Raw genomic sequence first — 194,682 nt, forward strand, 5'->3', positions numbered from 1 at the left:
AGGTATTAAAAAACGCCACCTAAGTGACGTTTCATTATGCTTGTAAGGTTGCCATCTTCTGCCAATACTGTGCTTTCAAGGAATCACGTTCTACTCGGAAGCCTTGATAATACAACTCTGCTAAAAATAATGCCGCTTTACCGTGACCTGCTTTAGCTACTTCTTCAAGCTCTTTCACTGCATCTTGGAAGTTTTTTTGCGATTGAATTGTATTTACCGCATTTGCATATACATGCTCTAGTTCATGGTGTGTAAATTGTTGAATCATATATAACTCCTTATTTTAATTATGATTACCGCAAATTCTATTCAAAGTTACTCTACTTTGAATTTAAACTACTTTAACTTAGATTTGTTAAATTATTATGACAAAATTGATTGAATTGTCAAATATATTCGGTGTCATTACGTAAATAAAATCTTACACGATTAAACATTTGTCGCAAATAATTTTAAGTAAAATCAAAGTGAGAATAATAGAAAAGGAGAATAACATGTCCAATGTCATTGATGGCGTAACTGTGGATGTTCCACCATTAGAAAGTCAAATTATTGCGTTAGCTCATCATCATCGTCAATTACTTGATGAAGCCATTTTCCATCAAGAAATTCACTTGGGTGATTACTGCTTAGCACAACGTAAACGCGTGTATGACTTTGCCAGTCATTTAAGTCCTGAACAAAAAGATCAGTTTTATCGGATCTATGATGGAGAGTTGAAAAATATTGCCGATGATGATGACTTACATCCTGCAGATGCTGAAAGTGGTGTAGGGATGTTTGCCATTTTTATTACCTTAGTCATCATTGCATTTATTTTGTACTTTTCCTTCGTTCGTACATTAGTCAGTTAATCATTGCTAAAGTAGTGTGCGTTCAATAAGTTGTGGAATTGTGACTTATTGAACGTTGTGCTTGTCCTTAGCGAATCAGAGACTTACACTACCTCTAATTCGAGGTAGATTATGTTGTCTATAATTTTTAAACATAAGGTTATGCAATCCAAATTAGGATTTAAGTTGGACCAATTTTACAATGTTTTGGTCGGTATTATTATTTTGTCTATTTTTATACTTGCGTATAACGCATTGCAACGTCCAATTAACACAGCGCAGTACCAAAAAGTTGTTCAGTATGCACAACAGGCCAGCCATCCAAGAACACAGCATTTGGCCGAAGATACTTTGGAGCAGGCTAAAATTCGACGTGTAGATTATCTAAAGCTTTTAAATGCTTACCAATTTGAATCTAATCGTATTAAACAATATCCCGCAATGGCAAAAGAAGATGAGTGAGTTTTAAACGACTCATTTCTATTGATAAATGAATGGCTTGTCACGGTCGGGAAAACGAAATCAATTTATGCTAGACTGACCGTCTTTTTTAAAGCTGCTTTATTCTCAAGGAATCGACATGCAACAGCAATCGAATATGCAAAATAAATTCTTGATAGATGCTGACATTGGTGATGATGATGTCACATTACCGAATTTACCTGCTGTCGATGTTCCCATTATTGATGAGCCAGTTGTAAAAACTACAGTTGAGACGCCAGCACCTGTAACAATTGCAGCAACAGCACCTGTTGTTGAAGAAGAAACCCAAGCTACGGGATTCTTTGGCCGCATGAAAGATGGTTTGACTAAAACACGTCGTAGTTTCACCGATGGTATGGTCAATATCCTGATTGGTGGCAAAGAGATTGATGACGAGTTATTAGAAGAAGTTGAAGAACAAATGTTGGTTGCCGATATTGGTGTAGATGCAACCAAAACCATTATTGCCAATTTGACTGAAAGAACAGCTCGTGGTGATTTGATCTATTCCCATGCGTTGTACAAAGCACTGCAAGAAGAATTAGTCGCTTTACTCGCACCGCGTGTTAAACCACTGCATATCGATCCTAACAAATCGCCTTATGTGATTCTCATGGTCGGTGTAAATGGCGTGGGTAAAACTACAACCATTGGTAAATTGGCGAAGCGTTTACAAGGCGAAGGCAAGAAAGTCATGCTTGCTGCAGGTGATACGTTCCGTGCGGCAGCGACTGAACAACTGCAAATTTGGGGTGAGCGTAATGACATCCCTGTGGTTGCTCAAGGTCACGGTGCAGACAGTGCTTCGGTTATTTTTGATGCTTTTGAAAGTGCGCGTGCTAAAGGCATTGATGTCTTGATCGCGGATACTGCAGGGCGTTTGCAGAATAAAGCCAACTTGATGGAAGAGCTGAAAAAAGTGAAGCGTGTGATGCAAAAGATTGATGCAACTGCGCCACATGAAATTATGCTCATCGTTGATGCTGGTACGGGGCAAAATGCAATTAACCAAGTTCAGCTGTTTGATGAAGCGGTTGGCTTAACTGGGATTACCATTACCAAGCTTGATGGTACAGCAAAAGGCGGCGTGTTATTTAATATTGCAAGTCGTACCCATGTGCCGATTCGTTATATCGGTGTGGGTGAGAAGATTGATGATTTACGTCCTTTCTCAGCTAAATCATTCGTTGCTGCATTATTTGAAACCGATAAGTAATTAAATTGTGTTAAAAAAGACTCCACGACATGTGGAGTTTTTTATTTCGAATAAAAAATAAGACTTTTTCAAAAATAAAACGATCTGTCATGTTTTTTAGACTATTCCTAAAAAATGCGTCGTTATACACTACATTCAATCCAAGATAACGCCCCAAAGGGCACAAAGGTAGGAATAACAACATGAGCAACTTCTTAAATAGCATTAAATCACGCCGTACCATTTATGCGATTGGTAAAAACCTTACAGTTGACCAAACTAAAATTGAAGAGACCATCCGTGAAGCGGTAAAACACAGCCCATCATCATTCAACTCGCAAACCTCACGTGTTGTGACTTTGTATGGCAACTCTCATGTTAAATTCTGGGAAATCGTACGTGAAACTTTGCGTAAAATGGTACCAGCAGAAGCATTTGCAAATACAAGTGCAAAAATTGATAGCTTTGCTGCTGGTTTTGGTACAGCGTTATTCTATGAAGATCAAGATGTTGTAAAAGGCTTACAAGAGCAATTCGCATTATATGCTGATAACTTCCCAGTATGGTCAGAACATTCAAGTGCAATCGCTCAGTTCGCAACATGGACTGCTTTATCTGAAATTGGTGTGGGTGCATCATTACAGCACTACAATCCAATTGTTGATGCAGAAGTTGCAGAAACTTTTGATATTCCAGCAAACTGGAAATTACGTGCTCAGCTTGTATTCGGTTCAATCGAAGCAGCGGCAGGCGAGAAAACATATATGGATGATTCTGCACGTTTCAAAACTTTTAACTAAGTTAAAACGGGTAGCGAAAAAGAGCACTGTGTATAGTGCTCTTTTTTTATTTCTACGAATGGAGTTTCAAGTAGTACTGACGAAATGGGCAGCATTGTACATACTTTGCGAGAACTGGTAATCCAAAATGCTGAGTTAGAGGGTAATAGAAAAAGAATGATTGTAGATCATTTAGTTTAAAAGATTGATTTAAATGGAAAATTTATAGGGCAAAGTATTGGGTTTAGATGTTATCAAAGATTTGCACAAAGAGGTGTTGAGAATAAATAATATGATTGCTAGAGTTGTTTCAAAGATTACTTTTAAAAAAGCACTTTAAAGTGCTTTTTTGTTGTCTTGTTATTTTCATAATAGTTTGCTTTTATGGTTGTTCAGATTAATAGGAATTCATCATGAAAGAAGCAATAGAACAATATCGCCAAGAACGAGCAACATTAGAAAATGAGATTTCAGATTTCCTTGAGAAGAAATTTGCAGAATTCAAAGACAAGACTGGTGCGGAAGTCATTCACCTTGAGGTAGAGTTTGATTCAACTGATGATGAAGAAGCGGAATTCTTTATTTCGAGTGTGTTTATTGGAACTGATCTTTAATTGAATCAAGAAATAGAAAGCCTCCTTCGGGAGGTTTTTTATGGGAAATTTATTTCACTTATGAAGTAAAAAATTATAAGAATTACATCATCATGGATCTTTAGTAAAAGGGTTATGATTTTTTATAGTAATCATAAGTTTTTGTTTTTAATATTTAATTTGAAATAATAGTGAGTAAATAATAAAATATACACTTGTCTTTATTTATTTTGTGTTGAGTTTTTTTGGTGAAAAAATTAGTAATTCTTCTTATAAGTACGGTAATTTGTGGTTCGGTGTATAGTGCAGATGATATCTTCAGCAAAGATAAATCACTTTTAATTCTAAATAATGATGAGTCTCATAAAGAGGTTAAAAGTAGTGAACAGTTTGATTTCTTTGAGTCGATGAAGCAACAAGAACAAGATCGTGTCAATCAACGTAATTATGAATTAGAGCAAGCGCACGTAGCACAACAGCATACATCTAATATGAGTCCTCATGATAGGTCCCAATATTATCTGGAACATAGACATTTCGATGCTTTGAATGCACAAGGACATGAGCAACAGTTCAACTCAATTTTGAAGGCGAAGAATAGAGGTTTAATTTCTGAAAAAGATTATCAGCAAAGAATTGCAAAACATAATCCGGTGCCATTGGATCAGAGAAATAATCAACTTAAATTCTCAATCCCAATTGGGGAATAAGTTAGTTAACGGCAAAGCTCATCAAAAGATGGGCTTTTTGCTTTTCTGTGGTATAAATTATCACCAACTATAAGGGTGATATATGACAGGCAATTCAGCTAAATGGCTTTGTGTTGGTGGTGTTTTAAGTGGTGAGTGGAGAGAACAGCAGTTAGATACATTCGATGTTGATCCCAATGATTTAGATACTCATAGTTATATACCAATGAAACTTATTAATCCTATAACCAAAGAAGAGCAGCATTTCTTTGTATATACAGAATTACAAGAGCAAGCATATGACAGGGCGATAAATTTTGCCTTTTGGAAAAACCAATAAAAAGAGAAAGCCTCCTTCGGGAGGTTTTCTTTTATGCCCTGCAACTGATGGGGCTTTTTATTGGCAAAACTATTGCTGTAAACATTCAGTAATCATTGTTCTGTAATTGTCAGATTCTTTGAAATACGCTTGTTGGCTCAAATTTTATTTATTAAATTCTACAAGTCGTACTGTTTTGAGCTGATTACAGTACGATGGGTTTAGTTGAGACTGACATGACTGAAATTGAACCCCTTTTGCCCATCAGATTAATTTTTTGATGGGATTTTTTTGTTTAACCAGATAAATATTTGGAAGAAAACTTTCTGTAAATCTATTCTTTTAGAAAGAATCTAAGGATTTACTAAGGTGCTTGGAAGGTCTAAAAACCTATTTAACGTGAAATTTTGAGGCTCAATGATGCAATCTGTTTTCTTTGCAAACTTAAATGATAGCAAGTTTACTTTCATCAACGTTGAATCAATGACTGAAGAAATATTTTGGTGCAGTACAAAATTTTGTTTTAATTCAGAGAAAGAAATATATATCTATCGACGGAAGGATCTAACATCAGATGAATATGATGAACTAATTCGCCAGGCACACAAAAGATTTGATTAAGCTATCTGTAGAAGATCCAGTAAAACAATAGTTTGGCTTTATGACAACTAACAGTTTTGTCAGAATTTTGCAGGCACAAGAAAAATTTGTTATTTTTATTTTACAAAACAAAATGTTAGATAAAGTCATTTTCTTTTGCCATATATATGATGTATATATCTTAAATAAGCCGAATTGTTGCAATAGACAGTTTTGGTTTTTGTCATAAAATGGTCATAATCGCGGAGCATAGTGCTTACGATTTCATAAATTGTTTATACTGAGAAGAGTCTAATGTCTTTAAGAGTTGGTGTTGCTGCTTTCGGTTTATTATTAAGTAGTTCAGTTTTTTCTGCAGTCACTATTACTGCCCCTGAAGAAATCGTGATTCTTGCTGTAAATGGTCAAGAAGTAAATAGTGGATTAATTCCATCAAAGAAGAATAACTATCAAGTAGATCCAGGCAATTTAACTGTTAATGTTCGCTATCGTGAATATTTTGAGCATTTAAATGGTGAACATGACATCGTTAAATCAGGCGTTGTGACCATTCAAGCACCAGATTTACAAGACAATCAGTCTTATAGTCTAGGTTTGGTCAATGCACCTAAAAACTTCGATGCCGCAAAGAAGTATGCAGATCAACCTACTGTTGCTTTGTATGATCAAAATAAAAAATTGGTGGTACAGCAAACAGGTGCAAATAATGAAGCACAGCCATGGTTTACTGGCAGTAATTTATTAAGCCGTACTTTGGATTTAACCCAAAAGAATAAGAATAATGCTGCGAATCAACCTGCACCTGTTTATGCAGGAACCACAGCACAAGTAGTTGCAACTGCGCCTGTAGCGGTAACAACAGCAGCGGCAGCCGGTACAGCAAAAACCACAGATCAACAATTGGCAGAATTGTGGCAGAAAGCATCTAAAGCTGAGCGCCAAAAATTTATGGCTTGGTTAGCTGGTCAAACAAACTAATCTAAAATTTAATAACAAAGCCGATGTTTTCATCGGCTTTGTTTTGTGTGGAATAAAATAAAAATGTCTTTAAAGATTAGAACAGCAAAGAATAGTGATTTGGAACAATTGGTTAAGCTGATTAATATCGCTTATAGAGAACAATCAGAACGTAGTTGGACAACTGAAAAAGCGTATGTACAAGGCGATCGCATTTGTAAAGTTCAATTAGAACAAATATTGCAGCAACTAAATTTCGAATTATTGGTGGGTGAACTAGGTAATGATGAGATTATTGCCTGCATTGGATTAAGCTTGAATGCTGATTGTATAGAGATAGGTACTTTTGCGATTGATCCAAGCATACAGAATCAAGGCTATGGGCGTGAATTACTCAATTATGCGGAGTTATATATTGCACAAAATTATCCAAAGATTCGTGATTTAGTCATGCATGTTCTGGATGTTCGTATTGAACTGTTGGCGTATTATCAGCGCCGTGGTTACCAAATAACGGGACGGAAAAGCGAATATCCAATTGAGGCTGATGTAGGGCAACCCATTGTACCTATTCAACTGATTGAAATGAAAAAATCTCTTTAATGCATAAAAAAGCCATGATGAATTGGAACAATCATGGCGTTAAGAACAGGAGGTTATGCTTGGTTTTCAGTAAGCGATGGTACTTGGTCAACTTTTTTGCGTAGACCAAATTGAACCAACTGGTGTAGCTTGAGCACGCTCTCTGGCTTGTTGATAAAAACGTATAAATATTAAAGCAAATACCAAAGCAACGATATCAATCCAAATCAAATGAGCTGTTGAATACCAAAGTCCTTGAATTGGAAACACATAGGCAAGTAGAGAAGTCGCAGGAATCAGTAATAAAACAAGCGCAATGGCGAAGAACAGTTGAGCTAAAGCCGTTGCTGCACCAATAATAAAACTGTATGAAATACAAGCAACAAATGCTAAATAGTAGCTATACATAAATACATAGTTATGACTTTGTAATTGCAATGGTATGATATGGGTCCATCAACCAATCAACATACTGGTAAATATCGCTAACATACAACCTAAGCAAGCACCTATGGTCAGATTGGCAATAAACATGACATCTTTACGCTGTTGTGGTGCTGGTAGGTTCATTCTTCTGTTTACGCAGGCGTGTTTCAATCCACAGAATATTGCCTGAATAGAACAAAAACGAATGGTTCTGAAATCGAAGCCAGTGGTGAAATCCTATAGGTGCTCATAAAAAAAGGCTTTCAAATTTGGCAGCCTTTTATATAAAAATAGCAGTAGATAAAAATATTAAGTTAGATTTTATTTTACATTATGGGACTTTTTTGCATTAATTTTGGCTGGAAAAAGTCTTGTTTTTTGATTTTTTTAATGACTTAAGCATTTGTTAATACAGGTATTTATGCTGATTTTGTTAATCACTCTGAAATTAAACAGACTTGATACAGTGCTCATGTTTGAGATGGTTTTATCCCTTTGCTTTATTTAAGATGATCATGAAAATTTAAAATATTGATTCAATTGATGGAATATTTTGCATGATTTTAAATAATGAGAAAATAGATTGAGGGTGGTATGTTTTGGATTGTATTGTTTGTTGTTTTAATTGTGATTTATCTGCTATTCAAAGCATATAATAGTTTGCAAGCGAAAGCAGAGTTTATTAAATCAAGTCTTTCAAATATTTCTGTATCTTTGCAAAAGAAAGTGAATCTGATTAATCAGTTAATTGATGTGGTAAAGAACTATCAAGATGGGGAGCAACTCTTGCATCTGACTATTTCTAAAGATGCAACCAAGGCAAACGAGATTGTTTCTGGGCAGCGTGAATCTCAGGTGGCTTTGATGGGAATTCAGGGTCTAGTTCAGCGTTACCCAGATCTTAAAGCAAACGAACAATATCAAAGTTTAATGCAAAGTATCAAAGCTGTTGAAGATGAGATTGGTCATCAACGCGAAACGTTTAACCATTACGTTCGAGAATACAATACCAAACGAGGTTCTATCCCAACTGTTTTTATTGCGAATGCACTCAAATTTTCTGAAGCACCCTATTTGGATTTTTCAGTTGAAAATACGGAACAACACATTCTAAAAGATTTTCATACCGATAGTGCTGAGCATTTAACAGCACTTTTGGGTTCAGCAAAAACCAGTTTAGTTGATGGTTCAAAAGCACTTGCCAATAAAGCATTAGATACAAGTAAACGCATTTTGGAGAGTGAGCAAGTTCAGAACTTAAAAGAAAGTGCAGTGTCAAAGTATCAGCAAATAACAGATACACCGAAGCAGGTAGAGCAAAATACTGAAGAGTTTTCTGATGCAACAGCTATTGATCACACTGAACAGGCTCAAATTGATCAGTCTGAAAATGTTGAGCAAGCTCAAACATCGAGTAAGGCAGAATGAGTCAGTTTAAGCTTGATCAAATTTTTTAGCTTTGAGTGTCTCGTAAATAAAAAAAGCTGCCAGATTAACGGGCAGCTTTTTTTATGGTCGGTGTAAGGGGTTAATTTCCAATCCAAATAAAATAGCCCAACACCATTAATGGCCAAGCGATATAAGGACTAAATAACCATTTCCATAACCAGAACCTTGGTATAAACCCAACCCCATGCACGAAGCCACCAGAAATCCCAATCATCACCAACATCAGCAAGCTATGATTGTAATGTCCGTTGGCATCCAACATCAGCGATGGATGGACCAGTAAAATAGCAGCAAGCGGCAATGCCAACAAAAACGAAATGGTCATTGCAAGTACTTGCGCTTTACTATTCTTCGGTGTTGTCATTGCTTCAGCCATTCTATTATTCCTCATCTAAATCTTGATGATGTTCGATATACAGTGCACTGAGTACACCTGCGAAACATGCCATCAAGACGCCTAGAATCCATGCAAAATACCACATGTCATATCTCCTAATTAATACAAACTATGTGAATTTTCTTCGATATGTTTGTTGGTGATGACACCCCACATTTTGTAATATGACCAAGAGGTATAGATCAAAATGAGAGGAACGAAGATACATGCAGCAACGGTCATTACCCCAAGGGTTTTATGACTAGAAACAGCATCCCACATGGTCAAGCTTGAAGTTGGATCAATGCTTGATGGTAATAAGAATGGGAACAAGGCAAAACCAGCAGTGAGAATTGCACCAACTATCATCAGGCTTGTACCAGTAAAACTCACAGCCGCTTTATGTTTCGCTGCACTGACAATGACCAATAGCGCACCGAGGATCGCAGCGATAGGTGCAGCCATGGTGATCGGATACGTTGTATAATTGTTTAACCAACCATGATTGGCATTGGTCACCACATCTTTCGCAAGCGGATTCAGCGCAGCGTTGGTATTGACCGCAGTTGCATAGCTATAACCTGAGATATTGCCAAACAATAACCATGCACCCGCAGCCAAGAAGCACACAAGGAACACGATTGCCATGATTTGTGTTGCTTTGGCAGAACGGTTATGCAAATTGCCATCGGTACGTAGCATCAACCAAGCACCGCCATGCGCACATAGCATTGATAGGCTGACAATACCGCAAATCAGTGCAAACGGATTCAATAGTGCAAAGAAGCTACCAGTATATTGCGAACGTAACGTGTCATCTAAGCTAAAGGGTACGCCGAGGAACAAGTTACCGAATGCTACGCCAAACACCAGCGCTGGAACAGCACCACCGATACATAAGCCCCAGTCCCAAGAGGTACGCCATTGGGTATTCTCTAATTTAGAGCGATAGTCGAAACCGACGGGTCGCAGGAACAGGGCAAATAGCACCAGTAATAAGGCCCAATACATGCCAGAGAAGGCAACTGCATAGACCATTGGCCAAGCAGCAAACAGTGCACCACCTGCTGTAATAAACCAGACTTGGTTACCATCCCAGTGTGGTGCGATGGTATTGATTGCAGCACGGCGTTCAGAGTCAGTTTTACCTACAAATGGCATCAGTGCCATTGAGCCCATATCGAAACCATCGGTAAGTGCAAAGCCAATCAGTAGTACACCAACGAGCACCCACCAGATAATTTTTAGGAGTTCATATTCGATCATGATTGAGCCTCCCCAGTTTTTGCTTCTAGTTTTTCAAAATGATATTTACCAGTATGCAAAGAACTTGGACCTAAACGAGCAAATTTGATCATTAAGTACATTTCAATAATGAGTAGTACGGTATAGAACGCTGCAAGCGCAATAATCGAGCCCCACACATCACCAGCGCTGACGCTTGATGCAGAGAGGTGTGTTGGTAAGATTTCACCAATCGACCATGGCTGACGACCACCTTCAGCTACATACCAACCTGTTTGAGCTGCAATCCATGGGAGAGGGAGAGCAAACAAAGCAAATTTGAGTAACCAAGGTTTATCTTCGGCATTACGTTTTGCCACAGCCCACGTCGCGAACAGGAATAACAACAGCATGAGGAAGCCAGAAGCAACCATGGCACGGAAAGAGAAGAACAGTGCCGCGACGTTTGGAATAGTATCTTTAGTTGCAGCTTGGATGTGTTCTTCAGTCGCATCAACCACATTTGGAGAATATTTTTTCAAGAGTAGGCCATAACCTAAGTCTTTTTGATTTTTCTCAAATGAAGCCAATAAGTCAGGAGAACGGTCACCTGCACGCAGTTTTTCTAACTCGCTATAGGCCACCATACCGTTACGGATACGTACTTCATGTTCTTTCATCAAGTCACGTAAACCCGTTACTTCTTTATCGGTAGAACGTGTTGCAATAATCCCCATCACATAAGGAATTTTAATTGCATAGTCGGTACGCATTTCCTGCTGATTTGGGAGACCAAATAAGGTGAATGCAGCAGGTGCAGGCTCGGTATGCCATTCTGCTTCGATTGCAGCAAGTTTGGTTTTTTGAACATCACCGAGTTCATAACCAGATTCATCACCGAGTAGAATTACAGATAATGTTGAGGCTAAACCGAAGATTGCAGCGATGGCGAATGAGCGGCGTGCAAAAGGTAAATCACGTTTCTTTAATAAGTAATAGCTTGAGATGGCGAGTACAAAGATTGCACCAGTGACATAACCCGCAGAAACCGTATGTACAAATTTGACTTGCGCCACAGGGTTAAAGATCAGCGCACCAAAGTCCACCAGTTCCATACGCATGGTTTCGTAGTTAAATGCAGCACCGACTGGGTTTTGCATCCAACCATTGGCGATGAGAATCCACAAGGCAGACATATTCGAGCCAATCGCCACCAACCAAGTTACACCTAAGTGCTGTACTTTAGATAGACGATCCCAGCCAAAGAAGAATAAACCAATAAAGGTGGATTCTAGGAAGAAAGCCATTAAGCCTTCGATTGCAAGCGGTGCCCCGAAAATATCGCCTACATAGTGAGAATAATAAGCCCAGTTGGTACCGAACTGGAATTCCATAGTCAGACCAGTGGTTACCCCTAAGGCAAAGTTAATCCCGAAGAGTTTCCCCCAGAATTTGGTCATATCTTTATAAATTTCTTTGCCTGAAATCACATAGGTGGTTTCCATGATGGCAAGAATAAAAGCTAGACCTAAAGTTAGAGGGACGAAAAGAAAGTGATACATTGCGGTCATTGCAAATTGGAACCGCGAAAGATCGACCACGCTTTCAGAAATCATCAACGTGTCTCCTGAGTTTTGGACATGTCGCCAGCAATACGCTCGGCAACTTCATTGTTAAAATCTTTTGGAATCGTTGGCGCATCAAACCAGATGTGTTTAATCACCAAGAGAAGTACAACTTTAATAATAAGAATAATCGTGATTTCTCTGATGAGTCGCCGATTTGGATCTTGAGAACTCGTGTTCATAGAACCTAGCCTCATATTTAAAGAAGATGTAAAACATTATTAAATAAAATTCATTGAAAATAAACCTTTAGTATTTTTAAATAATTTAAAATTAAATATTTGTTTTAAATCATATGGATATTCTATTTTTGTTAAAATATTTAAAATAATTATTTTAACCAACTAAAATAATCTGGATTAATTTTTAAATCTGATTGAAACGGTTGTATTTATATTTTTAAATCTGATTAAAAAGATAAGGTTTATACTGAATTAAATAAATATTAAACCAACTAAAATAGTATGAATATAAAATTAATAATATATACAGTGACTTATCGTTTTAATTACATAATTAAATAATTCTTACAATGAAGTCTCTACAAAACCTAGTGTATAGGTAGAGATTATTCTAAAAAATGTGATAGGTATCACTGTTGTGTTTTTTGTGCCAGTGAGATCATGAAAACAACAAGAAGGGAAGAGCTAAATTCAAAACTTTTGCAGGATATATTTGTAATAAAATGTAAAAATTACTGTTTTTCTCTACTCAATCGCAATTTTGAGACAAAAATCAGTCTGGTGCGAATAAGTTATTTGAGAGAGATATTTTTTTCGCCAGATAGTGTGAGTTTGATTTTTGGCTAATTAACAACACTTGGGACTGTAATTCCAATTCACCGTACTCAGGTTCAACTTGTACATAATAGAGTTGTCCGAACTCATCACGCACACGTGCCTGAGCTGAGAAACCAGGGCGCGCATTTCCAGTTGAGATTGTGGCTAACCGACCAACCAAATTGGTATGGGTATGAGTGACTTTGGGTTTGATCACCTGATCTAGGCAGTGAATCATAAATACGGTAAAGAAAATATCGATGATCAGTGCTGGAACAAATAAATAGTAAGGTGAAATGAAGTAGTGCTGCAAAGCAAAGAACGACAGTTCCAGAAAATAGCCTGCAAAACTAAAATTAATCAGTAAAAAAACAAAGATCAGGTATTTAGAAAATTTCGCGTCGAGTAGAGGTGAATTCAGTAACCAATCTGGGGTGAGCTTTTGAACCAATTGACTTGGTCTTAAGCCAATGACAATCCCGATGGTTTCTGCAATGCTGAGCACAATTAAAGCCACGACACTCATATGAAATGGCATCAGATAGTAATTGAGGAAAAACTCAGTCATCGCAGAATTCATGATCTAGGGCTTAATCAATATAGATACCACCATCTGAGTGGACTTCCAAATTTACTTTCTCAAGGAATTCACCTAGACATGGGCCTGAAATACATTCACCTGTTTCGACTGAAAATAGTGCGCCATGAGTAGAACATTGAATATATTCTTTATCTTGGTCCAAGAACTGATTTTCTAAATACTCAAGTTCAGTTTGCAAGTGTGGGCAAACATTTTGATAGGCATAGAAGCTGCCATCTTTTTGAGTAATAAAAATCGTGGTCCCTTTCATGGTGTCGTATGCACGAGACTCACGTTCAGGGACTTCTTCAGTCATGCAAATCTTTTCCATGTTATGCACATTCCTGTTGAGCTTTTTGGAATTGTTCAAAGAGTTTAGCGTAATTGTCCACGCTTAAACGTGGTCCATATTGAGCAACCACTTCACTTGAGATCAAAATAGCAAGTTGTGCTGCAGCTTCCAAGCTTAAACCAGCATTGATTGCATATAAAAATGCACCAGAGAATGCATCGCCAGCACCATTGGTATCTACGGCTTCAACTGTACGACCATTGACATGGAAATGGTGTACTTGATCAACAATCACAGCACCTTTAGCGCCTTGTGTAATCACAATATGTTGATTTTTTAATTTTAGGCTTTCAATTGCCGCATCAAGATTGTCTGTTTCGGTAAACATGAGCGCTTCTTGCTCATTACAGAATAACAGATCTACACCATCATCTAAGAGTTCGACCAAACCTTGACGTGCATATTGCACCATTGCAGGATCGGAGAGTGATAATGCAATTTTAACGCCGTGTGCTTTAGCCAGTTCACGTGCCTGCTTAACTGCAACACGTGCGGTATCGCTGGTTGATAAGTAACCTTCAATATACAGCCATTTTGCGGTTTTAAGCGGTTCAAGGTCGATTTGCTCGTCGGATAATTCAGCGGTAATCCCAAGATAGGTTTGCATGGTACGTTCTGAATCTGGGCTGATCAGCACCATACAAGTACCTGTAACGCCTTCACTGATTGATTGTGTTGTGGTTTTGATGCCTGCTTCGTTTAAGCCATCGAGATAAATGCGACCGAGTTCATCATTCCCTACACGGCAACCATAAAATGCAGTACCACCTAAGGCACTAAAAGCAACGGTTGTATTCGCAGCTGAACCACCACTGGCTTGGCCCTTGTAGCTTTGAGTATCTTGTAATTTTTGATATAAATTTGCCTGTGTTTCACCATCGGCCAAATGCATTGTACCTTTTGGCAATCCTTGTTGCGTTAGAAACTCATTTGAAACCTTAAATTCTTGGTCAATGAGTGCATTACCAATTGCAAAAAGATCAACAGTTGCCATGTTTGTCATCACAGTAAAAATCAAAAAGCAAAGTTTACACGAATGCTACGGATTACAGTAGTTTGTTGAAGAAAATTCAGCAAAGCATAGGGTCATCGTGAAATAAATAAAGGGAAGAAAATGAGGCCAGACCACTTTAGGATTGAAAGAAGCCTGGAATTGCCTGCACAAATCGATGTTTTGATCCAATATTCAGAACGTCAGGGCTTTCGCTTCTTAAATAGATTAAAACAAGAATTTCAATCAGGTACCAATTGTTTTGATCAGATCGGAGAAGCACTTTTTGTTGTGTATGATCAGCATGATCGTTTGATTGCCGTAGCTGGACTGAATCAAGACCCTTTTGCCGAATCGCAGCGAGTTGGGCGTTTACGTCGTTTCTATATCCATCCAGATTATCGTGATAAAAAAATAGGTACTTATTTATTGATGCATATTGAACAATACGTAAAGACTTATTTTGAGCGACTTGAGCTATTCACAGATACCACACAGGCGGCTCACTTCTATCAAAGTCGGGGATATCAATCTATCGTGTCGGTACATTGCAATTTTTATAAGATTTTATGAAACGCTGTTTTGGATTAGCCGCTGCATTTTTCTACAAAAACATAGTAATTTACATGGATATCGATACGTATTCTTCGGTAGACTCTCTATAATCAATTGTAATGAATTTAATAGAGATAAATTGGAGATCACATGACTGTAGATGTTACTGAAAGCATTACTCAAACCACACATCCCGCGTTTCAGCTATTACGTCAACACCATGTAGAAGCACTCGATATTCAAGTTTCAGAATATAAGCACAAAGTGACTGGTGCAGTTCACTACCATTTAGCCACAACGCATGATGAAAATGTGTTCTTGGTGGCATTTAGAACGCAGCCGATGGATTCCAAAGGCGCTGCACATATTTTAGAACATACGGCACTCTGTGGTTCTGAAAAGTTCCCTGTACGTGATCCTTTCTTTTTGATGATCCGTCGTTCTTTGAATACATTTATGAATGCATTCACAGCAGCAGATTGGACGGCTTATCCTTTTGCAACACAGAACAAAAAAGACTTTCAAAACTTATTGTCTGTGTATTTAGATGCTGCCTTTGCCGCGAATTTAAATCCTTTGGATTTTGCGCAAGAAGGCATCCGTATTGAGCTGGAAAATGATCAAGCCGTTTATAAAGGTGTGGTATTTAATGAAATGAAAGGAGCGATGAGCTCTCCTTCAGATCAGCTATATCATCAGCTTGCACATCATTTATTCCCAGAAACGACCTATCACTACAATTCTGGTGGCGATCCTAAAGATATTCCAGACCTAAGCTATGAGCAGTTGGTGGATTTTTATAAAATTCACTATCACCCAAGTAATGCCGTGTTCATGACCTTTGGCAATCAAAGTGCGTATGACCTGCAAGAGCAATTTGAGAAATTAGCTCTACATAAGTTTTCTCAAGGGACAACTTTATATTCAAAACCAGAAAAGCGGTTAACTGCACCTGTAGAAGTAACTGAAAGCTATGCGGTCGATAGTGAAGATCTGAAAGACAAGACTTACCATGTCATGTCGTGGTTGCTACCTGAAACCAGTGATACTAAATTACGTCTAGGTATGCGTTTGGTTGAGGGAATTCTATTAGAAAATTCTGCTTCACCTTTACGCCATTACTTAGAAACTTGTGGTTATGCACAATCAACAGGTCCTTTAATGGGAGTTGATGACAGCAACTTTGAAATGACCTTCTATTGTGGAGTTCAAGGCTCTAATGCTGAACATGCAGAAACATTTAAAAATGGCATTCTCGATATTCTGAAAGAGGTTGCTTCTAAGCCAGTAGATACTGATTTTGTTGATGCCATTCTTCATCAAATTGAATTACATCAACGTGAAATCAATGGTGATGGAACACCGTATGGTCTCAGTCTGATTTTGAATGGGCTAGGTAGTGCGATTCATCATAGCGATCCAGTTCATGTCTGGGATGTAGACTCTGCGATTGAACAAGTGAAAGAAGAGTTAAAAGACCCGATGTGGTTATCAAACTTGATTCAAACCCACTTGTTGGATAATCCGCACCGTGTACAAATGACTTTAGTACCTGATGCAACGAAATCAGTGAAAGAGCAACAGGCTGAACAAGCACGTTTGGCTGAGATTACAGCTCATCTGACGGATGCGCAGAAAGTTGAAATCCAAGAAAAAACGGCTGCATTAAAGCAACGCCAAGACACACCAGATGATCTTGAATTGTTACCAAAAGTTGGTTTAGAAGATGTACCTGCTGAATTGCAAATTGTGCAAGGTCAACTACGTGAAATTATTTGCAATGGCTTAGATACGCCGTTGAATTTATATCATGCAGGAACCAATGGTATTTATTACCAACAAGTATTGATTCAGATTCCTGATGAAATCGTGCAATCTCCATACTTCAATTTACTCTCAATTCTAATGGGAGAAGTTGGTGCGGGTGAGTACGATTATTTGGAATTCCAGCAAATCCAAACCGCAGTAAGTGGTGGTTTAGGTATGGGGGCATCATTGCGCAGCAAGGTCGATGACAAAGACCGTATTAGTGCATGGCTCACGCTGACGACAAAATCACTGACGCAAAAACTAGATGCAATTCAATTATTAAAATTGGCATTTGAGCAACTCCGTTTTGATGAGAAAGACCGTATCATCGAGTTATTGCAGCAACGCAAAACTCGCTGGCAATCACGTTTATCTGGCTCTGGTCATAGTTATGCAATGCAAGCTGCCTCACGTCAAATGAGCGCACTTGCTCGCCGTGATTATCACAATACGGGTTTAGGCGCATTAAACTGGCTCAGTGACTTGGTTGCGAAAATTGATCAAGATGATAGCGCTTATCAAGCATTGATTACTGAATTACAGTCGATTCATCGTAAGTTGCTGCAAGCACCTAAACAATTCTTGTTGGTATGTGAAGAACATCAATCTGATCGTTTAGTTGAAGAAGTTCAAAACGTTTGGGATAAGTTGGTTGTTGATAAAACACCTGTCACTTTAACGCAAGTAGAACAGGTCAATACTTCAGATGATGAAGCATGGTTAATTCAAGCGAATGTTCAGTTCTGTTCATCTGCTTATCAAGCAGTTGATGTCGCACACCCTGATGCAGCACCTTTGATGGTATTGGCAGCTTATTTACGTAATGGTTTCTTGCATAGTGCCATTCGCGAAAAAGGCGGTGCATATGGTGGTGGTGCAAGTTATGATGGCAATGCGTGCTCATTCCGTTTCTATAGCTATCGTGATCCACGTCTAGCGGAAACGTTTAATGATTTTGAAGCCAGTGTGCAATGGTTACTTAATACCGAACAACAACCGCATCAACTCGAAGAAGCAATTCTAGGGTTAGTGGCTGGTATGGATAAACCAGGCTCACCAGCCGGGGAAGCAATTACCGCATGTTATGCCTTATTGCATGCACGTACGCCAAAATTCCGTAAAATCTTACGAGAACGTTTACTTAACGTGGGCTTGGAGGATTTGCAGCGTGTTGCGAAGCAATATCTATTGGCTCAAAAACCAGTGAAAGCGGTGGTTGCGCCATTTGCGAAACGTGAAGAATTGCAGAAACTTGGATTTAATATCCAGCAAGTTAATTAGTAAAATAAAAATCGGAGAAATCTATGGCGTTCAAATCTTTTGAACGTAGTCATTTGGAGCTGAGTATCCTTGCGATACTTGGCTCTTTAGCGACATCGTTGTCACATGCTGAAGCGACAGCACCGGCAAGTCCTGCAACCGTTGATGCCTGTGTGGCCTTGGCCGCAAATGCTGAGCGTCTGGCTTGTTATGACAGCCTTTTTAAAGCGCCGACCATTATTCCAACTCAAGTTCAGACCGATGCCGCACCTATGGTTGCAGCCGCTATGCCTGTGGCTGAATCGAGTGAACCAGCCAAACCAGAGTCGTTGAAAGATAAGGTGGTTCAAAAGGTCAGTGACTTGCATATATTAGGCGCTGCACCAAAATTTGATCCAAATGTTTCATTACTCGATCGCCGTTGGGAATTGTCAGAAGAAAGTAAATTGGGGGTATGGAATATTCGTGCTTATCAACCGGTTTATCTGTTACCAGTGTTCTGGACCAGTGATAAAAATGAATTTCCAAGCAGTCCGAACCCTGAAAATACCGTCAAAAATAAGCAAGAGTTGACCTCGAGCGAAGCAAAGTTCCAGCTTTCGTTTAAGACCAAAGCTTGGGAAAACATCTTTGGTAATAATGGTGATCTCTGGTTGGGTTATACGCAATCTTCACGTTGGCAAGTTTATAACTCAGAGGAATCAAGACCATTCCGTGAGACCAATTATGAGCCTGAAGCGAGTTTGATGTTTAGAACCAATTATGAAATTTTAGGTCTCAATGCTCGTTTGCTTGGTGTGACCTTGAACCATCAGTCTAATGGTCGTTCTGATCCTTTATCGCGTAGTTGGAATCGTGTCATTTTCAATCTTGGGTTTGAAAAAGATAATTTCGCCTTGATGGTTCGTCCTTGGTATCGGGTAGAGGAAGAAGCCAAAGATGATAATAACCCTGATATTAAGGATTATATCGGTCGTGGTGATTTAACCGCATTTTACCGTAAGGGTAATAATGATTTTTCTTTGATGTTACGCCATTCATTAAAAGGTGGTGATCGTTCACATGGTGCGGTTCAGTTTGACTGGGCTTTCCCAATTAAAGATAAATTACGCGGTCATTTTCAAATATTTGATGGCTATGGCGAGAGCTTGATTGATTATAACCACCGAGCGACCTATGTCGGCTTGGGTGTATCTTTAATGAACTGGTACTAAATGAGTTTAAATATTCCAGAGTCCTTATTACAGCTTGAAGCAAATTGTGGTGTCTTTGCACTCTGGTTAATCGTGAAGCAATATCATACCCATATTGATATTGCTGATCTGATTCGCTTGTCTGGTCATGACCGAGAAGATGGAACATTTACCATTGCTTTGGCTGTGGCACTGAAAAAATTAGGGTTTGACGTGTCATTCTATACGGCACCTGACCCTAATATTGATGAAAGGGAAAAGCAAAGTTATCTTGATGCGCAGCGTCTTCAGATTCCCATTCAGGCGGCTTTAACTTATTCAGAGATTCAGCGAGCTTTTGAACAAGGCCATTTCGTGATTGTGTTTTATGACACATTACAAGGTATGGGGAACCAATCCTTAATTTATTCAATTGATGAACACGACATTAGTTTTTGTGATCATTTTGACGTGATGTCTAAAACAGTGTTTGAACAACAACGTCAAAGTGATGAAATTTGTCGACAAGTGATTGTGATTGAACAGCCTTTAGATCATCATCCAATCTGAATATTGGCATTGGCATGTTTTAAGCGACTCTTCTTCGGCGTCGCGATTAAATAAGCCAGTGTTAACGGCCCTAATCGTCCCGTAAACATCAGCAAACTCAGCACAAACAAACTTCCATCATGCAACTGACCTGTTGCACCTCGTGACAGTCCTACAGTACATGCCGCAGAGACCACTTCAAACATCAGATCGAGCACATCTAATTTTGGCTCAAGCAGGAAAACAATAAAGCACCCCACAAAAACGAGCATGCCTGTAATGGCAGTCACTGCAAGTGCTTTATAAGTCGTTTCTTGTGAAACTGAATGGTTAAAAATCCGAATTTCTTCATTACGGCGTAGAAAGGAAATTACACAGAGCAATAAAATTACAAAAGTACCGACCTTAATACCACCAGCCGTACTAAGTGAACCACCACCAATAAACATCAATAACATGGTCAATAAAGCCGTACTATGTTCCATTGAACCTGTATCAATGGTGTTAAATCCTGAAGACCGTGGCACAGTTGCTTGAAACCATGCATTCATGGCTTGCTCACCTAAACTCATCGAACCTAGGGTAAGCGGATTATTTGACTCTAATAACCAAATTAAGATAAATGCAACAAGATTTAAAATTGCAATCGTACTGAGGATCAATTTGCTGTTCGGGGTCAACTTGCTCCAGCGTTTATTTTGTTTAACATCAATCAGAACCAAGAAGCCAATCCCGCCTAAGGTATATAACATACTGATGGTGAGACAAATCAGATAGTGGCTTTGAAAGTTAATCAGACTGTTATCAAACAGGGAAAAACCTGCATTATTAAAAGCTGAGACACTATAGAAAACAGCATAATAAAGGCCGCGATCAAAACCATACATTGGAGCAAACGAGGCTGTCAGAATAATGACGCCAATCAACTCAAAGAACAGGGTATACAGCACGACGCCTTTGGCAACAAAGGTGACTTTAGAAAGGCTGGTTTGACCTAAACTGTCTTGCGCCATCATTTGTTGTTTTAGCCCCAGTTTTGGAGCAAGACTTAAGGCTGCCAATATAGCGAAGGTCATAAAACCTAAACCACCCGATTGAATCAACAAAAGGATAATAAACTGCCCAAGATGATTGAATGAATCATTTAGGTTTACGACTGATAAACCTGTAATGGTCACAGCCGAAGTTGCTGTAAACAAGGCATCCATCCAACTGACATTGCCTTTATTTGCAATCGGCATTTTTAGTAATATCGTGCCAATAATAATAAAACTAAGAAACCCAATCGCGAGTAAAGACGGTGGGCTGAGGTTGAAAATTTTCTGGGAGTTTATTTTGAATGCCATATTATGCGAAACATCCTGAAAGTTTTCGGAGATGACTGAGTAAACCTTCTAGAATGAGGACATCACCTGTTTTTAAAGTGAAGTTGCCGTCTGTTTCATAGAGAATTTCTTGATCTCGTTTTAACAATAAAAGTTTGATATGCGGTTCTTGTTTTAAAATGCCAGATAAATTTACGTTGTTGAGCTTTTCATGCACAGGCACTTTGACAATATAATGATCATGATCAAGCGCCATATAACGGCTTACCATCGGGTAATTTAATGCCTGAGCAACCCGAACACCCATATCTTCTTCAGGATGGATAATCTTACTGACATTTAAATGAGAAAGAATGGTGTGATGTGCTTTGGTTTTAGCCTTGACCAGAATTTTCTCAACACCAAGATTCTTGAGATTCAAAACACAGAGAATACTGGCTTCAATATCTTCACCAATGGCAACAACGACAGCATCGCAATTTTGGATATTGAGTTCTTCTAAAACATGTTCGTCGGTGGCATCGGCAATCACGGCATGGGTAATACGATCAGCAAGACTTTCAACATTGCGTTTAATGGTATCAATGCCAATGACATCATGATTCAGTTTAGTCAGCTCTAATGCAACAGTTGCCCCGAAACTACCTAAACCAATGACTGCAAACTGTGCCATAACTGTCCTTAACTAAATGATAAAAATGTCTTTTTATTCATTTTAAGATGGAATAACTTTCCATTTGTAATGATTTTGTTTGCGCTACACATTTATAAGCAAAACATCGAATAAAAATAAAGCCGACATAATGTCGGCTTTATAGTATTAGAAAGCTTATTTAAGAAAACGACGATAGCCCGTATTATCTGTGATTTCGGCATAAGGATAAGTGATTTTCTCTAAAGTTTCGACTAACCCATCTGGATTTTGCTTCGCATCGGTTGCTTGTAGGCCAACCAGTACACGACCCTCCGCAGCGCCATGGTTACGGTAATGGAATAAGGTAATGTTGTGGGTTGGCCCTAAACGTTCTAAGAAGGTTAACAGAGCGCCTGGACGTTCTGGAAACTCAACACGGAATAAACGCTCATGTTCGATATTGGCATGACCACCAATCAAATAACGAATATGCAGTTTCGCAACCTCATCATCAGACAGGTCATCCACTTCATATTGTTGTTTCAACATCTCATGAATTTCATGACGCTCGGTTTCACCACCTTTGAGGCTGATTCCGACAAAGACTTGAGCGAGATTACTATCACTGGCACGGTAGTTAAACTCAGTGATGTTACGACCTTGTAGAGCACGGCAAAAATGCAGAAATGCACCTTTTTGCTCAGGAATTGTTACCGCGTAGATCGCTTCGCGACGTTCACCCAACTCAGTGCGTTCTGCAATATAGCGTAAACGGTCAAAGTTCATGTTAGCACCACAAACAATTGAGACCATATTTTTGCCAGTCAGTTGGTGCTCTGCGACATATTTTTTGATCCCAGCCAAGGCCATTGCACCAGAAGGTTCAACAATACTGCGATTCTCGTCATAAGTGTCTTTGATTGCAGCACAAATTTCATCTGTATCTACAGTGACTATATCTGGTTCTACGATTGGACCTGAATTATCTGATTTACGAAGACGAATAATGTCGAAAGGTAACTCACCGATTTGTGCAACAGCCGTACCATCAGCAAATAGACCAACATGAGGTAAGATCACACGTTCATTGGTTTCAAGTGCAGCTTTTAAGCACGCGGATTCTTCGTATTCAACACCAATGATTCTGACATGTGGTGCAACTTCACCTAAGTAGGCTGCAACCCCAGCGATTAAACCACCACCGCCGACAGCAACAAAAACGTATTCTACATCACGCCATTGACGCAATAACTCATTGGCAATGGTTCCTTGTCCCGCAATCACCAGTTCATCATCATAAGGTGGAATAAAAACCAAGCCTTCATCTTCAGCACGCTGTTTGGCATATTTATTTGCAACATCAAAACTGTCGCCATGTAACACAACTTGGCCACCTAAACGCTTAACTGCCTGAACCTTAATGTCAGGTGTAGTGCTTGGCATGACAATGATGGCATGAATCCCTAATTTTTTTCCTGATAGAGCGACACCCTGAGCATGATTACCTGCAGATGCACAAATAACACCACGATCAAGCTGATCTTTTGGTAATTGGCTAATTCGGTTGTAAGCACCGCGTAGCTTGAAAGAGAATACAGGCTGTAAATCTTCACGTTTAAATCGAATGTTATTATTAATTTTCTGACTAATTCGTGGAGCTGCTTCAAGCGGTGTTTCAATCGCAACATCATAAACCGTTGCTTGTAAAATTTGTCGTACCACACGAGACAGCATGTTCATCTTCCCTATAACAGTTTAAAATAGGCAATCATTGTAGCAAACCCCTGTGCATTTGCGCTGTTTTCTTAAAGCAAATGTCAAAATAGTTGAGTGAAGTCATGAGTCTATATGCAACCCAAGATGAAAAAAAACAAGCTGCGGCCAAAGCAGCCTTGAAACATTTGCCTAAAGGCGGCATTTTGGGCGTAGGAACAGGAAGTACCGTTAATTTTTTAATTGATTTATTGCCTGAATTGCAATTAGAAGCAGCAGTAGCAAGTTCAACTGCAACAGCTGAACGCCTAAAAAAACTAGGCATTGAAGTGGTCGACATGAATTCTGTCGGTGGTTTAGATGCTTATGTGGATGGTGCTGATGAAATTGACCGTCATATGCATATGATCAAAGGTGGTGGTGCGGCATTAACCCGTGAAAAAATTGTTGCCTCAATTGCAAAGAAATTTGTGTGTATTGTAGATGATTCAAAATGGGTAGATCAGTTAGGACGTGATTTCCCACTTCCTGTTGAAGTGATTCCGATGGCGCGTTCTGCCGTAGCCCGTAAGATTGTTGCCTTGGGTGGTGATCCTGTTTATCGCGAAGGTGTTGTAACCGATAATGGAAATGTGATTTTAGACGTATTTAATCTGAATATTCTAAATGCGATTGAGTTGGAAAAGACCATTAACGACATTCCAGGCGTTGTGACCAATGGTATCTTTGCATTAAATGCAGCAACCATTGCTGTTGTAGCAACTGACAGTGGTATCGAAGAGCGTACAGCACAATAATGCCATTAGTTTCATTAGAAACGCTGTTACCTGAAATTAAAGTTGTTCGACATGCAAGGGCAAGAAATTTGCGCTTGCGTGTTGAGCCAACAGGTATTCGCCTCACAGTTCCTTTGTTCTGTAGCAAACGACAGATTCAGCAGTTTCTGCATCAGTCTGAACAATGGTTGATAGAAACGTGGGGCAAACAACAACAGCAATTTAATCAAACGACGGCATTTCCTGAATCGTTGACATTGTTTCACCATGTGCAGCCTTTTAAAATTATTCAACAACAGCAACGACATATTTTTAAGTTTGATTTCGAGCGACAACAATTACTGATTCGGCATGAACAGTCCGAGCAGGCTTTACAAGCTGCTGTCATGGCTTATGCAAAACAGTTTTTACCTGAATATTTAGCTCAAGTAAGCCAGCAAATCAGTTTGTCTTACCAACAATGTAGTATCCGTAAGCCAAAGACGCGTTGGGGTAGTTGTAGTTCTAAACATGACATCATGTTACATGCTGCATTGGTGCTGATGCCAGAATATATTGTACGATCAGTCTGTGTACATGAGTTAGTACATACCAAACATTTTGATCATAGTGCTGCGTTTTGGAATGAAGTGAAAAAGCATGATACCAATTACCTTGAGCATCGAAAGCAATTGAAACAGACTCAATTGCCGAGTTGGTACTATAAAAAATAATAGAATATACGTTTTGTCTTAACCATTAAAAAAGCGATTGTTCTGAATAGTTAAACCTTTCCGAATACGTATAGCCTGTTTTAGGCTAGGTACATCATTTTGCCATTGTTTGAGTACCAAAATAATGGCAATGATTTCAGCACGTGTCAGAAGACCTAGCCAGAAAACAATCCAAAATAAAATTTGACTTTGGCCTGTAAGTGTCACTTGTACCAATAAGGCAAAGAGAAATAAGGTCCAAATTTTTGCACCAAGACTATGGGTGGCCACTTCTTTACGGAACTTAATAAAGCTAACCATATAAATCGCCACTTCAAATAAAATTAGAACCAGAATCGGCCAAATGTATTGTTTAAAAAAAATAGGTTGTTGTAAGTAAATTGATGCGATTGCACAAATAAAGAAGATTTGATCAATATTGGAGTCTAAGCGACGTAGTTTTTCATCTGACACGCCTAAATGTCTTGCAATGATGCCATCAAAGATATCACTCATTAGTCCGAGTGTTAAAAATACGACTGTATAAAGAGGATAAAAGCTAGGCCGTAATAGTGTTACTACGACAATTAGAAAGCCGAGCAGCAATCTGGAATAAACAAGAAGTGTAGGGATTTGATACTTAAGAGGCATTAAATATAAGATCGATGAGTTTATTAAAGCAGTATATCAGCCGAAGAAGAAAGCTAAGATTGAAATAACAGATTTAAAATAAAACAACAGCTTAGTTAAAGCTGTTGTTTTATTGGAATCGGCAAAATTATTTTGGATTTGGACATTAACGCTTTGGCTAAACATCAATGTTTTAATTTAGCTTGAACTATGAGAAATTGCACTGTAATTGAGTGGTCTGTAGCTGATCTGGCGCTTTACGATTGTCTAAACCAGCACTAGCACTTAACACTTGATTTTTCTTTACTTTTACTTGAATAAAGCTATATTGCAGTGTGCTATTATTTGGTTCAGTTGAGCTGCTGTTTAATAAGTATTCAGCATTGGCTTTATCTACCTGTAATAAATTATCAGTGCTATCGCCATCCAATTTTGAGCTAAAAGTTTGACCATCTTTAACGAGTTCTAACCAGCCATCACCACGAATATTGAGTTGGCAATTACCAGTTGAATCTTTATAGCTACCGATTAAATATTCAATTGAAGGCAAGCCAGCACTAACAATATTGATTCCTGTAATACCTTGTTTACATGGATAAAGAGAACCATTACATGTTTCAGTGGTATCTGCAAACCCGACAGCACGACGATAGTCACCAGCACCAATGACTCGGAAAGCATTAGCTGTATTATTTATAGGGCTATTTCCTGCATAGGACTTTTGCTGTAATAAGGCGTAACCCTGTGGATTTAAAGAAGCCTGACGATAGTTGTCCGCCAGTTGTAGTACCGCTTGCTTTAAAGAACTAGAGAAGGTATCTCTTGCATTCTTTTGATTTTCTGCAATAAATATCAAGTTATTTTTAGCTGAATCAACATTGTCTGGTGTCGGAATCACTAATGAAGTCAGTGTGCTTTGATCACCGCGTAATTTTTTTGCATCAAGATAACCGTCTTTTAAATCAACTGCTAAATTCTTGGTAAATTCAACAAAGCTATTGTTGGGGTAAAGATTTGCCCATTGCTGAATAAAACCGAAACTGAGATAAGTGTTGATGTATACATATGATGTTAACGTCGCATCTTGTGGTGAGAAAGCATTTAAAAGATAAGACGGGTTTAAATTCGGGATATCCAATTGATAGAATGCGCTTGTTAATGCTGAGTTCACATCTTCTGTTGCGAGATTTAATTGAGAAGCACTCACTTTTGTTGGGTTTATATTGCTATCCGTCGGCAGTCCTCCAGAGCGGACTAGGGCACGTTGATAGATTGCTTCTGAACTTGGATTGATATAAATCGTTTGCGTGAGACTACTGGTATTTACTTCTACAAGACTATGTAGAGTCATAGAAATATTTTGGTATTGGCCACTTTGAAAGTCAAAAACCAAAGAATTTGGGTTTGTTGATATCTCAATGCGGTATAAGCGTTCTTTATTTAAAACGCGTGGTAACGTGATGTTGACGTCAGAGGTTGTACTTAAATTTTGTTCCAGAACTAATGTATTATCAAAGTTATCGTAGATTCTAAGAACAACATCACGCATTTCAACTGCTGCTTTGACCTTGAAACTCTTCGGTTTTGGTTCTGATACTGTGGGTGTCGTTTCTACTTTCGCTTTACTTTCACCACTTCCACAACCAACTAATGCCGAACTAAGTAGAAGTGTACTAAGCCCTAAGCAAATATGATGATGTAGTCTTTGTTTTGACATCAAAGAAGGCATTCCAGCTCTCCAAAAAATTTTGCATCCATGAAATTTATTATTACCGCAATTTTTTTATTCTATTCGAATAGTGAAATGATTCAATAGTATTTCTTGACCAATGGTAGAATCAATCCAAATATAATGAGTTTATTTGTATTCTCTCATAAACTTTTGAGTGTTTAATCAAGATTGACAGTACTTTTATTTTGTTAAAAGTTAGGTACTTGAAGATTGTGTAAAATGGGTCAAACTGCCATACTATTTATCTAAATGAAAGCTTGAGGTGTCACGCGTGATTTCTGTTGGTATTGTTGGTGGAACTGGATACACTGGGGTTGAGCTATTACGTCTTTTATTAAGACATTCACAAGTTCAGGTTCGTATTCTCACTTCTCGTACAGAAGCAGGAAAGCGTGTTGCAGATATGTTCCCAAGTCTACGCGGGCATACAACACTCGAGTTTTCAGATCTGGATTTAGATCAATTAGCACAATGTGATGTTGTATTTTTTGCAACGCCACATGGTGTAGCGATGCAACATGCTGAAAAATTGATTGCTACAGGTACAAAAGTCATTGATCTTGCGGCTGATTTTCGCTTGCAGGATTTGGTTCAGTTTGAAAAATGGTATGGTATGCAACACAGTTGTCCTGCCATCTTAAAAGATTCTGTGTATGGTTTAACTGAGTTAAATCGTGAGAAGATCAAGCAAGCACAAGTGATTGGTAATCCTGGTTGTTATCCAACTACGGTACAATTAGGCTTAGCTCCATTACTTAAAAATCCAGACCAACTGATCCAAACACAAAGTATTATTGTGGATGCAAAGTCAGGGGTGTCTGGGGCGGGGCGTAAAGCAAGCCTAGGTATGATTTACAGTGAAAACGCTGATAATTTTAAAGCCTATGGTGTTGCTGGACATCGTCATCATCCCGAGATTGTTGAAGCGCTGGAAAATATTTCAGGACAAAAAGGGCAGTTTGATCAGCTTATTTTTGTGCCGCATCTTGTACCAATGATTCGTGGCATGTTGAGTACGATTTATGTTGACCTAACCGAACAAGGTCAGCAACTTGACTTACAAGCATTTTACGAAGATTTCTATAAAGATGAACGCTTTGTTGATGTCATGCCTACAAATAGTTCTCCAGAAACACGTAGTGTTCGCGGTGCGAACGAGCTTAGAATTGCACTCTACCGCCCACAAGCCAATAAATTGATTATCTTGGTTGCTCAAGACAACCTAGTCAAAGGCGCTGCAGGTCAGGCGATTCAAAATATGAACTTAATGTTTGGTTTTGATGAGGCTGCAGGCTTGGAAGGTATTGGTTTATTACCATAAAAAACGCTTTTTTACTTCACACACATTTAAATTTCGATTTTAATGTGTGCTTTGATGCAGATCATAACGATAGAGATGATGATGGAAAACGTTGAACCGACTACTTCACCAGACAGTTCCGTTGAAAAAAATAAATTCTTAAAAACGAATTTACCTTTGATTATTGGTGCTACTGTTCTTATCGGTAGCAGTTTTTTGCTTGGTTATACTGTCGGCCACCGTCAAGGTTTAACTGTGGTTGGTTATGATGCAGATGCTGAGCAATTGGTAGATGTGGTTCAGAAACAAAAGACTGCATTGGATTCGGTCAGCAAGAGTTTGAATGCTGCTGTTCAAGAGCGTGATATGGCTGTGGGTAATGCGGATGACTTATTCAAAGCAGTGAATCAAGCCAATGCGGATAAGACCCAATTTGAAGGGATGAATGCGATTTATCGTGATATTTTGAGACAACGTGGTGGTGTAAGCTTAACCATTCAAAATATGGCAATTAAATCTTTACCGGAAAATGCCTTTGAATATCAGATTGATCTTGTTCAAGTAAGCCCAAATAAACGCCGTGCTTCTGGTTCGGTTGAGTTGCGCTTAATTAAAGATACTGAAATCTTAGTTGTGCCTTTAGAAGATAAAAACTTCAATTTCGATGATTTTGAGCGCCTAACGGGGCGTTGGACAATGCCCAAAGGGTTTACGCCTCAATTCATTGAAGTGCGTTTAACAGGCGCTGGCACACCTGTAATTAAACGCTTTAGTTGGCAAAGAGGTAAACCGGTTGATGCAGGTTCTGCTTTCGTGTCGGAAATACCTCAAGCTGAAGCAAATGCTCAATAAATTTTAGATTAAGAACTCAATATGCGAAGATATAAACGTCAAATGAATTTAAGTGAAGTGAAAAATTCTTTTCATCAATCTGGGTTTGTCGATTGGCACTTGAATCCACGTTTAAGTGATTCGCAAGAGGATCATGAGGGTGAGGTGGTTGTACAAACAGCCCCTCCAGAATTAAAACGACCGCCGTTATATGCAGTTGTTTTAATGAACGATGATTACACGCCGATGGATTTTGTTATTGAAGTGCTACAAAGTTATTTTGGGTTAGACTTCGATCAGGCCAGTCAGGTGATGTTAACAGTTCATTATGAAGGTAAAGGCACTGCGGGTATTTATCCACGAGATATTGCTGAAACAAAAGCAAATCAGGTGAATAACTATGCCAGAGCTCAAGGTCATCCTTTGTTATGCCAAATCGAGCCTGAGCAGCGTTAATAAAAGCAACGCTCTTGCGGAATTTCATTCCTCATGCGCAAGACGAGCAACTACGTTGCGAGTAACATCGTTAAGAAAAGTAACGCTCTTGCACACCATAGTATGGCTCATAAATTACGAGTGAAAGCGTAAGAAAAGCTGCGGAATATCAACTTTGGGAAATCATATATTGCGAGTGGGTCTTGAAAAAGTAAGGCTATCTTTCGATATGTGATTTAAGCGGTAAATTAAGGCATATCTTGTTTTGTGCTAAAAACATGAAACAATATACTGTGTGTCAATATATTAAACTTATGAATGATTTGTTAGGCTTTAAGCAAGATCATGCAGTATTACAATTTTTCATAGGTTTAATATTGTTTTATAAATGAATAACAAATTCGCTGTCTTTTTGAACGATTAGATAAGTCTTACTCTCTTTGTAATTGAATTTTTACAACAATACTTTGTTTTGAATCTTGACCAAGATAGTCAACTAATGCTAACAGTAGATTATGAAGCAAAGAGACTTGTAGACGTATATCCAATCACGATTACAGAAGCTCAGCGGATCAAGTCAATAATTCGCTTTTTCATTAAAAGATTTTCTTTTTTTGATAGAGCCCAAGATATAAGGGGGTTACATGCTCAGTCGTCAATTAGAAGTATCGTTACGTTTGGCTGTTAGCATGGCTCGTCAAAAGAGACATGAGTTTCTGACAGTTGAACATTTGTTGCTTGCCTTGCTCGATAACGACTCCGCCGTAAATGCATTAAAAGCATGTGGTGCGGACATTGTTACCTTGCGTAAAGAATTAGAGGAATATGTAGAGCAACATACCCCAAAACTTGGTGATAATAGTGAACAGGCCCCTCATCCAACTGAGAGCTTTGATCGAATTTTGCAACGTGCAATTTTCCATGTTCAATCGAGCGGTGGTGACCGTACGGTTGAAGGTGCAGATGTTCTAGTTGCAATGTATTCAGAACGAGATTCTTTCGCGGTTTATTTACTTAAACGTCATCAAATTAACCGTTTAACTTTGACTCAATACCTATCTCATGGGACACGCAAAGATGAGATTCAGGTTGAAGAAGAAGTGGAAGATATTGAGGGTGAAAGTGCGGCTTCAGCAAATGCTGGACCACTTGAACAATATACGTTGAACTTAAATATCGAAGCACAAAAGGGTAAAACCGATCCTTTAATTGGTCGTGAAAAAGAAATTGAGCGTGCAGCACAAATTTTATGCCGTCGCCGTAAAAATAATCCGTTGCTCGTCGGTGATCCGGGTGTAGGTAAAACCTCGATTGCGGAAGGCTTGGCTTGGTTGATTGTCAATGGCAAAGCACCCAAACCACTTGCCAATGCTGAAGTTTATAGCTTAGACATCGGTGCATTGGTTGCAGGGACTAAATATCGTGGTGACTTTGAGAAGCGCTTAAAACAATTGTTGAATGCGTTGAAAAAGAATCCAAATGCAATTTTATTCATTGATGAGATTCATATGATCATTGGTGCAGGCTCAAGCATGGGCAGTACCATGGATGCATCGAATTTAATCAAACCAGCTTTGGCAAATGGCAGCCTACGTTGCATTGGTTCAACAACTTTCCAAGAATATCGTCAAGTATTCGAGAAAGACCATGCTTTATCGCGTCGCTTCCAAAAAATTGACGTGAATGAACCAAGCATCAATGAAACAATTGAAATTTTACGTGGCTTGAAAAACAAGTTCGAAGATTTCCACCATGTTGAATATGATGATAAAGCATTAGTTGCTGCTGTTGAGTTGTCAGCTAAATTTATCAATGATCGTTTCTTGCCAGACAAAGCGATTGATGTGATTGATGAGGCTGGCGCGCAACGCCGCTTGAAAGCAGAAGTGGATGGCACAACGATCTCAGTTGAGAATATCGAAGATATCGTTTCTAAGATTGCACGTATTCCACCGAAAACTGTTTCTAAAGATGACAAGTCTGTACTTGAGAATTTGGAACGTGATCTTAAACGTGTGGTATTCGGTCAGGATGAGGCGATTACAGCGCTTGCATCAGCGATCAAATTATCTCGTGCAGGCTTAAAAGCACCAGATAAACCAGTGGGTAGTTTTGTCTTTGCTGGTCCAACAGGTGTGGGTAAAACCGAGGTCACTAAACAACTGGCTAAATTGCTAGGCGTAGAGCTGGTTCGTTTCGATATGTCTGAGTATATGGAGCGTCATGCGGTTTCTCGCTTGATTGGTGCGCCTCCAGGTTATGTTGGATATGATCAAGGTGGTTTGCTGACCGATGCGATCCATAAAAATCCACATTGTGTCCTGTTGCTTGACGAGATTGAAAAAGCGCATCCAGATGTATTTAACTTGTTATTGCAAGTAATGGATCATGGTGCTTTGACTGACAACAATGGTCGTAAATCTGACTTCAGAAATGTGATTATTGTGCTTACCACCAATATTGGTGCAGAGAGTATTGTTCGTGCAAGTATTGGTTTCACTGAGCAAGATCACAGCGCAGATAACCAAGATGCAATGAAACGCGCATTCTCTCCTGAATTCCGTAACCGTTTGGATGGTGTGATTCAATTTAAAGCACTTCCGACGACAATCATTGATTCAGTGGTAGACAAATTCTTAACCGAATTGCAAGCACAGCTCGACGAGAAACAAGTAGTTCTCGATGTTGATCAAAGTGCTCGTGACTGGTTATCTGCTAATGGTTATGACCGCCTCATGGGTGCTCGTCCGATGCAACGTCTGATTCAAGAACATTTGAAAAAGCCGCTTGCTGAGATGATTTTATTTGGTGAGCTTGCAGAGCATGGTGGCAATGTTGCAGTTTCTGTGAAAACAGAAAATGGCAAAGACGTCGGCTTAAAATTGGAAGTGTTTGAAGATCATATTAACCCGAGTGCTGAACCTGCTTAATGTTTGAATTGTCTTTCTCAATAACCCAAGTACTTAAAGTATTTGGGTTATTTTTCGTTACGGCGATTGCTGAAATTCTAGGTTGTTATTTTCCTTATCTTATTTTGAATCAAGGAAAATCACATTGGTTGTGGATTCCTACTGCATTAAGTTTAGCGGTCTTTGTTTGGTTACTGACATTGCATCCTGCAGCATCAGGTCGTATTTATGCGGCTTATGGTGGTATCTATATTTTTACTGCTTTATTGTGGCTGCGCTATGTTGATCAAGTGATGCTGACACGTTGGGATATTCTAGGTGGTCTTGTGGTTTTGTGTGGGGCTGGCTTAATCATTTTGCAGCCGCAAGGATTGGTGCGGTAAATTATTTATAGATTGAATTAGAATGGAAAAAAGCGAGATTTTCTTTGGTGAAATTAAAGTTGGTGATTTCATATTGAATGAAACTGATTTTCCAAATATTTTTGGGACTATTGAGTGTTCAGAAATCATTGACCCAGTGCTAAAGCAAAAGTTAATGAATTACATTGCTTTTTGGGTTGAAGTTGAAAAAATTGGAACGGATGATGATTTTGGTGATTGTTGGTTGACTTATATTGAACAGCATGAAATTGAGCATTTGAATTTAATTGACTCTGATCAATGGCGCTTGATTAAACCAGATGGAGTGATTTTTTCGATTACGGCACCTGTTTTTCATACAGAAAATCAAATTTCATTCAGATAGTTCTTGTCCAAATTTTTATTAGGGCTAAGAGCAATGCATAACCCTCAAGTGTGCTATACAAACTCAAGACAGAATGATATAGGCACAAAGAGGCTACATTTACGGCCTGTTATGAAAATCAGGCCGACAGAATACTGCTACGATTGATAATGATTTTTATTTTCATTGTTACAATCGAGTGTGTTCATGGAATCCTTAGTTTTCAACAGAAAATTATTTTCTCCCAGAATTTTAGTATCAGCGATTTCCTTGGTAATTGGTTCAGATGTGTGGGCAGCCGACACTGCCAATACATTGCCTACAATAACGGTTAAAGCGGAAAACAATCGTGATCGTTATACTGTTCAATCGAGCCGTAGTTCAGCCAAACTTGATTTAAATTTAAAAGATACTCCACAGAGCTTAACTGTGTTTACTCAACAACAAATAGAGGATCAAAATTTAACAGATATCAGCAAAGTTTTAGAGGAAACACCTGGGGTAAGTAAAAGTCAGCATGGACAAGAAGGCGCTGGCTTTTCAGATTATTATGCTCGTGGTTTTAAGATTAATAATTTTATGCGAGATGGTATTCCAACCAGTGCGGCATCTTTTGGTGGAACTTATAACATTGGTATGGAAGACACGGCTATTTATGACCGTATCGAAATTCTAAAAGGTGTATCAGGTTTGCTTGGCGGTTCTGGTAATCCGAGTGCAAGTATTAACTATGTACGCAAACGCGCGACCGAAGATACACAAGGTTCCATTAAAGTTCAGGCGGGTAGCTGGGAACGATATCGTAGTCAGTTTGATGTATCGGGTGGATTGAACGCAGATAAAACGCTTAAAGGGCGATTGATTGCGGCACATTCGTCAGGAGGTAATCAGCAAGATCGTTATCATAAAGATTCAACCTTACTCTATGGTACGGTAGATTATGATCTCAGTGATCAGACGACATTAACAACCGTACTAAGTTTGCAACAAAATAAAATCTATAATGCTGCACAACATGGTTTTCCATTTGTGAGTGGAGATGGTTTGAAGCAGACGACCTTTGGACCAAGAGATAATCCAGCAACTCACAACTCAAATCTTGCGGTAAATAATCTATATGCATTATTGGGTGTAGAGCATCAATTTAATTCAAATTGGAAAGGGGTGATTAACTATAGTTATTCCAAAACGGACAGCGATCAAATTAGAAACATAGCAGGCTATACTTTAAATTATCAAGATGAAAAGGGTATCGTGAATGGTACTGACTGGGAGGGTAACCCGATTATCTTAAAGCCCAGGGAAATGAGTGTTCATGGCAGTAAGTTTATCAATACACCTGAAGTTCATGCAATTGATAGTTTTGTTTCAGGGCAGTTTCAAGCACTTGGTCGCGAGCATGAATTAAGTTTTGGGATCAATGGATACAAAGTAAATGCCAATGATCCTGCTTATAAAGTCTGGCAATTTTCATCTAGACCGATCCAAAACTACCATGGTGATGTGGGAGACTATATCAACTTGACGCCTATTGGGCGGACGATATCCGATGAATATCAGATTGGTGGATTTGCCTCGGCCAAACTACAGTTAGCAGATCCAGTAAAACTGATTTTAGGCTCACGTTTGAGTACTTGGGAACGCAAAAATACAGGTACTGAACAAAAACAAAGTAACATCTATACCCCTTATGTGGGTTTGATTTTAGATATGAACGATCAGATCTCTGCCTATGCAAGTTATACCTCTATTTTTAATCCATCTACTCGAAAAAATGTTACAGGCCAATTCTTAGACCCAGAAGAGGGAAATAGTGCAGAAATAGGCTTAAAAGCAGAATTCTTTAATCAACGCTTAAATACCAGCCTTGCTTACTTCGAAACCAAGCAAGATAATTTTGCTGTTCGGGATGGTGAAAAGTTTACGACCGATGGTGATTTTGCTTATATTGCAGTGAATGGCGCTAAGGTAAAGGGTGTGGAGTTATCGATTGCTGGTGAATTGAGTCCTGATTGGCATATTTCTGCTGGATATACTTACACAGATGCAAAAGATCGTGATGGAAAAACCTTAACAACAGCTACAGGAAGTTCACTTCCACGGCAGACTCTGAAATTGTTCACAAATTATCAATGGGATAAATTGACATTAGGGGCTGGGGTGAATTGGCAAAGTGAAATTTTTGATACACGTGCACGCGGCGTAGCAACTCAGTTTAATCGACAAGATGACTATGTTCTCTTGAACCTAATGGGGAGATATCAGATCAATCCAGATCTCAGTCTTGCGATCAATGTTGATAATGTCGGAAATACCATTTATAAAAGAACGGCAATCAATACTTGGGGGGAGCTACGTAATTTTATGGCAACTCTGAACTATAAGTTTTGATACGAGTGCTTAAATTATAAAATAATCAGATCGCTTTAGATGAATGTTGGGTTCAGGCATGAACATGGTTTTGCCATGCCTGAATTTGAAAATAAAAAACTATACCAAGATATAAGTTGCTGTCATTCCGCATGCTTCAACAAAAGTTTTGTCATGCGACACCAGTATCACAGCACCGTTAAAAGAATGAATTGCTTGAGCCAGTAATTCACGAGATTCGATATCGAGATGATTTTCGGGTTCATCTAAAAATAACAGTTCAACTGCTTGTTGCTTTAAGGCAAGCAAAGCCACTTTTAAGCGTTCACCGCCACTTAGGCTGGAGATGGGCATAAGTGCTTTATCTCTTCGAATTTGAAGGTTACCTAATAAAGTTCGCCCTTGTTGTTCCGTTAGTCCGGGATCAATATGTTGTAAATATTCAAGTGCTGAAATAGTGTCATCAAGTAGCGAAAGCCTCTGGTCAAGATAAATAGAAGTTACTTTGCAATACACTTCACCTGTAAGTGGTGGGATTAAACCTTGAAGGGTTTTTAATAAGCTTGATTTGCCAGTTCCATTTGCACCACGTAAATGCAATTTTTCCCCAGCCATAATTGCAAGATCAATGGGTTTTGTCTTCGCATAAGGGAGTTGTAATTGATGACAACGTAAGATTTCTCCTGACTTTCTGGCTATATGTGCAAATTCGAAAGATTGTGTTTTGAGATGTTCCAGTTGAGTTTGCTTCTGTTGCAATTCGTCTTTTGCATCTGCAAGCTGCTTACTCTGTTGTTTGCGAAGATGTGAGAGAGATTGTTCTGATTGCTCTTTTTTAGCATCCAGTAGAATGGGAGCTTGTGAACCAGAAGCCCTTAACTTTTCACCTGTTTTTTGACGTTTTTGGGCTTTCATCTGACTTTGATGTTGCTGCTCTTTCAGCTGTTTTAATTCACGTTTTTCTTGCTGTACTGCGTGTGATAATGCGTCGACGTGTAACTGATACTGCTGATGATATAGCGCATAATTGCCACCATAATAATGTAGTCCCAGCTGATTTAAGGAAAAAATCCCCTGTACGTGAGACAGTAGTTGCCGATCGTGGCTAATGATGAGTCCACCTGTAGGATGTTGAGACATTTGCTCAATCAACCATTCTCGTCCCCGTGTATCTAAGTGATTACTCGGTTCATCCAGTAATAGATAATGATCTTTGAGTAGAAATAGGCGACACAGTGCGAGTTTGGTTTTTTGGCCTTCACTCAAATATTGAATAGGTGTATCAAGATCTATCGGTAAATCCGCACTTTGCAAAAGTTGTTGCCATTCTGTTGGTAAATGCCACAGATGTTCGACTTGGTCATAATCGGCAAAAGCTGCAGTACCGTGCTGGATCCGTTCGAAGCATTGGTATAAATCCTCAATATGCAAGGCTTGAGCGATTGTATCTGCTTGTACACGCTGAAGTTGAGCCAGATATTGATGCGGACACTGCCATGAGATTTGGCCTGAATAAGGGAGCTTGAATTTTGTCTGTTCATGCAGAAGAGACATCAATAGTGATTTCCCTTGGCCATTGCATCCAATCAATCCTGTGAATTGATGTAATGGAAGTTGAAAGCAAAGCGAGTCGAAGTGTATTCGCTGTGCGAATTCAAGGGATAAGTTGGAAACAATACATGCCTGTTGAGTCATAAGAAACCTCATAAACAGGATATGCAAAATAGAGAGATCGAGATAAGTTTTAGAATAAAGCAGCGCTAAACGATAGCTAAGTCTATTTTGCACATCAAAAAGAAAAATGAACTTTGATGATGGAAATAGAACTTACTTCATTGGCGTGATCTCAAATTGGTTTATTTTTACACTATTCTATGGGGGAAGTGATGAAAGGTCAAATTTTAAGATTTTGAAGAGATGATTAAAAAAACATAAAAAGTGCTTGTCAAATGCTGAAATAGTGCGTAATTTAATAGTTAGACACCGTTTTTTAGATATTTGAAATAAATATGTTAAAGCATACTGTAAACACCAACGCATACTTTTACTTTTGGCAATATTGATCGTTGCCTGATGCGTTTCGGGCAGCAAAAAGGTTGCCCAACCAGTTAATACCTGATCGGCAACACCGATCAGGTTTTTTTATGCTTTAACAATCATGATTTTAGGAGAAATACCATGTATACATTTAATTATTCATATTTTAGCAAGATTTCTTGGTTTTACTTTGCAAAAAAATCAACATCGCTTAGATCACACTTGCTCAAATAAATGATAGGACTGCGAAGAAGGTCAGTCCAAAGGAATTGAAAAATGAATGCTTTAAATACTGCTTTGACACAACCACAAACACATACAAAAGAATCAATGCTTAGCTTGCCATCACAACTCAAAGCGCAGTATCCCTTGTCTGCCACTTTAGCGCAGCAAATTTCAAAACATCGTCAAACGATTCAGAATATTTTATCTGGACATGATCATCGCTTAATGGTGATTACTGGTCCTTGCTCGATTCATGATCCTATCGCAGTACTTGAATATGCTGATCGCCTACAACTATTACAAGAACAGGTTAAAGATCAAATATTCTTGGTGATGCGTGCATATATTGAAAAACCGCGTACCACGGTGGGTTGGAAAGGTTTCTTATATGATCCAAATTTAGATGGATCATCAGACTTACAACTCGGTTTAGAAAAATCTCGTCAGCTTTACTTGCAGCTAATCGAGAAAGGTTTGCCAATCGCAAGTGAGATTTTAAGCCCAATGGCAACAGGTTATTTTGATGACCTATTGGCTTGGGGCGCAATTGGTGCGCGGACTAGTGAGTCGCAAATTCATCGTGAAATTGCCAGCCATATGCCATACAGCATTGGCTTCAAAAACGGTACCGATGGTTCGATTCAAATTGCGTTGGATGCGATTCAATCAGCACTGCATGGTCATCAATTCTTGGGAATGACTCAGCAAGGTTTGCCTGCGATTTTACATAGTGAAGGTAATCCATTACCGCATTTAATTTTACGTGGTTCAAATCAGGGTACCAACTATGATTTGGCTTCGATTCAAGCGATGCATTTCAAACATAAACAATTACCTGCACTGGTAATTGATTGTAGTCATGGTAATAGCGGTAAAGATCCACTACTACAACCACAGGTTTTACAGCAAATTATTGCAGAGCGTGCTGAATCGAAAGTGCGTGGTGTAATGATTGAAAGTCATCTGGTTGATGGTAATCAAAAAATTTCCTGCGATATGACTTATGGCCAGTCGGTTACGGATGGTTGCCTAGGTTGGGATAAAACAGCACAAGTGTTGTTGGATGTTGCTGAGAAAATGCGACATAAAAAATAAACCAGACATAAAAAAGCCAATCTCAATTGATTGGCTTTTTTCTTTACGGTCGACTTAAGCTGCTTGGGTCGATTGAGCCGCAAGGAAGTGGCCAATCTCTTGGCTGAATTTTCTTGGTTCAGTAATCAGTGGTGTATGTCCAGAACGTTCAAAATAAATCGCTGTAGCATTGCTTAGACTTTCAGCAATCAATGTTTGGCCAGTTTCTGGGTAAAGGGTAGATTCACGACCAATAAAGAAAGTGGTTGGGCAATTCAGTTGACTGATGGCTTCACGATAGTCTTCATTATGATTAAGATAATTTTCGACATACCACAGTAAATAGTCTAAACGCTGAATTGGCAGTAAGTATTTTTGCAGGAATGGGCGGTTTAGAGCGAGCTTGAAAATTTTAGGGCTATAGTTGTTGCTGCCTTGCAGTTCAATGAAATCACCCCACAAGCTGACCAGCTTATAGCGGATATCATCGGGTAAGTCCTCTAGTTTCTGAGCATGTTTATAGTCGAGTAATAGCGTTTGAATCTCAAGCAATAAACTTTTAAATTGAGGATGCTTTGGACCAAACAATCCGTATTGCCAAGAATCATCAACTGCAATTTTAGGGGTTTGATCAATATGCAGATAGGCTTTGAGTTTCTCAGCTAAGCCACCATGCTTCATACCATGCATAGCTGTAGTTGCACCCATGGAATAACCCATCAGGATGAATTGATCGAGCTTTAATTGTTGGATCAGCGAGTCTACATCATTCCAATGACTTGAGATCGCATCGAGCTCTGGAATTGCACAATTTTTTGAACCGCCGAAACCACGCCAATCGGGAATGATAAATTCATATTGTTTACGATTGGCAAATAAGAAAGGGAGCCATTGCCAGCTTTGCATGCCCAGTCCGGATAAGACGAGCACAGGTTCGCCTTCGCCAACGCGTCGCACAAATAATTTTTCTTGATCGGGCATGCTATAGAACGGCATTATTTTTCTCCACTATTGTTGGCTTCTTCAAACTTTTTCAGTTGAGGAATCATTTGTTCCAACCATTTTATCCATTCATTTTCTTTAATGATACCGAGTTCTAGAATCATCTTATGGATAAACAAAACGCGATTGGTTGGTTGGTTATCTTTAAAATCTTTATCATGAATAGCTTGATAAAGGCTTAATTTTTCCTTATGCAATACTAAGTGACGCTCTAATTCGGGCAAAATATTATTGCCACCGAGTTGAGCTTCAGCTCTTAATCTAACCATGAGATCATCACGGAGTTGAGCAGGTTCACTTTGTTGTTCAATCCATGATGCCAGTTGTATCCTTCCAAGTTGTTCAACTTGATAAGTTTTTTTACGGCTGTTGGCAGCTTGTTCTTCTAATGTAGAAATCCATCCTTTTTTCAGCATCCCGTTGAGTTCACGATAAATCTGCTGATGAGTCGCATTCCAAAAGAAGCCCATTGAACGGTCAAAGCGACGAGCCAAGTCAAAACCTGTACTTGGTTTTTCCAATAAGCTGGTCAGTAAAACATGGGCGAGTGACATGATGTTCCATAATAAAAAATGACTCATCAGAATTATGCAATATGTTGCATAAAAATCAAATCTTGTTTATAACTTTATGCAACAAGTTGCATTAGCTAGCAGAGTGCGAGCCAAAGGAGAAACCATGTCAGCTTATCCACATTTATTAAAGCCACTTGATTTAGGCTTTACCACCTTAAAAAACCGTGTCTTGATGGGGTCTATGCATGTTGGCTTAGAAGAGGCGCATCAAGGTTATGAACGTATGGCTGCATTCTATGCAGAACGTGCCAAAGGTGATGTTGGATTAATCGTCACAGGTGGTATTGCTCCAAACGATGCAGGTCTTACCTTTGCACATGCATCTAAGCTAGATAGCATCGCAGAAGCAGAAAAACATAAAGTGATCACCCAAGCGGTACATGATGCGGGTGGTAAAATCGCGATGCAGATTTTGCATACAGGACGCTATTCTTATCAGCCTGAGATCGTTGCACCTTCTGCGATTCAGGCACCGATTAATCCAATTAAACCTAAAGCATTAAGTTCAGCTGAAGTACAGCAAACCATTGATGACTTTGCTAACTGCGCCAAGCTGGCACAATATGCGGGCTATGATGGTGTCGAAATCATGGGCTCGGAAGGTTATTTAATTAATGAGTTTATTGCGGCACGTACCAATCATCGTGATGATGAATGGGGTGGTAGCTATGAAAATCGTATCCGTTTCCCGATTGAAATTGTAAAGCGTACCCGTGATTTAGTCGGCGAAAACTTTATTATTATTTATCGCTTATCGATGCTGGATTTGGTTGAAGGTGGTTCAAGCTTAGAAGAAGTCATCCAACTGGCGAAAGCAATTGAAAAAGCTGGCGCAACCATTATCAATACAGGGATTGGTTGGCATGAAGCACGTATTCCAACCATTGCAACTAAAGTACCGCGCGCTGCATTTACATGGGTGACTGAAAAACTGAAAGGTCAAGTTTCAATCCCATTGATTACCTCGAACCGTATTAATACCCCTGAAATGGCAGAACATGTATTGGCTTCTGGTCATGCAGATATGGTGTCTATGGCACGCCCAATGCTGGCCGATCCTGAGTTTGTATTAAAAGCCAGTGAAGGTCGTAGCGATGAAATCAATACTTGTATTGGTTGTAACCAAGCTTGTTTAGACCATATTTTCTCAATGAAAATTGCCACCTGTTTAGTCAATCCACGCGCTTGTTACGAAACTGAGCTGATCTTTAAAGAAGCCAATGCGGTTAAAAATATTGCGGTGATTGGTGCGGGTCCAGCAGGTTTGAGCTTTGCAGTATATGCAGCAAGTCGTGGGCATAAAGTTAAGGTCTTTGATGCAAGCAATCAAATCGGTGGTCAGTTCAATATTGCCAAGACCATTCCAGGTAAAGAAGAATTCTACGAAACTTTACGCTACTTCAAACGTCAAATTGAATTGCAGCCGAATATTGAGTTGGTACTGAACCACACAGCGACTTATGAAGAACTTAGCCAAACTGACTATGATGATATCGTGGTTGCAACTGGCGTGACGCCGCGTCAGTTGCAATTTGAAGGGATCGATCATCCAAAAGTATTGAGCTATATCCAAGTGTTGAAAGAGCGAGTATCTGTAGGCAAGCGTGTTGCCATTATTGGTGCAGGTGGTATTGGCTTTGATACGGCAGAATATTTAACCCATGAAGGTGATAGTGGCAGCTTAAATCCTGAAAAATTCTATGCAGAATGGGGGATCGATACTTCTTACGAGCATGTAGGTGGCTTAAAACCGGCTGAGTTAGAAAAGTCTGAACGTGAGATTTACTTATTACAACGTAAGAGTGCATCTGTTGGTGCTGGTCTGGGTAAAACCACAGGCTGGATTCATCGTACAGGCTTAAAACATCGTGATGTAAAAATGATTGCCGGCGCAAGCTACGACAAGGTGGATGATCAAGGTTTGCATATTACCGTTGATGGTCAAAGTCGTGTGCTTGAAGTCGATAATGTGGTGATTTGTGCAGGCCAAGAGTCGTATACCGCAATGTTTGATCAGCTTAAAGCGGACGGTAAAAGTGTTCACTTGATTGGTGGCGCCAAAGAAGCGGGTGAGTTGGATGCTAAACGAGCAATTCGCCAAGGTGCTGAGTTAGCAGCAACATTGTAAACATGCTCGGGAGCATTTCTATTGAGGAAGTGCTCCCGACTTATCCATTAAATCTCAAGGGAGAATAACAATGACATTGGAAACAACAAAACAAGCTTTAGAAAACTGGCATCAGATGATTAAAACAGGTGACCTATCCAACTTAAATGATTTGCTGGCCGATGATGTTGTGTTTCGTTCGCCTGTTGCCTATAACCCTTATGAAGGGAAACACGTGGTTTTCTTTATTTTGACGAATGTGATTCAGGTGTTTGAAAACTTTACCTATCACCGTGAATTTTATACTGAAGATGGTGAAAATGTGGTGTTGGAATTTAGCGCCAATGTCAGCGGGAAATCACTTAAAGGCATTGATATGATTCGCTTTAATGAACAAGGCAAAATCATTGATTTTGAAGTGATGATTCGCCCGATGAGTGGTTTGGCCGCATTAGCAGAAAAAATGGGTGCACGCTTTGCCAAGTATCAACCGAATTAATGCCTGTAAAATAGCCTAAGTAATATTAAGAGAATTAAAATGTGGTTAAAGCTTTCAACTTTTGCATTACTGCCTGTATTAGTCGTACAGGGTATGAAAGTTCGTAACAATACACCACGTCTTTGGGAAGCAAGTGGCGACCGCCACGGTATCGTGGGTCAGGGTCAGCCACTTTCTTTACTCATTCTTGGCGATTCGGCAGCGGCGGGTGTTGGTGTTGAAACCCAACAACAGGCTTTATCTGGGGCGATTATTGCTGAGTTGCAGAATGAATATCAGTTGCAATGGAAATTGCATGCTAAAACAGGCGATACCACTCAACAGGTTTTTCAAGCAGTACAACAGTTAGATCAGCAGTGCTATGATGTTGTTATCACTTCAATTGGTGTGAATGATGTGACTAAACTGACCTCTGCAAAATCTTGGCTCAAACAACAAAAACAGCTATTCACTTATATACAGAATCAGTTTCAACCTAAACTCATTATTGTATCCGGTGTACCACCAATGCAGCATTTTCCGGCTTTACCTAATCCTTTGGCTTGGCTGTTTGGAAAATATGCGGAACAAATGAATCAGGCATTACAGCAATGGTTGGCACCACAATCTCAATTTCGATTTATTCAATATGATATTGAAGCTTTTCAAGCAATGGATTTGCCGATGGCAAGCGATGGTTTTCATCCAAGCAAAGAAATCTATGCCATCTGGGGACAACAGGTCGCAACTTTGGTGCGACAAACATTTACTCATGCGTAGATAGAGGCGGTTATTGAATATGGGTATATCTGCTTTAGATAAAATCAAAGTGTTAGGTTCAGAGCTTCTTGATTCAGTGCTCGGTGCTGAGCAACCCAAAATGTACTATGACCCGAAAGGGAAAATTAAAGATGTTTTGGAAAAATTACCGCAGTTAAAGCAAAAATATCGTCCTACGCCTTGGCTGAGTAATACACATCTACATTTATTGTATTTTGATGTGATTCGTAAGAAAACCATTAAACTTGAATATGACCGTGTTGATCGTTTGATCATGCAGGATGGAGGGATTACCGCCGTTGCGTGGTATGGATATGACCTACCAGTAGAAACACCAACTGTTGTAATTATGCATACCATTACAGGGACACCTGAAAGTATGCGCGAACTGGTCAAAGATTTGCATGAGTATAATGGTTGGCGAATTGCACTTTGTTTGCGCCGTGGCCATGCAGGACTGCCAATGCCAGTGCCTCGTATTTCATTGTTTGGTTCAACCAGTGATCTGAAAGAACAACTTGCGCATATTCAAAACCTGTTTCCACAATCCGATTTATATGCAGTTGGTTCCTCAGCTGGTACGGGGCTTTTGGTCCGCTATTTAGGCGAGCAAGGGGTGGATACGCCATTCAAAGCTGCTTTTGCAATGTGCCCTGGTTATAACACTGAAATCGGTTTTAAAAATGTGCATCCGTTTTATAGCAAAATGATGACCAAGAAGTTATTTAAATACTTCATTTATCCTTATCAGAATACATGGAATCAAATTGCATCTGTAGAAAAAGTGCTGACGACCACAAGCTTGGAAGAGTTTGAAAAAGAATATTTTGAAATGGCAGGATTTCAGGATTATCAGAGTTATTGCCAAGCGATTAATCCAATCTATGTCTTCGAAAATGTCAAAATTCCATTGATGATTCTCAATGCCGAAGATGATCCAGTTTGTTCAATTAAAAACTTAGAACCTTATAAAGATGCCATTCAGCAAATGGACAATATTGCAGTTGTAACCACCAAAAAGGGAAGTCATTGTGGTTTCTATGAAAGTTTAACGGTGAAGTCTTGGGCCTCCCGTTTGATGGCGGACTTTTTTAAAAATTACTAATCTATAGACACAAAAAAGCCAGTTGAAAGCAACTGGCTTTTTACTTTTCACGAATGAATTAGTTATTTAAAGCAGGTGTTGCAGCAGCGATTGCGGCAGCGACAGCGTCATCTTCACTTTGAGCTGGTGCTGATGGTTTTGCAGTTTTCACAGGTTGTTCTGCTTTAGGCTGTTCTGTCTTTGCTGGTTTGTGTTCAGCTTTTACAGGTTTCGGCTCTTCTGCGCGTGGAGCTTCAGTTGGTGTTTGTGTTGCAGCAGGCGTTTCTGTTTGAGCCGGACGAGTCTCACGACGAATCTCGGTCGTTGTATTTGGTGTTTCTTCACGCGTTGTTTCTACAACCGGTGCTGGAGCTTGGTGTTTATCGACACTTTCTAAAGACTCGAACTCTTGGATTTTTTCAGGCTCGGGCTGGGTTTGAGTCTCAGTTGCGGTCTGTTCTTGCTGCTCTTCGTTTTTTGGTTCTTCTTTTTTCACACAAGCAGTTAATAAAAGACCAGTCGCAAGTGCTGCACAAATTAAAAGTTTTTTATTCGCCATTGCTAAAACAACATATTAAATAAGGACAGCAGCAATTATAACAGTAAATCTATGTGAAGAAATCCCTGTGAATTGTTGAGTTTGTTTATATTTTATAAATGCTTGCAATTAAACAGACGAGCAGCAAAGAATTTAAAAGTGATGAATGCAAGATTTTAGGTATCGCTTTAATTGATTTTGGCCTGTTAAACGTAATTTATGGATGAAAAATCCACAAAACCCGTAAATTTTTATCGAAAATGCTGATAGAATAGCCAGTTGTTTATAGTTCTTTGAATTGATGCGGTTTGACTTTGCTTTATAGGGGCAGAGTACAGTAAAATTGCCCAACATTGTAGGCCGATTTCGGCTCGATTGTACGAGAAACTCAATGACCCATTTTATTTTTGTCACTGGTGGTGTGGTTTCATCACTAGGTAAAGGTATTTCTGCTGCTTCTGTTGCTGCACTTTTGGAAGCTCGTGGCTTAAAAGTCACTATGGTAAAAATGGATCCATACATTAATGTCGATCCAGGTACCATGAGCCCATTTCAGCACGGTGAAGTTTTCGTCACAGAGGATGGTGCTGAAACTGACTTAGATTTGGGATATTACGAACGTTTCTTACGTCGTGCGAAAATGACCAAACTGAATAACTTTACCAGTGGGCGCGTATATCAAGACGTTTTAAATAAAGAACGTCGTGGTGACTACTTAGGTGGTACGGTTCAAGTTATTCCACATATTACAGACAACATTAAAGAACGTGTACTTCGCGCAGGTGAAGGTTACGACGTTGCAATCGTTGAGATTGGCGGTACAGTTGGTGATATCGAATCACTTCCATTTATGGAATCAGTACGTCAATTGATGGTAGAGCTTGGTCATAAACGTACCATGCTTATGCATTTAACTTTGTTGCCATATATCAAATCTGCGGCTGAGCTCAAAACCAAGCCAACTCAACACTCAGTGAAAGAGCTTCTTTCAATTGGTATTCAGCCAGATATTTTAATCTGCCGTACTGAATATGATGTCGATGTTGATACTAAACGTAAAATTGCATTGTTCACAAATGTGGAAGCGCGTGCCGTTGTGGTATGTAAAGATGCGAAAACGATTTATCAAATTCCACGTACATTCTATGAGCAAAACGTTGATGACTTGATCTGTGAGCGTTTTGGCTTTAATGAGCTTCCAGAAGCAAACCTTGAAGATTGGGACAATGTCGTTGAAGCATTACTCAACCCTGAATACACAGTTCGTGTTGCAATGGTCGGTAAATATGTAGAGCTTCCAGATGCTTATAAATCTGTGAATGAAGCACTTTTACATGCAGGGATTCAAAACCTTGTTAAAGTCCAGATTGATTATGTCAATGCTGAAGAGCTTGAACAGCAAGATATTAGTGTTTTAAGTACTGCTGATGCGATCTTGGTACCAGGTGGTTTTGGTGAGCGCGGTACTGAAGGCAAAATGAAAGCCATTCAATATGCACGTGAAAACAAGATTCCATTCCTTGGTATTTGTTTAGGGATGCAATTGGCTGTGATTGAATATGCGCGTAACGTTGCAGCGATGCCAGAAGCAAGTTCAACAGAATTTAACCGTTCAACCAAATATCCATTGATTGGTTTAATTACTGAATGGTTAGATGAACGTGGTGAATTACAGCAACGTAGTCTTGAGTCTGACTTGGGTGGCACAATGCGTTTAGGTGCTCAAAAATCAGAACTGGTTGAAGGCACGAAGACACGTGAAGTCTATGGTAAAGCTGAAATTACTGAGCGTCATCGTCATCGCTATGAAATGAATGATCGTTTTATTCCTGCACTTGAACAAGCAGGGATGAAAATTTCGGGTTATTCATCAGTACAACATTTAGTTGAAACTGTAGAAATTCCTGAACATCCTTGGTTTATTGCTGTACAATTCCACCCGGAATTTACAAGTTCACCACGTGATGGACATCCATTATTTGCTAGCTTCATCGAAGCTGCAAAAAAACAGCATCAAAAGTAAGTACTAAGTTTTAAATAAACTGGGAAAGTTTAAATGTCACAATTAAAACCACAAGAAGTTGTACGTTTAGGCGATATACAAATGGCAAATCATTTGCCATTTGTATTATTTGGCGGAATGAACGTACTGGAATCAAGAGATTTAGCATTTGAAATTGCTGAAACTTATGTTGATATTTGCAAACGCCTAGACATTCCTTATGTATTCAAGGCAAGCTTTGATAAAGCAAACCGTTCAAGCCTAAACTCTTATCGTGGACCGGGTTTGGAAAAAGGGATTGAATGGCTTGCTGACATTAAAAAGCATTTTAATGTGCCCATTATCACTGACGTTCATGAGCCTTACCAAGCAGCACCTGTTGCTGAAGTTGCTGATATCATCCAACTTCCTGCCTTTTTAAGTCGTCAGACTGATCTCGTTGAAGCAATGGCGAAAACTCAAGCCATTATCAATATCAAAAAAGCACAATTCTTAGCACCACATGAAATGCGTCATATCTTGCATAAGTGTTTGGAAGCTGGAAATGACAAACTCATTCTTTGTGAGCGTGGTTCAGCATTTGGTTATAACAACTTGGTTGTTGATATGCTAGGCTTCGATACCATGAAAGAAATGAATGTGCCGGTATTCTTTGATGTTACCCATGCATTGCAAACACCAGGTGGACGCGCTGATTCTGCTGGTGGTCGTCGTGCCCAAATCACGACATTAGCGCGTGCGGGTATGGCAACAGGATTGGCTGGTTTATTCTTGGAAGCACATCCAGAGCCAGAAATCGCAAAATGTGATGGACCATGTGCATTGCGTTTATCTCAGCTTGAGCCATTCTTGGCGCAATTAAAAGAATTGGATACTTTGGTTAAAGGATTCAAAAAGTTAGACACCCATTGATGCAATTATTTGCATCTTGTTTTTCATTCAACAGAGGAATTGTTCATGAGCCAAATCGTTGACATCCGCGCACGTGAAATTTTGGACTCTCGTGGTAACCCAACCATCGAAGCAGACGTTATTTTAGAATCTGGGGTTGTTGGTCGTGCATGTGCACCATCTGGTGCTTCAACTGGTTCTCGTGAAGCTTTAGAACTTCGTGATGGCGACAAAGCACGTTATTTGGGCAAAGGTGTTAAAACTGCGGTTAATAACGTAAATACCATTATCCGTGACGCTTTAGTGGGCAAATCAGTATTTGAACAAAAAGACATCGATAATACGATGATCGCGCTTGATGGTACTGAAAACAAAGAAAAATTAGGTGCTAACGCAACTTTAGCTGTTTCATTGGCTGCTGCGCGCGCTGCTGCTGATGAAAAGAAAATTCCTCTTTTCCAATATATCGCTGATCTTCGTGGTCAAACGACTTTGACCATGCCTGTACCAATGATGAACATCATCAATGGTGGTTCGCATGCAGACAATAATGTTGATATTCAAGAGTTCATGATTGAACCGGTAGGCTTCACTTCTTTTGCTGAAGCATTACGTGCAGGTGCTGAAATCTTCCATTCACTAAAATCAGTTTTAAACAAAAAAGGTTTAAATACTGCTGTGGGTGATGAAGGTGGTTTTGCGCCAAACTTGCGTTCAAACGAAGAAGCAATCACTGTTATCCTTGAAGCGATTGGTCAAACTGGTTACAAAGCTGGTTCTGATATTATGTTGGCACTTGACTGTGCTTCTTCAGAATTCTACAAAAATGGTCAGTACATCCTTGCTGGTGAAGGTAATAAAGCATTCACAAGCAACCAGTTCTCTGACTATTTAGCTGGTCTTGTAAACCAATACCCAATCATTTCGATTGAAGATGGTTTAGATGAATCTGACTGGGAAGGTTGGAGCTACTTAACATCAATCCTTGGTGACAAAATCCAATTGGTTGGCGACGATTTATTCGTAACTAATCCTAAGATTTTACAACGCGGTATTAATGAGAAAGTAGGTAACTCTATTCTGATCAAATATAACCAGATTGGTACATTGACTGAAACTCTAGATGCAATCTACCTTGCAAAAGCAAATGGCTATAGCACTGTAATCTCACACCGTTCAGGTGAGACTGAAGATTCAACAATTGCTGACTTGGCAGTGGGTACAGCAGCTGGTCAAATCAAGACTGGTTCACTATGCCGTTCTGACCGTGTAGCGAAATATAACCAATTGCTTCGTATTGAAGAATTAACGAACGCAGCTTACCGCGGTAAAGCTGAATTCAAAGGTCTAAACTAAGGTCAATTTATCTATGTTGAATACTTCTGATCATCTTTCTTTACAAAAGACAGAAACTCTGCAAATTCATAATCCTATAGAATTTGCAGATGATCTTCCTTGTAAGAAGGATGTAGGGAATTTTTCATGATAGAGATGTTTCGATCGACCTCGAGTAAATTGATTTTAGTGCTTGTCATCGCTCTGGTGGCAAGCCTGCAGTATCAATTTTGGCTAGGTGAGGGAGGGTATTTTCCTCACCAAGCTTTAACTCAACAAATTACGCAGCAAGCAGAAATTAATACTGAGCTCAAAGAGCGAAATCGTATTTTAGCTGCAGAGGTTTTTGATTTAAAAAGTGGCAGTGAAGCCATTGAAGAACATGCACGTTTAGATTTAGGTTTGGTCAAGCCGAATGAAACCTTCGTACAAATGAGTACCATTAGTACCCATTACAAACCAATTTATATCGATCCAAACGCAAAAGAAGACACTGCAACCAATGAAAACCCAGACTAAGCTATGGGCGGTTGTACCAGCAGCTGGTTCTGGCAGTCGTTTTTCAAAAACTGAATTAAAACAATATCAGTATATTCAAGATCATACTGTACTTGAACATACGGTTAATCGCCTAAATACCTTAGATTTGGCTGGTTGTGTACTCGCCATTGGTGCACAAGATAATTTCGCCAAAACTCTCTCTTTTCAGCACAAAGATAAACTACATTTTTGTTTGGGTGGTACAGAGCGTGTCCATTCAGTTTTAAACGCCTTGATCTATTTATCTGACATTGCTCATGAAGATGATTGGGTGTTGGTCCATGACGCTGCACGGCCATGCGTAACTGTAAACTGTCTAATAAGGTTAGTCGAATCAGCACAACATTCAAATCAAAGTGCGATTTTGGCTATTCCAGTTCGTGATACGCTAAAACAAGTGGCTCCGCAAAATCAGATCGATAAAACTGTGAGTCGTGAGTTATTGTGGCAAGCACAAACGCCACAAATGGCGCAACTCGGCGTTCTTAAAAATGCGATTGAACAAGCTTTAGCCAATCACATCGTGATCACTGATGAAGCAAGTGCTTTGGAATATGTGAATGAGCCTGTACACGTGGTGCAGGGACGTTCAGATAATATCAAAATTACTTATGCTGACGATTTAGAACTTGCTCGCTTAATTCTTCAAGCTCAAAACTAAGCCTAATTAGCCCATATAAAAGTGCTTATTTTTTTGTTTAGCTCAAAATAGCCTAAGTAAATTTAAGTGATTTTTCCATTTTTTTTACATCAATCTAAATGACAAAATTTCTATGATTTGTTAAATTTGAATAACATACTTTATAACGGAACAACAAATGAAAAAATTATTCATTGCGGGCCTTTTTACTTTTTCTTTAGTTGGCTGCGCAACAACACCTCAACAACCTCAGGATACGGCGCAAGAAACAATCCGCTATTCATCTAGTCCATGTTTTGGTGCATGCCCAATTTATTCTGTTGAGATTACACCTGAAGGTGCTGTTCATTTCGATGGTAAACAATACACCAAAGTAACAGGTACTCAGGATTTAACTGTTGATCCTTCCGTTTATAAGAAATTACAACAAGAGCTAAAAACCTATCGTCCTGCGACGGGTTCAAATGTAAAGACAACTGGTTGTGAAGAAACAGCAACCGACCAGCCAAGTGCTTATTTCTCATGGAAAAAGCCTGATGGAACTGTAACAAAGCTTAGCCATTACACAGGTTGTATTTCTCCGGCAAATGCTGAGTTGAATAAGGTAATTGATAAATTACCTAAACTGATCGGTATTGACGATCTGGTTCGTTAAGCTCACTGCTGCAAAAATAGACAAAACTAGCAGTTATGCTAGTATAGGTATAAGCGCAATCAGGTGGAGGAGTCTTTAATGACAGCTTTTACAATCATGAAAATGAGTACGCAAGAGGAAAGTCTTCTTCCTAAGCTTGCTGTAGAAGCATTCCGTAATGCGTTTGAAGAAGCTAGTGAATCCTCTACTGTGGTCTATGCCAAAGGTCGTCAACTGTTAAAACAGCATCCAACTGGTGAGACTGAAGTGATCAAGGATATCTCAGGCGCTTATACTACTATTGAAGCATCGCGTACTCTATTGAAGCGTAAAAAAAAGCAGGCTGTTGTATAAGTTAATGCGACAGTCTACGCCTAGAATTCGCATGTTTGCTGGTCCAAACGGTTCTGGTAAAAGTACGATTAAAGAATATTTATTGCCCCGACATATTGGGGCATATTTAAATGCAGATGAACTCGAAAAAACCTTAAATCAAACTCATCGCTTGGACTTAAAGATTTATCATGAGTCTCTAGACGCACTAAAATTGATTGCTTTTTTAAAAACCAAAAAGAAAGAATTGAATCAAAAAACCTGTAAGTTATTAAGTCAAGAACCTGAATTACTCAGTGAGCACCTTATTCTTTTTGCTATTCAAGATATTGATTCATATCTTGCTGCCAGAATTATCGACTTTATCCGTTTGGAATTTCTAAGCTTAAAAATTAGTTTTACCTTTGAAACAGTTATGTCGCATATCAGCAAAGTTGAGTTTCTGAAAATGGCTCAGGAGCAAGGGTTTAAAACTTATCTGTACTATGTTTCAACGATTGACCCTGAAATCAATATTGCGCGGGTACAGTATCGAGTAAGTACTGGTGGACATGCTGTAGCAGAACCCAAAATTCGTGATCGTTATTACCGTAGCATGGACTTACTCATGCAAGCCATTGAGGTGAGTGATCGAGCTTTTATATTTGATAATTCTTCTGATGGTGAAAAAGCAGCTTTTTTAGCAGAAATTGAACAAGCGGATCGACTAAGAATCAATCCAATCGTGACAGTCTTTCCTGTTTGGTTTGCAGAAAGAGTACTTGCTGAGTTTGAATAGTCAGTCTATTCAAGAAATGTGATGCTTGTTCACATCCTGTTTTTATGCTCAAGAGTCAAATTAACTTACTTAATTTTAGAAAATATTTACCAAGATGTGCCATTTTTCGTATAAATCACGATTTAGAGGCTAATATTGAATAGATTTATTCAAATGTTATTTAAAATAATATATTATAAAAATATATATTGAATGGTGAGAGAGGATGATGACAAGTATTATTCTAGCTTTGATTGGTGGCGCGTTAATTGGATTAGCGGCTGTTGGTTATTTATACGTCAATGGGCGTGTCGCGGGTGTGAGTGGTTTGATTGCCCAATTATTACAGCCTAAAACATTTTTGCCTAGTTCGGCTTTTTGGTTTTTATTAGGCCTGATTATTACACCCTTTATTTATCAAATTTTTGTCAAGCCTGAAATTATTATGCAGTCGTCTCCGCTCGCTTTGATCATTGCTGGACTGTTGGTAGGCTTTGGGACACGTTTAGGTTCAGGTTGTACCAGTGGACATGGAATCTGTGGGATTAGCCGTTTATCGCCACGTTCAATGGTTGCCACAATTACATTTATGATCGCTGGTTTTGTTACGGTGTATGTGGTGCGTCATATTCTGGGAGCAGCGTAATGAAGAATTTATTTGCATTGATTTTCGGCAGTCTATTTGCGCTAGGTCTCTTGGTTTCTGGAATGTCAAATCCTGAGAAGGTATTAAGTTTTCTAGACATTTTTGGCGCGTGGGATATTAGCTTGATGTTTGTGATGATTGGTGCAATTGCAGTTGCATTTCTCCCATTTCAGAAAGCTTTACGCAATCCAAAAACATTATCAGGTGAGGCGATTGTTTTACCAAAGAATAATCAAATTGATAAGAAGTTGATCATAGGTGCGATATTATTTGGTATGGGTTGGGGAATTGCAGGCATTTGCCCAGCACCCGCAATTACTCTGATCGGACTGGGTTATTTTGAAGTTTGGTATTTTATTGGAGCAATGCTGCTCGGCATGTTGATCCATCGTCTTTGGGCCAAACAGTAGGAGAAATGCAGTGCAATATCCAGCAGTCAAAGCCTTTTTTGATGAGCAAAGTAATACCTTTAGTTATGTTGTACATGATGCTGAAACAAAACATTGTGCAATTATTGATAGTGTTTTGGATTATGATGCTGCCTCGGCATCAACATCTACACAGCATGCAGATGAGATCATTGCTTATATTGAATCTCAAGCCCTTACCGTTGAATGGATATTGGAAACGCATGTTCATGCCGATCATTTAACGGCGTCACAATATCTGAAATCTAAGCTTGGCGGCAAGATTGCCATGAGTGAGAAAATTGCCATTGTTCAGGAAACATTTAGTGCAATTTATCATATGGATATGAAGTATTTTAATACGCATCAAGTGTTTGATTATCTGTTTAAAGACCATGAACACTTCCGTATCGGAAACTTAGCGGCATATAACATACCGACACCAGGACATACACCTGCGTGCTTAAGTTATGTGATCGGTGATGCTGTTTTTATTGGTGATACCTTATTTATGCCCGATTATGGAACGGCGCGTTGTGATTTCCCAAAAGGCAGTGCGAATATCTTATTTGATTCTGTGCAAAAACTGTATCAATTGCCAGAACTTACACGTGTCTTTTTATGTCACGACTATAAACCAGAAGGTCGTGATACATATAGTTATGAAACAGATATTCGGGCACAGAAGCAAAGCAATATTCACTTAAATGCAAAAACACTGAAGCATGAGTTTGTACAAATGCGTCAAGCACGTGATGCAACTTTGTCGATGCCTAAGCTTATTCTACCGGCAATTCAAATCAATATGGATGCAGGCCGATTCCCAGAACCCGAGTCTAATGGGGTTCGCTATTTAAAGTTACCTTTGAATTATTTTAATTAATCATCACACACTCAATCGTTCAAAGGGAATTGAACGATGTCTTTTCTCGCACATTAAGAATGAAAAATGAAGCTTAGGTTTTGTTTGAACACTTAATTGTTATGTTATAACATAACAATTGAAAATAAGGAGTTCAATGTGCGTTACAAAGCCCTGGCAATAGCCATTCTATTCATTCATCAGCAAGCATCTGCAAATGAGCAGGATAGTCCTGTTATCTTGCCAAAAATCAGTTTAAAAGCAGAAACAGATCTTTCAATCGGGAACAATATTGTTGTAGAGAATCGAAATACACAAAATCAAACTTTAGGGGATGCACTCAAGCAGGTGTCAGGTGTACAGAGTAGTGCCTTTGGTCCCAATGCAGGAGCACCAGTTATCCGCAGCTTAAGTGGCAATCGTGTACAAATTCTTGAGGATGGACTATCGATTTATGGCATGAATGCTATCAGTGGTAATATTGCCATTTCATTTGATCCTTTATTTAATCAATCTATTCAGGTAAATAAGTCATCGGATAGTGTGCGATACGGCGGAAATGCCATCGGTGGTAGTGTAAATGTAGAGAATGGTCTGATTAGCAAAGAAATTCCCAAGAAAGATCATAATTTAGAGTTGGCTGTGCGAAAAGGTTGGAATAATACAGATGCACATGGTTTTAAGCTGAATTTAAATAATCAAAGCAACTTTTCAACCAATTTTTTATTTTCTAAACAAGACATTTCTTCTTATAAAATTCCAGGTGACAGCAAGGCTGAGCAATGTAATAGCGCAGTATTTCCTGCAACAGGTGGTGTGAATTCAGCGTTGGCAGATGCTTGTCAAAAAGATACGCGCATACAGCAGATCTATAACACCGCATCGCAAAAATATATTGACCAATTTATGACTGAAAATCCAGATTGGGCAGATGGGAAATTTTCATTCTATACCGATAAGCCGTCATCTGTTTGGAGTGGTAAGACATATATCAACCCAGCAAATCCTGAATATATTGCTGATACACCCAAGTTTAAAGAAAACAGAATTAATAACGATGTGACACCAAATTACAATCGAAAGCTAGGCAATAGCTATTTGGAAAATCAGCATTATGCGATCGGAAGTACTTACTTTCTGCAAAATGGCTATATTGGCTTGAGTGCAGATTCCCAGAAAAATGCATACGGTGTACCAGGCTTTTCTTTAGAAAATAAGTCGTTTCAATCTTCTTATGATGATGGTCTACCTGTAGGAATAAAGACGGATCAACGAAAATATACATTGGATAGTCAATATAATTTTGATACACCATTTTTTAAGGGAATCGACTTCAAAGCGAATCAAGTGATCAATCGTTCAGGTGAATATCTCGGGACACAGTTAGCAAATGATTACCGCTTTAATACCAAACAAGTTGAAATACTATTCAGACATCAACCTTTGCCGTATTTAAATGGTCTACTTGGGCTGAGTCAGAGTAATCGAACTGTTGAAGGACAGGGGAAACTACGCTATTTACCCAATGTAAATACCAAGACACACGCCATTTTTGTTCAAGAGAAAATTGATCTAGATTGGCTTTCTTTCGATGCAGGCTATCGCCAAGAACGTATTGATCACTCGATCAAAGACAGTGATTTTAAAGTCTCTCGCAACTCGCCGAATTCTAAGTTGCAAGATACTAATTTCGATTTAGAAAGCTATAGTTTTGGTTCATATCTCAGAATGAATGACTATCTAGGCATGAAGCTTAGATATTCAGTATCGGAGCGTGCGCCTGAGCTGAATGAACTTTATGCCAGTGGTAATCACTATTCGATCATGGTTAATGAGCAAGGAAATCAAAAGTTAGCGCCTGAAAAATCTAAAAATACAGAGCTGACCGCTTTATTCAATTATCAAGATTTTAATCTTGAGGCTACCGTGTATAAGATGAAATTTGAAAACTATCTCTATCTCACTCATTCTGGCATGCAAACGGCGAACCGCTTACCACTCAAATACTGGACTCAAACAGATACTGAAATCACAGGTTATGAAGTTGATCTAAAACAAAAAATTAATACACAGCATTTGGGGCTTTTTACCCTAGGCGTGTTTGCTGATTTTGTGAAAAATAAAAATTTAAATCCGAATCGAACGAGCTTGTTTAATGATGGCAATTATTTACCAAACATGCCAACCAGTCGCTACGGTGCAAGCGTAGAGTGGAGTAAAGGGGATTGGGCGGCACGTCTCTCAAGTATTTATTATGATAAACCGAAATACCTAGGCAAGAATGTTTCGGAGGAAGAGCCATTGCCAGCCTTCAATATGGTCGATATGCAGATTAGCAAGCATCTAAAATTAAAGAACTCTGATATTGACGTGTTCCTAAACGGTTCAAATTTACTGAATGAGGAGGCGAGACCGCATAATTCCCCATTGAAATATATTGCACCATTGCCAGGGCGTGGTTTTCAGCTTGGTGTAAGTATGAAGATATAAGGTGATATAAATCTGGCCACTGAAAGAAAATCGCAAGAAGCGCTTTCAGTGGTCGCCACTTAACACGATTGATTTAAATTTTTTAATGAATTTTTGACGATTAGATCATGTACCAAGGAGACCGGAAGCATATAAATCTTTCCAAAAAGATTGTAAGTAATCACACTGGTTGTGACGGTCAACTCATTCTCCTGTTCATTATGTTCCTGAAGCTGTAATGCGACCAATACGCTGAGATGTTTATCTGTAGATTGTAAATATAATTCCTTGTCCGTAATTTTCACCACATCAAAAAAATCCAACTTTTCATTGATCTGAACATTTTCGGGTTTAACCGAATCAAAGCCGCTGATCGGTTGGACACCTCCTAACCTTAAACTTAAAAAATCTCTGATTTTAAATGCAATACGTAACCAAAAGGGTGGATGTCCTGTCATTAAATTATAAACTTGCATCACTGTTAGGTTCTTATCGATGTATTGATGTGCTTCATGTAGGTAGTTAAGCACTGCTAATGGAGCAACCAAAGGATGAAGATCATTCTGATGTTCCATTGTGCTTATTCCTAGATTTTATAGATATATGAAATTTATAATAATTTATAGATGAATTACTGAATGTTTGTCAATCACATTATCTGACGATTATTTTGAATTTAGTTTGATATTCTATTATAAAATGGCTTTTCTAATTGATATTTATTTTGCTAAGCTAAATTAAATTTCACATAATTTATAGAAAATTTAACTACAGCAAGACCGATTTTATAACATAGAGAAATAACTCCTTACTTTGATAAAGGTTGGTTTTTTTTGGGAAGTTGATTTTCCCATTCCACATTTTAACGATATATATTAAAAAGGAAAAAAACATGCATCAACACAACTTCAATTTATCTGATCATTTTAAATTGGGCATTTTTGCCTCTAATTGTTCTGGAGGTTTAACACCTTCAACTCTAGATGATGGCTGGGATGCCAGCTGGAGCCAAAATTTAGAATTAGCGCAAATGGCCGATGATGCTGGAATTGATTTCATGTTATCCGCGGCACGTTTTATTGGTCATGGTGGCAAAAAGGATTTTCATGGAACAGTATTAGAGACCGTGACATGGACATCTGCATTATTGGCAAAAACTAAAAATATTCAGATCTTCGCTACTTTGCATACCGTGCTGAATCATCCAATTGTGGTCGCAAAACAAATCGCAACTATGGCCCAAGTCAGTGATAATCGTGTCGGTTTAAATATCGTCGCAGGGTGGAATAAGCCTGAATACGACGCGATGGGTTTACAATTGCCTGATGATCATGAGACACGATACGGTTATGCACAAGAATGGTATGAATTAATTAAAAAAACATGGCAAAGCACTGAGCCATTCAACTGGGACGGTAAATTTTTTCAAACGCAAGGCACTTATGGAAAACCAGCTCCTCAAGTTTTTCCACCCATTTTTAATGCCGCTGGTTCAAAAGAAGGACGTGAGTTCGCCATTAAAAATTCAGATTTTTTATTTACGCCCGCTGCCGATCTAGCGCGTTCAATGACAGAAATTAAAGAACTTAAAGATGAAGCCGAAACATTAGGTCGGAAAATTAAAGTCCTGACCTTTGCCCATGTGATTTGCCGCGCTACTGAAGAAGAAGCCAAAGCTGAGTGGGATCGGCAATTAAATAATGCTGATCACGGTGCGATAGAGCAATTGATGGATACCTTATTTTCGTTTTGCAAATCTTTTCCAGCTGATTTACGTGAACAATTACGCCAACGTATTGCCGTAGGTCATGGTGGTTTTCCGTTGGTTGGGACGCCTGAACAAGTGGCAGAAGGGCTGATACTGTTAGGTGAAACAGGTTTTTCAGGTAGCACCTTGTCTTTTCTCAACTACACCCAAGAATTTCCATATTTCAGGGATCATGTTTTACCGATTTTAAAGGACAGAGGCTTACTGAAAGCTTAGGCTTATGGAGTTTGAGATGATCTTTTGATGTATCAAAGATTATCTCAATTTGTTGCGAGTCCTTTATTTATATGAAAAAAATGATGAATTTTGAGTAAGCATCTTTACTTTTTGTGCTATAAAATTAGCTCAATAATTAAACTTGAGAATAACAAATGTCTGAACAGAAATATCATTGGTACTTAATTGCTTATACATTTAATGATAAGAGTAATAATGGCAATACCAGAAATTTTAGTATTCAGCTACCGCTAGAAACATTCTTGCCACCAGTTTCTAAATCTAAATTGAATGAATTAAGCGTCATTGGCGCCGAGTGGATCCAAAAGAATGATCCTACGGCTCAGCCAGAGAATTTATTTGCGATCTCAATTTGCTATTTAGGTGAAATGGCTCAATCACAATTTAATGCTTAGGTTAGATGTAAAAGAAGGCCCTTCAGGGCTTTCTTTTTATAATTAAAACAAACTTTTAAGTTCTTAAAAGGGTAAAAGATGAGTGACTATATCAGTATCAATAAGCATGCTTGGAATTTAAAAACAAATGCGCATATCAAGAGCGATTTTTATAACAATATTTCCTTTCTAAGAGGAAGAAACACGCTAAACCCAATAGAACTGGGTATTTTAGGAGATATTTCAGGAAAATCCATACTACACCTACAATGTCATTTCGGACAAGATTCTATGTCTTTGGCTCAACTTGGAGCTAATGTTACAGCTATAGATTTTTCAGAAGAAGCCATTAAAAAAGCTAAAGAGTTTAACGATGAACTGGGTTTAAATGTCGACTTTATTTGCTCTAATATTTATGAACTACCCAATATTTTAGACAAAAAATATGATTACGTATTTACGAGTTATGGCGTTATAGGATGGTTAGAAAATTTAGATTTATGGGCTAAGGTGATATCCAATTTCTTAAAAATTGGAGGTAAATTTTTAATTGTTGAATTTCATCCAATCATATGGATGTTTGATGATCAAATTAAAAATATAACATATAGCTACTTCAAAAACGACCCTATAAGTGAAACATCTACTGGCTCTTATGCAGATAAATCAGCAGAAATAGACTATCAAGCAATCACTTGGAATCATAGCCTGAGTGAAATATTTACAAGTTTAATCAATCATGGAATAAATGTTCTGGAATTCAAAGAATATGATTACTCATTCTATAATTGTTTTGCCAATATGACGAAAGAGAATGAAAAATACAGGATTGAGCATTTTGGCAAAAAATTACCATTAATGTTCTCAATATTGGGTGAAAAGAACCAATAAATTTATTAAATATTAATAACTTGTTTTTTGAAACTCTTTAATTTTTTGGATGTTATATGAAAAAAGTGATGAATTTTGAGTAAGCCTCTTTACTTTTTATGCTATAAAGTTAGCTCAATAATTAAACTTGAGAATAACAAATGTCTGAACAGAAATATTATTGGTATTCATTTTCTATTTAGGTGGATTGACTCAATTACAATTTAATGCTTAAGAAAGCAGATGTTGTAAGTCCCTAATTTAATAAAATGCCAGTTTTAGAGATTGCTGTTTTATTTGGAATAAATAAAAACTATGAGGCAAGTTCGTTAGTAAAGAAAGATTTTTTAAGGTTAATTCACCCAATTTAAAAATACTTGATAAATAAAGGTGAGATTAGCAATATTGATTTGAACAATAGAGCCTAGATAGGTTTTACATTAATCAATATATTCAATAAGTTGCTGTGGAATTCAATGGATGTGACTTAGGTTGTATCGGTGTATATTTCAAAAAAAAGCAGAAGAAAATTTTTTAGTTGGCCTAGGAGTAAAAATATTCCATCCACTTTAAATATTATAAGTAATCAATTTTATACGGAACTGGTCACTGACCGCTCTAAATTACAGAATATCTACCCAACAGGAGTAAAAGATATCTGTGGAAAAATTATCTAGGTATAAACACTTAATCCATATCATCTAAACTTTAAAAATGTTACATTTCCTTAAAAATTATCGTGTTTTTTAGGACAAATTAGATGAATGCAAAATTCAAAAATTTAATGATATTAATTCTATTTATGGCTCAGTCGACTTATGGTAAAGAAGAATTGACTAAAGATGAGTTTTTTATGAAATCAGAATTAATAAAATTAGCTTTTAGTTGTTCAGAATTAAACAATATTGCAAAAAATGATAATAATGCAAAAAGGTTAGGTGTAATAGCTATGGCTCACGGATTTGAAATTTCTAAATTTACAATTAAAGAATTAAAAAAAGATAAAAAAGTTGATCAATTTTTAATGGATTTGAATACACACTATAAAATCAACAATGATGTGTATGCTGGTTTTTTGCTTGGTAAACAACAAAATGAGATAGAAAATAAAACCAATCAATTAGTGAATGACTTGAGCGAAAATAATTATGATAAAAGAGAAAGTGTAGCTAAGCAGTTGATTATTCATAAACAATGTAATTTACTATAATAAATTCAAAAGATTTTTCACTCAATTTAAAATTTGGCTCTTTATATAAATGACTGATATAGAAATAGAAACACATCCATTGCAACCTTTTTTACCTGTGACTGCAAAGCTACTAATGTTGGGCAGTTTTCCGCCGCCGCAAACTCGCTGGAAGATGGATTTTTACTATCCGAACTATCAAAATGATATGTGGCGAATCTTTGGTCTGATCTTTTTTAATGATAAAGATCACTTTTTAGATTTGCCCAATAAAAACTTTAAAGAGCAACTGATTCGTGAGTTCTTAACTCAAATTGGTGTAGGAATTTTTGACACAGCCTATCAAGTGAAACGTTTGCAAGGTAATGCTTCTGATAAATTTTTAGAAATTGTCACGCCTACAGATTTATCCAAATTACTGGAACAAATTCCAATGTGCCATACCATCATGACTACAGGCGATAAAGCAACAGATACGCTGATGTTACACTTTCCAGAGCAAGCTAGTAAGCCTATGATTGGACAGTCGGTGCAGGTAAATTATGCTGATCGAGAGCTGAATTTATACCGATTACCGTCATCATCGCGAGCCTATCCATTAGCACTGGAAAAGAAAGCTGAAGCCTATAAGCAATTTTTTGAACAAATTGGCTTGGTATAAATATAAATAAGGGGGAAATAAATGCAGGATGTCGCAAGCCCAATTGATTTAAGAAATTTCGCTGATGCTTTGGAATGGCAAGAAACGGCGAATATAAAAAGGCCGTGGCGCAAGGACTTCTTTGAGTATTATGCCAATCTCATTAGACAGCATGTTTCTGAACAATATCAGGTACTAGAACTTGGTTCTGGGCCTGGTTTTTTAGCCCAACATTTGCTCTCACAGCTTACTAACATTGAATATACTGCTTTTGATTTTTCAGAAGCGATGCATCAACTAGCACAAGAAAAGCTCAATACTGTTGAAAGAGCACAGGCAACCTATATTATTGGAAGCTTTAAAGCTGCTGATTGGCAGAATACATTCTCTCAGAAGTATGATTTGATTATTATCCATCAAGCATTACATGAGCTTCGACATAAATGCTATGCAACCGATTTTCATAAAATCGTAAAAACCCTATTAAAACCTCAAGGCTATTATTTAGTGTGTGATCATTTGTGTGCAGCACATGCGATGCAAAATGATCAGCTTTATATGACCAAACAAGAGCATTTGGATGCACTTGAACAGGCATCTTTTACACAGATTAAGATGCCGTTAGAGATAGAAGGGCTGTGTTTGTTTGAAATGACTTTGGGTTAAGTTAAATGTGCCATCATCCGAGGATATTTAACCCATCTAAACGTATTGATTTTGAATTCTCTTACATGAGTAAATTCAGACCAAATCAATTGACTTCCTTTTGTCGATTGTAGCGGTTTAGTCCGCCGATCAACGGCAAGCTTTTCCTGTTCCGTGGCTGGACGTAAATCACCAATTTCGACATATAAGCGTATGCCAAAATGATGATCAAAATGACCTTTGATGAAGGACTTTAACCAGAACCACCTATTGGTATTAATCGCTTGAATACAAGCTTGGGTGTTTTGAATAAGGTTCTCACTTAGCTTTTCAGTATATGTATCAAAGAAATAAGCGGTTTGGTTGTCATTTAAAAAGATTGTGCCTATAGGGGTGATGGTCGGCTGCCCTGAAGGATCTACTGTTGCAATAGACGCATGTAAAGATGACTTGTGTGCAACAGCAAATACTTGCTGAATATTTTTTCCAATCTTTTTCCGAAATCATATGGTTATCTTTTATGTTAATTATAATCGTAACTTAGCACAAAATAATTAAAAAAATATCGCTCTTTAGAATGAAAAAAGAGGTCAATTCAGCAAATTAAATCTTATTGAATGGATGATTTACATCATCCATTCAACGGGAAAATAAGACACAAAGTGCATGGTAAAACGTTGGAATCTGGTACTTTCAGGATCGTGATGGTGCTCAATAACCTCACCATTTTCTTTATGTTCATACCACACAATATTGCCGTTTTGATCTAATTTGAGCTGATAAGCCACTTGTAATAAATGCTGATCCAGCATGGCGGTGATTTGGTCTTGTAAATGATCAGATTCCACTACTAAACCAACTTCAGTGTTTAAATGGGCAGAGCGTGGGTCAAAGTTAAACGAACCAATAAAAACTTTTCCATCAACATCAAAAAATTTGGCATGCAAACTTGAACGGTTCTTACCTTTTACAGGAATCACGCTCCCTGTCGCAATTTCATACCAAGTCCGTTTTTTACGTTCAATATTCGGTTTAAACTCATACAGTTGTACGCCATTTTGTAAAAGTGGTTTACGGTATTGGCTGTAAAAAGAATGCACCACGGCGACATCATTGGCCACCAAGCTATTGGTCAATACACGGACTTGGATACCATCTTTGGAGAGCTGATTGAGGTAGGTGGTTCCTTGTTTTGTAGGAACAAAATAAGCCGAGACTAATTCCATATGTTGTGCTGGTTTACCCATAATGTTCAGAACTTGAGCATATAAAAGCTCCTGATCTTTGGCTTGTCCTAAGGCCTTATTCGGATGATCTGCGACAAAATGTGCTTTTGCCCATTGGATTGGATAATTTTGTAGACGTAATTTTAAATAATCTTGAGCGGCTTCGAGTTTATCTTCGGTGGGTGTATCCACTTGATCTAAGGCTTTATAAGTATTTCTTAAACTTTCCAGTTGTTGAGGCGTACCAGAACCCATTAATTGTTGTGTTGAATAGCTGAGTTTATCTGACCAGAATTCATCGAAGACCTGTTCTGTTCGATCAACGGCTTTACCGTAGAACAAAATATCCATGTCGCTAAACTGAAACTGGTCACTAGCCTCAAAATATTCACTACTGATATTGCGCCCACCCGTTACTGCGATTGAATGATCGGCAATAGTGAGCTTATTGTGCATACGATGATTAATCTGTTTCAGTCTAAATACATAATCAATAAAACGTAAGTGCCTAAACTTATAAGGATTGAAAATACGGATTTCAAAATTTGGATGCTGGGCGAGGGCTTTTAAGGTTTTATCTAGTTTTATGCCATTCTGATCATCAATCAATAAACGGACTTTTACTCCGCGATCAGCTGCTTTGAGCAACTCATGCAGCATCATGTTGCCAATGGCATCGTCATTCCAAATATAATATTGTAAATCCAATTGATGCTTGGCATTTCGAATTAAATGAATACGGGAAGCAATACTTAAAAAGGCATCATCCAATGCTAAAAATGCAGTTAAACCTTTTTCAATATTAAGATCGGCTTGTGGATCATTCATCCACTTTGTTTTCGTATGCAAGGAGTTACTCCGATCATGGTTCTGATTGGGTGGCAAAGAACAGCCACCAATTCCTAACATGATAACAAGTGTCATTATCTTAAAATGGTATGAATTGTTTATCATTTTATTGATCAAGCGTGTGGATCCAACAGTAATGTATAGATGATTGATTTTCTTATATATCTAAATGCCGTTTTGTTCCAAGGGTGAAATGTAATTATAAAGATAATCAATGGGTTATCATTTCAATAATCTAATTTTCTATGTAAATACACTCCAATGGACACAGCCTTAATAGAATCTAGATCAACAAATATTGAGCTTAAGTACTATACTGGTGTATAGTATATTTTTAGATTTAATGTGGTCAACATTATGCCTAAACAGTTAGAGGATAAAAAAAAGATTCTCACGCGTGTAAGACGAATTCAAGGTCAGGTTCAGAGTGTGGAACGTGCATTGGAAAATGACACAGAATGTGCTGATATTTTGCAGCAAATCTGTGCAGTTCGTGGAGCATTAAATGGTTTGATGACGGAACTTCTCGAAATTCACCTCAAAGATACCTTAGTTGTTGGTGAATCGTCCGAGTTGCAACGCAGTCAAGAGCTCATTCAAGTCAGTAAAATTCTTAAATCTTATTTAAAGTAAAATTCAGGAGTGTCATTGTGATTAAATCTCGTGCAGCCGTTGCCTTTGCCGCAGGCGAACCATTACAAATCGTAGAGCTTGATGTTGAACCACCTAAAGCGGGTGAAGTCCTGATTAAAATTACCCATACAGGAGTGTGCCATACCGATGCCTTCACTTTATCAGGTGATGATCCAGAAGGTGTTTTCCCAGCAGTGTTGGGTCATGAAGGTGCTGGAGTAGTGGTGCAAGTTGGTGAAGGTGTGACCAGTGTTGCAGTCGGTGACCATGTGATTCCGTTGTATACCGCTGAATGTAAGGAATGTTTGTTCTGTAAATCGGGAAAAACCAATTTATGCGTTGCTGTTCGTGCAACTCAAGGTAAAGGTGTGATGCCAGATGGCACAACACGTTTTTCTTATAATGGACAACCGATTTATCACTATATGGGTTGTTCAACCTTTAGTGAATATACCGTCGTTGCAGAAGTGTCTTTGGCAAAAATTAATCCAGAAGCCAACCATGAACAAGTGTGTTTACTCGGTTGTGGTGTAACCACAGGGATTGGTGCGGTACATAACACGGCGAAGGTACAAGAGGGCGATAGCGTTGCTGTGTTTGGTTTGGGGGGTATTGGTCTTGCTGTAGTACAAGGTGCACGTCAGGCCAAAGCTGGACGTATTATTGTAGTAGATACCAATCCAGATAAATTTGAACTGGCAAAGCAGTTTGGTGCAACTGACTTCTTAAATCCAAAAGATTATGATCAGCCAATTCAACAAGTGATTGTTGAAATGACAGGTTGGGGCGTTGACCATTCTTTTGAATGTATCGGCAATACCAATGTGATGCGTTCAGCTTTGGAATGCGCACATCGCGGTTGGGGACAATCGGTGATTATTGGGGTTGCAGGTGCAGGTCAGGAAATTTCAACACGTCCATTCCAGTTGGTGACAGGACGTAAATGGATGGGAACTGCTTTCGGTGGGGTAAAAGGCCGTAGCCAATTACCGAAAATGGTAGAAGATGCAATGAAAGGTGAAATTGAGTTGGCACCATTTGTAACGCATACCATGCCGTTGGACGATATTAATCATGCCTTTGACCTAATGCATGAAGGTAAGTCGATTCGTACCGTGATTCACTTCTAATTTAAAAATGATAGGATTTGATGGTGTGAAATACATCATCAAATCTTGGGTAATATGCAATGTCAAAAGCACAATTAAAGCTACATGTGCGAATCTTATCTGATGAGCAGATTGCTTTTGGTCCAGGTAAAGCTGAGCTACTTGAAGCAATCCATCGTACAGGATCAATATCCCAAGCCGCGAAATCTATGGATATGAGTTATCGCCGTGCATGGCAATTGGTGGATACCATGAATCAATGCTTTCATTCCAATCTGGTCGATACCCAAACAGGCGGAACGCATGGTGGTGGTGCAGTGCTAACCGAATTGGGGCAAGTGGTGCTCAAGAAGTTTAGAGCCATGGAGCAGCAAGCAATTCAGGCTGTCGCAACTGAGTTTGAAGATCTAGCTAACTATCTAAAAGTAAATAAATAATCTTATAAATATAAATAATTTAAATAGTATTTCATGGTCTTTGTTTTGATCCTTTCTCTCTCAATAAAAATTTGCTGAGTTATAGCGCATAGGTATTTTTGTCGAATCTTTTTAGCACCATCATTAACCATTCAAACGAACTAGTATTTTAGTTTTTTACTAAGTTATTGATTTATATATTAAAAATACTTTTGGCACGCTTTCTGCTTTTATCTATTCAAACTTGTATACAAGATAGGATTCATAAAGTGAGCGAAATAAAAACTTTAGGCTGGACAATTTCTGAATGGCAAACAGCGTATTTAAAGCAAGAAATTCAACTCGATATTTTGCAGGAGTTAGTTTCAGCACTTGATCCTAAGGACGTTGCTTGGATTTCTCTTGCGAGTGCAGATTTAGTTGAGCAACAAATTCAATCTTTAAAGCAATTGACTCAAGATGCGGAAAATCTGCAAAAACAATTTCCTCTCTATGGTGTGCCGTTTGCAGTCAAAGACAATATTGATGTCGCTGGTTTTGTTACCACGGCAGCATGCAAGGCATTGAATCGTGTTGCAACACAAGATGCTGAAACGGTTCGATTACTTAAACAAGCAGGAGCGATTGTCGTTGGCAAAACCAATCTTGATCAATTTGCCACAGGCTTAGTTGGCACACGTTCGCCATTTGGGGCTGTACCGAATAGTTTTAAACCTGAATATGTCAGTGGTGGTTCAAGTTCAGGTTCTGCCAGTGTGGTAGCAAGAGGTTTAGTTCCATTTTCTTTAGGAACAGATACCGCTGGGTCAGGACGTGTGCCAGCAGCATTTAATAATATTGTCGGTTTAAAGCCAACCAAAGGGCGCTTTTCTAATCGTGGTTTATTACCTGCAGTAAAAAGTATTGATTGTATTTCAATCTTTGCTCTCACAGTGACTGATGCTGAATTGGTGGCTGCTCAAGTCGAAGCTTATGACACTTTAGATAGCTATTCACGTCAGCATCCTAAAAACGTACCTGCACGTTTTTCCAGCAAATTGAAATTTGCCATTCCGAATAAATTGAACTTCTTTGGTGACGAGCAAGCAGAAAAAGCCTTTCAACACACCATTCAATTACTGGAAAGCTTAAATGCTGAAATTACTCAAATTGATTTTTCTGCTTTTGAGCAACTTGCAGCACAACTTTATCAAGGCCCTTGGGTGGCAGAACGCACTGCAGCGGCTGCCGATCTCCTCAAAACCAATGCTGCTGATTTTGATCCGACCGTTTTAGAAATTATTCAACAAGGTGAAAAATATTCAGCAGTGGATGCCTACAATGCTGAATATTTAAAACAGGATTTGACTCGAAAAATCCAAGCTAGCTTGGCTGAGTTTGATGCCTTGATCGTGCCAACTTCACCAACGATTTATACCATTGAACAAATACAACAGCACCCGATTGAATACAACGCGCATTTCGGCACGTATACCAATTTCACCAACCTCGCTGATTTAAGTGCCTTGGCATTACCTGCAGGCTTTAGAGCTGACAACTTACCTTTTGGTATCACCTTAATTGCACCTGCTTGGCATGATGCAGCCTTGGTGCATTTCGGCAAAGCATGGCAGAACTATTTAGCACTGAAACTCGGTGCTTTAGATAAGACATTAGCTGTAGCAAGTGCACCGACTTTGCTGTCTCCTCACCATATTCGTGTTGCGGTTGTAGGGGCACATCTAACGGGAATGCCACTGAATTTCCAACTCACCACGCGTGGTGCCGTGCATGTCGAAACCACCAAAACCTCTCAGGATTATGCGCTGTATGCCTTGAATGGCACGGTTCCGCCAAAACCAGGTTTGGCTCGTCAGCAAGATGGACAAAGCATCATTGTCGAGCTTTGGGATGTACCAACAGCACGCTTCGGTGAGTTTGTAGCAGAAATTCCAACCCCATTGGGTATGGGCAATGTCGAACTTGAAGATGGCCGTTGGGTTAAAGGTTTTATTTGTGAACCCTATGGCTTAGGCGATGCGGAGAATATCAGCCATTTTGGCGGTTGGAGAGCGTATATCCAACATCGCAATAACCAAGTAGCAAATGCAGCCAATTAATTTTTAGGGGGAAATCATCATGTTTAAGACCGTACTTATTGCAAACCGTGGTGAAATTGCTGTTAGAGCAATTCGAACGCTGAAAAAATTAGGCATTACCAGTGTCGCGGTTTATTCGGACAGCGACCGTTATGCACAGCATGTACAGGATGCAGATGTCGCAATTGCACTAGATGGTTTAAAACCAGCTGATACTTATTTGAGTATCGAAAAACTGATTCAAGCCGCTAAACAGACTGGGGCAGAAGCAATTTTTCCGGGCTATGGTTTTCTGTCTGAGAGTGCAGATTTCTCTCGTGCTTGTGAAGAAAATAACATTGCCTTTATGGGGCCAACTGCAGAACAGATTCTAGAATTTGGTCTAAAACACCGTGCACGTGAACTTGCCGCAGCGGCGCATGTACCAATGACTCCTGGTACAGGCTTGTTGGACAGTTTGGAGGAAGCATTGACTGCGGCTGAGCGGATTGGTTATCCAATCATGCTCAAAAGCACTGCGGGTGGCGGTGGTATTGGCCTGACCCGTTGCGACACCCCACAAGCACTAGCAGATGCGTATGAAAGCGTGAAACGCCTAGGTGAGCAGTTCTTTAAAGACGCAGGTGTTTTTATTGAATGCTTTATTGATAAAGCACGTCATGTCGAAGTACAGATTTTTGGGGATGGTAAAGGTCAAGTAGTTGCGTTTGGTGAGCGTGATTGTTCATTGCAACGTCGTAACCAAAAAGTGGTTGAAGAAACACCTGCGGCGAACTTACCTGAAGCAACCCGTAAAAAGTTACATCAAGCTGCAGTAGAACTGGGGCGCTCTGTGAATTATCGCAGTGCAGGAACGGTTGAGTTTATTTATGATGCCAAGCGGGATGAGTTTTATTTCCTTGAAGTGAATACTCGTTTACAGGTGGAGCATCCAGTAACGGAAATGGTGACAGGTCTTGACCTGATCGAGTGTATGCTCAAAGTCGCGGCTGGCGATGCATTGGATTGGGAGTATCTCAGCAATATCCAACCGCAAGGGGCTGCAATTGAAGTCCGAGTCTATGCTGAAGATCCTGTTAAAAATTTCCAGCCAAGTCCGGGTGTGCTTACAGAAGTCTCATTTCCAGAAGGTATTCGTGTTGATACTTGGGTGAAAACAGGCACCGAAATTTCCCAGTATTTTGATCCAATGATTGCCAAGATTATTGTGCATGCGGAAGATCGAGCTACTGCGATTGAAAAACTAAAAGTGGTTTTAGCTGAAACACGTTTAAATGGCATCAGCACCAACTTGGACTATGCACGTGCGATTGTTTCTGACCAACGATTTGAATCCATGCAAATCTGGACACGTATGCTGGATGATTTTGACTATTCACCAAAAGTCATTGAAGTGATCCAAGCAGGTACACTCAGTTCAATTCAAGACTATCCAGGGCGTACAGGCTATTGGGATATTGGTGTACCGCCATCAGGTCCTATGGATGATTATGCATTCCAACTGGCTAATCGCATTGTGGGTAATGATGCAAAAGCAGCTGGGTTTGAATTTACCTTGGTGGGGCCAAGCTTAAAGTTCCATGCTGATACCACCATTGCACTCACAGGCGCGAGCTGTACTGCTGTGCTAGATGATCAACTTATTGCTTTTTGGCAACCGATTAAGGTCAAAGCAGGTCAAACTTTAAAAATAGGTCAAGTGGCTTCCGGCTGCCGTACTTACTTAGCCGTGCGTGATGGACTGGATGTACCCCTATATTTGGGTAGCCGATCAACCTTTGCATTAGGTAATTTTGGTGGTCATGCAGGACGGACTTTACGTGTTGGCGACATGATCAAAATGGTTGATGCAGAACTTGCCAGTGCGGAATTACCGCTGGCAACGGAGACACCACAAGCCTTATCCAAAGATCTCATTCCAGAATACAGCAATGAATGGGAAATCGCAGTGCTGTATGGACCGCACGGCGCACCTGATTTCTTTAAACCTGAATATGTGGAAGAATTCTTTGCCTCTGAGTGGACGGTTCACTTTAACTCAAACCGTTTAGGGGTCAGACTTTCAGGTCCGACACCGAGCTGGGCAAGAGAGAATGGCGGTGAAGCCGGTCTACATCCATCCAATGTGCATGACTGTGAATATGCCATTGGTGCGATCAACTTTACCGGTGATTTCCCTGTGATTTTGGCAAAAGATGGTCCTAGTCTTGGTGGATTTGTTTGTCCTGTGACCATTGCCAAAGCCGAGTTATGGAAAGTAGGCCAACTGAAAGCCGATGACAAAATCCGTTTTTATCCTATCACGGCGGAACAAGCCAATGCGTTAGAGCGTAAGCAAATCGATAATATTCAGAACTTTGCAGATGCCACCAAAGTCGTTGAAACCATTGAACCTGTTCAAGACGTGTTTACCACCATTTTGGCTCAACGTGAACCAACTGATTTATCACCAAAAACTGTGTATCGCCAAGCAGGTGATAGCTATATCTTACTCGAATATGGTGAAAATGTTTTAGATTTGGCGCTTCGTCTGCGTGTGCATCAACTGATTCAAATGATCCGTGATGCCAATCTTGCAGGTGTTTTGGAACTGTCACCGGGCGTACGTTCACTACAAATCAAATATGATGGTCTGGTGATTCCTCAAGCTGAGCTCATTCATCAATTGCTTAAACTTGAAGATGAAATGGGCGATTTAAGCCAGCTTAAGATTCCATCGCGTATTGTACATTTGCCAATGGCGTTTGAGGACAGTGCGACTTTAGGTGCAGTGGAGCGTTATCAGGAAAGTGTGTGTGCTAAAGCGCCGTGGTTGCCGAATAATGTTGATTTTATCCAACGAATTAATGGGCTTGCACATCGAGATGAAGTCAAAGACATTATTTTCGACGCCAATTATTTAGTACTCGGTTTGGGCGATGTCTATCTAACAGCGCCATGTGCGGTGCCGATTGATCCACGTCACCGTTTACTCAGCTCTAAGTACAATCCTGCACGTACTTTTACTGCGGAAGGTACTGTTGGTATTGGTGGGATGTACATGTGTATTTATGGTATGGATTCACCGGGTGGTTATCAGCTGATTGGGCGAACGTTGCCGATCTGGAACAAGTTTAAAAAGAACAAGCAATTTGGTGATAAACAATGGTTCTTGCAATTCTTTGACCAGATTAAATATTTCCCTGTGACTGAAGCTGAACTGAATGAGTGGCGCGCAGATTTTGAAAATGGTCGCGCTCAAATTCAGATTGAAGAAACTGAGTTTGACTATGCCGACTATGTGCAGTTCTTAGACAAAGAGGCTGAAAGTATTGCTGCATTTAAGGAGAAGCAACAACAGGCCTTTAGTACTGAGGTGAGTCGCTGGAAAGAGGAATTTGCTGCACAACCTGAACAGCATGTAGAACAAGCCAATCAGGTCGATTACAGCCATCTTTCTTCTTTAAATGCATCAATGACAGGTAATATCTGGAAGATCTTTGTGGAACATGGTCAAGAGATTAAAAAAGGTGAAACTGTTGCTATTATTGAAGCCATGAAAATGGAGTTACCTGTCTATGCGGAAGAGGATGGTATTGTTAAGGCCATTATTTGTAGAGCAGGGCAAACCGTACACAGTGGTGAACCATTGGTCTATATGGAATAAGCTTGAATGAAAGAAGCGAACATCAACATAAAAAGTACAACTAAAGGCTCAGACAATTTGTCTGAGCTGGTTTACCAACGCATCAAGAATGATATTTTTGATTTCAAATTGATGCCAGGTGAACGCTTTACTGAGTCAGAAGTTGCCAAAGCCTATGATGTGAGTCGGACCCCAATCCGACAAGCCTTGTATCGCTTGCAACAAGAGGGCTATGTTGATGTGAGTTTTCGGAGCGGTTGGCAGATTCGACCGCTCAATTTTCGTTACTATGAAGAGCTATACGATGTGCGTATTGTTCTAGAAAAAGATTCAATTCGGAAACTCTGTCAGATTGACCACCACAATTCGGTTGAGCTGTCGGTGTTAAAAGACCTCTGGTTAATACAACCTTCTGAGTATTTAAAAGACATTAAACAACTTTCTCAGCAAGATGAGGATTTTCATTGTGCTTTGGTCCGAGCTTCAGGTAATAATGAAATGGCGCGGATTCATCGAGACTTAAGTGAGCGTATTCGGATTATTCGCCGTTTGGATTTTTCTAAAGATTATCGGATTGACGCAACTTATCAAGAACATCAAAAAATCTTGGGTTTTATTTTCGATCGACACACTGAACAAGCGATCAATGCGATTGAAGCGCATATTATGCAAAGTCGTGATGAAGTGAAAAAGATTACCTTACAGATGTTGGATTCGAGTCAGTTTTATTAGATTGACGGTGTTAGTATTTATACGATAAATCTAAACTAAATTATCGAATAACATAAATAAGGTGTTAACAATGTCGGAATCAATTTGGTCTGAGCAGGGCGATCAAGAAATATTAGCTGTAGAGCTTAATATATATAAATTTTGTGAAGAACAAAAATTGGAACTTTTCGAGTTTTATGAGGAGGGCTTAGGAAAAGTTCTAGCAACTCATATCTATGAAGAAAAAGGATTTCCTGTAGTTTTTACAAAATATCTAGATGCACCTTTTTCTTGTGTTAATGTAGCTATTGATGCCTCTTGCAATAATGTAAAAGAATGGGAAGACCGTTTAATTAATAAATATTTTAAGAACTACCAAATATATTTTAAATTATCTGAAAGCTAGGAGACGGTCAAATAATCATGGTTTTGAGGGAGAAGACTGGGGAGCATCAGGTGTATGGAAAGAGTGCCTGAACTTGGAGATTATTTTAGTGAGATAAAGCTAGGCTTCACAAAACTCTCTTTTCCATGCCTAATTCTGCATAAAACTAACAGTTTTTATCTGTTTGCTATTTAATAATAAAAATCACATTTCAAATCATCAGACGACACATGATGAATGACCAAACACTGATCAATTTATTTCTAAAACTGGTACATAAAGAAGGTTTTTTTGCTACCTCGATTGATGGCATTACCTTGATGCGTGTTGACCACAACACACCACCGATTGCAGTATTACAAGAACCAACCCTCGTGTTTGTATTGCAAGGGCAAAAACGTGGCTATATCGGCACAGAGACTTATTCATTCAAGCAAAGCGAATGTTTAATTGTCTCAGTTTCCATGCCCTTTGATTGTGACACTATTGCCAGTCCAGAAGCACCAATGATTGCGATCAGCATGAAGTTAGAGGCAGATACTGTAAATGAGCTACTGGCTAAAACCTATTTTGAAAATTACCAGTTTAAGCCACTCACCACAGGAATGAGTGTGATCCGGTATGATCAAACGATATCGAATGTTCTTATCCGTTTATTAAATACATTGACGTCTGAACAGGATGTATTGATCTTGGGGGATCAAATTAAAAGGGAATTGCTTTATCGCGTTATTCAACATTCAGGTGCGGATGCCTTAACAGGCTTGGTCGCTCAGGGCAATCTCAGACCGATTTATAAAATTTGTGAATATATTCAACATCATTTTACCGAAAAATTAACAGTTGAGATGCTCGCAGAACAGGCCAATATGAGTACTTCTGCATTTCATAAGGCCTTTAAACAAGTCACACAATATTCACCATTGCAATATTTGAAAGTGGTTCGGTTGCATAAGGCAAAACAATTGTTGCAAAACGCAGACCAAAGTGTGGCTCAAGCGGCTTATGCTGTTGGATATCAGAGCTCTTCTCAATTTAGCCGAGAATTCAAAAAGCAATTTGGTTTTCCTCCAAAACATGCCGATACTAATACTCAAATGGAGTCATGATTAAATGAATCAAAATAGCGTAGAACAAATGAAATATATCGAAATTACACAAGCGGGCGGTCCAGAAGTATTACAAGTGACTCAAGGACCTCGACCAGAGATTAAAGCAGATGAAGTGCTCATTGAAGTCTACGCAACAGGAATCAACCGACCTGACATTCTACAGCGTCAAGGATTATACCCAATGCCTAAAGGGGTCACTCCCATCCCTGGGCTAGAGGTTTCAGGTGTAATTAGTCAAGTGGGTGATGACGTCACAAAGTTCAAGGTCGGTGATAAGGTCTGTGCACTGACGAATGGTGGTGGCTATGCAGAATACTGTGCGGTACCAGCCAACCAAACCTTAAAAATCCCAAAGAATCTGAGTTTTGTCGAAGCGGCTGCTATCCCTGAAACCTATTTTACCGTTTGGGCAAATTTATTTCAGATTGGACAGTTGAAAAAGAATGAAACCGTACTGATCCATGGTGGAGCCAGTGGTATTGGTTCCACAGCAATCAGCTTATGTCATGCAATGGGTATTAAGAACTTCTCCACTGTTGGGAGTGGTGACAAAGTTGAAAAATTAGCTTCAGTATCACAGGTAATTAACTACAAAACACAGGATTTTGAAAAAGAAGTTTTGGCCCAAACCGATGGTCAAGGTGTAGATGTGATTTTGGATATTATTGGTGCCGCTTACTTTAATCAAAACCTGAGATTATTAAAGCGTGATGGTCGATTGGTGATTATCGGTTTTATGGGTGGCAGAAAAGTCGATGGCTTTGATATACAAGAATTGATGTTAAAACGGGCAGTTGTCACAGGTTCGACAATGCGTGCCAGAACCAATGTTGAGAAAGCCCAAATTACCCAAGAACTTGAGCAGTTTGTCTGGCCTTTAATTGAAGCGGATCAATGCAAGCCAATGATCTATAAAACTTTTGCATTTGATGAAGTAGCTCAGGCACATCAATGTCTGGAAAGCAGCCAACATACGGGCAAAGTGGTACTCGAAATTAAGTCTGAATTTGCCTAATTGTGTTCAATCCATGCCTGTTCATACTCAAAACTTGAGTGTGGCAGGTGACTCAAGCAGTATGCATATAAACATAACGACCTGATGAGGAATCTCAAAATGACAACAAATCCTGATGATCGCAACCCAAGTCCAGACCATGCAGAAGACAATGCTTTTTTCCCATCGCCATATTCGCTGAGCCAATACACCTCGGCAAAAACAGATTACGATGGCACGACTTACCCAAATCCATACCAAGGCGACAAACGGATTTTAATGATTGCAACAGATGAACGTTATATCTTGATGCAAAACGAAAAATTCTTTTCTACGGGAAATCATCCAGTTGAAATGTTATTGCCAATGTTCCACTTGGATAATGCAGGTTTTGCCTTTGATGTGGCAACACTTTCGGGCAATCCAGTTAAATTGGAAATGTGGGCAATGCCGAATGAAGAACAAGTGGTCTTAGATACGTATAAAAAATATGAAAAGCAACTCAAAGCACCGTTGAAGTTAGCAGATATTCTGGAACAAGCTTTAAGTACAGATTCACCTTATGCGGGTATCTTTATTCCGGGTGGACATGGTGTTCTTGCTAAGATTCCAGAAAGTAAAGAAGTCAAACAGCTATTAAAGTGGGCCATTAAAAATGATAAATATGTGATTACGTTATGTCATGGGCCAGCCTCATTGCTTGCAGCAGCTGTAGATGAAGATCCGCAGAATTATATTTTTAAGGACTACAAGATTTGTGTGTTCCCTGATTCCCTAGACAAAGGTGCAAATATTGATATCGGCTATATGCCAGGACAATTGCCTTGGTTAGTGGGGGAAAATCTTGAAAAGCTAGGTGTCGAAATCTTAAATAAAGGCATCACAGGGCAGGTTCATCAAGATCGTAAACTATTAACAGGTGATAGCCCATTGGCTTCAAATAATCTAGGAAAACTTGCCGCGGCAACTTTATTGGCAGATCCTAATCTTCAATAAACCTTGTTATTGGAATATCTAAAAGCCTAGCTTAATTGCTAGGCTTTTATTTTTTATGAACTCGGCGAAACGTCTTAAAGCATCTTTTTGCAGATCTATCTTGCTTCAAAAGCTGAATTTTTATATTGATCTATTGCAGAAATGAACATTGAAATGACACCAAAATTACATTTATGTCATTCAAAACTATTTAAAGTAGTACAACGTTATTATCTTCTTAAGCAGGGCTTTAATAGGTTTAAGATGAAAATATTACTAGTCGAAGATGAGCAAAAAATAGGGAGTTATCTTAACCAAGCATTATCAGAAGCAGGTTATATGGTCGACTGGGTCACAGATGAAATAACAGGTAAGCATCTTGCGTTATTGTTTAGTGAATATGATTTAGTGGTCTTGGATGTTATGTTTGCTGGTTTAAATGGCTGGAATATTTTGCATGATGTGGGCAAGAATGGAAAAACCATGCCTATTTTGTTTTTGATTGCGCGTGATCAAATTGAAGAGCGAATGAAAGGGCTTGGCCTTTCATTTACTTTGGTAGAGCTTCTCACAAGGATCAAAGGTCTATTGAGTAGAGAGCAGTGGAATCATGAAATCAATCGAATTTGTGTTGCCGACCTTGAACTTGATTTATGGAAACGCAGTGTAAGCCGAGCGGGAAAACGGATTAATCTTACAGCTCAAGAATATGCATTGATTGAGTTATTCATGAGTAGACGTGGAGAGGTCTTACCGAGAGCATTAATCGCTTCACAGATTTGGGATATAACCCACGATGCAGACACTAAAATGATTGAAGTGGCGATTAGTCGTTTAAGAAATAAGATTGACCGTAATTTTCTTCCTAAACTCATCCATAACATTTATGGAATGGGTTATGTATTGGCAGAATGGCATGGGGCACTAAAAAATAAAGAAAAAGAAGATGTTCCTGAATGAACTTTGCTCAATCTTAAATTCTGTGCTTAGAAATAAATTTGTCAGCCAAGTGACAACTTAACTCCATGTTTTGGGTTAAAGTGATGTTGTTAAGAAATAGAATCCAGCAAGGAAAATCAATGAAAATATGTATTTATGGGGCTGGAAATATTGGATGTTATCTTGGTGGAAGATTAGCAGCAACAGGGTATGATGTTGACTTTATTGTGCGTCCCCAAATACAACAACAATTGCAATGCTATGGACTGACTGTTTCGGACTATCTAGGTGAAAAGAATAGTGTTCCAGCGAGTAAGCTGCAACTTAGTACTGATCCAAACATTGCTGCTCAGGCTGATATCATTTTTGTCTGTGTAAAGTCTGCCGCAACCGAACAAGTTGCACATGAGTTAAAAGAAACTCTTAAGAAAAATACCATCATTATTAGTTTTCAGAATGGCTTAAGTAACGTCGGAATTCTAAAGCAGGTTTTATCCGAACATACAATTCTTGAAGGTATGGTGCCTTTTAATGTCGCTGCTTTGGGAAATGGGGTTTTTCATCAAGGTACAGATGGGGCGCTGTATGTGAAAAAACATGCGGGCTTGAATGAGCTTGTCATCGCATTTAATAGCGCTCAGCTTGAACTGAAACTTGAAGATGATATGCAGGCAATTCAATGGGCAAAGCTATTACTAAATCTGAATAATTCAGTGAATGCGTTATCTCAGCTACCACTCAAACAGCAACTTTCAATTCGAGCCTATCGTCAATGCTTGGCAATGGCGCAGATTGAAGCTTTAGAGCTACTTAAAATCGCAAAAATTAAGCCTGCACAATTGACCGCTTTACCAGCACAGTTCGTGCCATTTGTATTAAAACTGCCCAATTCTATTTTCAATATCGTGAGCAAGAAAATGCTGGCGATTGATCCGTTGGCACGCTCATCAATGGCAGATGATCTTATGGCGGGGCGAGCCACCGAAATTGACTGGATTAATGGTGAAGTTGTTCGTTTAGCAACGCAATTAAATTTAAAAGCACCAATCAATCAAAAGCTGATTGAGTTAATTAAACAAGCTGAAATCACACCCAGAGCATGGTCAGCCAAAGCACTTAGAAATCAGTTGGAAGCGGTGAGTAAAACTGGATTTAAATAAAAGCCATAGCATATTTCTTTATATGCTATGGCGGTGATGATTTAAAAAAGTTAAGCTTTAATCGTTTCCTGAGTGCCAAATCGTGTAATCAAAGTCCCAAAGATAGTCGCGAAAATATACATAAAAATTGAGTAGACCGCAGCAGGCATGGCAATGGTGGTACTCGCCATAATGGTGAGTGCAATGGTCATGGCCAGCGTACTATTATGAATACCAATCTCAAACGCGCATGCACGAGCTTGATAAGAGCTGATTCCAAACAGTCGTGGTACAAAATAACCGACACATAGACTAATTGCACAAAATAAGGCAGTTGCAAAGCCAATTTGCCCGATATATTCGATCAGGTTATTTCGTTCTTTTATAATTGCGCCAAGGATGATAATGACAAGAAAAACCACCGCAAAGATGCGCACAGGGCGATTCAGTTTTTCTGCGGTATGCGGCGCATAATGACGGATTAGCATCCCAATACAAACAGGGACCAGAATGATGGCAAAGACTTGCAGGACTTTTGCAAATTGTAGTCCGACTTGTTGGCCTTCATTCATAAAATGCAAAATTGAGAAATTGACAATAAACGGTAAAAAGATGGCGGCAATAATGGCATTAATTGCGGTTAATGTAATATTTAGTGCGATATCACCTTTATACAAATAGCTGAATAGATTTGCGGTTGATCCACCAGGAGAAGCGGCAAGTAACATCAAACCGACTGCCAGAAGCGGCGGTAAAGCCAATATTTTACAAATTAAAAATGCAATGCCGACCAATAAAATAAGCTGACAAAACAAAGCAATGATCACCGCTTTGGGATGTTTGCTTACTCGTGCAAAGTCTTTGAGTGTGAGCTCCAAACCCAGCCCGGCCATGACAATCGCCAAGGCGATCGGTAGAAAAAGTGTGATTAGTCCAGAATCCATAAGCAGTCCTTCTTTTAGATCAATATTATTTTTCCAATTTTCTGGTTGTTTTGTCTGATCAGATTACAACTTACCGGTATCTAAGTTGATATAGTTCACATCTGAGCAAGACCTATAAACAGCAGTATTTAGCAATACTTTAAATTTTTACTATGCAAAGTAATGAATTAGCACATTTAGGTTATTAATTCTAATGATTTGTTTAGCTTAAATACTTTATTCACTTTTGCAAAAACTATTTGTGCGATAGTGCACAATTTGATTGAATTAAAATATGAAAATTAATAGGAGAAAAATCACTTTTTTTGCAAAAATTACATTTCTATAACGCTTCGGCTTTTTGGCATTTTACTATTTTTATGCTCATAAATAGATTAGAAAAGTAAGATGATTAAACTAAATGGTAAAAATATTAGTGAAGCTGAATTTAATAATTTATTTAAATTAAACAATAATATAGGTTTAATTTTTTACAAATGAAAACACGAATCATTTATGCTTGTGCTAAAATTTCACAAATCTTTAATAAAAGCTTTATACCATTCGAACAATTGGCAGAAATAGAAAAATGATATGCACAAATGGTCAATGACATATTATTCCATTAAGAATGATAATTTGCGCCAATTATTACATTGTAACTATTTATTTATACACAATTAAGTGAAAAGTTACGTGAAAAGATGACCATTTAACCGTGGCTCAAAATAAAAACTGTATATTACAAAATAGCGGAATAAATATGGATAACGTAGCTCAGCTCGAAACTGATACTAATTTCCAAAGTCGAAAAAAAATAACTTGGGTTGTGTTTAGTGTACTCATCTTATTTCTGATCTTAGGCATCGCGTATTATTTTTTGGTCTATCGATTCTATCAATCTACCGATAATGCCTATGTCCAAGCTGATGTCACTTGGGTGATGCCAAAAATCTCAGGTGAAGTCGTTGAATTGATTATTAATGACAATCAGTTTGTGAAAAAAGGAGAAGCTTTGGCTATTTTAGATCATCGTGATTATCAGGCACGTTATGATCAGGCGAAATCAGTAGTCACCTTAAAACAAGCTGCGCTTGCTGTTCAGCAACAGAATGAAAAGTCTGCAAAATCATCGATTAGTGAAGCCAATAGTGGTGTGGTTGCTGCCCAAGCAGATTTATCTCGTTTGAAAAAAGATTTCAATCGTTATCAAGATTTACTCAAAGACGGGGTGATTACCCGACAAAATTTTGAAGGCATACAATCCCAATATTTAACGGCTCAAGCACAATTGAGTAAAGCCCAAGCTGCAGTTAATGCCGCAGAGGCACAGCTCGGCAGTTTACAAGCCAGTCGTGCACAACTACTGGCAGATATTCAGAATGCCAATGCGACTTTGGATCTTTACCAGATTGACCTTTCATCTTCAAAAGTGATTAGCCCTGTTACAGGAAAGGTCGGCAGTCTTTCGATCCAGAAAGGTTCTCGTGTTTCACCACAAACACGTTTAATGGCAATTATTCCTGAGAAAAGTTTGTATGTACAAGCAAACTTCAAAGAAACCCAAATCGAGAAAATGCATATTGGGCAGGAAGTTAAATTAAAAATTGATGCTTATCCAAGTCTGACTTATACAGGGAAAATCGAAAGCTTTTCTCCAGCATCTGGCGCGACCTTTTCACTCATGCCACCAGACAACGCCACAGGAAATTTTAATAAAGTGGTGCAACGTATTCCTGTGCGGATTGCCATTGATTCAAGTCCACATATTGACCTTATAAAACCTGGAATGTCCGTCAGCGCGACTGTTGATTTAAGAACTTAATCAGAAAAGTTTTGGATATAAGAAAATGAATAAACCGAACCAAGATGAGTGGAAGTTTGCGCCAAAAACAGCTTGGCTGATTTTTGCTGCCATGATTTTTGGTAATTTCATGGCAATTCTGGATATTCAAATTGTTGCAAGTTCTTTGAATGAAGTGCAGGCAGGCATGAGTGCCAGTCGTTACGAAGTGACATGGGTGCAAACGGTCTATTTGATTGCTGAAATTATTGCAATTCCAATGTCCAGTATTGTCTCTCGGGTGCTCTCGACTCGAATTTATTACACCATTTGTGCGATCGGATTCACGATTAGTTCTTTGCTGTGTGCTTTGGCATGGAATCTGGAAAGCCTGTTGGTATTTCGCGCCATTCAGGGTTTTATGGGCGGCGGCATGATTCCTACCTCAATGACGGCGTTATACCTGCTGTTTCCTGAAGCAAAACGTGCCTTGCCGTTGGTGATGTTTGGCATGATCAGTACTTTAGGTCCAGCCATTGGCCCAACCATTGGTGGTTGGTTGACCAATAATTTCTCATGGCACTGGATGTTCCTGATTAACATCATCCCCGGTATTTTGATTGCGACAATTATTTACTCTGGACCAAATATAGACCGCGCCAATTATTCACTGATCAAAAGTATGGACTGGTTCAGTTTGATTGGTATGGCCATGTTTTTAGGTGGTTTAGAGTATTTCTTGGATGAAGGGGCGCGGCATGATTGGCTCGCCGATACAGGTGTGCGTGTTGCATTTATCATTTGCCTGATTGGTGGCATGATCTTCTTCTCACGCAGTTTTACCCAGCCTAAACCTTTGCTGGATCTGAGTGTATTTAAGAACAAAAACTTCACTTTAAGCTGCATCATTACTTTTGTGATTGGTATGGCCTTATATGGCTTGGGCTATATGATTCCTGTATTTCTTGGGCAAGTCCGAGAAATGAATAGCAGTCAAATCGGACATATCATGATGGTGACAGGGATTGTGATGTTCTGTTTTGCGCCTTTCCTTGCATGGTTGATTCCAAACTTTGATACCCGAAAAACCGTGTTTGTTGGCATGATTTTGGCGGGTTTTGGCGTTTGGCTCAATTCACATCTCAGTATTCACAGCGATTATGACTTTATGTTCTGGCCACAAATTTATCGTGGCATTGGTCTGATGATTTGTTTGATCGTGGTCTCGCATCTGGCAATGAGTACGCTGCCACTGGCTAAAGTTGCCGATGCAAGTGGTATTTATAACCTGATGCGCAATATTGGTGGCGCTGTTGGATTGGCATTGATCAACTCATCGCTCGATTGGCTGACTGCCGTGCATGTGACGCAATTGAATCAGTATATGAACCCACAGAACTGGATTTTCATTGAAAGATTAGACCAGTTGACAGCGCAATACCAAGAAGTGGGCAGTAATGCCCAACAAATCGCGCTCAGTGTGATCTACCGAGATATTCATTACCAAGCACTGACATCAAGTTTCAATGATTTATTACGTATGCTGGCCATCATCATGTTTGTGGCGGCTTTCTTAACCATCTTTATGGATAGGGGGAAGAAAATGGACATGTAGATATTCAATGCTAGAGGGTTGTTTCATATAACGAAAAAATAATCGGGGCATCGTATACAACAACATACCCCGTCATAAAAAGAACAGCGATATGAGTTTTTATATTTCTTTATGAGATAGGGGAACGTGCATATCCAAATTTAGAGGTTGAAGCAGATGATTAATACAACATATAAACTGATTTCAAGATTCAACAATAAAGAATCTACCTATGGTCAATATGTCGAGAAAGAACAGATCGATATTGATCGGCTAAAAGTCATGTATTCGATTTACGAGCAATATTATGAAAATACCAAGTTTTCCATCTTTGCGGATGATTTCAAAAAGAAAAGTGGTGCCATCTTAATCTTTAACTCGGAAACCGATGAAATCGTTGGTTTTTCTACTGTGGTTGTTCAGCATTTTTATCTGAATGGTAAGGACTACACGGTTCTATTTAGTGGTGACACCGTTATCCTTAGAGCATATTGGGGCACACGTACGTTGCAAAGTACCATGCTCAAACTCATGATTAAATTACGTGTCAAATATCCCTTTAACGAGCTGTATTGGTTATTAATTTCTAAAGGCTACAAAACCTATTTACTGCTTGCCAATAACTATTATGTGTATTACCCAAATATCAATGATGAGAACCAGCACCTTTCCAGTGTGATTGAACATTACTGTGAAAACTTTTTTGGTGAATATTATGACAAAGAAGCGGGATTATTGAATTTCGGCGATGACTATCAACCACTCAAAGGCGAGGTGGCGCCGATTACTGAGGAAATGAGAACAAAAAATCCCAATATTCATTTCTTTGAGCAAAAGAATCCGACATGGACGGTGGGCACTGAGTTGCCTTGTATTGGCCGCTTGGGGTGGAAAGATCTTGCACGGTTCCCAGTTAAATTAATGACTAAGCCTGCTAGCAAAGGCCGATGTGAAGCTTTGTTAAAAAGTCCTGCTATTCGCCGGGGAGTTTTACAATGAAGCATACAGAGTGGTTAACCTTAGGTTCACATCTAATTTTAAAACAATGGTGTGACGTTTCAGATCGAGATTTTAAAAAGCATGCGAACAGCTTAGAGCTGACGCAACGACAAATTTTAAACTTAATTTTGCAAAGCTCACATTTTGCCAAAAAGCACAATGTCAAAGATTATGCGCAATTTGTACAGGCTTTTCCTGCTTCGCGTTATAGTGCATGGCGGGAGAATATTCAGCGTTATCGAGACCAAGAATTACAACTCTCAAGCAGTAAACTGGTTCGTTTTCAACCGACTAGTGGTTCGAGTGAGCAAATTAAATTTATCCCTTACACCAAACTATTTTTGGATGAACTAGATCACGCGATTGCACCATGGATGGCCAGTCTCTATCGCAAATGCCCACAGTTACGTTCAGGCACTCATTATTGGTCAGTTTCATGGTTGCCAGAAAGCCAACGTGAAGTGCTAAAAGATAAAAATCTGAATGATGACAGTGCATTACTGGGCATTGGTAAGCGTATTTTATCTAAATTTACTCAAGCAGTTCCAAGTAATGTGGCTTTTGCTGCCAATGCCGATGATGCTTTATTTGCCACCATTTGCTATCTGGTTGCCAACCGAAATCTCGCCATGATTTCAGTATGGAGTCCAACCTTTGCTTTGCAACTTTTAGATCGTTTAGAGGCCATGCAGCAAGAGGTGATTGAAGTTTTAGAAACAGGTCGATGGGGAGCGCGCCAAGCTTCATTAAAAGAAGTCAAAGCGCCATTCAGTCCAGAAAGTGCAAAGTGTTTGATGGACAGTTCAAATGGTGAACACATTGATTTTAAAAGGTTATGGCCAATATTGAGTTTAGTGTCGAGTTGGGATACCGCAGGTTCCAAAGCTTGGGCAGAAAAACTAAAACAACGTCTTCCATCAGTACAATTTGAAGGTAAAGGCTTATGGGCAACCGAAGGTGTAGTCACCATTCCATATAACGATCATTATCCACTGGCTTATCAAAGTCATTTCTATGAATTTGAATATTTAGAAGGTGAAAAAACGGGACAAATCATTCCATCTTGGGAGCTGAAGATGGGGGATGTGGTCAGTCCAATTATCACATCAGGCAATGGTTTACTACGTTATTGCCTTGATGATTGCTTACGGGTGACCAGTTTTCTGGAACAAGTACCGTGTTTTGAGTTTCAAGGTCGCCGTTTTGGAGTGGATTTAGTGGGAGAGAAGCTTGCCCCAGAAACGGCACAACAGTTGCTTTCACAACTAAATGAAACCGACTCTAAAGCAATCTCGTTGTTGGCAATTGATACAGAACAGCAGGTCAAACCATTTTACTGCGTTCTGTTCGAGGGTGAGATTCATCACAGTATTGATGATGATTATATTGATCAGATTTTGCGTCAAAACTTTCATTATGAGCTGGCACGTAATCTCGGCCAGTTAGATCAGCCTCAGATTCGTCAAGCCAATAATGGTTGGAACGCCTACAAAAAGCTGGTGATGTTTGATGGCATCATCGAAGGTAATATTAAGCCTGAACCACTTAAGAAAGTTACCTTGAATAGTTTGGAACAACTATGAAGAAAGGGATGACGAAATTTAACCATCGATTTTTAAAGTCTCAATACGCGCTTTGTATGGGACTATTGTTGGCATCCAGTCTGGTGGATGCCATGACTTTAGATGATGCATTATCCGCCAGTTTAAGACATGAGAGCCAATTGGAGGTGAGTCGTTTAAGTGTCAATCAATCCACAGCAATGCTTGAACAGGCCAAACAACGTGATGGACTCAAAGTGAATTTGGTTGGACAACTTGATTATGAGCGGGTTGAAACGCCGACTAACGTCATGTTTCCAACTGAAGGAAACCGAAAAGGTCGTAGTTTGCAATTACAAATGGATTACCCTATCTACACATCAGGACGACATCGCTTGGGAATTGATGTTGCTAAAAATCAACTTTCTGCGCAGTCGCAAGGACTTTCGGATCAACGATCTGAAACGATTTTGAATACAGTCATGGTCTATACCGATGTACTGAAAAAGAAAGCGATTCTGGAGCTGAGAAAAAAAACCATGTCTAACTTACAGCGTTCGCTGTATGAGTCACAGCGACGTTTTGATGTGGGTATGATTACCCGTGCAGACTTGGCACAAGTGCTGGCTCAGGTGGCACAAGGTCAGGCCGATATTACGCAAGCCCAATCCAATCTCACGGTGAGTGAAGCACAGTTTTCACAAATTACGGGTCTAAGTGCAGATAATCTAAGCCCGGTTAAGCGTCTCCCTGAAATTTCTAACAGTCTGGATGAGATTTTGGCGCAAACCAAAAGTCATCCAGCTTTATTACGGGCCAAATATGAAAAGCAGGCAGCTGAAAAGCAATATGCCCTAACCAAGCGAGAACTATGGCCGACGGTTATGCTCACCAGTCGTGCGGGTGCGCAGCACGAAGCCAGTTATATTGGTTCCGAAAGTAATAATTACATGGTCGGAGTGCAGCTTAATGTGCCACTTTATGACGATGGCTTGAATCGCGCCAATACGCGTAAAGCACAAGCGGATGTTGATCTGGCCAACCAAAAAATTCGTAGTCTTGAACTGGATTTGAATCAACGTACACGGACCACCTATGCGCAGTTGCAGACCATCCGTCAGAACAAAGACGCACTACAAAATGCCATTGATGCCGCTTCAATTGCCTTTGTTTATACCCGTAAAGAATTTGAATTGGGCACCAAAACCACTTTTGATTTATTAAATACTGAACAAAAGTTATTGGATGTTCAAACTCAGAAAACGGTCAACGAGCAGGATGAAATTGTTTTTGTGTATCAGCTCTTAGACCAAATGGGACATCTCAATGATTTGGTGTCTACACAAAATACACAACAGGTGAATAATTAATGAAAACAAATCCACCAAATACTCAAAATAATTCGTTGCTTACCCGTGAAGCAACCTTGGCTGATGATCAAGCCTTACGTGAGCTGATTGCGGTGCCGATGACCACCAAAGGGGTGCAAATCAGTTTTCAGCGTGAACCCAGTTATTTTAAGGCTTCGGATATTCTGTATCGACATAAGCTGCATGTGGTGATTGAAGATACGCAAAGTCAGAAAAATGTCGCCTGTTATAGCAATGGTCATCGTCCATGCTATGTCGATAAAACAGTACAAAATGTACGCTATGCCAGTGATTTGCGTGTTGATCCAAACTATCGTGGTAAATCATTGGTCAAGGCTTTGGGTGTACATGTCAAACAAACCATGCATCAACCTGATTTTAGCCAGATGATCATCTTTAATGATAATTATGCTGCACGAGCGGCAATACAAACTGGAAAAACAGGAATTCCTGATTATTATGATGAAGGACTGATAGAAACACTAACGCTGACCCATCTTGGGACAAAGGCAAAAATTAAAGCCTTCTTAGATCAGAAGGCTCAAGCTGATACAGCGAACTGTGAAATTCAGTCACGTGCAGCGCAGCCAGAAGATATTACTGCTATGAATCGATTTATTGCAGAGATGTCGCAGCATTATAATTTTATCCCAGCATATAATTTTGAAGAATTACACGCAGGGCATCAGTATTTTACTGGCTTGAAGCTTTCGGATTTTCAGCTGTATTTTCAAGATGAGAAACTCGTCGGAATGTTTGGGTTATGGGATCAACATGGCCTTAAACAAACCAAAATCTTGCATTACAGTTCAGCGATTGGTGTACTACGTCCGATCTATAATTTACTGACCAAAGTCACTAAAGGCATGCCATTACCTAAACTTGGTGATTCCTTAAAATATCATGTGTTACACAGTTTATTGTGCCATCCACAGCAGTTAGCACTGCATCATTTAATGCTTGGAGATGCGCAAAAACTCTCTAAGCAACGCGGTGTAGGAATTGTCAGCTTTACCTTATCGCATCAAGATCCTCGTTTTCAGCTGAATCAGTTTTATAAAGGTGAACGATTAACAGGCATGCATGGCTTTATTAGTTTTCTGGGTGATCCACGTCCAAACTTTGATAAGAACTTGATCCCGTATTTAGAAGTTGGGCGAATTTGATTGGAGCAATAAAAAAACGCCTCAAAGTGCGTAAATGATTGGGCTTTGAGGCGTTTTTTATCTGTAAATAGATTAGGCTTTTAGTCCTTGAGCATACTCAACCAATTGATCAATCACTGTTCCCCAACCTTCAAAGAAGCCCATGTCTTCGTGTTGCTGGCGAGTTTCAGCAGTACGGTGTCTGGCAATTGCAGTATATTTGGTTGCTCCGTTACCTGCATCTTCAAGCAACAGAATCGCAGTCATAAATGGATTCTCAGCAGGTTTCCAGTCCTCAGTATAAGTATCGGTAAAGACCAGTTTTTTGCCATCAATCACTTCTAGGTAAACACCTTCATTCTTGATTTCATTGCCATCCACATCAAAGATGGTGTTGAATTTCCCACCCACTCGTAAATCAATTTCACAGGCTTTAATCGAGTGCGGGCGAGGAATAAAGAAGTGTTGGATGTGTTCAGGTGTGGTCCAGCATTCCCAGACCAGTTCACGCGGCACATCAATCACTCTTTCTAGTTTTAAATCAGTTTTTGGATCCAGTTTCATTTTCTCTTTTCCTTTTTAATTCGAGTGCATAACGATCAAATTGATTAAGTCGTTGTTCCCAGATTGCCCGTTGCTCACTTAACCAATTTTGCATGGGGGTGAATGCATCGGGTGTCAGAGCACAAGTTCTGATTCGTCCATTTTTTTCTGAATGAATAAGTCCTGCTTCTTCTAATTTATTTAAATGTTTTAGAAAAGATGGCAGGGCCATGTCATGTTGTTCAGCCAGTTCAGTGATCGATGCTGTCCCAAAAGACAGTCGCGTTAAGATATCTCTGCGCGTTGGATCACTGAGAGCACTGAATAACAAATCGAGTTTAGAATCATACTTAGCCATAAAGCTAAGTATTGCACAAAAAATATTCATCTTGCAATAAAAAACTTAGCTTTTTAGCTAAGTTTTTTATTGCTGTTTGTATAGCTCTATTCTTCCTGTTTGTTGGTTAAAATAACACCAATAAAGCTTAGGCTGCCACCCACCAGCATTGACCAGGTGATGGGTTCATTCAGAATAAGAAATGCCAGTAAGACTGCAAATACAGGTACTAAATTATTAAATACGATGGTTCGAGATGCACCAATGCTGTGAATCGCCTCGGCATACCAGACAAAAGTTAGTACAGTACCAAAGGCACCTAGAAATACAATTGATAACCCGCTACGAAGAGAAATATGCGGCAGAGAAAACTGCATAAATTCAGGCATAAGACTGATGAATAGAAATAATGTTCCCCAAAGTACTGAATACGTGGTCATGGTTAAAGCGGGTGCACGGGTCTGCTTAAAGCAGATTGTGTAAATGACCCAACTGAAGACCGCGCCACACATCATCATTTCACCCGCGCCAAAAGATTGAGTGAATGCAGCAAAAAATTCACCTTTACTCACGACGATGAGTGTGCCGATTAAAGCAAGACATACACCTAAATAATTTATTCTCCGAAGCCTTTCCTGAAAGAAAATCCGCATTGCCAAGATGGTTAAAATAGGGGATAAACTCACAAACAGTGCAGTTCTGCCTGCTTCAATTCTGGATAGAGCAGCAAAGAAAAATAAATTATAAGCAAGTACACCGGTCAATCCCATCAAGATGGCATAGACATGCTGTTGTACAGAAAGATTGGGAAATCCTCCTGTACTTTTCAACAAGATCAAGACCAGTAAGATCGCAGCAAAGCCAAAGCGTAATAATGCAGATAAGTTCGGAGAGAGTTCCGCAGCAACAATGCGTCCTGCGATGAAGGTACCACCCCACATCATGGCAACACAGATCAGCTTAAAATAAACAGTGGAGCTCGAAAGAGAAATGGCTAAATGACGCATGCAATTTTTAATCAATATAGAATTGAATCAAATCCTAAAACTAATTTATTTTTATAGTAAAATGAGCTTTTACTCATGAATGCATCATGATGACCCTAACCCAACTCGAAATATTTTCAAAACTCGCGGAACTAAAAAATTTTACCCATACTGCACAACTACTGAATATTTCACAGTCAGCGATTTCGCATGCACTTAAATCGTTGGAAAAGAAATGGGAAACCCAACTGTTTTATCGAAATAACAATGAAGTCGAACTGACAGCTGCAGGACAACGCTTACTGCCTTATGTAAATGAAATCTTGAATGTTTCTAACATTATTCATCAAGAAGTAATGGATCTAAAGGGTCTAAAAGCGGGAACTTTAAGGATTGGGTCTTTTGGTGCATCATCTTCCAATGTGCTGATTCCAATGATTTTAAAACAATTTACGCAGCAATATCCTGATGTTGAGGTGTTGATGCTAGAAGGAACTGATAAAAAAGTATTGCAATGGATAGATGAACGCAAAGTTGATCTTGGCTTTGTGGTGCTGCCTGAAACCCGCTTTGATAGCTTTGCTTTGTTGGAGGATATCTTTGTTGCTTTATTGTCTAAGGATTTAGAGATTGCACAAAAGCCAGCAGTGCAATTGCAAGAGCTGATTGATCATCCTTTTATCCTGACCAGTGCGGGCAGTCAAAACCATGTCATGGAACTTTTTAAGGCTGCGCAACTCACGCCTCAGATTAAGTATAACTTGTCGCAAATCCTGTCGATTTTAAATATGGTCAATCACGGTGCTGGCGTTTCAATTGTGGCGGATTTAGCCCTAGACAAAAATATTCTTCAGCTATATCCCAATGTGGTAAAGCGGCCATTATCTCCCAATACCAAACGTTCAATAGGACTCGCGGTCAAAAACAAGCAACAGATGACACCGATTGCAAAAGCCTTTGTTGAGATTGCCATGCAGCTCTAAGTTTAGGTCAATATGGCAAAACCTGTTTAATTGTTCATAAAAAGGCTAGAAAAACAGACAAAAGTTATCAATTACACAAAATACTTCTATAATAGCGCCCATCAATACTAAGGTCAGTGTTTAGATAGAGTCATAAGACGACCTTAGCCACAGTTTTTTAAGTCCATTTGTGATCCACGATTCGGCTTATAGATTAATATTTTCAATCTTATGTACTTGCAACACATAAGAATATTTAGGTGCTCGCATGGAAATCAAGGTTAATTATCTCGACAATCTTCGCCAAGAAGCGAAGTTTGATGACTTTACGGTAATCGCCGATCAGCCGATTCGTTATAAAGGCGATGGTTCTGCACCAGGTCCATTTGATTATTTCCTTGCTTCATCTGCGTTATGTGCAGCTTACTTTGTCAAAGTGTATTGTGCTGCGCGTGATATTCCAACGGACAACATTCGTTTATCGCAGAACAATATTGTTGATCCTGAAAATCGTTATAAACAAATTTTTAAAATTCAGGTTGAATTACCAGCTGATATTTCTGAAAAAGACCGTCAAGGTATCTTGCGTTCAATCGATCGCTGTACGGTTAAGAAAGTGATTCAAACCGGACCAGAATTTATCATTGAAGAAGTTGAAAGCATTGATGCAGATGCACAAGCCTTATTGATGCCAAGCCTTGCCTCTGAAAGCAGCACCTATATTGCGGGTAAAGACCTGCCATTAGAAGAGACCATTGCCAATATGTCAGGGATTTTGGCAGGTCTAGGCATGAAGATTGAAATCGCATCTTGGCGCAATATCGTACCAAATGTCTGGTCCTTGCATATCCGAGATGCACAATCACCAATGTGCTTTACCAATGGTAAAGGCTCAACCAAAGAAAGTGCTTTGGCATCGGCTTTAGGTGAGTTCATTGAACGTTTAAACTGTAACTTCTTCTATAACGACCAGTTCTGGGGTGAGGACATTGCCAATGCAGAATTTGTGCATTATCCAGATGAGAAGTGGTTTAAACCGGGTCCAAATGGCGAATTACCAAAAGAAATTTTGGATGAATATTGTCTCGAAATTTATAACCCAGATGATGAGTTACTCGGTACGCATTTATATGATACCAACTCAGGGAATACGGAACGTGGTATTTGTTCATTGCCATTTGTACGCCAATCAGATGATGAAATTGTCTATTTCCCATCAAACCTGATTGAGAACTTATATCTCAGTAATGGGATGAGTGCGGGCAATACCTTGGCAGAAGCTCAAGTTCAATGTCTCTCTGAAATTTTTGAACGTGCGGTTAAACGTGAAATTCTGGAAGGTGAAATTGCATTACCCGATGTGCCGCATGAAGTATTGGCCAAATACCCAAGTATTGTGGCAGGCATCCAAGGCTTGGAAGAGCAAGGCTTTCCAGTTCTCGTCAAAGATGCATCATTAGGCGGTCAATTCCCTGTGATGTGTGTGACTTTAATGAACCCACGTACAGGCGGTGTATTTGCGTCATTTGGTGCGCACCCAAGCTTGGAAGTGGCATTAGAGCGTAGTTTGACTGAATTGTTGCAAGGCCGTAGTTTTGAAGGTTTGAACGATTTACCGCAACCGACATTCCAAAGCAATGCAGTCACTGAACCAAACAACTTCGTTGAACACTTTATTGATTCAAGCGGCTTGGTCTCTTGGCGTTTCTTTAGTGCCAAATCGGATTATGACTTTGTCGAGTGGGACTTCACCAATGAAGGTGAGAATTCAAATGCTGAAGAAGCAGCAGAATTGTTCGGCATCCTTGAAGAAATGGGCAAAGAAGTCTACATGGCGGTGTATGAGCACTTAGGCGCAACCGCATGTCGTATCTTGGTGCCTGATTATTCTGAAATTTATTTGGTAGAAGACCTAATTTGGGACAATACCAATAGAGCCATCTTATTCCGTGAAGACATTCTCAATCTACATCGTTTAGATGACGAACAATTGGAAGCCTTGGTTGAGCGTTTAGAAGAATGCGAACTGGATGATTACACCGAAATCACCACCTTGATCGGGATTGAGTTTGATGACAATACGGTATGGGGTCAGCTAACTCTGCTTGAGTTAAAATTGTTGATCTATCTTGCTTTAGAGCAGTTTGAAGAAGCGAAAGAGTTGGTTGAGACTTTCTTGCAATACAATACCAACACGGTAGAACGTGGTTTGTTCTATCAATGCATGAATGTGGTGTTGGAAGTCTTACTCGATGATGAAATGGAGCTTGAAGACTACGAAACCAATTTCCGCCGTATGTTTGGCAATGAGCGTATGGATGCTGTGGTCGGTTCTGTTGAAGGTACAGTCCGTTTCTATGGTCTCACCCCAACCAGTATGAAACTCGAAGGGCTTGATCGTCATTTACGTCTCATCGACAGCTATAAGAAATTGCATAAAGCCCGTGCTAAGGCAGTTGGCTTAACTGGCTAAAACTCAATAAATATTGTTTTAAAAAGTGCATGTTGATCATGCACTTTTTTTTATTTAGAACCCATAAAATTTTGTTTTTGAGTCACTCAAAATTTTAATCAATTGATGGCTTGACCTTGCAATTATTGGAAGGACTACAGTGTCTTTCATAAAGGTCACTGTGCCACATAAGATAGAAACGCTGATCTATTGACGGTGTTACTGCCTTTATTTTCATCCATATAGCACGCCAATCACATCTGAAATGAATGTGATGCTGCTGAATAGCAAGGAAACAATAATGAGTGAACAACAATTGGCAATAACGCCTAACGAAAATGATGCAAGTGATATTTATAGCCTCTCTACGCGTGCTTATATGGAACTAAGGAGCCGTATGCATGCTGATATGCAAATCAATTACACAGGCAATGCCGACATCGATTTTATGCGTGGAATGATTCCACATCATCAAGTGGTCATAGATATGGCCAAGGTTGCCTTGAAATATTGTTATGATTCAGAAGTTCGCATGTTGGCAAAAAATATTATTTTGGCTCAAGATATTGAAATTAAAGTGATCAATGCTTGGTTACAACGGCATTTATTATAAAGCTTTCGATCTTATTCTTGATTTGATAGTTCCATCAATAAAAGGCTGAATCAAAACAGCCTTTTATTGATTACAGCTTTTCGTAATTAGATAGAAAGGTAGCGATTATGCCGAAGATAACCGTGCTTCCACATGAAAAAGTCTGTCCAGAAGGCAGTATTCTAGACATTAAAACGGGTGCAAATCTATGTAGAACTTTACTCGATCATGGGATTGAAATTGAACATGCCTGTGATCTTTCAGGAGCTTGTACCACCTGCCATGTCATTATTCGAAAAGGCTTTGAAAGTTTGCAGGAAATGGATGATGTTGAGGCTGACTTGCTTGATCGTGCTTGGGGTTTGTGCCCAGAATCACGACTGTCTTGTCAGGTGAATATTCAGGATCAGCCTTTAGAAATAGAAATCCCTAAATATACGATCAATTATGTTTCCGAAAAGAAGGAATGATCACATAAAATATTGTTGATTTTAATGTGTAAAAGACTTGACCTTACCATTATGGCAACCTTTATAGTGTGTTTATCTTCTTAAATAACTGAATGGAGTTTTACGATGGAATTTCATGTCGAAAATATGACCTGTGGTGGCTGTGCGCGTGGTGTAACCCGTGCGATTCAAGCGGTAGATGCCAATGCAAAAGTGATTACTGATCCGCCTAACCGCAGTGTTAAAGTTGAAACCACAGCCTCACAGCAACAAGTAGTCGAGGCTTTATCAGAAGCAGGTTTTCCACCACGTTAATCTGTTCCTGAATAAAAAGCGGCTTAAATAGCCGCTTTTTTGTATCAATGGAATGGATAAAAAATAAAAGGCGATCATAAGATCGCCTTTTATGCTGTACTACTTACGCCCAGTGAGTGGGGACAGCGAGAGCAAATCATTATGATGATGGATGTCCTTCATTTCATGACTTGGCTCTTTTAAGCCTTCCAGAATCGGACACTCGGGGCGATTGTCACCCGCACAGCAATCAACCAAGTTCTGGAGTGTTTGCGCCATTTGCTGCAGGTCTTGGATACGCTGTTCTAGCTTATGGATATGTGCCTGAGCCAATTGTTTGACGTCGGCACTTTGTCGATTGCGATTATTCCATAAATCCAGTAAATCAGTGATTTCAGTAACCGAAAAACCCAATTCACGACTACGTTTGATAAATTTCAATCGTTCCACATCATTCTCTGAATAAGAGCGGTAACCTGCATTGCTGCGTCCTGCCGCAGGAATTAAACCAATTTGCTCGTAATAACGAATCATCTTGGCAGTCACACCTGAAGCTTGAGAAACTTTACCTATATTCATAAGATCCTCCATTAGTCTTTATGCACAGACGGCGGTTGGAAACGACGTAAACGTAGCGCATTACCAAGCACAAACACACTTGAAAGTGCCATCGCACCCGCAGCAAAAATCGGCGACATCAAGATGCCATAAGCAGGGTATAACACACCCGCAGCCACTGGAATCAATAGAGTGTTGTAGGCAAAGGCCCAGAACAAGTTTTGGTGAATATTACCAATGGTTGCCTTAGACAAGGCAATTGCATTGGCCACACCTTGCAAGTTCCCAGACATCAACACCACATCCGCAGATTCAATCGCCACATCAGTCCCTGTGCCAATTGCAAGGCCGACATCTGCTTGAGCCAATGCTGGAGCATCATTGATCCCATCACCGACAAAGGCAATATTGCCATATTTTGCTTTCAGTTCCTGCACGGCATTGACTTTACCTTCAGGTAGCACTTCGGCAATCACTTCATCAATTCCAAGTTGTTTGGCAATGGCATGTGCGGTACGAGCATTGTCACCGGTAATCATTGCCACTTTTAAACCCAGTTGATGTAAGGCTTGAATGGCAGCAGGTGTCGTATTTTTGATTGGATCAGCAACCGCAATAATCCCTGCCAAAGCACCATCAATTGCCACATAAAGTGGAGATTTTCCTTCATCGCCCAAACGCTGTGCTGTATGGGAAAATGGAGTGATATCCAGACCAAGTTGAATCATATAGCGATCTGCACCGATATAGATATTCTGGTGTTCATTTACAGTGGCATTGACACCCATGCCTGTGACTGAATCAAATCGATCAACTTTAGGCAGGGTCAGACCTTGATTTTTTGCGGCATCGACAATCGCTTTGGCAATTGGATGTTCAGAAAGCGACTCCACTGCGGCAACGAGGCTGAGTACATCATTAGGTTCAAAGGTGGATGTCACCTCAAAATCAGTCAGTACTGGATGACCTTCGGTCAAGGTCCCGGTTTTATCAACGGCAACCACTTGAGCATCTTTTAACAGCTGTAGTGCTTCACCTTTGCGGAACAGGACACCAAGTTCCGCACCACGTCCAGTACCAACCATAATCGAGGTGGGGGTTGCTAGACCCATGGCACATGGACAGGCAATAATCAGGACCGCAACTGCATTGACCAGTGCAAAAGTTAAAGCAGGTGATGGACCGAAAACTAACCATACGAGGAAAGTAAGTAGTGCTGCAAGCATGACCGCAGGCACAAACCATAGAGTCACTTTATCAACCACCGCTTGAATCGGCATTTTAGAGCCTTGCGCTTGCTCGACCAGACGGATAATTTGCGCCAACATGGTGTTGCCACCGACAGCGACGGCTTTAAAACTTAAAGTTCCGTTCTGGTTAATGGTTCCACCCACCACTTGGCTGCCAATGTTTTTCTCAACAGGAATCGGTTCACCTGTGATCATCGATTCATCGACAAAGCTTTGTCCTTCAATGACTTCACCATCGACAGGGATTCTTTCACCTGGTTTTACAATGACAAAATCACCTGCAATTACTTGCTCGATTGGAATATCGATTATCTGATTATCTCGAGAAACATGGGCAACTTTTGCCTGTAAACTGACTAAGCGTTGAATGGCTTCAGAGGTACGTCCTTTGGCTTTCGCCTCAAGAAAACGACCGAGTAGAATTAAGGCCACAATCACAGCGGCTGCTTCGTAATAAACATTCACCGTGCCAGCAGGCAATAACTTTGGTGTAAAGGTTGCAACTAGTGAAAATAGATAAGCCGCCAGTGTACCGACGGCAACCAAAGAGTTCATATCGGGTGCTAAACGAACTAAAGCGGGAAGACCTTTGAGATAAAAACGACGCCCTGGGATAATCAGCACTAAGGTGGTTAAAACGAATTGTAGGTACCAACTATTTTGCATGCCAATGCTTTGTTCAATCAGATGATGAACACCTGGAATCAAGTGTGAGCCCATTTCCAAGATAAACACAGGTAAGGCTAAAATAGTGGCAATAATCAGGTCACGTTTGAGTTCAGCACGTTCATGATCTTTTTTCTCAAGTTGTTCACTTTGGTCTGGAATGGATGCCTGAATCTCTTTGGCATCGTAACCTGCCTTATCAATCGCTGCGATTAAGCTTTCGACCTTAGCCGTACCCGTTACCGTGGCACGTTCAGTTGCCAAATTGACGTTGGCCGTTTTTACACCGTTAACCGCATTCAATGCTTTTTCAACACGACTAACACATGAAGCGCAGGTCATGCCTTCAATCGACAATTCAACCTTATTTGCAGGGACGTCATAGCCTGTTTGTTCTATGGCTTGAATCAGCACTTGTTGGTCTACGGGCTTAGCAAGGGTGATATCTGCACGTTCTGTGGCTAGATTCACTGATGCAGATTGAACGCCGTCAACTTTTTTGAGTGCTGCTTCAACGCGTCCAACACAACTGGCGCAAGTCATGCCCTCGACTTGAAGGCTGACATTCATATTATTAGACGATGTTTTTGTTTGCGTTTCCATAAGTTATACCTATAGAGATAATCCGATTGCTTTCAGCATAGACCTTAACATTATGGGAAGGTCAAGCGGATTTATCAAATTTTAGGATTTTATGCAAACGGATTTGGGGTAGGCTCATGGATTGTCCTTTATTTCATTCAAGGACAATCCAAATGTAGAATGGTTTAATGAGGGAATTTAAACAGCTATTTTTTTGTCTTGATCGTCTATTTCAGCTTGTGACTGTGCCGATTTTTGTACTTGAGTATAATTTTCCAGATCGAAGCGACGGGTGCGCTGACGATATTCCAATGTGAAGCCTGGCCAATTATTGGTATTTTTCCCTGTCGCAGTTTGATACCAACTGGTGCAGCCTTGAGACCACATAGTTGACTTCATGCGCTCCTGAATTTCTTGATTAAACTGTACTTGAATTTCAGCTTTCAGATCGGTGAAGGATAAATTGTTTTGGATATGGGCTTGAAGTGCATCTAGGATGTAATTCACTTGGCTTTCAATCATGTAGACGATTGAGTTATGCCCAAGATTGGTATTTGGGCCATACAGCATAAAGAAATTAGGGAAGCTGCTTACGGTTAAGCCTAAATACGCTTCTGCGCCATCGACCCATTGGTCTTTTAATTTTTTGCCATTCAGTCCTGTAATTTGCATGGGTGCCATAAACTCAGTTGCCTCAAACCCTGTTCCATAAATAATGGTATCGATTTCGCGATGTTTGCCATCTTTATCGACAATACCAGTTTCAGTAACTTCCTGAATCGCGCTATTGATGACATCGACATTTGCACGAACCAGACTACGGTACCAATGATTGGAAATCAAAATACGTTTGCAGCCAATCGGGTAGTCGGGCATCAGACGGTGGCGGAAATGTGGGTCTTTGATTTCCTCACGAATATGCCGCTGAAAAATATATTCGGCTAAAGGAATTTCATTCAGTGTGGCGGTAAAGCTCTTGAGGCGAATTTCGTTATAACTATATTGAAAGACACGATCCAGACTTTGCAAAATTGGAAGTTTTTGAAATGCTTTTCGTTCCAATGTTGAATAAATACGGTCTGGTTTTGGGATGACATAGGGTGCGGAACGTTGATAGATATCTAAATGCGCTACTTGCTTTGCGATCTCTGGGACAAATTGAATCGCACTGGCACCGGTACCAATCACAGCCACACGTTTATTATTTAAGTCGTAGTCATGCTCCCAGCGTGCAGAATGGAAAGCTTTTCCTTTGAAACGATCCAGACCTTTAATTTTCGGGTATGCAGGGCGGTTGAGCTGACCCACCGCAGCAATTAAAAATTCTGCCTCAAATTTTTCCCCAGTTACACTCTGAATCTGCCAAAGGCCTTGAGTGGCATCAAAATCAGCGCTGGCAATCTCAGTATTAAACTGGATATGCGGATAAAGCTGATATTTCTCGGTGCAGTGCTTTAAGTACTGATGAATTTCCTGCGATGAACCATAGCGGTTTTTCCAGCCAAGATCTTGTTCAAAAGAAAATGAATATAAGTGAGACGGAACATCACAAGCAGCACCTGGATAGGTATTGTCACGCCAGACACCACCGACATCATTGGCTTTTTCAAATAAAGTAAATTGTTCAAATCCAGCACGTTTGAGCTGAATGGCTAGCCCTAATCCACCAAATCCAGTTCCAATAATGGCGATACGAATATTTTTATTTGAAGATAATTGTTGTTTAAACATAACGGACTCAAGTGAAAAGTATCATGTATTGCTTGCAGAATAATCGTTTCATGCATTGATTTAGAGGATGGATCAGGACAAAATATTGTGATTAGCGGACATTGAGAAAATAGGTTTGAACTACTTATGGTCATATCAACGTAGTATCCATAGTATTCGTCTCATGGCAGATTTTGCGGCTGAACTGGGCGTGAGTCAGACACAGATTCTCAAGGGAACAGGACTGGAGCAGCAACAGTTGCTTGATCCCAATATGTTGGTGACTGGGCAGCAGGAATTACAGCTGATTCGCAATTTAGTCGAGACATTTAGCCACAGACCTTTGCTTGGCTTAGAGGTGGGTCAGCGTTATCACTTTACCACCTTTGGTTCGCTCGGCTTAGGCTTGATCAGTAGTGCCAATATTCGTGAAGCTTTGAACTTTGCTTTGGCCTATTTTCCTTTATCTTTTGCCTTTAGTCAGTTTGTGGTATCAGAACCACCCGAGACCAATAATATTCGAATTGATATAGAGGTAGATGAGGGAATCCCTCAAACATTACGGCAATTCATTATTGAGCGAGATATTGCCGCACTGATAAGCGTCCAACACGATTTGATTCCAGAGAATCTCTGCCAAAAAGTAGTATTTGGCTTTCAGTCCTGTGGAGAACAACAGCCTTATCATGAATTGTTTGGGGTGGCGCCTGAATTCGGTGGATCAAAAAATTACATTGTGCTCAATGCAGAAAAAATAGATCAAAAGTTGAGTATGGCAAATGAATTGATGTTACATTCAGCTGAGCAACAATGCCGAGAAATACTAGATAAGCGGCAATCTCAAAAAAAATATGCTGATCAAGTGCAACACATCCTTATGAATAGCAAGGGGAAAATTCTAACAATGGAAGAGATTGCGGATCGTTTATATCTAAACTCCCGCACCTTACGTCGTTATTTGGCGCAAGAACAAACCACATTTATTAAAATCAGGGAGGAAGCCCGAAAAATGATGGCAAATTCCTATTTGTCGTCAACACAAACTTCAATTGAGCAAATTTCTGAATGGTTAGGCTATGCCGAACCCGCCAGTTTTATTCATGCTTATAAGCGCTGGTATGGCAAAACGCCCCATGCAAGCCGACTAAAAAATAAAATGTAGAAAATAACGATTTAGTGGCATATAAAAGATAGACAAAAGGGAATAACTGTTCATCTTAATTCTAGAATGGACAGGTATCAGGAAGATAGAAAGGTAGCAGGCGATGCTTTTAGAACACGACTTAAGTCGATCCGAGTTTAGTCTTTTTTCAGAAATATTATGGAAATTAGGTTCAGGAAAAGGACAGGAGCGTTTACGTGAAACCGTGTTGGTAGATATCGCGACTTTATTAAGAGCCGATTTTGCTGCGTCTTATATTTGGGATGCAAAACAGCATCTATCCAAACAGGGCATTATGTGGCAAATCGATCCCAAAGCAATTCTTGAATATGAGCGTATTTGGCAACACGATGACCCGATTACGTCTCTGCTGCGGGAACGGCAACAAGCGACTTTCGTAAATGAGATCATTTCGATATCAGAGCTAAAGAAAACGGATTATTACAATGAGTTTTTACGCCCTTATGGTCTATATCATGGTTTAAATATTTATTTTGTTCGGGATGGGATAGATATTGGCGACTTGCGTATTTGGCGCGCTCAGGATTCGGTGATGTTTAGTGAGCGAGAGAAAAGGATTTTAAATTTACTCGAACCTTATATGACTCAAGCCTTACCCGTAGATTTATCGCCTCAATACTTTTTAACCCCGCGGGAGCAAGAAGTAGTCATGTTGGTGAGTAAGGGGCTGAGTGATAAATATGTTGCCAATTTACTGGATATCAGCTTCACCACGGTGAGAACGCATTTAAAAAGTGCCATGAAAAAAATGGGTTGTCATAATCGTACTGAAATGGCTGCATTGATGCATGCTTAATGGCCTCCTCAATTTTGAGGATATCGAACAAACTGAAAACGGTACAAATTATAAACATTATTACTTAAATGGATTTTAAGTCACAATGTTAAAGATGAAAGAAAAAGTATTTTTGGATCAAGGTATTCATCTTGATAAAGCCACAATCAAGGAAATTACAGCACTAGTTACTGAGCGCAAAGTTTCTTGTGAACAATTGCTAGATCACTATTTCGAAAAGATTGATACGCAGCAGTCCCTGAATGCTTTTATCAGTCTTGATTATGCTGCAGCGCTTCGACAGGCGCAATTTTGGGATCAATCTATTGCAGAAGGCAAACCGTGTCCTGCATTAATCGGGGTATTGCTGGCGGTTAAAGATAATATTCATGTTGCTGGTTTTAGCAATACGGCAGGAACACCTGCTTTAACCGGATTCAGACCCAAAGTAACGGCTCCAGTGATTCAAGCATTGATTGATGAAGGTGCGATTGTTGTGGGTAAAGCCAATATGCATGAGCTGGCATTTGGGGTCACAGGCTACAATACTGCAATGCATATTGAGGGTGTGATTGGCACTCGTAATGCGGTTAATCCCTTACATATTGCAGGTGGTTCTTCTTCAGGAAGTGCTGTTGCTGTCGCTGCAGGCATGGTGCCAATTGCAATCGGGACTGATACAGGTGCATCGGTCAGACTACCCAGTGCCTTAAATGGCTGTGTTGGTTTTCGTCCCACGGTTGGACGCTATGCTCAAGAGAGTATTACGCCAATCTCGCATACACGTGATACCGCAGGCCCAATGGCACATTCAGTATCCGATATCATCTTGATTGATCAATTGATTACTCAACAACAAGTCCCAGCTCGTATATCGACGCAACCCATCAGGCTTGGGCTATGTGCATATTTTTGGGAAAATCTGGATGAAGAGGTTCAGCAACAGGCTGATCAGGCACTACAACTTTTAAAAAATGCGGGGATTGAAATCATCAGTGTAGAAATGCCTGAGTTAGGGCAGCTGAATCATCGTATTTCATTTCCTGTAGTGATCTACGAGGGCAAATATGATCTGATTGAATATTTAAAAAACCATGAAGTTGGAATAGAACTAGACGCTATTGTGGAGCAAATTTCAAGCCCAGATGTACAGCAACTCTTTCAGCAGAATATTTTGCCTGAATTGATTGTGGATGAAACGGGTAAGTCTGTGGCGGTCGAAGCTTTATATCAGGATGCGATCACAACGGCTCGACCACAGTTGCTTTCACTCTATGAAAAAACCTTTAATGAGCACCAACTCAATGCTTTAATTTTTCCAACCTTAGCCATTGTTGCCCCATTGGCAAATGAGCAAGTGAGTTCAATTGAAAATTTCCAAAGGCTGATTCGCAATACTGATCCAGGAAGTAATATTGGTTTACCTGGGCTGAGTTTACCGATTGGCTGTGGCACAAAATCAAAATTACCTGTTGGATTGGAAATAGATGGTTTACCAAATACAGATCATGACATTCTTGCGCTTGGGGAAGTACTCGAACAGATTTTTAACAGTTTAAATCATCGCTAAAATGACTTCAGTTTTATAACAAAGTCCGTTTCATTGAGAATGGGCTTTGTCTGTCACTTGAAATAAGCACCGATATCTTTCTGATTAGATCGATAAGAACAGAGGATACAAATTGAAATGGCAAATCCGTATGTGCAAATCTAGTATTAGGCTTACTTTATAAAAACGGTTTAAGTTTATTTTATGTTTTTAAAGAAAATTTTAGGTATTTGTATTTTAACTAGCATGTTCGCAATCAGTGGTTGTCAAAAAAATGAGCAACATTCCAAAGAAAAAGTTGAAGATGTCAGTCAATCTGGTTTAAAACTCGATGCAGCACAGATGATGACGCATTTACATGTATTTGAACAAATTGCCAAACAGCATGGTGGCAATCGTGCTGTGGGTACGCAAGGCGGTTTGGCAAGTGCAGATTATATTTTAGATCAAGCCAAGAAAGCAGGTTTTAGTACAGAACTTCAGACTTTTGAAAATCGGGAAAAGACCAAAGGCAAGAATATTATTGTGGAGATTCCCGGAGAATCAACACAAAGCATAATTTTGCTGGGAGCACATTATGATTCAGTCAAAATGGGACCTGGCATCAATGATAATGCTTCAGGTGTAGCCTTATTGCTCGATTTGATGACACAATTATCGAGCCAAAAAGTAAAACCGAGACACACCATTCATCTGGCATTTTGGGATTCGGAAGAAGTAGGGATTGCAGGTTCTCAAGCTTATGTGGAGAAACTGACTGCTGAACAGTTAAAAGCCATTAAAGCCTATATCAATGTGGATATGGTCGGCACCAAAGATCCTGAAATCCTGATTGCAGATGGTGATAAATCATCTCTAGATGAAATGGAAAAAATGTTAAAAGAGCGTGGCATGCAGGAACAGGACTATAAACCACTCCTTGATGGTTTACGTAGTATTCCAAGCCATAGCGGTGATTTAGCATTAGAGAATACGCTTAAAGCATTTTTTAAAGCAAAAAATCTGGAAATTAAAGAAGATGTTGCAACTCTAACCGCAAGTGATACAGCACCGTTCTTAGGTAAAGTGCCTGTGGCCTCTGTGATCTTATTTAATGAGCAAATGAAAGGGGATGAACTTGAGTTCGCGCCGTGCTATCACAAAGCATGTGACACGATTGAGCAGGTCGATCCAAAGTCAATGCAATTGGCAGGTGATGCTGTGATTCATTTATTAACATCTTTAGATCAAGACTAATATCCAATTAAGGGATCATCTATATTAGATCAACCGCTGTATTATTAAGCATTGATAAAAATGACAAAATTATCATTTTCAGGTCATGCTGCTGTTGGGCTGCCTGTTCTATCTTATAGAGAGTTAAGAGAGAGAGCAGGTAAATAGAAATGAAAGCATTGGTTAAACTCATCTTCATCCTATCGTTTGCATCAACAGCGAGTTTAAGTTATGCAGATGGTGGTTTAATGTTCTTGGAAAAAAACCAAGAACGTAATGCAACTGTACAAGGCAATGATGGCCAAACGCCATCTAAATAATTCTGAGTTTCACAAGGATCATATAACTTCTCCCAAGTTGTATGGTCCTTAATCATTCCGCTTTAAAAATCATTCTAAAGACAATATTTTCACCTTCGATAAACACATCAATTTTCGCAGCGTGAATTTCGATAATTGACTTGGTAATCGCTAATCCTAAACCTGTACCATCTTCGGCTTTGTGTCGCGATGAGTCCAGACGATAAAAACGGTCAAAGAAACGAGACAGCTGTAAAGGGCTTAAAGTTTGCATTTCAGCAGATACTTTATTTTTAATCTGAATGATCGAATGCTGAGAATCTTGGCTCAGTTTGACTTCTAAAATCGAATCTGGCTCACCATATTTAATTGCATTCGAGATTAAATTATTAAAGGCTCGACGAATCATTGCAGGTTCGGCCTGAATAGATGCCTGACCTGTTTGCTTGAGTTGTATCTGTTTTTCTGATGCAAAAGCTTCAAAATATTCAAACAGCACCCGCATTTCTTGCTTTAAATCGATTTCTTTTTTGTTTTTTAAGGCGAGGTTATGATCCGATTTAGCTAGAAACAACATATCTGAAATCATTTTTGCTAAGTGTTCGTATTCTTCTAAATTTGAAAAGAGTACATCTTGATATTGCTCAATGGTTCTTGGCTTGGTTAAGGAAACTTGGGTTTGCATCATCAAATTATTGATCGGTGTCCTAATTTCATGGGCCAAATCACTTGAGAACGCAGAAAGTTTATCGACTGAAACCTCCAGTCGATTGAGCATGTCATTAAATGCCGTTGCCAAAGGGGTGAGTTCAATGGGTATATTACTGAGATCAAGGCGATTGGACAGATTATTTGCAGAAATGTTTTCTGACAGTTTTGCCATTTTCCGAATCGGGCCAAGACCTTGCCAAGTGGCCAACCAACCTAAAAACATCAGACCAATTACACCGAGTAGACCAATCATGAGCAACTGCTGTTTAAATGAATGCAGGAAGTAATAATTATCGGTGACTTCAATTGCAGCAATGATTTGCATGTTCTGATTGGTTTCGCCATAGCGAAGAACCTTATTCACCATGATGCCTTGATAACTCTGATCCTTATTTTTCCAATTAATCCATTGCCCATTTTGAGTTTGTATTAATTGGCTGAGATCGGTGTGATTATTCTTTTTGTTATAAATGGTCTGACCATTGGCCAGTTTGATCTGAATCACCAAATTATCATGCCCAATCAAGGCCTCATCTAAACCGTCCTTAAAATTGCTAGGTTTCTGTTGGAAAAGATTTTCAATCAGCTGAATTTTTCCTTCAATTTCTTTTTGATTTTGTTGATAAAAATAATTGACCACATGCTGATTGACGAATATTCCCATAACGATCAAGATCAGAATCGTGAATAGAGTGGAAATAAAACTGATTCGAAAGCCGATTGAACGAAATAATTTAGTTCTCATCTTCGATCTCTAGGACATAGCCCATGCCACGGATGTTTCTAATTAGTTTGGGGCTAAAGTCGGTATCAATTTTATTTCTGAGCCTGCGAATCGCGACCTCGACCACGTTAGTATCACTATCAAAATTAATATCCCAAACCAAAGCAGCGATCAGTGATTTTGGTAAAACTTCACCTTGTCTACGCATAAACAGTTCAAGTAAGGAAAATTCTTTGGCGGTCAGATCAATGCGTTGCCCAGAACGCACCACACGGCGTTTAATTAAGTCGAGATGTAGGTCTGCAACGGCATAGAAGGTTTGCTCTTCTTTAATTTGCCCACGTTTTAATAGGGTTTTAATACGTGCAAGTAGTTCGGCGAAGGCAAAGGGTTTAATCAGGAAGTCATCTGCACCGAGTTCCAAGCCTTTGACACGATCCTCAATCTGATCTTTTGCAGTAAGAAACAGCACTGGGAGGAAGGTGTTTACTTTGCGAATTTCAGTGAGGATTTTCCAGCCATCCAGCTTCGGCAGCATGACATCTAAAATAATCAGGTCATATTGTTCTGTCACAGCATGATGCAGACCAGAAATGCCATCTTGGCTCCAATCTGTCACATAGCCTGCTTCAGTTAAGCCTTTTTGGAGATAATCACCTGTTTTTTGTTCATCTTCAACAAGAAGTATTCGCATGCTTTCATCGAGCCCAAAGTTTTATCGTGTCATTTTAGCGTCAAAGATAATCAGATATTTATAAATGACAAAATTGTAATATTGCAGTCAGCTTCCTGACTTTATTCACCTTGAAACCATTTTGACAAAGCTACTTCGAAAATTTTCGCTTTATCCAATAATCTAAACTGAAATAGCGACCACCACCCAATACGATTAAAGCCAATAACATGATCAGATAAGTAACCGCAAACTCAATTCCATTATTTAAAATCACAAATGAGCCACTGGATGTTAGCCAGTCATAATTACCATAATTTTCTAGAATTCCCCGAGCTGCTTCCAGTTTTTCAGCAGAGGCGAGTACTTGTGCATTGGCAAAGGGTGCATTGGGATCGGCTATCGCTTGCCAGCCATTTGGCAGGTGTACAGTGAAAATGGCGACGAGCATGGTAATGATCAATGGAATACTAATCCACCGTGTCAAAAGACCAAGCGTTAAAAGCACAGCCCCAGCAAGTTCTGTTGATGTTGCTAACGTTGCCATGAGGTAAGGAAAGGGTAAACCCAAGCCCCAATCGCTATTGCCGAACCATTCCACCGTATCTGGAAAATGCATCAGTTTATTTGTGCCCGCCATCCAAAAGATTGGAACGAGATAACAACGTAAGGCAAGTGCCGCAATGCCATCCGCATGTTTGAGTGCTGAGCAGATGTTTTGATAGTACTGAGTCAGCGCATACAAAAAGTTCTTCATGATAATTTCACACCGAATAGGATTGAATGATCATTAGTCGGGTGAGGATTCAATTTCTTACATAAATTTTTTTTATTTGCACTGTAATAAATCGAGATTTACGCCGTCTAACTTTATGTACCTTTGTACAAACCGAGCATTTACCTTAAAAGGAATAGAAAAATGAGCAAACTTAATTCGATGACTTCAGTTGCAGCGTTATTAGCACTCTCTGTTGCGGGCGTAACCCAAGTGACTGTTGCAGCAACGACAACGACGACAGAGGCCCATGCCAGCAAAGCTGCTGATGGAAAATGTGGTGAAGCGAAATGTGGCGCCAATAAAGCCAAACAACAGCAAAAATCTGCTGAAGCCAAATGCGGTGCAGCAAAAAAAGCAGCAGACGCGAAGTGTGGCGCAGCCAAGAAAGCTGCTGATGCAAAATGTGGTGCAGATAAAAAAGTGGCTGACGGCAAGTGCGGGGCCAAATAATCCCTTCAATCATGGATGATGTCGGTCTAAAGCTTAGGTCGGCATCATTCTAATCATAGGAGTTTCACCATGGCTGAATTGGCTGGTGTAGGTCTGGGTTTAAGACGTGAGTTTATTGATGCGTTTTTAAATGCAGATACTCATCCAGATTTTATTGAAGTTGCTCCTGAAAACTGGATGGGCTTTGGTGGTCGGCACGCCAAGCTGCTTGGACAATGTGTTGAGAAAGCACCTTTAATTTGTCATGGATTATCTTTATCCATTGGTGGACCTCATCCACTCAATATTGAATTTATCCAGCAGGTTAAAAATTTTCTACAAAGCTATCAGGTGCCGATTTACTCAGAACATTTAAGTTATACCCATGATGGAGGCTATTTATATGATTTATTACCAATCCCGATGACAGAAGCTGCTGCGAATTATGTGGCTGAGCGTATTTTGCGGGTACAGGATATTTTAGGGCAGAGATTGGTGATTGAAAATGTGTCTACCTATTTAATGCCCAATGCAGAAATGCGTGAAGCAGAATTTGTACGTGAAGTGCTGCTCAAAGCAGACTGTGAATTGCTGCTTGATGTAAATAATGTCTATGTAAATAGTATTAATCATGGCAGTGATGCATATGGTTTTATTGATGCGATGCCCAAAGATCGGATTCGTTACTTACATGTTGCTGGCCATGAACAAGTTGAAAAGAATCTATTGATCGATACACATGGCGCAGCAATCAGTGATCCTGTTTGGCAACTCCTTCAATATACCTATCAAGTTTGTGGGGTTAAGCCGACGTTACTGGAACGTGACTTTAATATTCCATCTTGGCAACAGTTACAGAATGAATTGACCCGTATTAAAAAAATGCAACAGGAGGGTCGTGATGAAAGCAAGACAAATATCCTTTCATACCACGCAGCGACAGTTCTGTGACTGGATTCGTGATCCTGAATTAGAGCTACCACAAAACTTTGCAGCGCACCGTATGCAGGTCTATCGTGATTTGTTATTTAATAATGTCTGTTCATTTATCAACTTGGTCTTTCCTGTAGCGCGTAGCATCTTACCTGAACAGCAGTGGCAGCAATTATTGGCAGAATTTTTTCAAAAATCACAGTGTCAGTCGCCGTTATATAACGATATCTCGCTGCAATTTCGGGAATATCTCACGGAACAACAACATCCGATATTACAACAATATCCTTGGTTGGCAGAGCTATTGCAGTATGAATGGTTAGAACTTTATTTGGACACAGTCGAAATAGAAAGTCCTACTCTGACAAAAGATAAAAATTGGCAATTGATTACCCAAGTTTGGATACTGGCCTATCAATATCCCGTTTATAACTGGACAACGACAACTACGCTTGAACAGGTAGAACCTGCGCCAAGTGCTATTATGGTATGGCGAGATGATCTAGATCAGGTCTGTGTTGAACCTTTGTCACCTTTATTCGCCATGTTGCTTGAACAACTGAACCAAGCGAAGTTAACTGAATTCGGTATTTATCAACTGATCAAGACTGTGCTTCCTGAGTTTCATGAACAGGAAATTCAACAACAAATCTATGCGTTAAAAGCCTTATTAATTCGGTTAAGATTAATTCATATTCCTTATAATAATGAAGAGATACAGGGATGAGTTCAGCTTCAGCAAAAAAACATGATGATCTATTCAATCAATTGCACAATCCTGCTTTTTTGCAAGATTTAAGGCAACAGATGCTGAAATTCGCAATTTTACAACTGTCTTCAATACAGCAAGCTGAAGATGTTGTTCAGGAAGCACTGACTAGCGCGTTTCAACATCTAGACTCATTTAGCGGACGGGCGGCATTTAAAACCTGGGTGTTTGCAATTTTAAAAAATAAGATTATTGATTTGATTCGGCAGAAATCTCGTTTAGTCAGCATGAGCGAGTTGTTTAAGGATGAAGAAAGTGAGCTGAGCATAGATGAGCTCTTTGATGCTTCTGGACATTGGCATAAATACGAAGCACCACAAGCATGGCAAAGCCCTGAAGAAATGATGGAGCAGCAAGATTTCTGGATTATTTTTGATGCTTGTCTTAATCATTTACCTGCCAAATATGCACAGGTATTTATGCTACGTGAGGTGATCGAGCTGAGTTCCAATGAAATTTGTGAGAAGCTGGAACTGACAGTTTCACATTTTAATGTACTAATGTATCGCAGCCGCACACGACTACGTGAATGCTTAGAAAATAAATGGTTATTGCAGGAGGATTGCTCATGTTGACATGCCGCCAAGCCACCCAGTTATTATCCGAGAAACAGGATAGAGCATTGCTGTTACGAGAGCAGAGTAATCTGCAATTGCACTTATTTGCTTGTCGTTCTTGCCGTCGTTATGGCAAACACATGAAAACTTTAAGTGTGTTATCAAAACAATTTAAAAATGTTGATCATTAAGCTTTTAAACTACTCAGTTTAGGCTATATTAATGTGCTCTAGCGGATATAAGAGATTAATTTCTAAAATAATATTTTTTAAGTTTTTTGCACAAAGATAAAGAATAAGCGATAGGCCTGAATGCTATGGGCTTCACATAAATTTCATATCGAATTGACTAAGATTATAAGCATAAGAAGAGATGGGTTAGGAACAATCAATGTTAAAGTTTTTTCTGGGATGGATAGACAGTTGGTCGATTACGGATACTTCAGGATTAGCAGAATTCGAAGCATCTAAAACCAGCAAAGATACTCAGATCCAATGGTTGCGAATTATTCCGTTTATTTTATTGCATATCGCTTGCTTAGCTGTGTTTTGGGTGGGTGTTTCATGGTTCGCTGTCTGGTTTATGGTTCTCTTCTATATGATTAGAATGTTTGCAATTACAGCATTCTTCCATCGGTATTTATCACATAAAACATTTCAAACATCACGCTCAGTACAGTTTATTTTTCTTCTGATTGGGACCATGAGCGCACAACGTGGTCCACTCTGGTGGACGGCACATCATCGTTATCACCATCGTTTCACCGACACTGAACATGACCCACATTCATCGACACATGGGTTTTGGTATAGCCATGTTGGATGGTTCTTGAATCAGCAGAACTTTTCCACTCGCAAAGAAATTATTAAAGATTGGCTAAAATTCCCTGAGATTGTTTGGTTAGACCGTTTTAGTTTTGTCATTGTTTTAATAACCGCTTTTGCGATTTATTTGCTAGGCGATTGGCTAGCCTTTGCTTATCCCAATTTGGGTACTTCAGGACCACAGTTGCTGGTTTGGGGATTTGTGGTTTCAACGCTGTTATTGATTCATGCGACTTTATGTATTAATTCGCTCGCTCATCTTTACGGGCGCAGAGATTTCGATACCAAAGACAACAGTCGTAATAATCTGTTTTTATCGATCATCACTCTAGGTGAAGGTTGGCATAACAATCATCATTATTATGCTGGCAGTACACGGCAAGGTTTTTTCTGGTGGCAAATTGATGTCACTTATTATGTCCTAAAAGCGATGTCTTTTTGTGGACTCATATGGGCAATCAAGCCTGTGCCTCAACGGATATATGATGCGCATAAAATCCATCTAGACAGTTTGAAAACTAAGATAGAAAAGAACAGTGACGGGGGTGTTTTATGAAAATTGCAATCGTCGGCTCTGGGATATCTGGATTATATGCGGCTTGGAAGTTATCAAAACAGCATCAAGTTACCATCTTTGAAAAAGAAAACTATTTTGGTGGACATACCGATACACATGAGTTTCGGATTGATCAAAAAAAAGTTGCCATAGACAGTGGTTTTATTGTTTTTAACGCACATAACTATCCATTATTTAGTGCGATGCTTGCCGAGCTTGGAGTCAAAGCACAGAACAGCGACATGAGTTTTTCAGTCAATAATCAGGTGACGGGGCTACAATATAATCCTTCAAAAAAATGGTCGTTATTAACGAGACCACAAAATTTTCTAAATAAAAACTTTCGCTTAATGTTATCGGATTTAGTTCGCTTTTATCGAGAAAATAAAGAGATTGCTGTTGATGAACTTGATACAAATTTAAGCATTGAAGAATATCTCAATAAACATGGTTATTCACAAGTCTTTAGAGATGAGCACTTATATCCAATGTGCGGAGCACTCTGGTCAAGCCCTGTGGAGCAGATTGGCAAGATTCCGTATAAGTTTGTCGTTAGTTTTTTTCAGCATCACCGGATGTTGCAATTAAAAGATCGCCCACAATGGCAAACGGTCAAAGGCGGATCAGCATCTTATATCTACGCGATTCAGCGTGAATGCCCAACGCTCATTTGGAAGAAAACTGAAGTACAACATGTAATAAGAAGTGAAAATCATATTTCAATTATAACTGCGCATGGGCAGGAGCAATTTGATTGGGTGATTTTTGCCAGTCATGCCGATGATACTTTAAAGTTGCTTAAAGAGCCTTCCGAGAAAGAGCATGACATATTAGGGTGCTTTGCTTATCAAGATAACGTGATGGTCGTCCATGCTGATAGATCAATCATGCCAAAATCCCAATCGCAGTGGGCCAGTTGGCACGTACATGTTACAGCTCAAAAAGAAGCTTCGGCGGATAGCGTTCATTACGGGTTTAGCTACTGGATGAACAGTTTGCAGAATCTGGACTGTAAGACGCAGGTTTTTTCTACGCTCAATCCAAATATGCCAATCGCCAAAGATCATATTTATGTTGAACGACATTATCGGCATCCTGTGTTCAATCAAACTGCGATTGCAGCACAATCTCGCTGGCATGAGATAAACGGCTACAAGCGTAGTTCATTTTGCGGTGCTTACTGGGGATGGGGATTTCATGAAGATGGTGCGAGAAGCGCTGACCGCGTCGTGAACCATCTGATGTCAATTGCTGATGAAGATATGGGGGGAGTCGATGTTAGAAGCTCAACTTGCAATTGCGAAAGCTAAAATCAGGCATCGCCGTTTTAGCCCCAAACCTCATCAGTTTGAGGCGACATTGAGCTATTTATATTTTGATCCAGATCGAATAGCGGAAAATCTCAAACAATCAAGGTTATGCTCTACAAACCATTGGAATATTCTCAATATATCTGATCAGGATTTCCTTAAAGGCTATAGCGGTAATTTGCGAGAAAAAATAACAAAAATTTTATTGCAGCAAGCAGATACGATTTTGACCACGCAATCAGAAATCCGTGTCTTGGCCTTACCACGAAGCTTGGGTTTTAGTTTTAATTCGGTTGTGTTCTATTTCATTTTAAATCGTCAAAAACAGCCTGTCTTCATACTGAGCGAGATAACCAATACACCTTGGAATGAGCACAAGGTTTATGTACATGATTGCCAGCAGAAGTTGAAAAATCATAGTCCTTATGACAGTTATGAGTTTGATTTCGAGAAAAGTTTTCATGTCTCGCCATTTATGCCAATGGATATTCAATACAAATGGAAATTTAACTTCTCTAATAGTCAAAATGTGATTCATATGCAGCTTTATCAAAACCAGCAATTCATTTTTGATGCAACGATGCGGTTTGGATTAGCGCACATCACACTTCCTTCACAGCTTAGTCGTTATGCTATTCAACATATATTTGAACCTTTCAAAATGTTAGCTTCAATTTATGTACAAGCATTTCAACTCTGGCTTAAAAAAGTTCCATTTTATCGACATCCCAAAAAGAATAAGGATTTAGAACGAGATGATAAAAACGCTAATTTTTGGTGAACAAGACACACTTCCATTGGTTTTACGCGGCTTGCTGAAACTTCGACATGGACAAATTCACTTTCGTGGTGAATGGAATGGAACTGTCGGTGAAGTTTCTGATCTGGAAGTAACTGTAGATATTCATCACAAAGATCTAATCGATCTCATTTTTAAAAATGGTGTGCTTGGTGCCGCGGAGGGCTATATTCGTGGCCATTGGAGTAGTGAAAATCTGGTCGAACTCATTCAGATATTGGCAAGAAATCGCGACGTTTTGGATAAGATCAATCAAAACCTTATATCACAAGCCAGCCAATTGTTATTAAAAGCATGGTATAGATCCCGCAAAAATTCGTTGGCAGGCAGCCGTAAAAATATTGCGGAGCACTATGATTTAAGTAATGATTTTTTTAAATTATTTCTTGATTCTTCCATGATGTACTCTAGTGCAGTGTACAAGCACAAGGAGATGACGCTAGAGCAAGCTTCTGATTATAAAAAAGAGTTGATCTGTCAGAAGTTACAACTTAAACCCATGGATCATCTGGTTGAAATCGGTAGTGGCTGGGGAGGTTTTGCTATCTATGCCGCTCAGCATTACGGCTGTAAAGTAACCACGATTACCATCTCACAAGCGCAATATGATGAAGCAATCCAAAGAGTTGCCGATGCTGGTCTAAGCCATCGAGTTAATGTCCAACTTAAGGATTATCGGCTACTAGAGGGGAAATTTGATAAGTTAGTTTCGATCGAAATGATTGAAGCTGTTGGTGAGCAATATTTATCTAATTACTTTAATCAATGTAGGTCTTTATTAAAACCAAATGGCCTAGGTCTGATTCAAGCCATTACGATTGAAGATGCACGATATAAAAAAGCACTGCATAGCGTAGATTATATTAAGCGCTATATTTTTCCCGGGAGTTTTATCCCATCTATCAGTGTGTTAACACAAGCGGCTTCAGAGCAGAAGTTACGCTTGAAACATCTGGAGGATATTGGCCAAAGTTATGCTGAAACCATTCATCAATGGCGGGAACGTTTTTTAAATGCCGAAGCACAAGTTCTTGCTTTAGGTTTTGATGAAAACTTTATTCGAATGTGGGACTTTTATTTGTGTTATTGCGAGGGCGGCTTTAAAGAAGGGGTCATTAGCGATGCACAGCTTTTATTTGAAGCAAGCCCTTATTAATTATCCACTGATTTAACGTATCAAGGAGACAGTGATGTTGTGGCAATTGTTTTTACTTGATGCTGTGTTAATGACAGGTTGTTGGTTATGGGCAACATACAATCACCGTGCTGGCATTGTTGATGTTGTTTGGAGTTTTTGCATTGCGCTGAATATTCTGCTGACTGCATGGTTAGTGGATGATGCTTTGATTCATGTCAGGTTGTTTATTGGCATATTCAGTTCAATCTGGTTTATGCGTTTAAGTTGGCATTTATGGCGTCGGTATCAAGCGGAATCAGTGGAAGATCGCCGATATGCCAATATGCGTCGTGCGATGGGGAAATATCAACATATTGGTTTTTATTCCTTTTTTATGTTTCAAGCAGGTTTGGCAATCTTATTTACCATCCCGATGTGGACTTTGCTTCATGTGCCGAGTTCTGTCTGGAGTCCACAAACCCATGTTTTTTTGATCATTGCGGGAATTGTTATGCTGATTGCATTTCTAGGTGAAGTGGTCGCAGATCAGCAATTGTTTCATTTCAAGCAACAAAAACAAAATGATGGCAAAACCATGGATCAAGGTCTGTGGCGTTATTCGCGGCATCCCAATTATTTTTTTGAATGGATACACTGGTTTGCATATCCAATAATAGGACTTGCAGCAGGGTTATACAGTCTATGGATATATCCAGTCTTGATGTGGCTATTTTTGTATTACATCACCGGTATTCCATTTAGTGAACAACAAGCATTAAAAAATCGAGGTCAAAATTATCTCGATTACCAAAAACGAACTTCAATGTTTATTCCGTGGAAACCAAAAGAGTAGGTACGCACATGGACTTTATTATTAATCAATCATTAAAACTTGTTGAAAGTGGCTTAGTACCCGATCAGGCGATTCGTGCAGCAATTCGTGCACTCAGCAAGAAGCGTTTGATTCAAGAAGGTCGCTATGACCCCGAACAAGGTGCTCAACGTTATATGGATGTGCTGAATATGTTGAAGCATAGCCAGATCGCAATTGAAACCGATAAAGCCAATGAGCAACACTATGAATTGCCCACGGCTTTTTTTGAGGCGGTTTTAGGAAAACGACTTAAATATAGTGCCTGTTTCTTTCCACATGATCGAACTGGATTAGATGAAGCTGAAGAGTTTGCATTGCAGATTTATAGCGATCGTGCCCAGTTAAACGATGGGCAATATATCTTGGAATTAGGGTGTGGTTGGGGTTCGTTTACGCTGTGGATGGCAGAGCGTTATCCAAATGCAAAAATTACGGCTGTTTCCAATTCAGCGACGCAACGTCAGCATATTTTGTCCAAAGCTGAGAAATATGGCTTGATGAATATTGATGTTATTACCTGTGATGTCAATGTACTTGAATTGCAGCAAAACGCATTTGATCGTGTTGTTTCGGTTGAGATGTTTGAACATGTAAGAAATTACCAAAAGCTTTTTGAAAAAATTCAATCGTGGCTCAAAGCGGATGGACTGTTATGGTGTCATATTTTCTGTCATCGTTTCTTACACTATCCTTTCGAAATCAAAAGTGAATATGACTGGATGTCGCGATACTTTTTTACAGGTGGATTGATGCCTGCAAGTTCGACATTTTTACACTTTCAACAGCATCTGGAATTGTCGCAACATTGGCAATGGTCTGGAACTCATTATGAAAAAACAGCAAATGCATGGCTGGAAAACATGGATCATAATGCTGAACAATTAAAACCACTTTTTGAAAAGGTGTACGGGCAAGATGCGGCGGCATGGTGGCAACGTTGGCGTATCTTTTTTATGGCTTGTGCTGAATTGTTTGGATTTGAGCAGGGGCAAGAATGGATCGTTGGTCACTTCCTGTTCAAAAAGAAAGCCGTATAATTAAAACAAGCAGTTGTGTAAATAGGCAAGATTATGTTTAAAACCAATAAAAGCGATGCCAATAACCGTCCACTGAGTCGGATGTTTAATCGTTATTATTGGTTGCAAATTGGACTGATCGCGCTTTCGATTATTATTGGGATTGCATGCAGTGCCTGGGTGATCAAAGGCTCATTGCTTAAAACCGCACTTGAACAAGAAATGGAGCATTACTGGATGCGTGTTGATCGTAATCCAAATGCTGATTTACCCGATACTAAAAACTTATATGGCTACCGTTGGAAAAGTGAAAAACCACCTTTAGCATTTCAAAATCAATCGCTAAAACCAGGTGTTCACCGAATCTTTGTCGACGGCAAAGATCGTATGACCGTTTATGGTGAAAAAAATGGGCAGCATGTGCTACTGGTTTTTGGTGAAAGCAATGTCAATAAAATCGTTTGGATGTTTGGTTTAGCACCGTTAATGTTCAGTCTTATTGTGCTGTATAGCATCTTATGGTGGTCAAATCGGCGGGCCAAACGTTATTTTTCGCCAATTACCCGTTTAGCAAATGCCTTAGAACATATTGATTGGGCACATCAGTATAAGGAGGCATCTCCATTCCAAGGAATCGGTACCAATGGCAATATGGAAGCTGAATATTTAAAACAAGCATTAGAAAAATACCATCAAGTATTGAGTGAGTTTATTAACCGAGAGCGCGAATTTACAGGCGATGTCAGTCATGAATTACGGACACCATTGACGATTTTAAAAGGGAATGTGCAGCTGTGTCAGGTCAAATACGGTGAAGATAAATCACTGCATCGTATTTCGAATACCATTGATGATATGCAATTACTGGTTGAAACTTTGCTGGCAATTGCACGTAATACAACCAATACATTGATTGCAGAGCAAGTGAAGTTGTCCAATATCATCAGCGATTTAGTCAGAGATCTGGAACCTGTCAGTCAAGGCAAGGGCGTGCAGATTTTTGTACAAGATGATGCTGAGGAATCAGCCCGATGGATTTATCCTTCAATGACTAAAATGGTGTTGAGCAATATTTTACGCAATGCACTGAATTATTCTCAAGGTTCTAATATTCATATCATTCATCGCAAAAATAGTATTCTAATTGCCGATAATGGGATTGGTATTGCAATGCCAAATGATTGTAAGGTTCAGGAGTTAAATAGTTCACAACTTCAACTTACCGCCAAAGGTCACGGCATTGGTTTACAGTTGGTTAAGAAATTATGTACCCAGTTGGGCTGGCGAGTTGAGTTGTTCGATCGACAATATTATTTAAATACACATCCTCATCTGCAATTGGAAAATACAACAGGCTTAATCGTCGTCGTATATATAAATTAATGCGCTGTCATATCCAAAGCAACTTTTAGACCTACACCAGATATGGTATGGATCAATTTTTCCTGAAAAGGTTTATCGATCATCTTTCTTAAATTGTAGATATGGCTACGTAATGCATCGCTTTCAGGTTCTTCATCGCCCCATAACTCGATAATAATTTCTTGTTTGGTAATCACTTTGGGAGAGTTTCGCATCAAAATTTTTAACAATTTGAATTGAATCCGTGGCAATTCAATTGATTGACCTGCGCGTGTTATGGTTTGAGTCGCACTGTCTAGAATCAGATCGTGAATTTGAATTTTACTGCTTGATACTTCACCAAGAGATCGCTTAATCAGGGCACGTACACGCATAACCAGTTCATTAAAATCAAAAGGTTTTACGAGGTAGTCATCTGTTCCTGCGCTAAAACCTTTTAATTTGTCATCGAGTGTATCTCTGGCGGTTAACATCAAAATAGGAATATCTTTGCCTTGATCAATTCGGAGCCATTCACATAAGTCATACCCTGAGCCGTCAGGTAAATTGATATCCAGCAAAAGTAAATGATACGGATGTGTTTTTAAAAAGTTACGGGCGGCATCGAGGTTACGTGCATGATCCACCACGAAGCCATGTTGTTCTAGAAATTCACAAACTGTGGCGGCAAGCTCATAATGATCTTCCACCATAAGAATAAATTGATTGTTCATAATAATTAGATCAAGTTATTGATTTAGTAATTGTTGCTTTAATTTAGCATTAAAAGGTGAGCTTCCAAACCATATTTTGAAATATTGATTCGCTTGTGGGTCTGTGATCGAACCTAACAATTTCTGATTAAGAGAGAGCTTTAATTGTTGGTTCATTTGATTATAGGCTAAAGAATATAAATCACCTTTTTTTACAGGTTTGTACAGTTCAGTAATTTGGTTTAATACAGAGTCGTTAGCAAAATTGCTAATATTTTTTTTAAGATAATAGTTGGCTGCTTTTTTGAATGCCCATTCTGGAATATTTTGGTCGTAAGAAAAATCTAATTGAATATTTTGACTTTCCCAATTCTGATGGCAATTGTCCGCATAGTAGCTGACAGTGCCTACTGTTTTTGCAGTAACGACTAAAGGTGCTGTTTTACATTTCTGCATATTTGCATAGGCTGGATTAGAATTTAATATCAGTAATAAAAAAATACATCCCAATTGCATAAAATAATTATTCATTTTTTCACCTAGATGCTACTGTTTCGTCAGTCTGTTTTATTTATATATATTGAGTCATATTTAATAAGTGTAGAAGTTCAGACCACGTTCAATCCTTTGAATTTCATAGCTTGCATAGCTCAAATTGGTTTGATCACGGTCTAAAATTGCATAGAGGAAAACACTATGGTTGGTTTCTAGTGGTGTAATAATGTGGTATTGATGATCCGTACTCATGAGCACACTTTCTAGAAAATCATGAGGACTAATTTCATCCATTAATTTTTTCTGGTAGTTAAATAGATTCACACCTTCAGTCACCGCGAAATCAAAATTAAAAAACTCTTCACCTATAGTTTCTAAAATAGAACCATCAAAAGCATCGACTAAGGCCAAAATAATTAAACCTTCAATCTTATTTAATTGTTCTAATAACGAAATATTGTTCATAGTTTATTCTGCACTTATTTGCGTAAATCTTAGACTATTTCTTAAAGGGGAGAAGCAAAGAATAGCCTGTTCCGATATATGGAACAGAGCGATATAAACCATTCGCTGGGTCCCAATAGTCTTGTTGAAATATGATGAGATGTTCAGCATTCACTTTGATTTGGCTAATGCCATAGGAAGACATTGTTTTTATTCGACCAAACATTTTAAAATCATAGGTCATTTGCCAATGAATATAAGCAGAGTCATTTTTATTGGTTGCACTAATTAATTTTACCGATACCTTACTGACATGTTTATTCATTCCCTCAAAATGCTTCATCAGCTCTTTTTTAGTTGAGAATTGAGAGAGTGTGTCATTTATGTATAAATTATCAGCATAGAGTTGGCTTGCATTTTTTACAAAACTTAATGTGCCCATACTATTAAATGCGGAAACAAAATCCAGACCAATCATTTGAGCTTGTGCATCACTTAAGGGGATTCCACGGATTTGTTGATTTGCTTTCTCATAATCAGCGGTATAACTCGATATGCTTTTACAAGCAACTAAGGAGAGTAAGCTCAGTGTTGAGATAGCCAGTGTTTTTATAACATTCATATTGATGATCTCACTCCTTTTAAAATTATAATAAAATTTGGAATGTGAACCCGATGTGAAATCACGCATTGATCTGGTATGAATAGCTTTTTTATTTTTCAAACAATAAAAAAGGAAATCATTAGATTTCCTTTCTTCAGTATCAATTTAAGAGCCTTATAGTTTGGCTTGACGTTGTGCGATGTATTTTTCGTTAAAGAAGCCACCAAATGGAATAAAGGCAAGCACAAATAATCGAAGCAATTCTACGCCAGACCAAAGTGAAGCCGTACGGACTAAGTTCCAAAGATAGAATAAAAATGCCAGACCATGAATCGGCCCCATGATCTTTGTCGCTATCGGTAAATCAAATGCGTACTTGAGTGGAATCGCCACGAGGAATAGCAACAATAAAGTGACGGCTTCAAGCACAGAAGCGAATCGCATCTGTTGCAACTTCTTTGTCATTGCGCTCATAAAATAGCTCCAGGAGATTGATAAAAGAATAAAAATTAACGAAGCATACCATCTTTGAGAGCGAGCGCATTAATATTGTTGGTAACGATTCTTATTTAATCATGCTGATAAAAAGGGGAATCGTATGGCAGAGAAGTAAAAGAATTTTCTACTGATTTAAGGTATGACCATGAGAGGCAAGAATCTTTGCTGATTAAAATTAAGTTAGATAGACAGGTAATATGCTGATATTTAATTCAATAATAGGTTTTTCATTCAACTGCTTTGTCATTTTACTTACTAAACAGACGTGAATGTAAAGTTTATGCAACTTGTTGCATAAAAACTTTTATCTGGATATGATGAAGTGAATTTTAAAAAGTGAAATGCTTCTTATTTCCAAAAAAGGCTTTATCTATTTGAAATAATGAGTATCTAAAGGATAAAAGTAATGTCAAAAATTCCAGAATTAATGAAAAACCTGAGACTCCCTGTAATTGGTTCACCTTTATTTATTATTAGCACGCCCAAGCTGGTGTTGGCGCAATGTAAAGCAGGTGTGATTGGTTCGATGCCGGCATTGAATGCACGACCTGCCGAAAAGCTAGAAGAATGGCTGAAAGAGATTACTGAAGGAATTGCTGAACATAATGCCTTACATCCAGACCGACCTGCGGCACCTTTTGCAATCAACCAAATCGTGCATAAAAGTAATAATCGTTTGGAACATGACATGGAATTGATTGTCAAATACAAAGTACCGATTGTGATTACATCACTGGGTGCAAGAACAGAAATCAATGATGCGACACATAGTTATGGTGGTGTCGTTTTGCATGATGTCATCAACAATACCTTTGCTAAGAAAGCGATTGAAAAAGGGGCTGATGGTTTGATTGCAGTGGCTGCAGGTGCTGGTGGGCATGCGGGCGTCAAGAGTCCATTTCCATTAATTCAGGAAATTCGTGAATGGTTTGATGGACCTTTGGCTTTGTCTGGTGCGATTTCTACTGGTGATGCGGTTCTTGCGGCACAGGCGATGGGAGCAGACTTTGCTTATATTGGTTCAGCATTTATTGCCACAGATGAAGCCAATGCAGAAGACGCTTATAAGCAGGCGATTGTCGATCATAATTCAGATGAAATTGTCTATTCCAACCTATTCACTGGTGTACATGGCAACTATCTGGCACCAAGTATTCGTGCGGCGGGGCTTGATCCAACCAATTTACCTGAAGGCAATCTGAAAGATATGGATTTCAGTACACCGAATGAAGATGGTACACAGCATAAGGTCAAACCATGGCGTGACATCTGGGGATGTGGTCAAGGTTTAAATGCAATCAAAGCCACCACCTCAGTCGAAGAACTCGTGAGCCGACTTGAAAAAGAGTATCTCGCTGCAAGAAAACGTCTCATGCTTTAAGTTTTAAAATCAGGCCTTAATTTCTAAGGCCTGATAAGTTTTATGATGCTGTTTTTAACAATGAGTATTCACTTATTGAAACGGTTCCCTCAGAAAGTCGAGTTAAAAACAGAAGATTTTAAACCTGCTCAAAAGTAAGCCCAGCATGTTTTGTTAAACGTTGAATAAATCGATCATCAAACATGGTCGCAGGTGTCCAAAAGCCACCTTGAGGCGTAGATTTTTCGCCATCTTTGGTATGGTCAATGGCAAGACTCAACGCTGCTTGTCCCAACATTTTGCCTGTAGAGCCATAACCAGGATCACGGTCACCAGTTACTTTGATTTTTAGGCTTTGTCCTGCATCGGTTTTACCCACAAAACGTAAGTCAAATCGTCCTGCCAATTGTTGCTCCGGCGTAGGGCCTTCTCCCGGCTTTGGTAATAGATAACGTTCCATGACTTGGCTAATCGGTTTACTGACCGCAGCGAGCATAAATGCACCGAGACCAGAGACGACAGCTAAGGCTTTTAAACGTCCTTTTAGCCCTTCACCAGTCAAAATCGCTTCGTTGTAGCGAAAGTTGTTGCCATAGGCATTACCGGATAAAGCATTAGAACGCTGTACCACACGTTCATTTACAGCAGCCATGACAAAAGGCGCAATCCATGCATTAAAATCAGGATCGAATTTGGCACTTTTGATATAAATCTGTCTTTGGGTATTGCCATGATCTGCGGGGCAGAGAATGTATGGATTAAGTAGATCTTTACGCAATGCAGGATCAGCCGCAGCCTCTTGAATCACATTGATCAAACTAGCGACTGTACCACCCGATGCACCACCTTTTAAGGTTTTAACCCGCATGGAAACTTGAGTGGCAGGCGCATTAAACTGCTGTTGTGCTTGTTGCTGCAGGTAATAAACGCCCATATCCGATGGAACTGAATCAAATCCACAGCAATGCACAATACGCGCACCTGAGAGTTGTGCTTGCGCTTCATACTTGGTGATCATGTGTTTAATCCACTGGGTTTCTCCAGTCAGATCACAATAATCTGTTCCGTTATTCACACAGGCTTGAATTAACGGTTCACCATACAAAGCATATGGGCCAACCGTTGAGACGACCACACGTGTTTGTGCACAGAGCGCATCGAGTTCGGTTTGATTATTGGCATCGGCAACCAAGATCGGGACAGCTTGGCCAATAGGGCCAAGCGCATCTTTGACCTGTTGTAATTTCTGCTGTGAACGTCCAGCAATTGCCCAACGGATCTGTTCTTTTTGAGTGGCAAAATATTCGGCCAAATACTGAGTTAGAATCTGGCCGACGAAGCTAGTCGCACCAAAGACCACAAGATCATAATTTAATTTTGTCATTACTTGTTTTTCCTTAACGATTTGATGAGTTGAATATTAAAGTGCTTTGGGCAAATGGAGAATGACTTGTGTGTCTTGAACCACGTCTAAACGAAGAATCTTCGACGCACCAAGTTCATCTAATAATTGACTCAAAGGACCACCATGACGGACTAATTTGACTTTTCTAGGCAGAAGTTTTTGTCCAAAAGATAAGACATTAGATTGAACCAAGGTTTGCTGCCATTTGCCATCAACCAGATGTAACATCGTCGCTTGACTCATATGTGATTCAGATTTTACTGAATGCAAATTGGGTGTTGGGGCAAACAGGCTTAAATCGATTTTGCCAGATGTATCTGTTAGGCTCGCATTCACGTCTTTGGAGCTGATATCGACCTTAATTTCAGTGAGCCATTTAGGAAGTTGGTAACCATAAACACCACGGACCCGCGCAATTTCTGTATCTACAGGTAGCGCTAAAACATGTGCGTAAAAATGGCGTTGACGAATTGAATTGATGAGTTCCAAAGCATGCGGAGTGCGTGCATTGGGCTTACGCACCACAATTGCAACAGAGACTTCATTATATGGATCGTTATCACAAACAGAGTATGTAAAGAAGGTAAGGGCGACCAGCCCATAGCCAGGAAAGGCCTGTAAAGGTTCTAAAGGAGCGGGTAATTTTTTCTGGAGTTGTTTAAATGGTGCTAACATCAACACTTGCACATTGCCACTACGATAATAAAAATTGGGTGCCCAAACTGGACCAACTCTCGATTCAACCCATTGTTTAGGCGTTTTGCGAAAGAAATCAATATTGCCAGCGGCAGGATCTTGTGCAACTTGATCTAAATCGGGATTCATTCTAAACCGGTCATAATATCCACCTTTGGGAACATTGACTTTTTGTTGCCCAAACTCAACTTCAGTAAACTGTTTATTGCTTTGCATATTCGTAAACCTTTGATTGACCAAGTCATTCAAAATGCCTGCCAATGACAAGAACATTTCTTATATCTGAGTTCACTATAAGATTAAAGTGAACTTTAATGTCAAGCAGCAAAATTTGATATTTGATAAGTACAAAGCTGGTTCGTTGAAACAATGTAAAGAAAATAAGTGCTGAAAACATTTAACTTTGTGAAAAAAAACATTGATCTCAATGAGTAAGTCTATTGATCATTCGTTTATTTTTAATCATTAAATTACATTTTTATTATCAGAATAGGACTAAAAGCATTGACCTTAAAGCGAACTTTAATCTTAGTATAGAAACACTATCCACACGGATGGTACTTAAAAAATGTAGTTATAAGTAAATTAATTAGAACATAGATCATGAATCGACAGTGTAAATCTTACACAGGAGAAACAAAGATGGCATTCGTTACGACAAAAGATGGTGTAGATATTTTTTATAAAGATTGGGGACCTCGCGATGCACAGGTCTTATTTTTTCATCATGGTTGGCCACTCAGCTCAGATGATTGGGATGCCCAACTATTATTCTTTTTAAATGAAGGTTTCCGTGTTGTCGCACATGACCGTCGCGGGCATGGTCGTTCCAGTCAAGTCTGGGATGGGCACGATATGGACCATTATGCAGATGATGTTGCAGCTGTAGTGCAGCATCTTGGGATTAAGAATGCGATTCATATTGGCCACTCAACAGGTGGTGGTGAGGTGGCTCATTATATTGCACGTCATGGTGAAGCGAATGTTGCCAAGGCCGTTTTGGTGAGTGCGGTACCACCTATTATGGTCAAAACAGCCAATAATCCTGACGGTCTACCTAAAGAAGTCTTTGATGACTTGCAAAATCAGTTATTTAAAAACCGCTCGCAATTTTACTATGATTTACCAGCGGGGCCTTTCTACGGTTTTAACCGTCCAGATGCAAATCCATCTGAACCTGTGATCTGGAATTGGTGGCGTCAGGGCATGATGGGTGGCGCAAAAGCACATTATGATGGCATTGTGGCCTTTTCCCAGACTGATTTTACTGAGGACCTGAAAAAGATTTCAGTCCCTGTATTGGTAATGCATGGTGATGATGATCAAGTTGTACCTTATGAAAATTCTGGGGCATTGTCTGCCAAATTGGTACAAAACGGAACTTTAAAAACCTACAAAGGTTTTTCTCATGGCATGTTAACCGTGAATGCCGATGTCATTAATCCAGATCTATTGGCATTCATTCGTGCGTAGGCGGCATTGATTTGATTCAAAATCCCATTCAAGAATAGAGGCATATTTGCCTCTATTTTTTATTTTAAGCATTTTTTTGATATTGGTATCACTTGTTAAGTTTATGATTTTATTTTGATGATTAGAAAAGATTAATAAAGTTTGATCAAACCTATTGACATTAAAGTTTACTTTAACCTTAGAGTAAACCCATACTCAATGAGGTAATCAAAATGAAAGTATTTGAACAATTAGTTTTCCCAAATGGTTCACATATCCCCAATCGCATTGCAAAAGCTGCAATGGAGGAAAATATGGCGGATTTAAACCATGCACCATCTGAAGAGCTGATGCGTTTATACCAAGCTTGGGCGGATGGAGGCGTTGGTTTGATTATCACAGGTAATGTCATGGTGGATCGTCGTGCTATGACAGGACCTGGTGGTGTAGTTCTGGAAGATGAAAAATATTTGGATACATTCAAACGCTGGGCACAAATCGGTCGTTCGAAGGGTGCACAAGTGTGGTTGCAAATCAATCATCCTGGCCGTCAAATGCAATCCAATTTAGGTCAAGAGACTTGGGCGCCTTCTGCGGTTGCCTTAGATTTAGGCAAAATGTCAGATCGTTTTAATACACCGATTGAAATGAACCAAGACATGATTAATGAAGTCATTCAACGTTTTGCCAACACTGCACGTTTAGGAGAAAAAGCAGGCTTTACTGGTGTTGAAATCCATGCGGCACATGGTTATTTACTCAGTCAGTTTCTTTCGCCACTCAGTAATAAGCGTCAAGATCAATGGGGTGGTTCTTTGGAAAATCGTGCACGTATTTTGATTGAGATTGTTAAAGCGGTGCGTGCTGTGGTTTCAGACAGATTTACAGTGGCGGTGAAGCTGAACTCGGCTGACTTCCAACGCGGTGGTTTTAGTGCTGAAGATGCACAGCAAGTGGTTATGATGCTCAACGAACTGGCTGTTGATCTGGTTGAGTTATCTGGTGGTAGTTACGAAGCACCGGCAATGCAAGGTCAGGCACGTGATGGTCGTACCTTGGCTCGAGAAGCTTATTTTCTAGAGTTTGCTCAAGAGATTGGTAAAGTTGCCAAGATGCCTGTAATGGTGACGGGTGGAATTCGTCGTAAACAAGTGGCTGAACAGGTCATTGAAAGTGGTGTCGATATGGTCGGGATTGCCACAGCTTTGGCAATCGATCCAAATCTCCCAAATGAGTGGAAACAAGGGCAAAATACGGCACCTGAATTGGAAGCAATTACATGGGAAAATAAAACCTTAGCATCGCTTGCCAATATGGCCACAGTGAAATTCCAGTTACGTAAACTCAGTCTTGGTAAATCAACCAATCCAAAAGTTTCTCCGCTTTGGGCGTTGATTTTGCAACAATCAGCAATGACATGTCGTACGCGCCAATATAAAAATCGAATGCGTACATATTCACTTTCATCTTAAGCTGAGCAACAACTTGCCAATACTTAGCTAATAGATTGAACAACAGCCAATTGCAGAACAATCTGTAATTGGCTTTTTTATGGGCAAGCGATTAAAAATATTGGAAAGTAAAAAGTAGTTTTTGATCATAAAAAATCCGCTTTACTCATAAGTTTACTTTTTTATTCTCTATTTAGATCAATCCAACGCAGGAACGGGAATGAAGCATATGAACCTATGAAATAAGACCCGGATTACAGGTACGGGGAGCTATTTTCGCATTCAGTGGGGTATAGTTATCAATGGAATCTGGAGTGATTTTCAGCAAGTCCAAGCGCATTTGATTTTATGAGGTTAAATAGATGACCAAGCTAAAAAAGTTACGAATAACCCTTCTTGTGAGTGTGCTTATTTCTGTTCTCTACTGGGGAGGCGTGATTCTATTTAGCAATCACATCTTCCTAACCCCAGCTGGGGCAGATGGAGAACCCCATAAGGCTAATTTCCTGTTTAACCTATGGCTCGGATTGTCATTTATGGGAGCCGTAATAAGTATAGTCATGATGAATTTAAGAAAATCATAGCAGTTACCTAATTTTCCGTGGAGTATAAGGATGTTATTTCTGAGCCCCATCTTGAAATATAAGGGGACTTTTTTTGGGAAAATTTAGGAAGGCTATTTTCAAGTTTAATAAGATAAAGCTAAACATCATGTAGATGTTAAAAAAACCAGATAATCAAATCTGGTTTTTTTAATAAAGTCTAATTGAAAGTATTTAAGCGCTTAACGACTGCCTCTGCAATTTCTTTACTGGATTGTGGATTTTGCCCAGTGATAATTCGATCATCAGCGATCACAAAAGAAGTAAATGGAAAGAAAGCTCGTTTATATGTTGCTCCTTGTTGTACTAATCCATCTTGCAACGAGAAAGGGACTTGAGACTTAATTCCTGATAAAGTCTCTTCAATATTGGCAAAGCCTGTAACCGTACGGCCTGCAATGAGGGGTTGACCCGTTGGGGTTTGAAGCGGCAATAATCCACCTACACCATGACATACTGCCGATACCACGCCACCTTGCTGATAAATCTTTTCGCTGATCTGCTTTAGGCCTTGGTTGTTGGGAAAATCCCACATGGTGCCATGTCCACCCGTGTAATAAATCGCTTTATAGTGGGAAGTATCAATGGCATTGGGTGCTAGTGTATTGCTTAAGCGTTGCATGAATTGGGGATCAGCCAAGTGCTTTTTTGCTGATTGATCAACATAAATTGGCTTAAGACTACGTTCATCTAGCGGTACAGCACCACCTTGTGGACTGACAAAATCCATGTCATAGCCAGCTGCTTGTGCAATGTCATAAAAATGGGTGAGTTCAGTTAGCCACAATCCTGTCCTATCTGATCGAGTTGGATAAGCTGAGTGGTTGGTCATCACCACCAAAATTTTGCCTTTTGGCTTAGCTTGTACGTGTTGTTGAGCAGCTTCGGCTGCATAGGTCATATTACTGATGAATATGAGCATAAAAATGCCAGTCAACCACTTTGCAAAGTTCCAAACATTAAACATGACAGCTTCCTCATTCGATCCCTGAGATTGATGCTATGCTTAAAGTGAGGTTTAAGGTCAAGTACTTTTGCGCATTTCTTTATGAGCAGTCGTTGTGATGACGGCTTAAAAATTGATTAATGACGTATTAGACTTTGTCGTTGGTATAGTACAGATTGAGCAAACGTTGCGCATTTTCTTCGCAGGTAATTTCATCTGGTTTGCTATTGATCGCCACAATCATCATTTGCAGATTTTGCTTACTCACTGCCAGTTTTTGCTCTAGTTCTTCAATATCTTTGATCTTGCTTTCGAGCAAGCCAATGAGAATGTCATGATTCCATGAAGAGACATTCGATGGTAAAAACGCTTTAATTTCTGTCAGAGAAAAGCCAACTTGCTGTGCTTGTTGGATCAGGAATAGCTGCTTGAGATCATTTTCACTATATTCCCGATAGCCATTTGATTTGCGTTTAGCCTTCGGTAATAGCTTGATTTGCTCATAATAACGAATGGTTGGGGTGCTTAAACCACTTTGTTTAGATAATTCACTGATATTCATTACTGATTTTCTCTTGACATTAAAGCAAACTTTAAGCTTATAGTGATGCAAAAGCAAGATTAAAAATAAATCAAAAAGCAGAGGTGAAAGATGTCAAAACGTATTCTCCATGTGGTAACCAACGTCTCTAAATATGAGGGTATCGATCGTCCAACTGGATTATGGTTAGGGGAACTGACGCATGCCTATGATGAGTTTGAAAAGCAACATTATATTCAAGATATTGTTAGCCCAAACGGAGGACATTCGCCGATAGAACCTAAATCATTAGAACGTTTTGTTGCCGATGCTTCTGTGCTTAAACGTAAAAATGACCCCGTTTTTATGCAGCTCTTGGAAACCACCCAAAAGCCCTCTGAGATTAACTGGCAAGATTATGACGCAATCTATTACACCGGTGGGCATGGGGTGATGTGGGACTTTATAGACAATGCTGAATTGCAGAACATCACCAAAAATATTTATGAACATGGTGGCATTGTTGCCAGTGTCTGCCATGGTTATTGTGGATTGCTCAATGTTCAGTTATCAAATGGACAATATTTAATTCAAGGAAAAAAGCTGACAGGTTTTGCATGGTGTGAAGAAGTATTGGCTGGGGTGGCAAAGAAAGTACCTTATAACGCTGAAGAACTGGCAAAACAACGTGGCGCACTTTATCAAAGAAAATTCATTCCATTTCTACCCAATGTGGTGCGTGATGCGAACCTGATTACAGGACAGAATCCATTTTCTGCACGTGTTACCGCATTTGCCATAATTGATGCTTTAGAAGCTAAATCATGAATTTTTCATCAGTAAAAAAGTTAAAGAGAACATGGATAAAGTGATCGATAAGAATCACGCTATCCATTAATCTTCTACTTATTTTAGATGCCGAAATTATTCATATTCCATATGCAACGCGCTGTTCCGTTGCTAAAAAAGTACTAGTTTTGTTGCGAGTGTTTCTACTTGATTCAATGCATTGTCTAAAGATTTTTGATGTCTAATATCTGCAAATTCTTGGTATTCAGATGCAATTTCATCAATATACTCAACCCCTAAATATTTGCTTAAAGTGCGCAGATGCGGCACAAGATGGCTTTGATTGGCGCGAATACTATCGGTGCCAAAACCAAATTCTCCACTTGACGTGATAATCACCAAGCGTTTGCCTGACAGTAAAGGTTGGAGTGGAAAGTCGCCACGCGCAAGGTCAAAGTCAAAGGTTTTATTGATACGAATGATTTGATCAAACCACGCTTTTAGTTGTGCAGGCATACCATAGTTATACATCGGTGATGAAATCACAATGAGATTGGCTGCTGCAACTTCAGCAATCAATTGATCAGATAAGGCTAAGATTTCCTTTTGCGCGGTTGTTCTTTTTTCTTCAGGGCTAAACACCGCACCAATCCAGTCTTGATTAATAAAAGCGGGTGGATTCATGCCTACATCACGATAAATATACTCATCTATCACTTGTTGCTGTTGTAAGGTCTCAATAAAGCGTTTCGCGATATTTTTGGAAATGGAGTTATGACTTGGATTTGGATTGAAAGCTGCTCGAACACTGGCATCAATATGTAATAGGGTTGTCATGATCGCTCACTTGAGGAATTAAAAGATAAACTCATCTTAAGAGGTCATTAGAGGCTAGACAAACCAGTAAATTACAGCTATGAATGATTTAAATTCATCTATAAAACTTATTTATGGAGTGTTGAAAATGCAGGTTTCTTTACAAGCATTGAAAGCATTTGAATCTGCTGCTCGTTTAGGCAGTTTTAAATTGGCTGCGGAGGAGTTGTCTTTGACACCAACTGCTATTTCTCATCACGTCAGCAATTTGGAAAGCCGTTTAAATGTGGACTTGTTTTATCGACAGGTTCGAAAAATCAGCTTAACAGAGACTGGCGAAAAATTAGCGATCGCAATATCTAAAGGATTTCGGACTATTGAAGATGCTTTAGAAGAGGTGAGTACCGCCAGCCGAGTGATTAAGATCACCACAACGTCATCCTTGGCAGCAATGATTTTGATCCCAGCCATGCAGACTTTTTCACAACTCCATCCAGAGATCGAGATTGAGATCTCTACAGGTGAAAGTTTGGACAATCATTTATATGCGCTACCGATTCGTTATGGTGCTGTTTCATCGGTTTCATCCTCAGACATTATTAAATATGAGTCATTTAATGTATTTTCAGCCGCAGGGCTATATACAGAGAATTGGCCTGAACAGTCGATTACACTGTTTAACACCGAATGGAAAAATAAGAATTTGCCTAAACCGCCATTTCAAACATGGCTTGAGAAAAATACTTTTGAGGAAAAAAACATAACTGTGCAGCACTTTGATCAAGAAATTTTTGGTATTCAAGAAGCTCTGATGGCCAATGGATTGGTATTTTGCTCAAACACATTGGTCAGTCGACTAATACAAGCAAAATTGATGCAATCATTAGTAACTGAAAGTGTGCAATCCGAACTATGTTATTACATTCCAGACAAAGAACAATTAAAGCGTAGAAATCGGCATATGAATGAACTGATTTTGTGGATAGAAGCACTGTTAAATCAATAAATTATTGCTTATTACTGTATTCTAAGAGCGGTGGAATATTGAACTTGTGCTTATAAAAATAACAGTCAACTAAAGTTTGTGCGATTCTTTCTTGATTTTATAAATGATAATAATTATCATTTAATCACACTTTGTTTTGAGTCAAATGATTGTGAACAAAACCCCTATGCTTGTAGATCAGTTATACAGAAACCATAGAGGCTGGCTTCATCAATGGTTGAGACAAAAAATAGGCAACACTGAGCAAGCCGCTGATCTGGTGCAAGACACCTTTATCAAATTACTGCAAACACGCGATGAACTACTGGGCATTAAAGAACCTCGCGCTTATCTTACTTCAATAGCAAAAAACTTACTCATCGACCAAGTCCGTCGCAAACGCATAGAACAGGCTTATTTAGATGGCTTGAGCCAGATGGAATACATGCTGGATGCAGTTGCTTCGCCAGAAGATCAAATGCAGATTATTCAGGCCTTGGACCAGCTTTGTAAGGCATTGGAAGATGTCTCTGCTAAAGCACAACAAGCATTTATATTGCATTACCTTGAAGGTTATACCCATAAGGAAACGGCAGAACGATTGGGTGTTTCAACCAAAATGATTCAGAAATATCTAGCAAACTGTCTGGCTCGCTGCTATCTGATTCGTTTAGAAATGGATGTCAGCATTTAAATGGCAATCGATAAACAAGACCATCATCAACTGGTTGAAGAGGCTGCATTATGGATTGTGCAGTTAAGCTCAGATGATGAGCCAACCCGAAAAAAAGCTCAATTGCAGTTTAATCAATGGAAACAGAACAGCCAGCAACATCAAAAAATTGCAGCTGATATCGAGCAGTGTATTCGCTCAATCCAAAAAGTATCTCAAACAGCACAGCATAAAAAAGTGGTTCAATCAGCACTTAAAGCAGGTTTAGGGTCTGCAAAAGCGTATAAGCATGTTCGTGCGGGGAGCGCATTTGTCATTGCATTCTTTATCCTCAGTGGCAGTTTCCTTTATGTGTCTGATACCTCTATTGCCTATATCGGTGCTGATATTCAAAGCGATTCGGCGCAGTGGACAACACAAACCTTACAAGATGGTTCGCGCTTAATTCTGCGGGGCAAGAGTGCAGTCAATATTGATTTCCAAGCAAAGCAAAGAGTGGTCGAATTGGTGCAAGGGCAGGTTTATGTTGATGTTGCCAAAGATCCAAATCGCCCATTTTTAGTCAAAACCAAACATGGGCAGATTCAAGCGCTTGGAACGGCATTTAGTGTGGCATTTACACCTTCAGCAACAGAATTAAAAATGTTGCATTCGCGAGTTCGTGTACAAGCCGCAGCAAATGGTTATTCAGCTCAACAAGTGATTGTAAGTGCGGGACAAGCCGTCAGTATGAATCAGAACGGAGTGCAGCCAATTTCGGTACTCAATATTTATAATGAACAACAAAAGTGGAATAAACATCAATTGATGGTAGAGGATTTACCGCTCGATCAGGTGTTAAAAGAATTAGATCAAAACTACAAAGGCAAAATCTTGTTTAATGCTGAAGCATTACAAGATATCCAAGTAAATGCAGTGTTGCCCTTAGACCAAACTCAAGATGCACTTAAATTATTAGCAACAGTATTTCCTAACTTAAAAGTTTATCAAATAACACCTTATCTCATTGTAATTTCATTAAAAAAATAGTCAGTATATGCATAGTCAAATGAATGCATATTAAAAAGTTTTTAATTTTTTTAAAATTTAGGTTCCACTTTTTTCAAAGCTGCTCGTCATAGTAAGTAGAAGCAATAAATTTGGGATCATTTTATCTCAATAGATTTAATGATTCTTATTTACATTTACTGGGGTGGGCAAGAATGAAGAAAGTCGGAGATGGTCAAATGCGAAGTCGGAACTTATTTCGATTTTCAACACTCGCATTTGCTGTACATACAGTGTGTATTGCGAGTTTAGCTTTACCGATGCAACATGCTTATGCAGAAACCGTTGCGGCAAAATCTTATAATATTCCTGCAGGGACTTTAGCCAATGTATTGAATCAGTTTGCTGAACAATCGGGGACTTCAATTGCCATTGATGCACAGCAATTAAAAGGGCAATACAGTTCAGGATTAAAAGGTAACTTTGCATTAGAGCAAGGTTTTCAGCATATTTTAGCATCTTCGGCATTCTATGCAGTCAAAGTCGGTCAAGGTTATACACTGGCAAAAAAGACAGCTAAAAATAGTAATGCACCTTCAAGTGCCTCAGTAACTGCGATGAATCATACATCTTCGACTCAAGCTCAAGATGACGAAATCTCTGTTCGTTTGACGCCAATGGTGGTCTATGGTCAAGAAGATCGTGATACTCAGGGCAGCAATCGAGTCTATGATGCCAATCGATCTTCTGTTTATGCAGGCAAAGACTATATTGAGCGTTTTAAAGGCACCAATCCAGCCGATGTTTTGCAAGGGATGGTTGGGGTTTATAGTGGTGATGCCCGTAATAGTGGTGCTTTAGATCCGAGTGTACGTGGTGTGCAAGGGGTAGGTCGAGTGCCATTAACCATTGACGGTACTGAGCAGTCGATTGCGGTGTGGCGTGGCTACAATGGGGTGAATAATCGGAATTATATCGACCCTAATCTGATTGCGGGCATTGAAGTCATCAAAGGCCCATCACTTGAACGGAATACCACAACCTCAGTCGGTGGTGGAGTTGTGGTCAAGACCTTAGAAGCGGATGATATTGTTCGTCCGGGTAAAACCTTTGGCGCAGAACTAAAAGTAGAAGGTTCTACCAATGCCATTGATCCTTCATTGCCCGACATGAGTAAAATCGGCAAAAACTATAATGATACGACGCCGTGGGAGGATATCAATGGTCAAAAATACGATCCAGATATTTATAAAAAGAATCGAACCCGCAATGATAATTCTAACTTTTCGGGAGATGATTTAGCAGGTCGACTCGCATTGGCAATGAAACAGGATAAATTTGATTTATTGGCTGTTTATGCTGTTCGTGAACGTGGCAACTATTTTTCAGGCACACATGGCGCTGGGTATTACAAACGGGCTGAGCCAAGTAATAGTCTTGATTTTATTCCTTATTTTGCGCATTCCTATAAACCTGGTAATGAAGTCCCCAATACCTCAAGTCAGATGGAGTCTTGGTTATTTAAGGCAGGTTATCGACCAAGCGATGATCAAGCGCTGAAATTCACTTATCGAGATACCAAAAATAGATTTGGTGAGATCATGCCTTCACGAATTGAATGGGGGTTAACCCCTGAAATTGGTGTACCGCAATGGCCACTCAGTGATATTCGTTCTAAGGCCTATAGCTTAGAATACAAATATAAACCTGAGAATAATCAGTGGATTGATTTTTATACCAATATTTGGCAAACCGACACTGAAAGCCAAACCTATACACGGGGTGGATGGCCAACGATTATTGATTTTAGAGATAATCGTCTGATCAATACGGCAATCAGTCATTCAGACAATCGACGCCAAGGTATTAGTATCAGTAATAAAGCACAATTAACGAATCAGCTCGATTTAACTTTGGGGGGAAGCTTCTTAAAAGAAAAGCTCACATCTGATGATATTTATGGTGAATACGGTCCAAGTTATTCCTTATATCAAGCTTTACCTCGTGCCGGACGTCGTGAAGAAAAGACCTTTGATTTTAATTTTAACTATCGACCAGCTTCTTGGCTAAGCTTTGATGCGGGTATGCGTTACCGCTCTTATTGGGCCTTTGATGACTTCTTAAATAAATCAATCAGAGATGGGATTGATCCTTCGTTAAATCCGTTATTTACCAAGAAAAGTAAAGTCAAAGAATACAACTTTGAATATCGAACCATGCCAGAAAGTTATGATGCTCAGCAACAACGTATGCTAAACCTTTTAACGCAACGTTATGCAGCCAACAATCCTGATTGGGATGGCCGTTTAGAAACGGTGCCTGCATCAGAAACGACGTTGTATAGCCGAATTTGGTCACAGAAAAATACACTCACTTGGAAAGCTGATGACAATGGTCATTTGGCCCTAGCGGATAATATATTGAACCAACTGAATGCCTTAGGCCAGAAGTATGTGGTTATCGGGAATGGTTTTCAGCCTGTTGTGATTGAGCAGGTCCCGATTGAATCAGCTCAGAAAGTAAAAGACAGTGGCTGGGCACCTCAACTTGGTGCATCCATTCATTTGACTGAAAATAATCGGCTTTATGTACGCTATGCAGAGGAATATCGCTTACCGAGCTTATTTGAGAGTACAGTTGGTTTCTCAGCAATGATGCCATATCAGGAGATTAAGCCCGAACATGCGTTTAATTATGAAGTGGGTTATGTCTATGACATGCGGAATTGGCTCAGCTCAGCACGTAATGCCGATATTAAGCTGGCCTATTACTACAACAAAACCAAAAACGTAATTGAGCGTAATCAAAATCTGATTTTTACCAATATGGATGAGCAAAAGCTTTCTGGTATTGAGTTGCAAAGCCGTTTTGATAATGGTGCTTTCTTCACTGATTTAAGCATGGCTTATAACCTCAAAAATGAAGTCTGTGACAGCAATAGCGCCATTAATAAAATGATTAATAGCGGTACAGTACAAACAGATCAAGGTATTCAATTCCGCGATGCTTATCAACGTTGCGTCGATGATGGTTTTCCGAACGGCTATCTCGTGACGATGTCGACACCTGAGCTTAGCGCACATGCTTTATTAGGCGCGCGCTTTCTAGATGAAAGATTGGAGCTTGGTGCGCGAGCAACTTTCTACAAAGGCTATGAAAGTCCATTACGTAAAAATAATGATGCTGGTATCAATAAAGGCTATTACCTCAATGTGCCTCTCGCTTGGGACGATACGTGGATTTTTGATGCCTATGCACGCTATCAAGTTGATACCTATAACACAGTTGAATTTGTAGGTAATAATCTTTCAAACCAATTTTATATCGATCCACTCACTCGGAGTGCAATGGCTGCACCAGGTCGTACTTTGAAAGTCAGCTGGACCACCAAGTTTTAACACAGAATTTAATTCCAACCTTCACATTAGTCGGAATTAGATAAACGTAAATAATGATATTGAATGATTATTATTTACAAAACCAAGGAGCAGTTATAGATCTTACTGTTCCTATAACTAAATAGATAACGATACCGTTATCTTTATTGAAACAATAACTTAGCTTTAGAAAAATGGAGTAACAATAAATGAAAATCTCTCAACTGTTCATCGGTCTTGTTGCATGTTCTGCTGTGTTTGCACATGCAGGTATTGATGGTGCTTCAAGTAATGAAAACAATATCATTATTGGTGCTGCTGCAAATGCAAGCCATCTAGGTGGTGCAGCAGCCGTTTCTGTACAAGCTGCTGGTTCACCATACAATGCATTTACAGGTTTTAGCTCGCTAAAAGGTTTGGCACAAGCGTTTTCTGCACGCGGTACAAGCAATACCGATGTTACTGTCGGTAGCAAAACTTTTAATATCTCCCATATTCCTGTTTCGGCAATGCCGCCTTCACACAGTGCCTTAGGTAATTTCAATTTTGGTCAGGTGGGCACACAGGAAGTCTATTTTGGTGAATGGTGGAAAGCAGGCGATACAGCAGCGAGCGCAAGTCATACTGTTTATTACGCAGGTGACAATACCAATACGACAGTACCAACCTCAGGTACGGCGACCTATACCGTTGCAGGGATTAATGGTTCAGCAACCAATCTGTTAAGCGGTAATTTGACTGCTAACTTTGGTGCAGGCACTTTACAAGGGTCATTAACTGGAACAGGGACTGCTGTTTCAAGCTTAAGTTTGAACGGTGTGACATTTAGTCCAGGTACTGCTGAATTCAGTGGCGCGGCAAGTGCAAATGGTACAGCTGGGGTGAATAATTCAGGTATTGTTCAAGGACACTTCTTTGGTGCAAATGCTGCAGCTTTAGCGGGTATCGCCGAGTTTAATAATGTTTCATATAACACTGCATTTGGTGGTGCGAAGAACTAACTATGGCGAAAGGAATCTACAGCAGTAGATTCCTTTTTCTTGTTTATGGCTTGATGATTTTTACTTTTGTTTTGCGGTTTTTATGAAAAGAACATTGCTGTGCTGTTTGATTTTATTGGCGAGTTCATCACTTTATGCAGATGATGAGACACAACTTCGCCTGAATCAAAACTTGGATCAGAATTTATTACAACAACAGCATCAATTACAGCGACAAGGGGTGATTCGGAGCACGGATGAACTACCTAATATTGTGATTAATGGGCAAGTATTTGAAGTTGAAAAGAACCAAGATGATCTGGCAAAAGCTTTATATTTGGCGGTTATGCAAAAGCAATGGGGCAATGCGGCAGTCTATCTAAAGCATTATCAACAATATGATGGTTATGACCAAGCTTTAACTGACTTTGCCGAGGGTGCATTGGCTCGTGCTCAAGGCCAGCTCAAGATAGCAGAGCAAAAATTCCAAAGTAGTTTAAATAAACAATCGAATAATCTGATTTGTGAACTCGAGTTAGCGCGCGTGCTGTTTGAACAGCAGAAGAACAAACAAGCAGCACGCCTTTTTACATCCATTCAGAGCAAATTGGGGCAGAGTGATCGTGGTGTGATTCCACCTGAGGTCGAGCAAACAGTTAATCTGTTTGTTAAGGCCCTTGATCAACGTGACGCATGGCAAGGCAGTGTGGCGATTGGACCAACCTATGCCACGAATCTAAATAGTTCTTCTGAACAAAGTAAAACTTGGATGTTGTATGGCCTTGACCAAAAAGGCAATGTGATCCCCATTCAGGAAATTACCCGTGGAAGTCCTAAAGCTGAGTCGGCAACGGGTATGGACTATGAAGCCAGTTTAATGAAACGCTTTTCGTTCTATGGCAATCATGGGGTTTCCTTACGTGGTTTAGCGTATGGACAGTCTTATGATGATCATGCTGACTTTAATGAATCCACACTGAATATCAATGCAGGCTATAGTTTTTTTGATTTAAAAAATCAAATCACAATTGCACCGCTATTTGAGCATAAACGTTATGCCAATGATGGTTTGTACAATGCTTGGGGGGCACGTGCGGAATGGATGCGATTTATCTCCACCGATAAAGCACTCAAGCTTGAAGCCGAAATCAAAGATTTAAATTATCAAACATATAAAACTTTAGATGGTAAAGAAAGTTCAGCCATGCTGACCTTTTGGAAAATTCTACCTGAACAATGGACATTGTTTGGGGGCGTGGATGTCTTAGATCATGATACCCAAGAAAAATACATGGCAGCCTATCAGCAACAAGGTGTTCGTTTAGGTCTGAGTAAACCGTGGAGTGTTGGCTTTAATACCACCTTGTTCAGTTCCTATCGTTGGCGTCAGTTTGATCGTTACGTGGCAGCATTTGAGACACGTCGTCAAGATTTTGAGCAAAACTACACCTTTGTGTTGCAAATGCCTCTTTTCAAGTTCTATGGCATGACGCCGAATCTGACTTATCGCTATAACCGTAATAACAGTAATGTGGATTGGTTATATTCCTATGACAAACACAATGTCAGCCTAAAACTTGAGCACCGTTTTTAGGGGAATGGCGATGAAATCAAAATTCCTATATCTGCGCTATGACTTTAGTACAAAAGGACCACCTATTCGGATTTGGGTGCATTCGCAGCGTAAGTCAATCATCGTGACGGTGGTCATTGTTTTACATTTATTGGGACTGTGGTCACTGAGTCACCTTATTGAGCCTTATACTTTGGCAGCTTCACCCCAAGTGAATGCGTTGAAAGTTCATTTTGTCTCTTTATCAGCGTCAGAGAATGCATCTCCTCAAGCAACAGCAAAAGTTGAAGTGGCCCAACCATCAACAATCCCCGCATTAGAAAAACAAACAAGCACTCGCGCTGTTCCGACCAATACTGAAAACATAGAACAAAAAGTGATAACCAGTCAGAGTGCTATGCATGAAGTGCCCAAGCAACAGACCAGCCACAAAGTTGAAACTTTAGCCGTAAAGTCTAGAGCAGAAATAGCAGCTCAACCTTCAGAAATCAAAGCAATACAGGATACCCCATCGGATCAATCATCACAGATGTTGACCGAAAATCTGCTCAGTTCGAAACAACAAATAGGACAGACTCAATCCCAGTCGGGTGGTGTAAATACAGCAGCCACGCAACAGGAATTGGCTCGTGCACCTGAAAGCCAAGTTGATCGTGATGAACGTGTTCAAGTCAGCAGTGTTGATGTATTGAGTTTTGGTCAGCTTGCTTATGATGATCGGGAACTTAAACAACAAAACCGTGTGGTGGAATTGCGGCTACGTATCAATGAAAACGGTCAGCCCATCGAGATTCAATTAAAACAAAGTTCAGGGATTAGCAGTCTAGATCAGCGTGTTCTACAGGCTGCTCGTCAGTCCAAATTCAAACCTTACAAAATCAATGGTCGTGCAGTGACTGTTGTGGTGGATTTCCCAGTGCAACTCAAACTCAGTCGGAGTCGTTAACCGATGAGTCCTATTCTTTTTCTAGGAGAATAATCATGAACGCAGCAACAGAGCAAATGATTGCCAATCGCCTTTCTCAGCGTCTAAAGCAAGAAACAGCGGCAGAACATGAACGTATGCACCAGCTAATGGCGCAAGCAGATGTATTTTCAAGCAAGGAGAAATACGCCCAATTTACCTTATCGCAATATTATTTCCAGCAGGAAATTGAGCATCTTTTTGAACAGGAGGGGGTTGCTGGACTGATTCCTGATTTGGGCATACGTGGCCGCTCACAACAAGCCTTTGATGACTTGCAGGATTTGGGTATTCGGCCAGCAGGTCAGACATTACAAAGTGCTGAAGTCAAATTGCCTGAAGCACTAGGTTGGATCTATGTGTCAGAAGGCTCAACTTTAGGTGCCGCATTTCTGTTTAAACAAGCGCAGAAGCAGTTAGGTTTCTCTGAAACATTTGCAGCGCGCAATTTGGCGGCTTATCCAGAAGGTCGAGCAAAAGTGTGGAAACGTTTTGTTGAGGCACTTGATGAGGCTGATTTTGACCAAGTGTTACAAGATCGTGTGGTGCAAGGCGCTTTAGATGCATTTGGTTATTTTGGAAAGGCATTAATCCAGCTCGAAGAGTTGAAATAAGTGATCAGGCAGTAGTAACAGCTTTTCAGTATGGAGAACGTTAATCGCATGGATAATCAAATGAAAACAGAGACCTTATCGCCAACACCACAGCCAGCAAGCAAGTTAGCGCGTTCAGTGTGGTGGCGATTATTGTTTATCTGTCTGGCTTGGCTATGCATCGGTTTAGGGATTCTTGGCATTTTTATTCCAGGGCTACCAACGGTTGATTTTATCCTGTTAGCAGTGTTCTTTGCAGCCAGAGGCTCTGAAAAGCTGCATCAATGGTTTCTCAACCATCATTTTATCGGACCGATTATTCAAGAATGGCAAGAAAACCGGCGTATCCCCAAGAAAGCAAAATATATCTCTACCGTGAGTATGAGTATTGCTGCGGGTATTATGATATGGACCATTCCACATCCGTGGGTGGTCTATCCATTGATTGCCTGCATGGCAGCAGTGTTGGTCTGGATGTGGATGCGAGATAAAGACTGAGCACATAGTCAGACGAGAATATCGAGTATTGAGCAGGCCACATCGGCTTGCTCTTTTATCACTCGGTATAATAAAATTATCTCAATATTTGCTTCGGTTGTAAGATTGCTCTGATGTACAAGGCTATATTCTTTGATATTGATGATACTTTGTTGAATTTTAGCGTTGCTAACCGCGCTGCATTTATTCAATCTTTTGCTGAATTTAATTTAGATCATGATGATGCTACTTATTCAACCTATAAAGCCATTAATCATCATTTATGGGAAAAGCAGAAGTTAGGTCAAATTACGGTACAAGATGTCATTAATAATCGATTTAAACAATTATTTCGGGCATTAAACCTTGAACTTAACCATGACCATTTCCGTGATACCTTTCAAGGCAATTTAGCCAAACAGCATACGCTTGAGGCTGGTGCAGTTGAAGCCATTGATTATTTGAGTCAAAAATATAAGCTATTCGCTGCATCCAATAGCATTCTTATTCAACAAAAAGCTCGTTTAGACTTGGCTGGCTTATTGCCACATTTCTCTGATTTATATATTTCAGATGACATTGGCTATGAAAAACCGGATCAGCGTTTTTTTGAAACATGTTTGCATAGAAGCCAGATTGCGAAAGAAGAAGTTCTGTTCATTGGGGATAGTCTTGAAGCGGATATGAAAGGTGCTGCTTCTTGTCAGATCTCGACCTGTTGGTATAACCCAAATAATTTACCCAATCAGTTGCAATTAAATATCACACATACCATTCAGCATTTATCTGATTTAGTAAAGATTTTATAAATCGATGCGATCTGGTTGATGGGATTTAAGATGAATCAAAATCAGCCAGTAACAAATCGCTGGAATGAGAGCGATAAACAAGGAAAAAATATCCGCATAGACCAGCCACCATTGCTTTGAGAGTTGGCCTGTATGAGCCCAAGCTAAAAGAGTAAAAAAGGGTGCCGCAACGACGAATGAGCTTAAGCAGATTGTGAAAAAATTCAGATATTGATAACAATTTAAGACAAGCGAGAACAAGAATGAAAATGGAACGGTCAAAAGGCAATAAGCCAAATAAACCAGAAGATGCCCGACAATAACTGCAAATATTGAACCGAATTTAAACGCATTGTTCATGAGAATAAACAGCATAGCCATCAAGCAGAGTAAGGGAACTGGAGCTAATAATAGCGATTTAAAAATGATCTTTTTGTTATATTTCAAATGAGACGCCTCAAGTTATTCGAATTACATATTGCATAATTTTAATACATATTGCGTAACTATATTCGCTCTGCTAGTCTTTTTAGCGGCTTAAAGGATATTTAAATCGATATTTGGAATTTTAGATCGATAAACTGGAAGAATCAAAAAGGGAAGATAACAATGTTAAAAGAGACCAATATAGAGGCAGGCGCTTCAAAACAAGCAATCGTGATTACACTCATCCTCTGTTTCATTTTTGCCATTATTGAAGGATTTGATCTGCAGTCTATGGGGGTTGCTGCACCGCGGATGAAAGCAGAAATGCTGTTAAACAGTACCGAGATGGGTTGGGTGTTTAGTGCCGCCGTTTTAGGCACATTACCTGGTGCACTGATTGCAGGCCGAATTGCTGACTCGATTGGGCGCAAAAAAGTATTTATCACTTCGATTGCAATTTTTGGCTTGATGTCTTTAATGACGCCCTTTACCAAAGATTTGAATTCCTTACTTTTAGTTCGATTTCTGACTGGACTCGGCATGGGTGGGGCTTTGCCCATCGTGATTACCATGGTTTCAGAAGCGGTACCTGAAAAGTATAAAGCGACGGCTGTCAGTGCGATGTATTGTGGTATGCCGATAGGCGGCGTTTTGACTTCCGTGGTTGCCTTGTCTTTGACAGCAGATCATGAATGGCGACATATCTTTTATATAGGCGGGATTGCCCCTTTAATTTTAGTTCCTATTCTTATTTTCTTTTTACCTGAATCAAAAGCATATCTGAACAAAATCCCTCAGGTGAGTACACAAAAACCAAGTGTGTTAAACGTCCTTTTTGCCAAACCACGTGTCGTGGTGACGTCTAGTCTATGGCTCAGCTTTTTTGGTACCTTGTTGGTTTTAGCATTGTTTCAGAACTGGTTACCAACGTTAATCTCAGGACTAGGACTTGATAAGCAACAAGCCAGTTATATTCAGATTGGTTTTAATTTAGGTGGTTCGATTGGAGTATTGATTTTAGGTTTGATGTTGGATCGACTGAATAAATTCTTTATCGTTGCCAGTGTGTATGCGGGCATTCTGGTTTCATTGATTGGTTTGGCCTATTCCAATAGCGCGTCGAGTTTTATCTTGTTTGCTACATGTTGTGGTATGTTCGTGATTGGTTGCCAGTCAATTTTATACACCTTGGCAGCCAAGTATTATCCTACTGAAATGCGAGGCACGGGAGTGGGGGCTGCGGTTGCTGTAGGACGCTTAGGTGCTTTTGCAGGGCCTTTAGTTGCAGGTTATCTACTCGGAACTGGGCAAAGTGAGATTGTTGTAATTGCCTCTAGTATTCCTATGATCTTATTGGCCGCAATCTCAGCATTAATTTTACTACGTAAGCCAGAGCATTCAATTACTCGGAAAGAACCTCTAGGCACAGTGACATCTTCACTTTAAGCATAGCGTAAACCTTGACGGTAAGAACGAAACCGTCAAGGAGCAATGCCTAAACAACATTAAAATTTTAGTTTTTTCAGACCACGGTTGATACCGTTTTGTAATGCAGCCTTAATAATTGGGCCAATCAAAGGAACACGGCCTTTAAAGCTAATGGTGTAATCCAAGCGAGTGCGATCGCCGCCTAAATCGGTAAATTTCATAACGCCACGATGTGCTTTAATTGGACTAATACCACTGGTAATCGCGTATTCAATCAATTCATTTTCTTGGTAAACCAAGTTTGTTTCAACAAATGACGGGGCTAAAGGGATAGAAAGTTTACGTGCAGAGCCAACGCCATTTCGCGCTTCTTTGCCATTACTGATACGCGTGATTTTTGCGGGTGCAAAAATCTTGTTGAGATTTTCATGTTCACTGAGAACTGCAAACACCTTGTCTATGGGCGCATTGAATTCTTGTATTATTTTGACCTGTTGTGTTTTTAACATATTGGAACCCTTCCAAATAATTTGACATGATGGATTGTCAGTATGTTGATGTTAGCATGCTTTATATACATTCTGAATTTACCTTTATCGGAAATTCACTTGCTTTTTTATACAGCTTAGTCATGCTGATTTTCAGATTGAGCATGGTCGCAAGATTTTATTGGAATTGACTTGGCACGATAGCTGCCCAACGTTTATAGCCCTATGAAAAAGTAGATAAATCAGAAAAACCAAGTTGTTCTGCGACCTGCGTGAGGCTTAAATTCCCTGATACCAATAAAAAAGACTATACCTCGGTATAGTCTTTTTTATTGGAAGGAAAAATGTCAGCTTAATAAGCGAGTTTTAACAATACTCGAAAGAACATTGCAATCGCCAATAAACCTAAAAACCCAGCGAGCCAAAGTACGATAAACCATTGTGTTTTAGATAGTTTCATTACACTGCCTCCTAGTGATAACCTGTATCACCAACCCGTACTTTATCTCTAAACACCCAGTACGATAGGATGGTATAGCCGATAATGATCGGAATCAGTATCACAGCACCAACTAAAGCAAACTTCTGACTGGAATATGGTGCAGCAGCTTGCCAAATGGTGACCGAAGGCGGAATAATATTCGGCCAGAGACTGATCACAAAACCCGTAAACGCCAAGAACACTAAGGCCAAGGTAAAGATAAACGGTTTTAACTCTTGGCGTTGTTTACATGCTTTTAAAATCAGGAATGTAAAGAGTAAGACCAAGATGGGTACTGGGCTAAAATACAGTAGATTTGGTAAGGCAAACCAACGGGCTGCAATTTCAGGATGAGTCAGTGGGGTATATAAACTGACCCCAGCAAAGACCACAAATAGTAAGATGATCAATTTAGGCATCAGCGCATACATCTGGTCTTGTAATTCATGGTCGGTTTTCATAATCAGCCAACCACAGCCCAAAGCGGCATACATGGCAACCACGCCTAGTCCAGTAAATAAGGCAAAAGGAGTCAGCCAGTCCAGACCTGAACCAGAAAAAATACCATTAGTGGTCTGGATACCCTGAATATAAGCGCCTAAAATCACGCCCTGCAGGAAGCTGGATAGAATTGAACCCCAGATAAAAGCTTGATCCCATAAATGCTTGGTACGATTCGCCTTAAAACGGAATTCAAAGGCAACACCACGGAAAATCAGTGCAATCACCATCAAGGTAATCGGCATATATAAAGCTGATAACACTGTTGAATATACCAATGGAAAGGCGGCAAATAAGCCTGCACCACCGAGTACCATCCAAGTTTCATTGCCATCCCAGACCGGTGCGACAGTATTCATCATCACATCGCGTTCTTCGCTTTTTTTAATGAAGGGAAACAGAATTCCGATTCCGAGGTCGAAGCCATCCAGAATGACGTAGATCAGGACACCGAGACCGATAATGCCGACCCAAATCAGAGATAAATCAATCATGGTGTTTCTCCTCTTTGGTCGAGTCTTGTTGGTCAATGCTTTCATCGACCGCACTTAAAGGACGCATTGGTGTTTTGAAGTGCCCATGGCCTGCTGGCTCAAGATCCACAGCCTCAACAAATTGCGGGCCTTTATGCATCAGTTTCAGCATGTAATAGATCCCGATTCCAAATACAACACAGTACACCACCACAAAAATAATAAGGGTCAGACCAACTTGTTCGGCTGAAACAGGAGAAAGTGCATCTTTGGTACGCATTACCCCATAAACCACCCAAGGCTGGCGACCAACTTCGGTGGTAAACCAACCTGCGAGTACCGCGATAAATCCTGATGGTCCCATGACTAAAGCAAAGCGGTGAAACCATTTACTTTCAAACAACTTTCCAGTTTTTCTGAGCCAAGCACCAGCGACGGCAAGCAAAAGCATGAGCATACCTAAGCCAACCATGACACGGAAACTCCAGAATACAATGGTAGAGTTTGGTCGATCTTCTGGGGCAAAGTCTTTTAAGCCTTTGACCGTGCCATCCATAGAGTGAGTTAAGATCAGGCTGCCTAGATTTGGAATGGCAATGGCATATTTGGTGCGTTCTTCTTGCATATCAGGAACACCAAATAGGTAGAGTGGCATGCCCTCATCATAATTGGTTTCCCAATGGCCCTCCATCGCTGCAAGTTTGGCAGGTTGATGTTCTAAAGTATTCAAACCATGTGCATCCCCAACAAAAACTTGCAAGGGTGCTAAGACCAGAATGAGCCACATTGCCATCGAAAACGAGGTTTTGACCAAGGCATCACGGCGACCTTTGAGCAAATGCCAAGCCGCTGTTGCCGCAACGAGTAGCGCTGCAACCATGAAGGCCGCAATTGCCATATGCACCAGTCGATAAGGGAAAGAGGGATTGAAGACGATTGCCCACCAATCGGTTGGCACAATAATGCCATTCTCGATCGCAAAACCTTGAGGCGTTTGCATCCAACTGTTGGAGGACAGAATCCAGAACATGGAGATACAGGTACCTATCGCGACCATTAAGGTGGCAAAGAAATGGGCCTTGGGACTGACACGCCCCCAACCGAACAGCATGATACCCAAGAAGCCCGCTTCCAAGAAGAAAGCACTCAGGACTTCATAAGTCAGTAAAGGGCCCGTCACACTTCCTGCAATACGGGAAAACTCACTCCAGTTTGTGCCGAACTGGTAGCTCATCACCACACCAGAAACAACCCCCATACCAAAAGCAACCGCAAAGATTTTGACCCAATACTTAAACAGGTCTTTATAAATTAGATCTTTAGTCCGTAACCAACGCCACTCTAAAACAGCCAAGAAGCTGGCCAAACCGATAGAAATCGCAGGGAAAATAATATGGAAGGAGACGGTAAAAGCGAATTGTATTCTTGCCAATTCGAGTGCAGTAAAACCTAAAGTCATGACAGCACCTCATCTTGTTGCTGATGAGATAAACTTGAGGTTGAATAAAGCTCTACCCAATTAAGCGTATGATTAGAAAAAGAAAACATGACGATAATCTCTTGAATAAAAGTTTTTCAAAACTAAAAAGTTTTGAGCTTCAAGTCAGAATGAGATTAAGAGAGGAGGTGCTCGACCTTGAGGAGTGAGAAAGAGTTGTTGAAGCTGAAAGAAAACATGGAAATAGTTTTCAATAAAAGCCAGAAATCGAACCTGAATTCGGACTAGAATTTGCTTTAGATCGACATCTGGTAAAGGCAATACATGGCTATACACCACACAGTATTGACACTGATGGTTTGCATCATGGTGGTGATGGTGACTTGCCGACGTTTTAACTTCAGCTGAAAAAGCTTGATGCTCATGTACAGTATCATGCTGAGCAGCAATATGATGATGGCTATGGAGCGGAGAGGTAGAATGATGGTCTTGTAATAAAATTTGGGTAATAGTCTCACATACTGGAGAAACTTGATATTTCTCTGGCAGCAATGGCTGTAAGAACACAGCGATTTGTAAAAAGATTGCATAGAACCCAAGCAATCTTCCAAGCATCAACACCCGATTGATCTCTTTATGGAAACCATTGGAGAAATACTATAACAAAGAAATCTTTTTTTTAAAGAGGATACTTAATTATTTTTAATGAATAATGATAACTTTTTTACATGAATAATTATTAAATTTCATCACTATAGTCGTATTTTTGTGCATTTTACCGTTAAATTTTGCTTAATAATTTTAAGGATTTTTTTATTTTTAAGCCTCAAATGTTTAGTTATAGCGGTTATTTATTAGTAAATCAAAAATAGCTAACATGTTATCAATTTAAAAATATAGATGATGAGAATGAAAAAAGGCTTAAAGCTAGATCATGATGCGCTTTTTATGCGGTTATTCTTCAAATCTTCGCCTGAAGTTACAGATGAAGAGGTGGAATATTACCGTGAATATCCTGATCAAATTGATGAAATAACAGCTCCAATCAATATCCATAAATTTTTTCTCTGGGCTGGTGCACTTTTAGGCATTGTGATTGTTGCGATTGCAAAATTTCTTAAATATTCAGGTGTATTAAGCTTTTTATCAGAGGGCATATTTGAATTTGTCATTGATATCATTTATGAAAGTGGGATCGCACTCATTGGTGCTGCGGTAACCGCTTATATGCTTGGTGTCGTGTTGAATAAGCAACAAGATAATGCTGCAAAGTGGCGTGAAGAAATTCGTCGAAGAATAAAAGGAGATCAGGCTCAGCTCTAAGCATCTAAGAGTTATTTGTTTAATGCTTGAGCTTGCACCATTAATTGTTATGTTATAACATAACAATTAATGGTGGTGAAATTGCCATCTGTACTTTGATTACTGGGTGGTGGTGTATCGACATGAGGAATATTTATCTTTTAGGTTTTATTTTTTGTGTTTCAGCATGTCAATACAATACCCAAAACCCTAAACAAACGGTTCATCCTATTATTAAAAGTTCATCTTTTACGAATAATATCAATAGTATTTCCAATTTTTCACAACAAAATATGGCTCCATCTTCATATTTAAAATGGTCAGGCCAAATTGAACATCAGCAACAGATAAAGGCCTATAAAACTTTTTTAAAAAATAAGGGGCTAGTTTTTTATATTCCTGACTATGAATTTCTACAGACTGCTAAGGATTGGCAAAAGTGCCATGCCAATGAATATGAAGTTCCTCATCAAGAACTTTGGAACAACATTATTCCAACACTGAATATTTTGAATCAGTTGGTTGAGCAGCAAGTGATTCAAAATTTCACAGTGACCTCCGTTTATCGAAATAATTTGTTAAATCAGTGTGCTGGTGGAGCTGGAAGTTCAAAACATGTTTTTAATGCAGCTTTAGATTTCCGCATTGGCGATCAGAACCCAGATGCTAAACAGCAAATATTTATCCAAGAAACAAAACTGAAACTTTGCCAATTTTGGTTAGATCACGGTGAAGCGCTGAATATGGGATTGGGTGTCTATGAATCAGGACAAATTCATATTGATGCTGCTGGTCATCGTACATGGGGTGTGGATCATCGTTATACATCATCACCGTGTATGAAAGATTTTTCTAATTCTGTTCTCTCACATCTCAACACGATGGGTAAAACCGAATGAAAGCAAAACATGCCAATTCTCAATCCTAATCATTAAAGAATATTAGGTCTAAATCTTCCGTGCTTTTAAGTATGGATTCTAAAAAACTTAAACAGTGAGAACGCCAATGAATCATTCTTTAGCCACTCCATCAAAACTTCCTGTAACGGTATTATCAGGTTTTTTGGGTGCAGGAAAAACGACGCTACTGAATCATATTTTAAACAATCGAGAAGGCAGGAAAGTTGCTGTAATTGTTAATGATATGTCTGAAATTAATATTGATGCTGCTTTAGTTCGAGAAGGTGGAGCAGAGCTATCACGCACAGATGAGAAATTGGTTGAGATGAGTAATGGCTGTATTTGCTGTACTTTGAGAGAAGATCTATTACTTGAGGTACGCCGTTTAGCCGAGGATCAACGTTTTGACCAATTGGTGATCGAGTCAACAGGTATTTCTGAGCCTTTACCTGTTGCTGAAACTTTTACTTTTGAAGATGAAAATGGTATCTCATTAAATGAATTTGCCCGACTAGATACAATGGTGACCGTGGTTGATGCTTATAATTTTCTAAAAGACTATAGTTCGCTAGACAGTTTACAATCTCGAGGAGAATCATTAGGTGAAGAAGATCAACGGAATGTCGTCGATCTCTTAATTGATCAAATTGAATTTTGTGATGTAATCGTATTGAATAAAGTCGATTTAGTCGACGAACAAGAAAAAGCCAGATTATTTGGAATTCTCCATTCACTTAACCCAAGAGCAAAAATCGAAACATCAGAATTCGGACAGGTTGATCTTAAGTCTGTATTGAATACGAACTTATTTGATTTTCACCAAGCAGCTCAAGCACCAGGATGGCTAAAAGAGCTTAGAGGAGAACATCAACCAGAAACTGAAGAGTATGGTATAAGCAGCTTTGTCTATAGTGCTCGACGACCATTTCATCCGCAACGCTTCTTTGATTTTGTCCAATCTGAATGGTCAGGAGTAATTCGTTCAAAGGGCTTTTTCTGGTTAGCGTCTCACCCTGAGTTTGCAGGTTCTTGGTCTCAAGCCGGCGCTATGGCGAGACACGGGGTTGCAGGTTATTGGTGGGCAGCTGTACCAGATGAACATTGGCCAGAAGATCAACAGAGTCGCGAAGCTATAGAAAAGAAATGGGATGATCTAACAGGAGATGCCAGACAAGAAATTGTTTTGATTGGAATGGAAATGAATCAGTCTGAACTGATTCAAAGTTTCAATGCTTGCTTATTAAATGATGAAGAAATGGCACTAGGGGCAAATGCGTGGAAAAGCTTTGACAATCCCTTTCTAGAATGGGATGAAATGACTCAAAACAACTAAATTTAGTACTGATAAGTATCGATAAAAAAACAAGAGAGTTTTAAAACTCTCTTGTTAAATCTCTAACGTTTTTATACAGGCATATCTAAATCATCAAATGTTTCTAGTGTTTTTCCTGCTTCCAAATGCTTTTGATAATATTCCAACCGAACTTCATCTAAAATCGTACTTGAAAGACCAACATTCCAATAACCTGTCACTTGTACATCTTTTTTAGGCAGTGACTTTTCCTCTAAAAAGAATTTGCGAATTGCTCTGGCTTCATTCCGTTCGCATGCAGCCCAAACAACTAGGTTATTTGTTTCTTTAAATTGGTAAGCAGCTTTTAGCAACAGCCCCATTTTTCCTGCTTGATCTTGGCGTTCTCTTTGCAGTAAATGTATTTGGACATTTTCTTTATTTGGGAGGTATTCGCAAATATTGGCGTCATGACTTTCAATAAAAATATCTGCAGTTATATTGTTTTGCCAATGTTGCAAGATTGAATAAAGCGCAGGAAGGGCGGTGTCATCAGCAAACATCACGATATGCTTTTCTGCTTCAAAATCTGGAACAAAATGTGGTCTTGGTCCAATCAGCTGCGTTTTTGTTCCTACCTTGGCTTGATGTATCCATTGCATTGCAGGACTCTCATCTTCATGTTCAATCAGATCAATTTCTACTTCGTGGTGATCACGATTAAATGAGCGAATAGTATAAACACGGGTTAAATTTTCAGAAACTTCGATACGGACAGCTAAATTTGGCTTATCCCACATATCTGGTTGATTTGTATTAATTTTAGCATGAACTCTTAAAATGCTTGGGAATGGCCTTGAAATTGCAGTAATTGTCATCTCGGTCTGTTCGAGATTTCTCATATGATCGTTTTGTTTGAGTATATTGTTATCGTTTGAAACCACTTTTTGCTTAGTCATTGTCAATTTACCAATCATAATTAAGTGAAATTTCATTAATTATGCATGGTAATGATAATTATTTGCAATAACTTTAGCATAAAATAAGAGCGAGAGAATGCATTCGACATTTTCTCGCTCAGCTTAAAATAACTTTTTTGTTAGAACTTTCCTCTTATCCAACCATATGCAGCTGCAAAGGGTAAAGCCGTTCGCGCCAAGTAAGGTACATGCCACAAGCCACCATGATTGGCATTTTCCATAATCAAATCTAAAGGATGATTTAACTGTTTGGTTGGATTGGTCGCACTTTCTGGATTATTTAAATCATGTACCCAAAGCGCTGCCATGATGGCATTGGTCGTCTCTGGACTGAATGTTTCTACTTTAAATAAATCTGCACCAGCAAAGGCAGCTTTGAGAATTGGATTTTTAACCACGGAGTGTGTTGTCGTAGAGGGTGCAATATTGATGACCGTTTTTTGGCCACGTGCACGGCTGCGTATTGCAAACCATTGTTGTAGGCGTTTAGCAAGGGCGTAGTTCGGCCCTTGTTCAATGACCATACAATCGGAGATACCGTACTGTTGACCATTATCAGATTGGATTAACTGCTTTGCATTTGGTTTAAAGAAGTTAGTCAAGGAAATATTGTGAATAGATCGAGTGAGTAACTTTTCTATCATTGGACGCTGTTGAGTTTTTTCTTGTATGGAGTTCACTACAGCTTTTGGAATCGCATAAATATCAGTTGGCGTCAGCATAAACATGATACTGCTGTCCGCTTTTTGTTTGCTCACTTGCTCCATAATGCTAATCATGGCGATTGAAACACGGACATGTTTTTCACCATCTAAATATGCAATACCTGCAAGGTCTAAGGTTTCTGCAAAGGTATTCAGCCAATTCGCAATTTCTGGAGTTTGGGTTAATAGGTTGGCACCGAGCTGTTTCTCTTTATTGGCTAAGCTGATCTGTGGAGCGATCAATGTCGCGTTACCTTGCTCAACTGTTTGAGTAATTTTTTCCCATATTTGAGGATTTGGTAAATCAATCGCAATAATATTGGCACGCCATTTTGCCAACCAACTGAGAGGACCCGCTTCAGAAGCTGCACCGAACAACACCATAGTCCGTGAAGATAGATCAAACCATTCAGGGTGAGCTTGGAGTAGGCGTAGTGCTTTTGCATGGCTAGGTTCGATAACTTTTTGATTTTCCCAGCGATCTATTTGTTCGAGTAATGCTTGTCCCTGTAATTTTTCTCCATTGAAAGGAATATACCAAGGTTCAATCGCAGAATTACCTACGCCCTTTAAAACATAGTTATCAAAAGGTTGGTCTTTAATATCAGACATTGCTTGTTCTAACGTCGATTGTTGACCAGCTCTATTAAATGTGAAGAGATTTTTAGCTGCATCTAGACCATTTTGGGCAATAAGTAATGGATAATGTACCGAGCTAATTCCTGTTTTTACAAGTTCTTGAAAGTAAGCTGGATATTTTTTTCTCCAATTTTTTTCTGCTTTAAGTTGTGATGCAAGTGGAGAATCAACGCTACTCAATGCGGCATATAGAATTTTCTTTGCTGTATTTGTCGTACTGGGAGCCTGTTTGCCGGATTGAATTGGAAATTGTATCCCATCATTTTTAGACTGTAATATATTACTCAACTCACTGCTCCCATCTATTGAATCCAGAAATCCTAGGTCAGGATGTCTCTATGCTTTTCCCATTCTATCTTTCAGAATAAAGCCAAATCCTGAAATACAAAATAGCGAAAATAGCGCAATTGATTGACTTTTTTGAATAGAGAAAATGTCGCAATAAATTTATTGATTGGTTGAAAAATCTTTTTTATACAATTTGTTATGATGAAATATGTGCTTTTATATTGATTACATTGATAGGTAAAATATTACTTTATACATACTTAAGTTGCTTTAATGAATAAGCTATTGCAGTCAGATGAGCATTTTAAATCAAGGGCTAATAGTCACCATATGCAGAATAATCGGCGCTCATTTCAAAGAGGATGAGGCTGATACAGCCATTGTATTGGCACAATTATTTTTCGCATACTCAACAAATTCCTCTAATCTCATTGTCTCAGCTTTCACTTTACAGCGATATATTACCCCATACATTGGATGTTTTTGCTCATTGGTCATATAGTAATTTTTAACATGAACAAAAGAATAATAATGGAACAGGGTAGAGTTTTCATCGCCGTCATAGACATATTGCGTACCTGTAAAATGGATATGCAAAGCTTTGGTTTGGTTCATTAATTCATCTAAACTATCCATAACTTCATGAGTACAGATATCGAATGCTTTTGTTTCTTTTTTATCAAGATTTTTTAAGTAATCACCAGCGCATTGTCTGATATACGCTTCATAAATCATTCCGTTTTCTTTCTTAACCGAAAAATATTGATAGCTTTTATTGGCAAGTGTCTTTATTTGGTTCTTTTCAATAAATTCTTTTCCATTGATCGTAATTAATGATTCTTGTAAATCTTTATCTAACAAAAGCGATAAGTTTTTTGCTAAACAAATTGATGAACTAAGACCCATACACATCAATAAGGGGAGGATTCGAAAAGACAATTGATACAGGTTCATGTGTACACCATACAAGATATTACTTAATTTTTAGTAAGCTATTTCTTTCATTGAGTTTCATCTAAATTTTTTATGCTAGCGAACTAGCATAAAAATTAGGCTTAAATCTTACTTATTGAAGTTTGTCTTGCGTATGGGTATCAAAGTCACTTGCATCATGGCGTTCATGCAGTTGGGTTTCCAAATCCCCAAAAGTACGGTTAACCATTCGCCCTCGTTGCACGGCGGGCCGCGCTAGAATCGCATCTGCCCAGCGCTGTACATGTTTATATTGATCCACAGCTAGAAATTCATCTGCATTGTAGACCCAACCTTTCACCAGACTACCGTACCAAGGAAAAGCTGCAATATCCGCAATGGTATATTCTGTACCAGCCAAGTACTCATGTTGTGCTAAATGTTGATCTAAAACATCCAATAAGCGCTTGGTTTCCATAGCAAAGCGATTAATGGCATATTCAATTTTCACAGGTGCATAAGCATAAAAATGTCCTAAACCACCACCAAGGTAGGGTGCACTTCCCATTTGCCAAAATAACCAATTTAGGCATTCAGTCCGTGCAGCGATATCAGTTGGAATAAAGGCTTTAAATTTTTCGGCTAGGTAAAGCAAAATTGAACCTGATTCAAAAATACGTAATGGTGGATTTTGGCTATGATCAACTAATGCTGGGATTTTAGAGTTAGGGTTAATTTCAACGAAGCCACTGCTGAATTGTTGGCCTTCTCCAATTTTAATCAACCATGCATCATATTCGGCATCTTGATATCCCAAGGCTAATAGTTCCTCAAGCAGGATCGTCACTTTCTGGCCATTTGGCGTTGCCAATGAATACAATTGAAGCGGATGTTTACCAATAGGTAATATATGTTCATAGCGGCTGCCAGACGTGGGTTGATTTAAATCAGATTTTTCTCCAGTCCATTGCCAAACTTGCGGGGGGATATAGTTTGAATCACTCATTGTTATTTGCCATATGATCAACAGATCATTCTAGTCTAGGCGAGCTGACCCAAGATTGGGTAGCTTTTTTGTGGCAAAGCTTTATCCATTTTTCTGAGAATGTTATTCCTCTTTTTCACTGCTCTAACTTGGGCCTAATTTTTTGAAAATGTTGATGAATCACACTGAGCCATGCTTGTACTGCAGGAGAGACAGGAAGGTTTTTTTTCCATGCCATGGCCAAATGCCATTGAATGTTGGGCTTTTCCAGCGGGATTGCTGCGAATAATTGGGGATCAAGCATATCGGTATAATATTGTGGCAGTAGGGCAATACCCATACGTTGTAGTACCATATCAGCCAATAAATTCCATTGACTGGTACGGCAAGCAATCGTTGGATAAAAGCCGTGCTGTTGGCAGGCATCAAGAATGATGCTGTTGAGCGAAAAATTTTCAGGAAACATCAGAAAGGATTGTTGTTGCAGTTCTTCCAAATGTATTTTCTTGCGGGTTGCCCAAGTTGCATCTCGTCGCAATAGCACCATCAGTGGGTAATCACACAGTTCAATACTGTTGAAAATTTGATGGTCAAAGGGCTGTAATAACACACCGACATCGAGTTCATTATTCAACAAGGCTTGCTCGATCCCTCGAGAACCCACTTCAAGAAAAGCAAGTTCGATATCTGGCCATTGCTGATGATAATCAAACAGGGCGGTGGTGAGTAGTTGCGAACCGAGTGGAGGCACACCGAGTTTTAAGGTGCCTGTTTTTAATTGTTGATAATTTTCGATTTCCAGAAAGATATTTTGTTCGGCTTGCAATAATCCTACTGCATGTTGATAAACACGCTGTCCTATTTCAGTCAGTTCAACTTGTCTTTTTCGACCATATTCAGGTTTTACAAATAATGCGACCTGAAGCTGTTCTTCCAGCTGTTGCAGCATTTTACTGATGGTCGGCTGTGTCAAGGAAAGCTCTTCAGCAGTACGAGTAAAGCTTTTACTGTTTACCAAACTGACAAAGCATTGTAATGATTTTAGTGAAAGCATAACAAACCTAAAATTATTCCATTTAGGCATAATTTTAACATGAATAATTCATATTATATCGATGTACAGTGGATAAGATCATCCTGTTGTTCACCATCTGATGTCGTTAAATGAGTACCGAAGCTGTTTCTAGATCTCTCCCACAAAATTCGCTCTTGGCCTTAGTGAAACAAATTTTGATTCTTACTGGATTCTGGTTGGCAGGTTATGTCTTAAACCAGAAACTCGGTATCCCAATTTCAGCAGGCATATTGGGGATGTTTCTATTGCTTTTCTGCCTGTTTTTTAAAGTCATTAAGATGGATCAAGTGGCAATGGGCGCTACCTTTGTCTTAGGGGAGCTATTACTGTTTTTTGTACCTGTGGTGGTCGCTGTCGTGCAATATAAAAGCCTGTTTATGACCGAAGGCTGGCAAATTGTATCGAGTATTGCCATTGGTACTATTTTGGTCATGTTAAGCACCTGTTTAACCATCCATTATTACAACCGCTTAAAAAGCTACCTACAGACACGTAAACGTTTTCAGCATAAGCACATCTAAGGTCATCAATATGAATATTTGGTCAATTGTTTGCTTGATCTGGACGCTGCTTGCATACATCGTGGCAAAGCGTATCTATCAAAAGCATCCTCAACTATGGTTATCTCCTGCGATTAGTGTGCCCGTACTCACGATTCTGTTGATGGCGATCTTTGGAATTTCATATCAAACCTATGCACAAGATACGCAGTGGATCGTAAATTTACTTGGGCCAGCAACTGTTGCTTTCGCCGTACCAATTTACCGTTATCGGGACACGATTCGTAAAAACTTGGGGGTCTTATCGATTGCGATTGTGGTGGGGATGAGTGTGGGTGTGATGTCTGCCTATGAGATGGCAAAGTTATTTCACTTTAATCCTGAAGTAACCAATAGTCTGATGGCACGCTCTATCTCAACACCTTTTGCCATGATTTTGGCAGAGGATATTCATGGTTCAGCCGCTTTGGTTTCTTTATTTACAGTGATTACAGGCTTGGTTGGGATGATTTGTGGCGATGCCATTTTAGCCATTACCAAAATCCGTTCTAATGTGGCAAATGGTGCAGCATTTGGTAATGCAGCACATGGTTTTGGTACGGTAAGAGCACAGCAACGTAATAGTGAAGAAGGTGTGATCGCAAGTTTAACCATGGTGATTGCGGGTATTTTGATGGTTTTGGTTGGGCCATTTGCGATTCATTTATGGATTTGATACAGCCAATTAATGAAGTATTAAAGCTGAAGAAATTCAAAAAGGTAAAGATAGCCGCTTTTGAGCGGCTATCACTTTTTAAATTACCACTTATGGCTATAAGACACTTTAAGTGTTATGCCGTTCGCTAATAAGTGACTGGTATTATTACTATTTCTCATCAGTTGACTATAGAGCGGGTAATACTGATTATTAAATATATTTTCTAAGCCAATAGTCATTGTGTCCTTTTTATTTAGTGCGAAGCTGCTGAGTAAGTCTGCAGTTGTATATGACTTCACATCATAACGACCAAAACTATTCACACCATTTAAGCGGTAATCTTCTGCACCGAAATAAGTGGCTTGTAGACGGTTGGTCCAGGTATCGGTCGGACTATAAGAAATATAGCCTGTGACTTTTAGCGGTGGGATACGATAGCCTGTCATATCTTGCTCGGTATTACTATTCTGCGGTGTTTCACGACCTTTCATCCAAGTGATACTACCACCAGTTCCCCATACTTTAGCATCGTCAAGATAGTCAAGCGTTGCTTCAACACCCGTCACTTTTTCTTTGGTTCTGGCCAACACTAAACCATTGTTAAAAGACTGAACCCCGCCTAGATCTGATTTGGAATGGAACACCGCTAAACTAGAACTAAAATTCTTAAAATGACCATTCCAACCAAGTTCATAATTATCCACTTTTACTGGCTCTAAAAATGAAGAAGCTAAGTTAAAGCCCATGTTAGCATTTCGAATGACAATACCAACATCAGGTAATTGGAAACCTTGGTTAAAGGAGGCGTAAATCGAGTGTTCATCGTTTGGTGCAAAGCTGACATTCGCGTTGTACAGCCAAGCATCTGCTTTAACTTTTCCACCTTGCACCGTATATGGATTGGCTTTGCCAAGTTGGGACAATGGAATAAAGCTGTCAATTTTGGCATAGCTGTCTTCATAGCGTGTACCTACTTCCGCTGACCATTGGTCACTGAAACGGTGCTTTAATTGCGCAAATCCACCGATACTTTGAGTGGTGAGTTCTGGTAAATAAATCAGTTTTCCATTTTTGACAAATTCCAGACCACCAGACTGATCATAAATTTTAGGGTCAAAAGTATCTAATGGCATTTCACTTTTTTCACGGCTAAAGTCACCGCCCCAAACAATTGAGGTGTCACCTAAGAACTCAAGTGGTGTATTGACCGTTAAACGGCTACCCAGCACATTATTTTCTTGGTATACCTGATCCACTTGTCCACCGCGTGTTGCCACTTTACGGGCATCAAATGGAGCAAAACGAGTAAAGAAATCTCGGTAATAGACTTGAGCATCTACTTTGTTGCCAAAAAAATCTTTATTGGAATAGGTCAAATTGTAGATTTGATTTTCGTTCTTATTCTGGTCGTTTAGTTTAAGTCCCTTGATTGCTTTAGCAGGAACGCTTCCCGCAGGGAGTTGGGCTACGCTCGGATCAGATGCATAGTCTGAGTCTTGTTCAGCATTATAATAATTTGCAGCAAACTGAAGATATTGATTGTCATCGATGTGGTAACCAAGCTTGGTACCGATGCTATAGGCATCTGCATCAAATAGATCCCCTTGGCTTGGTTCAGGCGCAACACGTCTTCCACGTGCATCGTATGGACTGCCAATACGTTGATAACCAAAGTCTAGTGCATAATCGAAGTTATTTAGGCTGCCTGAAAAATATTGATGGATGTCACCACTCAAGGCATCGGAGCGAAGATTAGTTAAGCCACTTTGCAGTCCAATCACTGTTTTTGCTGTAGGTTCACCACCTGCAGCTTTTGTGGTAATGGAAATTGTACCTCCAGCTGCACCGCTACCATATATGGCATTACTGCCACGGATGACTTCTATACTGCTAATACTTTCAGGATCAATTGCAGAAAGGCCTCTGGAGGTATCTCGGGTTAAATTCATGGGTACACCATCGACTAAGATCAGTGCATTACGACCACGTAAAGTTTGCCCATAATCGGTAATGGTACGACTTGAATCAGATAAACCTGGGACTATTTTTGCTAGTACGGTGGCAATATTTCCTGAAGAGGAATTTTTCAGAAGTTCAATTTGTTTTTCATCTAATTTGGTGACTTGCTTTGCCGAGGAGGAGAGTTCATCTGCACGTGAAGCTGTAATGGTAATGGTTGGCAGTACTTCTGAGGCTTTCTCAGAATTCGCAGTTTCTGTAGGTGAGGCAGCAAAAGATGAGTTGGATAAAAAGATAAATCCACCTATTGATAAAAGTGGAATGAGGTGTTTGACTTCATTTTTTCGGTTGAACAGTTTATCTTTTATCATCTTATTTCCTTTGATCTTAGCCTGAAATTACTTTTAAATTGACGTGGTTGTAATTGAGAATCATTCTACATTAAAAATATGAAAGCTTATACTAAACTCAAGCAACACTTATCTCTTTCATTGATTTTGTATCGAAAAAATTTATAAAAAATTGAGATATGTTGCATAACATGCTTGTTCAATTTGGGAAAATTGTGAATACTCAAGCCCGTAAAATTCATGCTGTAAGATTATCTTTTGGGGTTAGACAACGACTGTGAAAACGTATCCATTTTCTCGTTTACAAAAAGCATTATTGGCGGTTGGTTCTTTTTCATGTTTTGGGCTAAGTTCCATATCAGCCTATGCTGAAACTGAAGGTGATACACCGCGATTAGCACCCATTACAGTAAAAGCCCAAACAGCAGGGGCTTCTTATTATCAACCGACTGTTAATTTATCGGGTTTTACGCAACAACAGCTTGCTGAAATTCCAGCATCAATCAGTACAGTAACTGCGGCACGGATTGCAGATCAACATGCTAAAACATTAACGGACATTATCAAGAATGATGCAGCGGCAGGTGATGGCTATGCACCAATTGGTTATTACCCAAATATTGTCATGCGTGGTTTTGCCTTAAATTTGGGCTCTAGTTATTTACTGAATGGTAACTTGCTGCGCGGTGAGCAAAATGTTGCACTTGAGAATAAAGAACAGGTTGAAATTTTAAAAGGTATTAGTGCCATTCAAAGTGGAATGTCAACGCCTGCTGGTGTGGTTAACTATGTGACCAAACGTCCCAAAGAGATTCGTTCTATCACCGTGGAAACAGACAGTCATGGCGGTAATCGTGTAGCCGCAGACTTAGGTGGTTTGCTTGGTGTAGATCAGCAATTTGGCTATCGAGTCAATCTTGCCAAAGAAGAAATTCATCCCTATGTCGAGCATGTTAATGGACAACGTTGGTTTGGTTCCGTTGCTTTGGACTGGAAAATTTCAGATCGTTCAAAACTCGAATTTGATCTCGAGTCACAACGTCAACGCCAGCGATCAGTTCCGGGTTACCAATTACTTGATGGAAAAACAGTACCTACAGATGTTGAGTGGGATCGTTTATTGGGACATCAAAGCTGGGGTAAACCAGTCATTAACGAAAGCATAAATACTGGTTTAAAGTATAGCTACCAAGTAAATGATGACTGGACAGCAAATCTTTCAGCGTCACAAAGTCGAGTAGTGGTTGATGATTATTCGGCATTTGCTTGGGGGTGTTATAGTGAAATATGCCAAACAACGGGTCTAGGAAATAGCTTTGATCAAAATGGTAACTATGATATTTATGAGTTTCGCAGCCCTGATGACAGCTATCTAACCAATCAATTTAAAGCTGGATTAAACGGTAAGTTCGATACAGGGTCATGGCAACACAAACTCAACTTAGAGTTATCACAAAGCTATAAGCGCCATGCACAATATGATGCGATTAATGAGTTAGTGGGTACGGGAAATATCTATACTGATCCTATTCAATATACACCGAGTGATAAGAAGCTAGGCCAACATTACAAATCATTAAACAGTCAGCAAACAGCCTTGAATGTATTAGATCAGATTGATTTTAATAGTAATTGGTCTGTTTTGGCAGGTGGAAAGCTTTTGCATTTAAATGAAGATGCTTATGATGCAGAAGGCAACAAAATCAGAGACACTAATTTTAATCGCTTTTTGCCGCAGTTTGCAGTGATGTATCAGCCTTGGCAACGTACTCATGTATATGCTTCCTATGCCAAAGGTCTGAGTGATGGTGGACAAGCGCCATGGTATGCCAACAATGCATTTGCCACATTGGCACCAAAACATTCAACTCAGTATGAATTAGGTGTTAAGCAGCAGTGGCAAGATTTACTCTTTACAGCAGCCTTATTTAATTTAAAACAGGACAATCAGTATACCGATACAACGAGTAACTATGTTGCCGAAGGTAAACAACACAATCTTGGTTTGGAGTTCGGTGCACAAGGACGCTTAAGTCAAAATTTAGATATCACTTCTACTTTGGCTTTGACACGTTCACGTTTAAAAGATATTCAATCGGCTGAATATCAAGGGCATCAAACTCAAAACATACCTGCTGTGCGTTTTGCCAGTTATCTATCTTATCAACTACCACAAGTGGAAGGCTTACGCTTATTGGCTGGTATGCAATATAGCAGCAGTAAATATGCAGAGAAAACAGGTACTGTAAAAGTGTCAGGCTATACAGTGTTTAATGCAGGTACAGCTTATAACTTCCGTGCTTATGGTTATGACAATAACTTTAGATTAAATGTAGATAACCTATTTAATCAAAAATACTGGCGAGATGCAGGGAGTTTCTTCGGGGATGATTACTTATTCCTTGGCGCACCTCGCACGGCACAGTTGTCATGGAGTGTAAATTTCTAACTTATTATAAAAATATAGACATTCTCTTTATCTATTAAAGATAAACCGAATATTTTGAAAAGACCAGTTAAGCTATTAGCTGGTCTTTTTCTTTAATGCTATACAGAAATAATCTTTATCAGTGTTTCAATAAGTATCAAATATCACGGAAATTCAATATTTTTGTTTTATAAATAGAACAATTCGTCTTAATAATACTGCTGTGTTCTTTTTCTTAATTTGCAATATTAATCCTGTGTTCAGAAAACATCGATAAACAAGGAAATTCAATATGAGCCATTCAAATTTAGAACTATTGACTGCACAAAACTGCCAAATTATTTTTATCGACCATCAGCCGCAAATGGCATTCGGCGTACAGTCGATTGATCGTCAAGTACTAAAAAACAATACAGTCGGTTTAGCAAAAGCTGCTAAAGTTTTTAATATTCCAAGCATCATTACGACCGTTGAAACAGAAAGCTTTTCAGGTCATACCTATCCCGAACTGTTAGATGTATTTCCTCAAGCACCATTATTAGAACGTACTTCAATGAACTCTTGGGATGATCAGAAAGTGCGTGATGCCTTAGCAAATAATAAACGCAAAAAAGTAATTGTTTCAGGCTTATGGACAGAGGTATGTAATAACTCATTTGCTTTAAGTGCGATGCTAGAAGGCGGTTATGAAATTTATATGGTTGCAGATGCTTCGGGTGGTACCAGCAAAGAAGCACATGACTATGCAATGCAACGAATGATCCAAGCGGGTGTCATTCCAGTGACATGGCAACAAGTTTTACTTGAATGGCAACGTGATTGGGCAAAACGTGATACTTATAATGCAGTGATGGATATTGTTCGGGAACATTCAGGTGCCTATGGGATGGGTGTCGACTATGCATATACCATGGTACATAAAGCAGCAGAACGTACCACTTCACCACACGAAGTATTGGCGCCGATTGCAGCGAAATAATTAAAAATGGAGGAGGCATGATATGCCTCCACTACCTAAAACTGAAAATAATAAGGCTAGGCTCGGAGGGAATGACTGATGTCAGACGTTCAATTGATTTTAAGAAATGCCAAAATAACCACCCTTGATGAACAGATTTCAGAGGCGCAAGCAATTGCAATTGCTGATGGAAAAGTTGTAAAAACGGGCAGTGATGATGACATCATGCGCTTATCAAACAGTACAACCAAAGTGATTGATTTAAATGGTCGCCGAGTCATTCCTGGTTTAAATGATAGCCACTTGCATATTATTAGAGGTGGTCTGAACTATAATATGGAGTTGCGTTGGGAAGGTGTTCCTTCACTTTCAGATGCATTAAGACTGTTAAAAGAGCAAGCAGAGAATACACCAGCACCACAATGGGTTAGAGTCGTGGGCGGGTGGACTGAGTTTCAGTTTGTGGAAAAAAGAATGCCCACTTTGGACGAGCTAAATCAAGCCGCGCCAGATACCCCCGTATTTGTCTTACATCTTTATGCCAGCGCGATGTTGAATCGTGCTGCACTTGAGGTACTGGGCTTTAATAAAGATACACCAGACCCACCAGGTGGAAAGATTGAGAGAAATGAGAGGGGTGAGCCGACAGGACTACTTCTCGCGACACCATCCGCAATGATTCTCTATTCTACTTTAGGAAAGGCACCAAAACTGCCGCTTGAAGATCAGGTCAATTCTACACGTCATTTTATGCGTGAACTAAATCGTTTAGGCATTACCTCCGCAATTGATGCGGGAGGTGGTGGCCAAAATTATCCTGATGATTATGAGGTGATTCAGTCTCTGCATAATAATGATCAAATGACAGTTCGGATTGCTTATAACCTATTTGCGCAAAAAGCAGGAGAAGAACTTGATGATTATAAAAAATGGACGGAGATGACATTCCCTGGTGATGGCGATGAATTACTGAAGGTAAACGGCGCAGGGGAAAACCTGACATGGTCAGCAGGAGACTTTGAAAATTTCTATGAACCACGACCAGATTTACCAGAAAAGATGGAAGCTGAACTAGAAAGCATTGTTGAGTTGTTGGCTGAAAAGAAATGGCCATTCCGCATTCACGCCACCTATGATGAAAGTATTAATCGTTTATTGAATGTCTTCGAACGCGTCAACGGTAGACAGCCTTTTGCGACGCGTTTCATTATCGACCATGCTGAAACGGTTTCAGATCGAAATATTGAGCGGATTGGTGCTTTGGGTGGGGGTATTGCGATTCAACATCGCATGGCCTATCAAGGGGAAATCTTTGTTCAGCGTTATGGTTTGGATGCAGCAAAATCGACTCCGCCTGTGAAAAGAATGCTGGAATTAGGCGTACCCGTTGGTGCGGGTACCGATGCGACACGTGTTGCTTCATATAACCCATGGGTCTGCTTAAGTTGGTTAAGTACAGGCAAAACAGTCGGTGGTTTACCACTTTATGATGAACAAAATCTATTAGACAGAAAAACAGCGTTAAAGCTTTGGACCAAAGGCTCTGCATGGTTCTCTGGAGAACATCAGCACAAAGGTGCATTAAGTTCAGGTGAGCTTGCTGACCTGATAGTGCTTTCAGATGACTACTTTAATATAGAAGATGATGAAATTCAGTGGATTGAGTCTGTTATGACAGTGATGAATGGCAAAATTGTCTATGCAGGCGCAGAGTTTAAGGATCAAGATCCATCGATTCCACCAGCATCACCAGATTGGTCACCAGTCAAACGTTTTGGTGGGCAATGGCGACGGTCAGAAAATCGCAATGCACCTTCGTTATCACCGTTACAAAGTAGCTCGGCAGCGTGTGCGTGTTCTAGTAGCTGTGGTATGCATGGGCATAGCCATGCATGGATGTTGGATGTGCCCATTAATGACAAAGACAAAAAGTCTTTTTGTGGTGCATTGGGCTGCTCTTGTTTTGCTTTTTAACTTGGATCCGCAGATAGATTTCACTTTATTTTAAGTGAAATCTAGGGAAAAGCATGATGAAAATGTATTTGATCTCTTTAACTGCTGGGCTTTTGGTCGGTGTCATATATTACTTGTTGAATGTTAAATCACCAGCACCACCGTTAGTGGCATTGTGTGGCCTGTTAGGAATGGTCATCGGTGAACAATTACTTCCTGCGCTAAGAAATTTGATCAGTTGAAATTTAGCCGAATATAGGCTTGTTTTTTAGGAATTAGAAGATGGATGAGAATATAAAAAAACAGCCCTTGAGCTTATGGGACAGTTGTCGAGATCCAGTATTACTCACTGTCGTTGGCGGTGCAATTGATACCATAGGTTTTATTGCACTGTTCGGCTTTTTCACTGCACATGTGACAGGAAACTTGGTACTGGCTGGTGCCGCATGGGTGAGTGGTGGGTCGGGTATCTGGATTAAACTTGCTGCGATCCCATTGTTCATTGTGACAGTGGCGATCACCAAATATTGTATCGATCGTAGTGCTCAAAAGAGTAAGACGCTGAGTTACCTATTTCTTGGTGAAGCCATTTTTTTAACGGGCTTTATGCTGTCTGGGCTTTATTTCGAGCCGTTCAACAATGCAAATAGTCTTACAGTCGCACTTACAGGTGGTTTGGGTTTAATTGCCTTGGCAATTCGAAACACATCAAGTAAAACGCTAATTAAACACATTAGTCCAAGTACAATGATGACAGGAAATACCACCCAGTTAGGGATCGATATTTCAAATTATATGAGACAGACCAGTCCTGAAAATAAACGGAAATTGTTGCAAAGTTTAAGCATTGTTGTTGGTTTTATTGTCGGTGCGTTTTTGGGGGCGATTCTTTATGTTTACCTCGATTTTTGGAGTGTCGCTTTCTTTATCATTCCTGTGCTTTATTTGGCTTATCTTGCAGCTCATCATCGTTTTGTTCAACCTGAAACATAAACGGACAGAGTTAGATATATATTCAGTGCTTTGTTGTTGAATCGTGATGAATGAGGTTGTATCGCATGGTAATCAATAGAAAAACGCTAATAAAGGGCATTGTTTTGTTTTGTCTCTTTTACAGCTTATCTGCCTGTCAGCTCGTCAAACTTCAACAACGAAGTTTGAGTGCATCCTTGACCGATAAAACTCAAAGTATCTTAACAAGACCTCAATTAAGTGATGCTTCACAAAATACCTTGCTTCTTGCTGGTATTCCAGCCAATGAATGTATCAATCAGCCCGATAGATGTGTACAGACTTTAGAAAAAAAACTAACTGATAATAATGAACAGCGTTATGCTGCAGCCAGTGAAGTGTATTTGGCTCAGGCTTTACGGTTAAGTGAAGAAAAAAGATGTCATGTATCCTTGTTGGAAAGACAGCATTCAACGAAACAAAATCAATGTTTAGATCAAGTACTGACTTTACTTGATCAAAGTATCCGTTTTAGCTATGCCTATTTATTCGAAACGCAACATACACCTCAACAACGTATTTTTGATCAGAGGCAAACGCAGGTTCGGCTTTTTTATAACGTGGCACTTTCACGATTAATCACGACGGCTTATTTACGCTATCAATTCAGTCAGTTTCCAAAACAATTGCTCATTAATCAGCATCGTTATTCTTTCAATTTCGATGATTATCCAGAATTAGCAACGACAGATATTCAATTACTGCAGTCGAGCTACAATATGCGTTTTTCTGGATTTTACAGTGTCAATCGTCGAGATGGCTTTGGTTCTGAATTTGTGTTGGTTGCAAAGAATAAGCAGCCATTCAACTCAGATTATGTTTATGATCCAGAAACCTTTTATGCTGCTCAGGAAAATCCATATATTCATACAGCAAGATATTTATCTGTTACTGCTGTAGCACAACCATTGAAACAGACCCAAGTTGAAGATTTACTTCAAGATGCTGCATTAGAAATCAAGCTGATTGATCCTTTTCGCCATGATGAGGTTCAGGTCGCAGGTGGGAATTATTTATTAACAGCCAATTATTCAGCACCATATGGTCTTTGGTTAGCTGAAAATAATTTAGGTGGTACAGGCTACAAAAGCTTGATTGATCGTAAAGAACAGTTAAGCATGCCACATTTATTCATGTTGGAGCCGTATCAACCGAATAAAAAAATTATTATCTTCGTCCATGGCTTAGCAAGCAGTCCCGAAGCGTGGATTACTCTGACGAATGATATTTTAGGGGATGATAATTTACGTAAGCAATATCAGGTTTGGCAGGTTTTCTACTCTACCAACATGCCGATTTTAGAAAGCCGTGCCCAGATTTATGCTTTGTTGAAACAGGCATTTTCAATGCATGATCCTAAAGATGCCGCAATGTCTGACGCTGTTCTGATTGGACATAGTATGGGTGGTATTATTAGTCGTCTGATCATGGGGCAGGGTGATATCCGTCAGCAAGCTGTTGAAGCCATCAATAATGATAAAGCACATGATTTTATTTTCTCACCTGCCGTCAGTAAGCGCTTTATCTTCCGTCCAATTGATCAAATTAACCGTGTGATTTTTATTGCAACACCGCATAAAGGTACTGCCTATGCAGATCGCTGGTTTACACTCGCGTTACGCAAAGTTATTCATTTACCCAGCAAGTTTTTAACTGCAGCCGAGGTTGCGGTCAAAGAAAAGAAGATTGATTTACATCAGATGAAAAATAATCTTTCCTCAGGCATCATTGAAAATGGACCAAGTGATTTAAGCTATCAGTCCAAATTTATGAAAATGAGTCAGGATGTTCAACCAATAAAGGGTTTAGCGTACCATTCAATCATTGGTAATATCACTCAAAGCCAAGACCCCAAAAAAATGACAGATGGGATTGTGCCATATACCAGCTCACATTTAGAGGGGGCATTATCTGAAAAAATTATCCAAGGTGGACATTCGATTCAGGAAAAACCAGAAGCGATTTTGGAGTTAAGACGAATTTTAAAATTACATGCGAAACAGCATCCTTTGCCACAATGATGATTTAGAGTCCAACAATTTGATGATGGGAACTGTAGTCTCTAAATTTTAGTTATCTCTTAAGATTGCTTCCCCTGTGCGCGGATTGGTGAGGGTCACATTTTCTAAAGCACGAATCAACCAAGATCTGTTCTGTTTGCATAGGACAGCAAGAATTAAAGTATCTACCTGATGTACACCAGCAGGGTGAGCTAGACCTGCTGTTAATCTGCTCCAAAAATGGATAATCACCACTTCATCGGTAATTGGACTCAACTCTATGATTTCATTCTGAAGCGTCGAATCTCGATAGATGGTTTCATGAATAGGACGATGTAAGGCAACAATTTCTTTTATACCTTTTACATAGTGCCCAAAGCGATTTACAAAACTTGCATCCTCACAAAATAGCGAGGCAAAGCCAGCTATATCATGCTCATTCCACGCAGTTTGGAATAAATATGGGATCTGTTCTGGGACAGTTGCTTTAGCCATGATCTTTTCCTTAGCTCAATCCCTTGATCAACGCACTGATCGTCATTTCTTTTAAAGTATTCGGATTTCCCCAAGGATATTCTGGAATACCAATTAGACTTAAGGTAATCCCTAACATACTACAGAGTAAAACGTTCTTGATTTCGTTCGCATCACCTGCACGTATTTCACCACGGGCTTGTGCTTCCTTAATCGCACGCGTGTAAATTTCTAATTGCGGAACTGCTTGTGAAGCATCGACAAAATAATGTTCCTCAGCATTTTGTGGATGATCTTCAATGAGGAAAATTGCTCTGCAATCATTTGGTCGATTTAACCAAAAATCAACTTGAGCAGTACACAGCTTTTCGAGTCGTTCTGATTCAGGACTGTTGTTGTAGCATTCTTCCAGCTCAAGCATTAAATCTAAAAAAATCACTTCCCAAATATGGTGCAGTAACTGTCTTTTACTCGGAAATAAGGTGTAGAGCGTTGCAGGTAAACAGTCTGCTTGGGCTGCAATTTTACGCATAGATACACCTTCGTATCCATGTGCTGCAAATAGGTCTCTGGCCGCCTGAATAATTACATTTCGATTGGCTTCGATTTGTTCCTGACTGCGCGGAGGACGTCCACGGCGGGGGGCTTTTGTTTGATTATTTTCCATAGCTATTGATTTTAGTGAACACGTTCCATAAAATCAAATTTAATTTTAATGAACGCGTTCATTAAAATATGGATGATAATTTTAATAGCAGGAAATAATGATGGATACTCAAACAACTGAAAAAACCTGGGATGTAATCGTGGTCGGTGCTGGTTTGGCAGGTTTAAAAGCAGCACTGGAATTGAAGAAAGCGGGTAAAGATGTATTGCTTTTAGAAGCGCGTGATCGTGTCGGTGGGCGCTCAAAAGCAGGTGAAATCTATGGAGAAACCATTGATCTAGGTGGGCAGTGGGTTGGTCCGCAACAAAAACTGTTATTGGCACAGGCACAAGAACTGGGTGTCAAAACCTATCCTCAATTTATCAAAGGTGCGAGCTTGGTTAGTCGTAATGGTTTAGTTAAATCATATCGCTCCAATATCCCCAAGCTCCCAATTGCTTCACTGCTTGAAATTGCGCTACTTGAGCGCCGTTGGAATAAAGAAGCTCAAACATTGCCGAATGGAGAACCTTGGTTAGCAGCACAAGCGAAGCAATTGGATGCTGAGTCGGTTGAAAGTTGGCTGTTAAAGCATGTGCGTACAGACGGTGCGCGAGACTTTATGCGAACCATCGTAGGGGCACTCTTCTGTTGTAACACCTCTCAATTGTCCTATCTGTTTTTCCTTGAATATTTTAGACAAGGGCATGGACTTGAAGTTCTCATCTCAACTGAAGGTGGGGCACAGCAAGATAAATTCATCGGTGGCGCATGGCAAATTTCCAAGCTGATTGCAGATCAATTACAAGAGCATTTAATCTTAAATTCACCCGTTTTAGCTGTTGAGCAGCATGCAGATCATGTCAGAGTTGTGTGTAAAACCCAAAGCTATAAGGCAAAAAATATCATCATTGCCACACCGCCTGTACTTGCATCCAAAATTCATTACACACCACCGCTACCTACAAAGCGTGAACGCTTATTACAAAGTATGACCATGGGTGCTGTGATCAAAGTCCATTTGGCCTATAGCAACGCTTTTTGGAAGCAACAAAACTTAAATGGTGCTGTGGTTGCGACAGATCGAGCTGTCAGCGTTGTGTTTGATCAATCTCCAGAAGGGGCAAATCATGGTGTTTTACTAGGCTTGATCGAAGGTGATTATGCAATCGAGTTAAGTTCGCTGGATGTTGAAGCACGTCGTCAACGGGTCATTGCAGATTTTGTTTATTACTTTGGTCAACAAGCAGCACATCCTTTGGAGTATATAGAACAAGACTGGCTCACCGAAGAGTGGTCTCAAGGGGGATATGTTGCACATATGCCACCAGGGGTGATGACCACTTATGGCGATTGTATCAGACAGCCTGTCGATCGAATTCATTGGGCGGGTACAGAAACAGCAACCGAATGGAGTGGCTATCTAGATGGTGCTTTACAGTCAGGTATACGCGCTGCCAAAGAAATTATTCACAAACAGACCTTAAGTCTGTGATTATTCAGTAAACACCTTGAATTACATGACCTTCATTCTGATGAGTAAGGAATAAATATGCGGTCTCAACAGTTTCTAAATGGAATTCACTATGAATTGCAAAATCGTGCTTTTGCGCTTAGCGCAATTGTACGTATCGCCAATCGCGTACAGGGAACACAAGAATATATTTTCTGGAGTGCCTATGGAAGTTTAGAACGATTCAATACGCCACATTATTTTGCATATGCAGAGAGGTTAGGCCTCGATGCAACACCATCTTTTTTGACTAAGGCAAAAGCATCACTGATTAGTTCAACGCCATCTTTCTTATTGGATGAATTACTTAAACTGGTTTATGCAAAAACCAAAGTTTATATGGAGGATTTAAAACAAGTCCATGCCCAAGGAACAGAAGCAGATCGTGAGTTTCTAGACTATATGCTTGCACAAGAGCAAGTCCAAATAGAATTGATGGAACTGGCGATCAAGAAGCAATATCGTGAAATTCCTCCTAAAATTGATCACTTTATCCAGCACTATCGAGACAAGAAACTGGTTTAGAGCGTGTTTTATTCTTATGAGTTGAAAGTAAATCGTCCTATACCTGCATCGATATAGGACGATTAAACAAATAAAATGGCTAAGTCATTAAACGCACACCATTATTTAGATTCGGACTTTATCATATATCCTTTTCGCAGCTGATGTGATCGCTAACATATGAATAACCCCATGAATCATGCCTTCTAACAAATGGAAGTTCACATTAACGCCAGCAGCTTGCAATCTCTCTGCGTACTTTTCACCATCATGTCGAAGTGGATCGTATTCACATACAAAAATTGTGGCATCAGGTAAGTCTTGTAATGAATGCGCAAGCAAAGGGCTGACAAGCTCATTTACTTTGTCTGCCTCAGCATTAACATATTGATCCCAACAATACGCCATGGTTGTCGTCGTTAAACCAAAGCCTTGTGCATATGTTTGATAAGAAGCGTTACTCATGGTGGCATCTAATGCTGGGTAGAACAGCAGTTGATGACTGATTTTAATATCAGGATGTTGTTTTGCCAGTAGGCAGGCCGCTGCTGCAATATTTGCTCCAGCACTGTCTCCACCCACTGCAATACGATTTTTATCAAGACCAAATACCGAAGCATTTTCCTGAATATAAGACAGTGCCGTAAAAAAATCGGTTAATGGTATTGGGAATTTAACTTCTGGCGCTAAACGATAGTCGACGGAGAATATCACTTGCACCATTGATTCAGCCAATAAACGACAAGCACGGTCCCATGCATCTAGGCTGCCAAGACACCATCCACCACCATGAGCAAACACCATCGCTGGGCGTTGTTGCACATGTTCTAAAACATAAGGAACATAAACACGAACTTCAATTTCTGCTTGATCCTCAGTCATCACCCTAAAGCTGTGTTGATAAGATGAGTCTTGTTCAACGCCTTGTTGTAGGATAATCGATTGATTTACCTGTGCTCTCAGTTCATCGAATGTGTTTGCAGCGGGTAATGCAGACTGAGACTTAAGCCAATTTTCGATTTCAATATCTAAAGTCATCTTGCTTTTTCCTGCTCTAAAAAATTAAGAATCAATGAACAAAATACTTCTGGTTGTTCTTCCATAATGAAATGACCACAATCTTTGACAATCGCACTGGATAACTGAGTACTCACTTTTTTCATGGTTTCATAAGGTGCATCATTTGTCGCATGCTCTGCACCGATTGCGAATACGGGCATATTTAAAGTTTTGGTTTCCCTAATTTTATTCTGACGAATAGTTTCAGGGATGGCACGATAGTAATTAAAACCTGCTGTTAAACGCCCTGAAACTTTATAAGCCTCTATATAGGTTTCAGCAGCAACTTTATCTCGATGCCATGACCATTTATCAAAAATATAATTGAGATAGGTTTCTTCACGGCCCATCACTAAAGCTTCAGGCAAATCGCTAATCTGATTAAACATAAAATGCCAGAGAAAAATATTCTGTTCAGGTGGAACAAAAATTGGGGGCGGAGGAGCCAACCCCGGAATTACAGCTTCTGTGACAGCAAGACGAGTGACTGATTCAGGAAAATCGCAGGCGAGTGCATAACCAACCCACATTCCGATATCATGCCCAATAACGGCATAGCGATGATGTCCAAGTTCGGACATCAGACTCGATAGAATGGCTGCAATATGTCCAGTATCATAATGACCATCAAGTGGAGCTGAATATCCCGTCCCAGGTGGATCAACCGCAATCGCTTGATAACCATGCTGAGCCAACTCAGCCATGACGTGTCGCCATGCATACCATGTTTGTGGCCACCCCGAAATCAGTAAAACAGCGGGCCCATTGCCTACAGATACGTAATGTAATTTTTTAGCTTCAATATGGATGTAGTGATGATTAAATTGATTTGATAATTTTTCAGTGTGCGTCGTCATCATTATTTCTCGTTCTACGCTTAAATGCCCAATAATTGGTTGATTTGTGATTGATTTACGGGTGCAGCTGCAAAGTCATCAAATATTTTATCGGTCACATGGATAATATTTTGTTTAATGAATTCAGCACCTTCACGTGCGCCATCATCTTTATTTTTTAGACAACATTCCCATTCCAAAGTTGCCCAACCTTGATAGTTGTTATGTGCTAATTTTGAGAAAATCGATTTAAAATCAACTTGACCATCACCTGTAGAACGGAAGCGGCCAGCTCGATCTCCCCAATTTTGATAGCCACCGTACATACCTTGACGACCTGACGGTGTGAACTCGGCATCTTTTACATGGAACATACGAATGAAGTCCTTGTAGATATCTAGGTATTCTAAGTAGTTCAGTTGTTGAAGAATAAAATGGCTAGGATCAAACAAGATCTGACAACGTGGGTGATGATTGGTGCGTTCTAAAAACATTTCAAAGCTAATGCCATCATGCAGATCTTCACCAGGATGAATTTCATAGCAAAGATTGACATCGTATTCATCACAGGCATTTAAGATCGGAGTCCAACGGCGAGCAAGTTCATCAAAAGCTGTTTCGATCAGCCCTTCAGGACGTTGCGGGAAGGGAAAGATATAAGGCCATGCTAAAGAACCAGAGAAAGTTCCCATCTCATGTAACCCTAGACGCGCAGACGCTTGAACCGAAGCTAACATCTGTTGTTCAGCCCATCGGGTTCTTTCTGTTGGTTTGCCATGCAAATATGAGGGTGCAAAACCATCACATAAAGCGTCATAAGCAGGATGAACCGCCATTAACTGACCAAATATATGCGTACTTAACTCACTAATTTGCAAACCGTTTTGATCTAAAACACCTTTGATCTCATCACAGTAATTCTGACTTTCTGCGGCTAAATTGACATCAAATAATCGTTTATCCCAAGCAGGCAGTTGAACAGCCTTAAAACCGTGATCCGTCACCCATGCGGCAATACTTGCTAAATTGTTGAATGGAAAAACATCATCACTGAATTGGGCAAGGTGAATACTGGGGCCTTTGATTGTTTGCATCTTTGAAACTCAATTAGTTGTCGATCGACAAACAATAGGCTGAATATTATTTAAAAACAACTCATTTTTAAATGGATGTTGAAAATTGGCTTTAGATACAACAAATCATATTGATTTATTTGCGAAAAATTTTTTTCCGATTAATAATAAAAAACACTAAGTTTGAAAAAAGAAGCACTATGGCGGGTCGACCAAGAGAGTTTGATAGAGAAAAAGCGTTGGTCAAAGCACGGGATTTTTTCTGGCAGCATGGCTATGAAGGAACATCCATGTCAGATTTAGTTGAGGTTTTGGGTATTGCTTCAGCGCGTATATACAAAGCATTTGGTTCAAAAGAAGCGCTTTTCAGAGAGGCGGTTAAACATTACGAAGAACATGAAGGTGGCTTTGCAGTCAAAGCATTGCAGCAGCAAAATATCAAAGCGGTAATGACCCAATTATTTCAAGAAGCGATCAAGTTATACACTCAAACAAATCATGCGTATGGTTGTATGGTTGTTTCTTCGGCAAGTGTATTAAGTGAAGAAAATCAAGACCTTATCGTCTGGATGAAACAGCAGCGTATTCAGCGTGTTGAAGGTCTGATTCAACGTTTTGAGCAAGCTAAACGGGATGGTCAATTGCAGGAGGATGCCGATCCTGAACAATTAGGGCAATATTATGGGCTGGTTTTACATGGCTTATCTGTACAGGCAAGAGATGGTTATTCAGAACAAGTGCTATTATCAAACATCAGCTTGGCACTTAAAAATCTAGATCAATATTTGGTAAAACCTTAGCAAATTAATAGCAGTCTATACTCGCCGTCTTTCTCAGCAGGTGCTCGGTGCACACATGGTGGGACTTGTTGCGTTGGATGATCAACTGCTAAACGCCAAAGATGTCCTACGCCTAAATTCACTGGGTTTACATTTGGCTTAGGTTGATAATGCAAATCAAAGAAATACTCTGAGAGGAACGTTTCAAACTCAGCATCTGGACCATTATATAATTTCTTGAGTTTGTCTCTTATTTCTGTGATCAAAATCTTTTGCTCAACTTGATCATGAGCCAGAATATCACTTGCAGGACCATGATAAGTACATAAAAAAGTATCAGTTTCGATGGGTGATCGATCCACATGATATGAATATACATCGGTTGAAATGAAATCGAGGTCTTCATCGCGCTCATAACTTTTAAGTAAATTTAGGCACGGCGATGCGCCTAAATCAGTCAGTAGCTGTATATCAGTTAATATCCTTTCTCTTGCAAAATCGCCTTTTTCTGAAAGTTGTAATGCCAAAAGATTCTCAACAGAAACCTCTGTAATATTCTCTTTTAATTCAAGTTTATTCACAACTTCTTCAAAATCACCAACCAAATTTCTATACCAGCAAAGGGCATTCATATCACCTTGAAAATGGCTATTGATAAGCTCAGAAAAACTAGAAACCGTTTTAATTTGGGTATTGTCAGAAAAGGGATTTTTCATATCAGAATTAAAAATAGATCATAGCTCATTATACAAGTAACTTTAGAGAAATGTCGTATGTACATTTATATTCAGTAAGCTTAACTCTTATTTAGTGGTTTTAATTTATGCTATTGATTTTTTAATAATTTATTTTGGTAAGTGATTTTATATATATTCTAGATAATTGAATAAACAAATGGGATTTTCATTAATCTGCAATGTAATCGGCACAAAATAAACAATGGAAAAATTTACGTCTAATCGCGTATTAGAAAAATCACTTTTTATAAAATATAGAGTAACTCATGACTTCTATGCATGCACTAACAAATGGTCAGGAACACTGTTTGGAAACTTATATAAATCGAGAGTTATCATTATTAGAGTTTCATAAACGAGTGCTTGCACAGGCAAAAGATGATGGGCATCCACTACTGGAACGCCTTAATTTCTTAATTATTTTTTCTCGCAATTTGGATGAGTTTTTTGAAATCCGTGTTGCAAGCCTAATACAACAAATGAATTTGTCGACTCAGACGGTAGGGCCCGAAGGGACCCCTCTCACGGACGTATTACAACAAATTTCTAAAGTCGTTCATGAGGCAGTAGAACAACAATATGAAATATTAAACCATTCCATTCTCCCTCAATTGCAAGGTCATGGAGTTCATTACATCCAATATGCTGACATCCTAGAAAAGCATAAGGCATGGATTAAAAATTATTTTTTTAATGAAGTACAACCTGTTGTCACACCGATTAGTTTAGATCCTGCACATCCATTTCCTCGATTGGTTAATAAAAGTCTGAATTTTATAGTGACTTTAGAAGGAAAAGATGCATTTGGACGAGAAATTGATTTAGCCATCGTACCGGCACCGAGATCCTTACCTCGATTGGTCAAATTACCACCTCAAATTTCAGGTAATTCAGAACATTACATTTTACTCTCTGCGATTATTCAGGAACATATAGCAGATTTGTTCCCTGGCATGAAAGCAACAGGATGCTATCAATTTCGTGTGACACGTAATGCCGATTTAACCGTATCTGAAGATGTTGAAGACTTGGCGATTGCGCTCAAAGGAGAATTATCAGCAAGACGTTTTGGACGCGCCGTTCGATTGGAAGTCAATAAAAACTGTCCTGAGCATATTGCCGATTATTTGTTGGAACAATTTGAGCTAGAGAAAGAACATTTATATTTTGTTGATGGTCCTGTCAATTTGGCTCGTTTCATTTCCAATTTTGATTTACCAGAATTACGATTCCAACCCTACCAACAAAAAATCCCAAAAGTGCTCTATACCAAAAAGCCAATTTTTGATGTGCTTCAAGCAGGCGATGTATTGTTACACCATCCATTTGATAGCTTTACCCCTGTGATCAAGCTGCTCAGAGACGCAGCCTATGACCCCAAAGTACTTGCGATTAAACAAACGTTGTATCGGAGTGGTGCCGACTCTGAGATCGTAAAAATTCTTGCAGAAGCAGCAAGAAATGGCAAAGAAGTAACAGCCGTTATTGAATTAAGAGCACGTTTTGATGAGGAATCAAATATTGAAGTAGCCAATGTACTTCAAGAAGCGGGTGCAGTCGTTGTATACGGGATTGTTGGTTATAAAACCCATGCAAAAATGATTCTGGTGGTACGCAGAGAACAAGACAGAATCAAACGATATGTGCATTTAGGCACAGGAAACTATCACGCGACCAATGCAAAAATTTATACCGATTATGGCCTATTAACCAGTGATGATGAAATTTGTGAGGATGTACATAAAGTTTTTCAGGAGTTAACAGGAATGGGGAAAATGGCAAAATTAAAAAAACTTTTCCATGCTCCATTCACCTTACATTCCCAACTTATCGAATTAATACAACAGGAAATTGAAAATAGTAAAGCGGGTAAAAAAGCGCAGATCATAATCAAGGTAAATGCATTGACTGAACCGCAACTGATTAATGCACTTTATAAAGCATCGCAGGCAGGTGTGCAAATTGATTTGATTATTCGTTCAATTTGTTGTTTAAGACCACAAGTGAAAGGGCTTTCAGAAAATATTAGAGTCCGCTCAATCGTAGGACGTTATTTAGAACATACCCGTGTTTATTATTTTTACAACGATGGTGAAGTTAAGTTGTACTGTGCCAGTGCGGACTGGATGGGGCGAAATCTGTTCTCTCGAATTGAATGTTGTTTCCCAATTGAAGATAAAAAGCTAAAAAAACTTATTATTGAAGATGGCTTAAAGAATTATTTGAAAGACAATTGCAGAGCATGGGAGCTTCAAGCAGATGGAACGTGGTTACAATGCCAGCCTAAACAAGATCAATCAGTGCATATCGCGCAAAGATATTTGATGGATAGAGAGATTGGCTGAGTATTACTGAATTGTGATGAAGCTAATTCAAAAACAACTGGCAAGAGCGCATAAGCACCTATATCCGATCGATTCAAATTTTAGTCAGATAACGATATATCGATTGGATAATGGCGTTTCTTAGCTCTTGCGGCTTCACATTGACTGGGGGTTCAAGCACTGCTGCATGAATGAGTGACTCTAATAATTGTAAGATCATCCAAACAATGAGCGGTTTATTTTTTTCTACGATTTCATCTTGATGTAATTCAACTAAACGAAAGATTTCTTGTCGAATCCCAGTTTCATCTTCAACGCTATTGATATCAAAGAAAGGGAGTTTCTTTTCAAGCAATTTGTGCAACTCAGGTTCAAATGAATGGGCAGCAATAACACCATCAACCAAAGATTCGATTCGCTGTTTTAAAGTCTGGGCATTTTGGCTATCGATCACAGTTCGCAGAATATCTCCAATGTGCTGCGTATGCTTTTTATGCAATGCTACAATGAGTGAGTCTTTATTGGGAAAGTATTGATATAACGAACCGATACTAATACCAGCGCGCTCTGCAACTAAATTCGTATTAAATTTTGCATAATCCATTTCTTTCAAAATTTCTGCCGCACTTTGTAAAATTGCATCGACAGTCACTTTTGATCGACCTTGGCTAGGTGCTTTTCTCGGTTTGAACACTGATTTCATGGTCATAAGTAGACAGCCTAAATGTGAGCATTAACTCATTTTTATAAACAACGATCAATATAATTGCTATCAAAAAATATGAGTAATATCTAAATTACCTAAAAATACAAAATAGAGATAAATTTTAATTAATTGATTTTATTTAATTTATATCCATATCTTCGACCATGGCTAAATGCGAGTATCTAATGTGAGCTTTTACTCATATTATGAATTCATCCTATGACTTCTTCAAATTATTGAGGAAACTGAAACAATGAAGATCAAACAATTTCTCACTTTTTCCCTCATAGCATTAAGCGGTTTTAATGCTTATGCAAATAGCTATCAGATTACAGAGAGTCGTACTCAGTACCAGCTCACGGCTGCACCAATTGTCCAAGTAGAAAAGAAACATCAAATTGCCTCTGGGGTATGGCTTATCCCAGACCCATATATTAATTATGTACCTAACATAGGAATCATTGAGGGAAAGGATGCCATCCTCGTTATTGATACGGGTATAGGCCAAAGCAATGGTCAAAATGTTTATCAAGTGGCGAAAGACATTGCTAAAAACCGAAAGATTTATCTTACAACCACCCATTTTCATCCAGAGCATCAGTTTGGAGCTTCTGAATTCAAAGACGCGACTTATATCATTAACAAAAAACAAAATGATGAGTTAATCGATAAAGGGGAAGACTACCTAAAAATGTTTCGAGCTTTTGGGAAGATCGAAAAAAATGCACTTAAAAATGTAAAGCTCCGTTATGCAGATCAAACTTACACAAATCGGCAAGTACTGAATTTGGGAGGTCGACTGGTTACACTACAAGAGATGCCTGCCCACACTCGTGGTGATCAAATCATTTATGATCAGCGTTCTGGTGTCGTTTTTATGGGGGATCTATACGAGAGAGAGTTCTATCCGATCATGCCTGATGAGGACTCGAAAGGGAGTCAATGGATTAAGGTGATTCAGCAAACAATTGATATGAAGCCAAAGATTGTCGTACCTGGCCACGGCAAGCTTTCAACAGTTAAAGATTTACAAGAATTTAAGCAACATATGCTTCGAGTAAAGAGCTTGGTCAAACAGCAAATTGATTTAGGGCTTAACCAAAATCAGATTATTAAAAAGATATCACCTACGATTTATAGAGAATATCCTCAGTGGAATAATAGGGTGTTTCTCCCATTCCAGATTGCAAATTTTTATGCAGAGCTTACAAAACAATCAATCGTGTTGCCTAGCTTAGTTAACGAACTTCAGTCTGATCCAGCTAAATAATTTTGGGAGTATGGCATGGAATTAAATTTAGAAAATTTCCCGATAGTGGAAGTGAGTCATCTTCAGCAAGGTAGTTTAGCTGAATTTATACAGCAGTTAGATCAGTTACTGCAACGCAATCAACCTTTCGTATTAATCCGCGATCTAAAATCCAAATTCAATGAACCATCGCCATCACAAGCACAATGGAAACAGACCATTCAGTGGATCAAAGCAAATACGCAAGCATTATCCTTAGTACAAGGGTGGATTGAGATTGCGGAAGAAAAGGTTGATCCCATGTTTTTAGATCGGGATCAAAAAATCTGGAAAATATCGTTCTACCAAGTCCAAACACAAGAAGAAGCAATCCTGCTGAGTCAAAAGTTATTGTCTTCATCGTTTTAAAATGATTTCTAGAAAAAGACCAAGAAAGATAAATAGATTCTTCTCTTGGTCTAGGCATCGCATTTAGTTTTCAATAATGTTCTTTAGCCATTCACGAACGCCACTTTCAATGTTTGGTGGCATTTGGTCTTTAATCTCCACTTCTAGATCTTCAATAATGACATTACATTTATGAAAACATTCGACTCCACTTCCAGTGAGCTCTAATTGCTGTACTTTTTTATTCGTCGGGTGTTTCTTCTTTACTAATAAATTTTGCGACTCTAACTTAGAAATAATTTGATTGACCGTCTGTGGCGTAAGTAAAGATAGACGAGCAATTTCTGCATTTGATAAGCCAGGACAATTATAAATAATTGAAAGTATAGCGAATTGAGCTGAAGTAACTTTCAATTCTAATAAAACACGTTCCATTTTTAAGCGATACGCACCAGCCGCTTTCCGCAATAGATATCCCAAATAGCCATCATCATAGCCAAACATTTCGTTACTTTTAGTTACATTCATAGATAAAGGAATCCTTTGCCGACAAGAAATATTATCAGTATACTGACAATATTATCAGTGCCCTGATAATCCTGATTGGAGCTGCATCTGAGCAGAACAATCATATCTTATTGTATAGAGGAGTTTCAAACGATGAGACGAGGTGCTTTGGCAGAGGCTTTTCATGCAGTTTGGAGTACGAACCATAAAAATATCTTTAATGCTTTTGAGATCAAATTCATCCGTTTGAAAATCAGCATTATTCAAATCGAGGGATTAATCGTTAATAGAAAACTAAAGGCAATTAATACAAATTTTAATGGCGTTGTTCAGAATTCTGGTCGTTAAAGTTTGTATTAATTGAATATCTCATTCAAATTTCTATCGTGAGTTAAATATGAAATTATCTAAATTATCTCTGTGCACGCTGTTTACACTATCCATAACAGCGACCCATGCTTATGAATTATCAGATATCGTTGATACATCAAATGGGCAAATTCAAGGTGTTGCAGAAAGCAACTTAGTACGATTTCAAGGTATTCCTTATGCTGAAGCCCCAATTGGCGCAAGACGATGGGAAGCACCTGTCGAAAAAAGAAAATTAGACGTAGTTTATTATGCAGGGAATCTGGCAAATACTTGTGCAACAACAACGAATTTGGGTGGATTCAGTAAAATAAGTGATTCCGAAGATTGCTTATATTTAAATGTCTATGTCCCTAAAAATGTAAGTCTGGATAAGAAGCAAAAAGCACCTGTATTATTTTGGATTCCTGGCGGTGGATTACAAACGGGTTCTGCCAATGAGTATGATTCTCAGTACTTCATTGATAAGGGCATTATTGTTGTCACAATTAATTATCGTTTAGGACCATTTGGATTTTTCTACAATCCCAGCACGACCAACAAAGATGCAGCATTTATTAATTTAGGATTAATGGATCAACAAGCCGCACTAAAATGGGTGAATAAAAATATTGAATCCTTTGGTGGAGATGCAAAAAATATTACGATCTTTGGCGAATCAGCAGGTGGGCAAAGTGTCCTAGCCAACATCTTCTCACCATTGTCTAAAAATCTTTTTCAAAAGGCCATCGCTGCCAGTGGTTCTTATCATGCTGATTTAAAAAATGTCGCTGATGCAAAACAAGTGACCCATACCATCGCTCAAAAACTAAATTGTGTAGGTGATGCTTCTGTGGTCAGTGCATGTTTAAAGAGCAAACCAACAGAACAGTTCTTAACACCAGACATTAGCTCATTATTCAATGATGGTTTTTTCATCGACAATACAACCTTGAACAAATCTTTCTATCAATCGATAGAAAGTAATGAGTTTAATGTTTCAAGCATGATTAATGGCTTTAATACAGATGAGGGTAGTTTCTTTGCTGGTGTGATTGAAAATTCACTCGGTCGAAAAATGAATTATGACGACTATGTTGGTTCATTAACTGGACTGTACGGTAAGAATACCCAAAAACATATCATCAAAAATAAAAAGCCGAATGCATTAACTGATTATACGCAAGCATTCAGTGAGGACCTTGGCAAATACAAGTTCGTATGTCCTACGATAAAGTTTAATGACTTGTTCTCTAAAAAAGTAGCTTTATACAGCTATGAATTTGCTGACAAATCTGCGCCTCAATATATCAAGCCTATTTCTATTGCTTATGGTGCATACCATACAGGAGAGTTGGCTTATCTCTTTAAAGACTTCCGTGGTGCCAATGGAAGCCTGACCAAACTGAATCCATCTCAAGCAGAGCTGTCTAAAACGATGGTGAATTATTGGGCCAACTTTATCAAAACAGGTAATCCAAACGGCGATGCATTGGTGAATTGGGCTCAATATCAAAATAACGCCAAGAATACGCTCTTGTTTAAGACTGATGGAGCCAAACTGATTCAAGAGCGTAGTTCAAATAGATCATGCCCGAAATAGTCATTCTTTTTAATCATTCTAAAATCTCAATACAGGAGACAGATCAATGTCTGTAACAACTGAAAACCAAGTTAAAAAAATTGATTTATGGATCAATGGTGAACGTATAGCTCCCGCATCTAAACAGTATTTTATTGATCATAACCCTGAAGATGACTCTGTCTTTGCAGAAGTTGCAGATGGTGATGAAAGTGATGTAGATCGTGCAGTGCAAAGTGCCCATCTTGCATTTCAAAGCTATCGTAAAACTCTTGCCAAGGAGCGAGAAGTTTATTTAATCAAAGCGGCATCTTTGGTAGAAAAATATGAAGACAAATTCATAGAGTTATTGGTCAAAGAGGTGGGTTCTCCGATTGGCAAAGCACGCTACGAAGTTGCCTATGCAGCCAATTGTTTACGTGCAGCGGCAGGTGTGGCACGTCGTATCTCTGGCCAAACACTTCCATCTGACAGTTTAGGTCGTTTTGCGATGACGACTCGCCAACCTATTGGCGTGGTGGCAGCAATTACTCCATTTAATGTACCACTATTAAAAAGTGCAAAACTGAGCTCGTCTCCATTAGCGACAGGGAATACCGTTGTATTACTGCCATCGGAACAAGCACCGATGATCAGTAACTTGCTTGCAGATATTTACCATGAAGCTGGATTCCCACCAGGAACCGTCAATGTTGTTACTGGGAATGGTGCTGTCATTGGCGATGCCTTAACAACACATGATTTGGTCAAGGCAGTCATGTTTACGGGCTCAAGTCGAGTCGGGAAGCACATTGGTGGGCTGTGCGGTTCTAGAATGAAACGTGCACTTTTAGAATTAGGTGGCAAAAGTCCTCTGGTTATTCTAGATGACGCAGACCTTGATGCTGCTGTAGAAGCCGCGGCAATGAGTCAGTTCTTCTTCCAGGGTCAAGCCTGTATGGCGTCAAGCCGGATCTATGTTGACAAGAAAGTTGAGCAAGAGTTTCTTCGCCGTTTTGTCAAAAAAGCTGAAAGCTTAGGTTTAGGTGATTTATATGATGAAAGTACTTCTGTTGGGCCAATTATCTCAGCACGTCAACGTGAACGTGTGCGCCATCATATTGAAGATGCACGAGCTAAAGGTGCAAAGGTATTAACAGGCGGAGAGTGGATTGGTCATCGTTGCAAACCGACCATCTTATCTGGAGTGAATGAATCGATGGTGGTGTACCGCGAAGAAACCTTTGGACCTGTAACCTCTGTTTATTCATTTTCTGACTTGGATGAAGCGATCGCACAGGCCAATGATAGTAATTATGGTCTCTGTTCTGCGATTTTCACACAAGATATCAATAAAGCCTTCCGCTTTGTTCAAGAAATTGAATCTGGAATGGTCCATGTCAATGCACCAACGATTTTGGATGAACCGCATGTCCCATTTGGCGGCGTAAAAGACAGTGGCTTTGGTCGTGAAGGCACAGATATCGATGTTGAAACCCTAACCGAGTGGAAATGGGTCACCATTAATCTGAATTAAGATTTGATTTTGACCGAATCTTGATAAAGAAACTCGGTCAACTCCACTGCATGGTATGAATGTTGATGATCCAATTTCTTAGCACTCATACCATGCCGGCATAGCATATGGTCTGGTAAATGAATATGAACTCTAATCCTCCAATTCTAAATAAAGAGCGCTCCATCTTTCTGCTAATCGCTTTGCTATTGGTTGCATCGAGTTTACGTGCACCAATCACGGGAGTTGGGCCAATACTTGAGCAATTACGGTTGGTGTTTGGCCTTTCACCCACTGCAGCTGGCTTATTAACAACTTTACCGCTGATTGCTTTTGCTGTTATTTCTCCATTTACCGCACGCTTTTCAATTAAATTTGGTTTTGAGCGAATTCTTTTCACCTCCTTAATAGTAGTTATTGCTGGTGCTGTAGTCCGCTCCATTGGCTCAGCCACGATGCTTTTTATTGGAACAAGTATTATTGGTATTGGTATCGCTATTGGAAATGTATTGGTACCTAGTCTGGTAAAACGTGATTTTCCAAACAGCGTACCCGTTGTCACAGGATTATGTTCTATTGCGATGGCTGTAGCAGGGGCTTTTGCATCGAGCAGTGTTGTTCCTCTTACTCAAATTTTAGGATGGCAGCCAACTTTAATGGTTATAGCCATTTTTTCCTTCATTGCTTGTCTGTTTTGGATTCCACTCATTCTCCAAAATAAAACTCAAGAACAAGTACAGATTCCATTAACAGAAGCACATTCACAAAATATTTGGACATCCAAACTTGCTTGGCAGGTCACATTGTTTATGGGCTGTAATGCGGCTTTATTCTATGCAATGGTGAGCTGGTTGCCTGCAATTTTGACCGAAGCGGGTTATAGCAATAAAGCATCTGGTTCTTTACATGGCTTGATGCAATTAGCAGGGATTGTACCTGGTTTAATTTTAGGTCCATTGGTGAATCGTCTGAAAGACCAACGTTTAGTTGCCATTAGTATGGGGCTATTAATGTGTATCGGGATGCTCGGACTGTTACTTGCCCCACATTGGGCAATATTTTGGGTACTCAGTTTCGGTATTGGATCTGGTGGCGGAATATTACTGGCACTGATGTTTTTGAGTCTACGTTCTCGTTCGGTACATCAAGCAGCTGCACTTTCTGGTATGGCTCAAGGTGGAGGCTATCTAATGGCGGCAGCGTGTCCAACTTTAGTCGGTGCATTACGAGGCGTCAGTCAGAATTGGAATTCTGTATTAATGATGGCTGTTCTACTCTCAATACTGATCGGTATTCTTGGCTACCTATCTGGTCGGAATCGTTATATTTAAATCCTAAGTATATATCTCGTTAAAAAATATCATTTTTAAAACCATCGTTTTCGATTTATTCGAATTCGATGCTGGATTCAATTTATCTAAATTTACTGCTCAAGCCATAACAGGAGTATTTCATGTGTGTGTTTCCTAATCGTCCGTCATTCATTCAGCATAGTTTAGCACTGTCTATAAGCTTGCTCATGATGACATCTGCCAATGCAGCGACTGATCAAGAGGAGATTCAAAAACTCATGGAAGAGATAAAAGAATTGAGAGCTTTAATTCAGCAACAGCATAAGTCCATTGAAACAGATCAAACGACTGTATCAACACCTGTTTTTAATTTTTCGCCAACTCAACCAGAGACTCATGTCAATCTATATGGTTTTTTGCGGGCTGATGCTAATTATATTATTGAAGGCGCTGATAACGACTTTAATGCCGCAGCTAAAAGTACAGCCGAAGCCAAAGATAAACTCAGAACAACCGTTAAAACCACGCGTATTGGCTTGGATTTTTCGACGCTTGCTCAAGAGGCAAAAATTGGCGCTAAAGTCGAGGTAGATTTTGCAGGAAGTAATGATAATCTTCGCATTCGTCATGCTTATTTGACGTATAACAATTGGTTGATTGGTCAAACAACGTCAAATTTCCTATCCAATCATGCACCTGAAATTATGGATTTTTCAACCAATATTGGTGGTGGTACCAAGCAATATCCTCAAGTTCGTTACAATTACAAAGTGACACCCGCAAACCAATTCTTCTTAGCTGCTGAAAAAGGCAATAATTCGGCATCAAACACTGCAATTAAATATCGAGTGCCTGTATTAACAGCAAAAATGATGCATGAGTTTACTGACAATAAAGGTTCTACATCGCTGCGGGCCATGCTTGAGCAATATCAAGCTGAAACGCTAAAGTCAGATAAAATAGGTTGGGGGATTGCAGTTGGTGTGAACTATAAGCCAATTGAATATCTAAAACTATCTGCTGATATTAGCCATGTAAAAGGCAATAGCCATTATGTTTATGGAAGCAATACCGCTTTTACTATTGCGGATGACAATGTAGAGCAGAATGAATTTAATGCAGTACAGATCGGTGGAACCTACTATATTCGCCCCAATTTACGAACAACTCTCGCTTATGGTGCAATTTTTGCTGATGATACAAATGGCTATGCTCAGAGTAGTAGGACAGATATATCAGCCAATGAAAAAGTACAGCAGACATGGATCAATTTTATATATTCTCTGGTAGCACCAATTGATCTGGGTCTAGAATATATCAATGCTCAGCGCGAAACCTTTGCTGGTGAAAAATATCGCGATAACCGTATTGGAATTATGGCCAAGTATACGTTTTAATTTTAATTCGTCGTTCTTAGCTATCTTTAAATTAAAATAGCCCCTCAGATCTGAGAGGCTATTTCTATCTTCTTTAATCAATGAATGAATGCAATTAAGCAACTAGATAAATCAAAGTGATAAAAGTAATGAATAGTAAAATAAATCAGTGCACTGATTTATCCTCTATATGAACAGCACCTCAATACATAAGAATATTAAAGTACTGATAATCATAAATTATTTATTATTTGGGTCTGGTTCTTGTGAATCCTCTGGTTTTGAAGAGTCTTCTGGTTTTGGAGTAGGTTGAGGGGTGTTTACCTGAGTATGTTCATTTGCTTGTAATAGTGGTGATTGATCATGGGTCACTTTTTTGGAAAACTCTTTAAAATCAGACATTTTTATCTTCTTTGTTTCGTTATGGAAACCCCATACTACGCTGTTATTTTATTTACACTACAGCAGCTTTAAGAGTGATTTGTAGGGATATGTAGATGAATTAAAGAATATATCTATTAAATATTTCTTAAATAAAATCAAATAAATATTATTTGTTGATTGCTATCGCTTAAAAACCATTACTAGATCTCAAGAATTTCAAGGGCAAGTACACAAAGATCACAAATCTTATTTTTAAATAAATCCAATTACTCAGGTGTGATATCTATTGAAAAGTATTTCTAGTGAAGAAAGCAAAAAGCTATCTTGTCTGATGATTGTCGTAATTCGCTCACAGTCAGTTGAATAGCTCAAAAGGCTAAGGGAATGTTACAGATCAAGCTGGATAATGCATGGGTGAAAACCTGCCAAATATTACCTATTGAAGCTAAGCTAGGACCTCGCCAAAGCTCTACATAAACAGCCCGATAAAGCAGATGTATATATGATAAGGTGAGCATTCAATCTGAGTGGTGATGATATTGAAATTATGTATTGGTGGTGATTTAGATGGAATGACGGTAGATTTGAATAAAAAAAACTTTAAAGCTGGAGAGATCGACAGTAAAAAGTCTTCAGAGTACGTTAAGCAGATTTATGTAAAAAACGATAGAGTCTACAGCTTTTGGATCTGTCAGGATTTGAGTGCCGATGAAGTGACAAGTCGCGTTGCGGATATTCTTGGTAAGTTAAAGTAGTTAATTAATTGCTGAACTTGTTCTGGAATTTCATTAGTTACTGCTGTTAATAATTTAACGTTTGTATATATGTGCAGCTAGGCATAGTATGATTGATTAAATTGGAGCATATTGATGCTAAAAGACATTACAATTATTGATTTCCAAGGTAAAGAAAGAAGGGCGCAAGCAAGCTACACCGAAGTAAAGACAACTAATACAATTCAATCAACTCGGGTGCAGAGTCCCAAAGTTGAATATATTTTAATAAAAGGTGAGATTATTTACCCGACATCGAATTGGGTTTTTAATAGCTCCGATGGTAATAGCTATTATATCGAGTAAAACATGACCCGCTTTGGCGGGTTTTTTAATGGGTAAATTTTATGAACGAAATCAGTTTTGTGACTTAGCCCGCATATCCACAAAATAGATTTTTGCTTCAGATCCTCTAGGCTGTGATCACTAAGCGTCAACCTTAAAAAATAGAAGTTAACTGATCGTACCTTCTATCTATTAGAATATTCGCTGAGTTGGATCAGAATATCTATCTGGGGTATGTGATGTTAACGCTTTGCTATTTATTACAATAAATAGCACGAATTCCATCAATAACATGCTCATATCGCAACAGCGTATACTGAGAATTATTCTCAAAAAATTTCCAAAACTCCATAATTGGGTTAGAAAATTCTTGATGTGTGAAGTCCTTTTGAAGTTCAGGTTGTTTTTTTATTATCTTAAACCCGATGAACATGTCATATCCTTACGTTGTTAGGAATCCATACTAACTTAAACTCAAGTAAAAGTATGTCTAATCTCTCAAATATCGATAAGTAGAGTTTAACCTAAGCTGACACCGCTATTAGACAAGCTCTAAATGCAGTGAGGCAGAGAGAAAACACACCTAGAATCTGGTCCATAGACTAATTTTAATCTGGTGATGGTCTACTTGCTCATTTCAGCAAAATTCCAAGCCATGGTTTTCAAGTTTCGAATGAAGACCAATGTGTTTTTTCTATTCTTAACCAAGGTAAAAGACCACAAGTTGCTTCTACCACACTGTCATTTAATTAGTTTGGATCAGTGAAAAAGCTCACGTTATGTGAGCTTTTTGTTTTCTTATAAAATTTAAATCTTTTGATTTATTAGATATAAAGGCTTTTTTCACCTTTGGGCCGAGTTTTGAATCTACGATGGAACCACATATATTGCGTAGGAAACATTTTTATTTGGTTTTCAATCACAAGATTGACTCGTGTTGCATCGTCAACTTCACAGGCACTTGGAAAATTTTGCAATGCAGGCTCTAGCAAAATATGGTATTGGGGGTTACGAATGTCACCAGTGCGATAAAAAAATAAAGGAATTGCCGCTGCTTTGGTAATTTTAATTAACCGTCTATGTGCTGTTACTGTTGCTGCTTGTATATTGAAGAAAGGAGCCATCACCCCTTGTTTAAGTCCAAAATCCTGATCTGGACTATACCAAATAGCATGTCTATGCTTTAAACTTGAGATCAATCCTTTCATATCATCTTTAGAAATCTGATTCTGATAAATTGTAGCTCTACATCGACTAATAAGCATATCTAAGAGAGGATTATTTTGAGGACGATAGACAACATCAAGTTCAAAAAAACGACCACAAATATAGCCACCTGCATCTAATAAAGTAGAGTGTGTTCCTAAGAGTAGAACGCCATTTTCTTTAGCATTTTTAAGATGCTCTAAACCATGAATATGCATCTTTTTTTGAAACCAACGAGGGCTGTACCAAGCATTCAATGCTTCAAAGAGTCCCAACATCATATTGAAAAAGACTTGTTTTGCATCTGCTTGTATTTCTTGTTCGCTTTTCTCAGGAAAACACAGTTCAAGATTCCTAATCGTTGTTTTGCGTCTAGATTTCAGCGCTTTCCAGGCAAGTGTCGAGAGGATATTTGCGAGTCGCCACTGTATCGCCCATGGAAGAATTGCAAACATCATTAAAAGAATTAAAGCCATCCATATTCCCCAATATCTAGGCAATAGAAATGACCAGTGAAACTTTCCTGCCCTAAATTTCCGTGTATACGTCATAGCAGCTGTTTCTTAAGAAAAACTGATCAGCCTAACATAAATGAATTACTTTCATTGATTTATTTAAGTAGGGATCACTACGCTAAATCACGTACTGTACTTCCATCGTTGCGTTGTCAACAAAAGAAAGATCGGTTGCCATACTGACCTAGGCAGAAAATTCATGTGATGTCTTGTAATTGGCAGGATAGGCTATACTTCTTGTAAGACCTTCACAGTTACTTGGCATAGATGCCAGCAATGTTGTATATCCCTAAAAGATCAATTTTTTATTGAAATTAAATGAGTGAGAGTAATGAGTAGTAATTTCTCTTTAGAGTATGAAGTGGTAGATGAATTAACTGATAGTGATTTGGACAAAATAAACCAGATGATCGTTTCTACTTGGGATTATAACTCATGGGTGCCTGAAAAGAATGTAAGACCTATGGCAGAATTTTTTTTGGGTGAGGTGATCATAAGTTCCTCGCGCATTTTTGTAGTTCGTGATAAAGACGAAATTGTTGGGGTAATTGCTGCATCAATCATAAATAACATTAGACAGAAGGCTAATGCGAAAATAAGAAAATATAGAGCTTTACAGGAAATAACCTCAGACAAAAGAGTAGAAGTTTTTGAACATTATCTGGATACATTGATATTAAATGAAAAATTACTTCTTGAAAGTGGTAAAACCTTTGCTGCGTCCTTGAATTTTTTTATCTTAGATGAACGATATCAAGGTTTAGGAATAGGCAATAAATTGTATTCTCTTTTTATTGATTATCTGCAAGATAAGAAAATTAAAGACTTTTTTCTTTTCACTGATAACAGTTCAAACTTTCAGTTCTATGAAAGAAAAGGATTATTAAAGATCGCAGAAGAGAAATATAGTTGGGGTGGAGATGTTGAAGATGCAGAATTGTATTACCTATACGAAGGACAAGTAAAATGACGAATGGAAAGGTTTATATACAATTGATAAAAGCTTTGATTTAAATCAATCAGGTGTAAATCATTGCTTACATTCGAACAAATGTATTTCTGGATTAAACTTATTGTTTAATCCAGAAATAAGAAAATTCTAATTTCTTCAAATTATTTAACTTTATACCAAGTCTGACTTCTACCAAGCGCAGAAATACCAATGTAACCACGACCGCTGAGCTTCTTGCCGTCAGGAGATAGGGCGGCATTAAAGCTGTAGGTTTTACCTGTCTTTGGATCTAAGATTGATCCATTGGTATATTTGTTTTCACCTGAACTTTTTAAATTTTTGACAATCGTCAGACCAACTAATGATTTATTTTGGTAGGCTCCTTCGCACTTAGTACATTTATTCGCTTCACTAGGAACCAGAATTTTTTCGATAGTCGCTGATAGAGCACCATTTTTATCTTCATTAAATCTTACAAGAGCTCTTGGTTGATTGGTTTGATCATCAATCGTTTTCCATACCGTACCATTAAGCTGGTCTGATGCAAATGAATGAATTGAGTAAGAACCGAGTAAAAGCAAAAAGAAAAACTTTTTCATCACTATAAATTTCCTGCTGAAAAATAATCAATTAAATTGGTTGAAATTGGGTTGACGCTTTTGAGAAAAAGCAGCCAGAGCTTCTTTAAATTCAGGAGATTGTAGACGCTCTAAAAAAATCTCTCCCTCTGTATCAATACAATCAAGTACAGAGCGATTTTCTGACTGTTTAAGCATGGCTTTGGTAATTTGCAATGATGTATTCGCTAGAGAAGCAAGCTTGTTTGCTTTTTGCAAAGCATAGTCATAAACATCCGTGATCACTACATCATTCACCAGACCAATATCTTTAGCAAATACAGCATCAAATGGTGTAGCCAGCATTAAAAGTTCAGATGCACGCAAGTATCCAATTTGTCGTGGTAACAGTAGACTTGAAGCACCCTCTGGGCTTAAGCCAAGACTGGTAAATGGAAGCTGAAAACGGGAAGTTGGATCACAATAAACAAGGTCTGCGTGTAATAAGATTGTTGTTCCGATACCAATTGCGACACCTTTTACAGCCATAATCAATGGCTTTTTTAATTGATGTGCAGCTCTAAGCAGCTTAAAAGCAGGAGCGTCTAAACCGAGTTTTACAATCTTATCAAAGTCTTGTAAATCGTTACCTGCAGTAAAGTCTTTATCAATCCCTCTAAGGATGACAACCTTAACTTCTGAAATGTGATCAGCTTGAATAAGTGCGGCTTCTAGTGCCAAATAGAGGCTACTATGAAGCGCATTTTTCCGATCAGGTCGATTGATCATGAGAGTGAAAACACCATCATTAAAATGAATATCTAATTCGGGATGAATGTGTTTTAAATTAGCCAAGCTCATATAGAATCCAGTGAGAATTGAATTTATTCAATGTTATGAAATTTGATGTCGCTGATAGCCTAAATTGATTTTGCCATCACTACTAAAAATATGAGATTCAATCTGATCACCGATTTTTAGATATTGGGAGCGTCGAGACTGGCTTTTGTTAAACAATTGCCATTTGATCTTCTCAGGTAAAAGCCCTGTCATTTTTATCAGTGTTGTCGATGGTAATCCAAGTGCACATCCAGATGGTGTACCTGTCATGAGTACATCACCGACTTCAAAATTAGTAATCTGAGAGAATTCGGTCAGTGTCTCAGCGGGTTTAAACACCAGATTCTCAGTAGAGTCTTGTTGGCGGACTTCTCCATTTACTTTCAGGCTAAGTTGTAGCTTGTTGAGATAATGCATTTCTGCCTTACTCAATAAACACAATACAGGACCAAGCGGACAGAAAGTACGATAGCTTTTTCCTTTATAAAATTGCATTTGTGGAATCTGTATGTCACGCGCTGAAACATCATTACCAATACAGATACCTGCAATATATTCATGTAAATTTTCTGTAGTGACGGTGATACTATCTTGCGTTTTTTTCCCTAGGACTAGTGTTAATTCAATTTCATAGTCTAATAAATCAACATGGTTTGGTTTTTCAATCCATCCAGTTGGACCATGAAGCGATGCCAATGATTTGGTAAAAAACATATTAAATGACTGGGTATCAGGATTGATTCCCGAATCAAGCATATGTTGGCGATAATTCGCACCCTGACATAATATTTGAGATGGATTGGTAATTGGGCTCAGTAATTTCACGTTAGCAAGTAAGTATTTTTCTTTACTTTCCGTTGCCAATTTTGCCAGTTGGAGTATGCCACATTGAATGATTTCCTGAGTGCTTTCAAAGTCATGCTGAAAGGAAATAATTTCATTATTCTGAATGAGTCCCCAACGTTTTTTCTGTTGAGCATCAATAAAATGAACAATATGTAAAGCCATAACAAATATCCCAATTTTATTTTGAGCGTTTCTTTTCTGCGATAGCGATAATCGGCTGAGTCATCCAACGTTTAAATTTATTGCCGAAAGATTCTTGTTGATAAATTGGGCGCGGACTGACTTCTTCATTTGCTTTTTTGTATTGAGGGAACTGATATACGCTGAATTATCAG

191 protein-coding genes and 3 pseudogenes are annotated in these 194,682 nt (G+C 39.3%); 127 read left to right on the forward strand and 67 right to left on the reverse strand.

Translation table 11 applies throughout. The features are described 5' to 3' along the window. Positions 1 to 34: 34 nt before the first annotated feature. A complete protein-coding gene (locus B2727_RS12070) occupies positions 35 to 268 on the reverse strand; it encodes a hypothetical protein (protein ID WP_004653777.1) in 234 nt (77 codons plus the stop codon). Between the two features lie 226 nt (positions 269 to 494). Between B2727_RS12070 and B2727_RS12075 the strand changes: the two genes are divergently transcribed. From B2727_RS12075 to B2727_RS12115, 9 genes are all read left to right on the forward strand, one after another. Continuing rightward, positions 495 to 854 (forward strand): hypothetical protein, encoded by a 360-nt coding sequence (locus B2727_RS12075; protein WP_004806721.1) that lies wholly within the window; start codon positions 495 to 497, stop codon positions 852 to 854. Between the two features lie 111 nt (positions 855 to 965). After that, entirely contained in the window at positions 966 to 1,295 is a 330-nt protein-coding gene (locus B2727_RS12080; protein WP_004806727.1) for a hypothetical protein, read from the forward strand. 118 nt (positions 1,296 to 1,413) lie between these two features. Further along, positions 1,414 to 2,532 (forward strand): signal recognition particle-docking protein FtsY, encoded by a 1,119-nt coding sequence (ftsY, locus tag B2727_RS12085; protein WP_005212624.1) that lies wholly within the window; start codon positions 1,414 to 1,416, stop codon positions 2,530 to 2,532. Positions 2,533 to 2,714: 182 nt separating this feature from the next. After that, on the forward strand, positions 2,715 to 3,311 hold the full coding sequence (locus tag B2727_RS12090; protein ID WP_033132896.1) for a nitroreductase family protein: 597 nt from the start codon (positions 2,715 to 2,717) through the stop codon (positions 3,309 to 3,311). A gap of 392 nt (positions 3,312 to 3,703) precedes the next feature. Continuing rightward, positions 3,704 to 3,904: a hypothetical protein gene (locus B2727_RS12095; RefSeq protein WP_004806733.1), complete on the forward strand. Its 201-nt coding sequence runs from the start codon at positions 3,704 to 3,706 to the stop codon at positions 3,902 to 3,904. A 227-nt stretch (positions 3,905 to 4,131) separates the two neighbouring features. Then, the gene (locus B2727_RS12100) at positions 4,132 to 4,593 is read left to right on the forward strand and encodes a hypothetical protein (RefSeq protein ID WP_033132895.1); all 462 of its coding nucleotides are present in this window, start codon (positions 4,132 to 4,134) and stop codon (positions 4,591 to 4,593) included. Positions 4,594 to 4,675: 82 nt separating this feature from the next. Further along, the gene (locus tag B2727_RS12105) at positions 4,676 to 4,912 is read left to right on the forward strand and encodes a hypothetical protein (protein ID WP_033132894.1); all 237 of its coding nucleotides are present in this window, start codon (positions 4,676 to 4,678) and stop codon (positions 4,910 to 4,912) included. 873 nt (positions 4,913 to 5,785) lie between these two features. After that, complete coding sequence (locus tag B2727_RS12110; RefSeq protein ID WP_005204082.1) at positions 5,786 to 6,469, forward strand: DUF2057 family protein; 684 nt, start codon at positions 5,786 to 5,788, stop codon at positions 6,467 to 6,469. A 63-nt stretch (positions 6,470 to 6,532) separates the two neighbouring features. Then, positions 6,533 to 7,051, forward strand: a complete 519-nt coding sequence (locus B2727_RS12115; RefSeq protein ID WP_033132893.1) for a GNAT family N-acetyltransferase — start codon at positions 6,533 to 6,535, stop codon at positions 7,049 to 7,051. A 53-nt stretch (positions 7,052 to 7,104) separates the two neighbouring features. Here B2727_RS12115 and B2727_RS12120 read toward each other — a convergent pair. Beyond that, a pseudogene (locus tag B2727_RS12120) lies at positions 7,105 to 7,661 on the reverse strand (PepSY domain-containing protein); the annotation flags it as partial. A gap of 389 nt (positions 7,662 to 8,050) precedes the next feature. Here B2727_RS12120 and B2727_RS12125 point away from each other — a divergent pair. Then, positions 8,051 to 8,884 (forward strand): LemA family protein, encoded by an 834-nt coding sequence (locus tag B2727_RS12125; protein WP_033132891.1) that lies wholly within the window; start codon positions 8,051 to 8,053, stop codon positions 8,882 to 8,884. A 100-nt stretch (positions 8,885 to 8,984) separates the two neighbouring features. On the opposite strand, the gene B2727_RS12130 is transcribed toward B2727_RS12125, so the two are convergent. From B2727_RS12130 to B2727_RS12165, 8 genes are all read right to left on the reverse strand, one after another. Next, positions 8,985 to 9,281, reverse strand: a complete 297-nt coding sequence (locus B2727_RS12130; protein WP_004806745.1) for a cyd operon YbgE family protein — start codon at positions 9,279 to 9,281, stop codon at positions 8,985 to 8,987. 4 nt (positions 9,282 to 9,285) lie between these two features. Then, positions 9,286 to 9,387: a cytochrome bd-I oxidase subunit CydX gene (gene cydX, locus B2727_RS12135; RefSeq protein ID WP_004653762.1), complete on the reverse strand. Its 102-nt coding sequence runs from the start codon at positions 9,385 to 9,387 to the stop codon at positions 9,286 to 9,288. Positions 9,388 to 9,401: 14 nt separating this feature from the next. Next, the gene (gene cydB / locus B2727_RS12140) at positions 9,402 to 10,547 is read right to left on the reverse strand and encodes a cytochrome d ubiquinol oxidase subunit II (protein WP_005204073.1); all 1,146 of its coding nucleotides are present in this window, start codon (positions 10,545 to 10,547) and stop codon (positions 9,402 to 9,404) included. Beyond that, the gene (locus tag B2727_RS12145) at positions 10,544 to 12,121 is read right to left on the reverse strand and encodes a cytochrome ubiquinol oxidase subunit I (RefSeq protein ID WP_004806748.1); all 1,578 of its coding nucleotides are present in this window, start codon (positions 12,119 to 12,121) and stop codon (positions 10,544 to 10,546) included. The genes cydB (B2727_RS12140) and B2727_RS12145 overlap by 4 nt, the downstream gene beginning before the upstream one ends. Then, entirely contained in the window at positions 12,121 to 12,312 is a 192-nt protein-coding gene (gene cydP / locus B2727_RS12150; protein ID WP_004806751.1) for a cytochrome oxidase putative small subunit CydP, read from the reverse strand. The genes B2727_RS12145 and cydP overlap by 1 nt, the downstream gene beginning before the upstream one ends. A gap of 553 nt (positions 12,313 to 12,865) precedes the next feature. Beyond that, positions 12,866 to 13,477: an OB-fold-containig protein gene (locus tag B2727_RS12155; protein ID WP_162180560.1), complete on the reverse strand. Its 612-nt coding sequence runs from the start codon at positions 13,475 to 13,477 to the stop codon at positions 12,866 to 12,868. A gap of 22 nt (positions 13,478 to 13,499) precedes the next feature. Beyond that, entirely contained in the window at positions 13,500 to 13,805 is a 306-nt protein-coding gene (locus B2727_RS12160) for a Rieske (2Fe-2S) protein (RefSeq protein ID WP_017402009.1), read from the reverse strand. A gap of 16 nt (positions 13,806 to 13,821) precedes the next feature. Beyond that, positions 13,822 to 14,835, reverse strand: coding sequence for an adenosine kinase (locus B2727_RS12165; protein WP_033132888.1), 1,014 nt, complete (start codon positions 14,833 to 14,835; stop codon positions 13,822 to 13,824). 120 nt (positions 14,836 to 14,955) lie between these two features. On the opposite strand from B2727_RS12165, the gene B2727_RS12170 reads away from it, so the two are divergent. From B2727_RS12170 to B2727_RS12185, 4 genes are all read left to right on the forward strand, one after another. Then, positions 14,956 to 15,405, forward strand: coding sequence for a GNAT family N-acetyltransferase (locus tag B2727_RS12170; RefSeq protein ID WP_033132887.1), 450 nt, complete (start codon positions 14,956 to 14,958; stop codon positions 15,403 to 15,405). Between the two features lie 132 nt (positions 15,406 to 15,537). Further along, positions 15,538 to 18,477, forward strand: coding sequence for an insulinase family protein (locus B2727_RS12175; protein ID WP_033132886.1), 2,940 nt, complete (start codon positions 15,538 to 15,540; stop codon positions 18,475 to 18,477). 23 nt (positions 18,478 to 18,500) lie between these two features. Then, positions 18,501 to 19,670, forward strand: a complete 1,170-nt coding sequence (locus B2727_RS12180) for a phospholipase A (RefSeq protein ID WP_033132885.1) — start codon at positions 18,501 to 18,503, stop codon at positions 19,668 to 19,670. Next, positions 19,671 to 20,198, forward strand: a complete 528-nt coding sequence (locus tag B2727_RS12185; RefSeq protein ID WP_005204061.1) for a cysteine peptidase family C39 domain-containing protein — start codon at positions 19,671 to 19,673, stop codon at positions 20,196 to 20,198. It begins immediately after the preceding gene. On the opposite strand, the gene B2727_RS12190 is transcribed toward B2727_RS12185, so the two are convergent. The 3 genes from B2727_RS12190 to ilvA all read right to left on the reverse strand — a co-directional run bounded on the left by B2727_RS12190 (position 20,186) and on the right by ilvA (position 23,876). Then, positions 20,186 to 21,523, reverse strand: a complete 1,338-nt coding sequence (locus B2727_RS12190) for a TrkH family potassium uptake protein (protein ID WP_033132884.1) — start codon at positions 21,521 to 21,523, stop codon at positions 20,186 to 20,188. The two genes, B2727_RS12185 and B2727_RS12190, sit on opposite strands and share 13 nt — an antisense overlap. Position 21,524: 1 nt before the next feature. Then, positions 21,525 to 22,175, reverse strand: coding sequence for a potassium channel family protein (locus B2727_RS12195; RefSeq protein WP_005204057.1), 651 nt, complete (start codon positions 22,173 to 22,175; stop codon positions 21,525 to 21,527). A gap of 156 nt (positions 22,176 to 22,331) precedes the next feature. Beyond that, complete coding sequence (ilvA, locus tag B2727_RS12200; protein WP_171061068.1) at positions 22,332 to 23,876, reverse strand: threonine ammonia-lyase, biosynthetic; 1,545 nt, start codon at positions 23,874 to 23,876, stop codon at positions 22,332 to 22,334. Positions 23,877 to 23,974: 98 nt separating this feature from the next. Here ilvA and rpiA point away from each other — a divergent pair, with 98 nt between their 5' ends. Together rpiA and B2727_RS12210 are read left to right on the forward strand one after the other, a co-directional pair. Continuing rightward, entirely contained in the window at positions 23,975 to 24,646 is a 672-nt protein-coding gene (gene rpiA / locus B2727_RS12205; RefSeq protein WP_004806773.1) for a ribose-5-phosphate isomerase RpiA, read from the forward strand. Next, positions 24,646 to 25,338, forward strand: coding sequence for a M48 family metallopeptidase (locus B2727_RS12210; protein ID WP_033132883.1), 693 nt, complete (start codon positions 24,646 to 24,648; stop codon positions 25,336 to 25,338). The genes rpiA and B2727_RS12210 overlap by 1 nt, the downstream gene beginning before the upstream one ends. An 18-nt stretch (positions 25,339 to 25,356) precedes the next feature. Here B2727_RS12210 and B2727_RS12215 read toward each other — a convergent pair whose 3' ends face one another. Further along, on the reverse strand, positions 25,357 to 25,968 hold the full coding sequence (locus B2727_RS12215; protein WP_033132882.1) for a CDP-alcohol phosphatidyltransferase family protein: 612 nt from the start codon (positions 25,966 to 25,968) through the stop codon (positions 25,357 to 25,359). A 187-nt stretch (positions 25,969 to 26,155) separates the two neighbouring features. After that, on the reverse strand, positions 26,156 to 27,676 hold the full coding sequence (locus tag B2727_RS12220) for a hypothetical protein (protein ID WP_241345084.1): 1,521 nt from the start codon (positions 27,674 to 27,676) through the stop codon (positions 26,156 to 26,158). A gap of 274 nt (positions 27,677 to 27,950) precedes the next feature. On the opposite strand from B2727_RS12220, the gene argC reads away from it, so the two are divergent. From argC to B2727_RS12260, 8 genes and pseudogenes are all read left to right on the forward strand, one after another. After that, positions 27,951 to 29,000: an N-acetyl-gamma-glutamyl-phosphate reductase gene (argC, locus tag B2727_RS12225; RefSeq protein ID WP_033132904.1), complete on the forward strand. Its 1,050-nt coding sequence runs from the start codon at positions 27,951 to 27,953 to the stop codon at positions 28,998 to 29,000. A gap of 81 nt (positions 29,001 to 29,081) precedes the next feature. Next, positions 29,082 to 29,831: a DUF6776 family protein gene (locus B2727_RS12230; RefSeq protein WP_004806783.1), complete on the forward strand. Its 750-nt coding sequence runs from the start codon at positions 29,082 to 29,084 to the stop codon at positions 29,829 to 29,831. 21 nt (positions 29,832 to 29,852) lie between these two features. Continuing rightward, positions 29,853 to 30,266, forward strand: a complete 414-nt coding sequence (clpS, locus tag B2727_RS12235; RefSeq protein ID WP_004806784.1) for an ATP-dependent Clp protease adapter ClpS — start codon at positions 29,853 to 29,855, stop codon at positions 30,264 to 30,266. A 418-nt stretch (positions 30,267 to 30,684) separates the two neighbouring features. Continuing rightward, positions 30,685 to 30,845 (forward strand): annotated as a pseudogene (locus tag B2727_RS20040) (ATP-dependent Clp protease adaptor ClpS); the annotation flags it as partial. A 44-nt stretch (positions 30,846 to 30,889) separates the two neighbouring features. After that, the gene (gene clpA / locus B2727_RS12245) at positions 30,890 to 33,175 is read left to right on the forward strand and encodes an ATP-dependent Clp protease ATP-binding subunit ClpA (protein ID WP_004806787.1); all 2,286 of its coding nucleotides are present in this window, start codon (positions 30,890 to 30,892) and stop codon (positions 33,173 to 33,175) included. Next, the gene (locus tag B2727_RS12250) at positions 33,175 to 33,537 is read left to right on the forward strand and encodes a YnfA family protein (RefSeq protein WP_005204046.1); all 363 of its coding nucleotides are present in this window, start codon (positions 33,175 to 33,177) and stop codon (positions 33,535 to 33,537) included. The genes clpA and B2727_RS12250 overlap by 1 nt, the downstream gene beginning before the upstream one ends. Positions 33,538 to 33,610: 73 nt before the next feature. Next, entirely contained in the window at positions 33,611 to 33,901 is a 291-nt protein-coding gene (locus B2727_RS12255) for a hypothetical protein (RefSeq protein ID WP_227505269.1), read from the forward strand. A gap of 186 nt (positions 33,902 to 34,087) precedes the next feature. After that, on the forward strand, positions 34,088 to 36,271 hold the full coding sequence (locus tag B2727_RS12260; RefSeq protein ID WP_033132880.1) for a TonB-dependent siderophore receptor: 2,184 nt from the start codon (positions 34,088 to 34,090) through the stop codon (positions 36,269 to 36,271). 99 nt (positions 36,272 to 36,370) lie between these two features. Here the strand turns inward: B2727_RS12260 and B2727_RS12265 are convergent, their stop codons facing one another. Next, entirely contained in the window at positions 36,371 to 37,945 is a 1,575-nt protein-coding gene (locus B2727_RS12265) for an ATP-binding cassette domain-containing protein (RefSeq protein WP_033132879.1), read from the reverse strand. A gap of 618 nt (positions 37,946 to 38,563) precedes the next feature. Between B2727_RS12265 and B2727_RS12270 the strand changes: the two genes are divergently transcribed. After that, complete coding sequence (locus B2727_RS12270) at positions 38,564 to 39,607, forward strand: 3-deoxy-7-phosphoheptulonate synthase (protein ID WP_033132878.1); 1,044 nt, start codon at positions 38,564 to 38,566, stop codon at positions 39,605 to 39,607. Between the two features lie 54 nt (positions 39,608 to 39,661). Here B2727_RS12270 and B2727_RS12275 read toward each other — a convergent pair whose 3' ends face one another. Next, positions 39,662 to 40,582: an alpha/beta fold hydrolase gene (locus B2727_RS12275; RefSeq protein WP_033132877.1), complete on the reverse strand. Its 921-nt coding sequence runs from the start codon at positions 40,580 to 40,582 to the stop codon at positions 39,662 to 39,664. Further along, complete coding sequence (locus B2727_RS12280) at positions 40,582 to 41,142, reverse strand: PadR family transcriptional regulator (RefSeq protein WP_005313568.1); 561 nt, start codon at positions 41,140 to 41,142, stop codon at positions 40,582 to 40,584. Before B2727_RS12280 ends, B2727_RS12275 begins: the two co-directional genes overlap by 1 nt. Positions 41,143 to 41,266: 124 nt before the next feature. Between B2727_RS12280 and B2727_RS12285 the strand changes: the two genes are divergently transcribed. The 4 genes from B2727_RS12285 to B2727_RS12300 all read left to right on the forward strand — a co-directional run bounded on the left by B2727_RS12285 (position 41,267) and on the right by B2727_RS12300 (position 45,633). Further along, positions 41,267 to 43,291, forward strand: coding sequence for an NADPH-dependent 2,4-dienoyl-CoA reductase (locus B2727_RS12285; protein WP_033132876.1), 2,025 nt, complete (start codon positions 41,267 to 41,269; stop codon positions 43,289 to 43,291). Positions 43,292 to 43,361: 70 nt separating this feature from the next. Further along, positions 43,362 to 43,769, forward strand: coding sequence for a nuclear transport factor 2 family protein (locus B2727_RS12290; protein WP_004806805.1), 408 nt, complete (start codon positions 43,362 to 43,364; stop codon positions 43,767 to 43,769). Positions 43,770 to 43,808: 39 nt separating this feature from the next. Further along, the gene (locus B2727_RS12295) at positions 43,809 to 44,528 is read left to right on the forward strand and encodes an SGNH/GDSL hydrolase family protein (protein WP_033132875.1); all 720 of its coding nucleotides are present in this window, start codon (positions 43,809 to 43,811) and stop codon (positions 44,526 to 44,528) included. Between the two features lie 19 nt (positions 44,529 to 44,547). Then, positions 44,548 to 45,633 (forward strand): YheT family hydrolase, encoded by a 1,086-nt coding sequence (locus tag B2727_RS12300; protein WP_033132874.1) that lies wholly within the window; start codon positions 44,548 to 44,550, stop codon positions 45,631 to 45,633. 58 nt (positions 45,634 to 45,691) lie between these two features. On the opposite strand, the gene B2727_RS12305 is transcribed toward B2727_RS12300, so the two are convergent. Continuing rightward, entirely contained in the window at positions 45,692 to 46,171 is a 480-nt protein-coding gene (locus B2727_RS12305) for a hypothetical protein (protein WP_033132873.1), read from the reverse strand. Between the two features lie 370 nt (positions 46,172 to 46,541). Here B2727_RS12305 and B2727_RS12310 point away from each other — a divergent pair, with 370 nt between their 5' ends. The 12 genes from B2727_RS12310 to B2727_RS12365 all read left to right on the forward strand — a co-directional run bounded on the left by B2727_RS12310 (position 46,542) and on the right by B2727_RS12365 (position 57,687). Then, entirely contained in the window at positions 46,542 to 48,173 is a 1,632-nt protein-coding gene (locus tag B2727_RS12310; RefSeq protein WP_033132872.1) for a CTP synthase, read from the forward strand. A 33-nt stretch (positions 48,174 to 48,206) separates the two neighbouring features. Next, on the forward strand, positions 48,207 to 49,064 hold the full coding sequence (kdsA, locus tag B2727_RS12315; RefSeq protein WP_005204020.1) for a 3-deoxy-8-phosphooctulonate synthase: 858 nt from the start codon (positions 48,207 to 48,209) through the stop codon (positions 49,062 to 49,064). Positions 49,065 to 49,109: 45 nt separating this feature from the next. Further along, positions 49,110 to 50,399, forward strand: a complete 1,290-nt coding sequence (eno, locus tag B2727_RS12320) for a phosphopyruvate hydratase (protein ID WP_004806818.1) — start codon at positions 49,110 to 49,112, stop codon at positions 50,397 to 50,399. A gap of 126 nt (positions 50,400 to 50,525) precedes the next feature. Then, positions 50,526 to 50,897 carry a cell division protein FtsB gene (ftsB, locus tag B2727_RS12325; protein WP_004806821.1) on the forward strand — a complete coding sequence of 124 codons (372 nt, stop codon included), beginning with the start codon at positions 50,526 to 50,528 and terminating at the stop codon, positions 50,895 to 50,897. Continuing rightward, positions 50,881 to 51,579 (forward strand): 2-C-methyl-D-erythritol 4-phosphate cytidylyltransferase, encoded by a 699-nt coding sequence (gene ispD / locus B2727_RS12330; protein ID WP_033132871.1) that lies wholly within the window; start codon positions 50,881 to 50,883, stop codon positions 51,577 to 51,579. Before ftsB ends, ispD begins: the two co-directional genes overlap by 17 nt. Before the next feature lie 157 nt (positions 51,580 to 51,736). After that, positions 51,737 to 52,213 carry a DUF6438 domain-containing protein gene (locus B2727_RS12335; protein ID WP_033132870.1) on the forward strand — a complete coding sequence of 159 codons (477 nt, stop codon included), beginning with the start codon at positions 51,737 to 51,739 and terminating at the stop codon, positions 52,211 to 52,213. 78 nt (positions 52,214 to 52,291) lie between these two features. After that, the gene (locus B2727_RS12340; RefSeq protein WP_033132869.1) at positions 52,292 to 52,546 is read left to right on the forward strand and encodes a hypothetical protein; all 255 of its coding nucleotides are present in this window, start codon (positions 52,292 to 52,294) and stop codon (positions 52,544 to 52,546) included. 4 nt (positions 52,547 to 52,550) lie between these two features. Next, positions 52,551 to 53,303 (forward strand): zeta toxin, encoded by a 753-nt coding sequence (locus tag B2727_RS12345; RefSeq protein WP_033132868.1) that lies wholly within the window; start codon positions 52,551 to 52,553, stop codon positions 53,301 to 53,303. Between the two features lie 208 nt (positions 53,304 to 53,511). Beyond that, complete coding sequence (locus B2727_RS12350) at positions 53,512 to 53,928, forward strand: YeeE/YedE family protein (RefSeq protein ID WP_033132903.1); 417 nt, start codon at positions 53,512 to 53,514, stop codon at positions 53,926 to 53,928. Next, a complete protein-coding gene (locus B2727_RS12355) occupies positions 53,928 to 54,338 on the forward strand; it encodes a DUF6691 family protein (RefSeq protein ID WP_033132867.1) in 411 nt (136 codons plus the stop codon). Before B2727_RS12350 ends, B2727_RS12355 begins: the two co-directional genes overlap by 1 nt. A gap of 10 nt (positions 54,339 to 54,348) precedes the next feature. Further along, a complete protein-coding gene (locus tag B2727_RS12360; protein ID WP_033132866.1) occupies positions 54,349 to 55,218 on the forward strand; it encodes an MBL fold metallo-hydrolase in 870 nt (289 codons plus the stop codon). A gap of 138 nt (positions 55,219 to 55,356) precedes the next feature. Continuing rightward, entirely contained in the window at positions 55,357 to 57,687 is a 2,331-nt protein-coding gene (locus tag B2727_RS12365; protein ID WP_033132865.1) for a TonB-dependent receptor, read from the forward strand. A 59-nt stretch (positions 57,688 to 57,746) separates the two neighbouring features. Here B2727_RS12365 and B2727_RS12370 read toward each other — a convergent pair whose 3' ends face one another. Then, positions 57,747 to 58,241, reverse strand: coding sequence for a DUF2867 domain-containing protein (locus B2727_RS12370; RefSeq protein ID WP_033132864.1), 495 nt, complete (start codon positions 58,239 to 58,241; stop codon positions 57,747 to 57,749). 317 nt (positions 58,242 to 58,558) lie between these two features. On the opposite strand from B2727_RS12370, the gene B2727_RS12375 reads away from it, so the two are divergent. The 6 genes from B2727_RS12375 (at position 58,559) to B2727_RS12400 (ending at position 63,410) form a co-directional block, all read left to right on the forward strand. Next, the gene (locus B2727_RS12375; RefSeq protein WP_033132863.1) at positions 58,559 to 59,650 is read left to right on the forward strand and encodes an LLM class flavin-dependent oxidoreductase; all 1,092 of its coding nucleotides are present in this window, start codon (positions 58,559 to 58,561) and stop codon (positions 59,648 to 59,650) included. Positions 59,651 to 59,805: 155 nt separating this feature from the next. Continuing rightward, positions 59,806 to 60,066 (forward strand): hypothetical protein, encoded by a 261-nt coding sequence (locus B2727_RS12380; protein ID WP_033132862.1) that lies wholly within the window; start codon positions 59,806 to 59,808, stop codon positions 60,064 to 60,066. Positions 60,067 to 60,144: 78 nt separating this feature from the next. Continuing rightward, positions 60,145 to 60,936: a class I SAM-dependent methyltransferase gene (locus B2727_RS12385; protein WP_033132861.1), complete on the forward strand. Its 792-nt coding sequence runs from the start codon at positions 60,145 to 60,147 to the stop codon at positions 60,934 to 60,936. Positions 60,937 to 61,675: 739 nt separating this feature from the next. Then, positions 61,676 to 62,125 (forward strand): hypothetical protein, encoded by a 450-nt coding sequence (locus B2727_RS12390; RefSeq protein WP_033132860.1) that lies wholly within the window; start codon positions 61,676 to 61,678, stop codon positions 62,123 to 62,125. 49 nt (positions 62,126 to 62,174) lie between these two features. After that, a complete protein-coding gene (locus B2727_RS12395; protein WP_005313610.1) occupies positions 62,175 to 62,765 on the forward strand; it encodes a uracil-DNA glycosylase family protein in 591 nt (196 codons plus the stop codon). A gap of 21 nt (positions 62,766 to 62,786) precedes the next feature. Continuing rightward, positions 62,787 to 63,410 carry a class I SAM-dependent methyltransferase gene (locus tag B2727_RS12400; RefSeq protein WP_005313613.1) on the forward strand — a complete coding sequence of 208 codons (624 nt, stop codon included), beginning with the start codon at positions 62,787 to 62,789 and terminating at the stop codon, positions 63,408 to 63,410. On the opposite strand, the pseudogene B2727_RS12405 reads toward B2727_RS12400, so the two are convergent. Beyond that, positions 63,407 to 63,896 (reverse strand): annotated as a pseudogene (locus B2727_RS12405) (pyridoxamine 5'-phosphate oxidase family protein). The gene B2727_RS12400 and the pseudogene B2727_RS12405 sit on opposite strands and share 4 nt — an antisense overlap. Positions 63,897 to 64,015: 119 nt before the next feature. Next, positions 64,016 to 65,524 (reverse strand): phospholipase D family protein, encoded by a 1,509-nt coding sequence (locus B2727_RS12410; protein ID WP_033132902.1) that lies wholly within the window; start codon positions 65,522 to 65,524, stop codon positions 64,016 to 64,018. A 297-nt stretch (positions 65,525 to 65,821) separates the two neighbouring features. Here B2727_RS12410 and B2727_RS12415 point away from each other — a divergent pair, with 297 nt between their 5' ends. The 12 genes from B2727_RS12415 to B2727_RS12470 all read left to right on the forward strand — a co-directional run bounded on the left by B2727_RS12415 (position 65,822) and on the right by B2727_RS12470 (position 79,601). After that, positions 65,822 to 66,097, forward strand: coding sequence for a metal/formaldehyde-sensitive transcriptional repressor (locus B2727_RS12415; protein WP_004653592.1), 276 nt, complete (start codon positions 65,822 to 65,824; stop codon positions 66,095 to 66,097). A gap of 20 nt (positions 66,098 to 66,117) precedes the next feature. Further along, the gene (locus B2727_RS12420; RefSeq protein WP_026057450.1) at positions 66,118 to 67,227 is read left to right on the forward strand and encodes an S-(hydroxymethyl)glutathione dehydrogenase/class III alcohol dehydrogenase; all 1,110 of its coding nucleotides are present in this window, start codon (positions 66,118 to 66,120) and stop codon (positions 67,225 to 67,227) included. Between the two features lie 59 nt (positions 67,228 to 67,286). Next, on the forward strand, positions 67,287 to 67,643 hold the full coding sequence (locus tag B2727_RS12425) for a winged helix-turn-helix domain-containing protein (RefSeq protein ID WP_005203818.1): 357 nt from the start codon (positions 67,287 to 67,289) through the stop codon (positions 67,641 to 67,643). Between the two features lie 248 nt (positions 67,644 to 67,891). Beyond that, the gene (atzF, locus tag B2727_RS12430; protein ID WP_033132859.1) at positions 67,892 to 69,721 is read left to right on the forward strand and encodes an allophanate hydrolase; all 1,830 of its coding nucleotides are present in this window, start codon (positions 67,892 to 67,894) and stop codon (positions 69,719 to 69,721) included. A 19-nt stretch (positions 69,722 to 69,740) separates the two neighbouring features. Further along, positions 69,741 to 73,346 (forward strand): urea carboxylase, encoded by a 3,606-nt coding sequence (gene uca / locus B2727_RS12435; RefSeq protein ID WP_033132858.1) that lies wholly within the window; start codon positions 69,741 to 69,743, stop codon positions 73,344 to 73,346. Between the two features lie 6 nt (positions 73,347 to 73,352). Further along, positions 73,353 to 74,057: a GntR family transcriptional regulator gene (locus B2727_RS12440; RefSeq protein WP_033132857.1), complete on the forward strand. Its 705-nt coding sequence runs from the start codon at positions 73,353 to 73,355 to the stop codon at positions 74,055 to 74,057. A 70-nt stretch (positions 74,058 to 74,127) separates the two neighbouring features. Continuing rightward, a complete protein-coding gene (locus B2727_RS12445; protein ID WP_033132856.1) occupies positions 74,128 to 74,442 on the forward strand; it encodes a hypothetical protein in 315 nt (104 codons plus the stop codon). A 209-nt stretch (positions 74,443 to 74,651) separates the two neighbouring features. Beyond that, positions 74,652 to 75,530 (forward strand): AraC family transcriptional regulator, encoded by an 879-nt coding sequence (locus tag B2727_RS12450; RefSeq protein ID WP_033132855.1) that lies wholly within the window; start codon positions 74,652 to 74,654, stop codon positions 75,528 to 75,530. A gap of 4 nt (positions 75,531 to 75,534) precedes the next feature. Beyond that, a complete protein-coding gene (locus tag B2727_RS12455) occupies positions 75,535 to 76,548 on the forward strand; it encodes an NAD(P)H-quinone oxidoreductase (protein ID WP_033132854.1) in 1,014 nt (337 codons plus the stop codon). 99 nt (positions 76,549 to 76,647) lie between these two features. Then, on the forward strand, positions 76,648 to 77,523 hold the full coding sequence (gene hchA, locus B2727_RS12460; protein WP_033132853.1) for a glyoxalase III HchA: 876 nt from the start codon (positions 76,648 to 76,650) through the stop codon (positions 77,521 to 77,523). A 243-nt stretch (positions 77,524 to 77,766) separates the two neighbouring features. Then, positions 77,767 to 78,462 carry a winged helix-turn-helix domain-containing protein gene (locus B2727_RS12465; protein ID WP_033132901.1) on the forward strand — a complete coding sequence of 232 codons (696 nt, stop codon included), beginning with the start codon at positions 77,767 to 77,769 and terminating at the stop codon, positions 78,460 to 78,462. 119 nt (positions 78,463 to 78,581) lie between these two features. Further along, on the forward strand, positions 78,582 to 79,601 hold the full coding sequence (locus B2727_RS12470; protein WP_033132852.1) for a 2-dehydropantoate 2-reductase: 1,020 nt from the start codon (positions 78,582 to 78,584) through the stop codon (positions 79,599 to 79,601). A gap of 50 nt (positions 79,602 to 79,651) precedes the next feature. Here B2727_RS12470 and B2727_RS12475 read toward each other — a convergent pair whose 3' ends face one another. After that, a complete protein-coding gene (locus B2727_RS12475) occupies positions 79,652 to 80,524 on the reverse strand; it encodes a bile acid:sodium symporter family protein (protein ID WP_033132851.1) in 873 nt (290 codons plus the stop codon). A 742-nt stretch (positions 80,525 to 81,266) separates the two neighbouring features. Between B2727_RS12475 and B2727_RS12480 the strand changes: the two genes are divergently transcribed. The 6 genes from B2727_RS12480 to B2727_RS12505 all read left to right on the forward strand — a co-directional run bounded on the left by B2727_RS12480 (position 81,267) and on the right by B2727_RS12505 (position 88,956). Then, positions 81,267 to 82,328: an HlyD family secretion protein gene (locus B2727_RS12480; RefSeq protein ID WP_033132850.1), complete on the forward strand. Its 1,062-nt coding sequence runs from the start codon at positions 81,267 to 81,269 to the stop codon at positions 82,326 to 82,328. A gap of 25 nt (positions 82,329 to 82,353) precedes the next feature. Continuing rightward, positions 82,354 to 83,901 carry a DHA2 family efflux MFS transporter permease subunit gene (locus B2727_RS12485; RefSeq protein WP_005203801.1) on the forward strand — a complete coding sequence of 516 codons (1,548 nt, stop codon included), beginning with the start codon at positions 82,354 to 82,356 and terminating at the stop codon, positions 83,899 to 83,901. A 156-nt stretch (positions 83,902 to 84,057) separates the two neighbouring features. Next, complete coding sequence (locus B2727_RS12490; protein ID WP_033132849.1) at positions 84,058 to 84,879, forward strand: hypothetical protein; 822 nt, start codon at positions 84,058 to 84,060, stop codon at positions 84,877 to 84,879. Then, positions 84,876 to 86,462, forward strand: a complete 1,587-nt coding sequence (locus B2727_RS12495) for a GH3 family domain-containing protein (RefSeq protein WP_033132848.1) — start codon at positions 84,876 to 84,878, stop codon at positions 86,460 to 86,462. The genes B2727_RS12490 and B2727_RS12495 overlap by 4 nt, the downstream gene beginning before the upstream one ends. Beyond that, positions 86,459 to 87,790 carry a TolC family protein gene (locus B2727_RS12500; protein ID WP_005203796.1) on the forward strand — a complete coding sequence of 444 codons (1,332 nt, stop codon included), beginning with the start codon at positions 86,459 to 86,461 and terminating at the stop codon, positions 87,788 to 87,790. Before B2727_RS12495 ends, B2727_RS12500 begins: the two co-directional genes overlap by 4 nt. Continuing rightward, positions 87,790 to 88,956, forward strand: coding sequence for a hypothetical protein (locus tag B2727_RS12505; protein ID WP_005203790.1), 1,167 nt, complete (start codon positions 87,790 to 87,792; stop codon positions 88,954 to 88,956). Before B2727_RS12500 ends, B2727_RS12505 begins: the two co-directional genes overlap by 1 nt. Before the next feature lie 72 nt (positions 88,957 to 89,028). On the opposite strand, the gene B2727_RS12510 is transcribed toward B2727_RS12505, so the two are convergent. The 3 genes from B2727_RS12510 to B2727_RS12520 form a co-directional block, all read right to left on the reverse strand. Further along, the gene (locus tag B2727_RS12510; protein WP_005188300.1) at positions 89,029 to 89,499 is read right to left on the reverse strand and encodes an SRPBCC family protein; all 471 of its coding nucleotides are present in this window, start codon (positions 89,497 to 89,499) and stop codon (positions 89,029 to 89,031) included. Beyond that, entirely contained in the window at positions 89,477 to 89,836 is a 360-nt protein-coding gene (locus B2727_RS12515; protein ID WP_004653570.1) for an ArsR/SmtB family transcription factor, read from the reverse strand. The genes B2727_RS12510 and B2727_RS12515 overlap by 23 nt, the downstream gene beginning before the upstream one ends. 86 nt (positions 89,837 to 89,922) lie before the next feature. Then, positions 89,923 to 90,822 (reverse strand): DMT family transporter, encoded by a 900-nt coding sequence (locus tag B2727_RS12520; protein WP_033132847.1) that lies wholly within the window; start codon positions 90,820 to 90,822, stop codon positions 89,923 to 89,925. Positions 90,823 to 90,911: 89 nt separating this feature from the next. Here B2727_RS12520 and B2727_RS12525 point away from each other — a divergent pair, with 89 nt between their 5' ends. The 5 genes from B2727_RS12525 (at position 90,912) to B2727_RS12545 (ending at position 95,571) form a co-directional block, all read left to right on the forward strand. Beyond that, entirely contained in the window at positions 90,912 to 91,784 is an 873-nt protein-coding gene (locus B2727_RS12525) for a LysR family transcriptional regulator (RefSeq protein WP_033132900.1), read from the forward strand. A 247-nt stretch (positions 91,785 to 92,031) separates the two neighbouring features. After that, positions 92,032 to 94,236 (forward strand): OsmC domain/YcaO domain-containing protein, encoded by a 2,205-nt coding sequence (locus tag B2727_RS12530; RefSeq protein WP_033132846.1) that lies wholly within the window; start codon positions 92,032 to 92,034, stop codon positions 94,234 to 94,236. Between the two features lie 280 nt (positions 94,237 to 94,516). Continuing rightward, complete coding sequence (gene copM / locus B2727_RS12535; RefSeq protein WP_005188315.1) at positions 94,517 to 94,828, forward strand: CopM family metallochaperone; 312 nt, start codon at positions 94,517 to 94,519, stop codon at positions 94,826 to 94,828. A gap of 107 nt (positions 94,829 to 94,935) precedes the next feature. Continuing rightward, positions 94,936 to 95,277, forward strand: a complete 342-nt coding sequence (gene fdx, locus B2727_RS12540) for an ISC system 2Fe-2S type ferredoxin (RefSeq protein ID WP_005188318.1) — start codon at positions 94,936 to 94,938, stop codon at positions 95,275 to 95,277. Positions 95,278 to 95,382: 105 nt separating this feature from the next. Continuing rightward, positions 95,383 to 95,571, forward strand: coding sequence for a heavy-metal-associated domain-containing protein (locus tag B2727_RS12545; protein ID WP_004653564.1), 189 nt, complete (start codon positions 95,383 to 95,385; stop codon positions 95,569 to 95,571). Between the two features lie 99 nt (positions 95,572 to 95,670). Here the strand turns inward: B2727_RS12545 and cueR are convergent, their stop codons facing one another. The 3 genes from cueR to B2727_RS12560 form a co-directional block, all read right to left on the reverse strand. Continuing rightward, positions 95,671 to 96,129, reverse strand: coding sequence for a Cu(I)-responsive transcriptional regulator (gene cueR, locus B2727_RS12550; RefSeq protein WP_005203779.1), 459 nt, complete (start codon positions 96,127 to 96,129; stop codon positions 95,671 to 95,673). Positions 96,130 to 96,140: 11 nt separating this feature from the next. Next, positions 96,141 to 98,627 carry a heavy metal translocating P-type ATPase gene (locus tag B2727_RS12555; RefSeq protein WP_033132845.1) on the reverse strand — a complete coding sequence of 829 codons (2,487 nt, stop codon included), beginning with the start codon at positions 98,625 to 98,627 and terminating at the stop codon, positions 96,141 to 96,143. Positions 98,628 to 98,804: 177 nt separating this feature from the next. After that, the gene (locus tag B2727_RS12560; RefSeq protein WP_033132844.1) at positions 98,805 to 100,337 is read right to left on the reverse strand and encodes a flavin-containing monooxygenase; all 1,533 of its coding nucleotides are present in this window, start codon (positions 100,335 to 100,337) and stop codon (positions 98,805 to 98,807) included. Between the two features lie 115 nt (positions 100,338 to 100,452). On the opposite strand from B2727_RS12560, the gene B2727_RS12565 reads away from it, so the two are divergent. The 5 genes from B2727_RS12565 (at position 100,453) to B2727_RS12585 (ending at position 105,358) form a co-directional block, all read left to right on the forward strand. Continuing rightward, positions 100,453 to 101,478, forward strand: coding sequence for an AraC family transcriptional regulator (locus tag B2727_RS12565; protein WP_033132843.1), 1,026 nt, complete (start codon positions 100,453 to 100,455; stop codon positions 101,476 to 101,478). A 103-nt stretch (positions 101,479 to 101,581) separates the two neighbouring features. Then, the gene (locus B2727_RS12570; RefSeq protein WP_033132842.1) at positions 101,582 to 102,295 is read left to right on the forward strand and encodes a response regulator transcription factor; all 714 of its coding nucleotides are present in this window, start codon (positions 101,582 to 101,584) and stop codon (positions 102,293 to 102,295) included. An 85-nt stretch (positions 102,296 to 102,380) separates the two neighbouring features. After that, a complete protein-coding gene (gene iaaH, locus B2727_RS12575; RefSeq protein WP_033132841.1) occupies positions 102,381 to 103,844 on the forward strand; it encodes an indoleacetamide hydrolase in 1,464 nt (487 codons plus the stop codon). Between the two features lie 183 nt (positions 103,845 to 104,027). Further along, positions 104,028 to 105,059, forward strand: coding sequence for a M20/M25/M40 family metallo-hydrolase (locus B2727_RS12580; protein WP_033132840.1), 1,032 nt, complete (start codon positions 104,028 to 104,030; stop codon positions 105,057 to 105,059). A 149-nt stretch (positions 105,060 to 105,208) separates the two neighbouring features. Continuing rightward, entirely contained in the window at positions 105,209 to 105,358 is a 150-nt protein-coding gene (locus B2727_RS12585; protein WP_004806924.1) for a hypothetical protein, read from the forward strand. A 52-nt stretch (positions 105,359 to 105,410) separates the two neighbouring features. Here B2727_RS12585 and B2727_RS12590 read toward each other — a convergent pair whose 3' ends face one another. The 3 genes from B2727_RS12590 to B2727_RS12600 all read right to left on the reverse strand — a co-directional run bounded on the left by B2727_RS12590 (position 105,411) and on the right by B2727_RS12600 (position 108,202). Further along, complete coding sequence (locus B2727_RS12590; RefSeq protein ID WP_033132839.1) at positions 105,411 to 106,793, reverse strand: heavy metal sensor histidine kinase; 1,383 nt, start codon at positions 106,791 to 106,793, stop codon at positions 105,411 to 105,413. Next, positions 106,783 to 107,466: a heavy metal response regulator transcription factor gene (locus B2727_RS12595; RefSeq protein WP_005203769.1), complete on the reverse strand. Its 684-nt coding sequence runs from the start codon at positions 107,464 to 107,466 to the stop codon at positions 106,783 to 106,785. The genes B2727_RS12590 and B2727_RS12595 overlap by 11 nt, the downstream gene beginning before the upstream one ends. 130 nt (positions 107,467 to 107,596) lie before the next feature. Continuing rightward, complete coding sequence (locus tag B2727_RS12600) at positions 107,597 to 108,202, reverse strand: DoxX family protein (protein WP_033132838.1); 606 nt, start codon at positions 108,200 to 108,202, stop codon at positions 107,597 to 107,599. 162 nt (positions 108,203 to 108,364) lie between these two features. Between B2727_RS12600 and B2727_RS12605 the strand changes: the two genes are divergently transcribed. From B2727_RS12605 to B2727_RS12660, 12 genes are all read left to right on the forward strand, one after another. Beyond that, positions 108,365 to 108,673 (forward strand): hypothetical protein, encoded by a 309-nt coding sequence (locus tag B2727_RS12605; protein WP_005188347.1) that lies wholly within the window; start codon positions 108,365 to 108,367, stop codon positions 108,671 to 108,673. A 69-nt stretch (positions 108,674 to 108,742) separates the two neighbouring features. After that, positions 108,743 to 109,603 (forward strand): DUF692 domain-containing protein, encoded by an 861-nt coding sequence (locus B2727_RS12610; protein ID WP_033132837.1) that lies wholly within the window; start codon positions 108,743 to 108,745, stop codon positions 109,601 to 109,603. Further along, complete coding sequence (locus B2727_RS12615; protein ID WP_033132836.1) at positions 109,554 to 110,312, forward strand: DNA-binding domain-containing protein; 759 nt, start codon at positions 109,554 to 109,556, stop codon at positions 110,310 to 110,312. Before B2727_RS12610 ends, B2727_RS12615 begins: the two co-directional genes overlap by 50 nt. Then, positions 110,309 to 110,929 carry an RNA polymerase factor sigma-70 gene (locus tag B2727_RS12620; RefSeq protein ID WP_005203764.1) on the forward strand — a complete coding sequence of 207 codons (621 nt, stop codon included), beginning with the start codon at positions 110,309 to 110,311 and terminating at the stop codon, positions 110,927 to 110,929. Before B2727_RS12615 ends, B2727_RS12620 begins: the two co-directional genes overlap by 4 nt. Then, on the forward strand, positions 110,923 to 111,102 hold the full coding sequence (locus B2727_RS12625) for a zf-HC2 domain-containing protein (protein ID WP_004653549.1): 180 nt from the start codon (positions 110,923 to 110,925) through the stop codon (positions 111,100 to 111,102). The genes B2727_RS12620 and B2727_RS12625 overlap by 7 nt, the downstream gene beginning before the upstream one ends. A 199-nt stretch (positions 111,103 to 111,301) precedes the next feature. After that, positions 111,302 to 112,291 (forward strand): acyl-CoA desaturase, encoded by a 990-nt coding sequence (locus B2727_RS12630; RefSeq protein ID WP_033132835.1) that lies wholly within the window; start codon positions 111,302 to 111,304, stop codon positions 112,289 to 112,291. Next, positions 112,288 to 113,601 (forward strand): NAD(P)/FAD-dependent oxidoreductase, encoded by a 1,314-nt coding sequence (locus tag B2727_RS12635; protein WP_033132834.1) that lies wholly within the window; start codon positions 112,288 to 112,290, stop codon positions 113,599 to 113,601. The genes B2727_RS12630 and B2727_RS12635 overlap by 4 nt, the downstream gene beginning before the upstream one ends. After that, positions 113,567 to 114,382, forward strand: coding sequence for a DUF1365 domain-containing protein (locus B2727_RS12640; protein ID WP_005313763.1), 816 nt, complete (start codon positions 113,567 to 113,569; stop codon positions 114,380 to 114,382). Before B2727_RS12635 ends, B2727_RS12640 begins: the two co-directional genes overlap by 35 nt. Beyond that, positions 114,357 to 115,556 carry an SAM-dependent methyltransferase gene (locus B2727_RS12645; RefSeq protein ID WP_033132833.1) on the forward strand — a complete coding sequence of 400 codons (1,200 nt, stop codon included), beginning with the start codon at positions 114,357 to 114,359 and terminating at the stop codon, positions 115,554 to 115,556. Before B2727_RS12640 ends, B2727_RS12645 begins: the two co-directional genes overlap by 26 nt. A 34-nt stretch (positions 115,557 to 115,590) precedes the next feature. Then, positions 115,591 to 116,370 carry a DUF1295 domain-containing protein gene (locus B2727_RS12650; RefSeq protein WP_033132832.1) on the forward strand — a complete coding sequence of 260 codons (780 nt, stop codon included), beginning with the start codon at positions 115,591 to 115,593 and terminating at the stop codon, positions 116,368 to 116,370. Positions 116,371 to 116,378: 8 nt separating this feature from the next. After that, positions 116,379 to 117,428 carry an SAM-dependent methyltransferase gene (locus B2727_RS12655; protein WP_033132831.1) on the forward strand — a complete coding sequence of 350 codons (1,050 nt, stop codon included), beginning with the start codon at positions 116,379 to 116,381 and terminating at the stop codon, positions 117,426 to 117,428. A gap of 33 nt (positions 117,429 to 117,461) precedes the next feature. After that, positions 117,462 to 118,790 (forward strand): sensor histidine kinase, encoded by a 1,329-nt coding sequence (locus B2727_RS12660; RefSeq protein ID WP_033132830.1) that lies wholly within the window; start codon positions 117,462 to 117,464, stop codon positions 118,788 to 118,790. Here the strand turns inward: B2727_RS12660 and B2727_RS12665 are convergent. The 5 genes from B2727_RS12665 to B2727_RS12685 form a co-directional block, all read right to left on the reverse strand. Next, positions 118,787 to 119,482: a response regulator transcription factor gene (locus B2727_RS12665; RefSeq protein WP_033132829.1), complete on the reverse strand. Its 696-nt coding sequence runs from the start codon at positions 119,480 to 119,482 to the stop codon at positions 118,787 to 118,789. The two genes, B2727_RS12660 and B2727_RS12665, sit on opposite strands and share 4 nt — an antisense overlap. A gap of 15 nt (positions 119,483 to 119,497) precedes the next feature. After that, positions 119,498 to 119,992 (reverse strand): chalcone isomerase family protein, encoded by a 495-nt coding sequence (locus tag B2727_RS12670; protein ID WP_033132828.1) that lies wholly within the window; start codon positions 119,990 to 119,992, stop codon positions 119,498 to 119,500. Positions 119,993 to 120,052: 60 nt separating this feature from the next. Beyond that, positions 120,053 to 120,421: a hypothetical protein gene (locus B2727_RS12675; protein WP_033132827.1), complete on the reverse strand. Its 369-nt coding sequence runs from the start codon at positions 120,419 to 120,421 to the stop codon at positions 120,053 to 120,055. Between the two features lie 34 nt (positions 120,422 to 120,455). Next, entirely contained in the window at positions 120,456 to 121,022 is a 567-nt protein-coding gene (locus tag B2727_RS12680) for a nuclear transport factor 2 family protein (protein ID WP_033132826.1), read from the reverse strand. A 156-nt stretch (positions 121,023 to 121,178) separates the two neighbouring features. Beyond that, on the reverse strand, positions 121,179 to 121,478 hold the full coding sequence (locus B2727_RS12685; RefSeq protein ID WP_004806966.1) for a DUF3817 domain-containing protein: 300 nt from the start codon (positions 121,476 to 121,478) through the stop codon (positions 121,179 to 121,181). Positions 121,479 to 121,908: 430 nt separating this feature from the next. On the opposite strand from B2727_RS12685, the gene B2727_RS12690 reads away from it, so the two are divergent. Further along, positions 121,909 to 122,883, forward strand: coding sequence for an NAD(P)H-dependent flavin oxidoreductase (locus B2727_RS12690; protein WP_005203747.1), 975 nt, complete (start codon positions 121,909 to 121,911; stop codon positions 122,881 to 122,883). A 118-nt stretch (positions 122,884 to 123,001) separates the two neighbouring features. On the opposite strand, the gene B2727_RS12695 is transcribed toward B2727_RS12690, so the two are convergent. Further along, on the reverse strand, positions 123,002 to 124,246 hold the full coding sequence (locus B2727_RS12695; protein ID WP_005203745.1) for a saccharopine dehydrogenase family protein: 1,245 nt from the start codon (positions 124,244 to 124,246) through the stop codon (positions 123,002 to 123,004). Between the two features lie 36 nt (positions 124,247 to 124,282). Next, entirely contained in the window at positions 124,283 to 125,179 is an 897-nt protein-coding gene (locus B2727_RS12700) for an acetoacetate decarboxylase family protein (RefSeq protein WP_005203744.1), read from the reverse strand. 426 nt (positions 125,180 to 125,605) lie between these two features. Between B2727_RS12700 and B2727_RS12705 the strand changes: the two genes are divergently transcribed. Together B2727_RS12705 and B2727_RS12710 are read left to right on the forward strand one after the other, a co-directional pair. Then, positions 125,606 to 126,436: an alpha/beta fold hydrolase gene (locus tag B2727_RS12705; protein ID WP_005203741.1), complete on the forward strand. Its 831-nt coding sequence runs from the start codon at positions 125,606 to 125,608 to the stop codon at positions 126,434 to 126,436. Between the two features lie 212 nt (positions 126,437 to 126,648). Further along, on the forward strand, positions 126,649 to 127,887 hold the full coding sequence (locus B2727_RS12710) for an NADH:flavin oxidoreductase/NADH oxidase family protein (protein WP_033132825.1): 1,239 nt from the start codon (positions 126,649 to 126,651) through the stop codon (positions 127,885 to 127,887). Positions 127,888 to 128,628: 741 nt separating this feature from the next. Here the strand turns inward: B2727_RS12710 and B2727_RS12715 are convergent. Then, complete coding sequence (locus tag B2727_RS12715; RefSeq protein WP_033132823.1) at positions 128,629 to 129,435, reverse strand: type 1 glutamine amidotransferase domain-containing protein; 807 nt, start codon at positions 129,433 to 129,435, stop codon at positions 128,629 to 128,631. A 127-nt stretch (positions 129,436 to 129,562) separates the two neighbouring features. After that, entirely contained in the window at positions 129,563 to 129,976 is a 414-nt protein-coding gene (locus B2727_RS12720) for a MerR family transcriptional regulator (protein ID WP_005188404.1), read from the reverse strand. Between the two features lie 90 nt (positions 129,977 to 130,066). Here B2727_RS12720 and B2727_RS12725 point away from each other — a divergent pair, with 90 nt between their 5' ends. After that, positions 130,067 to 130,762, forward strand: coding sequence for a type 1 glutamine amidotransferase domain-containing protein (locus tag B2727_RS12725; protein WP_033132822.1), 696 nt, complete (start codon positions 130,067 to 130,069; stop codon positions 130,760 to 130,762). 132 nt (positions 130,763 to 130,894) lie between these two features. On the opposite strand, the gene B2727_RS12730 is transcribed toward B2727_RS12725, so the two are convergent. Further along, positions 130,895 to 131,560, reverse strand: coding sequence for an FMN-dependent NADH-azoreductase (locus B2727_RS12730; RefSeq protein ID WP_033132821.1), 666 nt, complete (start codon positions 131,558 to 131,560; stop codon positions 130,895 to 130,897). Between the two features lie 127 nt (positions 131,561 to 131,687). Here B2727_RS12730 and B2727_RS12735 point away from each other — a divergent pair, with 127 nt between their 5' ends. The 10 genes from B2727_RS12735 to B2727_RS12780 all read left to right on the forward strand — a co-directional run bounded on the left by B2727_RS12735 (position 131,688) and on the right by B2727_RS12780 (position 142,957). After that, positions 131,688 to 132,545, forward strand: a complete 858-nt coding sequence (locus B2727_RS12735; RefSeq protein WP_005313836.1) for a LysR family transcriptional regulator — start codon at positions 131,688 to 131,690, stop codon at positions 132,543 to 132,545. Between the two features lie 151 nt (positions 132,546 to 132,696). Further along, a complete protein-coding gene (locus B2727_RS12740) occupies positions 132,697 to 133,218 on the forward strand; it encodes a sigma-70 family RNA polymerase sigma factor (protein WP_162180558.1) in 522 nt (173 codons plus the stop codon). Continuing rightward, positions 133,219 to 134,226, forward strand: a complete 1,008-nt coding sequence (locus B2727_RS12745; RefSeq protein ID WP_033132820.1) for a FecR family protein — start codon at positions 133,219 to 133,221, stop codon at positions 134,224 to 134,226. A gap of 197 nt (positions 134,227 to 134,423) precedes the next feature. Next, positions 134,424 to 137,582: a TonB-dependent receptor gene (locus B2727_RS12750; RefSeq protein WP_005313845.1), complete on the forward strand. Its 3,159-nt coding sequence runs from the start codon at positions 134,424 to 134,426 to the stop codon at positions 137,580 to 137,582. Between the two features lie 188 nt (positions 137,583 to 137,770). Further along, entirely contained in the window at positions 137,771 to 138,562 is a 792-nt protein-coding gene (locus B2727_RS12755) for a Slam-dependent surface lipoprotein (protein WP_033132819.1), read from the forward strand. 82 nt (positions 138,563 to 138,644) lie between these two features. Next, positions 138,645 to 140,135, forward strand: coding sequence for a surface lipoprotein assembly modifier (locus B2727_RS12760; RefSeq protein ID WP_033132818.1), 1,491 nt, complete (start codon positions 138,645 to 138,647; stop codon positions 140,133 to 140,135). 10 nt (positions 140,136 to 140,145) lie between these two features. Then, positions 140,146 to 141,060, forward strand: coding sequence for an energy transducer TonB (locus B2727_RS12765; protein WP_033132817.1), 915 nt, complete (start codon positions 140,146 to 140,148; stop codon positions 141,058 to 141,060). A gap of 32 nt (positions 141,061 to 141,092) precedes the next feature. Continuing rightward, complete coding sequence (locus B2727_RS12770; protein WP_096089472.1) at positions 141,093 to 141,692, forward strand: biliverdin-producing heme oxygenase; 600 nt, start codon at positions 141,093 to 141,095, stop codon at positions 141,690 to 141,692. A gap of 30 nt (positions 141,693 to 141,722) precedes the next feature. Next, positions 141,723 to 142,169: a YbaN family protein gene (locus B2727_RS12775; RefSeq protein WP_033132815.1), complete on the forward strand. Its 447-nt coding sequence runs from the start codon at positions 141,723 to 141,725 to the stop codon at positions 142,167 to 142,169. Between the two features lie 113 nt (positions 142,170 to 142,282). After that, positions 142,283 to 142,957, forward strand: a complete 675-nt coding sequence (locus tag B2727_RS12780; RefSeq protein WP_033132814.1) for a YjjG family noncanonical pyrimidine nucleotidase — start codon at positions 142,283 to 142,285, stop codon at positions 142,955 to 142,957. Here B2727_RS12780 and B2727_RS12785 read toward each other — a convergent pair. Then, complete coding sequence (locus B2727_RS12785) at positions 142,952 to 143,383, reverse strand: hypothetical protein (RefSeq protein WP_033132813.1); 432 nt, start codon at positions 143,381 to 143,383, stop codon at positions 142,952 to 142,954. The two genes, B2727_RS12780 and B2727_RS12785, sit on opposite strands and share 6 nt — an antisense overlap. Positions 143,384 to 143,545: 162 nt before the next feature. Here B2727_RS12785 and mhpT point away from each other — a divergent pair, with 162 nt between their 5' ends. Next, a complete protein-coding gene (gene mhpT, locus B2727_RS12790) occupies positions 143,546 to 144,808 on the forward strand; it encodes a 3-(3-hydroxy-phenyl)propionate transporter MhpT (protein WP_033132812.1) in 1,263 nt (420 codons plus the stop codon). A 59-nt stretch (positions 144,809 to 144,867) separates the two neighbouring features. Here mhpT and B2727_RS12795 read toward each other — a convergent pair whose 3' ends face one another. The 4 genes from B2727_RS12795 to B2727_RS12810 all read right to left on the reverse strand — a co-directional run bounded on the left by B2727_RS12795 (position 144,868) and on the right by B2727_RS12810 (position 148,786). After that, entirely contained in the window at positions 144,868 to 145,299 is a 432-nt protein-coding gene (locus B2727_RS12795; RefSeq protein ID WP_005313868.1) for an SRPBCC family protein, read from the reverse strand. 450 nt (positions 145,300 to 145,749) lie between these two features. Continuing rightward, positions 145,750 to 146,754, reverse strand: a complete 1,005-nt coding sequence (gene cydB, locus B2727_RS12800) for a cytochrome d ubiquinol oxidase subunit II (protein WP_033132811.1) — start codon at positions 146,752 to 146,754, stop codon at positions 145,750 to 145,752. Then, on the reverse strand, positions 146,747 to 148,192 hold the full coding sequence (locus tag B2727_RS12805; protein WP_033132810.1) for a cytochrome ubiquinol oxidase subunit I: 1,446 nt from the start codon (positions 148,190 to 148,192) through the stop codon (positions 146,747 to 146,749). Before B2727_RS12805 ends, cydB (B2727_RS12800) begins: the two co-directional genes overlap by 8 nt. A 144-nt stretch (positions 148,193 to 148,336) precedes the next feature. Next, positions 148,337 to 148,786, reverse strand: a complete 450-nt coding sequence (locus B2727_RS12810; protein WP_004807031.1) for a DUF2946 domain-containing protein — start codon at positions 148,784 to 148,786, stop codon at positions 148,337 to 148,339. Positions 148,787 to 149,080: 294 nt separating this feature from the next. Between B2727_RS12810 and B2727_RS12815 the strand changes: the two genes are divergently transcribed. The 3 genes from B2727_RS12815 to zigA all read left to right on the forward strand — a co-directional run bounded on the left by B2727_RS12815 (position 149,081) and on the right by zigA (position 151,705). Beyond that, positions 149,081 to 149,494 carry a hypothetical protein gene (locus B2727_RS12815; protein WP_033132809.1) on the forward strand — a complete coding sequence of 138 codons (414 nt, stop codon included), beginning with the start codon at positions 149,081 to 149,083 and terminating at the stop codon, positions 149,492 to 149,494. A gap of 122 nt (positions 149,495 to 149,616) precedes the next feature. Next, positions 149,617 to 150,372 (forward strand): D-Ala-D-Ala carboxypeptidase family metallohydrolase, encoded by a 756-nt coding sequence (locus tag B2727_RS12820; protein ID WP_033132808.1) that lies wholly within the window; start codon positions 149,617 to 149,619, stop codon positions 150,370 to 150,372. A 106-nt stretch (positions 150,373 to 150,478) separates the two neighbouring features. Further along, positions 150,479 to 151,705: a zinc metallochaperone GTPase ZigA gene (gene zigA / locus B2727_RS12825; protein WP_033132807.1), complete on the forward strand. Its 1,227-nt coding sequence runs from the start codon at positions 150,479 to 150,481 to the stop codon at positions 151,703 to 151,705. Between the two features lie 71 nt (positions 151,706 to 151,776). On the opposite strand, the gene B2727_RS12830 is transcribed toward zigA, so the two are convergent. The 5 genes from B2727_RS12830 to B2727_RS12850 form a co-directional block, all read right to left on the reverse strand. Continuing rightward, positions 151,777 to 152,622 (reverse strand): siderophore-interacting protein, encoded by an 846-nt coding sequence (locus B2727_RS12830; protein ID WP_033132899.1) that lies wholly within the window; start codon positions 152,620 to 152,622, stop codon positions 151,777 to 151,779. A 140-nt stretch (positions 152,623 to 152,762) separates the two neighbouring features. Beyond that, complete coding sequence (locus tag B2727_RS12835; RefSeq protein ID WP_033132806.1) at positions 152,763 to 154,274, reverse strand: hypothetical protein; 1,512 nt, start codon at positions 154,272 to 154,274, stop codon at positions 152,763 to 152,765. Positions 154,275 to 154,622: 348 nt separating this feature from the next. After that, positions 154,623 to 155,228 (reverse strand): hypothetical protein, encoded by a 606-nt coding sequence (locus B2727_RS12840; RefSeq protein ID WP_033132805.1) that lies wholly within the window; start codon positions 155,226 to 155,228, stop codon positions 154,623 to 154,625. Between the two features lie 112 nt (positions 155,229 to 155,340). Next, complete coding sequence (yghU, locus tag B2727_RS12845; RefSeq protein ID WP_005313896.1) at positions 155,341 to 156,192, reverse strand: glutathione-dependent disulfide-bond oxidoreductase; 852 nt, start codon at positions 156,190 to 156,192, stop codon at positions 155,341 to 155,343. 115 nt (positions 156,193 to 156,307) lie between these two features. Continuing rightward, on the reverse strand, positions 156,308 to 157,225 hold the full coding sequence (locus B2727_RS12850) for a LysR family transcriptional regulator (RefSeq protein ID WP_081406935.1): 918 nt from the start codon (positions 157,223 to 157,225) through the stop codon (positions 156,308 to 156,310). 110 nt (positions 157,226 to 157,335) lie between these two features. Here B2727_RS12850 and B2727_RS12855 point away from each other — a divergent pair, with 110 nt between their 5' ends. Beyond that, on the forward strand, positions 157,336 to 157,767 hold the full coding sequence (locus tag B2727_RS12855) for a CidA/LrgA family protein (protein WP_005203674.1): 432 nt from the start codon (positions 157,336 to 157,338) through the stop codon (positions 157,765 to 157,767). A 10-nt stretch (positions 157,768 to 157,777) separates the two neighbouring features. Beyond that, positions 157,778 to 158,461, forward strand: a complete 684-nt coding sequence (locus B2727_RS12860) for an LrgB family protein (protein WP_033132803.1) — start codon at positions 157,778 to 157,780, stop codon at positions 158,459 to 158,461. A gap of 83 nt (positions 158,462 to 158,544) precedes the next feature. Here B2727_RS12860 and B2727_RS12865 read toward each other — a convergent pair whose 3' ends face one another. Continuing rightward, on the reverse strand, positions 158,545 to 160,773 hold the full coding sequence (locus B2727_RS12865; protein WP_033132802.1) for a TonB-dependent receptor: 2,229 nt from the start codon (positions 160,771 to 160,773) through the stop codon (positions 158,545 to 158,547). 256 nt (positions 160,774 to 161,029) lie between these two features. Between B2727_RS12865 and B2727_RS12870 the strand changes: the two genes are divergently transcribed. From B2727_RS12870 to B2727_RS12895, 6 genes are all read left to right on the forward strand, one after another. Continuing rightward, positions 161,030 to 163,201, forward strand: coding sequence for a TonB-dependent siderophore receptor (locus tag B2727_RS12870; RefSeq protein WP_033132801.1), 2,172 nt, complete (start codon positions 161,030 to 161,032; stop codon positions 163,199 to 163,201). 271 nt (positions 163,202 to 163,472) lie between these two features. Beyond that, positions 163,473 to 164,159, forward strand: a complete 687-nt coding sequence (locus B2727_RS12875) for a hydrolase (protein ID WP_005188475.1) — start codon at positions 163,473 to 163,475, stop codon at positions 164,157 to 164,159. A 78-nt stretch (positions 164,160 to 164,237) separates the two neighbouring features. Continuing rightward, positions 164,238 to 166,112 carry an amidohydrolase gene (locus tag B2727_RS12880; RefSeq protein WP_033132800.1) on the forward strand — a complete coding sequence of 625 codons (1,875 nt, stop codon included), beginning with the start codon at positions 164,238 to 164,240 and terminating at the stop codon, positions 166,110 to 166,112. Between the two features lie 56 nt (positions 166,113 to 166,168). After that, complete coding sequence (locus B2727_RS12885) at positions 166,169 to 166,333, forward strand: DUF1427 family protein (protein WP_081406934.1); 165 nt, start codon at positions 166,169 to 166,171, stop codon at positions 166,331 to 166,333. A 40-nt stretch (positions 166,334 to 166,373) separates the two neighbouring features. Then, entirely contained in the window at positions 166,374 to 167,084 is a 711-nt protein-coding gene (locus B2727_RS12890; protein ID WP_005203661.1) for a YoaK family protein, read from the forward strand. A gap of 65 nt (positions 167,085 to 167,149) precedes the next feature. Continuing rightward, entirely contained in the window at positions 167,150 to 169,123 is a 1,974-nt protein-coding gene (locus tag B2727_RS12895; protein ID WP_033132799.1) for an esterase/lipase family protein, read from the forward strand. Positions 169,124 to 169,171: 48 nt separating this feature from the next. Here the strand turns inward: B2727_RS12895 and B2727_RS12900 are convergent, their stop codons facing one another. Beyond that, positions 169,172 to 169,597: an SgcJ/EcaC family oxidoreductase gene (locus B2727_RS12900; RefSeq protein WP_033132798.1), complete on the reverse strand. Its 426-nt coding sequence runs from the start codon at positions 169,595 to 169,597 to the stop codon at positions 169,172 to 169,174. Positions 169,598 to 169,607: 10 nt separating this feature from the next. Beyond that, a complete protein-coding gene (locus B2727_RS12905; RefSeq protein WP_004807064.1) occupies positions 169,608 to 170,243 on the reverse strand; it encodes a TetR/AcrR family transcriptional regulator in 636 nt (211 codons plus the stop codon). A 100-nt stretch (positions 170,244 to 170,343) separates the two neighbouring features. Between B2727_RS12905 and B2727_RS12910 the strand changes: the two genes are divergently transcribed. Together B2727_RS12910 and B2727_RS12915 are read left to right on the forward strand one after the other, a co-directional pair. Further along, positions 170,344 to 171,717: a flavin monoamine oxidase family protein gene (locus B2727_RS12910; RefSeq protein ID WP_033132797.1), complete on the forward strand. Its 1,374-nt coding sequence runs from the start codon at positions 170,344 to 170,346 to the stop codon at positions 171,715 to 171,717. Positions 171,718 to 171,774: 57 nt separating this feature from the next. Continuing rightward, positions 171,775 to 172,260: a hypothetical protein gene (locus B2727_RS12915; protein ID WP_033132796.1), complete on the forward strand. Its 486-nt coding sequence runs from the start codon at positions 171,775 to 171,777 to the stop codon at positions 172,258 to 172,260. 105 nt (positions 172,261 to 172,365) lie between these two features. Here B2727_RS12915 and B2727_RS12920 read toward each other — a convergent pair whose 3' ends face one another. The 3 genes from B2727_RS12920 to B2727_RS12930 are packed head-to-tail and all read right to left on the reverse strand — an operon-like array spanning position 172,366 to position 175,228. Further along, the gene (locus B2727_RS12920) at positions 172,366 to 173,277 is read right to left on the reverse strand and encodes an alpha/beta hydrolase (protein WP_033132795.1); all 912 of its coding nucleotides are present in this window, start codon (positions 173,275 to 173,277) and stop codon (positions 172,366 to 172,368) included. Next, positions 173,274 to 174,158 (reverse strand): alpha/beta fold hydrolase, encoded by an 885-nt coding sequence (locus B2727_RS12925; RefSeq protein ID WP_033132794.1) that lies wholly within the window; start codon positions 174,156 to 174,158, stop codon positions 173,274 to 173,276. Before B2727_RS12925 ends, B2727_RS12920 begins: the two co-directional genes overlap by 4 nt. Before the next feature lie 17 nt (positions 174,159 to 174,175). After that, a complete protein-coding gene (locus B2727_RS12930) occupies positions 174,176 to 175,228 on the reverse strand; it encodes a sugar phosphate isomerase/epimerase family protein (RefSeq protein WP_033132793.1) in 1,053 nt (350 codons plus the stop codon). Positions 175,229 to 175,407: 179 nt separating this feature from the next. On the opposite strand from B2727_RS12930, the gene B2727_RS12935 reads away from it, so the two are divergent. Beyond that, positions 175,408 to 176,007, forward strand: a complete 600-nt coding sequence (locus B2727_RS12935; protein WP_033132792.1) for a TetR/AcrR family transcriptional regulator — start codon at positions 175,408 to 175,410, stop codon at positions 176,005 to 176,007. Here the strand turns inward: B2727_RS12935 and B2727_RS12940 are convergent. Further along, positions 176,004 to 176,702, reverse strand: a complete 699-nt coding sequence (locus tag B2727_RS12940; RefSeq protein ID WP_241345086.1) for a DUF1826 domain-containing protein — start codon at positions 176,700 to 176,702, stop codon at positions 176,004 to 176,006. The two genes, B2727_RS12935 and B2727_RS12940, sit on opposite strands and share 4 nt — an antisense overlap. Positions 176,703 to 176,989: 287 nt before the next feature. Between B2727_RS12940 and ppk1 the strand changes: the two genes are divergently transcribed. Then, positions 176,990 to 179,068: a polyphosphate kinase 1 gene (gene ppk1 / locus B2727_RS12945; RefSeq protein ID WP_033132790.1), complete on the forward strand. Its 2,079-nt coding sequence runs from the start codon at positions 176,990 to 176,992 to the stop codon at positions 179,066 to 179,068. Positions 179,069 to 179,141: 73 nt separating this feature from the next. Here the strand turns inward: ppk1 and B2727_RS12950 are convergent, their stop codons facing one another. Next, a complete protein-coding gene (locus B2727_RS12950; protein WP_033132789.1) occupies positions 179,142 to 179,756 on the reverse strand; it encodes a TetR/AcrR family transcriptional regulator in 615 nt (204 codons plus the stop codon). 250 nt (positions 179,757 to 180,006) lie between these two features. Here B2727_RS12950 and B2727_RS12955 point away from each other — a divergent pair, with 250 nt between their 5' ends. Both B2727_RS12955 and B2727_RS12960 read left to right on the forward strand, forming a co-directional pair. Then, positions 180,007 to 181,023, forward strand: a complete 1,017-nt coding sequence (locus B2727_RS12955; RefSeq protein WP_033132788.1) for an MBL fold metallo-hydrolase — start codon at positions 180,007 to 180,009, stop codon at positions 181,021 to 181,023. 15 nt (positions 181,024 to 181,038) lie between these two features. Beyond that, positions 181,039 to 181,410 (forward strand): hypothetical protein, encoded by a 372-nt coding sequence (locus B2727_RS12960; protein ID WP_033132787.1) that lies wholly within the window; start codon positions 181,039 to 181,041, stop codon positions 181,408 to 181,410. Between the two features lie 63 nt (positions 181,411 to 181,473). On the opposite strand, the gene B2727_RS12965 is transcribed toward B2727_RS12960, so the two are convergent. After that, entirely contained in the window at positions 181,474 to 181,917 is a 444-nt protein-coding gene (locus tag B2727_RS12965) for a MarR family winged helix-turn-helix transcriptional regulator (protein WP_033132786.1), read from the reverse strand. 132 nt (positions 181,918 to 182,049) lie between these two features. Between B2727_RS12965 and B2727_RS12970 the strand changes: the two genes are divergently transcribed. From B2727_RS12970 to B2727_RS12990, 5 genes are all read left to right on the forward strand, one after another. Next, the gene (locus B2727_RS12970) at positions 182,050 to 182,244 is read left to right on the forward strand and encodes a hypothetical protein (RefSeq protein WP_033132785.1); all 195 of its coding nucleotides are present in this window, start codon (positions 182,050 to 182,052) and stop codon (positions 182,242 to 182,244) included. Positions 182,245 to 182,293: 49 nt separating this feature from the next. Further along, positions 182,294 to 183,847 (forward strand): carboxylesterase/lipase family protein, encoded by a 1,554-nt coding sequence (locus B2727_RS12975; protein WP_033132784.1) that lies wholly within the window; start codon positions 182,294 to 182,296, stop codon positions 183,845 to 183,847. A gap of 46 nt (positions 183,848 to 183,893) precedes the next feature. After that, positions 183,894 to 185,342, forward strand: coding sequence for an aldehyde dehydrogenase family protein (locus tag B2727_RS12980; RefSeq protein WP_033132783.1), 1,449 nt, complete (start codon positions 183,894 to 183,896; stop codon positions 185,340 to 185,342). 125 nt (positions 185,343 to 185,467) lie between these two features. After that, entirely contained in the window at positions 185,468 to 186,652 is a 1,185-nt protein-coding gene (locus B2727_RS12985) for an MFS transporter (RefSeq protein ID WP_227505266.1), read from the forward strand. Positions 186,653 to 186,774: 122 nt separating this feature from the next. Further along, complete coding sequence (locus B2727_RS12990) at positions 186,775 to 188,010, forward strand: DcaP family trimeric outer membrane transporter (protein ID WP_033132781.1); 1,236 nt, start codon at positions 186,775 to 186,777, stop codon at positions 188,008 to 188,010. Between the two features lie 219 nt (positions 188,011 to 188,229). Here B2727_RS12990 and B2727_RS12995 read toward each other — a convergent pair whose 3' ends face one another. Next, positions 188,230 to 188,391, reverse strand: coding sequence for a hypothetical protein (locus B2727_RS12995; RefSeq protein WP_005203627.1), 162 nt, complete (start codon positions 188,389 to 188,391; stop codon positions 188,230 to 188,232). A gap of 515 nt (positions 188,392 to 188,906) precedes the next feature. Between B2727_RS12995 and B2727_RS13000 the strand changes: the two genes are divergently transcribed. Then, a complete protein-coding gene (locus tag B2727_RS13000) occupies positions 188,907 to 189,128 on the forward strand; it encodes a hypothetical protein (RefSeq protein ID WP_004807100.1) in 222 nt (73 codons plus the stop codon). 114 nt (positions 189,129 to 189,242) lie between these two features. Then, entirely contained in the window at positions 189,243 to 189,452 is a 210-nt protein-coding gene (locus B2727_RS13005) for a hypothetical protein (RefSeq protein WP_004807102.1), read from the forward strand. Positions 189,453 to 189,684: 232 nt separating this feature from the next. On the opposite strand, the gene B2727_RS13010 is transcribed toward B2727_RS13005, so the two are convergent. Both B2727_RS13010 and B2727_RS13015 read right to left on the reverse strand, forming a co-directional pair. After that, positions 189,685 to 189,864, reverse strand: a complete 180-nt coding sequence (locus tag B2727_RS13010) for a hypothetical protein (RefSeq protein WP_004807103.1) — start codon at positions 189,862 to 189,864, stop codon at positions 189,685 to 189,687. 391 nt (positions 189,865 to 190,255) lie between these two features. Further along, positions 190,256 to 191,188 carry a lauroyl acyltransferase gene (locus tag B2727_RS13015; RefSeq protein WP_033132780.1) on the reverse strand — a complete coding sequence of 311 codons (933 nt, stop codon included), beginning with the start codon at positions 191,186 to 191,188 and terminating at the stop codon, positions 190,256 to 190,258. Between the two features lie 295 nt (positions 191,189 to 191,483). Here B2727_RS13015 and B2727_RS13020 point away from each other — a divergent pair, with 295 nt between their 5' ends. After that, the gene (locus tag B2727_RS13020) at positions 191,484 to 192,122 is read left to right on the forward strand and encodes a GNAT family N-acetyltransferase (protein ID WP_033132779.1); all 639 of its coding nucleotides are present in this window, start codon (positions 191,484 to 191,486) and stop codon (positions 192,120 to 192,122) included. A gap of 143 nt (positions 192,123 to 192,265) precedes the next feature. Here B2727_RS13020 and B2727_RS13025 read toward each other — a convergent pair whose 3' ends face one another. The 3 genes from B2727_RS13025 to B2727_RS13035 are packed head-to-tail and all read right to left on the reverse strand — an operon-like array spanning position 192,266 to position 194,509. Further along, entirely contained in the window at positions 192,266 to 192,703 is a 438-nt protein-coding gene (locus B2727_RS13025) for a DUF2147 domain-containing protein (protein ID WP_033132778.1), read from the reverse strand. Positions 192,704 to 192,730: 27 nt separating this feature from the next. Beyond that, positions 192,731 to 193,522: an enoyl-CoA hydratase gene (locus B2727_RS13030; RefSeq protein WP_033132777.1), complete on the reverse strand. Its 792-nt coding sequence runs from the start codon at positions 193,520 to 193,522 to the stop codon at positions 192,731 to 192,733. Between the two features lie 33 nt (positions 193,523 to 193,555). After that, positions 193,556 to 194,509, reverse strand: coding sequence for a fumarylacetoacetate hydrolase family protein (locus tag B2727_RS13035; protein ID WP_033132776.1), 954 nt, complete (start codon positions 194,507 to 194,509; stop codon positions 193,556 to 193,558). Between the last annotated feature and the right edge of the window lie 173 nt (positions 194,510 to 194,682).

The sequence above is a fragment of the Acinetobacter sp. UBA991 genome, assembly GCF_002292065.1.
Lineage (GTDB): Bacteria > Pseudomonadota > Gammaproteobacteria > Pseudomonadales > Moraxellaceae > Acinetobacter > Acinetobacter higginsii.

Bases quoted from the DNA above. Each gene is read 5' to 3' on its own strand.
- B2727_RS12070 (WP_004653777.1), bottom strand. From the start codon at position 268: ATGATTCAACAATTTACACACCATGAACTAGAGCATGTATATGCAAAT.
- B2727_RS12075 (WP_004806721.1), top strand. From the start codon at position 495: ATGTCCAATGTCATTGATGGCGTAACTGTGGATGTTCCACCATTAGAA.
- B2727_RS12080 (WP_004806727.1), top strand. From the start codon at position 966: ATGTTGTCTATAATTTTTAAACATAAGGTTATGCAATCCAAATTAGGA.
- ftsY (WP_005212624.1), top strand. From the start codon at position 1,414: ATGCAACAGCAATCGAATATGCAAAATAAATTCTTGATAGATGCTGAC.
- B2727_RS12090 (WP_033132896.1), top strand. From the start codon at position 2,715: ATGAGCAACTTCTTAAATAGCATTAAATCACGCCGTACCATTTATGCG.
- B2727_RS12095 (WP_004806733.1), top strand. From the start codon at position 3,704: ATGAAAGAAGCAATAGAACAATATCGCCAAGAACGAGCAACATTAGAA.
- B2727_RS12105 (WP_033132894.1), top strand. From the start codon at position 4,676: ATGACAGGCAATTCAGCTAAATGGCTTTGTGTTGGTGGTGTTTTAAGT.
- B2727_RS12110 (WP_005204082.1), top strand. From the start codon at position 5,786: ATGTCTTTAAGAGTTGGTGTTGCTGCTTTCGGTTTATTATTAAGTAGT.
- B2727_RS12115 (WP_033132893.1), top strand. From the start codon at position 6,533: ATGTCTTTAAAGATTAGAACAGCAAAGAATAGTGATTTGGAACAATTG.
- B2727_RS12125 (WP_033132891.1), top strand. From the start codon at position 8,051: ATGTTTTGGATTGTATTGTTTGTTGTTTTAATTGTGATTTATCTGCTA.
- B2727_RS12130 (WP_004806745.1), bottom strand. From the start codon at position 9,281: ATGGCTGAAGCAATGACAACACCGAAGAATAGTAAAGCGCAAGTACTT.
- cydX (WP_004653762.1), bottom strand. From the start codon at position 9,387: ATGTGGTATTTTGCATGGATTCTAGGCGTCTTGATGGCATGTTTCGCA.
- cydB (WP_005204073.1), bottom strand. From the start codon at position 10,547: ATGATCGAATATGAACTCCTAAAAATTATCTGGTGGGTGCTCGTTGGT.
- B2727_RS12145 (WP_004806748.1), bottom strand. From the start codon at position 12,121: ATGATTTCTGAAAGCGTGGTCGATCTTTCGCGGTTCCAATTTGCAATG.
- cydP (WP_004806751.1), bottom strand. From the start codon at position 12,312: ATGAACACGAGTTCTCAAGATCCAAATCGGCGACTCATCAGAGAAATC.
- B2727_RS12155 (WP_162180560.1), bottom strand. From the start codon at position 13,477: ATGACTGAGTTTTTCCTCAATTACTATCTGATGCCATTTCATATGAGT.
- B2727_RS12160 (WP_017402009.1), bottom strand. From the start codon at position 13,805: ATGACTGAAGAAGTCCCTGAACGTGAGTCTCGTGCATACGACACCATG.
- B2727_RS12165 (WP_033132888.1), bottom strand. From the start codon at position 14,835: ATGGCAACTGTTGATCTTTTTGCAATTGGTAATGCACTCATTGACCAA.
- B2727_RS12170 (WP_033132887.1), top strand. From the start codon at position 14,956: ATGAGGCCAGACCACTTTAGGATTGAAAGAAGCCTGGAATTGCCTGCA.
- B2727_RS12175 (WP_033132886.1), top strand. From the start codon at position 15,538: ATGACTGTAGATGTTACTGAAAGCATTACTCAAACCACACATCCCGCG.
- B2727_RS12180 (WP_033132885.1), top strand. From the start codon at position 18,501: ATGGCGTTCAAATCTTTTGAACGTAGTCATTTGGAGCTGAGTATCCTT.
- B2727_RS12185 (WP_005204061.1), top strand. From the start codon at position 19,671: ATGAGTTTAAATATTCCAGAGTCCTTATTACAGCTTGAAGCAAATTGT.
- B2727_RS12190 (WP_033132884.1), bottom strand. From the start codon at position 21,523: ATGGCATTCAAAATAAACTCCCAGAAAATTTTCAACCTCAGCCCACCG.
- B2727_RS12195 (WP_005204057.1), bottom strand. From the start codon at position 22,175: ATGGCACAGTTTGCAGTCATTGGTTTAGGTAGTTTCGGGGCAACTGTT.
- ilvA (WP_171061068.1), bottom strand. From the start codon at position 23,876: ATGAACATGCTGTCTCGTGTGGTACGACAAATTTTACAAGCAACGGTT.
- rpiA (WP_004806773.1), top strand. From the start codon at position 23,975: ATGAGTCTATATGCAACCCAAGATGAAAAAAAACAAGCTGCGGCCAAA.
- B2727_RS12210 (WP_033132883.1), top strand. From the start codon at position 24,646: ATGCCATTAGTTTCATTAGAAACGCTGTTACCTGAAATTAAAGTTGTT.
- B2727_RS12215 (WP_033132882.1), bottom strand. From the start codon at position 25,968: ATGCCTCTTAAGTATCAAATCCCTACACTTCTTGTTTATTCCAGATTG.
- B2727_RS12220 (WP_241345084.1), bottom strand. From the start codon at position 27,676: ATGCCTTCTTTGATGTCAAAACAAAGACTACATCATCATATTTGCTTA.
- B2727_RS12230 (WP_004806783.1), top strand. From the start codon at position 29,082: ATGGAAAACGTTGAACCGACTACTTCACCAGACAGTTCCGTTGAAAAA.
- clpS (WP_004806784.1), top strand. From the start codon at position 29,853: ATGCGAAGATATAAACGTCAAATGAATTTAAGTGAAGTGAAAAATTCT.
- clpA (WP_004806787.1), top strand. From the start codon at position 30,890: ATGCTCAGTCGTCAATTAGAAGTATCGTTACGTTTGGCTGTTAGCATG.
- B2727_RS12250 (WP_005204046.1), top strand. From the start codon at position 33,175: ATGTTTGAATTGTCTTTCTCAATAACCCAAGTACTTAAAGTATTTGGG.
- B2727_RS12260 (WP_033132880.1), top strand. From the start codon at position 34,088: ATGGAATCCTTAGTTTTCAACAGAAAATTATTTTCTCCCAGAATTTTA.
- B2727_RS12265 (WP_033132879.1), bottom strand. From the start codon at position 37,945: ATGACTCAACAGGCATGTATTGTTTCCAACTTATCCCTTGAATTCGCA.
- B2727_RS12270 (WP_033132878.1), top strand. From the start codon at position 38,564: ATGAATGCTTTAAATACTGCTTTGACACAACCACAAACACATACAAAA.
- B2727_RS12275 (WP_033132877.1), bottom strand. From the start codon at position 40,582: ATGCCGTTCTATAGCATGCCCGATCAAGAAAAATTATTTGTGCGACGC.
- B2727_RS12280 (WP_005313568.1), bottom strand. From the start codon at position 41,142: ATGTCACTCGCCCATGTTTTACTGACCAGCTTATTGGAAAAACCAAGT.
- B2727_RS12285 (WP_033132876.1), top strand. From the start codon at position 41,267: ATGTCAGCTTATCCACATTTATTAAAGCCACTTGATTTAGGCTTTACC.
- B2727_RS12290 (WP_004806805.1), top strand. From the start codon at position 43,362: ATGACATTGGAAACAACAAAACAAGCTTTAGAAAACTGGCATCAGATG.
- B2727_RS12295 (WP_033132875.1), top strand. From the start codon at position 43,809: ATGTGGTTAAAGCTTTCAACTTTTGCATTACTGCCTGTATTAGTCGTA.
- B2727_RS12300 (WP_033132874.1), top strand. From the start codon at position 44,548: ATGGGTATATCTGCTTTAGATAAAATCAAAGTGTTAGGTTCAGAGCTT.
- B2727_RS12305 (WP_033132873.1), bottom strand. From the start codon at position 46,171: ATGGCGAATAAAAAACTTTTAATTTGTGCAGCACTTGCGACTGGTCTT.
- B2727_RS12310 (WP_033132872.1), top strand. From the start codon at position 46,542: ATGACCCATTTTATTTTTGTCACTGGTGGTGTGGTTTCATCACTAGGT.
- kdsA (WP_005204020.1), top strand. From the start codon at position 48,207: ATGTCACAATTAAAACCACAAGAAGTTGTACGTTTAGGCGATATACAA.
- eno (WP_004806818.1), top strand. From the start codon at position 49,110: ATGAGCCAAATCGTTGACATCCGCGCACGTGAAATTTTGGACTCTCGT.
- ftsB (WP_004806821.1), top strand. From the start codon at position 50,526: ATGATAGAGATGTTTCGATCGACCTCGAGTAAATTGATTTTAGTGCTT.
- ispD (WP_033132871.1), top strand. From the start codon at position 50,881: ATGAAAACCCAGACTAAGCTATGGGCGGTTGTACCAGCAGCTGGTTCT.
- B2727_RS12335 (WP_033132870.1), top strand. From the start codon at position 51,737: ATGAAAAAATTATTCATTGCGGGCCTTTTTACTTTTTCTTTAGTTGGC.
- B2727_RS12340 (WP_033132869.1), top strand. From the start codon at position 52,292: ATGACAGCTTTTACAATCATGAAAATGAGTACGCAAGAGGAAAGTCTT.
- B2727_RS12345 (WP_033132868.1), top strand. From the start codon at position 52,551: ATGCGACAGTCTACGCCTAGAATTCGCATGTTTGCTGGTCCAAACGGT.
- B2727_RS12350 (WP_033132903.1), top strand. From the start codon at position 53,512: ATGACAAGTATTATTCTAGCTTTGATTGGTGGCGCGTTAATTGGATTA.
- B2727_RS12355 (WP_033132867.1), top strand. From the start codon at position 53,928: ATGAAGAATTTATTTGCATTGATTTTCGGCAGTCTATTTGCGCTAGGT.
- B2727_RS12370 (WP_033132864.1), bottom strand. From the start codon at position 58,241: ATGGAACATCAGAATGATCTTCATCCTTTGGTTGCTCCATTAGCAGTG.
- B2727_RS12375 (WP_033132863.1), top strand. From the start codon at position 58,559: ATGCATCAACACAACTTCAATTTATCTGATCATTTTAAATTGGGCATT.
- B2727_RS12380 (WP_033132862.1), top strand. From the start codon at position 59,806: ATGTCTGAACAGAAATATCATTGGTACTTAATTGCTTATACATTTAAT.
- B2727_RS12385 (WP_033132861.1), top strand. From the start codon at position 60,145: ATGAGTGACTATATCAGTATCAATAAGCATGCTTGGAATTTAAAAACA.
- B2727_RS12390 (WP_033132860.1), top strand. From the start codon at position 61,676: ATGAATGCAAAATTCAAAAATTTAATGATATTAATTCTATTTATGGCT.
- B2727_RS12395 (WP_005313610.1), top strand. From the start codon at position 62,175: ATGACTGATATAGAAATAGAAACACATCCATTGCAACCTTTTTTACCT.
- B2727_RS12400 (WP_005313613.1), top strand. From the start codon at position 62,787: ATGCAGGATGTCGCAAGCCCAATTGATTTAAGAAATTTCGCTGATGCT.
- B2727_RS12410 (WP_033132902.1), bottom strand. From the start codon at position 65,524: ATGTTAGGAATTGGTGGCTGTTCTTTGCCACCCAATCAGAACCATGAT.
- B2727_RS12415 (WP_004653592.1), top strand. From the start codon at position 65,822: ATGCCTAAACAGTTAGAGGATAAAAAAAAGATTCTCACGCGTGTAAGA.
- B2727_RS12425 (WP_005203818.1), top strand. From the start codon at position 67,287: ATGTCAAAAGCACAATTAAAGCTACATGTGCGAATCTTATCTGATGAG.
- uca (WP_033132858.1), top strand. From the start codon at position 69,741: ATGTTTAAGACCGTACTTATTGCAAACCGTGGTGAAATTGCTGTTAGA.
- B2727_RS12440 (WP_033132857.1), top strand. From the start codon at position 73,353: ATGAAAGAAGCGAACATCAACATAAAAAGTACAACTAAAGGCTCAGAC.
- B2727_RS12445 (WP_033132856.1), top strand. From the start codon at position 74,128: ATGTCGGAATCAATTTGGTCTGAGCAGGGCGATCAAGAAATATTAGCT.
- B2727_RS12450 (WP_033132855.1), top strand. From the start codon at position 74,652: ATGATGAATGACCAAACACTGATCAATTTATTTCTAAAACTGGTACAT.
- B2727_RS12455 (WP_033132854.1), top strand. From the start codon at position 75,535: ATGAATCAAAATAGCGTAGAACAAATGAAATATATCGAAATTACACAA.
- hchA (WP_033132853.1), top strand. From the start codon at position 76,648: ATGACAACAAATCCTGATGATCGCAACCCAAGTCCAGACCATGCAGAA.
- B2727_RS12465 (WP_033132901.1), top strand. From the start codon at position 77,767: ATGAAAATATTACTAGTCGAAGATGAGCAAAAAATAGGGAGTTATCTT.
- B2727_RS12470 (WP_033132852.1), top strand. From the start codon at position 78,582: ATGAAAATATGTATTTATGGGGCTGGAAATATTGGATGTTATCTTGGT.
- B2727_RS12475 (WP_033132851.1), bottom strand. From the start codon at position 80,524: ATGGATTCTGGACTAATCACACTTTTTCTACCGATCGCCTTGGCGATT.
- B2727_RS12480 (WP_033132850.1), top strand. From the start codon at position 81,267: ATGGATAACGTAGCTCAGCTCGAAACTGATACTAATTTCCAAAGTCGA.
- B2727_RS12485 (WP_005203801.1), top strand. From the start codon at position 82,354: ATGAATAAACCGAACCAAGATGAGTGGAAGTTTGCGCCAAAAACAGCT.
- B2727_RS12490 (WP_033132849.1), top strand. From the start codon at position 84,058: ATGATTAATACAACATATAAACTGATTTCAAGATTCAACAATAAAGAA.
- B2727_RS12495 (WP_033132848.1), top strand. From the start codon at position 84,876: ATGAAGCATACAGAGTGGTTAACCTTAGGTTCACATCTAATTTTAAAA.
- B2727_RS12500 (WP_005203796.1), top strand. From the start codon at position 86,459: ATGAAGAAAGGGATGACGAAATTTAACCATCGATTTTTAAAGTCTCAA.
- B2727_RS12505 (WP_005203790.1), top strand. From the start codon at position 87,790: ATGAAAACAAATCCACCAAATACTCAAAATAATTCGTTGCTTACCCGT.
- B2727_RS12510 (WP_005188300.1), bottom strand. From the start codon at position 89,499: ATGAAACTGGATCCAAAAACTGATTTAAAACTAGAAAGAGTGATTGAT.
- B2727_RS12515 (WP_004653570.1), bottom strand. From the start codon at position 89,836: ATGGCTAAGTATGATTCTAAACTCGATTTGTTATTCAGTGCTCTCAGT.
- B2727_RS12520 (WP_033132847.1), bottom strand. From the start codon at position 90,822: ATGCGTCATTTAGCCATTTCTCTTTCGAGCTCCACTGTTTATTTTAAG.
- B2727_RS12525 (WP_033132900.1), top strand. From the start codon at position 90,912: ATGACCCTAACCCAACTCGAAATATTTTCAAAACTCGCGGAACTAAAA.
- B2727_RS12530 (WP_033132846.1), top strand. From the start codon at position 92,032: ATGGAAATCAAGGTTAATTATCTCGACAATCTTCGCCAAGAAGCGAAG.
- copM (WP_005188315.1), top strand. From the start codon at position 94,517: ATGAGTGAACAACAATTGGCAATAACGCCTAACGAAAATGATGCAAGT.
- fdx (WP_005188318.1), top strand. From the start codon at position 94,936: ATGCCGAAGATAACCGTGCTTCCACATGAAAAAGTCTGTCCAGAAGGC.
- B2727_RS12545 (WP_004653564.1), top strand. From the start codon at position 95,383: ATGGAATTTCATGTCGAAAATATGACCTGTGGTGGCTGTGCGCGTGGT.
- cueR (WP_005203779.1), bottom strand. From the start codon at position 96,129: ATGAATATAGGTAAAGTTTCTCAAGCTTCAGGTGTGACTGCCAAGATG.
- B2727_RS12555 (WP_033132845.1), bottom strand. From the start codon at position 98,627: ATGGAAACGCAAACAAAAACATCGTCTAATAATATGAATGTCAGCCTT.
- B2727_RS12560 (WP_033132844.1), bottom strand. From the start codon at position 100,337: ATGTTTAAACAACAATTATCTTCAAATAAAAATATTCGTATCGCCATT.
- B2727_RS12570 (WP_033132842.1), top strand. From the start codon at position 101,582: ATGCTTTTAGAACACGACTTAAGTCGATCCGAGTTTAGTCTTTTTTCA.
- iaaH (WP_033132841.1), top strand. From the start codon at position 102,381: ATGTTAAAGATGAAAGAAAAAGTATTTTTGGATCAAGGTATTCATCTT.
- B2727_RS12580 (WP_033132840.1), top strand. From the start codon at position 104,028: ATGTTTTTAAAGAAAATTTTAGGTATTTGTATTTTAACTAGCATGTTC.
- B2727_RS12585 (WP_004806924.1), top strand. From the start codon at position 105,209: ATGAAAGCATTGGTTAAACTCATCTTCATCCTATCGTTTGCATCAACA.
- B2727_RS12590 (WP_033132839.1), bottom strand. From the start codon at position 106,793: ATGAGAACTAAATTATTTCGTTCAATCGGCTTTCGAATCAGTTTTATT.
- B2727_RS12595 (WP_005203769.1), bottom strand. From the start codon at position 107,466: ATGCGAATACTTCTTGTTGAAGATGAACAAAAAACAGGTGATTATCTC.
- B2727_RS12600 (WP_033132838.1), bottom strand. From the start codon at position 108,202: ATGAAGAACTTTTTGTATGCGCTGACTCAGTACTATCAAAACATCTGC.
- B2727_RS12605 (WP_005188347.1), top strand. From the start codon at position 108,365: ATGAGCAAACTTAATTCGATGACTTCAGTTGCAGCGTTATTAGCACTC.
- B2727_RS12610 (WP_033132837.1), top strand. From the start codon at position 108,743: ATGGCTGAATTGGCTGGTGTAGGTCTGGGTTTAAGACGTGAGTTTATT.
- B2727_RS12615 (WP_033132836.1), top strand. From the start codon at position 109,554: ATGAAAGCAAGACAAATATCCTTTCATACCACGCAGCGACAGTTCTGT.
- B2727_RS12620 (WP_005203764.1), top strand. From the start codon at position 110,309: ATGAGTTCAGCTTCAGCAAAAAAACATGATGATCTATTCAATCAATTG.
- B2727_RS12625 (WP_004653549.1), top strand. From the start codon at position 110,923: ATGTTGACATGCCGCCAAGCCACCCAGTTATTATCCGAGAAACAGGAT.
- B2727_RS12630 (WP_033132835.1), top strand. From the start codon at position 111,302: ATGTTAAAGTTTTTTCTGGGATGGATAGACAGTTGGTCGATTACGGAT.
- B2727_RS12635 (WP_033132834.1), top strand. From the start codon at position 112,288: ATGAAAATTGCAATCGTCGGCTCTGGGATATCTGGATTATATGCGGCT.
- B2727_RS12640 (WP_005313763.1), top strand. From the start codon at position 113,567: ATGTTAGAAGCTCAACTTGCAATTGCGAAAGCTAAAATCAGGCATCGC.
- B2727_RS12645 (WP_033132833.1), top strand. From the start codon at position 114,357: ATGATAAAAACGCTAATTTTTGGTGAACAAGACACACTTCCATTGGTT.
- B2727_RS12650 (WP_033132832.1), top strand. From the start codon at position 115,591: ATGTTGTGGCAATTGTTTTTACTTGATGCTGTGTTAATGACAGGTTGT.
- B2727_RS12655 (WP_033132831.1), top strand. From the start codon at position 116,379: ATGGACTTTATTATTAATCAATCATTAAAACTTGTTGAAAGTGGCTTA.
- B2727_RS12660 (WP_033132830.1), top strand. From the start codon at position 117,462: ATGTTTAAAACCAATAAAAGCGATGCCAATAACCGTCCACTGAGTCGG.
- B2727_RS12665 (WP_033132829.1), bottom strand. From the start codon at position 119,482: ATGAACAATCAATTTATTCTTATGGTGGAAGATCATTATGAGCTTGCC.
- B2727_RS12670 (WP_033132828.1), bottom strand. From the start codon at position 119,992: ATGAATAATTATTTTATGCAATTGGGATGTATTTTTTTATTACTGATA.
- B2727_RS12675 (WP_033132827.1), bottom strand. From the start codon at position 120,421: ATGAACAATATTTCGTTATTAGAACAATTAAATAAGATTGAAGGTTTA.
- B2727_RS12680 (WP_033132826.1), bottom strand. From the start codon at position 121,022: ATGAATGTTATAAAAACACTGGCTATCTCAACACTGAGCTTACTCTCC.
- B2727_RS12685 (WP_004806966.1), bottom strand. From the start codon at position 121,478: ATGAGCGCAATGACAAAGAAGTTGCAACAGATGCGATTCGCTTCTGTG.
- B2727_RS12690 (WP_005203747.1), top strand. From the start codon at position 121,909: ATGTCAAAAATTCCAGAATTAATGAAAAACCTGAGACTCCCTGTAATT.
- B2727_RS12695 (WP_005203745.1), bottom strand. From the start codon at position 124,246: ATGACAAAATTAAATTATGATCTTGTGGTCTTTGGTGCGACTAGCTTC.
- B2727_RS12700 (WP_005203744.1), bottom strand. From the start codon at position 125,179: ATGCAAAGCAATAAACAGTTTACTGAAGTTGAGTTTGGGCAACAAAAA.
- B2727_RS12705 (WP_005203741.1), top strand. From the start codon at position 125,606: ATGGCATTCGTTACGACAAAAGATGGTGTAGATATTTTTTATAAAGAT.
- B2727_RS12710 (WP_033132825.1), top strand. From the start codon at position 126,649: ATGAAAGTATTTGAACAATTAGTTTTCCCAAATGGTTCACATATCCCC.
- B2727_RS12715 (WP_033132823.1), bottom strand. From the start codon at position 129,435: ATGTTTAATGTTTGGAACTTTGCAAAGTGGTTGACTGGCATTTTTATG.
- B2727_RS12720 (WP_005188404.1), bottom strand. From the start codon at position 129,976: ATGAATATCAGTGAATTATCTAAACAAAGTGGTTTAAGCACCCCAACC.
- B2727_RS12725 (WP_033132822.1), top strand. From the start codon at position 130,067: ATGTCAAAACGTATTCTCCATGTGGTAACCAACGTCTCTAAATATGAG.
- B2727_RS12730 (WP_033132821.1), bottom strand. From the start codon at position 131,560: ATGACAACCCTATTACATATTGATGCCAGTGTTCGAGCAGCTTTCAAT.
- B2727_RS12735 (WP_005313836.1), top strand. From the start codon at position 131,688: ATGCAGGTTTCTTTACAAGCATTGAAAGCATTTGAATCTGCTGCTCGT.
- B2727_RS12745 (WP_033132820.1), top strand. From the start codon at position 133,219: ATGGCAATCGATAAACAAGACCATCATCAACTGGTTGAAGAGGCTGCA.
- B2727_RS12750 (WP_005313845.1), top strand. From the start codon at position 134,424: ATGCGAAGTCGGAACTTATTTCGATTTTCAACACTCGCATTTGCTGTA.
- B2727_RS12755 (WP_033132819.1), top strand. From the start codon at position 137,771: ATGAAAATCTCTCAACTGTTCATCGGTCTTGTTGCATGTTCTGCTGTG.
- B2727_RS12760 (WP_033132818.1), top strand. From the start codon at position 138,645: ATGAAAAGAACATTGCTGTGCTGTTTGATTTTATTGGCGAGTTCATCA.
- B2727_RS12765 (WP_033132817.1), top strand. From the start codon at position 140,146: ATGAAATCAAAATTCCTATATCTGCGCTATGACTTTAGTACAAAAGGA.
- B2727_RS12775 (WP_033132815.1), top strand. From the start codon at position 141,723: ATGGAGAACGTTAATCGCATGGATAATCAAATGAAAACAGAGACCTTA.
- B2727_RS12780 (WP_033132814.1), top strand. From the start codon at position 142,283: ATGTACAAGGCTATATTCTTTGATATTGATGATACTTTGTTGAATTTT.
- mhpT (WP_033132812.1), top strand. From the start codon at position 143,546: ATGTTAAAAGAGACCAATATAGAGGCAGGCGCTTCAAAACAAGCAATC.
- B2727_RS12795 (WP_005313868.1), bottom strand. From the start codon at position 145,299: ATGTTAAAAACACAACAGGTCAAAATAATACAAGAATTCAATGCGCCC.
- cydB (WP_033132811.1), bottom strand. From the start codon at position 146,754: ATGATTGATTTATCTCTGATTTGGGTCGGCATTATCGGTCTCGGTGTC.
- B2727_RS12805 (WP_033132810.1), bottom strand. From the start codon at position 148,192: ATGACTTTAGGTTTTACTGCACTCGAATTGGCAAGAATACAATTCGCT.
- B2727_RS12810 (WP_004807031.1), bottom strand. From the start codon at position 148,786: ATGCTTGGAAGATTGCTTGGGTTCTATGCAATCTTTTTACAAATCGCT.
- B2727_RS12815 (WP_033132809.1), top strand. From the start codon at position 149,081: ATGAAAAAAGGCTTAAAGCTAGATCATGATGCGCTTTTTATGCGGTTA.
- B2727_RS12820 (WP_033132808.1), top strand. From the start codon at position 149,617: ATGAGGAATATTTATCTTTTAGGTTTTATTTTTTGTGTTTCAGCATGT.
- zigA (WP_033132807.1), top strand. From the start codon at position 150,479: ATGAATCATTCTTTAGCCACTCCATCAAAACTTCCTGTAACGGTATTA.
- B2727_RS12830 (WP_033132899.1), bottom strand. From the start codon at position 152,622: ATGACTAAGCAAAAAGTGGTTTCAAACGATAACAATATACTCAAACAA.
- B2727_RS12840 (WP_033132805.1), bottom strand. From the start codon at position 155,228: ATGAACCTGTATCAATTGTCTTTTCGAATCCTCCCCTTATTGATGTGT.
- yghU (WP_005313896.1), bottom strand. From the start codon at position 156,192: ATGAGTGATTCAAACTATATCCCCCCGCAAGTTTGGCAATGGACTGGA.
- B2727_RS12850 (WP_081406935.1), bottom strand. From the start codon at position 157,225: ATGCTTTCACTAAAATCATTACAATGCTTTGTCAGTTTGGTAAACAGT.
- B2727_RS12855 (WP_005203674.1), top strand. From the start codon at position 157,336: ATGAGTACCGAAGCTGTTTCTAGATCTCTCCCACAAAATTCGCTCTTG.
- B2727_RS12860 (WP_033132803.1), top strand. From the start codon at position 157,778: ATGAATATTTGGTCAATTGTTTGCTTGATCTGGACGCTGCTTGCATAC.
- B2727_RS12865 (WP_033132802.1), bottom strand. From the start codon at position 160,773: ATGATAAAAGATAAACTGTTCAACCGAAAAAATGAAGTCAAACACCTC.
- B2727_RS12875 (WP_005188475.1), top strand. From the start codon at position 163,473: ATGAGCCATTCAAATTTAGAACTATTGACTGCACAAAACTGCCAAATT.
- B2727_RS12880 (WP_033132800.1), top strand. From the start codon at position 164,238: ATGTCAGACGTTCAATTGATTTTAAGAAATGCCAAAATAACCACCCTT.
- B2727_RS12885 (WP_081406934.1), top strand. From the start codon at position 166,169: ATGAAAATGTATTTGATCTCTTTAACTGCTGGGCTTTTGGTCGGTGTC.
- B2727_RS12890 (WP_005203661.1), top strand. From the start codon at position 166,374: ATGGATGAGAATATAAAAAAACAGCCCTTGAGCTTATGGGACAGTTGT.
- B2727_RS12895 (WP_033132799.1), top strand. From the start codon at position 167,150: ATGGTAATCAATAGAAAAACGCTAATAAAGGGCATTGTTTTGTTTTGT.
- B2727_RS12900 (WP_033132798.1), bottom strand. From the start codon at position 169,597: ATGGCTAAAGCAACTGTCCCAGAACAGATCCCATATTTATTCCAAACT.
- B2727_RS12905 (WP_004807064.1), bottom strand. From the start codon at position 170,243: ATGGAAAATAATCAAACAAAAGCCCCCCGCCGTGGACGTCCTCCGCGC.
- B2727_RS12910 (WP_033132797.1), top strand. From the start codon at position 170,344: ATGGATACTCAAACAACTGAAAAAACCTGGGATGTAATCGTGGTCGGT.
- B2727_RS12915 (WP_033132796.1), top strand. From the start codon at position 171,775: ATGCGGTCTCAACAGTTTCTAAATGGAATTCACTATGAATTGCAAAAT.
- B2727_RS12920 (WP_033132795.1), bottom strand. From the start codon at position 173,277: ATGACTTTAGATATTGAAATCGAAAATTGGCTTAAGTCTCAGTCTGCA.
- B2727_RS12925 (WP_033132794.1), bottom strand. From the start codon at position 174,158: ATGATGACGACGCACACTGAAAAATTATCAAATCAATTTAATCATCAC.
- B2727_RS12930 (WP_033132793.1), bottom strand. From the start codon at position 175,228: ATGCAAACAATCAAAGGCCCCAGTATTCACCTTGCCCAATTCAGTGAT.
- B2727_RS12935 (WP_033132792.1), top strand. From the start codon at position 175,408: ATGGCGGGTCGACCAAGAGAGTTTGATAGAGAAAAAGCGTTGGTCAAA.
- B2727_RS12940 (WP_241345086.1), bottom strand. From the start codon at position 176,702: ATGAAAAATCCCTTTTCTGACAATACCCAAATTAAAACGGTTTCTAGT.
- ppk1 (WP_033132790.1), top strand. From the start codon at position 176,990: ATGACTTCTATGCATGCACTAACAAATGGTCAGGAACACTGTTTGGAA.
- B2727_RS12950 (WP_033132789.1), bottom strand. From the start codon at position 179,756: ATGACCATGAAATCAGTGTTCAAACCGAGAAAAGCACCTAGCCAAGGT.
- B2727_RS12955 (WP_033132788.1), top strand. From the start codon at position 180,007: ATGAAGATCAAACAATTTCTCACTTTTTCCCTCATAGCATTAAGCGGT.
- B2727_RS12960 (WP_033132787.1), top strand. From the start codon at position 181,039: ATGGAATTAAATTTAGAAAATTTCCCGATAGTGGAAGTGAGTCATCTT.
- B2727_RS12965 (WP_033132786.1), bottom strand. From the start codon at position 181,917: ATGAATGTAACTAAAAGTAACGAAATGTTTGGCTATGATGATGGCTAT.
- B2727_RS12970 (WP_033132785.1), top strand. From the start codon at position 182,050: ATGAGACGAGGTGCTTTGGCAGAGGCTTTTCATGCAGTTTGGAGTACG.
- B2727_RS12975 (WP_033132784.1), top strand. From the start codon at position 182,294: ATGAAATTATCTAAATTATCTCTGTGCACGCTGTTTACACTATCCATA.
- B2727_RS12980 (WP_033132783.1), top strand. From the start codon at position 183,894: ATGTCTGTAACAACTGAAAACCAAGTTAAAAAAATTGATTTATGGATC.
- B2727_RS12985 (WP_227505266.1), top strand. From the start codon at position 185,468: ATGAACTCTAATCCTCCAATTCTAAATAAAGAGCGCTCCATCTTTCTG.
- B2727_RS12990 (WP_033132781.1), top strand. From the start codon at position 186,775: ATGTGTGTGTTTCCTAATCGTCCGTCATTCATTCAGCATAGTTTAGCA.
- B2727_RS12995 (WP_005203627.1), bottom strand. From the start codon at position 188,391: ATGTCTGATTTTAAAGAGTTTTCCAAAAAAGTGACCCATGATCAATCA.
- B2727_RS13000 (WP_004807100.1), top strand. From the start codon at position 188,907: ATGATATTGAAATTATGTATTGGTGGTGATTTAGATGGAATGACGGTA.
- B2727_RS13005 (WP_004807102.1), top strand. From the start codon at position 189,243: ATGCTAAAAGACATTACAATTATTGATTTCCAAGGTAAAGAAAGAAGG.
- B2727_RS13010 (WP_004807103.1), bottom strand. From the start codon at position 189,864: ATGTTCATCGGGTTTAAGATAATAAAAAAACAACCTGAACTTCAAAAG.
- B2727_RS13015 (WP_033132780.1), bottom strand. From the start codon at position 191,188: ATGACGTATACACGGAAATTTAGGGCAGGAAAGTTTCACTGGTCATTT.
- B2727_RS13020 (WP_033132779.1), top strand. From the start codon at position 191,484: ATGAGTAGTAATTTCTCTTTAGAGTATGAAGTGGTAGATGAATTAACT.
- B2727_RS13025 (WP_033132778.1), bottom strand. From the start codon at position 192,703: ATGAAAAAGTTTTTCTTTTTGCTTTTACTCGGTTCTTACTCAATTCAT.
- B2727_RS13030 (WP_033132777.1), bottom strand. From the start codon at position 193,522: ATGAGCTTGGCTAATTTAAAACACATTCATCCCGAATTAGATATTCAT.
- B2727_RS13035 (WP_033132776.1), bottom strand. From the start codon at position 194,509: ATGGCTTTACATATTGTTCATTTTATTGATGCTCAACAGAAAAAACGT.